The organism is Mycetocola sp. CAN_C7 (assembly GCF_015752285.1).
Taxonomy (GTDB): Bacteria; Actinomycetota; Actinomycetes; order Actinomycetales; family Microbacteriaceae; genus Mycetocola_A.
This window is the reverse complement of the sequence record NZ_JADOUY010000002.1, coordinates 1-230,686: the sequence shown is the minus strand read 5'-3', so window position 1 is coordinate 230,686 and position 230,686 is coordinate 1. Positions and strand designations below refer to the sequence as shown.

Genomic DNA, 230,686 nt, shown 5'->3' with positions numbered 1-230,686 from the left:
GTGGCATCCGGCTCGACCATCACCCGGTCGAAGAGGACCGAGTCAACGACCTGCGCTCCCGATTCGATTTTGGACCAGGCGCCGAGCACGCTGCGCTCGATGTGTGCACCAGAGATGAGCGACCCGAGCGACACAATCGAGTCGATGGTCGTTCCGAGGTTGCCCCTGGCGTCACGCACGAACTTGGCCGGCGGAGAGTTGAGCTGCTGGCTGAAGATCGGCCATTCGCTGTTGTACAGGTTGAAGATCGGAAGGGTCGAAATCAGGTCCTGGTGCGCTTCGAAGAACGAGTCGATCGTTCCGACATCCCGCCAGTAGTAGCGGTCGCGGTCGGTCGAACCTGGAACGTCGTTGCGTTTGAGGTCGTACACGCCGGCGTCTCCGCGCGCCACGAAGTCGGGGACGATGTCTCCACCCATGTCGTGGTTGGAATCGGTCAGTTCACCGTCGCGGGTGACCGCGTCGATCAGGGCGTCGGTGTTGAACACGTAATTACCCATCGAGGCGAGAACCTCGTGGGGAGCGTCAGCGAGGCCCTGCGCGTTGATCGGCTTCTCGAGGAACTCGGAGATCTTCGTCGGGTCGGCCGGGTCGAGTTCGATGACACCGAATTGGTCGCTGAGTTCGATCGGCTGCCGGATGGCCGCGACCGTCGCTCCACGACCCGAGTCGATGTGGGCCTGAATCATCTCGCGGAAGTCCATGCGGTAGACGTGGTCGGCGCCGACGACCACGACGATGTCGGGCTTCTCATCGCGGATCAGGTTGAGGCTCTGCAGGATCGCGTCGGCGGAGCCGGAGAACCAGCGCTTGCCCAGGCGCTGCTGGGCCGGGACGGATGCGACGTACGAATTGAGCAGGCCGGAGAGGCGCCAGGTCTGCGACACGTGGCGGTCGAGGCTGTGCGATTTGTACTGCGTCAACACGACGATCTGGGTGAGCCCGGAGTTGATCAGATTCGACAGGGCGAAGTCGATGAGCCGGTACTGGCCGGCAAACGGCACGGCCGGTTTTGCCCTGTCTGCTGTGAGTGGCATCAGGCGTTTGCCTTCTCCGCCTGCGAGGACAATGCCAAAGATCTTCTTCGATGCGACCATGCCACAACACTAGAGGCAACCCCATACCTGTACTAGCGTTCGTGTCATGCGAGTTGATCTTCTTACCCGGGAATACCCACCAGAAATCTACGGCGGGGCCGGTGTGCACGTGGCAGAGCTGGTGTCGGCGATGCGCGGCGAGATCGATGTCACCGTGCGCTGTTTCGGTGCCGACCGGGGAGAGGCCGATACTTTCGCGTACCGGGTACCTGAGGAACTCGCTCGCGCCAATGGTGCACTGACGACGCTGGGAACCGACCTGCTGATGGCGCAGGACGCGGAGGGCGCCGACCTGGTGCACTCGCACACCTGGTACGCCAACGGTGCCGGACATCTGGCGAAGCTGCTCCACGGCATCCCGCACATCGTGTCGGCGCACAGCCTCGAGCCGCTGCGTCCGTGGAAAGCCGAACAGCTCGGCGGCGGGTACCGCGTGTCGAGCTGGATCGAGAAGACCGCATTCGAGGCAGCGGATGCCGTGATCGCGGTGAGCAACGGGATGCGGCGCGACATCCTCCGCAGCTACCCTGCACTGGATGAGTCGCGGGTACACACCATCTACAACGGCATCGACCTCGCTGCGTGGCAGCCGGTGCACGACGACGAACTCGTGCGCTCCCTCGGGATCGACCCCGATCGCCCCAGTGTCGTCTTCGTCGGGCGGATCACCCGGCAGAAGGGGCTGCCGTACCTGCTTCGAGCAGCGTCCCTGCTGCCGAAGGACGTTCAGCTCGTGCTCTGCGCCGGTGCGCCGGACACTCCCGAGATCATGGCGGAGGTCGAGGCAGGCGTCCGTGAACTCCAGAAGGAACGCTCGGGAGTCGTCTGGATCGACCGGCTGCTGCCCCGCCGTGAGCTCTGCGCCGTACTCACCGCCGCGACGACCTTCGTGTGCCCGTCTGTGTACGAACCGCTCGGCATCGTGAATCTCGAGGCCATGGCCTGCGGCGCCGCTGTGGTCGGCACCGCGACGGGAGGCATCCCCGAGGTCGTCGACGACGGCGTCACCGGTCGGCTTGTGCCGATCGAACAGGTCACTGACGGCACCGGAACGCCGGTCGACCCTGATCGCTTCGTCGCCGAACTGGCTTCAACCCTCACCGCTGTGGTGTCCGATCCGGATGCCGCCAGGGCGATGGGGGTCGCGGGTCGCGACCGTGCAGAACGCGAGTTCAGCTGGTCACGGATCGGCCGGGAGACCATCGACCTGTATCGGTCTGTCCTCGCCCGCTGACGGGCGAGCCACGACACGACCAGGGCCCCGGGACGGATAGGCTTGAAGCATGTCGAGCGTTTTGCAGTTGAGTGACGTATCGGTCGTGCGCAATGGTCGTGCGATCGTGGATTCAGTGTCGTGGACGGTCGAGGACGACCAGCGTTGGGTGGTGCTTGGCCCCAACGGGGCCGGCAAGACCACAATCCTTCAGCTGTCGTCCACGCTGATGCATCCGAGCAGCGGGCAGGTCACGATCCTCGACTCCGAACTCGGCAAAGTGGATGTCTTCGAACTGCGTCCGCGAATCGGAATCGCGTCGACGGCGATGGCCCGCCGGGTTCCGTTCGAGGAGACCGTGCTCAACGTCGTCATGACCGCGGCGTACTCGGTCACCGGGCGCTGGAACGAGGACTACGAAGACATCGACGTGAAACGTGCGAAGCGCGTCCTCGCCGAGTGGCGTCTCGAAGACCTGTCCGATCGCCGCTTCGGGACTCTCAGTGACGGCGAGCAGAAGCGGGTGCAGATCGCCCGTTCGGTGATGACCGACCCCGAACTGTTGCTTCTCGACGAGCCCGCGGCAAGCCTCGACCTGGGAGCAAGGGAAGAGCTCGTCGCGCTCCTCGGCGGGTACGCCCGTTCGGAGGATTCACCGGCGATCGTCATGGTCACTCATCACGTGGAAGAGATCCCGTCCGGCTTCACCCATGCATTGCTCCTTGCCGACGGCAAGGTCGTCGCTTCAGGGCCGATCGCCGAAGCCCTGACAAGCGACACGCTCACGGCGACCTTTGGATTGCCGATCGAGCTGACCGAACGCGACGGCCGATACAGTGCGCGTGCCGAGTAGCGGCGCTCATCTGATAAAGTAGGTAGCTGGCCCCGATGGGCCGCACACTTTCTTACCGCACCGCCGGTGCGCACGAGACTGACACACACCCAACGACTTGCAAGGAAGTCCTCATGAAGACTGACATCCACCCCGACTACAACCCGATCGTTTTCCGCGACCTCGCGTCGGGCGCAACGTTCCTCACCCGCTCCACGGTGACCAGCTCCAAGACGATGGAATGGGAAGACGGAAACGTCTACCCCGTGATCGACGTCGAGATCTCGTCTGAGTCGCACCCGTTCTACACGGGCAAGCAGCGCATCATGGACTCGGCCGGACGCGTCGAGAAGTTCAACCAGCGCTTCAAGGGTTTCGGCGCGTAAGCACCAACACTTTTCAGAAAGACCCGCGGTCCTCGGACCGCGGGTCTTTTGTTGTATGCGGGAGTGCGCTGGCGGGAGCGGGATGACCGAGGAACGAAGGGGAGCGTCAGAACGGGGGAGTATCGTCCACGCAGCCATTCGGCTGAGACTGCTGCGACTGCTGCGGTGGCGACGTCTGCTTCTCCCGGGGAGGGCCTGGCACCGACAGAATAATGTCTGGCTGTGTGACGTACGTCCGTCCTCCTGGTGAGGTCCAGCGCAGCGCGCCGGCGCTGAGTTGTTCCGCCCGCCAGATGGTCTGATGTTTCAGCCGGTGATGTTTCGGACAGAGGTGCGACAGGTTCTCGCACTGGGTCGCTCCGCCGAATTGGTGATCTTTCGTATGGTCGAGATCGCAATGACGAGCGGCACGACGACACCCAGGGAACCGGCACGTTCCGTCGACATAACGAAGGTAGCGCCGCATCGCCTTGCTCGGTCGATATGTCGTGGAATCGAGGGCGATCGGAGCACCCGTCTTCGGATCGGTCAGCATCCGGTTCCAGGTTGCGGCCTGACCGGCGAGGAGTCGGGCGGTCTTCGCGTCGATGGGACCGTAGCCATCGAGGGTGGCGGGTTGGTCACCCCAGCCGAGGAGCGTCAGCGCCGGCACGGTTACGACGACGGTGGGGCGGATCCGGCTGAATGCAAAGCCTGAACCGATCGACGGGCTGATCTCAGCCTGTGGAGCGGGGTCAGTGAGGTCAGTGGGGTCAGTGGGGCCAGTGAGGCCACTGAGGAGATCGCCAGACAGAGCCGCCGCCAGCGCATCGGCACAGACATCGACGCTGAGTTGCGGCAGGGTTCGCTCTTCACCTGGTTTCTTGCGCAAGACATCCGCCCGGTCACGAATGGCCGTGAAGATCGACGACGCCTCCGGGGCGGTCGTGTAGAGACTCAACCACGCCATACCGTCGGCAGCAGGTTCGAAGTCGAGTCGGCGGTCCTTCGCTGATTTCGCGACGCGTGCGGCGATTGACTCCTCGTCCAGGCGCTCGCGGAGCAGCCGTGCCTTCGACGTGAACTGCGGCACGGTCAGAGCCTTCGCGAACGGCAGGGCCTGTTGTTCAAGAGCCGACGCCGCATCGGGGTTGAGGGTGGAAATCTGGTCGACGATCACCCGGGCGTGCCGGTACGAAATCTCACCGCCCCGAAGCGCGTCCATCGTTGCAGGCAACCGGCTCATCAGGGCCTCACTGTCTGCGAGCATTCCTCTCACCGTCGCCTCAGGCATCCGCAACGCGCAGGCGAGTTCCGCGATCAGGGACCTGCGTGCCATCTCGCGGCGCTGGGATTCTGTGAGCGTCGACCCGAACGTGAGTACGCCGTGTTCGGTGATCTCGGCGAGTCGCCTGGCCTCATCGATCCGTTCCACCTGCCAGGCCATGAGCTTCGCCTGGTCGCGATCCGAAGCAGCGACTTCGTCAACGAGAGCGCTGACAGCATTCGCCCGCGCTGAGCTCAATGGCGGTTCGATCGGACCGTCGTCGAACATCACAGCGAGTGCCGGATCGACGTCGTCGTCTGCATCCTGCGGTGGATCAAGGAGCTCTTGCATGCCCCTATTTTCTCGGGGACCACCGACATCCGACCTCGACAGATCGGACCCGCCAATGGGAGTGACTGACTTGTGCTGGCCGGAGGTGTCAACGTTTAATGCTGGACGGTCGACGACTGTCTCAGCGGAGGAGTCGGGTGACGAACTCGTCCACGACAGTGTCGATCGACAGGTTGTCGTCGATGGGAGTTGTGAGACGGTCAAGCATGATTCCGTCAATTGCATAGTGGAACAAGGCCAGCTCGATTCGCCCTCCGGGAAGGCCAGCGCTCGAGTTGAAGGCGACATCGTCTTCGAATGCTCGCCGCCTCCACGCCCCGAGTGTTTCTGCAACGCTTGGGCGCCGCGATGCTTCGAGCCTTAGCTCGAACAGCGCGAGCGACACATGCGGGTCTGCGCTGAGCCGCCGAACGACGTCGCGCAGATACTCGGCGAACAGGGCACGGTCCGGTGCGCGCCCGAGAGGCGGCGCGACGGTGTCTGGGTTGGGGGCGAGTCTCTCTTCGATCCGATCGACCAACGCGGTGATCAGGGCGTCGCGAGTCGCAAAATAATTAGAGGCGGTTCCCCTCGGGGTGCCTGCGGCGGCATCGACAGCACGGTGAGTGAGGCCACGAGCGCCCTCCTCCGCAAGAACGCGAATACCTGCGTCGGCAAGCGCTGAACGTCGATCGTCGTTGCGAACCATGGACACGATGCTACCCGAACCACGACGCCTGTTGTACTCTAACTACGACAAATGTCGTGATTGGAGTCAGTATGCGCGAACTTGTTTACTACGTGGCCGTCAGTCTCGACGGTTACATTGCCGAACCAGGCGGCGGATTCGACGCGTTCCGCGCCGAAGGCGATCACGCGTCAGTGATCTTTGGTGAGTACGCTGACGCACTTCCTGGGCACACCCTGTCCGGCCTCGGCATCGAGCCACCGCGAACACAATTCGACACGGTCATCATGGGGTGGAACACCCTCATCCCCGCGCTGGAGATCGGCATCACCAGTCCATACCCCCACCTGCGCCAGTTCGTTGCGAGCCGACATATTCGCGACCTCGACTCGTCAATCACCATGACGAACGATCCGTTGTCTACGGTCCGTGATCTGAAGAAGGAAAACGGGCTCGACATTTGGCTCTGCGGTGGGGGAGAACTCGCGGGTGCGCTGCTGCCGGAGATCGACCGCCTGGTGCTGAAAAGGAATCCTTTCGCTTTCGGCTCAGGAATCCCACTTTTCGGCAACGCACCCTACGAACCGCGAGCACTCGTGCTGACGGTTTCGCGCTCGTTCCGGTCGGGCGTCATCGTCGAAGAGCACGTATTCAGCGACTAACGCCGCCCGACGCGCGACCCGCTGACGCTTGACCTCGAAAACGTCTCCTCGCAGTTGCCTTCCCGTCAGGTCAGCGCAGACACGGTCACGGCCGTATGCGGTCAGCGCACCGGCCACCCGGTTGACGCCACGAAAGTGGCGTCACGGTTGCGGCGCATGTAGTCCTGGAAGCTCACGGCCTGGTCCTCGCACCAGCTCTCCTGGAGGCGGTGCAGTTCGATGGCGTCGACGTCGAGGGCACGGGAATGGGTGCGAGCGATCGCCTGGGCGACTCGCCCGGCGGCTATGGCATCCGCACCGGCGTCATGGGCGTCCGTGAGCTCGACGCCGTAGTGGAAGGCAGCGGCCACGAGCGTGCGCTTGCCCTTGCGGTAGCGGTCGACGGCTTTGTCGATGACCAGGGGGTCGATTACCGGGAACGGATTCACCAGCGGCGCCACGCGGTGGCGTTCGGCCTCGTGGAACAGCAGGGAGAGGTCGTATGGCGCGTTGTAGACCACGACGGGGATGCCCGCATCAAAGTAACTCCGCAGCGCTGCGACGATCTCGGCGACCACGAGAGGGGCCGGGCGTCCTTCAGCACGCGCACGTTCGGTGGTGATGCCGTGGACAGCGGTCGCCTGCTCAGGGATGGGAACCCCGGGGTCTGCCAGCCAGTCGCTGCGGCGGACAACGTCACCCCGGCCGTCGAGGAGACTGACGTTCGCACTCACGATCCGGCTCGTCACGACGTCTATCCCGGTTGTCTCGAGGTCGAAGACGGCGAGGGTCTCGGCCCACTGAGCGACGGTTGTTATCTCCACGGGGGCAACGGTATGGCGCACCACCGACATGTCGTCGCTCACGAGTGGCGCCTCTGCGAGAACGGCGAGTCGTCCGGTCTCGCCACGTGCAGCCAATAGAAACTCTGGGTCGCGATGGTGAGGGTCACGGACCCGTGCTCGTCGAAAGACGGGAACTCTCCTCCACCGAAAAGGTCGAAGAGTCGACATCCGGCCAGGTCAGGCGCCACGACCGTCGTCGCGATCGGGTGGTGCGAGAAGCTGAAGACGCAGAGGATCTCTTCCTTTTCGTCGCCGATGTGACCGCCGACATGGCCACCGGTTCCCTCGTACCGTCGGACGAAACTCAGAACCGATTCGTGATCGTTCGACACCACGTCGATGCTCCCGAGCCCGAAAGCCGGGTGCCCCTTGCGCACGTGGATGACGTTGCGAACCCAGTGCAGGAGCGACCGGGACTGGGCCAGCTGGGACTCGACGTTGACGAGGGTGTAGTTGTAGACGAGCGACTGCACTACCGGCAGGTACAGCTTGCCTGGATCTGCCGAAGAGAATCCGGCATTGCGGTCAGGCGTCCACTGCATCGGCGTGCGAGACGCGTCACGGTCGGCGAGCCAGATGTTGTCGCCCATGCCGATCTCATCGCCGTAATAGATGAATGGGCTCCCCGGCAGCGAGAACAGCAACGCGTGGGCGAGTTCGAGTTCGGCCCGGGAATTGTCGAGCAGGGGAGCGAGACGGCGACGGATCCCGATGTTCGCGCGCATCCGTGGATCGTATGCGTACCAGCCGTACATCGCCTGCCGGTATTCCTCGCTCACCATCTCGAGAGTGAGTTCGTCGTGGTTGCGCAGGAAGACGGCCCACCCGGCCCAGGCGGGAATATCCGTCGTTTCGGAGAGCATCCGGACCAGTTCCTCAGCCTGCTGCGACCTCAATGAATAGAAGATGCGGGGCATGACCGGGAAGTCGAAGGCCATGTGGCATTCGGGTTCCTCGTCTGTGCCGAAGAAAGCGGCGACCTCGCGGGGCCACTGGTTGGCTTCGGCGATCATCACGCGGCCGGGATACTCCAGATCGACCATGGCACGGAGCGTCTTGATGAAGGCGTGCGTCTTCGGTTCGCCTTCACCATTGCCCTCGTCCGATTCGTACAGGTAAGGGATCGCATCGAGCCGGAAGCCGTCGACTCCCATGTCGAGCCAGAACCGGATGACGTCGAACATGGCGTCGTGGACGGCCGGGTTCTCGAAGTTGAGGTCGGGCTGGTGCGAGAAGAAACGATGGAAGAAGAACTGTCGCCGAACCGGGTCGAAAGCCCAGTTGGAGTCCTCGGTGTCGGTGAAGATGATCCGGATGTCCGGCCACTTCTCGTCGGTGTCGCTCCAGACATAGAAGTCCCCGTACGGCCCGTCCGGATCCTCACGGGATTCCTGGAACCACTCGTGCTGGTCGGAAGTGTGGTTGAGCGGGAGGTCGATGATGATGCGCATGTTGCGTTCGTGCGCCTTGGTAACGAGGTCCTTGAACTCGTCGACGGTGCCGAACTCCGGAAGGATCGACCGGTAGTCGGAGACGTCGTAGCCACCGTCTCGCAGCGGCGACGTGAAGAACGGGGGGAGCCAGAGAGCGTCGACACCGAGCCATTGCAGATAATCCAGCCGCGAGGTCAGCCCCTGCAGGTCACCAGCTCCGTCGCCGTTGCTGTCGACGTACGCCCGCACCATGACCTCGTAGAAGATCGCCCGGCGATACCACAACGGGTCTCGGGCGAGTCCGGGAAGTTGAATGGGAGCGGTGAATGTCACGGGGAACCGATTCCGTTTCGGGGGCGCGGGGCGTGTGTCCCCGCGTGGGAGTGTAGGCAGTCTAAAGGCGGGATGGTTCGGTTCCCGCGAGCGAAAAGCCTAAACTGGAATTCCCCATGACAGTTCGTTCACCGTACGCCGCGCGCCTCGATCGCATCCCGGTCGCCCGTCGCTCCATCTCCGTCGGCGGAAGCCTCACCAGCTACTGGGAATACGGCACGCCGTCCGACCGGCCCACTCTGGTGATGGTCCACGGATTCCGCGGTGACCACCACGGGCTCGAACCCGTCGTTGCGCACCTCGAGGGTTTCCATATCCTCAGCCCTGACCTGCCCGGTTTCGGCGAATCCGAGCCGCTTCCCGGCACCCACGACATCGACGGTTACGGTGCCTGGTTGAACTCGTTCGTCGCCGCCATCGACCTGCCTGTTGCCCCGGTGATCCTCGGCCACTCGTTCGGTTCGATCATCGTGTCGGCGTCGCTGGCTCGAACAGCGCTCCGCGCACCGCGGGTGATCCTGGTCAACCCGATCGCCGCTCCTGCCCTCGCCGGGCCACGCGGCATCCTCACACGCCTCGCCGTCTTCTACTACCAGATGGGGGCGTGGCTGCCCGAGCCACTCGGATTCGCGCTTCTGCGCAACCGCATCATCGTCCGCGTGATGAGCGAGACCATGGCGAAGACCAGAAACAGGGACCTGCGTCGATGGATCCACAACCAGCACGACCTCTACTTCAGCGCGTTCGGCAACCGCGCCGTCGTACTCGAAGCCTTCCGGGCATCCGTCGGCAACGACGTCAGCGAGTTCGCCGCACGCGTCGTCGACCGGACCCTGCTGATCGCCGCTGACCGCGACGACATCACGCCCGTCGACGCCCAGCACCGTCTCGTCGACGCCTTCCCCGACGCCACCCTCGAGATCCTTCCAGACGTCGGACACCTCATCCACTACGAGGTCCCCGGTCCAGCCGCCGACCTCATCCGGGCATTCCTCGCCGAGGAGCCCGAGTGAAACTCCTCGTGGATTGTCGCTGGGTGACCGCCGATCCCGATGATCAGCTCAGCCGGATGACGCGCGGAATCGTGGGTGCTCTCGCCGAGCGGCGTCCGTTCGTGATGATCGTCGGGCCGTCGACAGCACTCGACCTGCTGCCCGACCTGCCGTGGGAACTTCTGCCATCACCGACCAGCCCTGCCGAGCTGACGACCGGACGCAGACTCAACTCGATCGGGGCCGACGTCGTCTTCTCGCCGGCACCCGGCCTGTCAGGAATCGGTCGCCGCTTCGGACTGATCACGGCAGGAGGAACACCTCACGTACCGAAGGGCGCGAGTCTCGCGACCCGGTTGGCCGTGTGGCCGTGGCGGCGCCGCTTCACCCGGGCGTGGATGATGCGTTCCGTCGACGTGATGGTCGGTGTCTCCGGTGCCCAGCAGCGGGCGTTGCTCGGTGACAGCGTCGCCGACCAGCCGGTCATCGCCCTGCACGCCGAGGACGCGGCAAGCGTGTCAGCTGAGACCTGGCGCGAGACCGTCGCTCAGCTCGACCGCGTCATCGAGTCGGTCTGGACGACGACAGAGGCCGGTCGCCGATAACCCGAACCGGTCGCTCAGTCGAGCAGTCGTTCCGCGAGCGCGGCGAGGGTCTCAGACGCTCCGGAGTCGAGTTTGACTGTCGCCCGTGAATCGCCCTTCGTCGCGCCACGGTTGATGATCACGATCGGGAGCTTGTTGCGGCGGGCGTGCTCGAGAAGACGGATGCCGGAGTTCACGACAAGCGACGAACCGGCGATGACGAGGGCGTCAGCGGTCGCGATCAGATCCCTCGCTTCTGCGAACTTGTCTGTCGGGACGAACTCCCCGAAAAACACGACATCGGGCTTGAGATGACCTCCGCAGACGGAGCAGACCGGCGGGATGAAGTCGTCGACGCGAGCGACTTCGGCGTCGCCGTCCGGGTTGAGGGTGACAGCGTCCGGGTTCGAGAGCCATGGGTTCTCCCGGTCGATCCTTGACGCGATGCTCGCCCGGGCGAAGGTCTGGCCGCAGTCCAGGCAGTGCACGCGGTCCATCGACCCGTGCAGATCGACGACCCGTTTCGACCCGGCGCGCACGTGCAGTCCATCGACGTTCTGCGTCACGACGCCGTTGACCAGCCCGTGGTCTTCCAGGGTGGCGAGCATCCGGTGGCCTGAGTTGGGCCGTGCAGCGTCGAACATCGCCCAGCCAAGGTGACTGCCGGCCCAGTATCGCCGGCGCGACGCGTCATTGAGCAGGAACTGGGAAACCGTCATCGGGGTGCGCTTCGGTGCTCCAGCTCCCCGGTAGTCGGGGATGCCGGAATCGGTGCTCACACCGGCACCGGTCAGCACGGCGAACGTGCCGCCCCGGAGGACGGCGTAGGCTGCATCGAGCCCTTGTTCGTCGAGCTCAGGGGTCGATCCCGCGATCATGGTCATGCTGCCTCCGAAACCCGCGACTGTCACGAGGGTGAACAACCGTCGTGTCGGAATTGTTTCAGCATCCGTCGCCCGGTCGTTCCTCAGAGACTACGCCACCCCAGCCGAAGGAATCTCGTGCAGATCGTCCCCATCACCGACCTCGGGGTCGACGGCCTCTCCGACTACGCGCGACTCACCGACGTCGCCCTCCGACGGGTCTCAGAGCCGGCCGGGGGACTGTACATCGCCGAATCCCACAAGGTGATCGCTCGCGCGTTAGCCGCCGGCCACGCCCCGCGTTCGGTGCTGCTGCAGGAGCAGTGGCTGCCGGATGTCGCTCCGCTGCTCGAGAAGTTCCCCGATGTTCCGGTGTACGTGGGTTCGTCCGCTGTCCTCGAGTCGCTCACCGGATACCACATGCACCGCGGAGCCCTCGCTGCCATGCAGCGACCCGAACTGCCGGCGATGGTCGATCTGCTGGAACACGCGACCCGCATCGTGATCCTCGAAGACATCGTCGACCACACGAACGTCGGGGCGATCTTCAGGTCAGTTGCGGGGCTCGGTGCTGACGCCGTCCTGATCACCCCGCGCTGCGCCGACCCGTTGTACCGTCGCAGCGTGCGGGTCAGCATGGGCACCGTGCTCCAGGTTCCGTGGACCCGGATGCCGGAATGGCCGGAGGCGCGACGCCTCCTCGGGGCCGCTGGTTTCCACGTGGCCGCACTCGCCCTCGACGACCGGGCGATATCGCTCGACGAGTTCTCGGCGAACCCGCCGGCACGAATCGCACTCACCCTCGGTGCCGAGGGTGATGGCCTGTCGACTGCCGCCCTCGACGCGGCCGACTCCCTCGTCACCATCCCGATGCTGCACGGCGTCGATTCGCTCAACGTGGCGTCCGCGAGCGCCGTCGCGCTGTGGGCCGTCCGCGATCGCCGCGTCCTGGAGCACACCTCCCGTCCTTGAACGCGCCGTCGCGATCGGCCGGTGGCGGTGGTGGTCCCGGTTAGGATGATCCGGTGTCAGATTCCCGCCGTTCCGATCGACAGCGGATGTACCGACGCAGGCGGGTGACGGTTTTCGGCCTCATCACCGTCGTGCTCCTCGTTCTCGGCTACACCTCGATCGCCCTCCTTCGCCCGGTTCCCGCGGCAGCGGCCCAGCTGGAAAGCATGGAGCCCCTCACCCAGCCGGCCACGGCTCTCACCTGGCCGGGTTTCGGCTCAGGGGCGATCGGCGTTGTGGGCACCGACGGCCTCCTCGACAGCCATGGCGCTCAGGAGTCCACCCCGATGGCGAGCATCACCAAGACGGTGACGGCACTCGTCGTTCTCGACGAGATGCCGCTCAAGGCCGGGGAGAGCGGGCCCGAACTCACTCTGACCAACGACGACGCCCGGATCTACTCCGAAGTGATCGCCGAGGGCGGCTCAGCGGCTCCCGTCGTCGCCGGGTCGGTGTTCACCCAGCGGCAACTGCTCGAGGCGATGATGCTTCCGTCCGCGAACAATTACAGCATCACGCTGGCGAATTGGGCCTTCGGCTCGGTTCCCGCATTCCTCGACCGAGCGACGGCCTGGCTCGTCGCGCACGATCTCGCTGGCACGTCGCTTGCGGACTCCAGCGGTCTCGACAGTGACAGCCGTTCCACCCCCGCCGACCTGGTGGCGATCGGCAAGCTCGTCCTCGCCCACCCGGTTCTGTCTGAGGTCGTTCAGGAGCAGTCAGCGGTTCTGCCCGTCATCGGTGAGGTGAAGAACACCAACAAGCTCCTCGGAAGCAACGGGGTGATCGGGTTGAAGACCGGAACCACCACCGTGGCAGGAGCGTGCCTGCTCTTCGCGGCCGAGGCCACGATCGGCGACACGACGGTGACCCTGGTGGGCGTGATCCTCGGTGCGCCGAACCACCTCCGGCTGAATGAGGCGGTCACCGCACTCCTCGCTAGCGCCACCGCCGGATTCCATGAGGTGCAGCTCGCCGCCGCCGGTGACCGGTTCGGAAGGTACACCGCTCAGTGGGGAGCGACGGCAGACATCGTCGCGGCCGAGCCGGCCAGCGTCCTGGTCTGGCAGGATGCGCCGGTGACCGTGACTCCGACGGCATCCGCGATCGAGTCCGGCGGGGACGGACGCGCGGTGGGCTCCGTCACGTTCGAGCATGACGGCGAGTCCATCGTGATTCCCCTTGTGCTCGACGGCGAGTTCGCGGGAGCGGATCCCGGCTGGAAGCTCGCGAACCCGTTCCGCTGAGTCGCTCGAAACTGAGTGAGCGTACCGAGCAGAACGTACCGAACCGGTCTTGCCGCACAGTACTCACGGTTCACTGCGGGTGTAGCGCTCGGCGAGGGGCCGCTTGGCTGTGATGAAGTCGCCTGAGGACTGGTGGCGGATTCGCCTGACCACCCACGGCACCAGGTATTCACGTGCCCAGACGATGTCCGACGCGCGAGCCTGCCGCCAGGTCGACGCTGGCACCGGCTCCGGTTTGAGCGGCTCGAGGTCGTTGTCAACGGCGAGGGCGTCGAGAACCATCCTGGCGACGGTGTGGTGGCCGAGCGGGTTGAGATGCAGTCGGTCAGGCGACCACATGCGGGAGTCCTGCACCGCCGAAAGTGACCAGAGATCGGCGACGATGCAGTCATGCTTCGCCGCGATGGCGCGCAGATTCTCGTTGTAAATGGCTACTTTGCCTCGGATGCCACGGAAGACGGGGGAGAATCCGACGTCGACCCCGGTGAACATCACGATCGTCGCCCGATCCCGCCTCAGACGCGCGATGGCATCGTCCATCCTCGCTGCCGTCACATCCGGGTCCGTTCCCGGCCTGATGACGTCGTTGCCGCCGGCCGAGATGGAGATGAGGTCCGGCTTCAGATCGAGCGCGGCATCCACCTGTTCGTTCACGATCTGCGCGATGAGCCGACCGCGCACGGCGAGGTTGGCGTAGGCGAAGCCGTCGACACCCTGCGCGAGCACCTCAGCGACCCGGTCGGCCCAGCCCCGGTGACCGTCAGGGAGGCTCGGCTCGGGATCGCCGATCCCCTCGGTGAACGAGTCACCGATCGCCACGAAGCGTGACCACGGGTGGGGCCGCGCCTGCAGCACCACGTCGTCGCCGAAACTGTCGATGCCGGCATTCTGGATGTCGTTCACTGATGTCCTCCCATCCGAGCGAGCCTACCCCCGCCCGCCACGCCAAGGCACCCCGTCGTTTTCCCTCTCTCCCGTACCTCGGGTAGATTACCGTCAAGTGAGCACAGAGATTTTTTCGGGGGAGCAGGCGAGCGTGGATGCCGCATCCGGCCCCCGAATCGGAACCTCTGCAGCCGAGCACCTGTCGCCCGCATTCCCGGAGCGAGCCGCGTGGGGAACCGTCTCCAAACTGCGGGCATGGCAGGAAGAAGCGATCGACTCGTACTTCACGACCGAACCCCGCGATTTTCTCGCAGCCGCTACTCCTGGCGCAGGGAAGACGACTTTCGCACTGAGGCTCGCCGCCGAGCTCCTGGCCCGCCGCACCGTCGACCGCATCACCGTCGTCGCGCCGACCGAGCACCTCAAGAAGCAGTGGGCGGATGCCGCACACCGTGCGGGCATCCGCCTCGATCCGACGTTCACGAACGCGGCCGGACGGTATGGCCGCCACTATCACGGCGTCGTCGTCACCTATGCCCAGGTCGCCGTCAGGGCCGCCCTCCACCGCGACATCACGGAGTCCTCGAAGACGCTCGTGATCCTCGACGAGGTCCACCACGGCGGTGACGCGCTCAGCTGGGGAGATGCGATCCGTGAAGCGTTTGAATCGGCGACCCGCCGGCTGTCGCTGACAGGGACGCCGTTCCGCTCAGACACCGCACCGATCCCGTTCGTGTCGTACCTGCCAGACAAGCAGGGCATCAGGACCTCGCTCAGCGACTACACCTACGGCTACGGTCGCGCCCTCGCCGACGGCGTCGTTCGCCCCGTCATGTTCATGGTCTATGCCGGTCACATGCGCTGGAAGACGAAGGCCGGCGACGAGATGGAGGCGCGGCTCGGTGAGGGCAACACGAAGGACATCACCTCGCAGGCCTGGCGGACGGCGCTCGACCCGAACGGCGAGTGGATCCCGCAGGTGCTGCAGGCGGCCGATCGACGGCTCAGCGAGGTGCGTCACGGCATCCCGGATGCCGGTGGACTCGTCATCGCCACCGACCAGACCGCTGCCCGCGCGTACGCCGCCATCCTCAAGGACATCACCGGGGAGAGCCCCACCGTCGTCCTGTCTGACGAGAAGGAATCCAGCGACAGGATCGATGCCTTCTCGGCGAGCGACAGTCGCTGGATGGTCGCCGTCAGGATGGTGAGTGAGGGCGTCGACGTCCCCCGGCTGGCCGTCGGTGTGTATGCGACAAGTGCATCGACACCGTTGTTCTTCGCTCAGGCGATCGGCCGCTTCGTGCGTGCTCGCCGGCGCGGCGAGACCGCCTCCGTCTTCCTTCCGAACGTGCCGAACCTGATGGCACTGGCCGCACAGCTCGAACTCGAGCGGGACCACGCTCTCGACCGCAGGACGGACGGGGATGCCGAGGGGGACATGTGGAACCCCGAGGACGCGATGATGGCCGAGGCCAATCGCGATTCGACGGCTTCCGATTCGCTCACGGCCGAGTTCGCGTACGAAGCGATGTCGTCATCTGCGACGTTCGACCGTGTGGTCTATGACGGTGCGGAGTTCGGTCAGTACGCCGAGCCTGGCACCGACGAGGAACTCGATTTCATCGGACTTCCTGGCCTGCTCGAACCCGACCAGGTACACGAGCTTCTCACCCAGCGTCAGGCGAGGCAGGCGAAACGGTCGTCGACGAAACCTCAGCCGGCCCCCGACCCCTCAGCGGACGTGCCCCCACCCCTCTACCGAACCCTCAAGGAACAGCGCAGCCTGCTCAACAGCCTCGTCGGGCTGTACGCGAAGACCACGGGGGAGCCGCACGGTCTCGTCCACGCTGAGCTCCGCCGGATGTGCGGGGGGCCGGCTGTGCAGCAGGCGAGTGTGACCCAGCTGCAGTCGAGGATCGAATGGCTGCGGAAACGGATGAGCGGAAAACGCTGACCACGCCTGAATTGGACGGGAGCCCGGCGGTTGAACGGGTTTAACAGCGAAAAGCCGGACCATTCCTGGTCCGGCTTTTCTACTGTCTCAACACAGTGTGCGCGAAGGGGGACTTGAACCCCCACGCCCGTAAGGGCACTAGCACCTCAAGCTAGCGCGTCTGCCATTTCCGCCACCCGCGCATGTGTTCCAGCAGCCGGTATTTCTGCTGCCGAGGTAAGACTTTAGCACGATTTTCGGACCCCGTTTTGCACCGCTGCGAAACCACGGGGAGGTAGCGTTGGACCCATGCTTTCAGCAGACGCGACCCCGACCGATACCGACGCGACCCTCGATGAGACCGTCCGCGTCGCCCGCGACCTCATCCGGATCGACACGACGAACTACGGCGAGGGCCGCTCGAACGGTGAGACCGCTGCCGCCGAATATGTGGCCGAATACCTCCGGACGCTCGGGCTGGAGCCGCAGCTCTTCGACTCTGAACCGGGTCGCACGAGTGTCGTCGCCAGGGTCGCCGGCCGCGACAGCAGTCGGGGCGCACTCGTCGTGCACGGGCACCTCGACGTGGTTCCCGCCGACGCCGCCAACTGGAGCGTGGACCCCTTCGGCGGCGAGATCCGAGACGGGATGCTGTGGGGTCGCGGTGCGGTCGACATGAAGAACATGGACGCGATGATCCTCACGGCCGTCGCCGACATCCTGCTTGCGGGAGAAAAGCCCGCCCGCGACCTCATCCTGGCCTTCTTCGCCGATGAGGAGAACGGCGGCGTCTACGGATCGCACTACCTCGTCGAGAACCACCCCGAACTCTTCGCAGGAGCAACCGAGGCGATCAGCGAAGTGGGCGGATATTCGATCTCGATCGACGGCAAACGGGCCTACCTCGTCCAAACCGGCGAGAAGGCCCTGCTCTGGGTGAAACTCATCGCGACCGGGCCTGCCGCCCACGGCTCCCGCGTCGTCCGCGAGAACGCCGTCACCAGGCTCGCCGAGGCCGTTGCTGCCGTTGGCCGCCAGGACTGGCCGATCAGGCTCACGGCGACGACCACTGCTCTCCTCGACGAGGTGGCCCGCATCCTCGGAGTCGAACCGCAGGCGCTTGGTCCGGACGAGCTCGCCCTTGCGACCGGCACGGCATCCGGTTTCATCCAGGCATCACTTCGCACGACGACGAATCCCACCGTCCTGACTGCCGGATACAAGCACAACGTCGTCCCCGATCGGGCAGAAGCTCTCGTCGACATCCGTTCTCTCCCCGGCGAGGAGGATGCCGTGCTGGCCTCAGTGCAGGAACTCATCGGCCCGGACATCGAGATCGAGGTGCTCCACCGCGACGTCGGCCTGGAGAACGAGTTCTCTGGCCCGCTCATCGACGCCATCTGCCGCACCCTCGCCGACCATGACCCGGGCGCTGAGGTGCTGCCGTACCTGCTGCCCGCCGGGACCGACAACAAGGCACTGTCGCTTCTCGGTATCACCGGGTACGGGTTCGCACCCCTGCGCCTGCCGGAAGACCTCGACTTTCCCGCCATGTTCCACGGTGTTGACGAACGCGTTCCCCTCGACGCATTAGTCTTTGGCAGGCAGGTCCTCACGGACCTCCTCCGCAGCTACTAACTCTTCAAGGGCAGGAACGTCGTCACCCGTGGACCTTCTCAACGCGATCATCCTCGGCCTCGTACAGGGCCTCACCGAATTCCTCCCCGTCTCGTCGAGCGCTCATCTCCGCATCGTGGGCGAGTTCCTCGGCACGGGCGAGGACCCGGGTGCCCGATTCACAGCGATCACGCAGATCGGCACCGAGCTCGCCGTCATCATCCTGTTCTGGAACGACATCGTCAGGATCATCGGAGCGTGGTTCCGGTCGCTTCGCGGCACGATCCCTCGAAACGACCCTGACGCCCGGATGGGCTGGCTGATCATTCTCGGGTCGATCCCGATCGTCGTTCTCGGCCTGCTGTTCCAGGACCAGATCGAGACGACCTTCCGATCCCTCTGGTTCACCGCATCCATGCTGATCGGATTCGGCCTGCTGCTCGGGCTCGCCGACTGGATCGGCCGCAAGAACCTCAAGCTCGAGAACCTCGGCTACCGCGACGGCATCATCTTCGGATTCGCCCAGGCGCTCGCGCTCATCCCGGGGGTCTCCCGCTCCGGCGGAACGATCACGGCGGGGCTGTTCCTCGGCTACGAACGCGCAGCGGCCGCTCGCTACGCTTTCCTGCTCGCCATTCCTGCCGTGCTCGGTAGCGGTTTCTACCAGGTCTACAAATCCATCGCCGTCCCCTGCACCGATGGGGCGACCAACTGCACCCCTGAGGTCTACGGACCGCTTGAGACCGTCGTCGCCACAGTCGTGGCATTCGCCGTCGCTCTCGTCGTGATCAAGTTCTTCATGAGCTACATCTCGAAGCGCAGCTTCCTTCCGTTCGTGATCTACCGGATCGTGCTCGGCCTCGTGCTCTTCGTCCTCCTCGGCAGCGGAGTCCTCGCAGCGTAGGCGGTCATCTGCACCGTCCTCGCCGGTTTAGGCTGGGAAGGTGAAGGCATGGAAGAGACCCGAGATTCCCACGCTTCCCGGGTTCTCGGCAGCACCGTGCCTCTATGACACGGCGACGGCTGGGCTCGTGGAAGCGCACACCGGCGATACGGCGCGCATCTACGTGTGCGGCATCACCCCATACGACGCCACCCACATGGGACACGCGGCGACCTACCTCGCCTACGACACGGTGCAGAGGGTCTGGCTGGATGCCGGCCTCGACGTGCATTTCGCTCAGAACGTCACAGACATCGACGATCCGCTTCTCGAACGCGCAGCTGCCACTGGCGTCGACTGGCGTGAGCTCGCCGCCAGCCAGGTCGAGCTGTTCCGCGGCGACATGGAGGCACTGAGCATCCTGCCGCCGGAAGACTACGTCGCCGTCACCGAGGTCCTCGACGGGATCGCCGAAGCCGTACGTCGGCTCCTCGCGTCCGGAGCGGCCTACGAGGTCCCCACACCTGACAGCAGGGCAGGATCTGACATCTACTTCGACAACGCCGCTGCCGCGGGTATGAGCCCGTGGGAGCTCGGTGACATCAGCCACCTCGACGCGGCCACCATGGATCGTTTCTTCCGGGAACGCGGGGGAGACCCCGACCGGGAAGGCAAACGCAGTACCCTCGATCCGCTGCTCTGGCGCGCGGCTCGCGACGGCGAACCGTCGTGGGAGTCCGTGGTCGGCGCCGGTCGCCCCGGCTGGCACATCGAATGCTCTGTCATCGCCCTGAAAGAACTCGGGCGCGATTTCACTGTGCAGGGCGGCGGTTCGGACCTCATCTTCCCTCACCACGAGATGAGCGCGGGGCACGCTGCGGCCCTGAGCGGGCATCCGCTCGCGCGGGTGTACAGCCACACTGGAATGGTCGCCTACCAGGGCGAGAAGATGTCGAAGTCGCTCGGTAACCTCGTCCTCGTGTCGAAGCTCACCGCGTCAGGAGTCGATGCGCGGGCCATCAGGCTCACCCTGCTCGCCCACCACTACCGCTCGGACTGGGAGTGGACGGATGCCGCGCTCGGAACGGCACAGGACCGTCTCGCGCTCTGGACCGATCGACTGTCAGCGAACGCCGCACCGGGTTCCGGATCGGCAGACGGCGCCGTCGCCGCTCTGCGTGAAGCGCTGCGGATCGACCTCAACACACCGGCCGCACTCGCTGTCGTCGACGCGGCCGTCGCCTCAGGGGTCGACGACCCTGCACTTCTCGGGCGCGCGGTTCACGCCCTCCTCGGCATCGAACTCTGAGCTGGCCAGGACCGCTGGCCAGGACCGCTGCCCGGAAGAGCTGATCAGCGCGGTCCGGGCGGTTCGTTCCTGCCGTCGCCTTTACCGTCAGTCGACCGTCTAAGGTAGCGCTCGAACTCCTTGGCGATCGCCTCACCGCTGGCTTCAGGAGACTCGACAGTGTCTCTCGCCTGCTCCAACTGTTGGATGTACGCCGCCATGTCGTCGTCTTCGCCTGCCAGCGCGTCGATTCCCTGCTCCCATTCGCCGGCATCCTCGACCAGGTCACCGCGCGGGATGACGACGTCGACGATCTCTTCGAGCTTGTCGATCAGGGCCAGCACGGCTTTCGGAGAGGGAGCGTTGTGCACGTAATGCGGAACGGATGCCCAGATGGCAAGAGTGGGAATGCCCGCGTCCTCCGCGGCTTCGGCGAGGACCGTGAGGATTCCCACCGGACCCTCGTAGATGCTGCGCTCGATCTGCAGCTCGGCCCTGACCTCGTCATTCTCGCTGGAGGTGAAGATCGAGATCGGGCGTGTGTGCGGGACGTCCGCGAGCATGGCGCCGAGAAAGACGACGGCGGAGATGTCTGCGGTCAGCGCCGCGTCGATGACCTCAGCCGTGAACGCCTTCCAGCTGCGTGACGGCTCAACACCGAGCAGGAGGTAGACGTTGCCGCCGTTATCGCCGGAGACGCTGAGCTCGGCATCGTCGGCGAGCGGTTCGACAGGAGCGGACGGTGTCGACGGTCCGTAGAGCGTCGCCGTCGGCCAGGTCAGCCGGCGCCTGGACTCATCATCGAGCCCGATCACCGGCCGGTTGAACTGATAGTCGTAGTACAGCTCGGGGTCGAGTTCGAGCAGGGGAGCCACATCGAGTTGTTCCTGAAGCACACGGACGGCGCCGGTGGCCGCCTCCCCGGCATCGTTCCAGCCCTCGAATGCGACAACAAGCAGTCGACCCTTCAGCAAGAGCTCCCCATTCCGTGGATTCGTCCGCGCACTCGCGCGGGGTTCTTCCAAGAATAGGCGCAGTCCGCCAACCGGTAGCATTGAAACCCGTGACTACACAGCTTCCCGCCGCCGTCCTCTGGGATATGGACGGCACTCTCGTCGATACCGAACCGTATTGGATCTCTTCGGAGACGGACCTCGTCGAATCCTTCGGCTCCACCTGGACCTATGAGGACGCCATGACCCTGGTCGGGTCGGGGCTGTGGGAGTCAGCGCGTGTGCTGCAGTCGCATGGCGTCGCGATGGCTGAGGACGACATCGTCGCCCACCTCACCTCCCGGGTGCAGGACCGGCTGGCCCGCGACGGCATCCCGTTCCGACCCGGTGCTCGCGAACTCCTCGAGGAGCTGCGCAACCTCGGTGTGAAGACCGCGCTCGTGACGATGTCTGTGCGGTCGATGGCCGAACAGGTCGTCGGAAACCTCGGATTCGATGGATTCGACCTGCTCGTCACCGGAGACGAGGTCGAGCACCCCAAGCCCCACCCACAGCCGTACCTGCGTGCCGCCGAACTCCTCGGCGTCTCGATCACCGAGTGCGTCGCCATCGAGGATTCCCGCGCCGGACTGGCATCCGCCGTCGCCTCCGGCGCGATCTCCGTGGCCGTCCCTCACGCGGTCAGCATCGCCGCCGCCCCGACGCACACGATCTGGCCGACCCTCGCCGGCCGCACCAGCACAGACCTGGCGGCCCTCGTCGCCGCCCGCAGCAACGAAGGAACGTCACGATGACCGAACCGACCGACATCGAGCGCACGCTGGACGAGCGCCCGCAGAATTCCGGCCCGTTCCGGGTCGGTGACCGGGTGCAGCTCACCGGGCCGAAGGGCAAGCGCAACACGATCACCCTCGAGCACGGCAAGGAGTTCCACACCCATCGCGGCATCGTGGGGCACGACAGCATCATCGGCCTGCCTGACGGGTCTGTCATCACCACGACTGACGGTATCGAATACCTCGCGCTTCGGCCCCTGCTCGTCGACTTCGTGATGTCGATGCCACGCGGCGCGGCGATCATCTATCCGAAGGATGCCGCCCAGATCATCGGCCAGGCCGACATCTTCCCCGGCGCGACGGTCGTGGAAGCGGGAGTTGGCTCAGGCGCGCTTTCGCTGTGGATTCTGCGCGCGATCGGTCCGACCGGTCGGCTGGAGTCGTTCGAACGTCGTGAGGAGTTCGCCGATGTGGCGCGGGGAAACGTGGCCACCTTCTTCGGTTACGACCCGGAGAACTGGCGAGTCTCGGTCGGCGACCTCACCGAGGCACTTCCGCACGTAACCTCGCCCGAGTCGGTCGACCGGGTCGTTCTCGACATGCTCGCACCGTGGGAATGCATCGACGAGTGTGCCACAGCCATGAAACCAGGCGGCGTGCTGCTCTGTTATGTGGCAACCGTGACTCAGCTGTCTCGGGTCGCCGAAGCGATCAGGGGGACCGGCAAGTTCACGAACCCCGATTCGAACGAGACCATCGTGCGCGGGTGGCACGTCGAGGGTCTCGCCGTGCGACCGGATCATCGCATGATCGGTCACACCGGTTTCCTCATCACCGCCAGGAAGCTGGCAGACGGGGCCGTTCTTCCTGAGTTGAAGCGTCGCCCGAGCAAATCCGACTTCAGCGATGACGACGTCGAATTGTGGACACCCGGAGCGCTCGGGGAACGCAACGTGAGCGCGAAGATTCTCCGCAAGCGCGTGCGCACCGTCAACAACTCGGCGCAGCTCAGCCGTTCCCGCTCGTTCGGCGACGCGCCAGCGGCGGAGAACGACGCTGAGGCAACCGACCAGCCGTCGTCCGACTAAAATAGCCACGCGACCCTGTCGCATCCGATCCCCAAGCATCGAAGAGAGATCCCGTGCGCAAGGCACCAGCACTGCTCCTGTCCGCCGGCCTGCTGGCCGTCGCCCTCACCGGCTGCGCGCCGGGCGGGGCGGATGCCTGTGAGCCGACCACCACGGACGGCACTGCCTCGAAGCTCATCGGAGTATCCGGCGACTTCGGGTCTGCCCCTGACGTCGATATGCCGACCCCGCTCAAGGCATCCGAGACCGAGCGGTCGACGATCATCGACGGTGACGGTCCTGTGATCTCGGGCGACCAGCTCGTGCAGATGAGCTTCGCGCTGTACAACGGCACGACGGGTGACCCGATCGAGCAGGCTCCATACGGTGAGCCGGGCGTGTACCTGCCTTCACAGCTTCTTCCTGGCATGGCAGACGCGCTGCACTGCGCGAGCGTCGGGTCACGGATCGCCGTCGCCATCCCGTCGGCCGACGGTTTCGGTGCAGACGGCGCCGCAGCCGGTATCAGCGAAGACGACACCGTGGTCATGGTCGCCGACATCACTGACGCGTTCCTCGCGAAGGCGAACGGAGCCGATCGGCCGATCGTCGAGTCCGGCTTCCCGTCGGTCGTCACTGCCGCCGATGGAACGCCGGGACTCACCATCCCGAAGTCCGACCCGCCTGCCGATCTCAAGGTCGCCGTGCTCAAGGACGGCGACGGCGAGAAGGTCACGAAGACCGGATCGATGGTCGTCCACTACACCGGTGTGCTCTGGTCCGAGCAGACCATCTTCGACTCGTCGTGGGAGAAGGGTGTACCGACGGTGTTCAGCGCCGACGGCATCATCCCCGGCCTCGCGACGGCCCTGGTCGGCCAGCAGGTCGGCTCGCAGGTCCTCGTGGTCATCCCGCCGGAGCTCGGCTACGGTGAGCAGGGAAGCGGGGCCGTTCCGGCTGACGCGACTCTCGTCTTCGTCGTCGACATCCTGGGGACGATGAACTGACCGTCCCACCGTCGCGTCGCAAGGAGGAGCACCGAGTGCCGGAACCCACCGAGGCACCAGCCGGGCGCGTGGCCGTCGAGGAGCGCCTGTTCAGCCTGGTGCTCGCCCTGCTCGCCACCGAACAGGGCCTGACGAAATCCGAGATCCTGTCGACCGTGCAGGGCTACCGACAGCGTTACTCGATGTCGGGTCCGAACGCGAGCCTCGAACGGCAGTTCGAACGTGACAAAGACGACATCCGCGAACTCGGTATCCCACTCGAAACCGTCGAGTCCGCCGGGGATCCCGGCAACAATCAGCTGACGCGTTACCGCATCCCCAAGGGTGAATACGATCTGCCGAAGGAAATCACCTTCTCGCCAGCGGAGATCGCCATGCTCTCCCTGGCTGCGACGGTGTGGCGTCAGGGCTCACTCTCGGACGAATCCCACCGCGCCATCCTGAAGCTGCGTTCTCTCGGCATCGAGTCGGATGAACCCGTGATCGGGTACGCGCCGCGTGTGCGGATCAGGGAGAGTTCGTTCGAGCCCCTGCGGCAGGCGCTCGACCATCAGAGCGTCGTGGAATTCCCGTACCTCAAGCCGGGGGAATCCCGCGCCAGGACGCGCACTGTCGCCCCCCTGGCTCTCGTGCAGCACCACGGGCGCTGGCACCTCTCGGCGCATGACCTCACTGTCGACGCCGGCCGGACCTTCCTTCTCTCCCGCATCGTCGGCCCCGTCGTACCGGTGAAACGTACCTGGGCTCGACCAGACGGTGGCGGGCACGCCGAACGTTCCCTCACCGACCTCGACACCCTGTGGGCGTCCCAGGTGGCCGTCATCCGGGTCGAACCGGGAACGGATGCCTCGACGCGGCTGGCCAAAAGGGCATCTGCGGAGTCGGGCGCCACTCTCGAACTGCACTACACCGACGTCGACGTGCTGGCCGATGAGCTCGCCACATTCGGCCCCGAGGTCGTCGTCGAGTTCCCGCGGCGACTCATCGACGCGGTGATTGCCCGTCACGTGAAAACCGTCCGCGCGCACCGTGGCGGTTCGAACTCACCCGATTCGAGGGCGACCCGTGGCTAAGGCTCCTCTGCACGCCCGTGACAAACTGGCCTTCCTGCTCGCGCTCGTGCCGTACCTCATGGACCACGGACACGTTTCCGTCGCGGATGCGGCGAAGCACTTCGGTGTGGATGACGAGCAGATCCGGGAGTCGGTGAGGCTCATCGCTGTCTCCGGCGTGCCGGGGGAGACGAGTTCCTACCAGCACGAGGACCTGTTCGACATCGACTGGGACCTCTTCGAAGACAGCGACGAGATCGTGATCACCCATCTCGTCGCGATCGACGACTCGCCCCGTTTCTCCGCGAGGGAGGCAGCAGCCCTCATCGCCGGCCTCCAGTACCTGTCGTCATTACCCGAGCAGGCCGACCGTGACGTCCTGGGGTCACTGATGTCCAAACTCGCCGCAGGGTCGAGCGGGAGGCCGAGCGAGGTCGCCGTCGGATCGAGCGAGGTCGACAGCACCCTGGCCCGCATCCGCGATTCGGTGGCCGCCGGCCATCGGATCGAATTCGACTACCTCAACTCGCGCGGAGGCGCCGAGAAACGAACGGTGGATCCGCTTCGCATCCAGTCGCTCGACCAGGACTGGTATCTTCGCGGCTGGGATCACGTCCGCCAGGCCGTGAGGACGTTCCGACTCGACCGGATGAGCGGTCTTGTCGCCACTCAGGAACCGATCAGCCATCGAGCGGGCGAGATCGCCGTCCCCGACAGCCTCTTCGAAAGCTCGGATACCGATCTCACGGTCGTCGTCGAACTGCCCGAGGACGCCATCGGAATGATCGCCGACTATGTCACGACCGACCCTCCGGTCTCCGGGCGCAACGGGCGGTGCCGCGTGACTCTGCACGTTGCCCACCATCACGGACTCAAGCGACTCATCGCCGGGCTGTCCGGCGTCGTCACAGTGATCGGTCCGGACACGGCGCGCTCGAGCGTTGCGGACTGGGCGCAAGCGGCTCTCGACCGATACGCTGGGGAGATCGACGCGCAGTGACGCACGCGACATCCAGTGCCGCGCGGTAAACTGAACCGACTGACGACAGGATCAAAGGACACAACAATGGGAATCTTCGGCAACCTCACGGGATGGCACCTTCTTGTCATCGTGTTCCTGGTACTTCTGCTGTTCGGTGCTCCGAAGCTTCCCGGCCTCGCGAAGAGCGTCGGCCAGTCGATGAAGATCTTCAAGGCGGAGATCAAGACCGACAAGAACGACAAGACCGAGACGACAGACGGCCCCGCCGCGGCTCCGGTCGTTCCCCCGGCCAACACCACCACTACTGCACCTGCTGAGCAGCCGACCATCGCAAATCCGGCGAACGGCGCTCCCGGGTCCCAGACGAAACCGTAGGTTTCGTGGCCCGGATCAGACAGGGCAGGTCCGCTGACGGCAAGATGTCGCTGGGTGAACACCTGGTCGAACTGCGCAAGCGCCTGTTCATCAGTGCCATCGGAATCGTCGTCGCCATGATCGGCGGCTTCCTCGTCTCCGATTTCGCCATCAGCGCCATGGCCACTCCGATCACCGAGATCGCCGAGGGCAGGGGTCAGGCACTTCTCAACTTCGACAACGTCACCGGGGCGTTCGACCTGCGTATGAAGGTCGCGTTCACCATCGGAATCGTGGCCTCCAGCCCGATCTGGCTCTTCCAAATCTGGGCGTTCCTCGTGCCAGGACTCACCCGCAAGGAAATCGGCTACGCACTGGGCTTCCTGTTCAGCGCCGTGCCGCTGTTCCTCGCCGGCTGCGCCGCCGGCTGGTTCGTCATGCCGCACATCGTCGAACTGATGGTCGGCTTCACCCCGGCGGATGCCTCGAACTTCTTCAACGCTGGAATCTACTTCGACTTCGTCCTCAAGCTCGTTCTCGCGGTCGGGATCGCGTTCGTCGTCCCGGTGTTCCTCGTCCTGCTCAACTTCGTCGGGGTCCTGAGCGCGCACACCATCATCAAGTCCTGGCGGGTCGCCGTTCTCGTCATCGCGCTGTTCTGCGCCGTGGCCACTCCGGCGGCCGACGTCATCTCGATGTTCATCCTTGCCATCCCAATGGTGCTGCTCTACTTCGCCGCATACGGCGTCGCTTACCTGCACGACCGACGTGCCGCCAAGCGCCAGCTCGCTTTCGATGCAGAATTGGCGGTGTGACCGTCGACCTTTCCCCCGCAGAGCGATATGCGGCAGCCCAGCGCAAGACCCCCCTCCTCGACGCCTTCCACGCCAAACAGCGATTCGACCTCGACGCCTTCCAGCTCGAGGCCTGCGCGAGCGTCGAGGCCGGCAACAGCGTTCTCGTCGCAGCCCCCACCGGAGCGGGCAAGACGATCATCGCCGAGTTCGCGATCTACGCCGCGATGCAGCGCAACCGGGCGAAAGTGTTCTACACCGCTCCGATGAAGGCCCTGAGCAATCAGAAGTTCAACGAGCTCGTCGCCGAGTACGGTGCCGAATCGGTCGGACTGCTCACCGGAGACACGAACATCAACGCCAGGGCCAGGATCGTCGTGATGACGACCGAGGTCCTCCGCAACATGCTGTACGCCGACTCCGATCTGCTCACCGACCTGGCCTATGTCGTCATGGACGAGGTGCACTACCTGGCCGACCGCTTCCGCGGTGCTGTCTGGGAGGAAGTCATCATCCATCTCCCTCAGGAGGTCAGGATGGTGTCGCTGAGCGCCACCGTGTCGAACGCCGAGGAGTTCGGTGACTGGCTGCAGGCGGTCCGCGGGCACACCGAGGTCATCGTGTCGGAGGAACGCCCGGTTCCGCTCGACCAGCACGTTCTTCTGGGTGGAAAGCTGATCGACCTGTTCGCGGCGCCGAGTCTCGCCGAGACCCACTCGGTGAACCCTGAACTCGTCAGGATGGCCCAGTTCGGCGGACGTTCCAGTTCGAATCAGCACAAGGATGTCAGCAGGTACAACGCCAAACGCGGCCAGCGAACCCAGCAGCGGGTCGATCGCGGTCAGGTCGTCGACCTGCTCCACGAACACCATCTCCTCCCAGCCATCTTCTTCATCTTCAGCCGGGTGGGTTGTGATCAGGCCGTCGCGCAAGTCCTGCGCTCCGGCATCCGGCTCACCGAAGCTCATGAGCGCGACGAGATCAGAGAGATCGTCGAGGAACGCTGTTCGGCACTGCAGGACGAGGACCTCGGCGTTCTCGGCTACTGGGAATGGCTCGACGGCCTCGAGCGGGGGATCGCCGCTCACCACGCCGGCATGCTTCCCGCGTTCAAGGAAGTGGTCGAGGAGTTGTTCCGGCGCAAACTGGTCAAGGCCGTCTTCGCGACCGAAACCCTGGCACTCGGCATCAACATGCCGGCGAGGACGGTCGTTCTCGAGAAACTCGAGAAGTTCAACGGCGAGGCCCGCGTGCCGATCACTCCGGGGGAGTACACCCAGCTCACCGGCCGGGCCGGCCGCCGCGGGATCGACGTCGAGGGCCACGCGGTCATCGCCTGGCAGGAGGGCCTGCACCCACAGTCCGTCGCCTCGCTGGCCTCTCGCCGCAGCTACCCGCTGAACTCGAGTTTCAAGCCGACGTACAACATGGCGGTGAACCTCATCGATCAGTTCGGTCGTGAACGCACCCGCGAGATCCTCGAATCGTCTTTCGCGCAGTTCCAGGCCGACCGTGCCGTCGTCGGGATGGCGCGGAAGGTGCGCGAGCAGGAGGGGTCGCTCGAAAAATACCGGGAAGCGATGACCTGTCATCTCGGCGATTTCGCTGAGTACGCCGGAATCCGCCGCGAGCTGACCGACCTGGAACGCAAGAGCGCTCGCCCCGAGCACTCCTCGCGGTCGCAGAACGACCGTCGTCAGCGTCAACTCGTCTCGCTCCGCAAACGGATGCGTGCTCACCCCTGCCATGGCTGTTCCGACCGGGAGCAGCACGCTCGGTGGGCGGAACGCTGGTTCACCCTCAAACGCCAGACCGACCAGCTCAGCAGGCAGATCTCCACGCGCACCGGCGCCGTCGCGAAGATCTTCGACCGGGTCACCGACGTTCTTCTCGAATACGAGTACCTGCTCACCGGCGACAACGGCCAGGTCCAGCTGAGTGCGGCAGGACGCACGCTCAAGCGCATCTACGGAGAGCGTGATCTCCTCGTCGCCGAAGCGCTGCAGCGCGGTGTGTGGAACGACCTCGATCCGGCCAGTCTCGCCGCGATGGCCTGCTGCATCGTCTTCGAACCTCGACGGGACGAAGGCATGATCGCCGACCGCTTCCTGCCCAGGGGGGCATTCCGCGTCGCCCTCGACAAGACGCAGGAGCTCTGGGCGCGACTCGACGACACCGAACAGGACAACAGGCTGCCCGGCAGCGAGCCCCTCGCCACCGGTCTCTGCGTCGCCATGCACAAATGGGCGCGGGGGGCGAGCCTCAACGTCGTGCTGACTGAGGCAGACATGGCTGCGGGCGACTTCGTTCGCTGGACGAAACAGACCATCGATCTGCTCGACCAGCTCTCCGTCGTCGCCGACGGCGGAGTCGGCCGCAATGCACGCAAAGCGCTCGAAGCAATACGTCGGGGGATCGTCGCGTACAGCGCTGTGTGAGATTGCACAGCCGAGGCAATCTAGGCTTGGGGGGTGACTGCCCCGGAACGCCCGCCCCTCCCGCTGCTCGCTGCCGTTCTGGTCGCAGCCGCCTCTGGCCCCGTCCTGGACGCCGGGTTCCCGGACAAGGGAATCTGGCCCCTCGCCCTGCTCGGTGTCGGGCTCATCGTTCTCACCCTCATCGGCCGGAGCATCGCCGGCGCCCTGCTCACCGGGTTCACCGCAGGGGTCTCGTTCTATCTCGTGCACATCTCCTGGATCACGCTGTATCTCGGGGATGTGCCCTGGCTGGCACTGTCGATCCTCGAATCGATCTTCTTCGCCATCGGCGCGCTGCTCATCATGCTCGCTTTCCGTTGGATTCCGCGGCTCTGGCCGAGCGCTCTCGGCCGGGTCGGTCTGCTCCCTTTGGTCGTCGCCGGCCTCTGGACAGCGCGCGAGGCGCTCGTCAGCACCTGGCCGTACGGCGGATTCGCCTGGGGCCGGGTCGCACTGAGCCAGTCAGAGAGTCCGTTCGCACCGCTCGTGGCGTGGATCGGGATCAGCGGCCTGAGCTTCGTTCTCGTCTGGCTGGTCACGTTCTTGGTCCAGTTCCTCCGCGAACCCGAGGTCTCCACCTGGTCCATCCGGCTGCTGGCACCCGCCGCCGCCACCGCGCTGCTCCTCGCGCTGCCGGCCTGGCCGGTGATGGAACGCGACACCTCGACGATCGCCGCTGTGCAAGGCAACGGCAAGGCCGGCTACTTCGACGAACGCGAGCCGGGCGACATCCTCTCGGCGCAGGCCTCGGCGACCCTGCCGCTCATCGGCACTCCTGTCGACATGATCGTCTGGCCCGAGAACGGCTCAGACCTTGACCCGGTGACTGTGCCGCAGGCGGCATCCGTTCTCGACTATCTCGGCGCGCAGACCGGGGCTCCGATCCTCGTCGGCACCATCCAGGAGCGCGAAGGCCGGTACTTCAACACCTCCCTGCTGTGGAAATCCGGAGAGGGAGCCGTCGACTACTACGACAAAAGACACCCGGTGCCGTTCGGCGAGTACGTGCCAGACCGCGCGTTCTGGGAGCCGTTCGCCCCCGACCTGATCGGACTGGTCGGGCGGGAGTACACGCCGGGCACACGCGACAACATCTTCGACGTCAACGGCGTGATCGCCGGGATGTCGATCTGCTTCGACATCGTCGACGACGCTCTCACCAGGGAAGCGGTCGACCGGGGCGCGCAGGTGATCATCGCGCAGACCAACAACGCCGACTTCGGCCGTACAGACGAGAACCAGCAACAGCTCGCCATCGCGCGGCTCCGAGCAATCGAAGCCTCGCGGAGCATCGTCAACGTGTCGACGGTCGGCACCAGCCAGATCATCGGACCCGACGGTGCGACCCTCACCGAGATTCCCGCCTACGAGCCCGGCCACATGGTCTACGACGTTCCACTCGTCAGCGAGAAGACGCCCGCCATGGTTCTCGGTGGTCACATCGAGTCGTTCGTCTCATACTTCGGCCTGCTGGCACTCGCCGTCGCCCTGCTTCTGCGCACGAAAAACGGGCGCCGGCAGAACGCCGACGCCCGAATCGTGTGACCTGGCTTACGCGCCGACCTTGTGCTGGCCGCGTCGCGTCCGCAGGAACGTCAGGCGTTCCTCGAGCAGTTCCTCGAGCTCGTCGCGGCTGCGACGTTCGAGAAGCATGTCCCAGTGGGTGCGTGCCTGCTTCTGGTCCGACCGGTCGATGGTCACGGGCTCTGAACCGACCATGAGGACGGCTTCAGCTCCACAATGACGGCATTCCCAGGTGTCTGGTGCTTCGGCATCTGCCGCAAACATCAACGCACTTTCGTGACTGCAGGTGGGGCACAGGTACACCGACCGTGCCCGGTCTGAAAAGACGACGCCCTCTTCGCTTTGTAGGCTCTGGGCGCCGAGGCGCATTCCGCGCAAACTACGATCTGCCATTTTATGGTCCCCTCTCGCTCGCTGTGTCCAGTTATAGACCCCCAAGCTGGGCAATGGCTCCGCCGTCCCGCGGTTTCTCCCAGCTAGCGTCCAGCGGAGGATGCGGTGTACTCAGCGACGATCGGCAGGGCGAGATCGGCCCGGTCGGTGATGAGCCCGTCGACGCCGAGCTCGAGAAGCCTGGTCATGTCTGCAGGGGAGTTGACTGTCCAGACATGCACCTCGACGCCCGCGCGGTGAAAGGTGCGCACCGTGCGACGGGTGACCAGCCGCAGCCTGCGATGGCGTTCGGGGATCTGGACGGTCGCGATCGATCCGAGTGCCGACCGCACGACGAAAACCGAACCGATACGGGCTCCGACGAATGCGCGGGAGAACCGTTCGGACGAGGCTGATGACGCGACACCCGGGAGGCCGGCCGTCGCGCGTGTGCGACGCGCCTCATCGAACGAGGTGAGAAGCACCCGACCCGTCGCGCCTTCCGCCCGGATCGCGCGTGCAGCCGGCCCTGCCGCCTGCTCGGACTTCACGTCGATGTTGAATCGGATGTCCGGGAACGTCACAAGGGCGCCGGCCAGCGTCGGCACCCGGTGTCCCGATCCGAGATCCAGCTGTCGCAGCTGGCTCAGGGTGAGGTCGCGAACCCGATGCGTGACCCCGTCGACGACGATCTCCGGATCGTGGACGAGAACCGCCACACCGTCTGCCGTCGCGTGGACATCTGTTTCGATGTAGCGGGCGCCGACGTCCACCGCAGCCTGGAACGCGGCGATCGTGTTCTCCGGCACCGTGAGAGCCAGCCCTCGGTGGGCGAAGACGCGCGGCCCACGGAGATCGAAGTATCCGGGGGCCGCGCGTTCCGTACTCACGTCCTACTCGGAGGTCGGCTGCGCGGGAGGTGCGGGGGGAGCGCCGGGCGCAACGGTCGAAGCCGGCGGGAAGATGCTCGACGGAACATCGGGGGCGGGGGAGTGGGGTGCGTCGTCTCCCTTGCCGGGGACGAACGCCTTCCCCAGGCCCTTGAGCGCTTCGGTGAGTTCGGATGGGATGATCCACAACTTGTTCGCTGTTCCGTCTGCCAGTTTCGGCAGCGTCTGCAGGTACTGGTACGCGAGAAGCTTCGGGTCGGGGTCTCCGCGGTGGATCGCATCGAACACGGTGGTGATGGCTTCGGCTTCACCCTGGGCACGGAGGACGGCCGCCTTCGCGTCACCCTCGGCGCTGAGGATCGCCGCCTGCCTTGCACCCTCCGCGGTGAGGATCGCTGACTGTTTGGTTCCCTCTGCCGTGAGGATGAGGGCGCGGCGGTCACGTTCGGCGCGCATCTGCTTCTCCATCGAATCCTGAATCGACAGGGGCGGATCGATCGCCTTGAGCTCGACCCTGCCGACCCGGATTCCCCACTTGCCCGTGGCTTCGTCGAGGACGACCCTGAGCTGACCGTTGATGTTGTCGCGGCTCGTCAGCGCCTCCTCCAGGTTGAGGCCACCGACGACGTTACGGAGCGTCGTCGTGGTGAGCTGTTCGACTGCCCCGAGATAGTTGGCGATCTCGTAGGTCGCCGCGCGGGCATCCGTCACTTGGAAGTAGACGACCGTGTCGATGGAGACGACGAGGTTGTCTTCGGTGATCACCGGCTGGGGCGGGAACGAGACGACCTGCTCGCGCATGTCGATCAGCGGCCGGAGCCTGTCGACGAAGGGGACGAGGAGGTTCAGTCCCGGTTGCAGTGTCTTGTGATAGCGGCCGAGGCGTTCGACCACGCCTGCGGACGCCTGCGGGATGATACGGATGGCTCGGAAAAGCACCACGAGGATGAAGACGACGACGACGATGCCGACGATCCAGGCGATCGTGGTTCCGATGAGATCTGAGGTGGTCATGACGGGTTCCTCTCCTGGGGTGCGACCACTGCGGTCGCACCGTCGATGGCGAGCACGCGGACTGCGGTACCCGGTTCGAGGCTGGTTGCGGGGGAGTCGACGGCCACCATGGCCGTCCACAGCTCACCGTTCGCGAGTTTCACCTGGCCGCCGTGCCCTGAGACGGTCTGCACGACGAGCCCCCTGGCCCCGAGGAGCGCATCGATGTTGCTCTTCGTCGGGTCCTCACCCTTGCGGAGCGCTCGGAGAAGGGAGGGGCGAACGAGGAGGAGAAGCAACACGGAGGCCGCAGCGCCGATGATGAGCTGACCCCACCAGGGCACGCCCAGGAGCCCGGACAGGAGTCCGATCGAGCTGCCGATGGCCAGCATGAGGAAGGTGAACTCGAGGCTGAGCATCTCGATCGTGATGAACAACAGAATGAGGACCAGCCAGATCACCCATGAATACTGAATGACCCAGTCCATGTCACGCCCCTTCCGGCCGCCGCCGTGTGGGGCCAGTGTTACTCATGAATCTATCAGGCAGGCGGGGAGAGCCGGGGAGTTCTTGGTAGTCTCGGAGGCTGGGATTGCCGGTCAGGCCGCATCCGCCCTCGTTCCTGAAGGAGTTCACCATGTCCAACCCCCTCGCCGCAGGTTCTCTCGCCGGCAAGAACGTGCTCGTCACCGGATCGTCTCGGGGAATCGGCGCTGACACCGTGCGTTACTTCGCTGAGGCCGGTGCGAACGTCGTGATCAACTTCCGCAACAAGGAGGCCAGGGCAGTGAAGCTCGCCGACCAGATCCGCGCCGCGGGCGGAACGGCGATCACGGTCGGTGCCGACCTCACCGATCCCGCATCGGTGCAGTCCATGTTCGACACCGTCGCCGCACAGTACGGCCACCTCGACGTTCTCGTACTCAATGCCTCAGGCGGTATGGAGAGCGGCATGGCTGCCGACTATGCGATGCAGCTCAACCGTGACGCGCAGGTCTCCGTGCTCGAGACCGCACTGCCGCTCCTCGGCGCCGGTTCCCGCGTGGTTTTCGTCACCAGCCACCAGGCGCACTTCATCCGCACCACCCCGACGATGCCCGAGTACGAACCGGTCGCGTTGTCGAAACGCGCGGGTGAGGACGCACTGCGGTCACGGATCCCCGCACTCTCGGAGAAGGGGATCGACTTCGTCGTCGTCTCCGGCGACATGATCGAGGGCACCATCACCGCCACGCTTCTCGAACGGGCCAATCCGGGAGCCATCAGCGCGCGGAAGGACTCAGCCGGCCGGCTGTACAACGTGGGGGAGTTCGCCGCAGAAGTGGCTGCTGCCGCCGTCGAGCCCGTCCCCGCCGAGAACACCCGGTACGTCGGCGACACTGCAGACTTCGGGGGGTAAGCGACCGCGACCGCTGGACATCCGTTCGTCCAGGTGGCACCATCGCTCACGTGACCAGCAGATCGACCTCGGACGACCGACTGCGCGATCTCGCGCTTCTGCGACGGGTGCGCGATCGGATGGATCGCGAGTATGCACGACCTCTCGATGTCCACGCGCTCGCGCGGGGTGTGAACATGTCTGCCGGGCATCTCAGCCGGCAATTCCGTCTCGCCTACGGCGAATCGCCATACGCCTATCTCATGACGAGACGCATCGAACGAGCAATGGCACTGTTGCGGCGCGGCGATCTCAGCGTCACTGACGTCTGTTTCGCTGTGGGCTGTTCATCGCTCGGCAGCTTCAGTTCCCGATTCACCGAGCTGGTCGGAGTCGCGCCGAGCGTGTACCGGAGGAACGCCGCACAAGCTGCCGAGGGGCATTTCACCGCCGGGATGCCGTCATGCGTCTCGCGGGAGGTCACGAGACCGGTCAGGAATCGAGAAGCGACGGTTGTCGATCCGCATCTAGTCTGACCGGCATGGACATCACAATCTCAGCCAGTTTCCTCCCGCACAGCGACCCGGAAGCCTCTCTCGCCTTCTACCGGGACGTCCTCGGTTTCGAAGTGCGCAACGACGTCGGCTACGCGGGGATGCGCTGGATCACCGTCGGGCCGATCGGCCAGCCAGCCACATCCATCGTGCTCGAACCACCCGTCGCCGATCCCGGCGTCACGGACGACGAACGACGAACAATCACCGAGATGATGGCAAAGGGAACGTACGCCGGCGTTCTCCTCGCCACCGCCGACCTCGACGGCACCTTCGAACGGCTCCGTGCCGGCGGCGCTGAGATCGTTCAGGAACCGATCGACCAGCCATACGGGCTGCGCGACTGCGCCGTGCGCGATCCTGCGGGCAATCAGATCCGCATCCAGGAGGTCCGCTGAGACGGGATCGAAATTATGTCAAGTAATGTGCCGCCGGGCGCCACGCCGGGAGAGTGGTTCGTCGGCGCTCGACCTGCGCATCATCGCCGTCCGCCGAGTTCGCCACACACTGAGGCCACACCCTGAAGCCTCACGCTGACAACTGACCCACCAGGGGCGCGAGGCTCGCTCACCGCGTACTCGTCGACCCCGGGGGCACCGCGCCGACGGATACTGTCGCGCCGCGTGACACTCGCTCATCGCGGCCGGAAGGGGCGCGCGGTCGGGCGACATCCGCTCTCAACCCTGTCATTTCATTGCCGATAATGCACATTATGTCAACAAGCTGATCCGAGCGGCCTCCCCGCCCGCGACAGCGCGCGTCGGTGGTCGTCCCGTTCGTGCTCACCGCGCTTCGGTCGCCGGCTCGACGTCACCGCCCGGTGCGAGCACGCTGACTGACCCTGAGCCGGCCACGCTGCGACACAGACCAAGCCACAGCGGTCCAGCACGGCTCCGGCGCTTCCTGCCACTCTCTCCCCCCGCGCGAGCATGCCTCACCGACGACCACGTCGCCGACGCACGATGCCGGCAAGATCGAGCGCCGGCTCCAAGTTTGCACATTGGATCTGAAAGTGCAATAGTGCACTCTATGAACGATAGTGCAACTGGGACGCGCGCAACTTTGCGCAAGCAGGCGACGGCCACGCAGCTCACCCTGCTCTGCCGGAGCCTCACCGCCGACCGGGGGCTGAACGGTTTCACCATCGAAGAGGTGTGCAGCGACATCGGGATCTCGCGCCGCACCTTCTTCAACTACTTTCCGTCGAAGGAGGACGCCGTCCTCGGGATCGCCGACGAGAACGACGAGATGTCGAAGATGGCCGACGACTTCCGGGCGCGCGGGTCACGGGGCTGGACCGCAGTGGTCGACGACCTCGCCGACCTCGCCGTGCAGCACATCCGCTCCGCGGGTCACAACGCATCCGAACACATCGCGTTCATGACCGTGCTCGAGCGCGAACCCCGGCTGCTCGCCCGTTTCATCGGTGCCGGCCGGGAGCGGGAGCAGGGGCTCGTCGCCATGGTCGCCGCCCGCGAGGGCGTTCCCGCCGACGACCCGCTGGCCCGAGCCGCCATCGACATCGTGTCGACCATCCTGCGCTCGACGGCCGACCGCATCTCAGATCCCCGCGTGGCCGAAGACTTCGGCGCGGCCATCCTCGAATCCCTCGCCGCCGTCCGCGCGGTCCTCACACCTCCTCTCCCCCGAAAGGCCGACCAGTGACATCGACTGCAGAAGCTCCGCTTCTCCTCACCCAACGCAGGATCTGGATCATCTTCGCCGCGCTCATCGCCGGCATGCTGCTCTCCAGCCTCGACCAGACCATCGTCTCAACGGCAATGCCCACGATCGTCGGACAACTCGGCGGTGTTGAGCACCAGGTCTGGCTCACGACCGCCTACCTGCTGGCGACGACCATCGTCATGCCGGTGTACGGCAAATTCGGCGACGTCCTCGGACGCAGGAACCTGTTCCTCATCGCGATCGCCCTCTTCACGATCGCGTCTGTCGGCTGTGCATTCGCGGGCGACTTCACTCAGCTCATCGTCTGGCGCGCCGTGCAGGGTCTCGGTGGCGGCGGATTGATCATCCTCTCGCAGGCGATCATCGCCGACATCGTGCCCGCCTCCGAACGAGGCAAGTATCTGGGCCCGCTTGGCGCGGTCTTCGGCCTGTCAGCCGTCGGCGGCCCGCTTCTCGGCGGCTTCTTCGTCGATCACATGACCTGGCAGTGGGCGTTCTACATCAACATCCCGGTCGGGATCGCCGCATTCGCCGTCGCCTGGTTCACTCTCAAACTTCCGAGCAAGAAAGCGACAGCGCCGATCGACATCCTCGGTGTTCTCTTGCTGTCTGCCTTCACCACCTGCCTCATCTTCTTCACCGACTTCGGTGGCGACGCCGATCACGGTTGGGATGCGGTCGAAACCTGGCTCTTCGGTATCGGCATGGTCGTCGCCGCGCTGCTCTTCGTGCTCGTCGAGTCGAAGGCCAAGGACCCGATCATTCCGCTCGCTCTCTTCAAGAACCCGATCTTCGTCAACGCGACGGCAATCGGCCTCACCCTCGGGCTGGGAATGTTCGCGGCGATCGGTTTCGTGCCGACCTTCCTCCAGATGTCGTCAGGAACGTCGGCGGCGGCATCCGGCCTGTTGATGCTCCCCATGATGGTCGGCCTCATCGGCACGTCGATCGGCTCTGGCATCGCGATCTCCCGGACAGGAAAGTACAAGATCTTCCCGATCCTCGGCACTCTCATCACCGGAGTGGCCATGGTGGCGATGACGACGCTGGCCGCCGATACGCCCATCTGGCTCATCTGTGTCTACCTGTTCGTCTTCGGAGCAGGACTGGGCATGATCATGCAGGTCGTCGTTCTGGTCACGCAGAACTCGGTCGACGCGTCTCTCGTCGGAACCGCCACGAGCACGAACAACTACTTCCGTGAGGTCGGTGCGTCCCTCGGCGTCGCGGTCTTCGGAACGATCTTCACGACGAGGCTGACCGAGAACCTCACCGGCGTCTTCGCCGGAGCCGGAGCGAGCGCATCCGACGCCGAGAGCGCCACGGCGACCCTCGACCCGCAGACGCTGAGCCAGCTACCGGATGCGATCCGCGATGGAGTCGTGACGGCGTACGCCGATGCACTCGCGCCGGTGTTCTGGTACCTGATCCCGTTCATCGGCCTGGCCTTCCTGCTGTCTCTGTTCCTCAAGCAGATCAAGCTCTCGGACGTCGCCGGGCTCGTCGCACGCGGTGAAGCCATCGGCGGAGAGGAAGCTGAAGCGCTCGAAGCCGCCCAGCTCTCACGGCCGCGTAGCAGGAACGACCGCGCGGGCACAGCCGAACACGTGGACATCCAGACGCGCTGAGCCCAGCACAGGAACGGCGACGATCGCTTCACGCGTCGTCGCCGTTTCGCTGTTCTGCCCTCTTATTCGCCGGTTGCGTTATCGACTCCGACACGAGCAGCGGCGGAGTCGATGCGGCGTGCAAGCTCCAGATCGCGGTGCGTCACTCCCCCGGCGTCGTGCGACGAGAGAAAGACGTCCACGCGTGCATATGTCAGGGTCAGATCCGGGTGATGCCCGAGCTCTTCAGCGACCTCGGCGATCGCGGCGACGAGACGGGCGCCGGTGGCGAAGTCCCTGGTGCGAAATGACGCCTCGAGTCGATCGTCGGCACGCCGGAACGCGCTGCCAGCCCACGTCGTACTCGTGTCGTCTGGGGCTGGTGTTGCGGTGTCGTTCATCCGCGCTTCGCCGGGCGACGCGGCGTTCGCGACGGCATGCCGAACTCGTCGAGGGGCGAGTGGTGGTTGTATTCGAGGGTGTGATCGATCGGTGCCGGGCATTCGAGGATGGCGTTGGGCGTTGAATGATCGATACGGTGCTCCCCCATCGGATGCCCGCAGACCGGGCACGAGGTGGACGGGGCGCGGTCGTCTTCGACAAGCGAGCCGACAGGCGGCGGGCCGAAGACGGGTATCAGCTTGCGGTCGACCCACGCAGCAGACCGGACCAGCCGGCCGTCGGTGGTCTTCACGTTCTTGATCCGGACCATGCCCCATGGTACCCCCGAAATTGATGAATTCTCAGGATTTTCCGCGGCGCTGTCGGAACTTGGGCCCGATCTACCGCCCTGAGTTGCCACAACCTGTCGCTCAGACGGGACCCGGGCGACGAAATGTGACATCTGAGCGACACCGGGCACAGCCGGTGGTATTCGACGGCTTAGTCCTCCCCGAACCCGGATGCGACGAGGTCGGCGAGAGCGTCGACCGCTCCTCTGCCGTCTGGGTCGTCGGTGGCGATCTCCGCGTCGCGGCCACGCACGAGCCCGAGAGCCATAATCGCCAGCAGGCTCTTGGCATCCTTACCGTTGACGGTGACGCGCACGGGAAAGGTGCCGGCGAGTTTCACGAAATCCGCAGCAGGTCGTGCGTGCAGCCCGTCGCGGTTGAGTACCGTCACGACGCGGGAGTACCCGCCGCTGTCTGGTCCTGCGGTCGCTTCCGGCTGGGGCGCCTGCGTTTCGGTCCGGCCGGAGTCGTAGGCGGTGCGCGCAGCTGTGGCGACTCCGTCCCGATCCTCCCCGGTCTGGGCGGCAACGGCGGCGGCCACTCCCCCCTCGACGAGCGGAGCATCGACGATCATCACCCGTGCGCGCACGTCGTCGTCGAGAAAGTCCAGCGCCGTCTCTGCGGTGAGGATGGCGGAACCCAGGTCACACAGGATCACCACGCCGTCGACGGAGTCGGCCCGAGCGACGGCATCGGTGACGAGATCGAAGCTCGTTCCGATTCCGTCGCCCTCCGTGCCGCCGGCCGCGACGAGAGCAACATCCGGTGCCATCTGCGCGGCGAGCTCGACGAGACCCGAGGCGATCTTCGAACTGTGTGAGACGAAAACCAGCCCGACGGTCATGACGCGGCGCCAGAGGATGCGGCGACATCGGCGGCGGCCCGCAGGAGGAGCGCCGTCGACTGTGCGCCGGGGTCACGGTGGCCGATAGCCCTCTCCCCGAGGTAGCTGGCCCTGCCTTTGCGAGCGATCAGCGGCTCGGTTGCCGTGGCACCGGACTCGGCCGCCTCCGCGGCCGCGGCGAGCACGGTCACAGCATCTGCCCCATCGCCGACGGCGGCATCGGCAGCGTCGACTGCCGGAGCCCACGCGTCGATCATGGTCTTGTCGCCCGGCTGCGCCTTTCCGCGCAGCACGATTCCGTCTTTCGCGGCGCGGAGAAGGGCAGCCAGTGCAGCCCCGTCGAGGTCGGACTTGCCTGCGACCGCTCCGGCTGCCTTGAGGTAGGCGGTGCCATACAACGGGCCCGCTGCGCCGCCGACAGTGGAAATGAGGGTCGTCGCAACGAGCTTGAGCACGTCGGCCGGGATCGCGTCGGCTGCCACGTCGTCGAGCTTGGCCAGAACCGCGGAGAACCCCCTGTCCATGTTCTCTCCGTGGTCACCGTCGCCGATGTCACGGTCGAGGGTGATGAGTTCCGTCCGGTGTTCGGCGATCACCGCAGCACTCGCCCGCACCCAGTCGACGGTCCACGCGGTGCCCAGGCTCATCTGTTTTCCTCTCGTTGGCTGTCGCTCACGGTATCAACGACCCCAACGCAGAGCGGCGGTCTGGACAGGGGCGTCCCACAGCTCGGTCAGCTCGTCGTCCAGTTTGAGCACGGAGAGCGACATGCCCTGCATCTCGAGGGAGGTCGTGAAGTTGCCGACGAGCATCCGGGCCACCTCGATGCCGCGATCGGCCAGGACTTTCGCGGCATGACGGTAGACGATGTAGAGCTCGACCTGGGGCGTGCCGCCCATCCCGTTGACGAGAAGAAGGACTCGGTCTCCCGAGGCGAACGGCAGGTCATCGAGGATCGGTCCGAGCAGGCGGTCGACGATCGCGTCTGCGGGCTGGAGCTTGATCTTCTCCCGGCCAGGTTCGCCGTGGATGCCGATCCCGATCTCGATCTCGTCATCCTCGAGCACGAAACTCGGCTCGCCGGCGTGCGGCACAACGCACGGCGTGAGCGCAACGCCCATCGACCGCACCTGGCCGATCACTTTCTCTGCGACAGCCGTGACCTCGTCGAGGGAATCGCCGCGCTGCGCGGCCGCACCGGCGATCTTCTCCACGAGCACCGTTCCTGCGACCCCACGCCGCCCGGCCGTATAGAGAGAGTCCTGTACAGCGACGTCGTCGTTCACGATAACGCTCCGCACCTCGATGCCGTCTGCACCGGCCAGATCGGCCGCCGTCTCGAAGTTGAGCACGTCTCCCGTGTAATTCTTGACGATGTGGAGCACACCGCGGCCGCCATCGACCGCCGCCGTCGCTGCCACGATCGGGTCGGGAGTCGGTGAGGTGAACACCGGGCCGGGGACCGCGGCGTCGAGCATGCCGTAGCCGACGAACCCGCCGTGGAGCGGCTCGTGGCCGCTCCCCCCACCTGACACGATTCCGACTTTGCCCGACGGGGCATCCGACCGGACGAGGAAGATGGGATCGAGCGAGGCACGCACAATGTCCGCGTGGGCCGCGGCGAAACCTTCGACCGCTTCGGTGACCACGTTCTTGGGGTCGTTGATGAGCTTCTTCATTGAACTCTCCTGTTGAGCGAATGCCGGCTGGGGCAGCCTGCACTCAACCTAGCGGCCACTGGCACGCGCATGGAAGGGGTGTCAGGCGCTTCGAGGACGCCCCTGGGTCGAGGCGACCCACTCGTCGAGTTTGGCGGCCGCGCGGCCCGAATCGATCGACTCCCTGGCGACCTCGAGCTGCTCGGCAAATCGCTCGAGGATGCCGACCTGCATCTGGGCAGGGTCCTCGGCCAGCCGGTACGCCACCAGCCCGGCTGCGGCGTTGAGAAGGACGATGTCGCGCACGGGTCCGTCCTCGCCCGCAAGAACCCGGCGGACGACGGCGGCATTGTGCCGAGGGTCGCCGCCGACGAGGTCACTCATGCGGGATCGGGCGATTCCGAGATCCCGCGGGTCGAGGTCGTGTTCGGTGACCAGGCCGTTGCTGACCTCCCAGATGTGCGAATGACCGGTGGTCGTGAGCTCGTCGAGACCGTCATCGCCGCGGAAAACCAGAGCGGTTGCCCCGCGAGTCTGGAATACCCCGACGAACAGCGGAACGCGGTCGAGTTGCGCAACACCGACGGCCGACGCCTCCGGTCTGGCCGGATTGCACAGCGGGCCAAGGAAGTTGAAGACCGTCGGTACTCCGAGGTCGGCGCGGACGGGCGCTGCGTGCCGGAATCCCGGGTGGAACGCAGAGGCGAAAGCGAAGGTGATCCCGGTGTCTGTCAGGGCGGATGCCACGGCGTCAGCCGACAGGGTGAGATCGATTCCCAGCTCGGAGAGCACGTCGCTCGCGCCGGACGTCGAGCTGACCGCGCGGTTGCCGTGCTTGATCACTGGGACACCGGTGGCGGCGACGACGATGCAGGCCATGGTCGAGATGTTCACCGTCCCGAAGCGGTCTCCTCCTGTGCCGACGATGTCGAGGGCCATCGAGTCGACGGGGAGCACCACCGATCGCTCGAGGATCGCATCACGGAACCCCACGATCTCGTTGACGGACTCGCCCTTCGCACGCAGCGCGACGAGGAAGCCGGCGATCTGTGCAGACGACGCCTCCCCGCTGATGACCTGCTCCATCGCCCAGGTCGCTTCGGCGACGCTCAGGTCGGCACCGGAAAGCAGTTCGGTGAGGATGTACGGCCAGTTCGGGGAATCAGACATAGCTCAAATGGTATCGATCCGCAGCACTCCGGCGAATTCACGGTCGACTCCCGGTCGAAACTAAGGTCAGCCTTAGTAACGACTCGGGTCCGAGGGGCAGCCATTGCGAAAAACCCTCCGGGATATCGGCCATAATGGAACAGTGACGAGCACTTCATTGAACTATGCGGCGAGAGCCCCGAAGATCAACCGGCCGAACACTGTCGCCGTTGGCACCATCGTGTGGCTGGGCAGTGAGGTCATGTTCTTCGCCGGGCTTTTCGCGATCTACTTCACCCTCCGTTCGGTTGCGCCGGACCTGTGGGCCAGCGAGACCGCCCTCCTCAACATTCCCTTCTCGGCAGTGAACACGGCGATCCTCGTATCCTCGTCGTTCACCTGCCAGCTGGGTGTGTGGGCAGCCGAGAGGATGCAGCCACGCGCCATCGGCTGGAAGCTCGGCATGGTGGAGTGGTTCTTCATCACCTACGCGCTTGGGGCCATCTTCGTCGCCGGTCAGATCTGGGAGTACGCCACGCTCGTCAGCGAAGGCGTCACCCTCTCCTCGAACGCCTATGGTTCCGCGTTCTACTTCACCACCGGGTTCCATGGCCTCCACGTGACGGGCGGGCTCATCGCCTTCCTTCTCGTGATCGGTCGTTCGTACGCAGTGAAGGCCTTCGGCCACAAGGAAGCGACGACCGCCATCGTCGTCTCGTACTACTGGCACTTCGTCGATGTCGTCTGGATCGGTCTCTTCTTCGTCATCTACATACTGAAATAGCAACCGGAAGACTTCACACGAATGCTCAGGACACCATCGCCCTCCGCTCGCAAGAGCCGTAAGCAGGGCCGCCGCTCCCCTCTCGCCACGATTTCTCTCATCGCCGCCGGGCTGCTCTTCACCGGGGGCGCTTACGCCGCCTTCTCCACCACGACGGCGAATGCCGAGACCCCTGCCGCGGTCACGACAGCCAGTGTCGAAGACGGTGCGAAGCTCTTCGCAGCGAACTGCGCCTCCTGCCACGGACTCGACCTCGAGGGCACCGCTGAAGCACCCAGCCTGATCGGTGTCGGCGCTGCCGCCGTCGACTTCCAGGTCGGTACCGGCCGGATGCCGATGCAGGCCCACGGCCCGCAGGCGCCCGAGAAGCCCGTCCAGTTCACCGAAGACCAGATCCTCTCACTCGCCCAGTACGTGGCGACGACGGCTCCCGGCCCCGGCATCCCCGACGAGTCACTGCTCGACGGCGAGGGTGACACGGCCAACGGTGCCGAATTGTTCCGCATCAACTGCGCCATGTGCCACAACGTCGCAGGAGCGGGCGGTGCTCTCACCCAGGGTAAGTTCGCTCCTCCCCTGGGTGGTGTCGCTCCCGAGCACATCTACGAGGCCATGGTCACCGGCCCCCAGAACATGCCCGTCTTCAACGACGCCAATCTCTCTCCCGAAGACAAGCGCGACATCATCACAGCGCTGAAGTTCATCGAGAACAACCCCTCGCCCGGCGGAAACGAGCTCGGCTCGCTCGGCCCGGTCGCCGAAGGCCTGTTCCTCTGGATCTTCGGTCTCGGCACCATCGTCGCGATCACCGTGTGGATCACGGCACGGTCGAACTAGACAGACATGACTACACGCAGCACTACAAAGGAGCACCATGGCACAGGACGGTAACAGCGGCAAGGAACTCGCCGCTGCGGACTCGTCAGACCACGGCCACGGCATCGAACATGCGGTCGGCACGGCGGTTGTGGCCGCGGACGCGATCCCGAACCCGGGTTTCCCCCCGCACCGGCACCGCGTCACCGACATCGAGCCGAAGAAAGAGAAGCGCGCTGAGCGCACGGTCTACACCCTCTTCTACCTCTCGATCGTCGGCAGCATCTTCGCCATCGCGGCCTACATGGCGTTCCCGATCATCCCGGAAAACCTGGAATCGGTCCGGCTCAACAACCTCTTCATCGGTCTGGGCCTCGCTCTCGCTCTCCTCGCCATCGGTATCGGCGCTGTGCACTGGGGCAAGGCACTCATGCACGATGAAGAAGGCATCGACCTCCGCCACCCGGTTCGCGGCTCGGACGAGACCAGGGCCCGCGCCGTTGAGATCTTCGACGAAGCAAATACCGAGTCGGGTTTCGGGCGGCGTTCACTGATCCGCAACAGCCTCATCGGTGCTCTCATCGCCTTCCCGCTCCCGGCGGTCGTGCTGTTCCGCGGCCTGGCACCCGAGAACCAGAACCCGGTCGACCTGCTCAAGCACACGATGTGGAAAGAGGGCGACCGTCTCGCCCGCGACCCGTCCGGTGTGCCGATCAAGGCATCCGATGTCACCGTCGGTTCCGTCTTCCACGTGATTCCGGAGGAACTGGCCAGCGTCGGGCACTCCGAGGGTTACCTCGAGGAGAAGGCCAAGGCCATCGTCCTGCTCATGCGGCTCAAGCCCGAAGACCTCGTCGAGGATGAGGACAAGAAGGACTGGTCGTACGACGGAATCGTCGCATACTCCAAGGTCTGCACCCACGTCGGCTGTCCCGTCGCACTGTACGAGCAGCAGACCCACCACCTGCTCTGCCCGTGCCACCAGTCGCAGTTCGACGTCACCAACCACTGCGCCGTGATCTTCGGACCGGCAGCCCGTCCCCTCCCGCAGCTTCCCATCGCGATCGACGACGAGGGCTACCTCATCGCACAAAGCGACTTCCGCGAACCTGTCGGCCCGAGTTTCTGGGAGCGTCATTGAACACCGTCACGGCTCCGGCCGAACCCACGACAACGACTCCGGCGAAGAAGTCAGGCGGCTTCACCGCCGCAGCGTCGAACTACATCGATGAGCGAACGAGTATCTCCACCGCCGTCAAGGAGCTCGGCCGCAAGATCTTCCCCGACCACTGGTCGTTCCTTCTCGGCGAGGTGGCGCTGTACAGCTTCGTCATCATCCTGCTGTCCGGTACCTTCCTGACGTTCTTCTTCCAGGCGTCGATGGCCGAGGTCCACTACGAGGGTTCATACGTTCCTCTCAAGGGCGTGGAGATGTCTGCCGCAATGGCATCTTCCCTCGATCTCTCCTTCGACATCCGCGGTGGTCTGCTCATGCGGCAGGTCCACCACTGGGCTGCGCTTCTCTTCGTCGCCTCCATCGGCCTGCACATGCTGCGCATCTTCTTCACCGGTGCGTTCCGCAAGCCGCGTGAGCTCAACTGGGTGATCGGCTTCATCCTCTTCATCCTCGCGATGGCAGAAGGCTTCACCGGATACTCACTGCCAGACGACCTGCTCTCGGGCAACGGCCTGCGCATCATCGACGGTATGGTCAAGGGAATTCCGCTCATCGGAACCTGGACGTCGTTCCTGCTCTTCGGTGGGGAGTTCCCCGGCACCGACATCGTCGGCCGACTCTACTCACTGCACATCCTGCTGCTCCCGGCGATCATCCTCGTGCTCATCGCCCTCCACCTGTTGTTCGTCGTCGTGCACAAGCACACCCAGTACGCCGGACCGGGCCGCACGCAGCAGAACGTCGTCGGATTCCCTGTGCTCCCCGTCTACGCAGCGAAGGCCGGTGGATTCTTCTTCATCGTCTTCGGTGTCGTGATGCTGATCGCCTCGCTGTTCACGATCAACCCGATCTGGAACTACGGCCCGTACGACCCATCACCGGTTTCGGCAGGAACCCAGCCTGACTGGTACATCGGATTCGCCGACGGCGGCCTCCGACTCGCACCATCGAACTGGGACATCGTGCTGTTCGATCACACGCTGTCGTTCGGAATCCTCGTTCCGCTCGCGGTCATCGGGCTGTTCATCGTTCTCGTGCTGATCTACCCCTTCCTCGAAGCGTGGATCACCGGCGACAAGCGGGAGCACCACATCCTCGACCGCCCGCGCAACGCGGCAACACGCACCGCCATCGGCGCTGCGGGTGTCACCTTCTACGCCGTCCTCTGGGCCGCAGCAAGCTCGGACATCATCGCGACGCACTTCCACGTCACGATGGAGGGTGTCATCCACACCCTGCAGGCCCTGCTGATCCTCGGTCCGATCATCGCCTACTTCGTCGCCAAGCGGACCTGTCTTGCGCTGCAGAAGAAGGACCGTTCGATCGCTCTCCACGGTTACGAGTCCGGACGCATCGTTCGCCTCCCCGGTGGCGAGTACATCGAGGTTCACGAGCCGGTCGACGAGTACGAGCGCTGGAAGCTCGTCAGCCACGAGAGCTACAAGCCGCTGATGATCCGCCCGAACGCACGCGGACAGATCTCGGTCGCGCAGCGCGCCCGAGCCGGCTTCTCGCGCTGGTTCTTCGAGGATCGCATCGACCCGGTCTCTCAGACCGAGATCGAATCGTCGCACGACCACCATTAGGACCCCGTCCCCCAACTGATCGGGCAGCGTTGATCCTCTCCACACTGGCAGAGAATCTTCGCTGCCCTTTCTGTTTCTCCGCCGGCACCGGCTCGCGTCCGCTCTCCCCCGCAGGCGCTCTCACCCTGGGCTGCGACGCCGGGCACCGCTTCGATGTCAACAAGCGCGGGTACATCTCACTGTTGCCTCCACGCACGCGCGTCGTCGGCGACAGCGTAGCCATGCTCACCGCGCGATCGCGATTCTTCGACACCGGGTGGTATGCGCCGATAGCGAGCGCCGTCGCGGCGGCGGGTGCTGCAGCCCTCGAAGCCGTGCCCGGGCGACGGCGGGTCGCCGAGGTCGGCTGCGGAACGGGGTACTACCTCGACGCACTGGTCTCCGTCCTGCCGAATGCGCTGCCTCTCGCCGCCGACCTGTCACCGGATGCGGTCAGGATGGCTGTCAGCGCGGTGCAGGACGCCGTCGGAGTCGTCCTCGACGTGTGGCAGCCTCTCCCCCTCGCTGACGCCTCACAGGACCTACTGCTCAGTGTCTTCGCTCCGCGGAACCTGCCCGAGTTCGCCCGGGTGCTCGCCGATGACGGATGCCTCATCGCCGTGGTTCCCACCGGAGACCACCTCCGCGAGGCCCGCGACGCCGGCCTCGCTCTCGACGTTCCCGGCGGCAAGGCCGACGACCTCGTCCGGTCCGCGTCCGCGCTCTTCGTCGAAACAGCTCGGGCCGAGGTGACCTTCCGTATGGAACTCGACCGCGAGACTCTCGCGCTGTTGATCGGGATGGGTCCGTCGGCTCACCACAGCCGTGACGGTGGAGGATCAGGGGCGGATGTTCCAGCCAGCGTCACGGCATCCGTCACCGTTGTCACCCTGCGCCGGAGGGGCTGACGGTAGATGCACGAACGGCCAGGCGCGAACGCGCCTGGCCGTTTGTCGAGCGTGCTGGGTATCAGTGAGCGTGGTAACCGCGGTAGTACTCGTAGGTCCAGCCGATGACCGCGACCAGAAGCAGCGGAGCAGCGATGAACGAGATCCAGAAGCCGACCGACAGCCCGAGCATCATGAGCGCTCCACCGGCGGCCATGATGATGGGCCACCAGCTCCACGGGCTGAAGTGCCCGATCTCGGGATCCCCGTCGTCGATGTTGGCGCTGAGCGTGTCTTCGGGCAGCTCTCCACCCTGGTGACGGTGCACCTGGTTGAGGTAGAAGCCGAGGAACAGTGCCAGCAGAGCCGACAGCGCGAGCGCCACGGTTCCGACCCACTCGATCTCCTCCGCAGCCGCGAGGCTCCAGTAGACGTAGACCCCGGTGACGAGGACGAAGAAGACCGCAAGGATCCAGAAAAGGTTGACGTTCGCCTTCATTACTTGACTTCGCCTTCCGCGCGGTCGTACGTGGGTGCATCCGGTGCGTCCTTCGCCGGGCCGATTCCGACAGGGATGCCGGCCTCGGGGTGGTTCAGGTCGAACGCGGGGCGTTCGGAACGGATGCGCGGGATGGAGGTGAAGTTGTGACGCGGGGGCGGGCAGGAGGTCGCCCATTCGAGCGAACCGCCGTAGCCCCACGGGTCGTTCACGGTGACCTTCGGCGCCTTGCGCGCCGTGATGTAGACGTTGAGGAAGAACGGCAGCATCGAGAGGGCGAGGATCATCGATCCGACCGTCGAGAGCTGGTTCATCCAGGTGAAGCCGTCTTCAGGCGAGTACGTGGCGTACCGGCGCGGCATCCCGATCACACCGAGCCAGTGCTGGATCAGGAAGGTGGTGTGGAAACCGAGGAACAGCAACCAGAAGTGCCAGTAACCCAGCTTCTCGTTGAGCATCTTGCCTGTCCACTTGGGCCACCAGAAGTAGAACCCGCTGAACATCGCGAAGACCACGGTTCCGAACACCACATAGTGGAAGTGCGCGACGACGAAGTAGCTGTCGGACACATGGAAGTCGAGCGGAGGCGACGCAAGGATGACACCGGTCAGCCCACCGAAGGTGAACGTGACAAGGAATCCGATCGCCCAGAGCATCGGGGTCTCGAACGTCACCGAGCCGCGCCACATCGTTCCGACCCAGTTGAAGATCTTCACTCCGGTCGGAACCGCGATGAGCATGGTCATCAGTGAGAAGAACGGCAACAGAACGGATCCGGTCACGTACATGTGGTGAGCCCACACGGTGACGGACAATGCTGCGATCGAGATCGTCGCATAGACGAGGGTCTTGTATCCGAAGATCGGTTTGCGGCTGAACACCGGGAAGACCTCGGAGACGATGCCGAAGAACGGCAGCGCGATGATGTAGACCTCGGGGTGACCGAAGAACCAGAATAGGTGCTGCCAGAGAATCACTCCGCCGTTCTCGGCGTCGTAGATGTGGGCACCGAAGACGCGGTCGGCACCGAGGGCGAAGAGCGCGGCCGCGAGGACCGGGAACGCCATCAGGACGAGCAGCGAGGTGACGAGTGTGTTCCAGGTGAAGATCGGCATCCGGAACATCGTCATGCCCGGTGCGCGCATCGTGATGATGGTCGTGATGAAGTTCACGCCACCGAGGATGGTGCCGAACCCGGAAAGCGCGAGTCCGAGAACCCAGAGGTTGCCTCCGATTCCCGGCGAGAACGTCGTGCTCGACAGCGGGGCGTAAGCGAACCAGCCGAAGGATGCTGCACCCTGAGGGGTGAGGAACCCGCCGACGGCGAGCAGGCTGCCGAAGAGGAAGAGCCAGAAGGCGAATGCGTTGAGTCGGGGGAACGCGACGTCAGGCGCACCGATCTGCAACGGCATCAGCGCATTGGCGAAACCGGCGAACAGCGGGGTCGCGAACATCAGCAGCATGATCGTGCCGTGCATCGTGAACAGCTGGTTGTACTGTTCCTTGGTTTCGAGGAGGCTGAGCCCGGGCTCGAAGAGCTGAGCGCGGATGATCAGTGCCATCACGCCGGCGATGCAGAAGAACACGAATGACGCGATCAGGTACATGTACCCGATCGTCTTGTGGTCGGTCGAGGTGATCCAGCTGACAATGATGTTGCCCTTGCGCTGGGTCGCGTTCTTGTTGAGGACGCTGGCCTGGCCCGCGGGGATCTCGAGTGTTGTAGCCATGACTAGTTGCCCTCTCCTTCGCCGCGAGCTGGCGCGGTTCCCGGCAGGTTGGTGTTACGAGAGAAGTCCTCACCGAAGTCGCCGACATTTCCGTCGTCCGCGAGGGACTGCAGGTAGGCGTCGTACTCCTCCTGCGAGACAACCTCGACGTTGAAGAGCATCAGGGAGTGGTATTCGCCGCAGAGTTCCGCACATTTGCCGGCGTAGGTTCCCTCACGCTCCGGAGAGAACGACATGTAGTTGGTCTTGCCGGGGAACATGTCTTTCTTGTACAGGAAGTCGATGACCCAGAAGGAGTGGATGACGTCGCGCGACTGGAGCGCGATGGTGACGTCTGCGCCGACCGGCAGGTACAGGGTCGGGAGCTTCTCCTGGTCGATGGTGCCTGCCGCGGCTCCTTCTTCCTGCTCGGCCTGGACGCCAGCCGACCAGACGTCTTCGCCGTCGACGGCGCCGGAGTAGACGAAGTCCCACGCCCACTGCTTCGCGAAAACCTCGATTTCGACATCCGGGTTCTCGTACTGCGTCTCGATCGCGGCCTGGTCACGCGCCGTGAAGGCGAAGAATCCGAGCACGAGGATGAGAGGGACGATCGTGTAGAAGATCTCGATCGGCATGTTGTAGCGCATCTGGACGGGAAGGCCGGTCTGGCCTTTCCTGCGGCGGTAGACCACGATGGCCCAGATGATGAGACCCCAGGTCAGGAGACCGACTCCGAGGAGGACGATCCATGACGTTGTCCACAGACCGGCTATGCGCTCGGTGTGGTTCGTGACGGGCGCTTCGCCCTCCACGAAACCGGGGAGATAGCCGTGCAGTTCGGCCTGGGTACAGCCGGCGAGAACCACGGCAAGCGTGAGAGCAACCGGTATAGCAGCCCATCGGAGTCGACGATTCGAGCGCACCTGGGACCTTTCGATGACAGTGTTGTTACAGCCATCAGTCTAGCCCGATGGAGGCACCCGCTCTCGACCATTTCGCACGCGCTGCCCGGTTTCCTGCGGCTCTGTGCGCCGGAAAAGGAACAGGGGACGCGCCGTCCCCGGCGCGTCCCCTGCATGAGTTCCTGAAAATTGTCCTAGTGGAAACTGTCTCCACAGGCGCAGCTGCCGCCGGCGTTCGGGTTGTCGATGGTGAAACCCTGCTTCTGGATGGTGTCCTCGAAATCGATGGATGCTCCATCGAGGTACGGGACGCTCATCTTGTCGACGATCACTTCGACTCCGTTGAAGTCGACTGTGGCGTCTCCGTCGAGGACCCGCTCGTCGAAGTAGAGCTGATAGATGAGGCCTGAGCAGCCTCCCGGCTGCACGGCGACGCGCAGTCGCAGGTCGTCGCGTCCCTCCTGCTCGAGCAGGCTCTTCACCTTGGCTGCTGCCGTGTCGCTCAAACCGACGCCGTGGGCGGTCGGGGCGGATGTCAGCGTCGTGTCGCTCATGACTCTCCTTGGTTCGTCGTGCTCGCAGGGGTCTGCGAAATCGTATTCATTCTACGCACGGTAACCGCGTGCATGCTGGGTGCATTCCCGCTGTGCAGAGGACGGGTCATTTCAGAGCGGCGTTGAGCCTGGCGAGCAGGAGCGCCTCGGCGAGTACAGACCGGTGGAACACACCGAGGTGCAGCGACTCGTTCGGGCTGTGGGCACGCGAGTGCGGGTCCTCAACGCCCGTCACGAGGATCTCGGCCTGAGGGAATTCCCGCACGAGATCGGAAATGAACGGGATCGACCCACCGATGCCCAGTTCGACCGGCTCGACACCCCAGGCATCCGCCATCGCACGCTTGGCCTCACGGACAGCGTAACCACTCGTGTTCACGAGAAACGGATCTCCGAGGTCGACGTCGTCGATCGCGATTTCCGCCCCGAACGGCGCGTGTGCCCTGAGGTGCTTCTCGATCGCATCCGCTGCGTCGTGCGCCGTCTGCCCGGGGGCGACGCGCGCACTGATCTTGACCGCGATCGACGGCGAAAGCGTGTTGGAGGCGTTCGCGACGGTGGGCGCGTCGATCCCGGTCACCGTGATCGACGGCTGCGACCAGATCCGGCTGAGGATCGAACCGGTTCCGATCGGGCTCACCCCGGGAAGGAGGCCGGTCTCGGCGCGGAGCTGCGCCTCGGAGTAGTCGGGCGTCGATCCGTCCGAGCGGGTCAGCCCGTCGACCGCGACGGATCCGTCGTCATCCCAGAGAGTCGCAAGAAGACGGATGCCGGCGAGCATGGCGTCGGGGACGGCTCCCCCGAACATGCCGGAGTGCGAGGCATGCTCGAGCGTCTTCACGGTCAGCCGGAACGTGACGTTACCGCGCAGGCCGATGGTCAGGGCCGGGGTGGTCTCATCCCAGTTGGCCGAGTCGGCGACGATGATCGCGTCTGCGGCCAGAGCGTCACGGTTGGCGCTGAGGAAGTTCGCGAACGACCGGGAGCCGAACTCCTCTTCACCCTCGATGAACAGCGAGAGCCCCAGATCGAAATCCTCTCCGACGGCTTCGACCAGGGCCCGCAGGGAGGCGATATGCGCCATCACTCCTGCTTTGTCGTCTGCGGCACCCCTGCCGTAGATTCGGTCTCCACGGACGGTCGGCTCGAACGGTTTCGAGTCCCAGTCCTCGTCGTTGCCGGGAGGCTGCACGTCGTGGTGGGCATAGAGCATCACTGTTGGCCGCCCGTTCCTGGCGCTGCGGGTGGCAAGGACGGCCGGCTGTCCGAGCTCGCCTCCGTCGCCCACCGGAGCCTGGGCGATCTCGACGCTGTCGAAAACACCGGTTCCACGAACGAGCGCGGCGACGGCATCCGCACTCTCCCGCACATGAGCGGGATCGAACGCCGCCCAGGACACGCTCGGAATCCGCACCAGACGCGAGAGATCGGCGATGGTGGACGGCAATCCGCCAGCGACGGCGGTGCGGATCGCATCGTCGACGGCTGACGGGGTTTGCGAGACGTTCTCGGTGGTATCGGTCATGGAGGTAATCTTAAGAGATATCCAGCGCAAGGAATCATCGTGACCAAGCAGACTCCAGACTCCCCCATCGAGCCCGTGCTCGAGACGCCCGAAGAGACGGCAGATCGTCTTGCCGGAAACCCAGGCAAGGGCCGCGCGACGCCGACCCGCAAGGAGCGTGAGGCGCTGAACAAGCGCCCGCTCGTTCCCGGCGACCGCAAGGAAGCCCAGAAGGCGGCGAAAGCCAAACTCGCCGAGTCCAGAGAGAAGGCCAGGATCGGTCTCGCGGCCGGTGACGAACGCTACCTGCCTGCCCGTGACCGCGGCCAGCAGAAGCGATTCGTCCGTGATTTCGTCGACTCCCGCTTCAACATCGGCGAGTTTCTCATCCCGGTGATGTTCGTCGTCATCATCCTGACGCTTTTCCCACCGATCGTGCAGGTCTACGCAATGCTGTTGCTCTGGGCGTTCTTCGCCATCGCTGTGCTCGATGGCATCTGGCTGGGCATCTCGGTGAAGAAGAAGCTCGCCGCGAAGTTCGGTGAGTCTTCCGTGGAGCGGGGCGTCCGCTGGTACGCCGCGATGCGAGCGTTCCAGATGCGCGTGCTCCGCCTGCCGAAGCCTCAGGTCAAGCGCGGTCAGCGCCCGGCCTGATCCAGCGGCTCAGCGAGACGGACGGATGCGCGACAACCCGCGGTTGATCTGGCGCGCCCAGAGCGGACCGCGGTAGAGGAACGCCGTGTAACCCTGGACGAGCGTCGCTCCGGCGGCCAGCCGCTCAGCGACGTCTGCTGCGGTCTCGACTCCGCCGACGGAGACGACACAGAGCTCAGCCGGAACGCTGGCGCGGATGAGCCGCAGGACCTCAAGGGATCGCGCGGCGAGAGGCGCCCCGGAGAGTCCGCCCGCGCCGGCCGCTGTCACGGTCTCTGCCGGTGTGGTCAACCCCGTGCGCGCGATCGTCGTGTTGGTGGCGATGATCCCGTCGAGGCCGACATCGACCGCGAGCTCGGCGATGCGGCGCACTTCGTCGTCAGTGAGATCCGGTGCGATCTTCACGAGCAATGGCGTCGAACCTGCTGCCCGCTTGACCGCCGTGAGCAGAGGAGCGAGTTTGTCGAGTTCCTGGAGACCGCGGAGGCCCGGCGTGTTCGGAGAGCTGACGTTGACGACGAGGTAATCGGCGACAGGGGCAAGCAGCCTGGTGCTGGTGAGGTAGTCGCCGATCGCATCATCGACTCCGACCACCCGGCTCTTGCCGATGTTCACACCGAGCACCGGCCGGCCGGGAATGGCGCGCAGGCGAGCGAGGCGACGGGCGGCAGACGCCGCTCCCCCGTTGTTGAACCCCATGCGGTTGATCACAGCGCGGTCCGGGATGAGTCGGAAGAGTCTCGGGCGGGGGTTGCCCGGCTGCGAGTGCGCGGTGAGCGTGCCGACTTCGACGTGACCGAACCCCAGAGCCCCGAGGCCGAGAACCGCTTCACCGTCTTTGTCGAACCCAGCCGCGACACCGAACGGGGTGTCGAAATGCAGGCCGAGGGTGTCGACTCCCAGGTCGGCCGACGGCCGGGTGAACCGGCGAACGGCCGCAGTCAGTCTGATCGTCGGCACGGCCTTGATGACCGTGAATGCGAGGTGGTGGGCGCGTTCAGGATCTAGCCTGGACAGGACGTGGGAGAAGAAGAAGCGATACATGCGGAAGAAAGGCTACCGTGCGCGTGGCGTCAGGCCTGCTGTGCCGGGGTGCCGGCATCCGCCTGCTCCTCCGAGCTGGTGTGTTCCCTGCGGAGAAGGGTGATGGCTTCGTCGAAGTCCTCGAGCGAGTCGAAGGCCTGATAGACGCTGGCGAATCGCAGGTACGCGACTTCGTCGAGTTCACGGAGTGGGGTGAGGATGGCAAGACCGATCTCGTTCGCGTCGATCTGGCTCGTGCCGGTCTGCCTGATCGACTCTTCCACCTTCTGGGCGAGGATCGCGAGGTCGGAGTCGGTGACGGGGCGACCCTGGCACGCCTTCCTGACACCCGAGACGACCTTCTCCCGGCTGAACGGCTCGACGACGCCGCTCCGCTTGATCACGTTGAGGCTGGCAGTCTCCGTGGTGGAGAACCGACGACCGCATTCCGGGCACTGTCTGCGGCGGCGGATCGAGAGTCCGTCATCGCTCGTGCGGGAGTCGATGACACGCGAATCGGGATGGCGGCAGAACGGGCAGAACATGTGTCAAGACTAGTGGAGCGACCGGCCTACGATTCCGATGTGAACCGGGCGGCCACCGCGTCACCGTGGGCGGGAAGAGCCTCGGCCCGCGCAAGCGCGACGACCTGGTCTGCGACAGCTTCGAGCGCCTGGCGGTCGTACTCGATGACCTGCTGAGGTCGCAGGAAGGTGTAAGCGCCGAGCCCGGAGGCGAAGCGGGACTGTCCCCCCGTCGGCAGGACGTGGTTGGAACCCGCGACATAGTCGCCGAGGCTGACCGGTGAGTGCGCGCCGAGGAAGATCGCGCCTGCGCTCGTGATGAGCCCGAGCACGGCATCGTCGTCTGCGGTCTGGATCTCGAGGTGCTCAGGACCGTACGCGTTGCTGAATCGCGCAGCAGCGGCAAGGTCGTCAACGAGGACGATCGCTGACTGCGGGCCGCCGAGTGCCTCGCCGACCCTGACCGAGTGGGTGGTGGTCGCTGTGAGCTCGACAAGGTTTTTGGCGACCGCACCCGCGAGGTCCTCTGAATCTGTGACGAGCAGGGATGCGGCGGCTTCGTCGTGCTCGGCCTGGCTGATGAGGTCGGCGGCGACGAGTCGGGCATCCGCTCCCCCGTCTGCGATGACGAGGATCTCCGTCGTGCCGGCTTCGGAGTCGATACCGACAACGCCGCGGACGAGGCGCTTGGCCGCGGCCACGTAGATGTTTCCAGGACCGGTGACCACGTCGACGGGATCGAGCCCGAGCGAGGGAACGCCGTAGGCGAGGGCGCCGATCGCACTCGCTCCACCCATCGTGTAGATCTCTTCGATCCCGAGGAGTCCTGCTGCACCGAGGATGGTCGGGTGCACCCGGCCACCGTGGTCGCGCTGGGCGGGTGACGCGAGGGCGACCGAGCCCACTCCAGCAACCTGCGCTGGCACGACGTTCATGACGACACTCGATGCCAGGGCGGCTTTGCCCCCTGGCACATACAGTCCGACACGGTCCACCGGCTGCCACCGCTGGTGGATGCGCGCACCTGGACCGATCGTCGTGGTCACCGGGGCGTGGAGCTGCGCCGTCGTGGCCTCGCGGACACGGGAGATGGCTGATTCAAGCGCCTCGCGCACGGACGGTGCGAGCGAGCGCACGGCATCCGCGATCTCGGCCGGCTGCACGGCGATGGACACGTCGGCGACGCCGTCGAAGGTTGCGGCGTGACGACTCAGCGCGGACTCGCCGTCGGTTCGAACCTCGGCGATCAGGCGTTCGGCCGCCTGACTGGCGACGGCGATGTCGACGACCGGGCGCGGAATCAGGGCGAGCAGTTCGGCGCGGGTAGTCTGGGAACCGCGCAGGTCAATGGTCTGGATCATGTCGGAACCAGCCTACCGGCCTGCTCCGATCCGGAATATTCCTGTCGCAGCCACGTTGACGTCAGACGCATGGTCCGCCGACCGTCGCCTCGACACGAGAAAGCGCAGGAGAAAACGCGATGCAATCGGATCTGGATGCTTTCAAAGCCGCGTTCCGCCGCCACGCCGCTGGCGTTGCTGCCGTCACGGCTCGGAACGTCGATGGGCGCCCCGTCGGATTCACCGCGACGTCGCTGGCATCGCTCTCGGCCGTTCCGCCGCTTGCCACCTTCAACATGGCAATGAGTGCCAGTTCCTGGCCCGCTGTCGCGTCGACCGACCGCGTCGCCATCCACATGCTCGGCGCGCGCAATCGCCGCCTGGCCGAGATCATGAGCGGCGACAACGCCTCACGCTTCGTCGGAGACCACTGGCACGAGGGAGAAGACGGCCTCCCGATCCTCGATGGCGTCACCACCTGGATGACGGGACGGATCATCGAACGCATCCGTGTTCACAACAGTGCCGTTGTCGTCGTCCAGATCGAGTCTGGCGAGATCGGACCTGACGACGAGCCCCTGATCTACCACGAGCGCCGGTACGTGCGGCCGGGCGATATCGCCTGATTCCTGCGCCCACTCCGCAGCGCGGGCGCCTCTCCGGCACCCGCACGCTGTTCGGTCAGCCCCTGGTGATCCCGGCAAGGTCGCGTAGGACACCGATACGGCCATCGTCGTGGCGGATGACGAGCTCCGAACCGCGATCGACGATCGCCAGCGCCCATGCGGACGGGCCGATCTCGAAGACCGTCCCGCCGGAGTGCTCGTCGACGACGGCACGGGAAACCGGCGAATAGACCCAGAACGGCTGGGTCGAGAACACAGCGGTCGGCTGTTCGCCGGATGCCGCTTGAGCGGGAGCGACGAATGCTTCGGTCGGCGCCTCGGTGTCGTTGTCACCGGCTGCTGCCCGGGCAGAGACATGACTGACGGCAGACACGGGCCCGACCTCAGTCGAACCGTCGGAATCGAGGTCGTCCTCAGCGGATCCGTCATCGACAGGCAGCACGGCCGTGGGCTCGGCTGCCACAGGCTCGACGAACGTGACGAGTGGAGCCGGCGCATCATCCGTCGTGGACTCTACAGCTTCGGATTCGGAGTCGTGAGCGTCAGCGGTCTCGGCAGCGACGGGCGCGACGATTGCCGGCGCATCCTGACCCGTTTCTGTGACGGATTCGACGGGCGATCGCTCCGCCGTGACCGGCTCGTCTTCGCTCGAAGGGCCGCCGGGTTCGCGTGGCTGTTCGAGCGTCACCGGCCCCGCGAGGCCGACGTTTCGGGGGTCGACGACTGGCGGGGTGCCGACGCCGTTCGGGTTTCCGGGGTGCTGGGGTTCTGCAGGCTGCGGTTCCCTCGGGGACGGGTCGAGCGGAACTGATCCCTTGCGCTGATAGGCGGCGAACTCACCGGGGCCTGCCGGCTGAAGCGGTGCACCTGGCTGGCCGGGATACGGTGTGCCCGGGTGAGCAGCCGGTTGCGCTGGACGTTCGGCACGAGGGCGGACGGGCACGGCCGCTGCCGGCCGCGCGATCCGGTGGGCCGCGATCTCCGGCCGTCGGGCGAAGTCGCTGCTGAGGAACGGGATGACCGGGGCGAGAGTCGTGCAGACGACGGCGACCAGCGAGAACAGGAGTCCGACAATGATTCCTGCGCCGGGAGTGAGGAGGTCGGATCCACCGCCGAACCACGCCGGGAACCCGGCGATGAGGAACAGCGCCCCGAGGTAGAACCCTGCGGTGACGACCGATGCCGCCGAGGAGAACTGGTCGACGGAGAGCGAGCCGACACGCAGCGGACGGTTCGGGGCCAGCCGACGGATGACCACGAGTGCTGCTGCCGCCGCGAGGACGAGTGCCGAGGGGATGGCGACCCAGGGCGCCGGGGCCCAGGCACTCGCGTATCCGAACACGTCGGAGTAGTCACCGGCGAGGAACGGCAGGATCGAGGCGAGAAAGACGACGATGCTCGCCGCCAGGAACGCGACCTCCCTGATCGAGAACTTTCCGATGCCGAACGGCACGCCGTTCTCGTCGGTCTTCGGCCGCGCGACGCGGGGTGCTGCCGGAGGCTGCTGCGGCCCCTGCTGCCCCGGGTACTGCCCGGTGAACTGCGGAGCCTGTGGCTGGGGCGGGTACGGCTGCTGGTAGTTCTGTTGCGGGTACGGCTGCTGCGCATACCCGCCCTGGGGGGCGTACGGCTGGGAGTCGCCCGATGGCTGCTGCCCGGCCTGCTGAGGCGTGAACGGCGGCGTCGTACCTGCCGGCGAGAAGCCCTCCTGCGGATGCTGCGGTGTCTGCGGGTTCGTCATGGAAGTTCCTTCGTTCACGGCAATCTGCTGGCGTCGCCAGTCGAGCAGGGCGGGTCGGGTTCGAGCGTAGCCGATCCTAACCGAGGCAATTCGGGCCCAGCAGCGACTTCAACTCGCCGAACAGGTCGGGGGTGACCTTGACCGGATAAGGGATTTCGAACACGCGTGCCACATCTCCCCGAATGAGCTTGAGTCGGACCTCCGACTGGCCGCCATGCCGGGTGAGGATGCCACCGAGTTGCGTGACGAGTTCTGTCGTCGCCCGTGCGTCCGGCATTGTCAGCGTCAACGGGCCCGTCGCCCCGCCCTGTTCGATGTCTGGGGAGAAGATGCTGTACGCGTGGAGATTCATTCCGTCGTCGCGCATGCTCACGCGGCCCCTGACCACAACGACGCTGTCGTTGACCAGCGTCGGAGCGAACTCCTGATAGGCCTTGCCCATGAACATCACGGTGATCTCGCCGCCGAAGTCCTCGACCTGGATCATCCCGTACTGGTTGCCTGAGGTCTTGGCGACCCGGTGCTGCACACTCGTCGTGAGCCCGGCGATCGTCACCGTGTCTCCATCCTGGGTGTGTTCGGAGGTCAGCAGGTCGGTGATGGTGGTCGTGGCGTGCTTGGCCAGTTGCAGCTCGAGCCCGGCGAGCGGATGGTCGGAAACGTAGAGGCCGAGCATTTCGCGCTCGAAGGCGAGTTTGTCTTTCTTGGACCACTCGGGACGGTCTGGTGTGACCTGCGCCGTGGCATCCAGTTCGAAAATACCGCCGAACAGGTCGACCTGTCCGTTCGCCTCGTTCCGTTTCAGGCTGACAGCCGAGTCGACGGCATCCTCGTGGATCTCGATGAGTCCCCGTCTGGTGGCGCCGAGGGAGTCGAACGCGCCGGCCTTGATCAACGATTCCATCGTGCGCTTGTTCGCGACGGGGAGCGGGACCTTGCGGAGGAAGTCGTGGAACGACGTGAACTGTCCTTCACGCTCGCGTACCGCACGAATCGCCTCGACGACGTTGAAGCCGACGTTGCGCACGGCGCCCATCCCGAAACGGATGTCTTCGCCGACGGCAGCGAAGTAGCCGATCGACTCGTTCACGTCTGGAGGGAGGACCTGGATGCCCATCCGCCTGCACTCGTTGAGGTAGATGGCGGCCTTGTCTTTCGAGTCACCGACGCTCGTGAGCAGAGCGGCCATGTACTCCGCCGGGTAGTGGGCCTTGAGGTAGGCGGTCCAGTACGAGACGACGCCGTACGCGGCGGAGTGGGCCTTGTTGAACGCATAGTCGGAGAACGGCAGCAGAATGTCCCATACGGCCTTGATCGCAGCGTCGGAGTAGCCACGCTCGCGCATACCGCCGCTGAATCCCTCGAACTGTTTGTCGAGCTCGGATTTCTTCTTCTTGCCCATGGCGCGGCGGAGGATGTCGGCCTGACCGAGCGAGAACCCGGCCAGCTTCTGAGCGACGCTCATCACCTGCTCCTGGTAGATGATGAGGCCGTGCGTACCGCCGAGGATCTCCTGCAGGGGTTCCTCGAGCTCCGGATGGATCGGCGTGATCGCCTGCAGCCCGTTCTTGCGCAGGGCATAGTTGGTGTGCGAATCCGCACCCATCGGCCCCGGCCGGTACAGCGCGATCACAGCGGAGATGTCTTCGAAGTTGTCTGGCTTCATCAGGCGGAGAAGGCTGCGCATCGGCCCGCCGTCGAGCTGGAAGACGCCGAGGGTGTCGCCCCTGGAGAGCAGTTCGTACGCGCCGGGATCGTCGAGCTCGAGCTCTTCGAGTTCGATCCTGGTGCCGCGGTTCGACTCGATGTTGTCGAGGGCGTCACTCACGATGGTGAGGTTGCGGAGCCCCAGGAAGTCCATCTTGATCAAGCCGAGCGCCTCACACGCCGGGTAATCGAACTGCGTGACGATCTGGCCGTCTTGTTCCCGCTTCATGATCGGGATGATGTCGATCAGCGGATCACTCGACATGATCACGCCTGCGGCGTGCACTCCCCACTGCCGCTTGAGGTTCTCGATGCCGAGCGCGGTGTCGAAGACGGTTTTCGCCTCGGCATCCGTCTCGACGATCGTGCGGATGTCGACGGCCTCTTTGTAACGCTGGTGGGTCTTGTCGAAGATCCCGCTGAGCGGAATGTCTTTTCCCATGACGGGGGGCGGCATCGCCTTCGTCAGCTTGTCTCCCATGCCGAACGGAAAACCGAGCACCCGTGAGGAGTCCTTGAGGGCCTGCTTGGCTTTGATCGTGCCGTAGGTGACGATCTGGGCGACGCGTTCGTCCCCGTACTTCTCGGTGACATAGCGGATCACCTCACCGCGGCGACGATCATCGAAGTCGACGTCGAAGTCGGGCATGGAGACGCGGTCGGGGTTGAGGAAGCGCTCGAAGATGAGACCGTGAACGAGCGGGTCGAGGTCGGTGATCTTCATGGCGTACGCGGCCATCGACCCGGCTCCTGATCCACGGCCGGGACCGACGCGGATGCCATTCTCCTTCGACCACTTGATGAAGTCGGAGACGACGAGGAAGTAGCCGGGGAAACCCATCTGAACGATGACCCCTGCCTCGTAATTTGCCCGCGCACGGACGTCATCGGAGATGCCGTTCGGGTAGCGCTCCTGCAGGCCGCGCTCGACCTCCTTGATGAACCAGGTCTCTTCGGACTCACCGGCGGGAACCGGGAACCGCGGCATGTAGTTGGCCTTGGTGTTGAACTCGACGTTGCAGCGTTCAGCGATGGCGAGCGTGTTGTCGCACGCCTCCGGGTGGTCGCGGAAGATCTGCCGCATCTGCTGGGCAGACTTGAGGTAGAACTCGTCTGCGTCGAACTTGAACCGGTTGGGGTCGTCGAGTGTCGAGCCGGATTGCACGCAGAGCAACGCGGCGTGTGCCTTGGCGTCGTGTGCGTGGGTGTAGTGCAGGTCGTTCGTTGCGACGAGCGGAAGGTCGAGCTCTTTAGCGAGACGGAACAGATCGGCCATCGTGCGTCGTTCGACGTCGATACCGTGGTCCATCACCTCGCAGAAGAAGTTGTCTTTGCCGAAGATGTCGCGGAACTCGGCGGCAGCGGCTTTGGCCTCCTCATACTGGCCGAGGCGCAGCCGGGTCTGGATCTCGCCACCGGCACAGCCGGTCGTTCCGATGACGCCCTTGGCGTACGTGGAGAGGACCTCGCGGTCCATGCGCGGTTTGAAGTAGTAGCCCTCGATCGACGCGAGCGACGACATCCGGAACAGGTTGTGCATGCCCTCCGTCGTCTCGGAGAGGAGAGTCATGTGTGTGTACGCACCGCTTCCGGAGACGTCGTCGCGGCCCTGGGAACTGGATCCCCACTTCACCCGGGTCTTGTCGCTCCGGTGGGTACCAGGCGTGATGTAGGCCTCTGTGCCGATGATCGGCTTGATTCCTGCCGCTGTTGCCGTGCTCCAGAAGTCGAACGAGCCGAACATGTTGCCGTGGTCGGTGACGGCGACCGCCGGCATCCCTTCGGAGACGGCCGCGTCGATGAGGGGTTTGACGCGCGCGGCGCCGTCGAGCATCGAGTACTCGCTGTGGACATGCAGGTGAACGAACGAGTCGTCAGTTGAAGGCAAGACTTCTCCGGTGAACTGGGTGGCGAACTCCCAGCCTAATCCTCACGGAGGACATCGAGGGCGTGCTGGAGGTCGGCCGGATAGGCCGCGACGTAGGTGACCCACTCCCCCGACCCCGGGTGGGTGAATGAGAGTTGCGCGGCATGCAGCCACTGCCGGCTGAGGCCGAGGCGCGCCGCCAAAACGGGGTCTCCGCCGTAGAGCGGATCTCCGACGCACGGATGTCGCTGGGCCGCCATGTGCACGCGGATCTGGTGCGTCCTGCCGCTCTCCAGGTGGATCTCGAGCAGGGAGGCGCTCGGGAATGCTTCGACGGTTTCGTAGTGCGTCACGGAGGGTTTACCCTCCGCCGTCACCGCGAATTTCCAGTCGTGCTTCGGATGCCGGCCGATGGGCGCATCGATCGTGCCGGCGAGCGGATCAGGATGCCCCTGGACGACGGCGTGGTAGATCTTTTCGACCTCACGGTCGTGGAAGGCCCGCTTGAGAGAGGTGTATGCGCGTTCACTCTTGGCAACCACCATCAGGCCCGTCGTGCCCACATCGAGCCGGTGCACGATGCCTGCCCGTTCAGCGGCCCCCGAGGTCGAGACGGTATAGCCGGCACCCGCGAGTGCGCCGAGGACCGTCGGTCCGGTCCAGCCGACGGAGGGATGCGCTGCCACACCCGTCGGTTTGTTCACGACGATGATGTCGTCATCGTCGTGGACGACCGACAGGTCGGAGACGACGACGGGGACGACGACGGGCTCCTGACGAGGAGCCCAGTTCACCTCGAGCCAGCCGCCGGCGTGAAGTCGATCGGATTTGCCCACCGCTTTGCCGTCGACGCTGACTCCCCCGGCCTCGGCGACCTCGGCGGCGAAGCTGCGAGAGAAACCGAGCACTTTCGCCAGGCCTGCGTCGACGCGTGAGCCTTCGAGCCCGTCGGGAACGGGAAGGCTTCGGGATTCCATCAGGCGTCCGACCGGCGTGGGTCTGTGGTCTGTCGTACTGCGGAATCGGCGCGTTCGGCATCGTGACCGCCGGCATCCGTCGTTGCCGCAGCGCTGTCGGCATCGGCACCGTCATCGGTGTCTGCTGCGCTCTCGGTGTCTGCGGAATTCTTCGACGAGACCGTGCGCGTGCCATCGAGGTTGATACCCCGGATGGTGAGAATGATGAAGAGCCCCATGCTCGACACGATGAAGATGTCGGCGAAGTTGTAGATCGCCGGGATCATCCACGGTGTGGAGATGAAGTCGATGACGTGCCCGAGCCCGAAGGACGGCTCACGGAAGAGCCGGTCGGTCAGGTTGCCGAGCACACCGCCGAGGAGCATGCCGAAGACGACAGCCCAGCCGATCGACCGGATGCGCCTCGCGAGGACGATGATCGCCACCGTCACGACGGCAGCGAGGATCGAGAAGATCCAGGTGCTGCCCTCGGCAAGAGAGAACGCCGCCCCCGGGTTCTTGACGAACTGCAGTATGAGCAGATCGCCAAGAACCTTCACCTGCTCGCCGAGCGGCAGGTTGGAGACGACGAGGTACTTCGTGAACTGGTCGAGCGCCAGTGCCGTTACCGCGAGAGCGGCGATGACGACGAGCGCCCGAACGCTGGGAGGACCAGCGGGTTTCTTCGGCAGAACCGATTCTTCTGGCAACACCGAATCTTCTGGCAACTTAGGCGTTGGACTTTTCGCTGGACGCGTAGCCCGCGCCCTGTGCCGCCGGTCCGCCGTTGGCGTCGAGTTCCTTGAGCTGGCCCTCGATGTAGCCGCGCAGTTTCTGGCGGTACTCGCGCTCGAAGACGCGCAGTTCGTCGATCTTCTTCTCGAGCGTCGAACGCTCCTCGTTGAGGATGTTCATCTGAGCGCGCTGCTTGGCCTCGGCTTCGGCGACAACGCGTGCTGCAGTTGCATGGCCTTCCGCGACGAGGGAGTCGCGCTTCTCGGCGCCTTCACGGACGTGCTCGTCGTGCAGGCGGCGGGCCAGCTGCAGAAGGCTGGAGGACGACTCGGAGTCGTCTGCGACGGCAGACGGAGTCACCGGGGTCTCGACGGGAGGAGCGACGACCGGTGCTGCTGCTGGCGCTGCCTCTGCCTGGGCAGCTGCGACGGGCTCAGCGGTGCGGGTCTCGTCGGTCTCTGAACCGTCGAGCCGTGCCTTGAGCTCCGTGTTCTCCTGGAGCAGGCGACGGAGTTCGACGACGACCTCGTCCAGGAAGTCGTCAACCTCGTCCTGGTCGTATCCCTCTCGGAACTTGGTCTGCTGGAACTGCTTGTTGACGACGTCTTCCGGAGTTAGCGCCATGGCTTTCCACCTCTTACTTGATTGAGCTCGTATGGACGTGCCAACGCTAGCAAACTCCTCCAGCGAACTGCTGAGGCTTTTCGAACGTCGGGCACGTGGGTTACAGGATACCCCGCCGCGGGAGTCAGCGCAGGAGCAGATTCACCAGCGTCATCGCGATGATGACGCACAGCATGGTCAGGCTCCAGCCGAAATCGAGCGCGAAGGCCCCGATCCGAACCGGCGGCAGGATGCGACGGAAGAAGCGGATCGGCGGGTCCGTCAGCGAAAACACGAGTTCGGCGGCGACGAGCCCGAATCCGGTCGGCCGCCAGCGCGGCTTGAAGGATCGGACGAGATCAAGACCGAATCGCGCCCACATGACGAAGAAATAGAGCAGCAGGGCGAAGTACAGGATGCTTCGGAGAAGCGAAAGAACGGAGTCCACCCGTCAATTATTGCTGAGCGAAGAAGGTCGACTCTGCATCGGCTGCTGCAACACCTGCATCACCGAGGACGGCGACGTGTGCAGGCGACAGCAGGAACACCTTGTTGGTGACCCGTTCGATCTTGCCGTAGAGCCCCTGGGACAGGCCGCTGGCGAAGTCGATGAGGCGCTTGGCGTCACCTTCGCTCATCTGCGACAGGTTGATGATGACGGGCACACCGTCGCGGAACGTCTCGGCGATGACCTGGGCGTCACGGTACTGCTTGGGGTGCACGGTGAGGATCTCGTTGAGCTCAGCGGGAGCGGCCTGCTTCGTCGCGGTCGGTCGACGCAGCGGCGTTACCGGTGCCCGGTTCTGCACGGGCGTCGGTCCCTGCTGGGACGGCGCGGCCGAACCGTGGTTGTTGGCCGCAGCAGGTGCGGCAGCGGCGGGGGCAGCGTGTGACTGCTCCTCGTACTCGAGATCATCGTCTGCGAGGCCAAGGTAGACCATCGTCTTCTTCAGCGGGTTGGACATCGCTACCTCCGTTTTGTGCGCGTGCTTCTACAAGAACATTAACCGTGCTGCGGTCGGTTACCCGTGATTGCGGTCCCAATCCGAAGGTGTGTCGCACCTTCGGCGATCGCCTCACGGAAGTCGTGGGACATCCCAGCCGAGATCCCGACCGCTCCTGGCGCGAGCGCTCGGAGCCGCTGGCTGAAACCGCCGAGCCTGGCGAACGCCCGTCGCGGTTCCTCGCCGAGAGGGGCGACGGCCATCACGCCCCTGAGCGCGAGCGATGGAGTGCTGAGCACGGCCTCGACGAGCGGCTCAAGACTGGACGGGTCCACTCCACCCCGCCCGGGGTCGTCTGTGAGGTTCACCTGCACGAAGCAGTCCAGCGGCCGTTCCCGTGCGACCGAGAGGGCCTGGACGAGTGCCACCCGATCGATCGAGTGCACCGCGTGTGCATACGCGGCGACCTGCCTGGCCTTCTTCGACTGCAACTGCCCGACGAAATGCCAGGTCAAGTCACCGAGATCGGAGAGCTCGTGCACCTTGGCTGCGGCCTCCTGGTGCCGGTTCTCCGCCACGTCACGCACACCGAGTGCATGGAGGTCGCGGATGAGCTCAGCGGGGTGGAACTTGGTGACGACGATCGTCGTGACGTCGGATGCCGGCCGCCCGGCCGCCGAGGCGGCATCCGTCACCGCCGCCTGCACACGCGCCAGGCGCTCGGCCAGCGAGAGCTGGTCGAGCGCCTGGTCGGTACCGTCTGGCATTCCTACTTGAGGAAGTCGGGGATGTCGAGCTCGTCTTCGTCGGCGAAGGCAGGGTCAGCCGTGACCGGAGGTGTCGCGAGCGACTCTTCGGTGACGCGCCAGGTCTGGGCCGTCTCGGTGAGAACGGCTCCTGACGCTGCGGCCTGTGCTCCACCGGCAGCGGCGACCGCTGCCGCGGGAGCGCTGGTCTGGACTCCTCCCGATGTGACGACGGCGTCACGCGCAGACTCGCCCTGACGCGACGGCGGCTCGCCCCCGTCGAAACCGGCGGCGATGACGGTGACGCGTACTTCGTCGCCGAGCGTGTCGTCGATGACGGCTCCGAAGATGATGTTCGCTTCGGGGTGCACGGCCTCCTGCACAAGCCTGGCCGCGTCGTTGATCTCGAAGATTCCGAGGTTCGAGCCACCCTGGATCGAGAGGAGGACGCCGTGGGCGCCCTCGATGCTCGCCTCGAGCAGCGGGGATGCGACGGCGAGTTCTGCCGCCTTGATCGCCCGGTCTGCGCCGCGTGAGGAGCCGATGCCCATGAGCGCCGAACCGGCGCCCTGCATGACGCTCTTGACGTCGGCGAAGTCGAGGTTGATCAGACCGGGGGTCGTGATGAGGTCGGTGATGCCCTGGACGCCGGCAAGGAGCACCTGGTCAGCGGTGGAGAACGCCTCGAGCATGCTGATGCCGCGGTCGCTGATCTCGAGCAAGCGGTCGTTGGGAACGACGATGAGGGTGTCGACTTCTTCTTTGAGCTTGGCGACGCCGAGCTCGGCCTGAGCCTGGCGGCGGCGGCCTTCGAATCCGAACGGCTTGGTGACGACACCGATGGTCAGGGCGCCGATCGACTTCGCGATCCGGGCGACGACGGGGGCTCCACCGGTTCCGGTTCCGCCACCCTCTCCTGCGGTGACGAACACCATGTCCGCGCCGGCGAGGGCTTCTTCGATCTCTTCGGCGTGGTCCTCGGCGGCGCGACGGCCCACCTCGGGGTCTGCGCCCGCTCCGAGACCGCGGGTGATCTCGCGACCGACATCGAGCTTCACGTCGGCGTCGCTCATGAGCAGCGCCTGGGCGTCGGTGTTGATGGCAATGAATTCGACGCCGCGAAGGCCGAGTTCGATCATTCGATTGACGGCGTTGACGCCGCCGCCGCCAATGCCGACGACTTTGATCACGGCAAGGTAGTTCTGGTTTGTAGTCACGTCCGGCCTCCGGGAGAAAAAGAACCCTCAACCTCAGGTTAAGGTTTAAAGTTATGCTCAGTATGCATTTCTTGAACCTGACGTTATGCGCAGGACCGGTCGCATCGGGGAGCAACCTCCGCGTGTCGCGAAGTCTGGGGTGAATTTTCCTCAGCAGGCGGCAGTCGATCCCTGCAGACGTCAGCGGACGACGGCGACACTCGGTGAGCTGACGTCGTACTCGTCGTAATCCGGTTGGGCGGCGATCAGGGCGTCGAGGGTGTACGCCTTGAGAGCAGACTCTTCCGCGCTCCCCCAGACCACCGTCGTATCGCTGTCGCGCAGGGTGAACCGCACGTCGTCCGTCGTCGTCGCCGTGACGCTGTCGACGCGGGCGAAGAGCTCGGCGGGCAACGCACGCAACACAGCGGCTGCAGAAACGAACCCGTCTGCCTCCGTCCCACCATCGACGGCGATGAGCGGGTACGCCCCCGGACGGCTCGCCCCGGATTCGATCACGACACCGGCAGCATCCACGATTGTGAAGCCGTCTCCGGTGTCGATGGCCCCGACGGGCGTGCGCTCCACCAGCCGCAGCACCAGGGTGTCAGGCGGACGTGCCTCGATCGAGTAGGACTCGATCAGCGGATAGGTGACGAGAGCGGCCTTGATCGCACTCTCGTCGACCAGCGGAAACGGGGAGCCGAGCTGACTGGACAGATCGGCGACGATGGCATCCGAACTGACCCGTTCTGCGCCCTCGACCTGGATGGTCCTCACGGAGAGGATCGGCGTGTACGCGAGCCCGCAGGCCAGCAGGGCGAGTCCGGCAACGCCGCCGACGGCGAGAAGCCAGTTGCGCCTGCGCCTGCGGCTGTGTGCCGTGAAGCGTTTGACCTCTGACCGCTCGACCCGCTTGCGTTCCCGGCGTGCCTGTCTGACGCCCGGAACCCGTATCGGTGGTTCCGAACGGGCTGGCCGGGTGATCGCGATCGGCTCAGTCAGAGTCGGCTCAGTCAGGTTCGATTCGGGTGCGCGCTGTCGTTCCGGCTCCCGGCGCACCGGATCCGGAGCGGTCGTGTCTGGCGGGGTCGGTCGCTGCGGGGTGAACCCGGATGGCCGTTTCATGACCTAATCCCGGGCGGTGAGCGAACCGAGCAACTGGGGCACGATCCGGTAGACATCGCCACAGCCCAGGGTGATGACGTAGTCGCCCGGCTGCGCGATTGAGGCGACGTAATCTGCGGCCTGCTGCCAGTCCGAGATGAACGCGACCTTCGATGCATCCGTGAAGCGGTCGGAGACGAGGGCACCGGTCACGCCGGGTTCCGGGTCTTCCCTGGCCCCATAGACGTCGAGGACGACGGTCTGGTCGGCGTGCGACTCGAGAGTCTCGGCGAACTCGCCGGCCATGAGCCTGGTTCGGCTGTACAGGTGAGGCTGGTGGACCGCGATGATGCGCCCGTCCCCCACGACGGTGCGGGCGGCAGACAGCGCCGCGGCGACCTCGGTCGGGTGGTGAGCGTAGTCGTCGAACACGCTGACGCCGTCGACGGTTCCGTGCAGCTCGAATCGTCGTTCGGTTCCGCCGAAGTCGGCGATGGCCGCGAGCGACTCGGCGGCTCCGAAACCGAGTCCGACCAGGACGGCGAATGCCCCTGCCGCGTTGATGGCGTTGTGACGACCGGGGATGCGCAGTGTTGCCCCGTTGTCCTGCCCTTCGAAGCTCACGACGAACGACACCGGGCCCTCGGTGCCGATCGAGTGCACCCGGACATCAGCATCCTCTGCCTCACCGAAGGTGATGACGCGCTGGCCGTCGAGTTGCGCGGCGACGCGAACGGCTCCAGGGTCGTCTGAAGAGATCACGACGAATTCGGATGCTTTCCGCGCGAACGCGACGAATGCGTCGTCGAATGCTTCGAGCGACCCGTAGTGGTCGAGGTGGTCGGCGTCGACGTTGGTGATGAGAGCGACGGAGGTGTCATACAGCAGGAAGGAGCCGTCGGACTCGTCGGCTTCGACGACGAACAGGTCCCCGGTTCCCTGGGCACTGGACACGCCGAGCGACTCGATCACCCCGCCGTTCACGAAACTCGGGCTTTCGTGCAGTCCGAGCAGACCGGTCACGATCATGCCGGTCGATGTGGTCTTCCCGTGCGCGCCGGCGACGGCGACGAGCCGCTGGGTGTTGATCAGCCAGGCCAGGGCCTGGGACCGGTGCAGCACCGGAAGTCCGCGCTCCTGGGCGAGGACGTACTCCGGGTTCGTCGGCCAGAGCGCGCTCGTCACGACGAGGGTGTCTGCCTCGCCGACGTTCGAGGCGTCGTGCCCGATCGCGACGGTGGCGCCAAGCTCCCTGAGCGCGGCGATGTTCGCCGATTCGCGAACGTCAGAGCCGGTGACCGTGTGTCCAGCGCCGAGGAAGAGCCGCGCGATACCGCTCATCCCTGAGCCACCGATACCGACGAAGTGCACGGCGCCGAGTTCGTCGGGGATCTCGATGGTGAAGTCGGGTTTGATCACGCTGGGTGTTCTCTCTGTTCTGTCTGACGAGGGTTCGGTCTGACGGCCGGGAAGATTCAGTTATAACGTACGAGGCTGGATGTCAGCGTTCAGCGAGGGCTTCGTGGATGAGTCCGACCATGCGAGTCGACCCTTCGAGTGTCCCCATGAGGCGTGATTGCACCGCCATGTCCTGCACCCGCATCCGGTCGTTCAGGAGCGGTACAAGCGAATCGCTGATCCACTCGGGGGTGAACTTCGCGTCGAGGACGATGACCGCCCCGCCGGCGTTGACGGCATCGGCGGCGTTGTATCGCTGCTCTCCGTTGCCGACCGGGTACGGCACGTACGCGGCGGGGATGCCGAGGGCGGAGAGCTCAGAAACCGTGGACGCGCCGGCACGGGAGACGGCGAAATCGGCGATCGCGAGGGCGAGATCCATGCGATCGCAGTATGCGAGCATCGTGTAGTACTCGGTGCCCGGGTCGGTCAGGTCCGACCGGTCGCCGGTGACGTGGAGGATCTGATACCCGGCGTCGATGATGGTCTGCCTGGCGTCGAAGATCGTCTGATTGACCCGGCGCGCACCGAGCGAGCCGCCGGTGACGAGGAGCGTCGGCCGGTCGGTCAGACCGAACAATTCCCGAGCCTGGTGCCGGGCGGCGTCCCGGTCGAGACGTTCGATCTCACGGCGGAGGGGCATTCCGACGAATCGCGAGTTTCGCAGCCGCGTGCCATGGAATGCGACACCGACGAACCGCGTGATCCTGGCGCCGAGCCGGTTCGCGAGGCCTGGACGTGCGTTCGCCTCGTGGACGACGAGTGGGATGCCGGCGCGGCGCGCAGCGAGATAGGCAGGCGCTGCGGCGTATCCGCCGAACCCGACGATCACGTCGACGTTGCGTTCGGAAATCATCGTGGTGATCTCTGCCACAGCGAGGCGAAACCGGGAGCCGAAGCTCACGGCCTGTCGATTGATCCGACGGGGAAACGGCAACTTGGCGATGGTGAGCAGCTCGTAGCCGCGGTCAGGGACGAGGCGCGCTTCGAGGCCCTCCTGAGTGCCGAGAACCAGCACGGTGGCGTCCGGCTCTGTCTCGGTGATCGCGTCAGCGACGGCGAGAAGAGGGTTCACATGGCCGGCGGTTCCCCCGCCGGCCAACAGGTAGGTGGTCACGATGAGATCCGTTCGTACTGGGGTCGGCGCAGGTCAGTGGTCTGTTCCCTGGCGAAGGAGAGAACGATACCGATTGCGGCGAGCGAGGTCAGGAGGGCTGTTCCTCCTGCTGAGATGAACGGGAGGGGCACGCCGAGCACCGGAAGCAGTCGCAGCACCACGCCGATGTTGACGAAGGCCTGGCCGATGATCCAGACCAGGATGGCGCCGGTGGTGATGCGGACGAACGGATCGGAGCTGGCGCGGATGACCCTCACGAAGGACACGGCGAGCAGAACGAACATGATGAGGACGACGACGGCACCGATCAGGCCGAGCTCCTCACCGATGATGGCGAAGATGTAGTCGTTCGACGCGGCAGGAAGCCACGAGTACTTCTCCCGCGAGTTGCCGAGACCGAGGCCGAACACTCCCCCGTTCGCCAGCGCCCAGGTGCCGTGCAGCGGTTGCCAGCAGAGGTTCTCGTAGTCGAGGCACTCGTCGTCGAGGAACGTCATGATGCGCGCCATGCGGTTCGGGCTGATGATGGCCATGATGGCGAACATCAGGAGCCCCCCGAGCACGGGAATGGCGAGGAAGCGGAGCCGGAGGTTGGCGAAGAACATGGCACCGACGACGATGCCGGCCATGATGACGACGGTTCCGAGGTCGTGACCGGCGAGGACCAGCCCGAGCGCCAGTATGGACACCGGAACCACCGGGATGAGCGCGTGCTTCCAGTCGTCGAGCAGGTGCAGCTTGCGACCGAGAACCGCCCCGAGCCAGATGGCGAGGGCGAGCTTGAGGAGCTCGGACGGCTGGCCGCTGATCGGACCGATGGCGATCCAGTTGCGGTTGCCGCCCTCGGCGATGCCGAGTGGCGTGAAGACGAGCAGTTGCAGGACAAGGGCGCCGGCGAGAGCCAGCCACGCCCAGCGCTTCCAGAACTTCACCGGGATACGGCTCAGCACGAGCATCATCGGGATGCCGATGACGGCGTATGTGGCCTGCTTCCAGAATCCGCCGAAGAATCCCTTGTTGTCGAGGAACGAGTCGACACTCGACGATGACAGAACCATGACCAGGCCGACTCCGACGAGGAACAGCGTCGTTCCGAGGACCAGCAGATAATTGCGGGACTGAGGGATGAGGACGCGACCGAGAGAGATCCGTGCGGACTGGGCTGAATCGTCGCTACGCGGGCGACTGGTCGTCGGGGCGCTCATCGTTCAACCCTCCCCATCGTTCCTGCACTGCCTCGGTGAATCGTCTGCCCCGTTCCGCGTAGTCCGCGAACTGGTCCATGGACGCTGCAGCGGGGGCAAGAAGAACGGTGTCGCCGGAGGCGGCCATTCCTGATGCCAGCTCGACGGCGGCGCTCATGACGTCTTCAGTGTCATCTGCGCCGACCTCGAAGACCGGGACGTCCGGCGCGTGTCGCTGGAATGCCGCGAGGACAGCCGAGCGTTCGACTCCGATGATGACCGCGCCGCGCAGGCGTTCGACATGGCGGGAGACGAGATCTCCGACGTCCACGCCTTTGAGGAGCCCGCCGACGATCCAGACCACAGACGGGTAGGCGCGGAGGGAGGCATCTGCCGCGTGCGGGTTCGTGGCCTTCGAGTCGTTGACCCAGCCGATGCCGCCACGGGTGAGGACGAGCTGGATGCGGTGCGCGTCAAGCGCGAACCCGAGAAGGGCCTGCCGGATGACGGCGGGGGCCACCCCGAACGAGCGGGCGAGGGCTGCGGCGGCGAGGACGTTGGCGACGATGTGCGGGGCCGCAAGGCCGGCAGAAGCCAGATCGTCGATCGTGGCGAGTTCGAGCGCCGAGGTGAATCGTTCCTCGAGAAATGCACGATCGACAAGGATCCCATCGACGACGCCGAGGTCGCTGGGTCCTGGCACTCCCAGGCCGAAGCCGATAGCCCTCGCGCCGTCCTCGACCTCCGCCTGCCTGACCATCTCTTCGGTGGTCGCATCCGATCGGTTGTAGACGCACGCGACGCGCGTCCTGGCGTACACCTCCGCCTTGGCCGCGATGTACGCCTCGAGCGATCCGTGCCAGTCGAGGTGGTCGTCGGCGATGTTGAGGCAGACGCTGGAGTACGGGGTGACCCGGTCAGGCCCGGCCTGTGCGCTGAGGTAGTGCAGCTGGTAACTGGAGAGCTCGACGACGAGAACATCGAAGCCCTGGGGGTCCCGGATGGCGTCGAGGACGGGGACGCCGATATTTCCGCACGGGGCGACCCGGAGCCCGGCCTCCGCGATCATCGCGGCGGTCAGCTGCACCGTCGTCGTCTTACCGTTCGTCCCGGTGACGAGGATCCATTCGGCCGGTGTCCCGGTCTTGTCACGCACCCTCCACGCCAGCTCGACGTCACCCCAGACCGGAATGTCCTCGTCTGCGGCCCACACGAGAATCGGATGCGTCGGAGGAAAGCCCGGAGACACGACGAGCACGTCCGGGCGGTGGTCGACCAGTTCGGCCGGGGGTTCGGTCAGGTCGCTGCGGACCAGCCGAGCGCCGATGACGTCGACCAGACCTGCACGGTCGTCTGCCGCCGTCGACGCGACGACGAGAACATCCGATCCGAGTTCGGCAAGGGTGTCTGCCACCGAGAACCCGGTCACACCGAGGCCGAGCACGCCGACGCGCAACCCGGTCCAGTCCGACCGCCAGCTCGTCAGGCCGTCGAGCCGGGAGACCGGATCGGTCATCGCAGGATCCATTCGAGGTAGAACGTTCCGACACCGGCGGCGACGAGCAGCCCGCCGACGATCCAGAAGCGGACAACGACCGTGATCTCTGCCCAGCCCTTGAGCTCGAAGTGGTGGTGGATTGGGCTCATCCGGAAGATGCGTTTGCCGCGGGTCACCTTGAAGTAGGCGCGCTGCACGATCACTGAGCCGGTCTCGATGACGAAGAGCCCACCGATGAGGACGAGGAGCAGTTCGGTGCGGGTGAGGATCGCGAGGGCGGCGAGTGCGCCACCGAGCGCCAGAGATCCGGTGTCTCCGAGGAAGATCGACGCCGGCGACGTGTTCCACCAGAGGAACCCGATGAGCGAGCCGCAGATCGCTGCAGCCACGATCGCCAGAGCCAGCGGGTCGCGGACCTCGTAACACTTGTATGCGACCTCGTCGGCGACGGATCCGCCGCAGGCCTGGTTGTACTGCCAGAACCCGATGACGATGTACGAGCCGATGGCCAGGATCGACGCACCGGTCGCGAGTCCGTCGAGGCCGTCAGTGACGTTCACACCGTTCGACGTGGCTGTGACGATGAAACTCGTCCACAGCAGGTACAGAATGACGCCGATGACCGGGCCGAGGATCATGAAGTCGAGCGGGAGGTCACGGGTGAGCGAAATCGCCGTGGACGCGGGGGTGACGGCTTCGGGGCTCGGGAAATTGATGGCGAGGATGCCGAAGCTGATGGCGACGACGACCTGGCCGAAGATCTTGGCCCAACCGGTCAGCCCGAGGCTCCGCTGCTTGCGCGTCTTGGTGAAGTCGTCGATGAAGCCGACGAGTCCCAACCCGACCATCATGAACAACACGAGGAGAGCAGAAACACTGATCGCGTCTCCGGTGATGAGCATGGCGGTGAAGAACCCGAACAGGGTGGCGATGATGATGACGATCCCGCCCATCGTCGCCGTTCCGCGCTTCGCGTGATGCGACTTCGGGCCGTCGTCGCGGATGAACTGGCCCCATTCGAGCTTTTTGAAGAGCCGGACGAACAGCGGGGTCATGAACAGCGAGAAGGCCATCGACAGGGCCCCGGCTGTGAGGAGTGCTACCACGAGTACAGTTCTCCCAACCGGTCGCCGAGGAATCTCAATTGTGCGGAATTCGAGGATTTGACGAGCACAGTGTCCCCCGAGGTGAGCTCGGTGGCGAGATAGTCGTATGCCGAATCCATATCGCCAAAGTACACGCTCTCCCCATCCCACGAGCCCTCGTTGATGGCGCTGATGTGCATCCGCCTGGCGTCCTGGCCGACGACCACCAGGCGCGAGATGTTGAGCCGGACGAGTTGCAGGCCGATCCGGTCGTGCTCGTCTCCGGAGTACTCCCCCAGCTCGCTCATGGCACCGAGCACTGCGATGGTGCGTTTTCCGGGCTCGGCGATCTGGGCGAGGGTTCGAATGGCGGCAGACATCGAGTCCGGGCTTGCGTTGTATGCGTCGTTGATGATGGTGACGTCGTCTCGCCCCCCGAGTACTTCCATCCGCCAGCGCTCGGCACGGGTCAGGGTTCCGAGAGCGGCCGCCGACCGCTGGAGAGGCACGCCGAGCGTGTGGGCGACGGCAATCGCCGCGAGGGCGTTCATCACGTGGTGTTCGCCGAGCACCCGAAGCCGGACGGTTACCGGATCCTCGCCGGGCGCTGACGCGGTGAATGTCGTTCCCGTACGGGAGCCGGTCACATCTGTCGCGCGGATGTCTGCGCCGGATTCCTGGCCGAAGCGGAGAACGCACGCGCGGGTCTTGTCTGCCATCGATGCGACGCGGAGGTCATCGGAGTTCAGCACGGCGACCCCGTCTTCGTCGAGGTCCGCGACCATCTCCGTCTTCGCGAGGGCGGTCGACTCGATTCCACCGAATCCGCCAGCGTGTGCGAGTCCGACCTTGAGAACGACACCGATGTCCGGGCGGGCCATCGCCACGAGCCTGGCGATGTCGCCGATGCCGCTTGCCCCCATCTCGACGATGAGGTATCTGGTCGAGTCGGTGACCCGCAGCATCGTGGTCGGAGCGCCGACGGCGTTGTTGAACGACCTGATCGGCGCGACCGTCTCACCCTCGCTGGACAGGATCGACTCGAGCATGTTCTTCGTCGTGGTTTTCCCGTTCGACCCGGTGATCCCGATGACGGTGAGATCGCCTGCGACCCGCACCCGCTCGATCACGAAGCGGGCGAGCTCGCCGAGGGCGACGACGGCGTCTGCGACGACGATCTGCGCGATCGGCTCGTCGACGGGGTGCTCGACGAGAGCCAGAGTGGCTCCGCGCTCGATGGCGGCGGAGACGAACAGGTGCCCGTCGGTGTCGTCACCGCGCTTTGCGACGAAGATCCCGCCTGGCACGATCTCCCGTGAATCGGTCTCGACGGGTCCGTCGACGACGGTGTCGCCTGTGGCATCCGTTCCGGACGGGGTCAACTCTCCGGCGAGCCGGTCGGCGATCTCGGACAGGGTCAAACGAATCATGAAGAGAAATCTTTCCGGCACGACAGGATCGGTGCGGCCTGCGCGAGCGTATCTGTTCCCGCGCGCATGGGTTAGTAGGTGCCCGGGTATTCCGCGCCTGGGGTGGACGACGGCGGGATGCCGTACTTCTTGATCACCTGGAGGACGGCCTCTTTGAAGACGGGTGCCGCCGCGGCGCTCGAACGCTTGTACAGCGGATCTTTGAGGGTCACGGTCACCACGTACTCGGGGTCGTCTGCCGGAAAAGCTCCGGCCATCGATGAGAAGAACGTGTCTTGAAGTATACCGTCGATGATCTGTTCACCCGTTCCGGACTTCGCGGCGACGCGGTACCCGGGGATCTCGAGATCGTCGGCGAGGAAGCCGTTCGTGACGACCGTCTCCATCATGCCGAGGGTCTGGCGGGCGGCATCCTCGGAGACGATCCGCGTGCCGTCCGGTGTCTCGGGAACGTCGGTGATGGTGCCGTCCGGGTACTCGCATCCCTCGATCAGTTGGAGCGGAAGCTTCTCTCCCATGTTTGCCAGTGCCTGATATGCGCCGGCAAGTTCGATTCCGGTGACGTCGACACCCTGCCCGAACATCGTCGTGTAGTAGGTCTGGTTGTCCCATTCCTGCCAGGGGTGCAGTACGCCCTGCTGCTCACCGGGGAAGCCGATGGTGCTCTTGTGGCCGATCCCGAAGGCGTCGAGGTAGTTGTAGCGTTTCTCGGCGCTCAGCTTCTCGCCGAGCTGACTGGTCCCCGTGTTCGACGACGTCTGGAGAACACCGGCGAGGGTCAGCTGCTGCCGCTCGTGGGGCAGGGCATCCTTGATGCTTGCGCCGTTCTCGGGCTTGTACCTGTATTCGGCGACGACCTGCGATGCCGGCGTCGCGAGTCCCGAGTCGATGAGGGATGCCGCTGTGAGCGGTTTGAACACGGAACCGGGTTCGAACCGGTCCTGGAACACGTAGGAGCGCCGGTCTTCGGCCGCTGTCGCGGAGATGTTGTTGGGATCGAGTGACGGGGCCTCAGCGATCGCCCGGACCTTCCCGGTTTTGGCCTCGGTGACGGTCACGGTACCCCACGCCGCTCCCTGTGCCTGAACCTGCGACGCGACGAGCTGCTGGAGGTACCAGTTCAGGTCGCTGTCGATGGTGAGCTTGAGCTCGCCGCCCGGCTGCGCCTCTTTCGTCACGACGGTCGTACCGGGGAGGGCGACGTTGTCTTTGCTCCGCTGGAAGGCCTGCTGGCCGTTCACACCGGTGAGGCAGTCGTTCTGCGCGATCTCAAGACCACCCAGCCCCTCGTTGTCGCTGCCGACGTAGCCGAGCACTCCACCGGCAACTGCACCGTTGGGGTAGGTGCGACCGGAGGTCTGTTGGGTGTAAATCCACCAGGTGCCCTGCTTCTTCAGGTCGGTGAGCGCCTGATACGTGTCGTAGTCGACGCCGCGCGCCAAATAGGCGAAGTTCGCTGCGGCATCCGCTTCGAGGGCGTCGTCGACGACTTTCTGCAGGTCTTCCGGTTTCTGTCCGGTGATCGCGGCGACTTCGGCGAGAGCCTCCTCGGCCGGGACGGTGACCGTGTTGCCGTCGTCGTCCTTCCGGCTGATCTCGTCGACGTCCTTCGGTGAGATGGTGACGTCGAACAGGGTGACGCTGCCAGCGAGGAGCACGCCGTTGGTGTCGACGATGTTGCCACGTGGGGCGTAGATCGTTCCGGCACCCGAGGTCTTCGACAGGGAGGCCGTGACCAGCTGGTTCGCCCGGACGACCTGGATGTCGACCAGCCGCACGACGAATGCACCGACGATGACGACAACACAGAGAACGGCGAGTGTCACCCGCCGTCGCGTCGATAGTGAGTGTTTCACCGCACGTCGTCCTTTGAACCGAGGCATCCGAGGATCAGGCGCCTAGCGGGTCTGGGGCGCGGGAATGCCATCATCCAACGATAAAGGCGCGACCGGCTCCTCCGGGGTAGCCACGCCCGTGCCTGAGGCATCCGCGTCGACGCTCGCACCGGGAACGGTGACGAGAGGAACGCCGTCGATCCGCGAGTTCGCGACGAGGTTCGCCGCCCCGACAGGGATGTCCGTTTCGGTGGTCGCGGCTGCCGGGACACCGATGACGGCGCCGTCCGAGAGACGGAGGTACGCCGGGGTCCCGTTGATGATCATGCCGAGCGCCTGGGCGTTGGCCGCGATGAACTGCGGCGACGAGACCTCGAGGAGTTCGCCGGCAACCGCCTGCTTCTGCCAGCCGAGCGTCGTCTCCTGACGCTGCAGTGACGAGATCTCATATGCGCCGTGGCTGAGGCCGACGCTGAGGAGGAGTTGCACGACGACCATGGTGAGCACGCCGGCGACGGCAACGACGGCGTATGCGAGCTTCGGGCGTGCACGTCGAGCGGCAGCAGCCGGGACAGCGCGGACCGGGCGAGGCGCGCTCTCGTGTGGCGCGGGCGCGAATGCGCGGCGGGGATGACTGGCTGCGGCTGTCGCACTCATGGGTTCCTCAACTTCAGTCGTTCTGCTGCGCGCAGGCGAACGGGTGTCGCGCGCGGGTTCACTGCTTTTTCTTCGTCTGATGCCAGCTCTGCTCCACGGACGAGAAGTCGGAAGCGGGCGGAGTGTTCTGGCAGCTCGACCGGGAGCCCGGGAGGCGATGTTGATGCGGCTGCGGCCTGGAGATCGCGTTTTACGATGCGGTCCTCGAGCGACTGGTACGAAAGCACGACGATCCGTCCGCCGACCTCGAGCGTGTCGAGCGCTGCAGGGATCGCGGCGCGGAGAACGCTGAGCTCGGTGTTGACCTCGATGCGGAGAGCCTGGAACACCCGCTTCGCCGGGTGACCGGCCCGAGACACCGCGGCAGGAGTGGCCTCCTGCAGCAGCTGTACGAGTTGACCTGAGCGGGTGATCGGAGTCTCTGAACGCGCTTCGACGATCTTGCGTGCATAACGCCCGGCCAGCTTCTCCTCGCCGTAGTCCTCGAAGATCCGTCGGAGGTCGCCCTCCCGGTAGGTGGCGACGATGTGGGCGGCCGTGAGTTCGCTCGTGGCGTCCATCCGCATGTCGAGCGGTGCGTCCTGAGAGTAGGAGAAGCCTCGATCGACCCGGTCGAGCTGCAGCGAGGAGACGCCGAGGTCGAAGAGGATGCCACTGGTCGCGGCGATGTCCAGTCCGTCGAGTGCGTCCCGGATGCCGTCGTAGACCGTGTGGACCGGGTGGAACCGGGAGCCGAAGCGTTTGAGTCGTTCCTCGGCGATCGCGAGTGCATCGAGGTCGCGGTCGAGGCCGACGAGCACGAGGTCGGGGAACCGGTCGAGGAACGCCTCGGTGTGGCCGCCCATTCCGAGGGTTGCATCGACAAGGACGGCGCCAGGATGGCTGATCGCGGGGGCGAGCAGCTCGATGCAGCGTTCGAGCAGGACGGGGGTGTGGATGTTGTCGAGTTCCATGAGATGTCCGGTGGCCCCTGGGGCCTGATCCCCATCCATTCCGACCTGGCACCGGGGAAGTGTGTCAGGGCGCGTGAACGGCTGGGAGTCAGGCTCAAGGGACTAGAAGAGCCCGGGAATCACCTCCTCGGCGGTGTCGGAGAATGCGGCTTCCTGTTCGGCCAGGTAGGCCTCCCAGGCTTCGGTGTCCCAGATTTCGGCGCGTGAACCGGCGCCGATGACGGTGAGGTCGCGGCTGAGCCCGGCGTAGTTGCGGAGGGTGGAAGGGACGGTGACCCTGTGCTGCTTGTCCGGCGTCTCAGCGCTGGCACCCGAGAGGAAGACGCGGAGATAATCGCGCGCCTGCTTGCTCGTCACCGGGGCCTGACGGATCTTCTCGTGGAGCGACTCGAACTCACGGTTGCTGAACACGTAGACGCAGTGCTCCTGGCCGCGGGTCATGACCACTCCCCCGGCGAGTTCGTCGCGAAACTTCGCCGGCAGGATGATGCGGCCCTTCTCGTCGAGCTTGGGGGCGTAGGTGCCAAGAAACATCGCGTCGCCCCCCTCTCGTTCCGGCCAACCTTCAGGTGTTCTCCACTTTACTCCACTTCACACCACAAATCTACGAAATCGGCAGTTTTGCGCGTAAACCCGATCGCGAACCCCAGTATTCACAGGGATCTCGCTGGTGGAGGGAAATGGAGCAATGAGGGGCTCCGAGGAGCGCTTCGACCGACGGATGTCATCGTGCGGACACGGTGATTCCGGCGACCGGACGCGACGGCCGGCTTTCGGGCACAAAAAAGGCCGACCCGAGGGTCGGCCTGATCGAACTCAGATTCCGGGATTCAGAACCGTGGAGTGGAGTGGAGTGGTTAGCGGTCGTCCTGGCGCTTGTCCCACCGGTCGTTCATGCGATCCATGAACGTGGTGGAGGTCTTGGCGGATCCGCCGGTCGACGCGGAGGCGAAGCTCTCACTGTCGCGGGCGGATTCAGCGGTTGCTTTGCCTGGGGTGATGGCGACCATCACACCCGCCAGCATGACGCCGAACCCGAGGATGCCGACGATCGGCTGCTGCAGGACGACTCCGAGCACGAGCGCGACAGCACCGACGATGGTGATGACGCTTCCGAGCGCGATGCTGCGATAGGTGGGGCGGCCCCGCCGGTCTCCGACAGTCGACACGAAGTCGGCGTCGTTCCGGTAGAGGTTGCGCTCCATCTCATCGAGAAGCCGTTGCTCCTGTTCAGACAGTGGCATGATGTTCCCCTCCAACTCGGGTGCGACGCAGGTCCATCACTCGCAATTCTAGCCATGCGCAGATGGCTAGGCTAGCGCTGTGAGTGAAACCGCTAACCTGAACGACCTGGTCCAGTCGCGGATCGACATTTTCCTGGCCTCGCAGGAGTCCATTCTCGCGCAGGTTGGCCGGGACCTCGCCTCGTTCTCCCTGTTCTCTCGGGAGTTTCTCAGCGGTGGCAAGAGGTTCAGGGCGAGCTTCTGCTACTGGGGCTGGCACAGTGTCTCCGGAGCGTCGATCACGACCGCAGACGCACTGGCATCCGTCGTCTCCGTCGCCGGCGCACTCGAGATCTTCCACGCTGCCGCCCTGGTCCACGACGACATCATCGACAACTCGGACACCCGCCGCGGGTCGCCTGCAGCGCACAAGCGTTTCGAAGCCCTGCACGCGGCCGAGGGGTGGTCAGGAGACGGGGACGCATACGGTCGCGCAGCCGCCGTTCTGTTCGGGGACCTCCTCCTCGGCTGGAGCGATGAGCTTCTCGATGAGGCTCTATCGGAGTGTGTCCCGCCGATCGCCCGCGCCACGCGCGCCGAGTTCGTCCGGATGCGCACGGAGGTCACTGCCGGGCAGTATCTCGACATCCTCGAAGAGAGGGCGTGGAACACCCGCTCAGAGGACGATCAGCTTGCCAGGGCCCGTCAGGTGCTCATCTACAAGTCGGCGAAGTACTCCGTCGAGAGCCCGCTCGCCATCGGTGCCTTCCTGGCCGGTGCCACGACGGAACAGGTGTCGGCGCTCCGGGCATTCGGCTTGCCCCTCGGCGTCGCGTTCCAGCTGCGTGACGACCTGCTCGGGGTCTTCGGCGACGCATCCGTCACCGGCAAACCGAGTGGAGACGACCTGCTCGAAGGAAAGCGCACCGTCCTCGTCGCTCTCACCCGGGCAGCGCTCCCGCCGACAGCACGGCGGATCTTCGACGAGTTGCTCGGCGATCCGGACCTCACGCCAGAACAGATCGCGTCACTCCAGGCCACGATCAGCCAGTCAGGGGCCGTCGAACAGGTCGAGGCCAGAATAGACGCCGAGGTGGCCACCGCCATCGCTGCGCTCGAGGCGGCACCACTCGCGCCTGAGGCCGTCGCGAACCTGCGCGAACTCGCGGATGCCGTCACGCGGCGGACGTTCTAACCGGGCGCTGAGGTCAGGCGAGTGCCTGCGCGACACGACGGACTTCGGCTTTCCGACCGGCACGCAGCGCGTCGATCGGTGCCGTTCCGAGGCTTTCCTCGACGCTGAGCATCCACTCCATGGCCTCATCATCACTGAACCGCGCGTCAGCGAGCACGAAGAACGTGCCGCGGAGTTCGCTGAGTGGCACGTCCTCGTCGTCGAGGAAAACCGCTGGCACGCTGAGCACGCCGTCGATCTTCACCGCGAGGAGCTGGCGCTCTTCGATCAGGCGCCGGATCCGGCTGGGCGTCAGGCCGAGCTTCTCGACCAGGTCGGGAATGGTCAGCCACTGTCGTTCTGAATACACATCTGTCACCGTACGAGTGTGACACGTCGACCAGCGCCCACGGACCTGCTGTTCTGTTTCCGACGTGTTACGCCAAACCTCATCTGTCACAGTGATTGACTCCCGACGCGCCGGTATGTCACTCTGAGGGGCTGATGACACACGAATGGGGGCCATGGAATGGCAACACGAACGTCAACTTCCCGACCCGCGGTCGCGGCGCGGCAGCGCGCGCGAAACCTCACTCTTCCTCTTCTTCTGAGCGGGTCGCTCGCCGCGAGCATGCAGGTGGCCATGCCGACGGAGGCATCCGCCTCGACATCCTCCCCGAAACCCCGCTCGAGTTCACCCAGTTCGGCGCCGGCCCCCCTGGCGGTTGCGCCGGTCGCCGTGCAGGCGGCCCCCGCGCAGTACACCGTCGCATCCGGAGACACGATTTCGGGGATCGCCTCGCGATTCGGGCTCGCAACGGCATCGATCCTCGCCCTCAACGGACTCGGCTGGTCGAGCCTCATCTTCCCTGGACAGACACTCACACTCACCGGCGCGACTGCGACACCTGCCCCGCCCGCTGACGCGCCGGCGCCGGCTCCCGCCACCAGCTACACGGTTGTCTCCGGTGACACGGTGAGCGGAATCGCCGGAGCTCACAGCGTCACCGTCGCCGCCGTCTTCGCCGCCAACGGACTCGGTGCAGACAGCATCATCTACCCCGGCCAGTCCCTGGCGATCCCCGGGGCAGGAACAGCGGTCGCTCCCCCGGCAGCGACGCCGGTGTCTCCGCCTGCGCCCGCACCCGTTCCGACCCCGAAGGCCGTTGCGGGTGCCGTCACCCCTCTCAGTTCGGAGATGGCGGCGAACGCACTGATCATCGTCCAGACGGGGCGCGCGATCGGCGTCAGCGACGAAGCGCTCGTCATCGCCCTCGCCGCGGCAGCCCAGGAATCGAGCCTCCGAAATGTGCAGTTCGGCGACCGCGACTCGCTCGGTCTCTTCCAGCAGCGGCCGAGCCAGGGCTGGGGAACCGAAGCGCAGGTTCTCGATCCTGTGCGGGCAACGAAGGCGTTCTTCGGCGGATCCAGCAATCCGAACCAGGGCCTCACCATCGGTCTTCTCGATATCCCGGGCTGGACATCGATGTCTGTGACCGCCGCGGCTCAGGCCGTGCAGAAGTCGGGCCACCCCGATGCGTACGCCAAGTGGGAGTCGTCCGCGAGGGCCTGGCTCGCACAACTCGGCTGATCGCCGTCGCCACCCGTTCGGGGCTCATCGAGCCGTTTGCTCACGATCCGGTCACGAATATCGCGCCATTGCGGGCGACGCCGGTGTTTTGCCAGCGTTGAGCGCACCGCGCTCCCTACAATTCAAAGCGTGACAACCAGCCAGCAGACCGACCCCATGATCGGTCGTCTCATCGACGACCGGTATGAGGTGCGTTCGCGGATCGCTCGCGGCGGCATGGCGACTGTCTACCTTGCCACTGACCGTCGTCTGGAACGCCGTGTCGCGATCAAGGTCATGCATGGCCACCTGGCCGACGACAGCAACTTCCGCAACCGTTTCGTGCAGGAAGCACGCAGCGCTGCGCGGCTCGCCGACCCGCACGTCGTCAGTGTCTTCGACCAGGGGCAGGACTCCGATCTGGCCTACCTTGTCATGGAGTACCTGCCGGGGATCACCCTCCGCGACCTCCTGCGCGACCACGGCAAGCTGACCCCACGGCAGGTGGTCGACATCATGGATGCCGTGACGAGCGGCCTCGCCGCCGCACACCGGGCCGGCATCATCCACCGTGATCTCAAACCCGAGAACGTGCTCCTCGCCGACGACGGCCGGATCAAGATCAGTGACTTCGGGCTCGCCCGCGCCGCCAGTGCAAACACGGCAACCGGGCAGTCCCTCCTCGGAACGATCGCGTACCTCTCCCCCGAACTCGTCACCCGCGGGGTGGCTGACGCGAGGAGCGACATCTACGCCCTCGGCATCATGATGTACGAGATGCTCACCGGCGAGCAGCCGTACAAGGGCGAGCAGCCGATGCAGATCGCCTACCAGCATGCCAACGAATCGGTGCCGCGCCCGAGCGTGGTGACCCCATCCGTCCCCGACCCCCTCGACGATCTCGTGCTCTGGGCGACCGAGCGGACACCAGACGAGCGACCGAGCGACGCTCGCGAACTTCTCGAACGCCTCCGTGAGGTGGAGAAGCAACTCGGCTTCGGTCCGTCGACGACGTCGCACCAGCCGACGATGCTGATGCCGGCGGCTCAGCCGATCAGTGACACCGCCGAGTTCACCCAGGCACTCACATCCGCCAACATGTCGACCGATCCGGTCGCTCCGCTCGACGCGGTGTCGACGCTGAGGGCGAAGACCGCACAGCGCCGGGCAAAGGGCTGGTGGATCCTCGCGCTCGTCGTGCTCCTCGCCGCAGTGTCAGGAGGCACGGGCTGGTACTTCGGTGCCGGCCCCGGGTCTCAGGTCCTCATCCCTGACCTCGTCAATGCGACCCCTGAGGAGGCGACGGAGACCCTCACGGGTCTCGGTCTCATCGTGGTCGAGGGCGAAGAGAACAGCTTCGACGTCGCCGCAGGACTGGTGTCGAGTACCGATCCCGCTTCCGGAACCCAGGTCGGCAAAGACTCGACCGTGACCATCAACATCTCGCTCGGCCGACAGGAGGTCGAGGTTCCAGCGCTCGCGGGGATGTCCAGGGCGGATGCCGAGACCTTCCTCGCCGACAACCGTCTGACCCTGGGCGCCGTGGATGAGCAATACAACGAGGACGTCGCATCCGGTGCCGTCATCTCCGCCCAGAACCCCGCGACGGAGGCCGACTATTCGGCCGGGGGTGTGATCCTCCAGGGCGAGACCGTCGACCTCGTCGTGTCTGCTGGAGCGATCCCCAACGTCGTCGGACTGACACCGGATGCCGCACGGACTGCGCTCACTGAGAGCGGTCTCGTTGTGGCCGAGGAGGTCGCGGAGTCATTCAGTGACACCATCGACAAGGGTCTGGTTCTCTCGGCGAAGCTCCCTGACGGCACCATCCGGCCAACGGATACCGTCAGCCTCGTGGTCTCGAAGGGCGTCGACCTCGTCGAGGTCCCCGACGTGTTGAACGACAATGTCGCCGCGGCGAAGAAGACCCTCGAGGACGCTGGTTTCGTGGTCGAGGTGGTCAGTGACATCGCCGAGCCGAACTGGGGCAGTCCGCTGCTCACCGTCGACTCAACCGACCCGGCAGCTGGTGAGAGCATCAAGCGCGGGTCGACGGTGACCATCACCGCCTACCTCTTCGAAGCCCCGTAGCGCCGGGGTCCGGTCACGCTGCGCCCGGCCCTGTCGCTGCATCCGTGCGTCCCGGCATCCGTGCGTCCCGGCATCCGCACACAACCCCTCCGAATTCAGGAGAAGCTGGACGACACGCCGTATGGTCGCGCTCTCAGCGCGGCGTGTCGGCAGAATCTCCTGAATTTGGAGTCATGGGTTCTGCGCCACGGGTTCTGCGGAGGAGTCGCGAACGACGAACGGCGCCCGGACAGTTGCCGGGCGCCGTCTCGTGTGTGTCTACTTGCCGAGCTCCTCAGCGACGAGGAACGCCAACTCCAGCGACTGCATGTGATTCAGGCGCGGGTCGCAGAGCGACTCGTATCGCGTGGCCAGCGAAGCTTCATCGAGGTGCTCCGACCCGCCCAGGCATTCGGTCACGTCGTCGCCCGTCAGCTCGACATGGATGCCTCCGGGGTGCGTTCCCGCCGCCCTGTGCGACTCGAAGAAGCCTTTGACCTCGTCGACGACATCATCGAACCGGCGGGTCTTGTACCCGTTCGGTGTGGTGATGCCGTTGCCGTGCATCGGATCGGTGACCCACAGCGGGTTCGCATCGGCCGCCTTGATGGCCTCGAGAAGCGGAGGAAGCGCATCGCGGATCTTGCCTGCGCCCATTCGTGTGATGAACGTGAGACGACCGGGCTCGCGGTTCGGGTCGAGCTTGTCGATGAGCTCCTGCATCGCCTGCGGTGTCGTCGACGGGCCGAGCTTCACACCGATCGGGTTGCGCACCCGGGAGAGGAAGTCGACGTGTGCGCCGTCGAGGTCGCGGGTACGCTCCCCGATCCAGACGAAGTGGGACGACGTGTTGTACGGAGTGCCTGTGCGTGAGTCGATCCGCGTCATCGGCCGCTCGTAGTCCATGAGCAGCGCTTCGTGTGCCGTGTAGAACTCGACCCGCTTGAGCTCGTCGAAATCCGCACCGGCTGCCTCCATGAACCGGATCGCCTTGTCGATCTCACGGGCCAGCTGCTCGTAACGGTGGTTGGCCGGGTTCGAGGCGAAGCCCTTGTTCCAGCTGTGCACCTGACGCAGGTCGGCGAACCCGCCCTGCGTGAACGCACGGATGAGATTGAGGGTCGACGCAGCCGTGTGGTACCCCTGCACGAGGCGGTTGGGGTCCGCGCGGCGGGACTCCGGCGTGAAGTCGTAACCGTTGACGATGTCACCACGGTAAGCGGGCAGCGTCACGTCGCCACGGGTCTCGGTGTCACTCGACCGCGGCTTCGCGAACTGACCGGCCATCCGACCCATCTTGATGACGGGCATCGAGGCGCCGTAGGTGAGAACGACGGCCATCTGCAGGAGCGTCTTCACCCGATTCCGGATCTGGTCGGCGGTGGCACCGGCAAACGTCTCAGCGCAGTCGCCACCCTGGAGAAGGAAGGCATCGCCGCTGGCAGCCCGGGCGAGACGCTCACGGAGGATATCGACCTCACCGGCAAAGACGAGCGGGGGGAAGGAGGCGATCTGTGCGCTTGCGCGGCCGACGGCATCCGAATCGGGCCAGTCAGGCTGCTGCTTGATCGGCAGTTCACGCCAATAGTCCAGACCGGCAATCACAGACTCATCTGCCAATACCACCGGATCAGTTGGATCTACCACGGAACGCTTCCTGCTTCTCTTCGAAAGGGACGACGGGCGGCCGAAAGCAGCCCGGAATTTCAACCCTACCGCGAAAGAGTTGGCGCCTTTCCCTTCACGCTGGTGGCGTAGACATCGACGTATTCCTGCTTGCTGAGGCGCTGCATCTCGTACATCAGCTCGTCGGTGATCGAGCGGAGGATGAAGCGGTCGCCTTCCATCCCTTCGAAACGGCTGAAGTCCAGAGGTTCGCCGATGATGATCCCGATCCGCCTGATCCGGGGAAGCCGGGTGCCGATGGGCATCATCTTCTCGGTGTCGATCATGGCGATCGGAACAATCGGCACGCCGGCCTCGAGCACCATGCGCGCGACGCCCGTGCGCCCGCGGTACATCTTGCCGTCGGGGCTCCTCGTCCCTTCGGGGTAGATCCCGAGAAGGTCTCCCCCACCGAGTACCCGGAGGCCGGTGTTCAGCGACGCCTCAGAAGCCTTTCCGCCAGACCTGTCGATCGGCAGCTGCCCCGTCGCCTTCATGAAGACGCGGGTCACCCAGCCTGCGATGCCCTTACCGGTGAAGTATTCGCTCTTTGCCAGGAAGGAGATTCTGCGGTCGAGGTAGAGCGGCAGGAAGACCGAGTCGATCACGGAGAGGTGGTTGGAGGCGATGATCGCCCCGCCCGTTTTCGGGATGTTCTCCTGGCCGATCACCCACGGCCGGAACACGGACTTCAACAGGGGCCCGGCAACCAGGTACTTCATGAACCAATAGAACATCGTCGTCCCAGTATCTCTTAGAAGTGGTTCGCGGGCGCAGCACGACGGGCTGACACCCGAGCGAGGTCTGCGGCGCCAACGACTCCGGCATCGTTGACGAGTTCAGCGATCACGAACTCCGGTTCCGGGTGGTAGCCGCGCGCGGGCAGGTACTCGAGGTACGAGTGACGGATCGGTTCGAGAATCAGCTCGCCCACCTGGGCGACTCCGCCGCCGAAGACGAAGAGTTGCGGGTCGAGGACGGCCCCGAGCGAGGCGCAGCCCTGTCCGAGCCAGTTGCCCAGCTGACGGACGGCGGCCAGCGCTCCCCCGTCGCCTGCACCGATCAGGTCAGACACGTCGTGCCCGGTGAGAGTGCCGTTGGCCACACGCCGTTCGGCGAGGGCCTGCCCGATTCCGCCGGCGTCGGCGAACTCGTTCGCCATCCGCAGGAGCGCCCGGCCGGATCCGTACTGCTCGAGGCAACCGTGCTGGCCGCAGCCACACGGGAGCCCGTCGGGGACTAGCCTCAGGTGGCCGAGTTCCGCTCCGGCGCCGAAGCCGCCACGGAACAGTCGGTCTTCGGTGACGATGGCTCCCCCGACCCCTGTGCCGAGCGTGAGCATGACCATGTCGCTGACCAGTCGCCCTGCGCCGAAGCGGAACTCCGCCCAGCCGGCCGCGTTCGCATCGTTCTCGATCACGATCGGCAGGTCGATCCGTGCAGACAACCGTGCCTGGAACGGCTCGTTGCGCCAGTTGATGTTGGGGGCGTAGTACACGGTGGACTGGGCTGCATCGATAAACCCGGCCGCGGCAACGCCGACGCCCTCGACGGCACGTCCGGATGCCAGCCTGGTCACCATCTCGACGACGGCATCCTCGATCAGCTGGGTCGAACCGGTGGGTGTCGGAACCCGTGCCTCGTCGACGATGACGCCGTCGTCGTCGACCAGGGCTCCGGCGATCTTGGTCCCGCCGATGTCGATGCCAATGGCGTGCACGCGAAAAACCTCCAGGGCCGGGTGGGAACTGCCGAAAGCCACAACGCTGATCCTCGCGGCCCCCGCCAGTTTAGTGATCGCGTCCAACTGACGCCATCCGATCGGTGAGCGGCGCAAACCGCCCCCTAGAGTAGAGGTACCTTGCCCCTACAGGTACCAAAGGAGTTACCTTGGAACAGTTCGAAGTCCACGCCGTCGTCGCTGCCGATCCGAACGCCAATGCGACCGACCTGCTCGTCGAGCGGGTCAAGCTCACCCCGAACTCCCCCCTCTTCGCCCTGCCACACAACGGCGGATGGACCGACGTCAGCGCCGGCGAATTTCACCGCCAGGTCGTCGCTCTCGCCAAGGGACTCGTCGCCGCAGGCATCCAGCCGGGCGACAAGATCGGTCTGATGTCGAAGACCAGCTACGAGTGGACCCTCATCGACTTCGCGACCTGGTTCGCCGGAGCAATCCTCGTTCCGGTCTACGAGACCAGCTCCCCCACCCAGGTGCAGTGGAACCTCAGCGACTCCGGCGCGATCGCCATGATCGTGGAGACTGCAGACCACTTCGCCCGCTTCGATGAGGTCCACCCCGATCTTCCTCTCGTTGCGGATGTCTGGCAGATCGCCCTCGGCGACCTCGACAAGCTGGCCGCATCAGGAGTCGGGATCTCCGACGAGGAGATTGAGCGCAGGCGCAACCTCGCCATCGGATCGGACATCGCCACACTGATCTACACGTCCGGATCGACTGGCAAGCCCAAGGGCTGCGTGATCACCCACTCGAACTTCGTCGAGCTGTCACGCAACTCAGCCGTAGCGCTCCGTGAGGTCGTCGACGGCCCCAACGGGGCATCCACCCTGCTGTTCATCACGCTCGCTCACATCTTCGCCCGCTTCATCTCGGTGCTCAACGTGCACGCCGGTGTGAAGACCGGTCACCAGCCGGACACCAAACAGTTGCTGCCATCGCTCGGCTCATTCAAACCGAGTTACCTGCTCGCCGTTCCGCGGGTGTTCGAGAAGGTCTACAACTCAGCCGAGCAGAAGGCCGAAGCCGGCGGCAAGGGCAAGATCTTCCGGAAGGCGGCCGACGTGGCCGTCGCGCACTCGATCGCCAAGCAGAAGGGCGGATCGATCCCGATCGGCCTCAAGCTGCAGTTCGCCTTGTTCGATCGACTCGTCTATGGCAAGCTCCGCACGGCGATGGGCGGCAACGTCGAATATGCCGTCTCGGGTTCTGCGCCGCTCGGCCAGCGACTCGGGCACTTCTTCCACAGCCTCGGAATCGAGATCCTCGAGGGCTACGGCCTCACCGAGACCACCGCACCTGCATCGGTCGGCCGCCCGGGCAAGACCCCGATCGGAACCGTCGGACCGGCGATGCCCGGTGTCGCCATCCGCACCCTCGACGACGGTGAGATCGAGGTGAAGGGCATCAACGTCTTCAAGGAGTACTGGAAGAACCCCGAGGCTACGGCCGAGTCGTTCAACGACGGCTGGTTCCGTACCGGTGACCTCGGTTCGTTCGACAAGGACGGCAATCTCACGATCACCGGTCGCAAGAAGGAGATCATCGTCACAGCGGCTGGTAAGAACGTCGCACCGGCCGCGCTCGAAGACCCGATCCGCTCGAACCCTGTTGTCGGTCAGGTCGTCGTCGTCGGCGACCAGCGCCCGTTCATCTCGGCGCTCATCACCCTCGACTCCGAGATGATCGGCACCTGGCTCGGCAACAACGGAGAGGATGCCGGGCTCAGCCTCGATCAGGCCGCAACGAACCCGGCCGTGCTCGCCGAGATCCAGCGGGCGATCGACGCGGCGAACACCCGCGTCTCCCGCGCCGAGTCGATCCGTAAGTTCGTCGTGCTTCCGACCGAGTTCACCGAGGCGAGCGGGCACCTGACCCCGAAGATGAGCATCAAGCGCCACGTGATCCTGAAGGACTTCGCTGTGAACATCGACACGCTCTATGCAGACGCGCCGACCCAGGGCATCCCGCTCGGAGGCTGATCGCCACCGATAGCAACGACGACGTCCGGTTCGGTTCCCCTCGGAGTACCGGCCGGCCGTTCTCGTCGCGCCAGGTGGTCACAGGACGGCATCGCGTTCGGGAACATCGCCAAATTCAGGAGATTCTGACGACACGCCGACGTGAGAGCGCGACCACACGGCGTGTCGCGTTCTTTCTCCTGAATTTGGAGGACCCTCCTGAATTTGGAAGACACTCCTGAATTTGGAAGACCCTCCTGAATTTGGAGGACTTCCCTGAATGTAGGGTGGCGCGCTAGAACCAGTCGCTCTCGCGGATTTCCTTCATCGCCGCTCGACGATCCGCTTTCTCGAGGCGGTCGAGATAGAGCAAGCCGTCGAGGTGATCCACCTCGTGCTGCAAAGCCTGGGCCAGAAGCCCCGTACCGCTGAGCTCGATCGTGTTGCCGTCGACATCCGTGCCGGTGACCCGCACGAACGGGTAACGCGGTGTCGGGTACCACAGCCCTGGCACCGAGAGGCATCCCTCCTCGACAGGCTCCTTGTCCCCCCGGGTCTCAACGATGACCGGATTGAGGATGTAGCCGATGTCTCCGTCGATGTTGTAGCTGAATGCGCGCAGGTTCACGCCGATCTGGCTGGCAGCCACCCCCGCTCGCCCGGGCGGGCGCACACTGTCGACGAGGTCGTCGACAAGGCCGCGGACGCGGTCGTCGATGCTGCCGATGGGGTCGGACACGGTTTTGAGCACCGGGTCACCGAAAATACGGATCTGTCGTTCTGTCACTGGGGTCTTTCGGTCTGGGCCGGCCGGAGGGGCCGGCATCGCGGATGCGGGTCAGCTGGGTGGGCGGGTCAGGCGCGGCGAGACGGCAGGCCTTCGACGACGAGCGCGGCCAGGGTCCTGGCAGCATGTCTCGTCACCGGTTTCAGGTTGCGGAAACTGATCGCGGCGCCTGCAGCGAGTTGTGGGTCATACGGGATGCGCACGATCTCACGCACCCGGGACTTGAAGTGGGCCTCGATCTCGTCGAGACGCACCATGTGGGATCCCTGGGTCGCCGTGTTCAGGGCAACGATGGCATTGGTCACGAGGTGCTCGTAGCCGTTCTGCTCCAGCCAGGTCAGGGTTTCGGATGCCAGCCGTGCCTCATCGACGCTCGACCCGGACACGATGACGACGGCGTCCGCGCGTTCGAGAGTGGCCCGCATGATGGAGTGCACGATCCCTGTTCCACAGTCCGTCAGCACCAGTGAGTAGTACCGGGCGGCAAGATCGGCGACGACGGTGTAGTCGTCTTCGTTGAACGCCTCCGCCAGGTGAGGGTCCGTATCTGAGGCGAGGACATCCAGCCGGGTCTCGTCGCGAGCGACGTGGGACGAGAACTCGTTGTAGCCGGTGATGCTGTCGACGTTCCGGATGACGTCACGAACGGTGACATCGGTGTGCTGGGCGATCCGTTCGGAGAGCGTTCCCCGATCGGGGTTGGCGTCGATCGCGATCGTCCGGTCGTCGCGGGCGTCGGCGAGGGCCATCCCGAGCAGCGCGGTGACCGTGGTTTTTCCCACTCCGCCCTTACGAGTCAGAACGGGAACGAAGCGCGCACCGCCATCGAAAGAACGGCGGATGCGACGGTCCAGGTCCTTGCGAGCGGTCGCTGCAGCAGAATCGCCGAGGTTCACCCGCTGCCTGGTCGCGTCGTAGACGAGCCGCTGCCAGAATCCTTCCGGCGCCACCCGGGTCGCGCTCGTGCCATCGAGGAGCCGTTCGCTGGTGAGCAGTGCCGACGACTCCGGGGCACCGGTCTGGTACCGCGTCGCGCTGACGCCCGCCGGCTCCGGCACTGTCGCCGGCACGGTGGCCACGACCTCCACCGACCGTGTCGGCGGTTGCTCGGTGTCGGGGTTCACAGCGATATCGTCGATCGCGACGGCGAGCTCGTCCTCGGGGATGTCATGGAGAGGCGCTGCGGGGAGCTGGACGCTCACGGTTGCGGCCGAGCCGACGACGTCCACTCCTGCGGTGTCCACCGTCGCGTCATCGAGACGCGGCACGACGGCATCGCCGCTGTGCCGCGGAGAGCTGCCTTCTGGTGTGGTGGAAGCCATGAGAGCTACCCCCTTCGTTCGGGTTCGACCTCAAGTTTAGGCGGGAGAGGCCGAACCCGGCACGACGGGCTACTCGCCTGGCTGCACCACGACGATCAGGTCGCCTGCCTCGACCTGCTGTGTGCCCGGGATGGCGAGGCGCTGGACTCGCCCTCCGACGGCTGCAGTGATTGCCGCTTCCATCTTCATCGCCTCGATCGAGGCCACGGCCTGACCGGGCTCGACGACGTCGCCTTCCTGCACCTTGAGCGTCACCACGCCCGAGAACGGCGCGGCGATCTGACCGGGCTTCGACGTGTCCGCCTTCTCGACCACCTTCGTTTCGACCGTGATGCTGCGATCCCGAACGAACACCGGCCGCAACTGACCGTTGAGAGTGGTCATGACGGTGCGCATGCCCTTGTCGTCTGGCTCGCCGATCGCTTCGAGGCCGGCGTACAGCCTGACGCCCTTGTCGATCTCGATCACGTGTTCAGCGCCGGGTTCCAGACCGTACAGGTAGTCGATGGTGTCGACGACCGACAGGTCGCCGAACATCTCGCGCACCGAGTCGAACTGCTTCGTCGGCGCGGGGAACAGCAGGCGGTTGAGGGTCGCGCGTCGCTCGAGTGAGGTTCCGTCGAGAAGCTTCTGGTCAGCATCCGACAGCGGAGCCACCTCGATGTCGATGTGGCGTCCGGCGAGGACCTTGCTGCGGAACGGCTCGGGCCAGCCGCCGGGGAGTTCGCCGAGTTCACCGGCCATGAAGCCGATCACCGAGTCGGGGATGTCATAGTTCTGCGGGTTCTCGGCGAAGTCCGCCGGGTCGGCCTTGACGGCGGCGAGGTGCAGGGCGAGGTCGCCGACCACCTTCGACGACGGCGTCACCTTCGGCACCCGGCCGAGGATCGTGTTGGCGGCCGCGTACATGTCTTCGATCAGTTCGAAATGGTCGGCGAGCCCGAGCGCGATGGCCTGCTGGCGCAGGTTCGAGAGCTGACCGCCGGGGATCTCGTGGCGGTACACCCGACCGGTGGGGCCGGGCAGACCCGACTCGAACGGCTTGTAGATGTGCCGGACGGCCTCCCAGTACGGTTCGAGGTCGGTGACGGCTTCGAGCGAAAGACCGGTGTCGCGTTCGGTGTGGGCGAGAGCAGCGACGAGGGCGGATGCCGACGGCTGGCTGGTGGTGCCTGCCATCGGCGCACTCGCGACGTCGACCGCGTCAGCGCCGGCCTGGCTCGCGGCCAGCAGTGTGGCGAGCTGGCCACCGGGGGTGTCGTGCGTGTGCACATGGACGGGCACATCGAACCGGTCGCGGAATGCCGACACGAGTCGCGCGGCTGCCGCCGGGCGAAGGAGTCCTGCCATGTCCTTGATCGCGAGGATGTGCGCCCCGGCCGAGACGATCTCGTCGGCGAGCTTCAAGTAATAATCGAGGGTATAGAGATCCTCGGACGGGTCGAGAAGGTCTCCGGTGTAGCAGACGGCGACCTCGGCGATGGTGGTCCCCGTCGCGAGCACCGACTCGATGGCCGGGCGCATCTGGTTCACGTCGTTGAGAGCGTCGAAGATCCGGAAGATGTCGACGCCGCTGTCCGCTGCTTCGCGCACGAAGGCATCCGTCACCGCTGTCGGGTACGGGGTGTAGCCGACAGTGTTTCGGCCGCGGAGCAGCATCTGGATGTTGATGTTCGGCAGCGCTTCACGCAGGCTCGACAGGCGCTCCCACGGGTCTTCACCGAGGAACCGAAGGGCAACATCGTATGTCGCACCGCCCCAGGCCTCGACCGAGAGCAGCTCGGGAGTGAGGCGGGCGACGTATGGAGCGACGGCCAGAAGATCCCTGGTTCGCACGCGCGTGGCGAGGAGCGACTGGTGCGCGTCACGGAACGTCGTTTCGGTGACGGCGAGGGGCGTCTGCTCGCGCAGGGCCTTCGCGAACCCGGCAGGACCGAGCTCGAGCAGGCGCTGCCGCGACCCGGCGGGTGCCGGCAGGCTGAGGTCGATCTCCGGAAGCTTCTCGGCCGGGTGGAAGTTGGTCGGCCGAGGACCGTTCGGATGGTTCACCGTTGTGTCGGCGAGCCAGTTCATGATCTTCGTTCCGCGGTCCTTCGACACCCGGCCGCGGACAAGTTCCGGCCGCTCGTCGATGAATGAGGTGCTGAGGTCACCGGCGACGAAGGACGGATCCTCGAGGACGGCCTGCAGGAAAGAGATGTTGGTCGACACCCCGCGGATGCGGAACTCGGCCAGTCCGCGCTTGGCGCGGGCGACGGCAGCCGGGAAGTCGCGGCCGCGGCAGGTCATCTTGGCGAGCATCGAGTCGAAGTGCGGGCTGATCTGCGCACCGGGGTTGATCGTTCCGCCGTCGAGACGGATGCCGCCACCACCCGGTGACCGGTAGGTCGTGATCTTGCCGGTGTCAGGGCGGAAACCCTGCGACGGGTCCTCGGTCGTGATGCGGCACTGCAGTGCAGCACCGTGCAGCTGGATCTTGTCCTGGGTGAGACCGAGATCGGCGAGGCTCTCCCCCGCTGCGATCCGGATCTGCGCCTGCACGAGGTCGACATCGGTGACCTCTTCGGTCACCGTGTGCTCGACCTGGATCCGCGGGTTCATCTCGATGAAGACGTGCCTGCCTGCACGCTCCCCCGCCGTGTCGAGGAGGAACTCGACGGTTCCGGCGTTGACATACCCGATCGAACGGGCGAAGGCGATGGCATCCCGATAGAGCTCGGCTCGCAACTCGTCGCTGATGTTCGGTGCGGGAGCGATCTCCACGACCTTCTGGTTGCGCCGCTGAACGGAGCAGTCACGCTCGAACAGGTGAACCGTCTCGCCACCGGCATCCGCAAGGATCTGCACTTCGATGTGACGAGGCCGCAGAACCGCCTGCTCGAGGAACATGGTGGGGTCGCCGAAGGCGCTGTCGGCCTCTCTCATCGCCTCGGCCAGGGCGGGAGCGAGCTCCTCCCTGGTTGCAACACGGCGCATGCCGCGGCCGCCGCCACCGGCGACGGCCTTGGCGAAGAGTGGGAATCCGACCTCGTCCGCCCCGGCGAGGAGTTCGTCGATGTCGCGGGATGCCGGAGTCGAAGCGAGCACGGGAACGCCGGCCTCGATCGCGTGGGTCTTCGCGGTGACCTTGTTTCCGGCCATCTCGAGAACATCAGACGTCGGGCCGATGAAGGTGATGCCGTTCTGGGCGGCCTTTTCGGCGAGTTCAGGGTTCTCGGAAAGGAACCCGTAGCCGGGGTAGATGGCGTCTGCGCCGGACTCGACGGCGACGCGGATGATCTCGGCGACGTCCAGGTATGCACGAACCGGGTGTCCCGGCTCGCCGATCTGGTATGCCTCATCGGCTTTCAGCCTGTGCATCGAATTGCGGTCCTCGTAAGGGAAGACCGCAACGGTTTTTGCCCCGAGTTCGTATGCGGCGCGGAACGCGCGAATCGCGATTTCGCCTCGGTTGGCAACAAGAATCTTCGTGAACATGCAGACCTCTCTGGCAACACAGCGCACAGGGAACGGTTAGGTTCTCCCAGCTTAGTGAAGGTAACGTTGCTTCTTGTGCACGTACTCAGCGTCTCGAGCCTCAAGGGAGGCGTCGGGAAAACCACCGTCAGCCTCGGCCTGGCCTCCGCCGCGTTCGCCAAAGGCATCCGTACCCTCGTGGTCGATCTCGACCCGCAGTCGGATGTCTCAACTGGCATGGACATCGCGCTTGCCGGTCGATTGAACGTCGCGGACGTCCTCGCGTCCCCCAAAGAAAAGACCGTCCGCCAGGCCATCGCGCCGAGCGGCTGGACGAAGACCCACCCGGGCACGATCGATGTGCTCATCGGCAGTCCGTCCGCCATCAACTTCGACGGTCCACACCCGTCGATCCGCGACATCTGGAAGCTCGAGGAAGCGCTCGCGCACGTCGAGGACGACTACGACCTCGTTCTCATCGACTGTGCCCCGTCGCTCAACGCGCTCACCAGGACGGCGTGGGCAGCAAGCGACCGTGTCGTCGTCGTGACCGAACCCGGCCTCTTCTCGGTCGCAGCAGCCGACCGCGCACTCCGAGCCATCGAAGAGATCCGCCGGGGCCTCAGCCCCCGGCTCCAGCCGCTCGGAATCGTCGTCAACCGCGTGCGTTCGCAGTCGATGGAGCACCAGTTCCGCATCAAGGAACTGCGCGACATGTTCGGCCCGCTCGTCCTCAGCCCGCAACTGCCCGAGCGTACGTCGCTCCAGCAGGCACAGGGTGCCGCGAAACCCCTCCACATCTGGCCGGGCGACAGCGCACAGGAGATGGCGTCGAATTTCGACCAGCTCCTCGACCGTGTTCTCCGTACGGGCCGCGTCGGCGAATACGCCGACGCAGCGAAAGCCGCTCGGTAACCTCACAGTCCGCTGAGGTCCCGACCGGGCGGCGCGCATCGATCAGGATCGAACGGTCGTTCGCGGTCACCAGGACCGGCCGGTGAGGACCGATCGATCAGCGCTCCGACACACGGATGCTCTCGGCGGGTGACGTCAGGGCATGACGGTGACGGATGCCGCGACGTGGCATCCGGTCGGTCGGGCTCAGGCGGAGCGGGCGGCGCGACGAGCAGCGAGCTCGTCCATCGGGTCAGCCGTTTGCGAGTCGAACTCGACCAGGCTGGACTCGACCTCACGGAGGACCTTGCCGACGGCGATGCCGAACACTCCCTGGCCCCGGCTCACGAGGTCGATGACCTCGTCGTCCGAGGTGCAGAGGTACACACTGGCACCGTCACTCATCAGGGTGGTCTGCGCGAGATCGTTCACGCCGGATTCTCGCAGCTGATTGACGGCGGTGCGGATCTGCTGAAGCGAGATCCCGGTGTCGAGCAGGCGCTTCACGAGCTTGAGGACGAGGATGTCGCGGAACCCGTACAGGCGCTGCGAGCCGGAACCGGCTGCACCCCGAACCGTCGGTTCGACGAGGCCGGTACGTGCCCAGTAGTCGAGCTGGCGGTAGCTGATGCCTGCAGCGCGGGCAGCTACGGCACCGCGATAGCCGGCCTGGTCATCCATCTCAGGAAGCCCATCGGTGAACAGCAGCCCCAGGTCATAGCGAGCATTATCGTTGGCGGGGATTTCGCTCATCCGTGTGCTCCTCTGAAGAAATGGCTGCGGCGGTACCGCACAGTCCACGGTACCGAGGGCTGTCTGCTTCTACAACGACATCCGGATCGATGGTTCCGGCGTGTCGGCTGGCCGTGATCATTCTGTGACAATCGCGGCCGGTCGTTCCAGTCTAATCTCAGGACAGCAATCGTCCCAGGGCGCTCCGGACCAGGCTGGCCCGGATCACATCGAGTTGCCCGGCGATCTCACCGGAGAGTTCGGCAGCGCGTGCCCTGCTTGCGGCGTCTTTGCGCCTGGCGATGGGGAGCAGCGCGCTTTCGATCATGCTGACTTCGCGTTCCGCCGTTGCGCGGTATCCGCGGAGGTGCCGCGGCTCGATTCCACAGCGCTGCAGCGCAACCAGCGAACGGATCACCGAGACGGTGTCATCGCCGTAGCTCTCAGCGGGGGTGATGACCGATGCTGAGATCGCGTCGGAGAACAGGGCGGGCGTCGCGCCGGTTTCGCGGAGCACATCGTCACGCTGGTAGCGCCGGCCCGCCGGAATGATGGTGGAGATCTGGCCGTTCGCCGCCGCGCCGGGCAGGGCGGGGGCGCGACCCGCATCGAGGTCGGCCAGGTGCCCCCTGATGACCTTCAACGGCAGGTAGTGGTCGCGCTGCATAGACAGGATGAGCCGCAGCCTCTCCACATCCTGTGGCGAGAACTTGCGATAGCCCGACTTCGTGCGAGACGGGGACACGAGCCCCTGCTCTTCGAGAAACCGCAGCTTCGAGTTGCTGAGTTCCGGGAACTCCTTGGCAAGCCGCGCGAGCACCTGGCCGATGCTCAGCAGTTGCGGTGCTGCTGTCTTGCCGGAGGACTTCGCCTGGCCGGCGTCACGAGGGTCGTAGCTGCGATGCGCTGCCTGGGCAGTCACGATCTAGGCGCCCGGTGCAGCAAGCAGGTCGAAGCGCGACGGGTAGAAGGTGAGACGGAACTTGCCGATCTGAACCTCGGCTCCATCGCTCAGCTCTGCACTGTCGATGCGCACGCCGTCGAAGTAGGTGCCGTTGAGCGAGTTGAGGTCCTTGATTTCGAATGCGACGCCGTGGCGGAGGAACTCAGCGTGACGCCGGGAGACGGTCACGTCATCGAGGAAGATGTCGGCATCCGGGTGACGTCCGACAGGCGTGACATCGGCATCGAGGAGGAATCGAGCTCCGGAATTCGGTCCGCGGCGGACGATCAAGAGGGCGGACCCACTCGGCAGAGCCGCGATCGCTTCCTGTTCCTCAGCGCTGACGTCGCTATCGACGTTGGCCAGGCTGGCGCCCAGTTCCCTGCTGAAACTTGCGGTTGTACTGTTGGCGACCGCTGCATCATCATGAGCCGGCTCGCGCAGATATGCCCCTGTGGGGGGATTCTGCTCGTTGGGATAAGACACCTGAACCTCCTAGGGTTCCAGCGTATCTGATCGCGAGCCGGTCTGTCCCTCGCTCTTTCGGGAGGCACGGACGGTTTGCACGAGATAGAGCGCCCCTGCCCACCAGTAGAGGACCGCACCGACCACTGCGAAGATCATGCCGAACGGGCGGATGATGGCGTCGGCGTCCGGGAACGCTGCAGCGAGCATCAACAGCGGCAGGCCGAGGAACAGGCAGGCCGTCGCCCACTTTCCTACCCAGTTCACCGGAAACGCGCCGTGACCGATGCGCGCCAAAATGCCAGCGAGCACCACGAGCATGATGTCCCTCGCAACGATGACGATGACCAACCAGAGCGGGACCAGGTCGCGCCAGCCCAGGCCGAGGAGAGCAGCGAGAATGTAGAGCCGATCGGCGGCCGGATCGAGGAGCTGGCCGAGCCGCGACACCTGGTCGAAACGGCGGGCGATATATCCGTCGAGAAAATCGGTGAATCCGGAGACGGCGAGGACGACAAGTGCGGCGAGGTCCTGACCTTCGACGAGCAGAATCAGGAAGACGGGGACGAGAGCCAGGCGCAGAAAGCTCAGCAGATTCGGGACCGTCAGGATGCGGTCGCTCGGTTCTGGGCTCTCCCGGTGTTCCACTCGAACATTCTATTGACCGATACCCGTGCGCCTCATCCGCCGCGCGGCGGAGACCGCTCAACCGACGCGACTCCCCCAATGAGAGTCACATGTCAGGCGCGGTGAGTTGCGCGCCGTACCCTTGATGCATGAACACGTCGACCCGACCGACCTGGGCTGAGACCTGGCGCATGCGGCGCGGCTTCGTTTCCCGTGTTCTACTTCGCGTCGGCGTGCCCGTCGTTGTCGGCGCCGTCCTCGTCACTGTTGCGTTCGCGACCCTGCCGCGACCGGCAGCCGGCACATCAGCCGGATCGGACAGCGGGCCGGTGGTCGCCGCCGACCGCCAGTCAGCCCTCGTCTCGTTCGCGGACGCCAGAGACCGGATGTCAGACCGGGGGCGTCCGTTCGTCGTCACGGTGATCGGTGACTCCACCGGCAACGAGCAGGGCGAGTGGGTCGACCTCGCTTTCCGCCAACTGTCCGAAGAACTCGACAGGCCCCTCATCCAGCATCCGTGGGACATTCTCACCGACTCCTACCTGCCCGAGATCCGGTCGAACGACGACGCCTCCGCGGCGCCGATCATCCTCTGGAACGGGTCAGCGAGCGGAAAGACCGGAGCGTATTCTCTCCTGCACTTCGACGCGCTTGTTCCCGAACAGCCCGACCTGGTGATCTTCAACCACGGCCTCAACAACGTGCCGAAACCCGCCACCGTCGCTCCGGAGCTCACCGCCCTCGTAGCGGAAGTGGAACGGTACTGGCCCGAGTCGGTGGGGTTCGCCGCCATTCTCGAGAACCCGCGGTTCGACCAATGGGCGGCGGCTCACGCCACCGTGATCGACAACGTCGGTTCGTGGTTGGCTGAGAACCAGGCGGTGCGACCCGTCGACGTCCACTCCGCGTACATCGCGACGGGGACCGCGGCCGAGACACTGCTACTGCCCGATCTTCTGCACCCCAGCCCGGCTGGTTCGGCCCTCACAGCGGCGACGGTGCTCGAAGCGCTGCGCCGTTAGCCGCGCGAATCCCTGGCGGCCTGGCGTCGGCTGAGCACCACCCTGTGCGGGAACTGGACGGCAACCACCCAGCCCGATGGAACAACCGCGGCGAGTTCATCGGCGCGGTAGCTCCGCCGGATGGACAGGAGACCGTCCTCACGGATGAACGACCGACGAAATGCCACCGACGTGAATATTCCGTACAGCACATATGCCGCGACCGAACGACGGATGTCGCTGTGCACGACGGCGATTCGCGCGAGCCTGGTCGAATCGGCCAGAACGGCACCGAGTTCGGCTGCCGTGAGGTGGTGCAGGACGTGGTTCGACACGACGAAGTCGAATCGGGCGCCGTCGTCGGCCAGTTCGGTGCTCGAGCACTGGCGATGCTCGTATCCGTCGACCGCAGGGATCGTGCCGACATAGCCCGCCGCCCGCGGGTCCGGATCGATGGCGGTGATCCGGAGCTCGACGCCGTCGGCCCGCGCCCACCGGATCAGCGCCCTGGCGACGTCTCCGCCGCCGGCACCGATGTCGAGCAGGGTGTGGCGACTATCCGTGAATTCCGGCCTGAGGTGGCTCAGGTAGGTGCGCCTCCACCCGGCAAGCAGCCCGTTGACGGTGCGGAAGTTCGCGTAGGTCCTGTAGAGGGTGTCGATGTCGCAGTCCGGGTCGTCCATCCGTTCGACGAGATCGCCGTCCCTCTCGGCGAGTGAGCCAAGCACCGCGCGTCCCTGCAGCCTCATCGGGAGTATTCGATCCGGGTGAAGAGCCCGGTCTCCACCGTGAGGCCCGGCCCGAAGGCCATGGCGCAGACCCGCTCATCGTGCCCACCGACGTGCCCACCGTCGAGGATCTCCTTCAGCACGAACAACACCGTTGCACTGCTCATGTTGCCGAAGTCGCGCAGGATGCGACGCGACGCCTCGAGCTGGCTTCCGCTGAGGCCGATGGCGGCCTCGACCTTGTCGAGGATGCTGCGTCCGCCCGGGTGGATCGCCCAGTGACGGATGCTCCCGGCAGGGTCAGCCGCAAGGTCCGGTTGGTCAGAGAACAACGGCACGAGCGCACTGCCGATGTAGGCGTCGATGATCTTCGGCACCCGGGCGCTGAGGACCATCTCGAATCCCGCATCGCCGATCGTCCAGGCCATGTCTTCCTCCCCCACCGGCGTGAGTTCGCTGGCGAGCCTGTCGACCCTCAACGCGGGACCTTCTTCCGGCGCCCTGGCCGTGACGATCGCCCCTGCTGCGCCGTCGGCGAACACCGATGAGGCGACGATCTGATCGGGGTCGTTCGACGAACGGACATGGATCGTGCACAGTTCGCACGACACGATGAGCACGACGGCGTCCGGGTCAGCGGCGCAGAAGGCTGCCGCCGCCCGCAGGGCGGGGAAGACGGCGTAACAGCCCATGAACCCGATGTGGAAACGCTGGGTGGTTGTCGGCAGACCGAGTTCCCTGACGAGTTCGTAATCGGGCCCAGGAGCGTAGAAGCCGGTGCACGACACCGTGACGACGTGCGTGACATCCGCCGCCGTGATACCCGGAGTCGCGTCGAGGGCAGCCTTCCCCGCCTCGGCGAACAGCGTTCCGGCCGCCCGGATGTAGACGTTGTTCCGCACGCCAGTCGATGAAGACAGCAGCAGACCGGATCCCTGGTCGTAGAAGACCGGTGCGTCTGTGCGCTCACCCGCGGTGAAGTCCCCGATCACCGTGCGCCTCGTCTCGATGCCCGAGACGTCGAAGGACGTCCGGACGAGTCGCTCGCCGAGCCGGGTCAGCCCCGGCTGCGCGGCGAAGATCTCGCGGGCATCCGACTGCACCAGCACGGTGGACGGAAGGGCTGTCTCGATCGTTCGAACGTACGCGGGCATAGTTCACCTTAGGCAGAGAAACAGGTGAGTTCGCACTCCGAACTCGTCGCGCGATAATGCGGGCAGGACGCGCCCCTCGCGGTAGCAGCTTCGCCGTCGAATGCAAGGCCTTGAGGTGCGAGCGCGCTGAGCCTAGCCTGACGGATGCTCCACCCACCGTCGAAAGGACTCGTCCATGTCAACTGCAACTCGTGAACGCACCAGCTCATCGGCCACCGGCGCGAAGACGACCAGGCGGCAGAAGCCCGAACGCGGCTTCACCGCGTCGAAAGACCTCGCTGACAACATGCAGAAGGTCCTTGTCGATCTGATCGAGTTGCACGTTCAGGGCAAGCAGGCACACTGGAACGTCGTCGGAAAGAACTTCCGTGACCTGCACCTGCAGCTCGACGAGGTCGTCGAAGCAGCCAGGGAATTCTCTGACGAGGTCGCCGAACGAATGCGCGCACTCCACGCGACCCCCGATGGCCGGAGCGATTCCGTAGCTGCAACGACCACGCTTCCGGCTTTCCCCGGCGGTGAGGTCGACACGGCAAAAACCATCGACCTCATCACGGTGCGCATCGAGGCCGCCGTCGGAACCATGCGCGACGTACACGACCAGATCGACGAGGAAGATCCGACCTCAGCAGACATTCTCCACGCGATCATCGCGAAGCTGGAACAGTACGCCTGGATGATCAGCGCAGAGAACCGCACGACGGCGAAGGGCTAGAGCGGACTGTCGCTGTCTGAGCTGACGGTCGTCATGACGTCGATCACGACGATCGGCACACCGCCGGCGATCAGCAGGTGAGCCGGTTCCAGAATTCCCTCACCACTGTTCACCTCGAGCCAGTACTGCCCGCCGCTCGCTATGGCGTCTGTGATCTCTTTCTGAACGTCGGCGAGATCACGGTTCGGGATGGTGTACTTGCCGCCGCCGTACAGAACCTCGATGCGCTTCACTGCTGGACCTCGGCGGGCGGGCCGGCTTTCGCGGGCGGTTCAGGCACGATCTGCAGTCCGCCAGCCGAATTCGACGAGGCGCTCAAGGCAATGATCCACTCGCGGTTCAGCGCGGGGAGGCGCGACCCGAAGTACTTGTAATGGAGGGGGATGTTCGGAGCGAGCCAGATGGTGCTCCGGCCGTCTCCGACCGCCGGGTCGTCCTTCCAGCTGAAATAGAACGACTCACCGCGCCGCAATTTGGCTCCGATGACGATCTGCAGGTGAGCGAGCACCCGGTCATCGAAGTCGACTGTCAGTGTTGAGTCGTAGAAGAGCTTTCCCATCGGGGCCTTTCACTGTATGCGCACGGACAGGGCAACCCGTCCAGTTGTACCCTAGCCTGCCCGAGCCTGCTCACGGGGGCTGACCCCGGTTGCTCCCGTGCTGCCAGGCACGTCCGGCCCGCCCTCGGTCGGTCTATCGACCACGGCCGGAAAGCGCAAGTCCCTTGAGCGTCGGGGTCTGACGGAGGACAGTCGACCGAATGAGACGACTGTACTATTCCAGCGGATCCTTCTACACCGGTGATGTGGTGAGCAAGGCTGTGCTTCGTTACGCCCGTGTACTCGCCGACACCGGTAAGGCGGACATCATCGCGATCCCCGTCGTGACCGACGCAGGCATCAGCGGCCACGCCCATGTTCTCGTCGGTCCGGCGAGTCAGTTGTTTTCGATTCCGGTCGCGAGCGAAGACGAGGACCCATACGACGCAGACATCGTCGACGATCTCCTCCAGAAGACCCGTGCGCTGCTGCCCAGCCGGCCGACGACACCGCGTACGCCCCAGGACGCGCTCGACCTGGGAGATTTCGACGAGGCCTGACCGATCGCGACGTAGGATCGGGGCATGGCTGAGTGGACTGAGGTTGCCGATCGGGTTTTTCATCGGCGGTATGAGCCGCTCGACATCTCGATCGGCGTCGTCGCAGGTGACGAGGGGCTTCTGGTCGTCGACACACGCTGCAATCCGCGTGAAGCTGCCGAGTTGCGCACCGACCTGGCCGGCCTGAGCCCTCTTCCGGTTCGCTGGGTGGTCAACACGCACGCACACTACGACCATGCGTTCGGCAACCAGAGTTTCGCCGACGCCCTGATCGTCGGCCACCACCTGATTCCGCGACATTTCGAGGAGTACGAGGGCAAGCGGCTGTCCGACTGGACGGCGGCTCCGGGGTCCTGGCCCCAGTACGACTGGACCGATGTCGTCCTCACCCCACCGAGTGTCCTGGTCTCGACCGTTACCGACCTCGATATCGGCGGTCGGATCGTACGCTTCCACCCACTCCCGCCCGGTCATACCGACACCGACCTGGTCGTTGAGATCCCGGATGCCCGCGCCTGGTTTCTCGGGGACGTCATCGAGGAGTCTGGCCCGCCGATGTACGGCTCGGGCAGCTTCCCGATGGACTGGCCGGGAGTGCTCGACTCTCTCGCGGCCCTCATCCGCCCCGGTGACCTCCTCGTCCCCGGACACGGCGCCGCCGTCGATCGGTCGTTCCTCGAAGCGCAGGCCGACGTGCTTCGAGTGGTGGCAGACGGTATCCGCCAGTCGTTCGAGCGAGGAGAGCCAATCGAGTCGGCCGCTGAGAGAATCGTTTCACGCTCGCGCCTCCCGATCGAGATCGTCGATGCCGCGATCCTCCGTGGATACACCCTGTTGTCCCTGTCGGGGACGGCACGCCCGTAGGCTCGGAGGATGACCACCCCGGCACCGAGCGCACGCGTCGACAGCTGGCTCTGGGCCGTGCGCGTCTACAAGACCAGGTCGACGGCGACCACGGCGTGCCGGGCCGGACACGTACGGGTGGGCGGCGAACGGGTCAAGGCGTCGCATCCGGTGCGGATCGGCGATGAAATCCGCGTGCGAGAGGGTGGATTCGACCGTGTGGTGGTCGTGGCACGGATCGTCGTCAAACGGGTCGGAGCGCCTGTCGCTGCTGAGTGCCTGATCGACAAGACTCCCCCGCCGCCGCCACGCGAGGAGGTCGCGCTGCTGCCGATGCGTGATCGTGGCGCCGGGCGTCCGACGAAACGTGAAAGACGCGATATGGAAAAGCTGCGTGGCCGGGATTCAGACGGCAATCTGCTGGACTGACCCCGCGTCAGTCGACGGCCCGGTCACCCGACGGCCCGGTTCGCTAGTCTGACAGGATGACCGAACTGGCTGGCGAACTGCTGGAACGCATCCGCTCCCGCGCCCCGGGCTACGACCGCGAGAACCGCTTTTTCACCGAGGATCTCGACGATCTGCGCGCTGCAGGCTACCTGGCACCTCAATCGCTGGCAGATGCCGTCTCGAACCAGCGGCTGCTTGCCCGCCACGCCCCCGCGACTGCGCTCGGGGTGAACATGCACCATGTGGTCGTCGGGGTGGCCAGAGTGCTTCATGATCGCGGCGACTCGAGCCTCGACTGGATCCTCGACGATGCGGCACGCGGCGAACTCTTCGCTTTCGGCAACAGTGAGGCGGGCAACGACGAGGTGATGTTCGACTCACGAACGACCGCGAGCCCCGGTCCTGACGGGTCGTTCACCTTCACTGGCACGAAGATCTTCACATCGCTCTCCCCCGCCTGGACCCGGCTCGGGGTGTTCGGACGCGATGATTCGAACCCGGGCAGTCCCACCCTCGTGCACGGCTACCTCACTCGTGAGACTCGGGGTCACCGCGCGGTCGGCGAGTGGAACCCGCTGGGCATGCGCGCCACACAGAGCTTCACCACTGAGCTCTCCATGGCCCCGGTCCCCCGTGAACGCATCGCCAGGATTCTCCCGATCGGGCCGAGCGCCGACCCGTACATCTTCGGAATCTTCAGCAACTTTCTGCTGCTCATCGGTGCCGTCTACGCCGGAATAGCTGATCGCGCGCTCGAGCTCGGCGTCGAAGCGGCCCGCAGCAGAACGTCGATGAAGCACGACGGGCGAACGTATGCCGATGATCCGGACATTCGCTGGCAGCTCGCGGACGCGGCTATCGCTCTTGACTCACTCGCTCCCCAGCTGAGTGCACTCGCCAACGACGTCGACAACCGCGTCGACCACGGGTCGGAATGGTTCCGGCTGCTCGTCGGTGCGAAGACACGCGCCGTCGATGTCACCCGCGGAGTGGTCGATACCGCGATCCGGGTATCCGGGGGACGCTCATACGACGCCGATTCCGAACTGTCCCGTCTCTATCGTGACAGCCTCGCGGGCCTGTTCCACCCGAGCGACCCCGAATCGGCCCATTCGACCGTGGCGACGTCCCTCCTCGGCCCGATCGGCAACCCGGGCTGAGCAGAAACGCTCAGGCTGTCGAGTTTTCGATGACCGAAAGCACATTGCCAGCCGGGTCGCGGAACCAGGCGATGGTCGGCCCGTTGTCGCGCATGATGCCGCGGTCGTCGGTTGGCAGTGTGTCGTCGTCGTAAATCTTGGTCGCGACGCCCCGGTCGTTGAGCGCGTCGACGGCGAGGTCGATGTCGTCGACCAAAAAGTTCAGGATCGTGAAGCTCGCCGGGGTGTGGTCCGGCTTGGGGTACGCCATCACCTCTGCGCCCCCGGGGAGCTCGATCCGCAACAGCCCCATCTCATCGTCGGTGACGGTCAGACCGAGCACGTCCGAGTAGAAGGTCCGTGCGGCATCCGTGTCGGTGACGCTGAATCCGCTGAACGCGTGAACGGGCGTGAACATATCGTGCTCCTTCGCATCGAGGCTGTGTTTCACCCTCGCACAGGTGCCGCGCCGTCGGCGAGGGGTTCCTCGAGATCGACTGGAATGAGGACACGATCGGTCCTCATCGGCAGGAAGACTGGAACACACGAACAGGTAAGGAGAATCTCATGGACTGGAAGATCGAACTCATCGCGGTGCCGGTCACCGACGTCGATCGTGCGAAGGCCTTTTACGCCGATCAGGTCGGCTTTCACGCCGACCACGATTTCCTTGTCTCGGACGGCCTGAGATTCGTGCAGCTGACCCCGCCAGGGTCAGCTTGCTCGATCGTTATCGGCGAGGGCATCACCGAGATGGTTCCCGGATCGCAGACCGGGATTCAGGTGGTCGTACCCGATGCTGATGCCGCGCGCGCGCATCTGGTCGGGAACGGCATCGACGCCAGCGATGTCGATGAGCAGCCCTGGGGCCGGTTCGTCTATTTCTCCGATCCGGATGGGAACCGCTGGGCGCTTCAGCAGCTTGTCCCACAGAGCTGACTGCTACCGCACTCCGGTGTCTGAGCCCAGCCCCTTGACCGGGTCGAGCGCACGGTGACACATTCGACAGATGACTCGATTCGGTTACACCCTCATGACAGAGCAGAGCGGGCCGCGCGACCTGGTGCGTTACGCCGTTGCGGCAGAACAGCAGGGCTTCGACTTCGAAGTCTGCAGCGACCACTACTCTCCCTGGCTGACGGAGCAGGGTCACGCACCATACGCCTGGACGCTGCTCGGAGCCGTCGCCCAGGCGACCGAACGCGTCGATCTCGCGACCTTTGTGACCTGTCCGACCCTTCGCTATCACCCCGCAGTCGTCGCCCAGAAGGCGGCTACACTGCAGCTGTTGGCAGAGGGTCGGTTCCTCCTCGGCCTCGGGTCGGGTGAGAACCTGAACGAACACGTCGTCGGTGCCGGCTGGCCGGCGGTCGACCTGCGACAGGACATGCTCGAGGAAGCCGTCCACATCATTCGAGAACTCCTCACCGGCGACCTCGTCACCTGGGAGGGTGACCACTTCCGGGTGGATTCCGCGCGCATCTGGGATGTTCCGGACGGTGGGGTGCCCTTGGGGATCGCCGTCTCAGGTCCCAAATCGATCGCGCGGTTCGCTCCGCTCTCGGACCATTTCATTTCGACAGAGCCCGACGCCGATCTGGTCTCCTCGTGGAAGGATGCCCATGGCGGTGACAGCTCATCCGCACGGGTCATCGGGCAGATCCCGGTCTGCTGGGGACCGGACACGGATGCTGCGGTGAAGCAGGCGCATGAACAGTTCCGCTGGTTCGCCGGGGGGTGGGCCGTGAATGCCGACCTGCCGACCCCGGCGGGGTTCGCCGGTGCCACGCAGTTCGTCCGGCCGGAAGACGTCGCCGCGTCTATCGTCTGCGGACCTGACCTCGACGAGATCGCGGAGAGCGCCCGACCGTTCATCGAGGCAGGATTCACGGACATTGCGATCGTGCAGGTCGGAGACGAGGGCCAGGACGCGTTCCTCGCCGAGGCAGCCGGGCCCCTCCTCGAACGCCTGCGCGCTCTGTAACCCGGCTCAAGCTTCCCGCTCCGAGAAGACCGACATGCAGATCGAGCTGGTGCAGGGCGACATCACCACTCTCACCGTGGATGCGATCGTCAACGCGGCCAACAACTCGCTTCTCGGCGGAGGTGGAGTTGACGGAGCGATCCATCGCGCCGGTGGCCCGGAGATCCTCGCCGAGTGCCGTCAGCTGAGAGCGACGACGCTCCCCCGCGGTCTGCCGACCGGGCAGGCTGTCGCAACCGGAGCCGGCCGGCTGCACGCACGCTGGGTGATCCACGCTGTCGGTCCGGTGTGGGATGCAGACGACGACCGGTCCGAGTTGCTCGCCGCTGCCTACGCCAGCAGCATCCGGGTCGCGATCGACAAGGGCGCGATGTCGCTGGCATTCCCCGCCATCTCTGCCGGCGTCTACGGATGGCCGATCACGGATGCCGCCGGCATCGCCGTGCGAACCATCCGCGCAAACGATCCGGGGTTTCCTGTGACAATCGTCGCGTTCAACCGTCCGGTGGTTGACGCCTTCCGGGCGGCGCTCTCGGCCTAGCTCAGCCGAGCACCGCCACCGAATGCGCCGGCAGCGTGAGCGCTCCTCCTGCCGGGGCAGCGACCTCATCTCCCGATTCCGTGAACGACAGCAGCACGGAACCGCTCGTCACGGGAAGAGAACGAGCCGTCGGCCCGACATTGATCGCGATCATCGAGTCCCCGCGGCGCAGCAGCAACCAGCGCTCATCCTCGTTGACCTCGACGGTGTTCCGGCCGAACCGCGGGTCGGTGAAATCGGGCCGCTCTCGGCGCAGCTCCGCGACACTCCGGTAGAACGCGAGAATGCGCGCGCTGCGCTCATCCTCGTGTTCCGACCAGTCCAGCTTCGACCGGCTGAATGTCTCCGGATCCTGGGGGTCGGGAACGACAGCAGGGTCCCAGCCCATCTTCGCGAATTCGGCGATGCGACCCTCGGCAGTCGCTCGACCCAGTTCGGGCTCCGGGTGCGAGGTGAAGAACTGCCACGGCGTGGTCGCCGCCCATTCCTCGCCCATGAACAGCATCGGCGTGTACGGGCCGAGGAGGGTGAGCGCTGCGGCGATTGCGAGCTGGCCGGCGTTCAGCTCAGCGGTGAGGCGGTCACCGATGGCCCTGTTGCCGATCTGGTCATGATTCTGGTTCGCGACGACGAGCCGCCAGCTTGGCATCCGCTCGGTGTCGATCGGTCGACCATGGATCCGCTCACGGAAGCTCGAGTAGGTTCCGTCGTGGAAGAAGCCGCGGGTGAGCACCTTTCCCAGCGCGGAGAGGGGCTCGAAGTCGGCGTAATAGCCCGTGGTCTCGCCGGTGAGGGCGACGTGAACCGCGTGGTGGAAGTCGTCGCTCCACTGGGCGTCGAGACCGTAGCCCGCAGCCTCACGCGGGGTGATGAGCTTCGGATCGTTGAGGTCCGATTCGGCGATGAGGCTCAGCGGACGGCCGGTGAACGCGCTCAGCGCGGCCACCTCATCAGCCATCTGCTCGAGGATGTGGATCGCACCGTGATCGTTCAGCGCGTGAACGGCGTCGAGACGAAGCCCGTCGACGTGGTACTCGCCGAGCCACATCAGGGCATTGTCGAGGATGTAACGCCGAACGGTATCGGAATCCGGACCGTCAAGGTTGACCGACGACCCCCAGGTGTTTCCCGGGCCGTCCGTCAGGTACGGCCCGAACTTCGGCAGATAGTTCCCACTCGGCCCGAGGTGGTTGTAGACGACGTCCTGAATGACGCCGATGCCTGCGTTGTGGCAGGCGTCCACGAAACGCCGATAGCCGTCAGGGCCGCCGTACCCTTCGTGGACCGCGTACCAGAGGACGCCGTCGTATCCCCAGTTGTGAGAGCCGTTGAAGGCGTTCACCGGAAGGATCTCGACGAAGTCGACGCCGATGCCCGCGAGGTGCTCGAGTCTGGTCGCCGCAGCGTCGAACGTGCCCTCAGGGGTGAACGTGCCGATGTGCAGCTCGTAGATCATCCCGCCGGCAAGCTGTCTGCCCGTCCAGGCGGTGTCGGTCCAGGTGTAGCCTGCGTCGTCGATGCGGGACAGTCTATGAACGCCGTCTGGCTGACGCCGCGAACGAGGGTCGGGGAATGGGCCTTCCCCGTCCACCAGGAATCCGTAGTCCACGCCGGGTTCTGCAACCAGGCCCGGTCGCTCCCACCAGCCGCCGCCCGCCTGCGACATCCCCAGGGTCTCTGAGCCGAGCCGGAGCTCGACCGTTGTTGCAAGGGGCGCCCAGACGCGGATGCCGTCGGTCATGTCAGTTTCCTCTCACGGTTGTGGCGTCGAACTCGTCTGCGACAAGCAGTGCTACCGGGTAGGTGCTGAGGAGGTCAGCAAGTTTCACCGAACCACCGGAGCACCGCTCGCCGGTAAGGACGTCGACCCACGACCGACCGGCGATCTCCAGGGTCGTGTCACCCCACCCACCGACGGCTTCGAGGCCGAGCGGGAGCCGGGTGGCCACCGTTATCGCGCCTCCGCGGTCGAAGGCGACGACGTGGTCTGCTTGGGCGCCATACGCGGGCACCGGGAGGTAACGCGAGAACCAGTCGGCGTGGTCGCGACGCAGACGGAGGGCTCGCGACGTGACGAGCAGCTTCGCAGCGCCGGTATCGTCGATCGGCGGCAGCCAACCGCGGTCGACCTGCGCGAGGTAGTCGCGACGGACGTCGAAGTCGACGGTGCGCCTGTTGTCCGGGTCGACGAGCGACGTCTCCCACAGTTCACTTCCCTGGTAGACATCGGGCACGCCAGGGGCGGTGATCTGGATCAGTTTCGCGGCGAGCGAGTTCGACCAACCGGCCTGGCGGACGCGGTCGACGAAGCCGGTGAGGATGCCGGCGACCTTCTCATCGTCGAAGACGGCGGCGACGAGCGCGTGCAGCTTCTTCTCGAACGCGTCGTCGGGACGTGTCCATGTCGTCGAGAGTCCTGCTTCTCGAGACGCCTTCTCGGCGTACGCGTCCAGCCGTTCCTGCGACGCCGGCCATGAGCCGAGAATCGCTTCCCAGATCAGTTTCTCGAACGGCAGGTCACCGAGCGGCACGAGGGAGCGAAGCTCACCGAGGGTTGCTTCCCATTCGGCGGGAATCTCGGCGAGCACGGAGATCCGGGCGCGGACGTCTTCGCCCCGCTTGGTGTCGTGAGTGGACAGGGTGGTCATCGACGCAGGAAGGGTCGCCTGGCGCCGCTGCTGCCGCGCGTGGAACTCTGCGACGTCGATGCAGAATTCGCCGGGCTCCGCTCCGACCTCGTTGAGTGAGGTGAGGCGGCTGAACCGGTAGAACGCGGTGTCTTCGACACCCTTGGCCATCACCATTCCGGAGGTCTGCTGAAAACGCACGGCTGCGGGGTGTGTCGGGTCGGAGAGCACGGGCAGGAGGGCATCGATCGTGCCGCCGAGCTCCGGTCGTCGAGCGAGAGCCTGCTGCGCCGCGTGCTCGAGGTGCTCGGCCCCGAACGGAAGATACGACCGGTACACCGGGAACGCTGCAAGCAGCTCGGCAAGGGCATCGGCCGCATCCGGAACCCCGGGAATCAGACGCTCGATGCGGAGCACTTCGGAGCGCAGGATGCCGTCGGCGATCATCCTCTTGCTCGAGTAGATCATGTCGGGCCAGAGATCATCAGCCGCAGTATCGGTGTCCTGGAGCCGGGACTCGAGCGCGTCGAGCGCCGGCTTTCCGGCAGGGTCGACGAGGACACGGTCGATGTCGCCCAGGGCGTCGTAGCCGGTGGTTCCTGCAGCGGCCCAGCTCGGCGGGAGCTGTTCGTCTCCCTCGAGAATTTTCTCGACGAGCACGTATGCGCCGCCGGTTGCCGCCTGGAGCGCGTCGAGGTAACCGCCCGGATCGGCGAGACCGTCGGGGTGGTCGACGCGGAGTCCGTCAACGAGTCCTTCGCGGATCCAGCGCACGATTTCCTCGTGCGACTCTGCGAAGACCCACGGGACCTCGACCCGGATGCCGGCGAGCGAGTTGACGGCGAAGAACCGCCGGTAGTTGAGTTCGGCGTCGGCCCGACGCCAGTTCACCAGCTCGTAGTTCTGCCTGCCGTGCACCGTTGTGGCATCCGCGCGGTCGTCAGCGGTCCCCGGCGCAAGCGGGAAGGCATTGTCGTAGTAGTGCAGTTCGCCGTCGACGAGCGTCAGCGCGTCGAGCTCTCCGTCGCCGTCGCCGAGCACGGGAATCCGGATCCGACCGGCGCCCGCCGCCCAGTCGACGTCGAAGGCCTCGGCGTACCTGGACGCGGTGCCGTGGGTGAGCAGGTCCCACCACCATGAATTGGAGGAGGGTGTTGCGACGCCCATGTGATTGGGCACGATGTCGACGAGCACGCCGCGGCCGGCGGCACGTGCTGCGGCCGAGAGCGACGCGAGGCCGCCGGCCCCGCCACGCACCGGGTCGATTCGAGAGTGATTCACGACGTCATACCCGTGGTCGGACCCGCGCTCAGCCACGAGAAGTGGCGACAGATAGATCCAGTCGGCGCCGAGCGACGTGAGATAGTCGGTCACGTCTGCGGCGGCTGCGAGGTCGAATCCCTCCCGAATCTGGAGGCGGTAGGTCGAGAGAGGCAGCCTCATAGGGTCGCTCCGGGTCGAACCTCTGTCGAGGATGTCGTCTGCGAGTTGGTCAGCACAGCAAGCGACGCTGCGACGGAGTGGTCTGGCTCGGCTTCCGGGGCCTTGTATGCGCGCATCACGAGCATCGACCGGGCAGCGACGGCCTGAAGTGCGCCAGCGGGCCGTGCAACGGAATCCGCGCCCTCGCCTGCGGTGTCGACGACGATCTCCCACGCCTCGGAGTACTCCTCAGGTGGCAGGGTGAATTCGGCATCTTCGACATCGGCGTTGAAGTACAGCAGGAAGTTCACGTCCGTGACGTTCTGCCCGCGAGCGTCACGCTCACGGATGCCCTGGCCGTTGAAGAACACGCCGACGGTCCTGGCGAGCTCCTCGTCCCAGTCCTCCGGCTGCATTTCCTCGCCCTCACGGTTGAGCCACACGATGTCCGACAGCGGTTCGCCTTCTCCACGGCGCACGGGGCGCCCGTCGAAGAAGCGGGTCCGGCGGAACACGGGGTGGTCCTTGCGCAGGCGGGCGACGGCTGCCGTGAACTCGACGAGCGGAGCATCCGCCTGGTCCCAGTGCACCCAGGTCAGCTCGTTGTCCTGCGCGTAGCCGTTGTTGTTGCCCTGCTGAGTCCGGCCGAGTTCATCGCCGTGCAGGAGCATCGGAACGCCCTGCGACAGCAGCATCGTCGCGATGAAGTTGCGCTGCTGGCGGGCGCGCAGGCCGAGCACCTCGGGGTCGTCGGTGTCGCCCTCCGCTCCGGAGTTCCACGAGCGATTGTGCGATTCGCCGTCGTTGTTGTCTTCGCCATTGGCGTCGTTGTGCTTCTCGTTGTACGACACCAGGTCGCGCAGGGTGAAGCCGTCGTGTGCGGTGACGAAGTTGATCGATGCGACGGGGCGACGGCCCGAGTGCTCGTAGAGGTCGGCAGATCCGGTGAGGCGGGAGGCGAACTCGGCCAGGGTGGAGGGCTCTCCGCGCCAGAAATCGCGGACCGTGTCGCGGTATTTTCCGTTCCATTCGGTCCACTGGGGCGGGAAATTGCCGACCTGGTAGCCGCCGGGGCCGACATCCCACGGCTCGGCGATGAGTTTGACCTGGGAGACGATCGGGTCTTGCTGCACGAGCTCGAAGAAGGTGGACAGGCGGTCGACTTCATAGAGGTCGCGGGCCAGCGCGCTGGCGAGGTCGAACCGAAAACCGTCGACGTGCATTTCGGTGACCCAGTAACGGAGGGAGTCCATGATGAGCTGCAGGGAGTGCGGGTGACGGACGTTGAGGGTGTTCCCTGTGCCGGTGTAATCGGTGTAGTACCGCATGTCGTCTTCTTCGAGACGGTAGTACGCCTCGTTGTCGAGTCCACGGAACGACAGTGTGGGGCCGAGGTGGTTGCCCTCAGCCGTGTGGTTGTAGACGACGTCGAGGATGACTTCGATGCCCGCTGCGTGCAACGACCGCACCATGCCCTTGAATTCCTGGACCTGCTGGCCGATCTCACCGGTCGAGGAGTATTCGTTGTGCGGTGCGAAGAAGCCGATCGTGTTGTAGCCCCAGTAGTTGCTGAGTCCCTTGTCGAGCAGGGTGGAGTCCTGAACGAACTGGTGCACAGGCATCAGTTCGATCGCGGTGATGCCGAGTTTCTGCAGGTGCTCGATGGTCGAGGGGTGCGCGATGCCCGAATAGGTGCCGCGCTGCTGCTCCGGCACCGACTCGTTGAGTTCGGTGAGGCCCTTCACATGGGCCTCATAGATCACGGTCTGGCCGTATGGGGTGTTCGGGTGCCGGTCGCCTGCCCAGTCGAAGAACGGGTTCACGACCACGCTGAGCATGGTGTGGGGGGCTGAATCCTCGTCGTTGCGCGAGTCGGGGTCGCCGAAGTTGTATGAGAACAGCGCCTGGTTCCAGTCGTACGTTCCGCAGGTGGCCTTGGCATACGGGTCCATCAGGAGTTTGTTCGGGTTCGCTCGCTTGCCCTGGCTGGGGTCGTATTCCCCGTGCACACGGAAGCCATAGCGCTGGCCTGGCTGGACCTCCGGCAGGTAGCAGTGCCTGATGAAGGCTTCCGTATCGCGCATCTCGACGCGGGTTTCAGTGCCGTCCTCGTCGATGAGACACAATTCGACCTTCTCCGCCGCTTCACTGTAGACGGCGAAGTTCGTACCGCTGCCGTCGTAGGTTGCTCCGAGCGGATAAGCGGTTCCTGGCCAGATTTCCATTGGTCTCCTTGTCAGAGGCTCCGCCGGCGAACACTCGCACGGCGCGGTACAAATCTAGTTCGTCCCCCGTCCACCGGAAGATTCGCCGGGCTCTCTAGCTTTTTCGCGGAACGGCTGGTAGCGGATGTCTTGGCAGCCGCGCACTGCTCGGTGATGCTCGACGAGAGACTTGTTTCCGAGTCTCTGCGCGAGTTTCATGGAAGTGATCGCGACACCGTCGAGCGGCCGTCGTCCGTGTACGACCCCCGGTGACGCGACGCAAGACCGGGAGGGACACCATGGCCGAACGACCAGTCGAAGCAGACACCGAGGCCGCCGGAATCCGCGACGTTCAGGCCCAGACCCGCGCGTGGGCGGCTCTCTGGCGGCGCTCGTCGCCGTCGTCCGTCGTCCATGTCGACGCAACAGCCCTGTCAGACGGAACGGGGCAGGACGCCGACGATCGCCGCCGTTCAGTGCGGGATGCCCTTGCCTCGGCCGGCGCGCCCGCACGAGATCGCGACCTGATCGACGACATCCTGGCCGAACCGACGGGCGCCGCCGGCCCGTGCTCCCGGTTCCTCGTCGTCGCCGAAGGTGAACAACTGGTGAACTCTGTGCTTTCCCGGCCGACAGTACCCGGGGAGATCGTCGCGTACACCGCGGTTCCTGACCTGTTGCCGCTTCTGCTCGACCGGAGGGGTGACGCGCTCTACCTCGTCGTCGAAGCCGGTCGCGAGGGAGGCGAGATCCATGTTCTCCGCGCCAGCCAGCCGTCGGCGTTGCGGCGAACGGATGTGCAGGGGCGCGCGGACAGCCTGAACAAAGTGCAGGCGGGCGGCTGGTCGCACAGCCGGTATCAGCACCACTCCGAGGAGATCTGGAAGCAGAACCAGACGCTGCTCGCCGCCGCCGTCGACGGCCTGGTCCGTGAGCTCAGGCCCCGTTTCGTCGTGCTGGCTGGGGACCTGCGTGCTGTCCAATTGCTGTCTGATGAATTCTCGCCAGGTGCCCGCGCCATCAGTTCCACCGTTCAGACCCACGTGCGGGCCGCCGGCTCGTCGCGCGGAGCTCTTGACGAGCACGTCGCCCACACGCTCGGAAAGCTCCGGAAAGCGGATGAGTCCGCGGCAGTCGACCGGTTGGCTGCCGGTGACTTCGAGAACGGCGCGGTGGGGGTCGGCGCGGTGATTCATGCCCTCCAGCAGGGTCAGGTCGATACGGTGCTTCTCGATCTGGAGGCCATCGGCCCGCGGACCCTCTTCGCGCTCGCCGCCGGACCGTGGGTGGCGTCCGCGCCGGAGGAGGCCCTCGGCGCTCCTGTGCTCGATTCGGTTCCCGCCGCGGTCGCTCTCGCGAGAGCAGCCCTCGTCTCGGACTCGCGCCTGATGTTTGTCGCCCCGGATCGATTGCCGGAACGCGCCGGCGTCGCGGCAGTGCTGCGCTGGCCGACCGGTCCGGCCGTCCCGGGAACGCCCCGGTGGACGCAGACTCCCTGATGGACGGTCACCGAGGTCGCCGACGATCGCATACTGTGGCTGAATGAGTGCGAAGACGACTCCCCCAGCCCGTTCCCATGCGGCAGCGGTCCTGTCCGGCATGTTCGTGGTCACCGGGGCGATCCACTTTTTGCGGCCGGGCGTGTTCGACCCCATCGTGCCCCGGCACCTGCCGGGGTCGAGCCGGTCCTGGACCTACGCATCCGGATGTGCCGAATGGGTTCTTGCCGCCATCGTCGCCAGTCGGCGCACCCGAAACCTCGGCGGTCTCCTTTCTGCTGTCTTCCTCCTCGCCGTTTTCCCGGCGAACGTGCGGACCGTGCGTGTCGTCCGACGGCAGCCGCTCACCGCCCGCCTCATCGCCGTGGCGAGACTGCCCCTGCAGGCGCCCCTCATCGGGCTGGCGCTGCGCGTCGGACGCGGGGATGCACAATGACGACGGATGCGGGACGACCCACAGTTTTCGCCGTCGTGGCCGGCCGGGTCCTCGCCGTCGCTTTCAGGATTCTGCAGAGGTTCAGGCGCCCCCGCCCCATTCATCCGCACGGCGTCGCCCTGAGCGGAACTGTGCGGTACCTGACCTCGCCGGCCCGGTCAGGCATCGCGTTTCTCGACCATCCCGCTGCGGCCGAGCTGCCGGTCTCGGCCCGCGTGTCCCGCTCTCTGGGCGTCCCTGCTCCCCTGCCGGACGTGATCGGCCTCGCCATCAGGTGGGATGGACCGAGTGGTCCGGCAGACCTCGCTCTCGCGTCGACCGGTTTCGGAGTGCCGTCGCGGTTCTGGCTCGCCGCGCACCGTTCGCCGTCGCGAGCCCGCTTCACGACCCTGATTCCCTACCGCTCCGACCGCGGCCCCGTGCTCCTGGCCGCACGGACGATCGGCCCGCGCGATCTTCCGTCGGAACCGCGTGCATTGGCAACGGCGCTGACGGGCACGACGTGGCGCCTGCGCCTGTACCACGCGTCGCCTACCGGCCACTGGCATCCGTTCGCCATCGTTGAACTGCGACATTCCTCGACGACTGTCGACACCCCCGACCGGTTCGATCCGGTGCGTCACCAGCTGCCAGGGTCTGAGACGTACAACTGGGCGCGCCGCCTGCGGGAACCGTCATACGCACGAGTACAGGGAAAAACTTCATGAACACCGCTGATCTGCTGACGGATGCCTTCGCACGGGTATCCGAGACCGTCCACGGCGTGGTCGACGGGCTGTCGTCGCGCGAGCTGATGGCGAGGGTCGATGACGAGTCGAACACGATCGCCTGGCTCGTCTGGCACCTGACCCGAGTGCAGGACGATCACATCGCCGACCTCATGGATACCGACCAGATCTGGCTGTCCGCGGGCTGGGTGGACCGTTTCCGGCTCGCGCTTCCTGCGACAGACACCGGCTACGGGCACTCGAGCGACGATGTCGCCACCGTGGTCGTCGAATCCCCCGACCTGCTCCTCGGCTATCTTGACGAGGTCCACGCCCGAACGGCCCACTTTCTCAGCGGTCTGACCGACGCCGACCTGGACCGGGTGGTCGATGAGAACTGGACCCCGGCTGTCACGCTCGGTGTCCGGCTGGTGAGCATCGTCAGCGACGACTTCCAGCACGCCGGTCAGGCCGCCTTCATCCGCGGAGTGGTGCGGCGGCGCTGACCTCAGCGGGCTCTGGTGGCCAGTCGGCGCAGTGCGCTGAGCGGGATCGGCAGCCAGTCGGGCCGGTTGCGTGCCTCGTACACGGCCTCGTACACGGCCTTGTCCATCTCAAAAGCGTCGAGCAACTCGCGGTGGGCCCGAAGGTCCGTGCCCGATTCTTCGATATACCCGCTCAGGAATGCCCGGCGCGAGGCGCTCGTCCAGGCGGCCGCCTGCTCGGTGCTGCCGTGCGATCCGGCGACGTAATCCAGGCTGCGAAGCATCCCGGCGACGTCGCGCACCGCGAAGTCCGGGCGGGATCGCTCCAGCATGGGGCGCATCGGTTCGCCCTCGAAGTCGAGGAGGATCCAGTGACCGTCAGCGAGCAGAACCTGACCGAGGTGGTAGTCGCCGTGAATCCGCTGCAATGACGGCCAGTCGAGCGAACCGACCGTCGCGTACAGGTTTTCGATCACGTCACGAAGCTCGGCGATCGCCGGGACTTCGTTGATCGCGAGTTGGAGCCGTGTCTGCCAGCTGGCGAGAGTCTCGGCGATGTCTGCGGGCGATGGCGCCCGGGTGCCGAACGAGGTGGCGAGCGTGCGGTGCACCTCAGCGGTCACAACGCCGAGCGCGTGCGCACTCGCGGTGAAGTCGATGCCTGTTTCACTGGCACGCAACGCGAATCGCCAGGCATCCTCTGCACCGGCGAGGAACTCCTGAGCGAACGCGAGATGCCCGGAGGCCCGCCCGCGAGCCTGACCGATGTCATCCCACTCGCCGGCCACAGTTCCGATCGAGCGCGGAACACTCTCGGAGCCGGCTGCGGCGATCGCAGATTGCAGAACGACGTCGGGGTTCTCCCCGTCGTGGAGGGCTCGGAACACCTTGCAGATCACCCTCAGAGGACCATCCGGAGTCGTGACCCGGTAGATGATCGACGTGTTCGACTGCTCACCTGTCAGCACCTTCGCCGCGAGGATACTCGAGATCTCGAGGGAGGCGAATGCCTGCCCGGCCGCGTCTGCTCCCTCGGATATGGCGCTGGAGTTCGTCGTTATCATGCGCAACAACGCCTCGGCATACGCCGGATCGTGCGGCCCGTCGTAGAGGTACGTCGTACCGTCACCGCTCGGGTGCAGACCGATCAGGGCACCGTCCGCATCAGCGAGCGGCTCATCGCGCTCGGTGACGGGCACCTGGTAGAGCACGGGTTCAGCTCCGCTGTGATCCATGATCAGGTGCGTGTGGATTCGGGCGCCGACAGCGGGGAGCTGCCAGCTTCCGATCAGTTGGAGCTCGGGAAGGCGTCCCTTGCTGGCGAACCAGCGCTGGGATCCGAGCCAGGGGGCGATGAGGTCGAGGTGGCTCGTCAGCAAAGACATGTACGAAGACTATTACCCCGCGAGAAAAGACCCGTGCGAAGCGCCGCGGGGTTGACAGCGTTCACGTTGTCAGGAAGCTCGAGATCTCCCGCGCCATGACGTCGGGCTCCCAGCCGTGGTTCCGAGCGTCGATCCTTCGCTGCCGTGCGTCGGGGAGTGCGCCGACGATCGCGTCGGCGGCCGGCGGAAAGATCGGTTGTGTGTCTTCGCCGATCAGCACGATCACAGGCATGGTGACGTGAGCCCAGAGCTCGGCCAGCGGCTCACCCCGTTCCGCCCGCTCGAGAACCGCCGCGTCGTACGCCAGTGTGTGCGCGATCGACAACAGCGTCGGCCAGGCAGGACTGTTCCTGGCCGAGTCGAACCACTGCGGGGGCATTCGTCGCATGAAGAAAGCGATGGTGCCCTCCCTGTCGCCGGCGGCGAGGCGTTCCTGGAGACCGGTCAGATCAGCCGATCCGTCGTTCTCGAGGTCGAGCGGCGGCTCCCACAGCACCAGCTTCGTCACCCCGGCCAGGGCCGCAGCGGCCCAGAGGCAGAGAACCGCGCCGGACGAACTGCCGTACAGTGCCGACGACCCGCCGACGATGTCCATCAGCGCGCTGATGTCCTCCACCTCGCGGTTCACGTCGTACGGCAGGGTGTCGTCGCTTTCGCCGCGACCGCGGCGATCGTAGGTGATGACGGTGAAGCCATCGTCGGCAAGAAGTCGGGCCACCGCCGCCGTCGCCGGATCGAACGCGCGGAACGCGTTCGCTGATCCGACCAGGATCACCGCAGGACCTGAACCGTCGAGGTCGTAGGCGATGCGCGTTCCATCTGCGCTTGTGGTGAATTCGGTCATCTGCGCTCCTGACGCTCGAGGTGAACGCCGTCCACCCGTATCCGGCTCTGTCATTCCTCGGTGACCAGCGGTCACGTCGCCCTCGGTTTGAGGATCCGCCGAGCGCGGCGCTCGCCGGCGAGATATACGCCGGCGTATGCCACCAGCGAGGCAGCAAGAGCAACGACGACCGGGAGAGTAACCGCGTTGGCCCAGACTAGTTGCTCACGGCAGAGAAGCAGGGTGAGGTTGAGTGCGATGAGGCTGATCAGCTGTGCCTGGAACAGGACCCGGAATGCGCTCCATCGACCGTCCACGAGCATCCACAGGTTCACCGCACCGGGGAGGGTCAGGACTGCACCGGTCACCCGGGCGGTGAGAGGGGTGAGGTCCCAGGCCCAGGACCCCACGGCGACGTGTGGCGCGAAAAAGAGGATCGCGCCTCCCGCCAGCGACGATCCTCCGACGACGACCAGAAGTATCCTCACCGCTACGGGAATCGTCGTCTCGATGAGATCGCGCCTTCCGGTGTCGGCGCGCCCGTTCACGAGGATCACGGCGAGTACGAGAAACGGGGTCGTGGCGTAGAGAGCCGTCCAGGCGACGAACGACACATGCCCGGGGTGAAAACGGTCCCAGTGCAACGCGGTCGCAAGCCCCAGCAGCGTCGCGAAGAGTAGTACGGCCGGAAATCCGTGTCTCACCCGGTGCCAGCGCTTCTGCCGGAGAACCTGTGCGAAAAACCAGATCCCCCCGATGTACGCCGATCCGAGAACCATCGCTGTCAGCGGTGGTTCGATGGTCCAGGCGAACAACCGCTCGGTGTCGCCTGGCAGAAGGTAGAGCAGCACGCTGGCCACGCCGAGGAACGGCAGGACGAGAACAGCGACGGCCCTCGTCAGTGGGCGGATGCCGTCGTCGCCCGCGCGGCCGCGCCGAACCGGGGCATCCCCTCTGGATCCAGTGCTCATGCCGCGCCTCCGTCGTTCCGCTGCACCCGGTTCTCGAGGGCGTATTCGGTCGCCGCCGCAGACGTGAGTTCTCTCCCATCGGCACGCGCGCGGGCGAAAGCGGCCGCAGCGTCGCCCGTGCGGATCTGGTCGACCCACCGCTGGTGGAACGAGAACGACGGCGCGTTGTACAAGCCGCTCTGTTGGCGCAGGCGCTCCGCGGCACCGAGCAGCCTGCCTGACCGTTCTACCCGGCCTGCGGATGCCTCGGTGGCAACGAGACCCTCGAGGCCGTAAGCGATTCCCTCCCGGTGCCCGAGTCTCGCGGACAGGCCGAGACTCGTCTCGAATGACTGCTGCGCGGCATCCGGCTCTCCTCGCAGAAGTTGCGCCCAGCCCAGGTGGTGCAGGGCGATGGTCTCGCTGAGTTCGTCCTGTTGCTGCCGCGCTAGCGCGAGGCTCTCACGAAAGTCCTCAAACGCTCCGTCCACCTGGCTCTGCAGCAGGGCCACCCTGCCCAGTGCCACCAGCGCCATCGCCGCACCCCACGGGTCATCCGCCTCGCGGAACAGAGCGAGACTCGACTCCAGCTGTGCCTGAGCCTGCTGAACATCGGGGTCGGGGGCGACGAGGAGGGCGAGGGCGATGGACACACGGGTGAGAGCCTCACCCGGTGGGTCACCGGCCCGGTGGAACAACTCGGCGCTCTCCTGCAGTCCGGGGATGACCTGCCCGTCACGATCCTGCCAGAACGTGATCGCCCGCGTGTAGTAGAGCGCCACCGCCCGCGAGAGATCGCTGAGCGGAGCGCCGGATGCCAAAACGGCCTCCATCCAGATTCGCACCTCACCGAGGTAACCACCGATCCACCAGAAGATGTACAGGGTCCAGGTGAACGCGGCGGCCCTGTCCCAGTCGTCATGCTCGAGCAGATAGCGCACGACCGCCCGCAGATTGTCACGGTCGTCGGTCAGGCGTTCCATCCAGTCGAGCTGGAGAGGCCCCTCGATTTCGGACTCCGCAGCCCGTCCGACACCGATGAAATACCTGGCGTGCCGTTCTCGGACGTCTGCGGTCGTTCCCCCTGCGTCCAGCTGCTCGATGGCATAGGCCTTCACGGTCGCCAGCACGGAGAAGAACGACCGTTCTCCACTGTCCTGCTGTCCCACAAGGCTGCTGTCGACAAGTGCGCCGAGGGCGGTCAGCACATCCGTGCCAGAGGAAGGATCGACGACCGCCTCGACCGCCTCGAGCGAGAACCCGCCATCGAAGACACCGAGTACGGCGAGCAGCGCCCTCTCGTCATCATCCAGCATCTGTGTGCTCCACTCGATGGTCTGCCGGAGTGTCTGCTGCCGTGCAGGAAGGTCTCTGGGTCCACCGCCGAGGAACCGCAGGAGGTTGTCGAGTCGAGTGAGCATCGCCCCCGGCGTGAGCACGCGGATCTTCGCGGCGGCGAGTTCCAGGGCCAACGGTACGCCGTCGAGCGCCCTGCAGATACCGACGACCGCATCGACGTTGGCATCGGTGATCTCGAAATCGGGTTTCACGGCGTGGGCGCGCTCGACGAACAGGTCGACAGCAGGATTGCCAGCGACGCCTCGCGGCGTAAGCGCGGAGTCACCGGCGGGGAGTTCAAGCGGACCGACCGGAAAACTGTGCTCGACCGAGATCCGCAGGAGGTTGCGGCTGGTGACGACGATGGTGAGCCCGGGTGACGCGGCGAGAAGGCGCGAAAGCGTGGGGGCAGCATCCAGTATTTGCTCGAAGTTGTCGAGAAGGAGCAGCATCGACCTGCCGTGCAGCGCCATCGACAGTTTGTCGAGCACGAGCCCATCTCCGATGTCGCGCACGCCCAGCGCCTGGGCGAGGGTGTTCGGCAGCAGCTGCGGGTCATGCACGGGTGAACAGTCGACGAAACGGATGCCATCGGGGTACCGTTCGCTCACCCGATCGGCTGCGGCGATGGCCAGTCGGCTCTTGCCGATGCCACCAGGGCCGGTGAGAGTGACCAGGCGAACACCGCCTGGTCGCAGCAACTGGTCGAGCTCGTCGAGCTCCCTCTCACGCCCGATCAATTCGGTGAGGGGTGAAGGGAGGTGGACGCCAATGTCGGCCGGGCGGCTGTCGACGGTAGCCGGTGTCGCCTGGCGGCTCTGGTCGAATCGCTCGGCAAGCAGGGTCGCGAGGTCCGCCTCCAGAAATCTCCGCAGCTCCCGCGGGTCGGTGAAATATTTGAAGGAGGCCCTGTCGTCGGAACGGATGCGGTCGAGCAATTCGGTGAGGCGGGGTTCCCGAGCGTCCGACTCGCGAATGTAGATCAGTTTCGGCATCGACCGCGGTGAGAGCAGGTATTCATCTGCCAGCCCTGAGACTGCCTCCCCCAGTGCCACCCAGCCGTAGCGGTCACCGTAGAGCCCGACGAAGACGTCGCTCTGGTCGAGGTACGAGCGGTACAGGTCCCGCGGCGGATGCGGCCGGGCGCCGAGCTCGAACATCACCGGCGCCAGGTGCAGGCGTTCGATCGCGGCGCGCGCCGCCGCGCGTTCCGGCGCGAGTTCTTTGAGTGTCGAGCTGACGAACACACGCAGACGCTGGTCTGGGGTGCGGATCGCTCGCGACGGCGGATGCATGACTGGATTCTCGACCGATCAGCCGTTTCCGTCCAGCCCCCGCCGACCAGGGCGGCTGGCGGCGCACACCGGCCGCGAGTACACTCGCCGCCAGGTGAGCCCGGCCCATCGCGCACAACCCGGACCTGCTCCTGACTCAGGGACACGCCATGACCCAGAACGACATCGGTCTCCTGCCGCTGATTCTCGTCTGCTCCGAGGCGGCAGACACCAGGGGCAGCCTCACCGGTGAACTGGGCCGGAGATACTCCGGCGACTACCGGATCGTGGCTTCGGCGAGCGCCGCGGCATCCGCCGAGGTTCTCCGCGCTGCTGTACGGAGTGGACAACAGGTCGCCCTCGTTCTCGCCGACGACCTGACCGACGATCAGGAGCAGGGCACCGTGTTCGACCTGGCACGGCACCTGTTCCCCGACGTCCGTCGTGGGCTGGTCATCCGGTGGGGTTCCTGGGTGGATCCTGCCGTCGCGGAGTCCATACTCGGTGCGATGACCAGGAGTCAGATCGACTACTACGTCGTGCAACCCCGCAGGACCCCGGACGAGTACTTCCACCGTGCTGTGACCGAGTTCCTCAGTGAGTGGGAGCGCGCCGCTGCCGATCATCCCCCGGATGCCGTCGTGCTCGGCAACGACGATCTGCCGCGCGTGCACGAGATCCGCCGGTTCCTGTCGCGGGCCGGCATCCGGTTCGGCTATGCGGAACCCGGTTCGCCCGGCGCCCGCGCCGTCGCGGAGAGCCTTGCCGCAGACACTCCCGCCGTTCACCTCACCGATGGCAGGCTTCTCCTCGACCCGCCGAATGCCGCCCTGGCCGAGGCGGTCGGCCTGAACACCGGTCTGCCGTCAGACGCTGTCGACCTCGCCATCGTCGGCGCCGGTCCTGGTGGACTGGCCGCCGCCGTCTACGCGGCATCCGAGGGACTCGACACCGTCGTGCTCGAGCGCGAATCGATCGGTGGCCAGGCCGGGTCGAGTTCGCTCATCCGCAACTATCTGGGCTTCTCCCGCGGAGTGTCCGGTGCCGAGCTCTCGGAACGCGCCTACCAGCAGGCGTGGGTGTTCGGAGCGCGGTTCGCACATACGCGCGAGGTCACAGGGATGGACATCGACGCTGACGGCTTCACCCTCCGCATCGGCCCGGATGAGACGGTGAGGGCGCAGGCCGTCGTCCTCGCCAGCGGAGTGTCGTACCGCCGCCTCAGCATCCCCGACCTCGACCCGTGGGTTGGCTCGGCCGTGTTCTACGGTGCGTCCGCCGTGGAGGCGAAAGCGCAGACCGGCAGGATCGTGCACGTCGTCGGTGGCGGAAACTCCGCGGGACAGGCGGCGCTGCATCTGGCGCGCTATGCGGCATCCGTCTTTCTGATCGTGCGCAGCGGCAACCTCGCCGCGAGTATGTCCCAGTACCTCATCGACGAGTTGACCGCAGCGCGGGTCACGGTCATCACCGAGTCGAAGGTGGTCGGCGGAGGTGGAGGCGGGAGCCGACTCGAACACATCGTGCTCCGGCACCGGGTCACCGGCGAAGAGGTCACGGTCGCGAGCAACGCACTGTTCATCACCATCGGTGCGGCGCCACACACCGACTGGGTGCCGGACACCGTGCTCCGTGACCAATGGGGGTTCATCTGGACCGGGAGCGACGTCGTGCTCGAGGGCGGGCGCCGGGCCTGGCCACACGAACGTCAACCGGGGGCGCTGGAGTCGTCTGTGCCCGGCTTCTTCGCCATCGGAGATGTGCGGCGCGGCTCGGTGAAGCGGGTGGCGTCTGCTGTGGGCGAGGGATCAGTCGTGATCTCGTCGGTGCACGCCTTTCTCGCGGAGCGGTCCGCGGCTCGCCGCTGACGCGAGTGACGCCATCAGTGACGCAGTGCTGACCCCATCAGTGGCCGCGCTCTGCGAGGAGTTCCCGCAGGCGCATGGCGTCGTACGGAGCCCGGACCTTGGCGTCGTTGTCGCAATACACGTACACATCCCGCGGCTGCCCATCAGGGTTGCCTGCCCCGGTGAGCCAGCCGTCGAGACGGTCCGCCCACTCGCCGAGCAGGTCGTCCGGGTAGCCGCTGACGTAGAGCTCCTCTGCTCCGTGCAATCGCACGTAGACGAAATCAGCCGTCACTGTGAAGAGCTGTGGAAAGCGGCCGGCGCTGTCTGCGACGACGATTCCGACCCCCTGCCGCCTCATCAGGTCGCTGAAGCCGTCATCGATGAAACTCGGATGCCTGACCTCGACCGCATGGCGGACCGGCCGGTCGGCGTCGGTCTCGAGCCAGGCCCTCCCATCGAGACGCTCGTCATGTCTGCGCGCGACGGCGACGGCCGCTTCGGTTGAGCGTGGAAGCGTCTCGAGAAAACCCTCGAGCAGGCCCGAATCGAAGGCCAGGGTCGGCGGGAGTTGCCAGAGGATCGGTCCGAGCTTCGGTCCCAGTGCAAGAAGGCCTGAGGCGAAGAAGTTCGCCAGCGCCTTCTCGGTGTTCTGCAAGCGGAGAGTGTGAGTGAGGTACCGGCCTCCCTTCACCGCGAAAACGAAATCGTCGGGCACTTCCGACGCCCAGCGCTGGTAACTGGACGGTCTCTGCAACGAATAGAACGATCCGTTGATCTCGACGGAATTCATCCGTTCACCGACGTAGGCAAGCTCGGCCCTCTGGACAAGCCCTTTTGGATAGAACACGGATCGCCAGGGTGTGTAGCGCCAGCCGGAGATCCCGATGAATGCCGTCGCCATCGCGCTACCGTGTCGCAGCCGGCCAGACGTACGGCAGATCGTCCGGAACGCCCGGGAACAGCGGTCCGTAGTGTTCGGGAGCTTTCCGGAGAAGGTTCGACTGGTGGCTGAGGTGAACCGCTTCGTCGCCGAGCCACGGCGGCAGCTCGAGGTCCTCCTGCGCGAGGAACTCCACCTCAGGGGCGAACTCCAGGATCTGCTGGCGAACGGAATCTGCGTGGCCGAGCTCGATCCAGGCATCCGTCATGTCCAGTCCGTACCGGGTGAGAGCTGGCAGGTAACCGCGCCACATCTTGGCCGCCGGGTGATGTCGCCAGCCATAGGTCGGGATGGTGATGGCACGGAGCAGCTGCAACGACTCGACCCGTTGCTTGCCGAGTCGCGGCTGGTCGAGCACGCGAGCACTGTCGGCAAATGACGGGAACGGGAGAAAGGTCTGCACAGTCGCGAACCTAACATCGGGTATCACCGCGTGGCCATGGGTTGACCTTCGCCAACCGACCTCAGCACTGTTGCACGAACGCCCGGTGCGGCAGGATCATGGCATGGACTTCTCGCCGGCCGCCCTTCCCGCCCCGATGCTCGCAAAAGCCGTGAAAGATGTGCCCGAGCCGGACAGCGTCGCTGGAGGGCTCAGCTACGAACCGAAGTGGGACGGATTTCGAGCGATCGTCTCGTTCGACGGTTCGACTGTCGAAATCGGCAGTCGCGGATCGAAGCCGCTCACGAGGTACTTCCCTGAGTTGACGGATGCTCTCGCCCGACTCCTCCCCTCACCGTGCATTCTCGACGGTGAGATCGTCGTTCCGAGCGGAGAGCCAGGCGCTCAGCGCCTGGACTGGGAAGCCCTGTCGCAGCGAATACACCCGGCGGCCAGCAGGATCACACTGCTTTCGACCGAAACACCGGCGATCTTCGTGGCATTCGACCTCCTCGCGACGGGTGATGACAGCCTGCTCGACACTCCGTTCGCCGAACGTCGTGCGGCCCTCGAATCCCTCATCGGCTCGCTCGAGCACCCGCTCCACCTGACGAGGACCACCACCGATGTAGCCCTGGCGCGGAACTGGCTGGTCGAATTCGAGGGCGCGGGACTCGACGGCGTCGTCGCGAAACCGCTCGCAGAACCCTACGCACCCGGAAAACGGCGAATGCTCAAGGTCAAGCATCACCGAACCGCAGACGTGGTTCTTCTGGGCTATCGTGTCCACACCAGCGGGCAGGGTGTCGGTTCCCTGCTCCTCGGTCTCTACGACGACGATGGCCACTTGACGGGCGTCGGCGGAGCATCCGCGTTCAGCAATGTTCGCCGGCTGGAGCTCATCGACGAGCTCGCACCACTGGTGGTGCGAGATGATGACGGTGACGTCGTCGCCGGGGAAAAGGACCGCAGCCGGTTCTCGTCTGGCAAGGACCGGGCGTTCGTGCAGCTTCGGCCCGAACGGGTGCTCGAGGTCCGGTACGACCAGATGGAGGGCATGCGTTTTCGGCACACGGTGCAGTTCGACCGCTGGCGCCCCGACCGCGAGCCCACCTCGTGCACCTTCGACCAGCTGGACCGGCCGATCGCCTACGACCTCGACGACGTGCTGGCCTGACGCGACGCTGGCGGCCTGACGCGACGCTGGCGGCCACCGTTCTCCCGCGCCGGCCTGACGCGACGCTGGCGAGCAACCGTTCTCCCGCGCCCTGCGCACCTCCACGCCCGGTTGCACAACTCCACATTCAGGAGAATTGCGCCGACACGCCGTATGGTCGCGCTCTCAGTCCGGCGTGTCGCCAGGATCTCCTGAATTTGGGGACAACACCTGAACGTGGGACAACGCCTGAACGTGGGACGTCTCTGAGGATGCCGCGGCGGAGTCCGGGCGGGTCAGGTCGTCTTCTTGTCGTCGCCGTCCCAGTTGTCTGCGTTCTTCTTGCTCGGCTGGACCCGCGGTGGCTCGCCCGGCATCTTGGGAAAATCAGGCGGGAACGGCAGCTCCCCGAGACCATTGGACAGATCCTTCTCCCACCATTCGAGGAGCACATCCGTCGTACCCGGCTTATCGTGCATGTGCTCCCACGGATCGCCGACCGTGCGCAGGCGTTCAGGCAGGGTGAGGATCGTGAACGCTGTCGGGTCGGCGCCGTCAAGCTCGTCCCAGCCGAGCGGGCACGACACCGGCGCGTGTGGCAGGGCCCGGGGGCTGTACGCGCCAGCAATCGTGCGGTCGCGGTTCGCCTGGTTGTAGTCCACGAAGATCCGTGACCCGCGTTCTTCCTTCCACCAGTTGGTGGTGACCTTTTCCGGCATCCGTCGTTCCAGTTCCCTCGCAGCCGCGATGACGGCGTGACGCACGTCAAGGAACTCGCGTGTCGGTTCGATCGGCGCGAAGACGTGGATGCCGCGGTTGCCGCTGGTCTTGACGAAGGCGGTCAGGCCGGCCTCTTCGAGCACCGAGCGCAGCTCGAAGGCGGCGGGAACGGCATCACCGAAGTCGGTGCCGGGTTGCGGGTCGAGGTCGATGCGCAGCTGGTCGGGGTTGTCGGAGTTCTCGGCACGCGACGGCCACGGGTGGAAGACGATCGTGTTCATCTGGGCCGCCCACACCGCTGCGGCGGGCTCGTCGAGAACGAGTTGCGGGTGGGATCGCGCACTCGGGTACACCACCGGCACCGACCGGACGAAGTCTGGCGCCCCTTTCGGCGGGTTCTTGGAGAAGAACTGTTCGCCGTCGATACCGCCGGGGAACCTTTGCAGGGAGACCGGGCGATCGCCATTGGCCCGGATGAACGCGTCGCCGACCTCGACGAGATACCGGGCAAGGTCGAGTTTCGTGATGCCGGGTTCAGACCAGAGAACTCTGCCCGGGCTCGAGATGCGCACCTCGCGCTCACCGTTGGGGCCGGGGACTGCAAGGAGAACTGCGTCGTTTGCCATGGCGTTCAAGATACTCGGGGGGCGCCGCACGGGGCTACCGCTCGAGGCGCCCTGAGCGCCTGAGGAGGGATGCCCCGGTGGAACGATCGACCTGATCGCAGCGCAGAGCGGACCCCCTCGCCGCGAGGCTCGTGGGTCCGCTCCGTGAGCAATCAGTGGTGACCGTGTCCGCGGCAGTCCCCCTTCCCTGACACGTTCGTGATTTTCAGCACGTCACCATTCAGCGTCACGACGTAGGCGTTGTTCTTCACGAGTTCGACCGAAGTCGGCCAGTCAAGTGCTCCGGCGACCACCGAGAAGGTGCCGTTGCGGTTCACGGTCAGCAGTTCACCGCTGTCCGGCAGACCGGGCGCGCCCTCGGGCACATCCCCTGCCGAATCACCCTGAGACAGCGCGAAGAGCTTGCCGCATCGGTTGAGCTCCACGTCGACGAGGAGGCTGTAGCCGGATGCCACGACACGGACGGCTGACGATGGTGACGTCAGTGGGAAGGACACCACTCTGCCGTCGGCGGGGGCATGGGGTGTCGGACCCGCCTCAGCCATGTACACGGTGCGACCCGAGACGGCGAGTCCGGTCGGCACGATGTTGTCGAACGTCCTGAGCTCCGAGATCGCACCGGTGCGCGTGACCGATAGCACCCGGTTGTGGTGTCCGTCGGTGACGAGGAACCCTCCCCTGATCGGCTGGAAGGCGAACTGAAGTCCGCTCGGAACGAAGAAAGCGGTCTCTGGCGGATGGTCGACCGACCATTGCCCGATGTCGGCGACGAGCTCTGACGTGGTGCGACCGGTGATCCGGTAGATCCCGCTGATGCCCGTACCGCCGAACGAGTACTCGTCGACGAGAGTGACGAGGGCGTATGCCGTACGTCCGACGAAAGCGACGTCCATCAGGCCGCCCAGATCGCCGACCCGCTCAGGCAGACCGCTGGCAAATGTCGATGTCCGGCCGGTTCTCAGGTCGACTCGCGTGATCTCGCCGGTGACACCTTCGGGAACGTAGAGCGCACCGTCAGGACCGATGGTGCTCCCTGATGTGCCTTCCAGCCCCGAAGCGAGAACGGAGACGGTCGATGAATGGTGCCTCGGTGTCGCCGAAGCGGCGCTCGGCACAACGAGTGCCGGCAGGAGAAGTGCCGCGATGGCGGCACCGAACAACGCTGTTCGTGAGGTTTTCATGGGATTCTTTCCGGTGGATTTCTGACGTGACCGGATGATCGGGGGTGCGGGAAGGCCATCCAGGCGTTCGTCGCTTCCTGCTCTCTGGCCACAGGATTCAGGAGCTGCAGCGCGGTGTTGACGCGCCTATAGTGCTCCGCAGGTGCGCCGTCGTCAAGCCTCCCCCACGGCAGGACGACGGATGTCAGAGGGCGAGCTTGAACCCGGTGTGCGACTGCTCGAAGCCCAACCGTTCATAGAATCGGTGCGCTTCGGTCCGCGACCGGTCCGAGGTCAGCTGCACGAGCGTCACACCGCGTCGTCTGCCCTCATCGACAGCCCACTCGATCATCGCGCCGCCGATCCCCCGACCGCGAAGGTCGGAATGGACACGGACGGCCTCGATCTGCAGACGGGTCGCCCCTGCCCGGGCCAGACCGGGGAGAAATGTCAGCTGCATCGTGGCGACGACCGCCCCGCCGGCATCCGTTCCGACGACGAGAAGGTGCGCAGGGTCATTGTCGATCGCGTGGAACGCCCGCTCGTACCCGGCGCGGTCGATCTCAGCCGTCGACTCGACCGCGGCGCGCAACCGATCCGCGGCCAGAAGCGCGACGATACCGTGAACATCCGCGGCGACGGCGCGACGCAGGGTGATCGCTTCGCCGTCAGGGCCGATCGTTGTCAGGGGCACACTGTCATTCTCGCAGTGGTGACGCGTGATCCGATCGCCCTGCCCGGCTGTCGCGGAGGCGGCGCAGGTCGAACCGCCAGGCGTTCACTCGGATGGGGGTGCCCGGTGGATACTCGAAATCCTCTGCTCCGCTGAGTTCGAATCCGACCGTACGGCAGAGCGCGTTCGATGCCGCGTTGTCGACACGCGGAAACGCGACGACAGTGTCACGGTCTCCCTGTTCCGCTGCATACGCGAGACAGGCCGACAGCCCGCCGGCCCCGTAACCGTGCCCCTGATACGCGGTAGCAACACTCCAACCGGACTCGTACACGGGAGTGTCGTGCCAGGTGGTCGTCCAATACCCGACCGAGCCGACCGCCTCGCCCAACCCATCGACACGGATCGTGAACATGCGGGCTTCGCCTGATTCCCAGAGCCTGAGAAACTTCGCGTGACGTTCGATGACCTTCTCCGGGCTTTCCGGCCCGCCGATGAACACGGTCATCTCAGGTGTATTGCTGCGCTCGATCACGGGCAGGTCGTCGGCACTCCAGGGCGCGATCCTCACTGAGACGCCATCGCTGCGATTCATGACGCGAGCTTAGAACAGACCGCCGACAGGGTGACCGGTCGCTCCTGACAGGGAGCGGGTCTGAAACACTGAACACATGGCCGATGTCGAGATTCCCCTGTCCACACCCGACCTCTCTGCCGGGGCCGCCTTCTGGGGCGACTACTCCGCCGCCCATCCCGACATCGTCCGCACCTGCCCCGAATACACTGTCGAGCACTTCGGGAACTCGGCGCGGCTCGCAGACGCGCTCCTTCATGAGGTGACCCACGGCGTCAAACGGGCCACCGCCGAGCTCGCCGCCCAGTATGCGGTTGACGAAGATCCACTGCCCCGGGTCGGTTCGCACTGGATCGCGTGCGACAGCACCGGGGTTCCCCGCATCATCATGCGGAGCATCGAGCTCCGACTCGGCACGTTCGACTCGGTCGACGACGCGTTCGCCTTCGACGAAGGTGAGGACGACAGGACGCTCGCCAGTTGGCGGCGGGAACACGCGAAATACTGGACCAGCACCTGTGCTGCCCGCGGCGTCGCCTGGAGCGAAGACGACGAGATCGTGTTTGAACGATTCCGGGTGGTCTGGCCGCCCGAGTTCGCGGACTGACGCACTGGACCCCGGTCAGTGCTCCTCGAGCACGGCGACGGGTTGCAGGAGAAACAGCCTGACCGTGCGACCGGAGGAACGCTCGTAGGAGCGGTATCCGGGCCACTGTCGTTCGATGCGCGCCCAGACGGATTCCCTCTCGCCATCGGAAATCTCGGATGCCCGGACAGCGAACCGCCGCGTCCGCACCGTGATCACGGCATCGGGGTTCGCCATCAGGTTGTACGTCCATGACGGATGCCGTTCGCGGGCGAAACTCGTTCCGGCGACGATGGCGCGTCCACGACCGTCGGGCGTGTACATCAGGACGGTCTCGCGCACCTCACCGCTTTTCGCTCCGATCGAAGAGAGGACGAGGGAGGGGACGAGTAGTCCGCTCACCTGGACTCGCCCGCCCGAGAGTCTCTTCAGGATCCGTTCGAGCGGGGGTAACAGCATCGGACCGAACCGCCGGAACGTGCGCGTGCGGCTGATCGGTGCTGCGAGATTGCGAACCATTCGGAGGACGACGGGCATGCTTCATTGTGATCCATGTCGAGCCTCGGGTGGTGGAGAACAGCCCTCGCGACGCCCTGTGGCTTGTTCGGGGATCTGCGCACTCGGCGCGCGAGGTCACTCCATCGTTCCCCTCACCGCCCACACCCGGGCGACGAGTGAGATCGAACCGTCCGCCTGCATGGGCAATCGTGCTCTGAGCCGATCCCGCAGAGCGTCTCGGCTGGCGCCATCAAGTGACATCACGTAACCAGGGGCGACGCCCTGACCTCCGAGGAATGGCTCCCAGTAGTCGTCGAAGTCCGCGAACTCGGTGGCAATGTCGATTGCCGCGACATCCACATCGACGAGTCCTGCCGAGGCGAACAACACTCGCAACGCTCGCGGGTTGCACATCTCGAAGCGGGAGGCCTCATCCAGACTCTCCGCCGAAGGATCCTGCTCGATGGCCGCTGCCCAGAAGTACCGCATCAGTTCCATCCGATCGCCGTAATCCCACACGTATGCGGCGATGTGGCCACCATGCCGGCAGACCCTCGTCATCTCGGCGAGAGCCGAGGCGGCATCCGGAACGAAATTCAACACCAGACCCGAGACAACGGCATCGACCGACCGGTCGGTCAGCGGGATCGCTTCGGCCGATCCGGAGCGCAGCCTGGCGCGCCCGCCCAGGCTGGCCCGGGCTGCGGAGAGAAAGCCCTCAGACGGCTCGACTCCGTCGAGCGACCGGGGCTCACAGGCATCGGCGACGGCTGCAGTGAGCGCACCGGTTCCGCAGCCGACATCGAGCCACCGGCGACCGGGCGGAATGTCCAGCCAGGAGAGAAATACCGGCGCAACGCGTCGACTCCATCGACCGACGTAGCGTTCGTATGCACTGCCGTGGCCCCAGATTCCCGGGGACGCCCCACCGCTCATCGGCTCTCACCTCATCTGCCTTCAGCGAGTGACTCCATGCTACGCGCGAGCGACCGACACCAGTGGGGTGCGAGCGATCACATATCGGAATGCGTTGGCCAGCCGGTACCCCCCGTCACCGGTGCGGAAAGAGCGCGCAGCCTCGATCACCGTCGCGGCACCCGCGGCACGTCCGACGGCATCCTCGCCCATCAGCACACCGCGCACGAGCCGATCGTCGCCTGGTACGGCCCACGGCACGTCGATCAGTCCGCACTCGAGCAGATCGAGCCCGGCATCGGCGATGAGGCGCTCCAGTCCCCCTGGGAGCCGAAGTTCGCCGTCGGGTAGGAGCTCCTCGTCGTACGATGCTGCCACCGCCGACTCGATGACGTTGAGGTCGTTGAGCTCTCCCTCAGCCCAGTTCGCAATCACGATGCGACCACCCGGCACAGCAACCCGGGTGAGCTCGGACAGAGCCGCATCGGTGTCGTCGGCGAAGTGCAGAGCGTTGACGGCCGCGACGACGTCGAATGACCGCTCGGGCCATGGCAACGACTCGGCGCCCCCCAACCGGATGTCTGCTCTCGGTACCCGCGACCTGGCGAGATCGATCATTCCAGGAGCAGGGTCGATTCCTGAGGTGATGGCGCCGACCCGGTCGAGCATGACCAGAAACTCCCCACTGCCGCAGCCCACATCGAGCACGCGAGATCCGGGCTGGATGCCTGCGGCGTCGATGAATCGCTGTCTGGCTGGTTCTGCGAACGAGCCCCAGAGCTCCGCCCACTCGGAGGCGACAGCAGACCACGCATCACCGGTGCCACCGTCCACTGAGCCCTCCTCCATGCGCACGGATCCAGAGACCCTTTCCTCGGCGGTCACCCTAGCAGTGGCCGGTCACCTCTGGTGCTCTCAGTCGACTCGTGCTAACGTACAACCAAATGGTTGTACATAAATTGAGCGACACCGAGGTGGACCGCATCTTCCAGGCCCTGGCAGATGCGACTCGCCGCGACATCGTCAGCCGGACGTTGACGCGTGAGCAATCGGTTTCAGCTCTCGCGCAGCACTACGCCATGAGCTTCGCTGCCGTGCAGAAGCACGTCGCTGTGCTCGAGCGCGCGATGCTCATCACCAAAGAACGACGAGGACGAGAGCAGATCGTATACGGCAACGTCGAGTCTCTCCGTCGGGCAGCACATCTGCTCGGCGCATTTGAAAAGATCTGGCACGACCGTGCCATCAGGATCGGCGAGCTTCTGGCCGATCCGCAGAACGGAGAAGAACAATGACTGTAGTCAGCTCGCACAATGACGTCGAAAACCTCACACTCATCTTCACCGCGGAGTTCGACACGAACGTCGACCGCGTCTGGCAGGTCTGGGAAGACCCGCGGCAGCTCGAACGCTGGTGGGGTCCACCGACCTGGCCGGCCACGTTCGATCGACTTGAACTCAGGCCAGGGGGCGACGCCCGCTATTACATGACAGGACCGGAGGGCCAGAAGGCCCACGGTTGGTGGAAGGTTCTCGCCATCGATGTCTCGAAACGGCTGGAGTTCGACGACGGTTTCGCTGGAGAAGACGGCGAGCCACTCGACCTGGACGACACAACCCGTTGCGTCGTGACCTTCGAGGAAGATGGCGGGCTCACGCGGATGACATCCGTCACAACGTTCACGAGCGTCGAACAACTCGAGCGGATGTCCGAGATGGGCATGATCGAAGGTATGACGCTCGCCCTGGGCCAGATCGACGGCATCCTCGCCGAGTCGACCGTCACATACTGAACTCGCGCTCAAGCGCGGTGGCGGTGGCGCTCTCGCCGCCCAGCACCCTAGGGTGTGAGCATGAGCAACCACGTTCCGACCTGGCCCGCACGAGCGGGCGTTCCCGGCCTCATCCTCTGGACGAGCGTCGTCGTCGCCCTCGGCGCCGGGGGCTGGTTTCTGTTCACGATTCTCACCGGCTCCTAACATTCCCGAACCCGGCGGCAGGTGAGCCGAAACCGACGAAAACGCCCCTCAAGCAGCTGCTCGAGGGGCGTTTTCGATGAATCAGCCGGCGATCTCGGCCTCCCGGCGCGGGAGCTTCCAGCCCGGTCGCACGAAGTGGCAGGTGTAGCCGTGGGGGTACTTCACCAGATAATCCTGGTGCTCTTCCTCTGCCTCCCAGAACGGACCAGCAGCAGTCACCTCGGTGACGACCGTGCCGGGCCAGAGGCCAGAGGCGTCGACGTCGGCGATGGTATCGAGCGCGACACGCTTCTGCTCCTCGCTGAGGTAGAAGATCGCTGAGCGGTAGCTCGCGCCGACGTCGTTGCCCTGACGGTCCCTGGTCGACGGGTCGTGGATCTGGAAAAAGAACTCAAGCAGGTCGCGGAACGAGATCTGCTCCGGGTCAAAGACGATCTCGACGGCCTCGGCATGGTTGCCGTGGTTGCGGTACGTCGCGTTAGGGGTTTCCCCTCCCGAGTAGCCGACGCGGGTCGAGATCACTCCCGGGCGCTTGCGCAGGAGCTCCTGCGCTCCCCAGAAACATCCGCCGGCGAGAATCGCGGTTTCGGTGGTACCGGTCATGTGTGGCCTCCTCAGTGTTGAACCCTGTCCATTGTCGGGCATGGGCACGCTGAAGAGAACAGCGGCGGGCCGGTTGCTGTTCCCCGTTTCCTGAGTGCGCGCCGGGAGTTCCACGGCATGATGGGAACACGAGCCGGCACAGCACACGGAGGGACGAGACGGATGTCATTTCAGGCCTATCTGGACACCATCGAAACGAAGACCGGGCTCACGCCCCGCGAACTGATGGCTGTCGCGCAGGAGCGGGAAATCGCGCAACAGCCGGTGAAGGCGGCGGACGTCGTGGACTGGTTTGCGACGGACTATGGGCTCGGCCGCGGCCACGCGATGGCCTTCGTTCACGTGCTGAAGAACGGCGCACTGATCTCGGACACGCACGTCGGCACGACGGGGACGCACCGTGACGCCACAGATGAATTGTGGCTCGACGGTCAGGCGACGAACCCGAACTGAGAACCGGATGCCGGCCCACGCGCGTGCGCGAAGCATCCGTCACAACGCTTCTGCACCCGCACTGGGCTACCGTTAGTCCTATGACTTCCCCTGAAACCTCCGCGCCGAGCGACGAGAAGACCGCCGGCCAGACTTTTTCCGAGCTCGGGCTCGATGACGCGGTGCTCAAAGCGCTGCGGGACGTTGGATACGAGACGCCGTCTGCGATCCAGGCCGCGACCATCCCGCCGCTCCTCGCCGGCCGCGACGTCGTCGGCCTCGCCCAGACCGGCACCGGCAAGACGGCCGCGTTCGCGCTGCCGATCCTGTCGCGCCTCGACCTGTCACAGAAGACCCCGCAGGCGCTCGTGCTCGCTCCGACCCGCGAGCTCGCACTGCAGGTCTGTGAAGCGTTCGAGAAGTACGCGTCGCACCTCAAGGGTGTCCACGTCCTTCCCGTCTACGGTGGCCAGGGCTACGGTGTGCAGCTTTCAGCGCTCCGCCGCGGCGTCCACGTCGTCGTCGGTACGCCCGGCCGCATCATGGATCACCTCGACAAGGGCACCCTTGATCTCTCCGAGTTGAAGTACCTCGTGCTCGATGAGGCAGACGAGATGCTGAAAATGGGCTTCGCCGAGGACGTCGAGACGATTCTCGCCGACACCCCTGACGACAAGCAGGTCGCGCTATTCTCGGCGACGATGCCTGCGCAGATCCGTCGGATTTCGGCCAAGTACCTGCACGACCCCGAAGAGATCACGGTCAAGAACAAGACCACCACCTCGGTCAACACGACCCAGCGCTACCTCGTCGTGTCGTACCCGCAGAAGGTGGATGCTCTCACCCGCATTCTCGAGGTCGAAAACTTCGAGGGCATGATCGTTTTCACCCGCACCAAGAACGAGACCGAGACCCTCGCCGAGAAGCTGCGGGCACGCGGCTACTCCGCTGCAGCCATCAACGGCGACGTCGTGCAGGCCCAGCGTGAGCGCACCGTGAACCAGCTGAAGTCAGGCAAGCTCGACATCCTCGTCGCGACCGACGTCGCCGCTCGCGGCCTCGACGTCGAGCGGATCAGCCACGTCGTCAACTACGACATCCCGATCGACACCGAGTCGTACGTGCACCGCATCGGCCGCACCGGTCGTGCGGGGCGAAGCGGAACGGCAATCAGCTTCGTCACCCCACGTGAACGCCGTCTGCTGACCGCCATCGAGAAGGCGACACGTCAGCCGCTGACGCAGATGCAGCTCCCCAGCGTCGACGACGTCAACGCCACCCGACTGACCCGATTCGATGATGCGATCACCGAGGCGCTCGGCCAGGAAGACCGCATCAACCGCTTCCGCGAGATCATCGGCCATTACATGTCACACCATGACGTGCCCGAGGTCGACGTCGCCGCTGCCCTCGCTGTCGTCGCCCAGGGCGAGTCGCCGCTCCTGCTCTCGGCAGAAGACGAGCGGGCCCGGCGCCGTGAGCAGGAATTCGAGCGCGACCGGACGGCATCCCGCGAGCGTTCACGCGATGACCGCGGCGGACGCAGCGACCGCGGCGGGCGAGATGACAGGGGCGACCGTCCGGAGCGTCGCCCGCGCACGGGCGACTCGCCGTTCGCGACCTACCGGATCGCCGTCGGCAAGCGTCAGAAGGTCGAACCGCGCCAGATCGTCGGCGCTATCGCCAATGAGGGCGGCCTGAGCCGTAATGACTTCGGTCACATCGACATCCGTCCCGACTTCTCGCTCGTCGAGCTGCCGGCGAATCTTTCCGACGACGTGCTCAACAGCCTCGCGGCGACGCGGATCGGCGGCAAGCTCATCGAGATGCGGCCAGACCGCGGCGGCCCGGCGAAGCGCGACGACCGCTCCGAGCGACCGGCCCGCAAGCCGCGGAGCTGACCAGACCGGCCCGAACGCCCCACCCCCATTGAGAAGAGCGAGCATGCCAGAACCCGTCGACTCTCGCGTCGCGGTCTATATCGACTTCGATAACATCGTGATCTCGCGGTATGACCAGGTCCACGGTCGCAGCCAGTTCATGCGTGACCGCGGCCGTGGATTCAGCGCGGCCGACCGTGAAGCCGATCCCGAGATCGCGGAGAAGCTCGGGCGGGCGACCGTCGATGTGGGCGCGATCATCGATTTCGCGTCCTCGTTCGGCACACTCGTCCTCACCCGCGCATACGCTGACTGGTCGGCGCCGGTGAACGCCGACTACCGTGGCCAGCTCGTCAGCCGTGCCGTCGACCTGGTGCAGCTCTTCCCTGCCGCCGCGTACGCGAAGAATGGCGCAGACATCCGTCTCGCCGTCGACACGGTGGAAGACATGTTCCGGCTACCCGATCTGACCCATGTGATCATCGTGGCCGGCGACTCGGACTACATCGCGCTTGCTCAGCGCTGCAAACGACTCGGCCGGTACGTCGTCGGCATCGGCGTAGCGGGGTCGACCAGCCGGTCGCTCGCCGCTGCATGCGACGAGTTCGCCACCTACGACGCTCTGCCCGGTGTGAAGCCGATCGCTCCCGCGCCGATCGTCGAAGTGAAGGACAAGCGCGAACCGGCGGCATCCCGACCATCTCGGACCCGCAAGACCGATCAGACAACGGATGCCGCTCCTGACACCGCGACACCGGACGCCGCGAAGGAACCCGCGTCACCGACCGCGCCGCTGTTCTCCGACCCCGACTCCGCGACCGCCCCGCCGAAACGTCGGGCCTCGCGGAGAGCCAAGTCTCCCGATCCTGTCCCAGAAGAGGAGCTCGAGGTCGAGCCGGACCCGCAGGATGTGGCGACCGGCCTGCTCGAACGGGCCCTGCGGCTCGGGCACGAGAAGGACGACGCCGACTGGCTCCACAGTTCGAACGTGAAGACGCAGATGAAACGCATGGACCCGTCGTTCAGTGAGAAAGCGCTCGGATTCCGTTCGTTCTCTGACTTCGTGAAATCACGCGAAACGGTCGCCGAACTCGACGAAACGAGCACGGCGCGACTGGTCAGGCTCGCTCCGGCGCTGTCGGAGAACTGACCGCGGCGGTGATGCCGCCGCCGACACCGGTCGCCTGACAACGGGCCACACAGGGCTAGTCTCTTCTCATTGCTTCCCTGCGACCCGCCGGAGACCCCCATCGACGCCTCGACACGACGCTCCACCCCAGCGGCGAGAGCCGACCATCGCTTTCCCCGGTGGATCACGATTCCCGGAGCTGGGCTCACAGGCCACTCCCTCGAGAAGATCTCGGCCGCCCTGCTGCTGCTGTTCACCGTGATCGCCCTGGTCTGGGCGAACTCCCCGCTCAGCACCGGCTACGACGAGTTCTGGGAATCGAGCTTCGACATCCGCGCGGGCGACGTCGTCATTCAGATGACGTTCCACAGCGTCGTCAACGATGCTCTGATGGCGTTCTTCTTCTTCGCCGTCGGCCTCGAGGTCAAACGGGAGTTCGCCATCGGCGAGCTGACCGACCGCACCCGTGCCGTCGTACCGATCATCGCCGCACTCGCGGGCCTGGTGGTCCCAGCGGGGATCTTCCTCCTCCTCAACCCCAGCGGTGAAGATGCCCGGGCGTGGGGGGTCGTGATCTCCTCCGACACGGCATTCCTTCTCGGAGCGCTGGCCATCGTCGGTCCGACGTTCCCCGCGAGGCTCCGTGTCTTCCTCCTGACGCTCGCGGTCGTCGATGACGTCGGTGCGCTGGGCGCCATCGCCGTGTTCTACACGGAACAGGTCGACCTTGTGCCGCTCGTGATCTCCGTGGTCCTGCTCGGCCTGGTCGTTCTCGTCCGCTTTCTTCCGGTGGGTCGAGGCCCTGCATACACAGTCCTCAGCCTGCTGGTCTGGCTGACCCTGTACTCGTCCGGGGTCCACCCGACGCTCGCTGGCGTGGCCATCGCGCTCGTGATCCCGGTGTTTCCGCCCCGCCGCCGCGAGGTCGAGCGTGCCGCGGAACTCGCCCGCGCGTTCCGCCAGTCCCCCAGTTCGGAATATGCGGCAGCGGCATCCCGCAGTCTCAACGACTCCATCTCTGCCAACGAACGTCTGCAGATCGTGTATGCGCCGTACGTGTCGTTTCTCATCCTGCCCCTTTTCGCGCTGGCAAACGCCGGGGTCCGCCTCGACCAGGAGACGATCGGGGCTGCGCTCGGCTCCAGCCTGACCTGGGGAATCATCGCCGGACTCGTCGTCGGCAAGATCGTCGGAATCACCGGTGCGACCGCCCTTGTCAGACGGTTCGGCCTTGGCCAGCTCGCCCCCGGCCTCACCGTCGCCCGTGTTCTCGGCGGCGCGGCCCTCTCTGGCATCGGGTTCACCATCTCCCTCTTCATCGTCGACATCGCGATCTCCGACCCGCTCAAGCAGAGTGAAGCGCGCGTCGGCGTTCTCGCTGCGTCCCTGATCGCATTCGTTCTCGGCACGCTGGCGTTCCGGATCATCGACCGCGTGCAACCCGCCTCGACGATCGGTCGCACCCTCATCAGGCCGATCGACCCCGACCGGGACCACATCAAGGGGCCAGCGGATGCTCCGCTGACGCTGGTCGAGTACGGCGACTTCGAATGCCCATTCTGTAGCCGCGCGACCGGCTCGATCGACGAGGTGCGGGCTCACTACGGGCCGCGACTGCGCTACGTCTGGCGGCATCTGCCGCTGACCCGGGTGCATCCCCATGCGACCGAAGCCGCGCGGGCGAGTGAAGCTGCGGCCGCGCAGGGGGCGTTCTTTACTTTTGTTCCGCTGCTGTTCGCTCGCCAGGATCGGCTGGAGACCGACGACCTCCTCTCCTACGCGGTCGAGGCGGGTCTCGACGTCGACCGGTTTTCACACGACCTTCGGTCGGTCCGGTCGGCGAACCGCGTCGACGATGACGCGCTCGACGCCGAGATCATGGATCTCGGCACGACACCGACATTCTTCATCGGCTCGAAACGGCATCAGGGACCGTACGACGCCCAGTCCCTGATCCGGGCGCTCGACGCCTCCCTCGAGGCATCGGACGACGACCGTTCCCGCTGAGCGGAGCAGTCGGCACCCTGGCAGCATCGAGCAGAGGCCGCTCATCGACGTCCGGCGCAACTGCTGGTACCCCGTTGCGTCGATCTCCACTAGCGTCGAGCCATGACAGACGTGTGGTTGACGCCCCGCAGGGGTTTCTGGCTCGGCGTGATCCTCGCAGCAATCGGCATGCTCGGGTCGACGGTATTCCTCACGGCCGCGTTTGCTCTCGGTGGGCAGGAACTCGCCTCGAACGACGCCGTCTGGACGCTGCAGATCGCGTTTGGCGTCCTCGTTCCCCTGGGCGCTGCGTTCCTGGTCGCGTCGTTGGTGGCCGGCCGGATCGCGAGCATCGGGAAGGCTACCGGCCAGCGCGCAAACGACGCAGACGGCACTTCATCCGCGACCCGGCGGGTCTCCGCAGGAGCGGCCGTCGCCGTCGGCTGTGCGTTGCTCGTCGGGGGCCTCATCCTGGAATCACCGTTCGTGCAGCTGTACCAGAGTTCTGGGCAGCCACCCAGCGTCGAGACAGACTTTCTTCTCGTCGTCACCACACTCACCGGTCTGATGCTGCCGATCGGTGTCGTGCTCGTCCCGGCCGGCTGGCTCCTCGCGCTGCTCGACCGGATTCCGACTGTTCCCGGCTCTTCCGAGCTCGGGATCGCACGCGACAGCAGCTCCTCCGCGCTGTGACGGGCACTGTCGAAGCCGGACAAACGTGGTGACTCCGCCGACGACGACGCACTGCTTTCCGCCGAGTATCCTCTCGAGATCAGCCGGACAGCCCATCGAGCACCGGCCGACGCCGCCAGGGGAATCGTGAGGCGGTGGTGAATTGCGGGGGTTCAGGAGCGGCGCGCAGGGCATCGAGTTGATCGCCGACTCGACGGGGTACCCAGTCAACAGCGTTATGCAAACGGAACTCCCTCTCGCGATGCACTTTCCGACGGTTCGGCATACTGGGAACAGAACACGAGGGGGAAACACGTGGCATCACTGCACGGGGACGACGGCGACGCGATCAGGCCGGCTCAACGACGGACATGGCTGATCCCGACGGTGGTCATCGTCGTCGTTCTTCTCCTCGCCGGGGGCGCGATCACCGCACTGTATGTGGCGAACACCGCTACGGAGAACGACGCGGCGCCGACACCGACCGCCACGACGCGACCCACGTCCGCCGCGATTCCCACGCCGACACCGACGGCCACACCGGTTCCAACTCCGTCAGGTGCCAGCCAGCCGACGGACTGCTTCGCGATCTACCCGCAGGCCTTTCTCGACGCACAAGAGGGCGAGCCGCTCAACGACCCCAGCGTGTCTGGGACAGATATCTCCCGGTATCGGGCGATCGAGGAGATCCGCGAGACGCTCCCCGGGTTCGAATGCCACTGGGGGCTCCCCACCGAAGGCGGAGTTGCGAACGCGGTGAACACCGTCACTGCACCCGAACAGGCCCGGGTGATCACACTCCTCGAGGAGAACGAGCACGTCTGCGCTCCGGAGAACGACGGCATCGTCTGCCGCCAGTCGGAGGGCCCGATGGAGGGCTGGACTCTCGCAGAGGAGCACTTCTTCCGAGACGGACTGTGGGTCTCGACCTGGTGGGCGGGTACGCAAGGCGACATCGCAGACACGAGCGGTCCGATCTACGACACCATCTGGGGCTGAGACCGGTCCCGGCACACTGAAGGCATGCCGGCACCGTCGCTCTCATCGGCCGGTGGAGACGGAATCCGCCGACTCGAGCGGCAGCCACACCCTCATCGTCGAGGGGCCCCGGTTGGCCCACGAGTGGTACGGCAGCAGACGAACCCGCGCGGTGTCCGCGTCGAGGGTCGCGCTGTCGACACCGTAAGGCCAGGCATCGTCAGAAACAGTCAGCCGACGCGTTCCGACCGTGACAACACCGTCGTCATCGCGCAGGTCGCCCGTGACCCGTACCTCATCGACGGTGGAGACGTGTCCGGCATCCGTCGATTCGAGGCACATCACGACGGGACCTCGCTCGACGGCTCGCTGCCCTCTGAGGGCATCGATCCGTGGATCAGGCTCGGTCCAGCGGGCTTCAACCGGCAGGCTGAGCACGATTTCGTCGCCGACGGCGAACGGGCGGCGGATGTGTACCATCCCGACAGCAGCGGAGTGGGTCTCTCCATCGACGGTGATCGTCGCTGCTTCGCCCGCCCAGTGCGGGACCCGAAGAGAGAGCGTCCATTCATCCGTCAGGGTTTCCGTCACAACCACACGCACAACACCCTCGTCCGGGTAGTTCGTCTCGGTCCGGACCGCGACCCGGCCACTCGCGAGATCGGCGGATACCGTTCCAGCGGCGTACTGATGCAACTGGAGCCCTACTGCCGTCGATGTGGCGAAATAGGACCCGAGTGACGCCAGTGTGCGTGCGACGTTCGTCGGGCAGCACGACACATCGAACCACGGGGCGCGCAGACTCGACGAGGCCCGGGGGCTGGCGACGTCTGCTGCTGGGATCGACCCCGGTTCGCGCTGGTGCAGGGTGTTCGTGTAATAGAACGCCTGTCCATCTGCGGCTGGTGATGTCGCCAGCACGTTGAAGAGCGTGCGTTCGATGAGGTCGGCGTACGTCGAGTCGCCGGTCGCCAGCAGCAAACGGTAGTTGAGCATGATCGAGCCGATACCGGCACAGGTCTCCGAATAGGCGCGGTCGCTCGGGAGTTCGAAGTCCGCTCCGAACGATTCGCCCTCGTGGTGGGCACCCATCCCACCGGTGAGGTACGTCCGTCGCGCAACCGTCCGGGCGAGCTGTGCCGCCACGGCGTCGACGAGTCCGTCCTCCTCGTCCTCGATGCCCAGATCCACAGCACCCGCGGCAAGGTAGACGGCGCGAACGGCGTGGCCCCGCAGCACCTCAGCGTCCCGGACCGGCACGTCGTCCTGGTAGTAGCTGCTGCCGAGTTCGATGTCTCCGAGAACTCCGTGGCCTCGGCGGTCGATGAAGAGCCGGGCCTGATCGATGTAGCGGCTCTCGCCGGTGTACCGACCGAATTCGATGAGCGCCATCTCGACCTCCGGGTGACCGCACACGGACTCGATTCCGCCCACGCCGAAGACGTCACAGACGTGGTCAGCGGCGCGCCGTGCGAGCTGCACGAACTCATCGTCGCCGGTCGTGCGGCCCCTGGCGACCGCTGCCTGCAGCAGGTGGCCGTAGCAATAGAGCTCATGCCCCCACTGAAGATCGGAGTACCGCGGCTGCTGACCGTCACGCCCGAATCTCGTGTTGAGGTAACCGTCGGCCTCCTGCACTGGGGCGATCCGGGCAACCAGAGCCCGGAACCGTGCGTCGAGTGTGTCGTCGTGCGTGCGCCCGATCTCCCACGCCATCGCCTCCATGAGCTTGTACACGTCGGAATCGGAGAACTCCCGCCCGGCACGATCGGCGGGGAGACGCCCTTCGACGGCGGCATCGAAGTTTCCGATCCAGCCGACCTTCTCCATCCACGCCTCACAGTGGGCGATGATGGCTGACGCGTTCAGGCTCTGTTTGTCTGCCCAGAACCCGCCATCGATCGTCACCTGCGACAGGGCGAGCGGACGGAGCGCACCGTGAGACGGATCGACGGGAAGCGAAGCGATTGTGGTCGTGGTCGTGGTGTCAGTACGCGTTGGCATGAGGTCTCCAGTTCGGGAGGATCGAGGACGATGTCGGTCTATTTCACAGCGCCGAGGGTGAGTCCCTCGCGCAGGAGCCGGTAGGTGAAGGTGAAGAGAATGAGGATGGGAATGGATGTGATCACTCCGAGCGCCATCAGGCCGGGCCAGTTGATTCCGAATGCCGACACCTGCTGGGCGAGAAGTGCGCTCAGCGGGTAGTTCCCCGGCGAGAGGAAGAAGTTGACGGCGTACAGGAACTCGCCCCACGAGAGAAGGAACACGAGGGTTCCTGTCGTGGCAACGCCGTTGCGCGCGATCGGGAGCATGATCGACCAGAACGTTCGCATCACGCTGGCGCCGTCGATGGACGCCGCCTCTTCCAGAGCCTCGGGCACCGCACGGAAGAACGGCCGGAGCAGGAGCGTCGCGAACGGGATGAGCAGAGCTGTGTCGGCGATGATCACACCGATGTTCTGATCGAGCAGTCCCCATGCCCCGAAGATCTGGTACAGCGGGATGACGTTGGCGGTCTGCGGAACCATCTGCAGAACGATGAGCAGGCCGAGTCCGATGGTGGTGATGCGGGAGTCCACCCGGGCGAGACCGTACCCGGCCGGGATGGCGACGAGGAGCGTCAGCGATGTGGTCCCCGCGGCGATCACGAGCGACTGCTGCATCGCGACGAAGAGACCGGAGTTCGACAGCACAGACGTGTAGGCGTCGAGCGTGGGGGTGAACAGGAATGACGACTGGGAGGAGATGACGTCTGCGGGGTCTTTCAGCGAGGTCAGGACGATGAAAAGGATCGGGACCGCATAGACGAGGAGGAGCACGACGCGCAGTGGGCCGGCCACGGGCTCGAAACGCTTTCGTCGCCGTCTGGCCTGGGGCGGGGTCGGCGTTGCCGAAGCAGCATCCGTTGCCGGAAGAACGATACTCATGAGTTGGCCTCCTCGGAACGAACGCTGCGGGCGTAGATCACTGCGAGGACGAGAACAAGGAGAACGGAGATGACGGCGGTCGCCGCTCCCATCCCGAAGTCGAACCGCACGAATGCCTGCAGATAGCTGAGGAACGGAAGCGTGTTCGTCGCCACACCCGGTCCTCCGTAGGTCATGACGAAAATGAAGTCGAATGATCGGAAGGCGTACACGATGGTGAGCACCGCGAGCACGAGTGTCGTCGGTTTGACCGCCGGAATGATCATGTGCCAGATCTCCTGCCAACGGCTCGCCCCATCGATACGCGCGGCCTCGAAGGTTTCACCGGGGATGCCGAGGATCGCCGCCCGGAAGACGAGGGCGTTGAACGGAATCACCGCCCAGGAGTTGACGATCGCGACCGAGAGGAGCGCGAACCGTTCGTCGTAGAGGAACGGAACGGCATCCGCCGAAAGGCCTGCCCCCATGATCAACGAGTTGATCAGGCCGGCGTCTCCGAGCAGGAACTTCCAGACACTGCCGTTGACGACCGGCGGAAGAGCCCAGATGAAGACCATGAGGCCGAGCACGAAAGCCGACAGCCAGGTACTCGTACTCAGCAGGATGGCGGCGGCGAGTCCGCCGATCAGCCCGATCACCGTCACGATGAGCACGAAGACCACGGTGTTGCCGAGCGCGGGGACGAGAGAGCCCTGGGTGGCGCTCCCCGTGAAATTGTCGAGCCCGATGAACTCCCACGGTGAATTGAGCGTGCGCGCGGAGACATCGCTGACGCTCATCCGGCCCAGCTGGGCGAGGGGGAAGAACGAGAAGATGAGAAGGAAGACCCCGGCCGGCAGGGCGAACGCGAGCTTTCCGCGCCTGGCGCTGTTTCGCCTGCGGGCAGACCGGGCACGCTGCCCGGCAGACGGGGCCTCTCGCCTGGTCGGCCGCTCGGCCGTCAGATCTGCTGACATGGGGTCTTCCTCCTCTCGGTGACGTCGGACCTACGGGGCGAGCAAGGGCTCGAGGTCGGCGATCAGCTTGGCCGCCGCCTCCTCAGGTGTCATCTGGCCACCGATCACGGCACTCCACACCTGGCCGACGACGAGCTGCTGGTCGGCGACTGACTCTGCAGGAACGGCAGGCGCCGGGTAGTTGGCACCGTTGGCGGCGAGGGACTCGGCGAAGGCGGCGAGGATCGGGTCGTCAGTGATCTCGGGTGCGCTCGCAGCGTCACCACGACTCGGGATGCTTCCGACGTTCTCGAGGGCGATCGCCTGGCCTTCTTCACTGAAGTAGGTCTCCTCGAGATACTTCCAGGCGAGTTCGGGGTTCTTACTGAACGCACCGATGCCCTGTCCTTCACCACCGAGGTAGACCTGTCCGTCGTCGCCCACCGGTAGCGGGACGACTCCATACTCGAACGACGCGTCGCTTCGGGCCGTGCCCGACTGCCAGTTGCCGTTCTCGGCGAAGGCGACGTCTCCCGCTGCCCAGGTCTGGAACGGAACCGTCTGATCCCAGGTCACGGCCTCACGGGTGAGTGCCCCGGATTCGGTCCATGACTGGATGGTCGAGAACGCTTCCACGAGCGGGGCGGCCTGAGGGTCGTCATACGTGAATCCGAAACTCGACAGCCATGGATAGGCCTGCCATTCGCCCTGCGACTGCGGGAGCCCGGACAGTGTGATGCCACCCTTTCCTGCCGCCGTCACTGCATCGAGCGCCGTGTTGAGTTCGTCCATGGTGGTTGGCGGCTCGACCCCGACCTCGTCGAGGATGTCCTGGTTGTACCAGAGGCCGAGCAGGTTGACGTAACCCTGCGCCGCATAGACGTCGCCGTCGAGTGAATGCACCACCGATTCCGGGAATTCACCCTTGTCGCCGAACCCGTCCCACTGCTCGGTGATCGGTGCAAGCGCACCCCCGAGAGCCAGGGTCGAGGCATCCGCTCCATTGAAAACGACCACGTCAGGTCCAGTTTTCGAGCCGACGGCGGAGATGAGTTTCGAGTTGAGTTGGTCGTAGGGGACGAATACGTTGTCGACGGTGACGCCGTCGTTGTCGGACTCGAAGAGGTCTTTATAATCGGTCATCACCTTGACCTGGTTCTCGTCGCTGAAATAGTGCCAGACGGTGATGGTGTCGCTGTCGCCTGCTGCTCCGCCCGAAGACGAGGGTGTGCAACCGGTGAGCGCAAGCGCTGCGGCCGCCGCTATCGCCACTCCGGTGAACGGGAGGGTGCGACGCCGGCCGGTGCGCGGGAATTCCACTGCCATGTGATTTCCTTCTCTGTAATCGTCGTTGATCGAGGTGCAACTGGAACCTTTACGAAAAGTACCGAAAAGGTTTTCGGCGAATCTAGCATCCCGCGATTCAGGACGCAAGGCGTGTAGTGTCGAGTCAACCGAAACCGACTCATCATCGAGCCAGACCACCAGGCATCTGCAGCGTTCCCCGCGGCGGTGTCCGGACACGACTACCGGGGGCAGTGTGCCGATCGCCGAAAGACCCGCAGTGCGCGCAACTCTGCGCGACGTTGCCCGCCTGGCGGGGGTGTCCGTCGCCACTGCATCGAAAGCACTCAACGGTCGCGACCAGGTGCACCCGGACACCCGCGCTCGTGTGCTCGCCGCCGCGGAGAAGATCTCATTCACGCCGAACGCGCTGGCCCGGGGCCTTCTCGCCGGGCAGACCGGCACGGTCGGCCTGATCACCGGCGACCTCGACGGCCGTTTCTCTCTCCCGATCCTGATGGGCGCGGAGGATGCCTTCGGTAAAGGCAAGATGTCGGTATTCCTCTGCGACGCCCGCGGTGACGCCATCCGTGAGCAGTATCACCTCGATGCCCTCCTGGGCCGCCGTGTCGACGGCTTGATCGTCGTCGGGTCCCGCACCGACCCCCGCCCGTCGCTCGGGCGTAATCTGCCCGTGCCCGTCGTCTATGCCTACGGCCCGTCGTCCGACGAGGCGGACCTCTCGCTTGTTCCTGACAATGTGCAGGGCGGGGCGGACTCCGCGGAGTTCCTGCTCGCTCGCGGACGGCGGAGGATCGCGCACATCACCGGTGAGGCCGACTATGCGGCCGCGCAGGACCGGGTCACCGGAATCGAGAGGACTCTCGCGAGTCACGGTGAGTCGCTCGTCGGTGGTTCCCGGTTCGGCTCCTGGACCGAGCAGTGGGGACGCAACGCCACCGCACGACTGATCGACCAGCATCCTGACCTCGACGGAATCCTGTGCGGAAATGACCAGATCGCGCGCGGAGCACTCGACACCCTCCGCGAAGCGGGATGGGATGTTCCCTCCCGCATCTCAGTGATGGGCTACGACAACTGGGAGGTCTTCACCACAGGAGCACGACCACACCTGACGAGCGTAGACATGAACCTCGAGGCGCTGGGAGCGCTTGCAGCCCATCGGTTGTTCGACGCAATCAACGGTCAGGCCGGCTCAGGAATCGAATCGCTGCCGTGCCGGATCGTTCCGCGCGAGACCACCTAGCGCGTGCCGCTCCCCCGCTTCTTACTCCCGGTGAGCCCCTGAAGCAGCCGGAAGGCGTGCCCGTCAACAGGGCGGGAGTTGCCTGAGACCATGACGACGCCGGTTCCCGTGCGTCGGTCGAGCGCGAGGCAGCTGCGGAAACCGCCGGTGCCACCGTTGTGCCAGGTGATCTGCGTGCCCCTGAGGTCGAGGGTAAGCCAGGCAGCGCCGATCCGTGTTCCGCCCGAGAATTCCTTGACCGGATCGAGGGCATCCATGCCGAGTGCTTCCCCATCGAGCAACGCCCGCACGAGTCCGGCAAGGTCACCGATCGATGACCGGATGCCGCCAGCCGGCGCGATCGCCTCACCGGTCCACGGCCGCATGATGCGGCCGCGTCGACTGCGGCCGAAGACCGCCGTCTGTCGAAGTTCGCTGGGTCGGGACGGCGCATAGACCGAGGAAAGACCACAAGGCTCGACGAGACGCTCCGCGAGAAGCTGCTGGTAATCGAGGCCGGCGGCCGTGGCGACGGCATGACCGAGCAGTTCGAAACCCAGGTTCGAATACCGGGGACGCGGTGCCGCCAGAGTCGCCTTCCTGGCCTGAGCAAGCAACTCGTCGAGGCTCTCGCCGTAGGGATTGATTCCCTTTCGCCAGAGGTCCACCGAGCGCCGAAGGACCTGCGTGTCCGGTGCAAGCCGAGGAAGACCGGACGAGTGTGTGCTGAGTGCGTCGAGAGAAACAGAACCGGCCGGGCTGTCACCGAGCGGCAGAATTTCGCCGAGCGTCGTGTCTCCACTCACCTCGCCGCGCACACGCGCGTCGGCGTAGAGCAATCCGGTGATTCCCTTCGAGATCGAACCGATCTCGAGATCCGCATCGGTCGGCACCCCGAGCACAGCCACTCGGGTTCCTTCAGGTGACACCGTCGCCGCGGCCGCGACAGCGCCCCTGCCACCGAACCGGCGAGTGAGCAGAGCGCCAAGTTCAGGGTCGGTGGTCGAGGATTTCGGGGTCGATTGCGCTGCCATTGCGCCAGTCTGCCTGTTGCTGGTCCGCCTCCGCATCCGTCTACAGGCTGATCCGGTGCACAATTCGTTAGCTGTGGGGATCGAGCCCTGTCTCAGCCCGCAACGGAAGCCGACGCACACTCTCGAACCGCCTCGCACGGCCATCGATGGGATCGGTGAAGGCAAGGTCGCTGGCGAGAAGCTGCAGCGGGAGCGCGAAGTCGTCGACCTCGACGCCAGAGACGTTCGGGTACAGCGGGTCTCCGACGATCGGGATTCCCAGGCCGAACATGTGCATGCGCAGTTGATGGGTACGGCCGGTTCTCGGTGTCAGCCGATACACGGCATGGTCGCTCCCGACGGTGCTTTCGATGTCGATGAGTGACTCGGAATTCGGGGGGCGGCCCGGCACGACCTCAGCCTGCATGCGGCCACGCTGCTTGGCCAGGTGGTTGCGCACGGTGACGGGAAGGTCGAGGTCAGCGCGGACCGGCGCGAGGGCGCGATAGACCTTCGTCACCTCACCGCGCTGGAACATGGTCTGGTACGGCGCCCGCCATCGCTTCTCGGTTGCGAGAATCAGGAGGCCGGATGTCACCCGATCGAGTCGGTGCAGTGGCGACAGCTCCGGGAGCCCCAGCTCGGCCCGGAGACGCACGACGACGCTCTGCCGGACATGCCTGCCACGAGGGATGGTCGAGAGAAACGCCGGCTTGTCGATGACCACGACCCGGTCGTCACGATGGACGACGTGAATCTCTCCGGGAACGGATGCCTCCTCGCGCAGGTCGCGATGAAACCAGACGAAGGTGTGCGGGCGGTACGGGTCGTCACCGACGACCGGGTCCCCCGATTCGTAGACGAAGCGGCCGGCAGCCAGGAAAGCACCGACATCGAGGAACTCGGAAACCCGCTCGGTGAGCCAGGCCCCCATCGACGGCCACGGGTCCGGCCGGGTGCGATCGAGATCAGGAGTCCGCATCCATGCCGGATCGAGCCCGTGTCGTTGGGGCAGTGGAGAACGCGGGGGCACGCTCCGATGGTATCCGGCTCGCTGTCGAAGCTCGGCGGGTCAGCGCGCTCGTCGGCGCATCGCCGCGAACACGACCATCGCGGTCCCTGCCGAGAGAGGCAGCAGGGCGCTCCAGAGACCGGGGGCGACTTCGGCTCCCGTCTCGGGCAGTTCCACAGGACCTGCGCCTCGACCGGGGTCCGGGCCGGCTGCAGGGTCGGTGACGGGGTCGGGCAACGGCGGAGCGGGCGGGTCCACCGGGTCTGGGATCACGGCATCCGTCGTCAGGGTGAACGGCGCAACCGTCGAATCAGCGCAGCCGATGACGAACGACTGCTCGGCCGGAGCCACCGAGGTTCCCGCCGGAGCAGACACCCGCGCGATATAGGACCCGTTTTCGAGGTCCTCGAAGGAATAGGCCCCATCGGCGTCACTCACGGCCGAACTGATCACGCCCGGGTCGTTCTCGGCGGTCAGCGCCACCGCGATGCCGCTGGCATCGGCTGTGTCACTCGTCACCGTTCCTGCGGCTCTGTAGCGAGCGTCGACGGTCAGCGCGTTGTCGGTCGAATCTGCGTCGCTCACGTCGACGTCCACAGAATTCGCTATCGCCCCTGCAGGCAGGGATGCGGGATCGACGCGGAGGCTGTAGTCGGCCCGGGCAGCGACTGGCGGCAGGCTGAATTCGCCGTCGACGGCCGTCGTCGATGTAATAACCGCGCCGGACGGGGCGATCAGTTGCACGTCAGAGGTGTCGGTCTCGAGGCACGTCGACCCGATGGTCCCTGCGACGGTTCTGCTGTTGGTGGCGAACCAGGTCTGGTAGCTCGGGAACCCCTGTTTCCAGGACGAGGTCACCGTCAACGACGACAGCGGAACGCGGGGGCTGAACCAGATTGCTTCTCCTGTGGTGTCGCAGCGGGAACTCGTGACCGGACATTGGGGATCGCTGGCGGTAACGGCGCTCGCCGAGCTGCTCACTTCGGGAACGGCGTATGGAGCAGCAAGACCCGAACAGGTACTCGCCCGTGGCGATGCGTCGCAATAGTTGAATGCCTCCTGCGCGCCCAGGTCGGCGGCAGACACGGGGTTCCCTGTCGCGTCGGTTCCTGAGACAGACAGAGACTCGGCGTCGATGTCCCCGAACGCGACTCCCCACACCCCGACCGGGGTCGGTTCCGCGAACTCGTAGACGGTCGTGGAAGCGGATGCCGGTGCCGCGTTGTCTGCTGCGGGGCGCAGGTTGATGTACGGCTTTCCCTGGCTCGATCCGAAGGTATCGCCGAACGATGTCCCGGCCGGAATCCACGCGGAGGCGCCGCTCTGGATGGGGGACGCTCCGACGACGCGCGAGGTCGACGTGAAGGAGACATCCGGGAAACCGGGCGGGACCGAGACAATTCCGGCGTATCCCGCAGCCGATGACGTCGCCTGCCAGGTCGCGTACCCATCAGACGGGGCAGCTACCGCCGGGATCGCTCCCCCGACCACCACACCGACGCTCGTTGCGATCACGATGAGAGCCAGCGCGCTCGCGCGAAGTGTCGGCATGTGTTGCACGCTATCAGTCACCGATGAATCGAAAAAGGGTTCGCTCATCAGCGCGGGTCGCTCGATCGTGGCCGGCTCTGACATCGACGGCGGCACCGCGAACTAGCATGGAGAGCATGCACCGCTCACTGCCGAGAAGCACACCGTCCGCCCACGTCATCGACGCCCGTGGAATCTCCGCATTCATCACCGCGCTCGAGGATGCGCAGGACGTCGAGCCGCACAGTCTCATGCTGCTCCGTGACGGCCACGTGCTCGCCGAAGGCTGGTGGGCACCGTATAGCTCCGACCGGGTGCACCTGCTGTACTCGTTGAGCAAGAGCTTCACGTCGACGGCAGCAGGACTTGCCGTCGATGAGGGCCTGATGAGCCTCGACGACAGCGTCATCAGTCACTTCCCCGAACTCGACGCCGAAATCACGGACACCCGCACACGCTCGATCAGGATTCGTCACCTCCTCGCCATGGCGAGCGGGCACCGGACCGAGACGCTCGACCGAGCGCTCGACATCGACGCGGAGCACCTCGTGCGCGGCTTTCTCCTGCTCCCCCCTGACGAAACGCCTGGCACCGTCTTCGCCTACAACCAGCCGTGCACCTACACTCTCGCCCGCATCGTCGAACGGGTCACCGGTCAGTCGCTCACCGACTACCTGAGGCCGCGGCTCCTCGACCCGCTCGGCATCGACGATGTGGGTTGGATTCGCGACGGTTCCGGTTACGAACTGGGGTTCAGCGGGCTGCACGCGCAGACCGAAGCCATCGCTGTGCTCGGCCAGTTGTACCTGCAGGGCGGGGAATGGGGCGGAAGACAACTCGTGTCATCCGCGTGGGTGGATGAGGCGACACGATCACAGGTCTCGAACGGGACGAATACGGCATCCGACTGGGAGCAGGGTTACGGGTTCCAGTTCTGGATGGCCAGGCACGGATACCGCGGTGACGGTGCATATGGCCAGTTCTGCGTGATCCTGCCTGAGCACGGCGTCGTGCTGGCACTGACCGGACAAAGCATCGACATGCAGCGGGTTCTCGACCTGGCCTGGGAGCACCTGCTGCCCGCGATCGGGCGGCCTGCCGATTCGAACACCGGAGGACACCAGGCGGTCGACGAAGCGGATGCCGCTCTGGCCGCCAGACTGGCATCCCTCGCCCTCTCCCCCCTCGACGGCGATCCCGACAATCGGAACAGGGCCACCGGGTCGTTCGAGCCCGGCCCGGACAACCGGGTGCGCAGCGTGACCCGTGTGGATGCCGCGGCCGACGACGGATCGTGGACGGTGACGCTCGTGGAGGGCGCGAACCGGATCGACGTCACCCCGGGCTTCGGCGAGTGGGTGACGAGCGACGCGACCTCGGCGAGCGCCGGTTGGAACTCGGATGGCAGCCGGCTGTCGATCGACGTCATCTTCATCGAGACACCGCACCGCCTGCACCTCACTGTCGATGTGGGTGCGTCGACCTTCGCTGCGCGCTGGGAGACCGACCCGCTCCATGGGCCACCCCTCGCTGCGCTGCGCAAACCGGTCGCTCCTGCCGACGTCTTGTCGCCGAGCTGAGCCGAACTGAGCTGAGCTGAGCTGAGCTGAGCTGAGCTGAACTGAACCGAACTGAACTGAGCGCCAACCGGCCGGCATCCAGAGTCGGATCATGCTGCAATTTCAGGAGATTGTGGTCGACACGCCGTGTGGACGACCTCCTGAACGGCGTGTCGCACACGATCTCCTGAATTTGGAGTCATCTCCTGAATTTGGAGTCACCTCCTGAATTTGGAGTCACCTCCTGAATTTGGAGTCACCTCCTGAATTTGGAGTCAACGCCGCCGGATCACCCGGAGCCTTAGGGCGATCTCGCGCCGCCACGACCCGCCGGGCACGCTGGTCTTGAGCATGGCGATCAACTCGTCCCGAGCCTCACGGTACTGGCGCGTCGAGAGGTAGTCGCTGTGCCTGGCGACCGCCCAGAGGTACGACCTCGGCGATCGCTCGGTCGCCCCCCGGTCGATCGGGTTCTCGTTACCGGTGGCCGTCTCGTTGCTCCAGAACCCCATCACCGGAAAACCGAGGTAGTCGGTCCGCCGCCAAAGGCTCCTCCATCGTGGGGCAACGGGATGCTTCGGGTCGCTGAAATCGCCTCCGAGAATCTGGACGACGGACTTCGGGTCGTTGGGTTTCTGGAGCGCGGCGTCCGGGTGTTTGGTGTCGTCGATCACCTGGTGCTTCCAGGCATCGGCTCCGAACAGCGACGGCCCCCTCGTCCCACGGATCCCCAGAACGCGCGGCCCGAACACCTCGGGAAAGAACCGGCTGAAGTAGGGGCGCAGTTGCACGCCGTGGGTGAGCAGAGCCACCCGGTCGACGAGGGGACTCCCCGATGCCGTCTTTTCACCCGCGAGTTCCATGATCGAGCCGACGGCGATCGTCGCACCCATCGAGTGCGCAGACAGAATCACCCGGCCGTTGTCGCCCTCGGCATCCATCCACTCGCGCACCCGCTTGCTCACCTCGGAAACCGCACGCTCGCCGTAACAGGGCGGAGCGAACGGATGCCCGGCCCGCGGGAAGTAACAGATGACGTCCCACACCAGGCCGAGCGGGCGTTCGGTGGAGGTGACCGCGTTCGTCACGACCCACGCGACGGCAGCGACCCCGAGAAGGCCGAGCACCCAGGCGGAGACCACGTTCAGCGGACCCCAGAAATTGGCAGCGGACTCCTGAAGCGACTCGCCGAAGTACGGGATGGCGAGCGGCACGAGAGCGACGGCGGTGAGGATGGCAAGGAGCAGCAGAAGCGGCTCCCCCCTGTGCAGGAGACCGGCGACCTGGCGGGCGTCCGCGACCGCGCGCAGTCGGGCATTGGTACTCGACTCGGCCGACGGATAGTCCTTCGCCCGTACCACCTGCGGTTTCGTGGGATCCGGCTTCGCGCTGTGTTCCGGACGGGCTTCACTGCGGTGTGCAGTGAGCCGGGAGACACCGCCGAGTCTCTCGTCCGGGTCGACGACCGCCCCATCCGCGAAGACGGGAATGCGCGGGCCAGGAAGGCTCAGCGCTGGCGACTTCCTGAGCGCCGAGAGCACCCCGGCCCCGGTTATCAGAATCGCGACGATCAGCAGGATGAGGAGCAGGCCGGCGAATCGCTGGTGGAACTCCGGCGGAGCGATCACGGCAGCACCCGTGCCGCCTGCCGTTTCACCCGCCACCCCCTGCTGCTCGATCACCCTCCAGCCGTCCTTGACATCGGGCGCGTCGGTGTCTGCGGTCAGCCAGCTGTATGCGCCGAGCACGAGGACGCTCGTGATCATCAGCGATGACAGCAGCGCCAGCAGGAGCGTGACGGTCGCACCGTTCCCCCTCCAGCCCGATACCCGTCGTGCCGCCCTGACCTGTGGATCACGAAAACCGATCACGCCGAGGCTGATGGCGAGAAGAACGAAGCCGAGCGCGGACCACGACAGCACGACGCGCAAGCCGCCATCCGCTCCGTCTCTCGGCAACACGAGCGAGACGATACCGCTCGCGAGCGCCAGAGGCAGCAACACCCACATTCCGATGTGCCGCCAACGGTATCCCCACGCGAGGCTGGCCACCGCGATGAGAGCCGCCCCTGCGGCGATCAGTGTTGGCGCGACAATCAGACCGCGCAGTTCGCTGTCGAGCGACTGCAGGGATAATTCGCGATTGACGAGCGACCAGACGACCCAGAGTGCGTATCCCGCGATCGCGATCGCAAGCAACGCCGCCGACCAGGTGCCCTTCGACGCCAGCGACCAGACTGCATCCGTCAACCGCGCGGCGGCCGTCAGGGCGAAGACAGCGCCGAGCAGGAGAATGCCGATGAGGAGGACGCCGAGGGCCACGGCAACTCCCGAGTCGACCCCGTCGAGGACGATGGACGTCACCACCCCGATGAGGTCGGAACTCGGGTAGGCGTCGCTCACGGCGTCTGCGGCGAGCAAGATCATCGTCAAGGCGATTGCGCCGGCGAAGTGGGCTCGTGCGGTGGTGTTGGCGACACGGACCCGCCGCCAGAAGCCGTCGGAGGAGAGCAGCGCCGGGCGTGGCGGATCGGTGTCTGGCCGGGCTTCCTCGACCGGCTCACGCCTTCGTGCCGCTCGCTTCGGAACAGGATCGAACGATCGGTCGAGCTGGAACGTATTGCGGGTTCTGAGACCGATCGCGTAGATGAGCAGAATGACGAGGATCGGGACGATACTGAACAGCGCCGCCCGTGCGGTGGGGTTCCAGCTTGAAACGGCGTCGAGCCCGGCAGGCAGCGCCGCGCACGCGACCCGCCCCCGTGACGCGTCGGTCTGGAAGCACTGCAGCCCGATGAGGTGCACGAAAACGGTAAGCAGACCCACCGTGTAGAACAGCGTCTGAAGCAGGGCGAAGATGCGCACGGGGATAGCCCCGGCGCCGCCGGCCCACCAGGTGGCGTCCTCATCGGCGCCTTTGATGTCGCGCCGCGCCCAGTAAGCGAGGTTGCAGAGGCCGAACGGGAGGACCAGAAGCCAGCCGACGTGCACGAACGCTCGGCCGACGACGGCGAGCGCTTTGCCACCCGATCGCGCCTGACTCCCCCACGAGTATGCTTCGGTGACGATTTCCGCCCCGCCGCTTTTCGATGTCGCCGCGCCGGAGTCCTTGGCTTTGATCCGCCAGAAGGAGCCCTCATCGTCTCCCTGGTTGCGCTCGACGAACTCCTGGGTGGTGCAGAGCATGTCGGTTGGCGGCGAGTTGGCGATGCCGTGTATCCGCAGCTCGAGCACTCGCATGGTGGCCATGTCTTCGCCTCTCGTGAGCGATACACGACCGAGCCTTGGGCATGAGCAATACTCAGGTAAGCCCCCACTTCGAGGGCCAGCCACAGGCGACGGGCGAAAGCGAGCCTCTGGCAGTCGCCTGACCTGCGTCTAGCGGCCCTGTCGGATCTCGTCGCCGCGAACGACCAGGGCGTAGATGATGGTCATGTCGATGGCGATGATGATGATCGCCCACCACGGCTGTACAGGAACGAGCATCATCTGGACCAGGGAACTCACGATGACCAGAACGAGCGCCGTCGTTCGTGCCCAGGCCGCCTCACCGAAAAGACCGAACGCGGTCGCAATCAGCACAACGCCGAGCACGACGGTGAACCAGCCCCAGCCGGGGACGTCGAACAGGAGCAGACCTCCTTGTGCCCCGGTGTAATAGGCGTTGGGGCCGAGGATGGCTGCGAGTCCCTGAATGACGCTGAAGAGCCCGTTGACGAGCAGGATCACGGCGGCGAACCGAACCCATCCCGCCCACGTTCCTGACTCGGCTACCTGCGGCGAATGTGCTGTACTCATGGCGCGTGGCCTCTTTCCCGATGATGAAACCTGCGCTTCGCGGTCTCGCGCAGCCTTCTGCCGCTCTCGTCGCGAAACCGAAATGTCGGTTCCGCTCCACTCACGGTCAGTGTGACACAGTCACTTCGCGGTGGCTATGACAATTTCCGGTCGGGTCGAGACCGCGATGTGCGTCGTGAAGGTCACCATCGGGGTAGGGACGAAAGGCCCTACTGCGACCGGCGCGACCACCACACGATAGGAGGTGTCGCCTGCCGCGACCGTTGGGCACGAGGTCGGTAGGGATCGCGAGAGGAATCGTCATGAAAGCATTGGTGATCTACGAGTCCATGTTCGGCAGCACCCATGAGCTGGCGGATGCGATTGCCGACGGGCTCAGGGACTCATGCGAGGTCGATGTGATTCGAGCCGATGAGGTGCAACAGGTCGAGGTTGACACAGCAGACCTGCTCGTCGTCGGTGGCCCGACGCACGCTCACTCCCTCAGCACCGAGGCGTCCAGGCGCGAAGCAGCACGGATGTCCACGGACCCGGGAGGCGGCCTTCATCTGGAGGACCCCTCCATGACAGAGGGGCTTCGGGGCTGGCTCGACGACGTCACAACGCTTCCGACTCAGATCGCAGCCTTCGACACCCGGTCGGACATGCCGCGGCTGCTCACCGGTGCCGCATCCAAACGAATAGAGCGGGAGTTGCGCCACAAGGGCGCTGTCGCGGTCGTGCCGGCCGAGAGCTTCCTCGTCGAAAAATACGCCGGTCTGAAAGCCGGCGAACTCGAACGCGGTCGAGCGTGGGGACGCACCGTGGCCGAGAAGATGCTGGCGACGGCAGCGAGCGAATGAGACGAGCATCCGGACGCTACCAGGGGGCGTCACGGTGTCGGCTTTCTCGCGGCATCCATCGGGATCCGTCCAGGTCTTCCCGCACGCCACACCTCACCCGGTCCCGAAACGTTCCCGCACTCGGTGCCCGAGCGTTTGCGCCTGGTTCTGGAGGAACTCGGGCCGACCTTCGTCAAGCTGGGGCAACTCCTGTCCACCCGGCCTGATCTGCTACCTCCCGACTACATCACCGAGCTGTCGAAACTGCAGGATGCCGCGCCTCCTGTGCCGATCGACGCGATCACCGAAGCCATCCAATCGGAGTTCGGCCTCGGGCCTGCAGGGGTTTTTGCCGAATTCGATGAGAAACCGGTGGCATCCGCTTCTATCGGTCAGGCGCACGGTGCGCTGCTTGCAGACGGGACATCAGTCATCGTCAAGGTACGCCGACCGGATGCCGTACAGAAAGTCCACGAGGACCTCGAGATTCTGCAGAACCTCGCCGACCGTGCCGATCGATACTGGGAACGGGCGCGAACCTATAACATCCACGGGCTGGTACAGGAGTTTTCCCAGACCCTCAGGGCTGAACTCGACTATTTGCAGGAGGGTCGGAACGCGGAACGGTTCGCCGAGAATTTCGCGGGCAGGACCGAGGTGTCGATTCCCCGGATCTTCTGGGAGACGACGACGTCTCGAATCCTGACCCTGGAGCGTGTCTCCGGCATCCGGATCACCGATGTGAACGCACTCGACTCCGCCGGGATCGACCGCGCAGAGCTGGCCAGGACCGGCGCGCTCCTCATGCTGCGGATGATCTTCGAAGACGGATTCTTCCACGCCGATCCACATCCTGGGAATCTCTTCGTGCAGCAGGACGGGTCCATCACACTGATCGACTTCGGCATGGTCGGAGACATCGACGCCGAGTTGCAGAACAGATTCATCGACTTTCTGATCGCCTTCACCCGTCGGCAGCCTGACGGTCTCGCCGACGCTCTCCTCGACCTCTCGGTCACGGCAGGAACGGGAGACCGGGACCGCCTTCGCGAGCGGTTGGTCTCGTTCGTCGGCGATTACAGCGGCAAGGCCCTGAGCGAGATCGGCTTTGCTCATCTCGCGGCCCAGCTGTTCGGAATCGTCAGGGAACAGCACCTGCAGTTGCCCCGTGAAGTAGCTCTGATCTTCAAGGTTCTGATCATGATCGAGGGAATCGGAGTCCAGTTGGACCCCGATTTCGACCTGCTGGGAGTACTGACGCCGTACGCACGTCGCCTGCTGAAGAAAAGGCTCTCTCCCGCCGCGATGTCGGAGCGACTACTTCGGGCATCCGCAGACACCGGTGCGCTGATGATGGAGATGCCGGCCCGGCTTCGTCGCATCCTCGAGCAGGTCGACCGATCAGGTATCGAGGTACATCTCAGGGCCGCCGAGCTCGAGCCGCTCGTGGCACGCACGGAGCGGATCGGCAATCGTGTCGTCGCCGGTCTGATAGCCGCAGCATTGATCAGCGGAGTCGGAGACCTGGTCGCACGCGAAAAGAGATGGCGATCATGGGAAGGCGCCCTCCTCAGCGGAGGCGTCACGGTGATCAGCACGCTGACCGGCTATTTGCTGTGGACGTCGAAGCGCCGACGTCAGTAGGGGTCCGGCTCCGGTTCCGGCCCGAGGTCGAAGTGCCTGCCGTTGACTTCCGTGGGAGTCACCCGAACAAAAATCGGTTTGACTGTCGGCACCCATGATCTCAGCGGTAGAACTTCTGCTGCATAGATATCGTCCTGTTTCTCGATCACGGCAGCTGTCCCCTTCACCACGACGCTCCACGCCTCGTTCGGCCCGTAAGCGTCGGTCTCGAGTGCGACCGATGAGTTGATCGTCACCTCGAGCAGTTTGCTTCCCGGTGCCGTCCGGAAGACGATCGAGTCATCGTCGGCGTAGTAGTTGATGGGAAAGATATCGGGATGGCCCGCCACGCTCACCGCGAGCCTTCCCATGGTGCGCTTGCGCAGGAACTCCCACGCTTCATCTTTCGTCAGCACAGTGATCGGACCATCGTCGCTCGACATCATCACATCTCCCTTACTGACCGATCAGGCAGCCTGCTACCGGTCAGATCATCGTGACTTCACCAACTGCCTTCTCCCCTGATGATGCCAAGTCGCCGGTTGATGTCGAAGGGCCAAACGTCCCGCGCCGGGCGCGGAGAGCGTACAGGATCGTGAGAACGTCGACTGCTTCCTGAAGGACGGCACCGACGAGCGCGGGCAGGAATCCCAGACTTGCGATCACCATGAGCACGATGCTGATGCCAATGCCGAGCAGGATCGCCTGCACGGCGATCCTCGTCGTCTCACGCCCGATCTGAACGGCGTATGCGATCCGCATGATGTCGTCGAGAAGAATGACGACGTCGGCGGACTCGCTCGCCGCGGTCGAACCCTTCGCTCCCATGGCGATCCCGATGTCTGCAGCCGCGAGAACCGGGGCGTCATTGACACCGTCCCCGACCATCATCACCGGCCGGAGACCGATAGCGGCGACCACCCGGACCTTGTCCTGCGGCAGGCATTCGGCATGAACCTCGTCGATCCCCAACTCGGCGGCGATGTGCTCGGCGGTGGCGCGCTGGTCGCCGGTCAGCATGACGGTCCGCCGAACGCCGAGTGCCGACAATGCCAGGAGGGTAGCTGCAGCGTTCTCCCTGACCCTGTCGGCAAACTCGATGCTGCCCGCGTACTGGCCGTCGACGGCGATGTAGATCGCCATGTGTCCCCCGGGCAGTTGAGGTGCGGTAAATGGCTGGACCTGTGAGGTGATGAACGCCTTCTTCCCGACCGCGACGTTGTGCCGTCCGACGAGTCCGCTGAGCCCGGCAGCCGTCTCTTCACGGACGTCTGCTGCCGGAGACAGCGCCAGTCCACGTTCGGCAGCGGATCGCACCAGCGAATTCGCGAGGACGTGTCCTGAATACTGTTCGATGCTGGCAGCCAGCATCGTGAGTCTCTCCGCGGATATCCACGGCGCCGGCTGTACGGACGCCACGGTCGGCGATCCGTGTGTCAGGGTGCCGGTCTTGTCGAATGCCACGGAACGGACGCGAGCAAGCCGCTCCAGGGTCGCACCGCCCTTCATGAGAATCCCGGCCCGCGCCGCGCGACCGATCCCGGCAACGAAAGCCACGGGCGCCGCAAGCAGAAGCGGGCACGGCGTCGCGACGACAAGAACTTCGGCGAACCGCCTGGGATCGCCGCTCGCGAGCGCCGCGACCCCGGCAATTCCCAGCGTCAGTGCGGTGAACGGAAGGGCGTAGCGGTCGGCGAGGCGCACGAGCGGAGGTCGGCTTTCTGCCGCCTCGCGAACGAGGTCCACGATCTGCTGGTACTGGCTGGTCGCGGCTGTGGCCGTGCTCAGGAGCCGGATCGCGTTCACTCCGTTGACGGATCCGCTGAGCATCGGATCGCCCCGGTGATGTTCGACGGGCATGCTCTCACCGGTGAGTTGGGACTCGTCGGTCGTTGCAACATCCGAGTCCAGCAGACCATCGACAGGAACGACCTCCCCGGGTTGCACCAGCAACCGGTCGCCGACGACGATCTCACCGACCGGAACGTCTCTCGGCGCCCCATCGCTGCTGATGCGGTGAGCGACTGTAGGTGCCCGCGCGAGGAGGGCGCTGAGCTCGGCTCTGGCCCGACCATTCGCGTATTCCTCCAGCGCTTTGCCGCCCGAGAGCATCAACACGATGACCAACCCTGCCCAGTACTCACCGACGACCACCGTGCTGACCATGGCGATGATCGCCAGCAGGTCGAGCCCGAACTGCCCGCGGAGGAGGCTGCGGACCATGCTGAACGACTGGACGGCACAGACGACGAGAACGTACCCACTGACGAGCCACTGCCCCGGCTGCCGGAAACCCAGCACCGTCACCGCCAGCGCACACAAGCCGACAGCAATCGACAGAGAGACGAGTACAGACGAACGGTTCTTGCCTACCGGACGCCGCACAACACCGCGGTCACGACGCATGTTCTGTTTCGCGCACGATCACCATCGTGACCTCGACCCGGCGCGCCATCGAATGACTGACCGGTCCCAGCATGAGTCGGGGCGCCACCTTCAGTCCGTGATTGCCGAGAACGAGCAATCGGCTGTGCGCCGCCGCGGCATTCAAAGCGGCCATCGCCGGCTGTCGAACCAGACTCTTCGCGATGGTCAGGGTCGGGAACTGGCGCTGGATCCGGCCGACTACAGTGTCCAGGATGCCCCGATGGACTTCCTCCAATGCGTGCAGGGTGTCGTCATCGATGAGGCTGCCCGCCCACATCGGAGGGACCTGCCAGGCGTGGACGGCGGTGAGCATTTCTCCCTGGCGGACAGCCTCCGCAGCCGCGTACTGCGCCGCGATCAGGGAGACGGCCGAACCATCCACCCCAGCGACGATCCCGGATCGGCCGGCGTCCGACGATGCGGGACTATCAGGGACCAGGGCGACTGGCCCGTACGATGTCGCTGCCAGCCGAGCTCCGATCGACCACGCAGTGCTGACATCCGACTCGTGCGACGAATGCGTGCCCACGACGACAAGGGTGTTCTCGTCAGACAGCGATCGAAGTTCCTCGACCGGGTCGCCAAAAAGAAGGCGGCTTCCGATCGTGAGTCGCGGGTGTTGGGACTGCGCCGCCCGTCGTGCCTGCTCCAACGCGCCTTCGGCCGCCTCCATGACCGTCTCTCGGGCCGTGCGCCCGACCGTGACGTCCTGTTCCGTGACGACGGAGGCGATCAGCACGCTATCACTGCGAGCTTCGGCACGCCTCAACGCCCACTCGAGCGCCCGATGTGCTGGGGACGATCCGTCCCAGCCCACCACAGTTTCCTCCGACATGTGCTCTCCTCGGCCGGCTCACGAATACGGCCTGCTCTGACTACGCTGCTGGAACGGGGCGCGACCAGACAGAGTCGAAGGTCCTACTCGCCCTCACGGGAGCGGTACTCGAACTGCACGGCGACCGCCTGCGTCCTCCGTTGGATGCCGAGTTTGGCGAGAAGGCTCGAGACATAGTTCTTCACCGTTTTCTCGGCCAGCGCCAGAGTCTCCCCGATCTGCCGATTGGTCATGCCCTCAGCGATCAGCTCGAGAATTTCGCGTTCGCGAGGATTGAGGGTGTCGATGGGCGACGAGCTGGGTCTGGCAGAGATGCGGGTGACGGCCATGCGGGAGATCGCCGGGTCCAGCAGTTGACGGCCGGCTGCGACAGCTCTCACCGCATCGATCAGTGCACTCGATCGCATGTCTTTCAGCACATATCCGGATGCACCGGCCAGAACCGCCGCATACACCGCCTCGTCATCGTCGTGCGCGGTCAGAATGATGCACCGAACATCGGGATTCTGTGAGCGCACATCACGGCACAGGTCGATGCCATCACCATCCGGGAGCCGCATGTCGAGCAGTGCGATGTCAGGAGCTGTTGCTGCAATGCGCGGTCGTGCGTGTGCGACTGATCCGGCCTCACCTACGATCTCGATGTCCGGTTCATTATCGAGAAGCGCGGCTACTCCTCGCCGCACGATTTCATGATCGTCGACCACGAAGACACGGATTGCCTTAGTCATCGTGCTGATCTCCGATCGGTACCGTCCAGCGGAAGCTGGCGACACCATCCGTCGTCTCGAAAGTTGCGTCGCCTCCGCGGCCGGCGGCCCGCTCCTGCAGGTTGCTGAGCCCACTTCTTCGGGCGCTCATGGGTTGCGCCCCATCGTTCTCGACGCCGATCTCCACCATGGAGTTCCGAATGGCGACGACGAGTGACACTTTGGTCGCAGAGGCGTGTTTGGCGACATTGGTGAGCGATTCCCGGACGACGGCCAGCACGTCCTCGGCCAGCTCTCCGACGATCACGAGATCGACGGGCCCGTCGAACGAGACCCATGGTCTGGGTACGAACGACGATCCGAGTTCACCCACGAGGTCGATGATGCGGTGACGAATAGTGGTCCGGCCATCGCGCGACTTCGACGTCAGGGCGAAGATGGCCGTGCGGATCTGGCCGATGCTCTCATCGACATGATCGATCACCTGGTCGAGCCGTTGTGTCGTTTCACCCGGCGGCAGTGCCCCTGCGATGCTCTGCAATTCCAGACCCGTCGCGAACAGTTGCTGGATGACATGATCGTGAAGGTCGCGGGCGATGCGTCCGCGTTCTTCCATGAGGGCGATGCGCTGACGGTCGGAACGCGCCGCCGCCAGCTCGATCGCGATACCGACCCGGCCAGCAAGGTCACCGACCATTTCGAGGTCTTCCGGCGCAAACGGTGCGCCTCCGGGTTGTCGGGAAACAGCGAGCACGCCAGTGACCTTGCCTGCGGTGGACAGAGGGACAGCCATCGTCGGCCCCAGCCCCGGCGCCTGTGATCCCGTCGGCACCTGGTCTTCCGCCCTCAGCATGGGTTTGCCTGTCTGGAACACCCGCCCGGACACCGACCCTCTCATCGGAACCGTGCGCCCGGCCAGCGTGTCATGATCTCGGCCCGTCGATCGTGCGATCATCATCGACTCCGGGTCGTTTGAGGGCAGCAATACACGAACCACGTCGGCGTGTGACACGTCGAGTACACGATCGACCACGAGTCCGAGCGGATCGAGAGCGGACCCAGCCACGGCGACCGTCAGTTCGCCCGAAGCAGCAAGCCAGGCCTGACGGCGCTTCGCGTTTTCGAACAACCGGGCGTTGTCGATCGCGTATCCGGCGGCGCTGGCCAGTGCCGTCACCAGTTCCTCGTCATCATTGCTGAACTCGCCGGATGCCGCATTCGTCAAGTAGAGGTTGCCGAAGACGCGGTCTCCCACCCGGATCGGCACGCCGAGAAAACTGTCCATCTCCGGATGTTGCGCGGGAAATCCAGACGACCGATCGTCACTGGCGAGATGAGGGAGGCGAATCGCCTGTGGATCGAGGATCAGCGCCCCGAGAAGTCCGTGACCCTCCGGAAGGTGCCCGATGCGCGTGACGAGGTCGACGTCCATCCCGACATGGATGAATTGTTCGAGTGTGCCGTCTGGTGCGATGACGCCGAGCGCTCCGTACCGGGCCTCGACGAGTTCGATCGCCGTCTCCACGATTCTCCGGAGCACGACTGAGAGGTCGAGCTGGCTGCTGATCAGTTGGTTCGCCCGCAGAAGCGCCCGCAACCGCCCCTGCGTTGCGAGCAGGCCGGAGGCCCGAGCGACATGATCCTCGAGCGTCGCGTCGAGGTCGGCGCCAGGGCCCTCCGGAGATGTCGGGGAGCTTTCGCCCATTCTCGACACCTCCTCGTCGGTTCACCTCAGCTGAAGGCTGGCCGTGCACTGACGACGGGCGTACGTATCCGTTTCAGATATCGCCGGCCGGGTCGTCAGTGTTCGTTCCGCCCATCATGACAGGTCATCGGCGAGTTCGACCGGCTCCGACATGGGCCGTCTGGCTGCTCGAAAGCGGATGCCAGTGACAACGCGAGGGACGACCTCGAAGTAATTCCACTTGTCAGAGGTCGTCAGCGAATGAAGATCCGCCACACCGGAGGCGTCGATCTCCGCGTCGACGTTCAGGCGACGTGCGTCACCGCGGACCACCACACTCCACCGCTTGCGATCGTCGATGCCATCGACTTCGAGAGCCACCCCCGGGGTTCTGGTCAGACTCACGATCTTCGTTCCTGGCCCGCTGCGGAAAAAGAGAGACCTGCCCTTCGCAAGAAAATTGATCGGAAAGATGTCGGCACCGTGATCGTCGGCCACGGCCAGACGAGCGAAGTCCGTCGATCCGAGAAGCCGCCAGCACTCCTCCTGATCAAGCGACTCCACGTCTGCTGGTGCCGGGGCCGGATACTCATTCAGCGCGTACGGGTTGTCTGTGTGAGGGGTTGTCATGATCCCATTTTCCCGTGCGAATGGATGGACGGACAGGACGAAAGACCCTCGCGAGCACGAGGCTCCTTTTCCGATGCCGGCCGCCGGCCGGTTCTCTCCTGTTGGGTAACGTTTGCGTTGTCGTCGACGGGCTATCTAGTCTTTCGGGGGCGCAACACGACAGGGATTACCCACCGCGTCGCGCAGTCCGAGACACCCACACCCACGGTCCAGAGAGGCGCGACATGATCACCACCCGCGATGGCGCCGACCGGGCAGAAGTCGACTGGTGGCGCTCCGCCGTGATCTACGAGGTCTATCCCCGCTCGTTCGCCGACTCCACCGGAAACGGCGTCGGTGACCTGCGCGGGCTGCTCGAACGCCTGCCATACATCGCCTCCCTTGGGGTGCAGGGCATCTGGATCACTCCGTTCCAGCGTTCTCCGCAGGTCGATCAGGGCTACGACATCAGCGACTATTGCGACGTCGACCCGTTGTTCGGAACACTGGCAGACTTCGATGCCGTACTCGCCGCTGCTCATACATTCGGCCTGCGCGTGCTCGTCGACATCGTGCCCAACCATGCGTCGATCCAACATCCGCTGTTCGTCCGAGCGGTCGCGGCCGGACCGGGGTCGCCCGAGCGCGATATGTTCCATTTCGCCGACGGCGTCGGTGACGCCGCCCCCAACAATTGGGTCAGCGTGTTCGGCGGACCGGCGTGGAACCGGGTCGCCCCGGACTCGCCCGACGACCATCAGTGGTACCTGCATTTGTTCAGCCCAGCCCAGCCTGACTGGAACTGGCGCAACCCGGCGGTGGTCGACTACTTCGACGGCGTGCTGCGTTTCTGGTTCGATCGCGGGGCCGACGGCATCCGCATCGATGTCGCACACGGGCTGTTCAAGGCCGGGGGAATGTCGGACGCCGCGAACGTTCCGACGGTCATCGACGGCCTGCGTTCCAACCCGCTCGTGACCGATCAGGAGCCGGTGCACGACGTGTATCGGCGTTGGCGACTGCTGGCAGACGAGTACGAGCCCGCACGCCTGCTCGTCGGCGAGGTGAACCTCGAACCCGAGCGTGCGGCCCGTAACACCCGATCGGACGAGTTGCACCAGGCCTTCGCGTTCGCCTTCGCCCGTCTCGGGTGGGACGGCCCCGACTGGGCCGCTGTCGGCACACAGCTCGAACTCGCACGGCGCGAACACGGCTCTGCGCCGAGCTGGGCGTTGGAGAACCATGACCTCGTGCGCACGGTCACGCGCTTCGGCGGCGGTGCGCGGGGCAGCAAGCGCGCCCGTGCCGCAATGGTCGCCTTGCTCGGACTCCCCGGATCTGTCTACCTGTACCAGGGCCAGGAACTCGGACTCCCGGAAGCGAGAATCGAGGAGCACGAACGGGCCGACCCGATGTGGGTCCACAGCGGGATGGGTCGGGACGGTGCACGGGTCCCGCTGCCCTGGACCAGCGGCTCGGACGAGGTGTACGGCTTTTCGACGGGAGCGGATGTGACTCCCTGGCTGCCGACACCTCCTGGGTGGGGCGCCTGGTCGGTCGAGAACCAGGAGAGCGACCCGCAGTCGACCCTGCATCTGCTGAGGAACGCGGTCAGTGCCAGAGGCGCCTTACTCGCACGTGGACGAGTGCCGGCCGATGAGTCGGTCACCTGGCGCCACGAGATCAATGGCCTCGTCGTCTGCGACCGCGCGAGCGGCCTGAGCGTTGCGATCGCGATGGGCGATCAACCCGTGCCGCTGCCGGCCGGCGCGATGCTTTTTGCTTCGGACGCGGTGACGGATGCCACATTGCACCCTGACACGGCGGTGTGGCTCTGGCGCGAAGCGGATGGGGCGCCCATCTCGGCGGATCGGCCCTCGTGACTTCTCGGATGTCTGGGGATGTCTGGGGATGTCTGCGGCCGGTGTTATCGTTCCGGCATGCCGGAGAGGATCGAGGACTGGTGGGCGCGCCGCCAGTTCTCCCGAGGTGCCGAGGTGCCGTACGCGATCGGTACCTACCGTGAGTCGTGGGCACCGTACCCGGCGCTGATCAGGCAATACTACCCCGACCGGAACTCCGGAATCATGCTGACGCAGATTCCGCCGGCCGCCGATGTGCTGCTGCTCTGGACCTGCGACACCGGCCACACTTTCGCTGCCACCCCGATCGAGCAACGGTCGCGTCCCGGTCGCGAACGGCGACGGTCAGCCTGGTGCCCTGATTGCGCCGGGCTCGCGAAGCCGCAACGGATTCGCCCGGCAGAGCCGGAACCCGCACCGCGCCCGTCGAAGCCTCGTCGCGCCCTCTGCCCGAAGACGCCCCCGCTGCCGGCGGGCGAACCATTTCTCAGTGAGTGTGCGCCGCGACCGGCATCCGCTGTCGAAGCGCAGTTGCGCGCCGACCTGTTTGCCCGCGTCGCTGTCACGCCGGGGTTGAACGCGGTGCGGGTCCCGCGCCCGTTCTTCGATCACGTCGAGGTCTGGCCTGATCTGCTCCTTCCTGAACTGCGGATCGCCGTCGAGTACGACAGCATCGGACGGCACGGTCTCGAGCACGTCGGCAAGCGCGAAGCGACCGATCGCCGCAAGGACCGGGCACTCCGGGCAGCCGGCTGGGAGGTCGTGCGCATTCGTACCGGAAAGCTCGAGAAACTCGGGCAGCACGACCTGCAGCTGTCGTCGATGGGCCCGCACGGTCTCGACCGATTGATCGACGCGTTCCGCGACATCCGTGGTCCGCTGTTCGTCGATGCGTACCTGAGTTGAGCGTGCTCGCACCCGCAACACCTCAGTGCTCCGCGTCGTACTGCGGCCTTCGTACCCCGACGAGCCGACCTGCCGCCGTCGGCATCATCGACACCGCATTAAGCTGTCTCCCACTACACGACTTGTGCTCAGCGGAGGTGCGACATGCGGTTCGTCGTTGCCGCCGTCCGGGTGGCGGTTCTCGCCGTCACGGTGTGGGCGCTGCTCGCTCGCACAAGCTGTTTCTACATCTATGGCACGTGCGTTGCGATCAACGTTCTGAGTTACTTCACCATCCAGAGCCACGTCATCATGGTGATCGCGTTGGCACTCTCGGTGTTCGTCGGCGTGAGCGGTGCACGTGAGCCTCGGTGGCTGACGATACTGCGGCTGCTCGCCACGACCTACGTGGTGGTCTCAGGAGGCGTCTTCGCGCTACTGGTGCTTGATGAGTCGTTGTCGCCGTTCCTTTTTCAGGCGCCGCTCTCGTCGAAACTGCTGCATTTCGTTCTCCCGTTCTATGCGATCGGTGACTTCATTCTGCTCACACGTCGACGCCTGCCGTGGAAGACGACGTGGCTGGCGCTCGGCTTCCCCGTCGCCTGGGCCGCGTACACGCTGGTGCGCGGAACGTCAGCGAACTGGTATCCGTACTTCTTTCTCGACCCGGATGCCGCCGGCGGGTACGGCATGATCAGCTTCTACGCGCTGGGGCTTTCCGGTGTGATCCTCCTCCTCACGAGCGCGCTGGTCGCAGGCACGCGCTTTCGCCCGCCAGACGACGGCGCCTAGCGATGAGAAGCTACCCGGCGAATCCCTATGCTGGACGGATGCGGCGGGTGACCAGATGGTGGGACACACATCAGATCGCGCTGTACATCGCCGCGATCCTCACGGGCGGGCTCGTCGGATCGACACTGCCAGCGATCGCGCCGATCCTTGAAGGGGCCACCACTCCCTTGCTCGCTCTGCTCCTGTTCGCCACGTTTCTCGGCGTGCCGATGATCGAGCTGCAGCGGTCATTCCGCGACGGTCGGTTCCTCGGCACTGTGCTCGTCGTCAACTTCGTCGTCGTACCGGTCGTCGTGTTCGGACTGTCGCGATTCGTCACGGACGACCGCGGGCTTCTGGTCGGCGTGCTGCTCGTCCTCCTGACCCCGTGCGTGGACTACGTGATCGTCTTCACCGGGCTGGCGGGCGGCTCTCGTGCCCGCCTGCTCGCAGCGACACCGTTGCTGATGGGCCTGCAGATCGTGCTGCTCCCGCTCTACCTTGCGCTGTTCGCCGGCATCGACACGGTGCAGTACATCGAGCTCGGCCCGTTCGTCATGGCGTTCGTGATCCTCATCGTGATCCCGCTCGGCGTTGCGGCGATCGTTCAGGCACTCGCGCGCCGCCGGCAGCTCGGGCGCAACATCGAAACCGGGATGGCTGGCGCAATGGTGCCGCTGATGATGCTCACCCTCGCCGTGGTCATCGGGTCGCAGGTCGCCGCCGTGGGCAGCGAGGCCCTCACCCTCCTGCGCCTCGTTCCGCTCTACGTCGTGTTTCTTCTCGTGATGCTGGTCGTCGGACTGTTCGCGGGGCGTTCAGCAGGGCTGGCGGTTCCTGAAACCCGCGCCGTGGTGTTCAGTGGGGCGACCCGCAACTCTCTGGTTGTTCTGCCCCTCGCGCTGGCACTCCCGGATGCCTTCGCTCTCGCTCCCCTCGCGGTTGTCACACAGACCCTGGTGGAGCTGGTCGGCATGGTGGTCTTCGTGCGACTCGTCCCCGCTCTCGTCCGGGGTGGCGGCATCCGCTCCCCGGACGCATGAGTACCGGCGATCAACCGCCGACGTCGTGTCGCACGTGACCGCGTGTTGTTCCCCCTCGTGAGCGTCCGCCAGAAGGACCTACGATGAGCCACCTGACCTCTTCGCTCCAGCCCGACTCGCACACGGAGGCACGCATGCCTGAAACTTCGATCGTTTGCCGCGCCATCCTCTTCGACCTCGACGGGGTGTTGGTCAACTCCCTCGACTCGATCGAGCGCATCCTCCGCGAGTGGGCTACCGAACACGGCCTCGACGGTGACGAAGCAGTTGCGCTCTCACCCGGACGACGCGACATCGACATCATCCGTGTCCTGGCACCGCATCTGGATGCCGAATTGGCGACCCAGGAGATTGTCGCCCGCGAGCGGATGGATTTCTCGGGCCTCACCACGTTGCCGCGGACCGCTGAGCTGCTGAACGGACTGCCGAGCGATTCCTGGGCGATCGTCACGTCAGGAACCCGAACTGTCGCCGAAGGTCGACTCCGGGCTGTTGGGCTCCCGATCCCGAGGGTGTTCGTCACCGCCGGTGACGTCACCGATGGCAAGCCACATCCTGACGGCTATCTGGCCGCAGCACGAATGCTCGGGGTCGCACCGGAGGACGCCGTCGTCATCGAGGATGCCGTCGCAGGTGCCGAGGCGGCACGCGCCGCAGCGATGCGCTGTATCGGTGTCGGTGACGCCTTCCCCGGAGCAGATTCCCTCGCCGCGAGAGTCAGCGGGGTCGATCAGTTGGTTGTGACATCGGGTCCGGGCGGCCTGACCATCACGCTCCCGGCACAACGAAACGGGTGAGGGCGGCATCCGCCATCCTCACCCGTTCGTTGGTCCCGTCTGCAGGTTACGGTGTTGCCGCCCCCTGAAGCTCCGCGTCGGATGCTGCGGGAACCCGCGCCGTTCCGGCTGCAGGGGCCTGAGTGTTTCGGTCGGCGTTGGACGCGCCCTTGCCACGCGATCGCTTCGCGCGACCACCGGGTGTGCGCGGCACGCTCGGCCGGCCGTAGGTCAGGTAGAGCGGGATGGCGGTGAAGATGAGACCGCCGACGAGGTTACCGACCACTGTCGGGATTTCGTTCCAGACCAGGTAGTCCATGATGGTGAAGTCGCCGCCGAGCAACAGCCCGGACGGAAAGAGGAACATGTTGACGATCGAGTGCTCGAAGCCCATGAAGAAGAAGAGCATGATCGGCATCCACATGGCGAGCGCCTTACCCGGAACATCCTTCGCGATCATCGCCATGGCCACACCGGTCGAAACCATCCAGTTGCAGAGCACTCCGCGGATGAACAGGGTGAGCATGCCGGCCGCTCCATGCTCGGCATATCCAACGGTGCGTCCTTCACCGATGTGGCCGATGGCTTCGCCGACCTCGTTCGGTGGCACCGAGAAACCGTAGGTGACGACGACGGCCATCAGGATGGCAACGGTGAAGGCACCGAGGAAGTTGCCGAGGAAGACGAGTCCCCAGTTGCGCAGCACCCCGCCGATCGTCACGCCGGGGCGCTTGGCAAGCCAGGCCATCGGCCCCAGCACGAAGACGCCGGTCAGGAGGTCGTAGCCGAGCAGGTACAGCAGGATGAATCCCACCGGGAAGAGCACAGCGCCAAGCAGCGGCATGCCAGTGGTGACGGTAACGGTAACGGCGAACGCTGCTGCCATGCTGAGCAACGCACCACCCATCGTCGCTCGCACCAGAGTGTCGCGGGTCGACATGAAGATCTTCGACTCACCCGCGTCGATCATCGTTGTCACGAGATCGTTCGGCTTGACGTAGGACATGGGATCCCCTTCGGGTTCGGCTGCGCTTCGAGATCAGCGTGAGGCTGATTGCAGTCGAATCTATGTCGCGCTCGTTTCCCCTCCGTGTCTCTCATGATCCACTCTCATTACCGTCCCCTCTCAGGGCAGTCGATCGATTGTGAGGCGGCCGACATGCCCCAGGCCTACCCCCGGCAGGGTTGACGGCGATCAGTGCATCGCTCTAGCTGGCTGGCGCGCTCAACTTTTTGAGACGCTTCTTGGCGCCTCGTTCGGTGAGGATCAGCAGGTAGTCACGCACGGGCCGCTCCGCGAGGGTCTGGAACTCGTCTCGCACCACCGCCTCGAGTTCGTCGCGGTCGACGTCGGGGTGTTTCGCCTCGAGCGCCTGAACGACCTGGCGGATGATCTCTTCATTGTCGATGTGGGTGGTCACGGCACGAGTCTGACTTCCCGCCGGATGCACGTCAAGACAGAAAGGCTGGGCAAGCGGGTGTCCTGCCCTCAACCCTCGAAGCATGCCGCCAGGTTTCTAGCCACCGCTCGGTGCCCGGCCGCGGGCTGCCTCTGTGTCGCGCATCTTGATTACCGAGACGCCTACCCCGTAGGTGATGAAATCACCGACCGGCCGCACACCGACGCCCAGCAGGGTGCCACGCGACCCGTCTTCAGTGAGCTCGAGCCCCCTGGTGAGGGCCTTCCGCGCGGCCGCCGGCATCCGCGTCGCGGGAACGACCTCGGCGACCCCCGAGAACGTTATCATCGCTGCGGGTACTTTGATCCACGGCAGGAGCGGCACACGCTTGGGGATCGCTACCGTCGCCGAGACCTCGGGATTCGAGATGATGTGACGTGCCTTCCACTCATCGTCGTTCGTCGTGAACCAGAGTGTGCGATCCGCTGTGTACGGCATCACGCCCGCAGTCCGCGCCTGGCCGCGTGCCGAAACCATGCCGATCACCATGAAGTTCTGCTTCTCGAGCACTCGCCACACCTCGTCGGTGGTCAGATCCGCCATGGCGCCTCCCGGTGCTCGCGATCGCACCAAGTTACTGCGGATCGCCAGCATGCGGTACCCCGAAATCGTGTGTTGGACCTCGTTCAACGGTCCCAGTCAAAACCGACACTCCACCTGACGACGGGTGCGTCACCGCAGTACTCTTGATCCACCACGACGGTGAGGAGACCGGATGCCGGCGGAACAACCTGCGATGTCACCGTCCGATGTACCGATCGGGCAGGTGCTCGACCGTGCCTCGGGTCCTCGGCGCGCCGAGGCCGATGAATTGTTCGCGCTCTTCAGCGAGATCAGCGGTGAGAAGCCGGTCGTCTGGGCAGGACGCATCATCGGTTTCGGCGAAGTCGAATACCGGTACGAGAGCGGGCGCGGGGGCCGCACTCCCCTGCTCGCATTCGCCCCCGGCCCCAGGAACCACACGATTTACCTCCCCGAGGACTTCTCGGAGCGGTGGCCCGACCTGATGGCCGAGCTCGGCAGCTACCGGGCGAGCAAAGTGTGCTTGTACCTCACGCGACTGACCGGGGTGAATCGCACCGCACTGCGAACGCTCCTTGAGTACGCGCTGGCCGAGGCGCAATCGCCGGACCGTTAGGCAGACCAGGGCGACGGCATCCCGTTTACCCGGCCTTCACACCGGCATCCTCCACCGTTTTGCTCCAACCGCTATCGTGAGCGTATGGCGACCAGAGAGGTTCCTTACCGGCGCACGCGGCTGGTCCGCTCGGGCAGGGTCTCAGTTGCCGCCTCACTCAGCGCAGCCGCCGTTCTCCTCGTTTCAGCGATGCTGCAATTTGTGGCATCGCTGCAGCGATGGGTCGTGTTCCGGAACTCTCTCACGGCCAATGAGATCTCGGCAGAAGACCATCTCTACGACTACACCATCCCCATGGATCCGTGGGTACCCATTGGCACTGCCGCGGAACTCTATGGCGCGGGGGTTCTGCTCACCGCGCTCGGAATCCTGATTCTGCCGCTCAGCGCGTGGACCGGGCGCCGTGCGTTCAGGTATCGCGGTGTCGCTGTCGCTGTCTTCGTCGGAGAATTCCTGATCGCGCTGCTCGTCGCCGGCTCCCTCAGCATCGACGGGGCGCATGCCCTCATCTCCGGGGTCAGCGGCAGCCCTTCTCCGCTTCAACACTGGGGGGCGCTCGGCTGGGTCTCCGTCATCGGCCTGACCGTCATGGCGGTTCTGTGGCGCGGGTCACGAGCCCTCATGGTCGCGTGCATTTTCCTTCTCGGCAGCACGTTCGTGGGGTACCTCATGGCGACCTTCGTGATCGCGCCGATGCTCTCGGGTGGTTCGCACGACACAGCCCCGTGGACCGAAACGGTCGTCGCAGCATCCGTCGCCATCGCCGGGGTCGCGATGGCTTCTGCGGCCAGGCCGGCTCGACAACGGATGCCGGTTCGACCGACCTCGGCGCTGTGACCATCCGCACTACGGTCCGGAAGATTGCCGACATCAACTGGTCGACGCAAACGCAGCAAGGATGGCGGCGAGCTGCAGCTACCCACGCCGGGAGGCGAAGACTGCGTGCAGCAGAGGCACTACTGACGCGACCATGAGCACTGTGCCGAACACGGCATCTTCGGCACGGAGCACTGCACCTGCGATGAGGAGACCACCGAACAGGAGCGCGGAGACGAGTCGTTGCGCGGTGCGTTCCAGCCGCGCGACCCGGCGTTCGACGCCTGGGCTCTGCACCGAAACAGTGCCGTCCTCGAACCTGGTGACGAGCTCGTCGAGACGACGGGGCAGACGCACAGCGATGCCGGCGATCTCGATCGCTTGCTGGGCGAGATCCTTCACAACATTTCCGCCCTCGTCGCGCAGCAACTGCGCCGCGTACGGCTCGACGGAATCCCACAGATTGAACTCCGGATCCAGTGCGCTGCACACCCCAGAGGTCAATGACATGGCGCGGATGATGAGCAGGAAGTTCTCGGGCAGTTGGAACGGCAACGAGCGGACGACATCTCCGAACTGCTTCGCGAAGTCCCGGAACTCCCGAGGGTCCACGTCGCGCAACTCAGCGAAACCCATGCCGCCGAATCGGGCGAAGAGCTGCACCATCGCGCGTTCGAGTTCGGTCGTCTCAGCCGTCGGCAGAAGCACGCCGAGGTCGCGGATCGCGTTCACCAGACCCTTGCCGTCGCGCGATGCGGCCGCGATGAGCAGTTTGCGCAGGCCACTGCGGGTGCTGCTCGGCGCCTCCCCCATCATGCCGAAGTCGATGAACGTCAGCTTCCACGGCCGCTCCCCCGATCCGTCGACGACCGGTGTGACGAAAATGTTGCCGGGGTGGGGGTCGGCGTGAAAGAAGCCGTGGGTGAAGAGCTGGTCGAACATCACCGTTGCAAACAGCGGAGCGACCTCTTTCGGGTCGATTCCGGCCGCACGGAGGGCATCCGTGTCGGTGATCTTGATCGCCGTCACATCTTCGAGCGTGAGGACCCGACGGGTGGTCCGTTCCCACACGACCGAGGGAACAGACACCCGATCATCGCCGGCGAAGTCGGCGGCGAAACGCTCCGAGTTCGCGGCTTCGTGCAGGTAGTCTATCTCTTCGAGGCTCGTGACCGCGAACTCTTCCACGAGGGCGGGCACATTGACGCGGTTGGAGATGAGGCGCACGCGGCTGAGCCATCCGCCCACCTTGCGCAGGGCTCGAAGGTCGACGTCGACGATCTCGTCGATTCCGGGTCGTTGCACCTTGAGCACGGCGCCGACCAGCCCGGTGTCGGCCGCGTCGAGGGCGCCGAGAGTGGCGCGGTGCGCCTGACCGAGGGATGCCGCCGCGACCGGTATCTCGTCGATCGACGCAAACGCCTGTGCGAGTGATACGCCCAGCTCTGCCTCGGCCAATGTTCGAATGGCCGGGAACGGAACGGGAGGGACTTCGTCCTGCAGCCCCTCGAGTTCAGACGTGATCTCGGGCGGCAACACGTCGAGGCGCGACGACATGAACTGACCGACCTTGATCATCAGCCCGCCGAGGTCAACCGCGAGAACGTGGAAGCGCCGCGCGAAGCGCTGCATCCGGCGTCGTCGGGTGCGCTCGGCAATCCTCGTGAGCCCGATGCGCGGGAGGAACAGCTCGAACCACCACGTGACCGCGAGATTCCACCCGGCAAACCGCATGATGCGCCGATAGCGGGCGCGTGTGTTGCCGGCCTCTGATTGCGAATCTGCTCGACCCTGACGAACCGACGCCACCTCCGTCAGTCCTGAGCGAGGATCGCGTAGAGCCGACGACGCGCCTCGTCGAGCACCGTCACGGCCTGACGGACCTGCTCAGGGGAGCCGGTGCGGCCGACCTGGGCAGCGGCCTGTGCAAGCTCGACACCAGCCTTGGGCAGGGCGGTGAACCCGGTGTTGTCGCTCGCGCTCGCTGTCTCCCACGGTGCGGATGCCCCGGAACCGGCAACTTCTTCCCGCCCGGCCTCGGTCAGCGTGTACGTCTTGCGGCCGTCCGACTCCTCGGCGGTGATGAAGCCTTCGTCGGCGAGAAGCTGGAGTGTCGGGTACACCGACCCGGCGCTGGGCTTCCAGCTGCCGTTGCTGCGCTCGTCGATTTCGCGGATGATCTGATAGCCGTGCATCGGCTTCTCGGCGAGCAGGGCGAGCACAGCTGCGCGCACGTCACCGCGCCCCATGCGAGTGCCGGAGCGCTTCTCGAACGTCGAACGCAGCTGCTCCATGATCTGCCACATGCCGTCTGGGTGCATGCCTGTGCCGAATCCGCCAGCGGGGAATGAGTTGTTCATGATGACCTCCTGTTTGAGACTGAACGATACTCAACGATATATCGTTCCGAGCCTGAGCGATAGGGGCGAGCGAGGGGCATTCGCCGTGCCTTACGACCGACCGATCGATCGGCCAGGAGGTCGCGTGATCGCATCCGGCGCTGTCAGTTGCTCTCGTGTCGGCGTCGGCTGGCCGTGTAGATCCGCTCGCCTATCCAGAGCACGATGCCGATCGCCAAGAGCACTATCCCGATCTCGTACTGCCCGGCCGGACGTCCCGAGGTGAACGGGAAGACCAGGTACAGACAGGTGAGCGCACCGACGACAGGAAGGACGACCGGTGTACGGAAGTGCTTGTGGTCGACCGGCTGTCGCCTCAGCACCATCACCGCCACGTTGACGACGGCGAACACGGTGAGCAGGAGGAGTGACGTTGTTCCACCCAGCAGAGCAACGATCGACCCCTCGGCGTCGAGGGAGACGTAGATGATGAGGCCGGCCGCCAGCGCGCTCGTGAACAGGATCGCCGCCCAGGGAGTACGACGCTTCGGAGCGACCTTCGCGAGAAACGGCGGAAGTACATTCTGCCGGCTCATTCCGTAGAGCAGACGGCTTGCCATCATCATGTTGATCAGCGCGGTGTTCGCGACTGCGAACATGGAGATGAATGGGAGCAGGTCGTTGATCGGGAATCCGGGTGCTGCAGCCTCGACCGCCGTCACGAGCGGGGTCTCGCTGCCGACGAGGTCACCGATCGGCACGAGCGCGACAACGGTGATCGACACGAGCACGTAGATCACCGCAGCGATCCCCAGGCCGCTCAGCATCATTTTCGGGAAGATCCGACTCGGGTCCTTCGTCTCCTCCGCCATATTGACGGAGTCCTCGAAGCCGACCATCGCGAAGAACGCCAGCGACGTGGCGGTGCTGACGGCGAGCAGCACGTTCTTGTCTTCAGGAGTGTCGAACGCGACGACCCGCGACCAGTCCGCGTTGCCACCGGCGATCGCCCACATGCCGATGAGGATGACGAGGAGCAGACCAGACAACTCGACGAGGGTCAGAACAACGTTGAGCCAGACACTTTCGCTGACGCCACGCAGGTTGACCACCATGATGAGCACGATGAACGCGAGGGCGATGAGCATCGTTATGACGGTGTCGTCGGGCATCGCGAAGGCCACCGTGAGGTTGGCCGCGAACGCTCGCGAGGCGGTCGCCGCCGATGTGATGCCAGACGACATCACGACGAAGCACACGATGAACGTGAAGAAATGCACACCGAACGCCTTGTGCGTGTAGAGCGCGGCACCGGCTGCCTGCGGGTACTTCGTCACGAGCTCCAGGTAGGAGAACGCGGTCACCGTCGCTACCGCGAACGCGAGCAGGAAGGGCAACCAGGCTGCCCCTCCGACCTCCGCGGCGACCTGGCCGGTGAGCGCGTAAATCCCCGTGCCGAGGATGTCGCCGACGATGAACAGCAGAAGCAGCCCCGGCCCGAGGACCCGTTTGAGTTCCGGCTGTTTCGGCTCGACAGTCTTGACGACTTGTGTCCAGGACGGTCCACCCATCTCCTACCCCCTTGTTCGAAACTCAGCCGACCACATCCCGTCCGCCATCTCAACCGTTTTCTCGTTCTCATCGCTCGGCTTCCCGTTCTGAGCCGGAGTATGTTCGGAACCGCAGGCTCCGTAACCAGTCGTTGTCAGCGCTCGGCCCGCGTTCCGCCCGCGCGCCGGACTCGACGCCCTGTACTCGAAGGAGAAACACATGGCCAAGCTCATCTACTCGATGATCACCTCCCTCGACGGTTACGCGGAGGCGGCAGAGGGCGGCCTCGGCACCGGGGCCGACGACCCGGAGGTGCATACCTTTATCGGCGACCTCTTCCGCCCCGTCGGCACATACCTGTACGGACGACGGATGTACGAGACGATGGTCTACTGGGAAACTGCGCACACCGAACTCGACCAGCCTCCGCACATCCTTCAGTACGCGCGCGACTGGCAGGCAGCAACGAAGGTCGTGTATTCCACCAGCCTCGAGTCGGTGTCCAGCGCCAGGACGCGGATCGAACGCCGTTTCGACCCCGATGCGGTGCGCCAACTCAAGGCCGAGTCGGACCACGATCTCACCGTCGACGGTCCGAATCTCGCGGCACAGGCGATCGCCGCGGGGCTGGTCGACGAATACCACCTGTTCATCACGACGAGCGTGGTCGGCGGTGGCAAGCGGTTCTTCCCCGACGGCGTGCGCGTCGAGCTCGAGCTGGTCGAGGAGCGGTCGTTCGACAGCGGCCTGGTCTACGCGCGCTACCGGACCCGTTGAGTCCCACCCGTTGCCATCCGGCGTGGTCTCGGAGCAGTATCGACAGATGACGATGTATCTCATTTCTTTTCCGAGCGAGGCCCTGGTGCTGACCACCGAGGAGTTCCCGATCGTCGTCGCCGAATCCCACGCCGTTATCGCAGAAGCGAAGGCGGCCGGCGTCTACGTATTCGGTGGCGGGATCGACGAGAACGTCGATCCGGTTCTCGTCGCCGCGGACGGGTCGGTGAGCCCTGACATCTATCCAGGCAGCGACCTGACGGGCGGATTCTTGGTCCTGAAAGTGCCGACGCGCGCCGAGGCGGTGGAGTGGGCAGGAAAGATCGCGGGCGCTTGCCGCTGCTCGCAGGAACTCCGCGAGTTCGGTGACGACCCCGATAGCTAGCCCAATGGTCACTGATCTCGTGATTTGTACGTGATCCGCCGTGAGCGCTACCGGGGCACGAATGGACCCAACCGCTGGCAGGCCTGCTGACCCCAGCGATGGTGAAGGATGGGTTCATGCCGGAACGATTCGAATGGGTGCCCGATGTCTCCCGCGGCGAGTGGCTGCGCCCGATGGAGGCTGAGCCGTTCGGCAGCATCCTGTCGGTCGTGCCCCCGGGTTTCGGGGCCTACGCTCGCGTGTTCCACCCGGTGGACCGTGACCGCCCGCACGTCACGAAGACCTGGCAGGGCCTCGACGAATACGCGTTTTTCGAGGGCGACGAAGACATCGAGTCGTCCCTCGAAACCGAGCTCGCCAGCTGGGCTACGGCTTCGGCATCATTCGGAACAACGGTTCACGCCGAAGCGCAGTACGCGCGGCTGCTGCGCTGCGACTACGGAGACGCCGAGGTGATCGCCCCGGATGGCTGGCGCTATGGCAGTCCGCCCGAGGGCCGGATCGATGCGGCGTCGCTTGCGGCGGCATCCGCTGTTCTCGCCCGTCACACAACGACCCCGGATGCCGGTGTCGCCGCGATCTGGGAGGGCTGGGGAGGTCTCGTGAGTTCAGCGGGGGTCGCCTACCTGACGTTCGAAGCGGTCGACGAACCCGACCGGGGGATCATCGCGTCACTGAGTGATCGAATTGTTGCCCGTGCTCGACGATGGAGCATTCGAACGCGCTCCAGATTTCTGCCGCGTTTCAGACTCTTTCCCCGCGAACCTGAACCCGGCACGGGGGTGCTCTCCGCTGAGGCCGCGCGAGGTCCGCGGTTCGATCTGCACGGAGACACCGGTCGGCACTATGTGCTCTTCGAGGCGGGAGCGAACGACTTCGCGGATGCCGCCTGGCCGGAGAGTGCGCCGTGGGTCGACCAGGCCAGGTGGGCGCAGTCGCCGAGCATCCTGTGGCCAGAGGACCACGCGTGGGTGCTCGCGACCGAGATCGACTTCGACTCCACCCTTGTCGCGGGCTCGACCGAACTCATCCGGGAACTGATGCAGACGCCGGGACTCGAAGTGCTGCCGATCCGCGAAGACGCCGACTTGAGCTGGGACGGCGATCGGGTCAACCTCCTCGACGCGTGATCTGGAGCGCCCACCCAGAATATTGCGCAGGGTGGTGTCGTCCTCTGCGGAGCGCTCGAGGGACCTAATGCTCTATTCGGCCCGATCGTCGCACGTGAGTATGAGTCTGAGGCCATCCCGGTCGTCACGATCTGGAGGCATCACATGACCATTCAAACGAACGAACGCAGCGCAACACGATCCGCCGCAGGGCCGGCACTCCCGGTCGAGCCTGCTGTGGTGACCACCCGGTCTGGCAGGGGCGCACTCGCCATTCTCCGGTTGGCTACCGGGTTCATCTTCCTCTGGGCGTTCCTCGACAAGACATTCGGGCTGGGATTCTCGACCCCCGCCGAGCGCGCATGGGTCAACGGCGGAACACCCAGTCAGGGTTTCCTTCTCAGCGACGGCGTGGTCGGGCCTCTCAAAGGCTTCTTCACCGCGATCGCCAGCCCAGCGAGCGACATTCTCTTCCAGCTCGCGATGCTCGGTATCGGAGTAGCCGTGATGCTCGGCATCGGGCTTCGAGTCAGCGCCATTGTGGGCAGCTTCCTGATGGTGATGATGTACCTCGCAGAGTGGCCGTTCATCGCGAACGGCGCGTCGACCAATCCGATCGTCGACTACCACATCATCTACGCTCTCTCACTCGTCGTCGTTGCGGTGCTCCACAGCGGGGACACCTGGGGCCTCGGTAGGCAGTGGAAACACCTGCCGATCGTCCGCCGCCTGCCGTGGCTCATCTAATCGGACAGCGATACGTGTCTCCCGGTGCGCCGACCGCTGACGCACCGGGAACCACACCGCACGAGCATCACGCCCTGACCGCAGACGAGGTACTGAGTGTCCTGGCTGCGAACGCCGACGGACTGAGCACGGCAGAGGCCGCTCACAGACTCAACACCCACGGACCGAACGCCCTCCCGAGTCAGCGGGCTCCTCACCCGATCGTGACTTTCCTGAAACAGTTCAACGACATCCTCATCTACGTGCTCCTGATCGCAGCGGTCGTCACCTTCTTCTTCGGAGACTGGATCGACGCGATCGTCATCCTCGCAGTGACCCTCATCAATGCGGTCGTCGGTGTCGTCCAGGACGGTCGCACCCAGAAGGCGCTGATCGGGATCCGCGCCATGCTGTCACTGAGCGCGAAGACGAGGCGCGGTGGCAGCTGGACGAACATCGATGCCGCCGAGCTGGTCGCAGGAGATATCGTTCGAGTCGAACCTGGCGACCGAATCCCCGCTGATGCGCGCCTTATCCACACAAACGTTCTTCGGATCGACGAGTCCGCGTTGACGGGTGAGTCGCTTCCTTCTGACAAGAACACTCCCCCCGTGCCGGCCGTGAGCGGGCTCGGTGATCGGCGGAACATGGCGTACTCGGGTACGCACGTCACCGCCGGGGACGGCACCGCGGTCATCACGGCAACCGGACTCGATACCGAGATCGGCCACATCCACGCTCTCGTGACCGGGACTGAGAACACGGCGACACCCCTGACCCGGCAACTGGACTCGTTCAGCAAACGGATCTCTCTCCTGATCGTCGTCGTCGCTGCCCTCATGTTGCTGGTCGGACGGCTGGTCCACGATCGCGATTTCGCGGAGCTCATGCCAGCGGCCATCGGGTTCGCGGTCGCAGCGATACCCGAGGGTCTACCTGCCCTGATCACCATTACCCTCGCGCTCGGGGTGCGGCAGATGGCTTCCCACAACGCCATTGTCCGCAAACTCACCGCGGTGGAAACGCTTGGCTCCGTCACGACCATCTGCACCGATAAAACCGGCACGCTGACACGCAACGAGATGACCGTCCGCACTGTTGCAACGGGTGTCGACCGGTATCTCGTTTCCGGAACGGGCTACGCCCCCACCGGCGCCATAACTGATGCCCATGGGGGTGGGGATGCATCGCGCCGCGCTGACCTCGCTGCGATCATCGAGGTGTTCGCCCTCTGCAACGATGCGCACCTCCGCTCGATCGACGGCGAGTGGCACGTCGTCGGAGATCCGACCGAAGGAGCCCTCCGCACACTGGCTGCGAAGACTGCTTTCGACGGCAGCACATTCACGCGCCTCTCGGCTGTTCCGTTCGCCGCTGAGACGAAGTACATGGCAACCAGATACCAGAAGCATGGAGGCGATGCCCGTATTCTCCTCAAAGGTGCCCCCGGGGTCGTCCTTGCGCGATGCAGTTCTGAACTCGGAGCTGACGGCACGCCCCACCCGATCGACACCGCGAAATGGGCGCAGATCATCGACGAGCTGGGTTCCCAGGGTCTGCGTGTTCTCGCCGCCGCTCGTTCAGGAGCCAGCGACGAAACGGGAGAACTGCGTGACAGCGAATTCGAGTCGGGGATGCTGTTTCTCGGTGTCGCCGGCATCCTCGACCCGCCCCGTGCTGAGGCGGTCGCCGCTGTTGCAGCGATGCACTCTGCCGGCATCCGCGTGAAGATGATCACCGGTGACCACCCAGGGACGGCACTCGCGATCGCCCGGGAAATGGGCATCGCCAACGCCGACTCGCGGGTCCTCACCGGCGACGCGGTCGAGGCGTTGACCGATCAGGAACTGATGATCGAGGCGCCTGACGTCGATGTCTACGCCCGAACCAGCCCAGAACACAAACTCCGAATCGTTGCCGCACTGCAAGCGCGCGGCGAAATCGTCGCGATGACTGGCGACGGAGTCAACGACGCGCCCGCTCTCCGCCGCGCCGACATCGGCGTCGCCATGGGCATCAAAGGCACCGAAACAACAAAAGAAGCCGCCGACATCGTGCTCACCGACGACAACTTCGCCACAATCGGGCATGCGGTCGAAGAGGGCCGCCGGATCCGCGACAACCTGCAAAAATCGATACTTTTCCTCCTGCCGACCACATCCGCCCAGGCACTCGTTCTGCTGCTGGCGGTGATCATCGGATTCACTCTTCCTCTCCAGGCCACCCAGATCCTGTGGGTCAACCTGATAACCGCCATCACCCTGTCTCTGGCCCTCGCCACGGAACCGGCCGAGCCGGGAATCATGCAGAGACCACCGTCACGACCAGGCAAGGGTATTCTTGATCGGAGCTATGTCGGGCGCATCGTATGGGTGGCGGTACTGATCGCCTCTGCGACGATCGGTGTCTTCTTTTTCGAGACCAGCATCGGTTCAACCAATGCCGAAGCGCAGACCACCGCCGTCACGATGCTCACCCTTGGACAGCTGGCGTTCCTCTTCAACTGCCGGTTCCTGAGGGCATCAAGCTTCCGCCCCGCTGTGCTCGTCGGGAACCGGGCCATCTACATCTCTTGCAGCATTCTGGTGGTCTTGCAGCTGGTCTTCGTGTACGCACCATTCATGCATCCGTGGTTCCATTCGGCGCCCCTCGGAATTCGCGAATGGGCCTACACCGTCGCGATCGCTGCGTTGATCTTCTTTCTCACCGAGGCCGTCAAGATGGGTGAACGCATGCGCTCGAGACGGCTGCCGTCGGCGTTGTCACGGGATGCGACGAAACACCAGGCTGCGGCCCCGACCCTCCCTGCCACCTCAGCCACGAAATGACGGGCTCACCGCGCTCGCTCAGATCTCTCCTTCCCAGTCGCCTGGACTACAGGAATCTTCGCCAGAGCTGGCGCGGCGACCTGGTTGCCGGAGTCACGGTGGGCATCGTGGCGCTGCCTCTCGCATTAGCGTTCGGCGTGAGCTCCGGCGTCGGTGCTGAGGCCGGACTCATCACCGCAATCGTCGCCGGTCTCGTCGCTGCGGTGTTCGGCGGTTCCAACGTGCAGGTATCTGGCCCCACCGGTGCGATGGTCGTGGTGCTCGCCCCGATCGTGGTCAGCCACGGTATCGGCTCCGTGGCGTTCGTCAGCATCCTCGCAGGCATCATGGTTCTGGCCGCTGGCGTGCTGAGACTGGGGCGAACGGTGAGCGTCATTCCGTGGCCGGTAATCGAGGGGTTCACGGTCGGCATCGGCGTGATCATCTTTCTCCAACAGGTGCCTGCCGCCGTTGGTGTGGTCAACACCGGGCACAGCACCAATGCGGTGATCGCCGCGACGCAATCTGCGCTCATCGCGCATTGGCCAACCGCCATGTTTCCCCTCGCGACTGTTGCTGCCGTCGCCACCGCCATGCTGCTCCTCGGTCGAATCAGCGGCCGACTTCCTGCATCCTTCATGGCGATTGCCGTCGTGACGCTCATCACATCCGTTGTCGACGTTCCGCTCGCCACGATCGGGGAGCTGCCGCGCTCGCTACCGCTGCCGGCCTTGCCGATGCTCGACACAGAAACAGTGACGAGCCTTCTGGGGCCGGCGTTTGCCATCGCCGCGTTGGCAACGATCGAGTCACTCCTGTCGGCACGAGTCGCTGGGTCAATGGCCGACACCGGTCCCTTCAACGCCGATCGTGAACTTGTCGGGCAGGGACTCGCCTCGGTGGCGTCAGGGTTCTTCGGCGGGATGCCGGCGACGGGTGCCATCGCCCGAACCGCGGTCAACGTGCGCTCCGGCGCCCGAACGCGACTGTCTGCAATTGTGCATTCGCTGTCTCTGCTCGCTGTCGTCTACCTGGCAGCGAACGTTGTCGGGGTGATCCCGCTTGCCGCACTCGCCGGGGTTCTCATGGTCACTGCGGCCAGAATGATCTCCCTCCGAACCATCAAGCAGGTGATGCGATCCACCCGATCCGACGCTGCCGTCTTTGTGATCACTGCGGTGATCACCGTGAGCTTCGACCTCGTCATCGCCGTCGGCATCGGCATCGCCGTTGCAGCGTTCTTCGCCCTGCGTGCCCTCGGCGAGGCCAGCGGCGTCCATCGGGAGGAGTTGCCTGGCTCCCCCATTGCCGGCGATGAACAGATCGCGCTGTTTCGAGTCGATGGCTCGATGTTCTTTGGTGCGGCCGAGCGGATCCTCGACCGCATCAGCGACCATCGCGGCATCCAGGTCGTGATTCTGCGGATGTCACAATTGCAACTCATCGACGCCACTGGTGCGCACTCCCTTGCTGACCTCGTGGGTGCACTGGAACGGCGCGGAGTGACGGTGCTGCTCAAAGGCATCCGACCCGAACATCAGCGAGTCCTCGAGCGACTGGACGTCATCGGCTCACTCCGTCACCCCAACCACCTGTTCGACGAACTCGAGCCCGCGATCACGCACGCTCGCTCACACATCGGTCGGACGGCCAGAGCGATCGATGAAAGACGGATGTGACGCAGTACGGAGCATTCGGCTGCAGACTACTCACACAGTCACGTAGAGGTTTTTTATCCCTGATGAGGCTCCGCAACAGATTCACGAGCTACGCGCGCTATTGGGCTCGCTGCTGTCCTGGGCGGTGATATTGACTCGCGCCAAACGACTCGCTGAATTCCCACGTCGCGTGCCGGCGACTCCTCACCACGGATCCTCGCGATGAGTCGGCGCATCGAGTACGCGCCCAGCCGGGGTCGATCCTGAAACACACTCGTCAGCGAGGGCACCATGAACGCGCCTATCGAGACGTCGTCCCAGCCGGTTACGCTCATGTCTCCGGGAACGGTCCAACCCCGGCTGAATGCGGCCCGGATCGCTGCCGCAGCGAGAACATCGTTCGCGGCGAGGACAGCAAGGGGTGGGGCTGTGTCTGGCAGGCTCAACACGGACTCATACGCGTCCATGCCGCTCCAACTGCCCCCGAGAACGCCGAGCGATTCCACCTCGAGCCGCTCCACCGTGGCGAGGTATGTCTGGCGACGTGCGACGGCAGAGGGATAGTCAGAAGGACCCGCGATGTGAACGAATCTCCGATGCCCGAGGTCCACGAGCTTTTCCATCATCTCGACCATCGGCCGTGCGTCCATCAACTCGCCGGTTGCATGAAGTTCATCGTCGAACTCGGACAACGAAAGGACGACAGGCTCCGAGCTTCCGGTCCCAAACTGCCCGGATATCGGAGTCAGGGCCAGGAAACCCTCATACTCCCCGGAGCCGATCAGCGCACTCAATTCTGCTTCCCGTTCAGCAGCGACGTGCGAGAGAGTCACGACCTCAACCACGTAGCCCGCTTCTCGCGCCACAGTTACGGCTCCCTCGAGGACCGGGAATAGATTCAGCCCTGTGACCGGAATGACCACTGCCAGCCTTCCAGTTCGCTGCGTGCGCATCGAGCGTGCCGCGAGGTTCGGTCGGTAGTTCAGCTCTGCTGCGGCAGCCTGAACACGATCTCGGGTCGCTTCGGAGATCCCATCGCGTCCGTTGAAAACAAACGACACAGTGGACTGCGACACGCCCGCGAGCCGGGCGACATCGCGACTGGTGGGTCGCTTGTTCATTCGGTTCCTTACTCAGGTGCCTTCACGACGTGTTCTCTTGACGGAAGTCGTCACGATCCCCATACTAGCTAATACGAAGTAGTAATACGTATTAGTAATACGTATTCTTGCCCAGACCGCGTACGACTGTGCGGGGTCGCCTGGTGAGAGACAATCCCTCCCTCTTGAAAGAAGGCGCACATGCTCAGGATAGGAATCATCGGAACCGGCGGAATCGCCGATGCGCATATCAGCGGGTATCTCACGTTTCCGGGCGAGTGCGAGATCGTGGCGCTCGGAGATGTCGTCCCCGGCAAGGCAGCACAGAAGGCGAAGAGCTTCGGGCTCGCGAACGCGGTCTGCTTCGACGACCCTCTTGCCATGATCGCGGGGGCCAACCTCGACGTCGTCAGCATTGCTACACCGCCGAGCACGCACGCGGACCTCGCGGTCGCGGCGCTCGACGCTGGGGTGAACGTGCTCGTCGAGAAGCCGATGGCCCCCTCCCTGGAAGAATGCGATGCCATGCTCGCGGCACAGCTGCGTTCAGGGAAGGCGCTATCTGTCGTGGCGCAGAACCGCTTCCGCGACGACCTCGCAACGCTCAAGGAGGTCGTCGATTCGGGTCTGCTCGGCTCCATTTCGCACGTGCGTGTCGACTCTGCCTGGTGGCGAGGACTGCCGTACTACGACCTGTGGTGGCGAGGCACCTGGGAGAACGAGGGTGGCGGGTCCACACTGAACCACGCCATTCATCACATCGACCTCCTCCTCTGGCTGCTCGGCCGCCCCAGCGAGATCACGGCGATGCTTGCGAACGCGCAGCATGACAACGCCGAGGTCGAGGACCTCTCAGTCGCTGTGCTCCGGTATGAACGCGGCCTTGCCCAACTCACGAGTTCCGTCGTCCACCACGGCGAGGAACAGGAGATCGTTATTCAAGGCGAGCACGCCCGAGTCTCCCAGCCGTGGCGCGTCATCGCCGAGCTCTCTGGCGCAGGAGGTTTCCCCGAGAAGGGTGGTGCCCATGAGATCGTCGAGAGTATCGAGGCCGTCGCGACACAGCACAAGGCACTGAACTATCAAGGTCATCGTGGGCAAATCGGTGAATTTCTCGACGCCGTCAAGCACGAACGTCCACCCGTTCCCGACGGGCAGGATGGCCGCAATGCGGTGGAAGTGGTGACCGCAATCTACAAGGCCGGGATAGAGAAAGAAGTTGTCTCCCTTCCCCTGTCGTCACTCGACCCCTACTACCGGGCTGGCCAGCTTGAAGCGCGCGCGCCGCGCTTCTATGAGAAGCGCCGTGCCCTTGCCGAGGTGGCGGCCACCTGAGCACGTCATAGAAACGGGATCTGATGCAGCAACTAGAGGAGAACAAACCATGACGCATCCATACACATTCGACCCACTCCCCCAGCCGGTTGTTGAGTCCGGCCAGTTCGTGTTTGCGGCCGTCGGCCTCGACCACGGCCACATCTACGGCATGACCGACGGCCTGATCGGCGCCGGTGCGACGGTGAAATGGGTGTTCGATAGCGACCCAGATCGGGCAGCAGATTTCGTGAAAAGATATCCGACTGCTCGAGTGGCCGGTTCCGAGCAGGAGGTGCTCGACGACCCGGACGTGCGTCTCGTAGCGAGCGCGGCAATAGCGTCAGAGCGGGCTCCGATCGGGCTCCGCGCGATGGAGGCCGGCAAAGATGCGTTCGTCGACAAGGCACCGGTGACCACATTCGCCCAGCTCGAGGCGGTGCGCGAGACAACGGCCCGCACCGGGCGCAAGTACGCCGTCTACTACGGCGAACGCTTGCACAACGAAGCCGCCATTTTGGCCGGGCAGCTCATCGAGCGGGACGCCATCGGGAAGGTCCTGCAGGTCGTGTGCTTCGGCCCACATCGCGTGGGCAGCGGCCGGCCCGACTGGTTCTACGACCCCGCGCAGTACGGCGGCATCCTCTGCGATATCGGCAGTCACAACTTCGAGCAGATGCTGTTCTACACGGGAGCTGCAGACGGACGAGTCTCAGTCTCGACGATCGCGAACTATGCGCATCCCGAGACTCCTGGCTTGCAGGACTTCGGCGACGCGCACGTCATCCTCGATAACGGGTCCACGGGATACGTGCGGGTCGACTGGTTCACCCCGGAGGGGTTGGGCGTGTTCGGCGACGGCCGGACGTTGATTCTCGGAACTGATGGATATCTCGAGCTCCGCAAATACATCGACATCACAACGGACAATGGCGGCGGGCAGGTGCTGCTCGTGAACGACGATGGCCAGTACCGATTCGATGCCAATGGAATGACAGGCTTCCCCTTCTTCGGGCAGCTCATCCGCGATTGCCTGGAGCGAACCGAAACGGCGATGACACAGGCGCATGCGCTCAAAGCGGCCGAGTTGAGCCTCCAGGCTCAAGGCAACGCCGTCGCCCTCACTCCGTAGTGGGCCTGACTGTCGGCAGCATTCTCATGAAGGTCGGCCCTATGTCGCGACCTGTATCACGGCGCTTCGAGCCCGCCGCGGGTATCAGCCTCCTCAAGGAGACTCGGACAGATCGTCCCCGGGTCATCGCACTGTCGACCTTGACCGGTTTGGTCAGCAGGGCGAGGAAACGGCGAGCGTTGGAACGGTCGGACGGGGCGGCACGACCCGTCCGACCGTCGTGCACTACTTCCGGGTCGATTTCACCGCACTGAGAATAAGGTCGACGACCTTCTTGGGTTGGCTCATCATGGGAACATGTGAGCTTTTGATCTCGACCGTTTTTGCGCCGGCTCTTTTCGCCATTGCTCGTTCGGCCTCGGGCGGGATGATGTTGTCGTTGGAGGCGACCATGTACCAGCTGGGGATGGTCTTCCAGGCCGGGACCCCGGAGGGCGTGACCAGGGACGCGAGTGCGCCGGGTCTCTGGCTCGCAGCCATGACGGCCGCTTCGTTCTTCGACAGGTCTTGTGCGAAGAGTCGGTGGAAGTAGGCCGGATCGATGTACGCATCCTGATCTCCTTCACTCGCTCCGGGGAACGGGCGGAAGATCAGGTGATCGACCACGTCGGTGTGTCCGCCACCGAGCGCATTGGCTTGCTGAACCGACTCACCTTCGTCCAGCGCATAGGCGGCTATATAGACCAATGCCTTGACGTTCCTGTTCCCAGTGGCAGCGTTCGTGATCAGGGCTCCACCATATGAGTGGCCCACAAGAACGACCGGACCCGTGATGGTGGAGAGGAACGCTCGAAGGTACTCGGAGTCGCTGGCGACACCTCTCAGGGTGTTGGGCGGAGCGTAAACAGTGTGTCCCTCTCGCTGTAGCCGTTCGATCACATCCGACCATCCCGAGGCGTCCGCGAAGGCCCCGTGGACGAGAACGATCGCCGGCTTTGGGCTTCCTTTGCCCCCGCCTTCTTTGGCGGGTGTCGCCGTCGCAGGGGCCGCGAAGGTGATGCTCGCGAGGAACAAGGTGAGTAGCGCCAGAATGGCGAAACGGAGCGGTTTGCGTCGACTTTCAGACTTGAGTTGCATGATGGATCTCCTTACTTGGTATGGCGATTCGCTTCGGATAGAAGTGTCGGCAGAAAGGCGGGGTCTACCACCCCTGATGTCCTCTGGCGGTCAGCATCGATCTACGCCCGTCAGCGACGAGTTATGGAAAGGACGAGCATCACCGAGCGGCTTCCTCGTCCATTCGGCTCCGGCTAGGAGATTGACCGTGCCCGCCCGAGCGATTCGATCGTTGCGGGGACGCCTGGTATGAGCCACCGGATCGTCGATCTGACGGCCGCCGGTGCGCGGCGGAACACTTCTCGGGCGCTGGTAGCGCCCTCGCTGAAGTGGCTCCATCCGTCGGTGTGGACTGGCACTGCGATCCTGGGCCTCAGGAGAGCGATGAGTTCGATGGCCTGCGCCGCGTTCATCGAGAAACGAACGGGCCCGGTCAGGCCTAAACGAACGGCCCCCAGGTGAAGAACGGCAACATCGACGTCCAGGCGTCGGCCGACGTGCTTGAGCCCTCTGTAGTAGACAGAATCGCCGGAGAACCACACCGCGGTCTGCATCTCGGTTTCACGCTGCACCGCGAATCCGATCACCGCTCCCGCAATCGGACGGCTCAGAAAGGGGCCGTGTCTGCCGGGTGTAGCGGTCACGACGATTGGCCGTTTGCCGGGCTGTTCGAGCCGGGTGCTGGACCAGGGGCGCAGGGCTCGCACGTTCGCGGCTGCCAGCCGACGACACCCCGGCACGGTGGTGACGACGGTGGGAACCTTAGGCAGCAGAGCTCGCCCGATGTCATCGAGATTGTCGGCGTGATGGTCGTGGCTCAGAAGGACGGCGTCGATGTGACCCAGATCTGCCAACGAAAGGGCGGGTGCCTCGGTCTTGACCGATGAGGTGCCGAATCCGAAGGAGTAGCGGCGGCCGGGCAGGTCGAAGGTGGGATCCGTGAGTATCCGCCAGCCGTCCATCTCGAGGAGTACTGTCGGGCCACCAATGTGAGTGAGCACGATCTCGTTCACGAATCCCACCCCGAGCCCTTATGCGCGCAGTTGCGACTGGTTCGCGCTTGCGTGGGTGAGCGCCCAGTCGAGCGCGTAGTCGGCGACTTCTTCCCAGCCGTCCTGGCTGACGATCCGGTGGGTTCGGCCCGGAAATTCCACACGCTCCACCAGTGAAGGTCCGGCGGAGTACTTCTTGAGTGTCGCTTTTTGGATGGGCGGTGGTGCGACATGGTCGATGCTTCCGGAGATGAGCAGGAGTGGAGCCCTGTTTTTCTTCAGGAAATCGACCCGGGTGATCCCTGACTTCTTCTTCGGGAGAGAAAGGACGCCTTCGAAGAAGATCCGGTTGGCCGAGTTGACGGCGCTGGCCTCCCATTCACGATCGGATTCGGCCCTGGTGAGGTCATTGCCGAACGTGAAATGAAAATGGCCTTTGCTCAGGGGCTTTGCCTTGTTGATCTGGAAGGGGTTGGACAGGATCGGAAATCCGGTCCGGAGGGTCGTCAACGGCAAAACGGTCACTCCGGCGGGTTGGCCGGGCTCGACCCCGACCCCCGCGATCCCCAGCCCGCGATCAAGCAGCATTTGGATAAAGATGCCGCCGAAGGAGTGCCCCATAATGATGGGCATCGCGGGCAGGTCCCGGATGATCCGGTCGTAATGATCCACGGCCTTCTTGATGCCGAGGCCCTCAAGCGGTTTCGGATTCTTGCGAACTTCCGCGGGAGTCCTGCTATCGATTCCGGGCCAGCCCGGAGTAATGACTTCGTGACCGAGGCCGCGGTAGCGCTGAGCCCAGGTATCCCAACTCGATGGTGTCATCCAGAGTCCGTGGACCAGAACGATGGGCGGTTTGGGTACAGAGTTGTCTGACATAGTGCATCCTTCGTGTTGGGGTTAGGACCGGATGAAGTCGAGGAGGTCTTGCGAGAGGCGTTCCTTCTCGGTATCGGTGATGCCATGGGCCGAGCCTTCGTAAACCTTCAATTGCGCACCCGCCACCATCTCGGCGGAACGCTTCCCGCCGACTTCGAAAGGGACGATCTGGTCGTCATCACCATGGATGACGAGAGTCGGAACATCGACCTTCGCAAGATCGGGGCGGAAGTCGGTAGCCGAGAACGCAGCAATACACTCGAATGCTCCACGGTGACCGGCTTGGAGGCAGTTCAACCAGAATGCGTCCCGAACTCCCTGCGGTACGTCGCCGCTGCGGTTATGGCCGAAAAATGGTCCGTCGGCCAAATCCCTGTAAAGCTGGGATCGGCCGCCCTTTTCCCCCGCTCGGATGTTGTCGAACACCTCGATGGGAAGGCCGTCGGGGTTATCGTCGGTACGAAGCATCATCGGCGGCACCGCCGACACAAGGACGAGCTTGGCTACCCGTCCGCTTCCGTGCCGGCCGATGTAGCGCGCGACTTCACCGCCCCCGGTTGAGTGCCCGACGAGGATGACTCCTTTGACGTCAAGAAAATCGAGGAGCTCACCGACATCGTCGGCGTACGAGTCCATCTCGTTGCCGTCCCACGGCTGGGATGATCGTCCGTGGCCCCGACGGTCGTGCGTAATGACGAAGCATCCGTTCTCCGCTAGAAAGAGCGCCTGTGCTTCCCAGGCGTCCGCGTTCAGAGGCCAGCCATGGCTAAGCAGAACGGGGATGCCCCCCGGCTCACCCCAGGTCTTGTAGTACAGGTCAACGCTGTCACGGGTCTTGATATAGCTCATGGGAGCCCCTTCGGTCGGTACTCCGCGCGATATGCAGACGGAGTAAGGGAAGTTGTAATGACAGGATCGAATGTAATGACAGGTGGGCGCCTGGCGCCTTCACGGGGGGTGCACAATCCTGTGCAACGCGTGCACTGCTCCTTCCGAGCACAGCAGCGGCAGCAGTTTCGCTCGAGAGAAAGCACTCGGTGCACAGAAAGTTGCACATTCCGCCATCGCGGCGGCCGACGCCGCGGGGCTACCGTGCTCCCAGACGGACATCCGCCGACTGAGCCGACAGGCCAGCAGCCGCCCATGCCGTGAGCTGGAAGGAGAGGCGGATGGACCGTTTCGACGCTGATGTGGCTCTGGTGACGCGATCCACAGACGAGCTCGGCGACGCGTTCGTTGCGGCGTTCCTCCGGGAAGGCGTGTCCCGGGTGTATGCGGCGGCCGATGTTCAGCAGAAGTGTGCAGATCGCCGGGTCGTGCCGATCGTGTTCGATGAGCGGGATGAGCACTCCACCGCGGAATTGCTGTCTGTCGCGAATGACATCACGGTTGTGGTGAACAGCTTGGCGCCGGAGCCGAAAGCGGTTCCCATCGCGGCGATCGACGACAAGGCTTTCACCGAATTGCTCGAATCGAACGTGTTCGGTGTCGTGCGACTCGCACGCACGTTTGGACCGGTCCTCGCGGCAAACGGCGGTGGAGCGTTTGTGATCGTGCAGTCAGTACAAGCCTGGATCAGTGTGAATGGTCCCTACGCGGCAAGCCAGGCTGCGCTCCGATCGATCACGGACTCCCTTCGGGTGGAACTGGCGCATGCAGGCATCCGGGTCGTCGGAGTAGTTCTGGGTCTCACCATGCCAGATGCCAGCGGCGATCCGTTGCACCCACAGACAGATGCACACGAAGTGGCACGGATGACGTTGGACGCCATCAACCGACATGAATACGAGGTCGTCGTCGACGAGTACAGCCGGTCCGTGAAGTCCCGCCTATCTCAGTCAATCGGGGTCATGTACCCGGAGTTGGGATGAGGCGGGCGGTCCTGGGAAATGTGATTGCCCAATCGCGCCGGTCTTCGTCGCATTGAGGCTTGTTCGCCGGCACTCAGATTTGCCCACTCCGAGGGCGCGCAGCCGAACCTGAGCCGGAAAGCCCTTGAGAAAGAAGAATGATCACCGAAACCGCACATTCGCCCGATTGCGGCAACGGAGACGTGAACGCTCATTGTCTCACCCAGCATCGTCGCGGCGCGGATCAGCCGTTCTCGCGTATCCACTCATGCAGTGGTATTCCGAGCTCGTGCATTATCGTGAAAAGGTAGCGGCGAGAAATGCCGAAGTGCGCGGCGATTCTTTCGGCTGTCAGATTCGATTCGGTGAGATGCGCTCTGACGAAGGCCATCACCCTCAACCCGAGGGTACGTCCGAGTGGTTCACGGCTCAAGAACTCGTCACCGACAGCGAGCGCCAGGGCCGCCCGAACGATGTCCATTGACGGGGCCGCAAGCGCCGACTCGCTCTCTGCGTTCAACGCCGGAAGCGCTGCAAGGCTCGTCATATGACGCGACAGCAGAGGTGCCAGCGGGCTTAGACCCAGATCCTTCGAAACCAAGTCACGGAGGAGGAGATGAGGAAGCCCAAGCTCGTCCATCGGTATCGAAAAGCCCCAGAACGAGCTCCGCTCGGGGACGGTGACCTTCCAGGGAGACAAACTCCAGAACGGCACTACCGATCGGGCGGCACAACGGACTTGGCCGTCCCCTTGTTCGATATCCACTCGGCCCTCAGAGAAGGCCAAGACGAGCCGTGGCGCTGAGAGATCTCGCGCCTGAGTCGTAGTCCTTTCACCGCGGTAATTGTTGAAGGTGGTTCTGGTGAGTTCTATGTCGCGGAAGCGTCGAGTCCTATGCAGGAACTCGATAGGGCGGGAACGGTCTAGGGCTCCAGCGTGGAACGGGACGGATGAACCCTGAGCGACTTCATCAAGCAGGTCGGAGCGCTCCGAAGAGCGCAAGTTCTGCAAGCTGAACTCTTCCATCCGCCATATCCGTCCTGAAGAAAGACGATGCGCCAGGTCGGCCTCCGAGCCGACGATGTCACGACGTTAGCGCAGCACGTCGAACTTGGCTAGGGGCGTGAGAGCGCGATCACGCTCGGGAACAACAGCCGACCGACCGACGAAAGTATTCAAGATCCGGTGGTCGCAGGCGGCGCGCTTGTGTGCACGATTGTGAGTGCACGAAGGCTGCTGCCAACGCGACCAAAGATGCCGCTACTTCGCTGTGGAACGCTGGTCCCCCACATAGGGGACTGACGGCGTATCGCGACTCGGGTTTAGTCTGAGGCTCTGGTCGAGGGGCATCGACCAGGAGCTCAACCAAACACACCGGAATGCTTGGTTGTGTACGCATGATGAAGGCCCTCTCAGAACCTTCCCGACGTTGGTTCAGAGAGGGCCTCTCAGCTGGGGGCACAGCCGGGGAAAGATGCGACATCGAGCTCGACTCCCTCGAACAAGTTCCCGCAGGTCTCACCGTATGCGCGAGAGCGCCGGGAAGATAGTCCGCTCTGTGGCGGACGAAGCGGCTGCGTCCCTCACCCGAGAGCAGCGCATCGGAGGCGTCAGAAATGCAGGTCGTCGTAATTGCTCGGCATCGACTCGTCCTGGGGACGGACGGAGGGGGGCGAGGACAGCAGCATGATCCGTTCCTGCATGTACGCGACCGCGTCGCGGTTCTCAGGAAGTGCCGCAGGAGAGTTCGCCGTCTCTGCCATTAGCGACGAAGCGGCGCCCAGCAGGAACGTTGCGGTCACCTCGTTGCCGTCCACGCCGAGAGCATTGATGTCGACCGTATCGGCGGCGCTCCGACTGGTCAGTAACGCTGCATAGTGCAACAGGAGGTCTGCCTCTGTGTCACCCATGAGGAGCGATTTCTCTCCGAACGTCACGTGCTTCATCTCTCCCACTTATCTCTCTGTCATCGTTCCCTGTCGCGGAGATCTCACTCTACGAGCAAACGCCGATGCCGCATGGTGGTTGACACTTGCCGAATATGGCACCGCACGCCCACCTGTCTAGACTGCGGCTATGGGCTCACTGTTGTACGCCAGCGCGGATCACAAGTTCGATGATCGCCTCCTCGGGCATATCAAAGTAGTCATCACATTGAAGCTCAGAAATCGTGAGGCGTTCTTCCTCAGTTGGGAACGCCAGGAAGACGAAGGCTCCGGACGGGTATCCATTTGGATCTCGCACGATATCCCGCTTCAGTTTCGTTTCATTGACTTGGCACCAATCCCGATCGATCAGGCCTGGACGAAGGCCCTCTTGGATGGGTCATACGGGCCTCGCGGTCTCGTCGTCAGTGGCGAACCCGAAGCCGAGTGACTGCCCGCCCGGCATCTATCCCTCAGCGCCCGACTGTGGCCAGCAGGATGCTCCCCCAGGCAGGAAGTTCTCGACCTTGGAGCTCTTCTCACTCTGAGTGACAATCCCGCCGCCGCCGCCGGCTTGATTATGACATCGAAGTTCTCGAGTGTAAGGAAACTATCCATTCGTCGCCTCGAGCAGCCATCCGGTCTGATGGACCCACTGTGCTACTGTTTATGTGTTCATATACAGTAGGAGAAATCATGCGGATCGTCGTGTCGTCAGACTCTTCATCGCCGATCTACCAGCAGATCAAAGTTCAGGCCCGGTCGTCGATCCTGTCGGGTGAAACCCCGGTGGGATCAACTTTGCCGTCACTGCGACAACTCGCGGCCGAACTGCGTGTGAGCGTCATCACCGTCACGCGCGCCTACAACGATCTGGTTGCCGAGGGACTTGTCCTCAACGAGCACGGGCGGGGATTTGTCGTTCGAGAGATCGATGCCGATATCGCCTCGGCGGCTCTCCTGGAGAGCGTTGACGAGGCGCTGCTCGCGCTTCACACTGCCGCAAGACACGCTCGCCTGACTATCGCGGACGTCCACCACCGCATCGATGAGACCTGGAGGGCTCATGACTGACGAAATCGCACGCATTGACCGCCTCTGCATCCGACGGGCTGGCTTCGAGATCCCGGATATGTCGTTCACTATCCCCCGAGGCTCGGTCGTCGGCATGGTGGGGCCGAACGGGGCGGGCAAGACTACGGTCATCCGCACCCTGCTCGGGCTGATCGTCCCGGACTCCGGCGACGTACGGGTGTTCGACCGCCCCGCGGGTTCGCCGGATGCTCTTGCCCGAATCGGCATCGTGCTGGATCAGCCGACGGCCGCACCGGAATGGCGAGTTGACACGCTCGGCCGTCGTCTCGCTCCGTTCTATGCGGACTGGGACGCGCAGCACCTGAACTCGATGCTTGACCGGCTTTCGGTTCCCCGGTCGCAGCGGGTGGGAGAACTCTCGCGTGGTCAGGGCGTGAAGCTGACTCTCGCGACCGCGTTGGCGCAGCATCCCGAGTTACTCATCCTTGATGAGCCCTCAAGCGGGCTCGACCCCGCGTCCCGACGTGAGATCGGCGATGTCATCCGCGAATTCATGGTCGACCCAACCCGGGCTGTACTGTTCTCGACGCACATCACCACCGACCTGGACGGACTGGCAGACGAGTTGATCATGCTTGCCAACGGACGCATCGCCCACCGCGGGGCGCTCCCAGACATCACCGAAGAGTTCGCCTTGGCGCGCGGCACCGGAACACCGCCGATCGGGAACCTTCTGGGGCTGCAGCGCTTGGGAGAACAGTGGTCGGCTCTGATCCGGACGGTCGACTCGGCCGGTTTCGGACCGGACATCGTGATCGACACAGCCAGCATCGACGACATCGTCATCCATCTCGGCGCCGAGTACGAAGGAGTATCCGCATGACCATCACCTTCGCCCGTTTCGACCTGACCTCCTGGCTCGCCCGCACCCAGACTTTGCTGCCGCTTGCCTTCATCGTGATCATCAGCGTGATTCTGCCGGTGCAAGGCATGGCTATCGTCGCATCGGCCATCGTGACCACACTGCTTGTCTCAGCGCCATTCCTCGGCGACGAACGTGGCCGACTCGACACCCTCTATGGCGTACTGCCCGTGTCGCGGACCACCATTGTCACCGGACGCACGCTCGCGATCCTCGTTCTCAACGTCATCGCTGTCGCGATTGCGAATGCCTCGACCGTGATTATCGCGCTCGTGCGCGGTGACGAGTTGATGCCGCAAACCTTGCTGCTCGCCAACGCAGCAGCTTTCGCAATCGTCGGACTCGCCATGTGCTTGCAACTCCCGGTCTTTTTCCGCGTCGGCTACTCGCGCGGCCGGCTCATAAGCTATGCCCCCGCGTTCGTCATCGTCGGGCTGGCCTGGGTCGTTCAAGAGACAGGACTCGAGACATCGGGCCTATCCGTGCCGGTGCCGACTGTGGCCACAATTGGCTTCGCGATCGGCGCGCTGGGCGCGGTCCTGGGCACTCTGCTCGCGATTCGGGTCTACCGACGCCGCGAACTTCGATGAGATCGTGCAGCAGCTCACCGGGAACATCAGTGTCACCGATGCCGCGTCGGTCAGACGGAAGCTATCGTCACAAGGCCTGACGGTAAGCGAGTTGCAGAGGTTCGAAGGAGCCGTCGAGTTCTTCGAGCTGACCGACCTCGATGGGAACAAGATCGGCTTCGTCACTGAGTTGGGCTGACCCCAGCAACCTGGGTCTCTGGCCCGGCATCCAGGCCGGAGACCGTCAAAGCGCTTACGAGCGACCAGCGGTGGCGTGTTCGGTGTGCTGGCGCGCGGCGAGGGTGCGGCCGTGCCTTCGGGCATGGTGTTCGGCGTTCGTTTTGATCTCTTCGGCCATGTCCGTGAACTCGTCTAGTGCGGGGTTCGTGCCGACGAGGGTGAACTCTCGCGTCACGATGTTCACGTCGATCTGCCAGACGTCCTCGAGAATGCGTCGCATCCACGCGGTGGCGTGGTCCCACCCTTCTTTCGGTGCGCCGGCGGAGTAGTTCCCGCCTTGCACGGTGACGAGGAGGCCGGGCTTTCGCGCGGTCACGAGGGTGAACCCGGGGCCCATCCGGGGGTCCGCGATGACGAGGTCGGCGTACGTCTTGAAATGCTGCGAGGGGCCGAAGTTGTACAGCGGCACCGCGAACAGGTAGGCGTCCGCGGCGGCGAGTTCGTCGACGAGGGTACCGGCGAGGCTCAGTGCGTCGGCCTGTGCGGGGCTGCGTTCGTCTGCGGGCAGTGCGGATGCGGTAACCGCGTCACCCCATGCGGTGCTCGGCAGCGGGGTCGTGCCGATCTCACGGTGGATGATGGTCCGTTCGGTCGCGGTCTTCAACCACTGTAATTCGGAGATGTCGGCGAGAGCACGACTGGCCGAGCCGTTGTGGCGAATGGATGCGTCGATACGTAGCAAAGACAAGAGAGAACTCCTTGTGGATCGTGATGTGGGGTGTTTCTGGGTGAGAGCACGGGGTTCGGTGCGGATGCCGCACCCCGCGCTCACGATTCGATGCCTGCGCCTTCCGGTGCGATATAGAAGTTGTCTCGGAAGAGACCGGTGGGATCCCAGGTCGCTTTCAACTGGCGCAGACGGCTCAGGTGATCGGGCGGGAACGCGCGGGCGAGGACGTCGGGGCCTGTGTCGGTCTCGAAGCTGAGATACATGCCTTCCAGGTGAGGGACGAGGTCCGCCCAGCGCTGCTCGACCTCACCCAGGCCACCGCCGAGCATCGCGATGAGGAAGTTCGCGTCCCGCCAGGCATATGCGGCGGAGTCGGAGGGCTGGTTCGCGACGGCGCCGCCCGCGGAGCGGATGCTGAGGATGAACGACGACCGGGATGCGAGCAGGTCTGCCAACCCCTGCGACACGTCGCCGTCGAGGTGGCGGGCCAGGCCAGCGTGACCGTGCGGTTCGCTGTGACCATGCTGCTGTTCCCCGCCCGGAGGCAGTTCGAGCAAGGCCGTGTAGGGAACCATCTGCACCGACTGATTCGCCATCGGCGCCAGCGCCGCAAACGGCTGCAACCGTTCCGCGACAGTGTCCGGGTCATGTTCGTCGACCACGATGAGAGCCTGCACGGCGGTGGGTGAGCCTGGACCGGTCGGGCTGATCATCAGCGTGCCCGTCACTGTCAGGTCGGAGTTCTCGATCGTCGTACCCCAGGCGGTGAGGAAGGAGGCGACGTCGTCGGGTACGAACACGAGCATCGCGAATCCGACCTGTTCGGCGACCGGGTGCGCGTCGAACTCGAACGAGACCGCGACACCGAAGTTAGCTCCGGCACCGCGCACGGCCCAGAACAGGTCGCTGTTTTCATCGGCGCTGGCGTGGACCAGTTCGCCGTCGGCGGTGACCACCTCCACCGAGCGGAGGTGGTCGATGGTCAGGCCGTGCTCGCGGGCGAACCAGCCGATCCCTGCCGTCGTCGCAAGTCCGCCGACCCCGACGCCGCCGTAGTCGCCGGCGGTGATCGCCAGTCCGTGCGGCGCCAGTGCCTGCGCGACCTCACCCCACCTGGCGCCCGGGCCCACCCGTACTCGATTGCCTGCGCTGACGGTGATCTCGTTGAGGGCGTCTAGGGCGATCACGATGCCGTCGTTGTTCAGCGAACGACCGGACAGTCCATGTCCTCCGCTGAACAGTCCCAGCGGAACGTCCCGGTGCCGGCCCGCGAACCGCACCGCTTCCTGTACCTCTTCCGTGGATTCCGGACGGATCACCAGACCCGGCCGAGCACCCCGGAAATAACCGGATGTGTACCGGGCGTATCCGCGATCTTTCGGGAACAGGCTCCGCCCGGCGATCCGTTCCGGGAGCGGGTCATCTCGGAACACCCGGGCCTCAGAAAGCGCAGGAGCGGAAGACCCCCCGCGGCGGGCCTTCTCAACGCGCTCTCGGATACGCGGCGCGGTGTCCTGCGCGAACTTCCGGACCTCCTGCTGGTCATCGGAACCCATGATGAACACGCTGATCCCGTGCTCGATCGCGAGCTCCGCCATGTCGTCCGCGTCATACTGCGGAGTCACGTTCATCAGGCGGGTAACATCCCGAGGGTCACGTCCGGTCTTCCGAGCAGACTCGTCGATGATTCGATTGCCACGCTCGATATCACCCGGCTTCATCCATGGCAGGCTCGGCAGCCACCCGTCTCCCTTCCGGCCGATGATTCGCTGCATGCGGGGCTTGTATGCACCGACCCAGATCGGTATGTCATGCGCCGGCGCCGGACCCCGCGCCGCCCCGGAAACACGGTGATACTTTCCTTCCACATGCAGGGGTGCCTGCGTGCTCGTATCCCAGAGGCCCCGGATGATATCCAGCGCTTCATCCAGACCGCTCACCGCTTCCGCCGGAGTCAGCAACGGTGCGCCCATCGTCGCCATCGCATCGAAATACCCTCCCGTACCGATCCCCAGCTCGAGCCGACCATCGCTGAGTCGATCCAGGCTCGCCAGCGCACGGGCGAGCACTGCCGGCTGCCGCAGCGGCAGATTCAACACATTCCCCGACACATGGATCTTCGAGGTTCGGGCAGCGACCCACGCGATCAGCGTCCACGTGTCCTGGAAGTCCGCCTGATACGGGTGGTCCTGGAACGTCACCAGGTCCAGGCCCAGCTCTTCGCCGAGCATGGCCATGTCGACGGGATGCCGCGGTGACGCAGCGATCGGAGTCACGAAGCTGCCAAAGCGCAGCGGGTGGAGGTAATCAGTCATGCATCCAGCATCCGCGCATGCATCGTGCTTGACAAACATCAGGTAACCTACTTATCTTTGGTGCGTGGCAGGCATCGAAAAGACAAGGCAACGCCAGCCGTTGCGCATCGACGACGAGGAATGCCGGCGACTCGCGGCCGTGATAGAGATCGTCGGCAAACGCTGGTCCAGCGGCATCCTCCTCGCTCTCGGGATGGGTGCAGAGCGCTACACCGAGATCGAGCGACGCGTCCAAGGGCTCTCCGGGAGGATGCTTACCGTCCGGCTCCGCGAACTCGAAGACGCCGGACTCGTTGAACGCACCGTAGAACCGACCACCCCCGTCAGCATTCGATACCACCTATCGGAGAGGGGAATGGAACTCCTGCGATCGCTCCAACCGATGGCACACTACGTTCGACGCTGGGAACCACCGGCAGACGAGACAACGCCGCATTAAGACGATGTCATTTCGCGAGCACTCGGCAGCGGAAAGGTGAGGCGTAGCGCAACTCGAAAAGCTTCGCTCCTCCGCGAGGAGAGAGCTCTGTCCAAATATCTCTCGGAAAACAAGAGTTTTTTGAGACAGTCGACCAGTCCGAGAGCGACGAACCGGGCGGAGAATCTCATCCGAAAACTGGCGGATTCGCTCGTGTTTGCCGCCGCACAGCACCCGAGCACAGCTCTGATGGCGATCGGTCGCTCGGCTCGAGTCAGGCTTTGTTCCTGGTCGAGCTCGCGGCAATCGCTGTCAGCTTCCCCCCTCGACCGAGCGCCCGCCTTGCGGAGCAGATTCGACACATGGAACTTGACGGTGTTGTCGCTGATTCCCAGTTGATCCGCGATCGCACGATTGCGCGCTCCCGATGCCACCAGGCGGAGCACGTCGCGCTCCCGCGGGCTGAAGTCCGCCGAGTCCTCGAGCGGCTCCGCTTCGGCCGGAGGGTCGAGCGGCAGCCGAATGTCGAGGGATGTCCCCCAGCCTGTCGTCGACGACACCTCCAGGTCGCCGTCGAGAGCAGTGACACGTTCGGCGATGGGCCTGAGCGCGTCGTCGTGGGCGCTGATCTCCCCCTGACCGTCGTCGCGGATGCCGATGAGTAGATTGAGCCCATCGCAATCCCAGTGGATGCGCACCCGTTTCGCCTCCTCCTGGTCGACGAGCGCGAGCACCGCGCTGCGAACGATCGCGCGAGCCGCATGCGCCACCTCCCCCGGCAGCGCACGCCCGCCGGTCGGCGGTTCGACGAACTGTACGTCCAGGCCGCCGAAGCGTGCGAGCGGACGCAGGTCGGAACGGAGCCGGGCGAACGCCCCAGCCACCGGCTCCAGCATGGTGCCCAGCTGCTGGTCGGTCGTGCTGCGCAGCTCGATCAGGGCAGCGGATGCCAGATCGAGCGCCGTCGCGCGGCTTGCGCGGTCGTCCAGTCGCGTCGAACGAAGCACGGCGAGAATCGACTCGAGCGTCACAGCATGCCGGTCAGCCTGTTCGGCCACCGCCTGGGCGTGCTCGAGCTGAAACCTCCGAGAGACCGGGCCCGGGTCGTTGTTGTTGCTCACCGCTTCAACCTACCCGGCCAACCTGTACCTACCACAATGGGTAGGGTCACTCCACGGCCGGGCGGGCCCGTCGCTACCGCAACCCGGCAACCATGGATACATGACTGCTGAGAACACCGACGCATCGACGCCCTCACAACTCGGCGTGACGGCATCCCTCTCCCTCATCCTCGATGAACTCAGGGCGACGACCACCGAGGTGACGAAACACCGAGGAGACGACCTCGACGACCTCGCTGACACCCTCGCGACAGCCCGGCGGATCTTCGTGCTCGGGGCGGGCCGATCCGGCATCGCCCTGCAGATGACGGCCATGCGCCTGATGCACCTCGGCCTGACCGTACACGTCGTCGGCGACGTGACCACGCCGGCGATCGGCCCTGGAGACGTGCTGCTGACGGCAAGCGGCTCCGGAACGACGACATCGATCGTTCGCGGGGCGGATGCCGCGGTGAAGGCTGGTGCGAACGTCACCGTTCTCACGACAGCCAAGGAGTCACCGTTGGCCGCGCTCGCCACGGCCGTTGTGATCGTGCCGGCCGCAAAAAAGCTGGACCGCTCAGGCACTGCTTCTGCGCAGTATGCGGGCAGCCTGTTCGAGCAGACCGTCATGCTGCTCGGCGACGCCCTGTTCCACAGCCTCTGGTTGCGTTCCGGGCGGAGCGCAGACGAGCTCTGGCCCCGGCACTCGAATCTTGAATGACACCACCGCCGCGCATCCGCGAAGGCTCGCACCACAACCAGAAAGAGACACCATGAAGCTACAGTTCGCCATGGACACCCTGACCACCGAAGCAGCACTCGAGCTGGCCGCTGCCGCAGCGCCGCATGTTGACATCCTCGAACTCGGCACACCGCTCATCAAGAGCGCTGGGTGTGCAGCCGTCACCGCCGTGAAGGCTGCACACCCAGACAAGATCGTTTTTGCCGACCTCAAGACGATGGATGCCGGCGAGCTCGAGGCCGATGTCGCGTTCGCCGCGGGCGCTGACCTTGTCACCGTTCTCGGCGTCGCCGGCGACAGCACCATCGCGGGAGCGGTGAAGGCCGCGAAGAAGCATGGCAAGGGCATTGTCGTCGACCTGATCGGTGTTGCCGACAAGCCGGCCCGTGCCCGCGAGGTCGTCGCCCTCGGCGCCGAGTTCGTCGAGATGCACGCCGGGCTCGATGAGCAGGCCGAAGAGGGCTTCACGTTCGCCACGCTCCTGCGTGATGGAGAAGCATCCGGTTCGCCCTTCTCGGTCGCCGGTGGTATCAACGCGAGCACCATCGCTTCCGTCCAGGCATCCGGCGCCCAGGTCGCCGTCGCCGGCGGAGCCATCTACGGCGCACCAGACGTCGGAGCCGCTGCCGCGGAATTGCGCGCCGCGATCGTCTAGAGCGAGTCTCGTCAGCGCCGGGTCGACACGACAGCCGTGTCGAACCCGGCGAGGACGTCGAGGATCTTCTCGGTCACCAGATCATGGACCTCTGACGCCCATTCGCAGTTGCGGTGCTCGCGGAGGAGCCAGTCCATGGCGTCGGCTTCGGTCATGCCGACGTCGTCCCAGTTCACCCCGGGGCTCGCGAACGTTCCGGGGAGCCCGGTCTCCTCGTTGATGAGGACGGCACCGATGCGGATATGCTCCTCTGCGCCCGGTGGCGTCCACAGAAGTTCCGCTTCACCGTCACGGTCCTCGGGGTGAAGGTGCACCCCGTCACCGTTTCCGGTCCAGATCTGAGGTTCAGGGTGGCCGGGTGATTCGACGCGGAAGATCTTGAAGTCGTTTTTGCTGACCCCCGCGAGTTCCTCCGGCGCCATGCCGACGCCGGAGAACGGTGCGAATGTCGCGCCGGCTTCGAACAGGTCGATCGCGTCGAAGAGATCGTCCTCGACGAACGCCAGGCACGCGTGCGCTTTCGCAGCGAACTCCGCCGCCCACAGGAGAAGAGCCTCCGTTGTCGGGTCATCCCACGGGGTCCCGTCGAGTGGCGGGCCGTCGTGGCCGCCGACATGCAGGTGCCAGGCCACGTCGTCGTCAACCACTTCCAGGTGCATGGCGATGTCACCGATCTCGACGAACACGAACGTGGCTTCGTCTTCGTCGTCCCATCGGGCGTGGAGGTGGGGCTGCGGCAGCGACGCCGGGTACCGCCATTGCGTGTCGGGGATCTCCGGCAGCAGGAGCTCGGTCTCGAGCATCACTCGGCGGGTGTCGTTCTCGGGTTCCATCCGATCATGATCGCAGGCGTAGCTGGCATCGCGGAACCGAAGCCGTGCTGACGATGAAGGCGATGCCTCACCCCAGGTGCTTGATCGTCGGGCCACATACGACGGGGAACGTCGGGCACGTCGCCATCTAAGCTTGCCCTGGTGCCCACGGAAGGAACCTCAATGAGCATGGAAGGCGCGGCCTGGAGCTCGCTGTACAAGATCTCTACCGCCAGGGACGGCAAGCACGGCTTCTCCCGTGAGTCCGTGCGGCGGATCATGACGTTCGCGGTGCCCTACCGGTCCAAGCTGCTGATCTTCATCACCCTTTCCACCGTGGGAGCTTTCCTCGCGGTCGCGACGCCGGTCCTCGCCGGCCAGGTGGTCGACGTCATCGTCGGTGGGGGCGCGGTCACCACGATCGTGTGGCTCGCCGTCGTCATCGCCCTCGTGGCCGTGGCCGACGCCGCCGTGTCACTCGTGACGCGCTGGTACTCGGCGCGCATCGGCGAAGGCGTGATCCTCGATCTCCGCACCGCCGTCTTCAACCACGTGCAGAAGATGCCGATCGCGTTCTTCACCCGCACGCGGACGGGTGCCCTCGTGAGCCGCCTCAACAACGATGTGATCGGCGCTCAGCAGGCCTTCAGCGGCACGCTGTCCGGCATGGTCACGAACCTCGTGGCGCTGATCCTCACCCTGATCGTCATGCTCAGCACGTCCTGGCTCGTGACGGTGCTCGCCGTGATCATGCTCCCCATCTTCCTGATACCCGCGCGCCGCATGGGCAGCCGCCTCGCCGCGCTGCGCCGTGAGGCCGCCGATCACAACTCTGCCATGAGCACGCAGATGACCGAGCGCTTCTCGGCGCCAGGCGCCACCCTCGTCAAGCTGTTCGGCCGGCCAGACGAGGAGGCTGAGGAGTTCCGCGTCCGCGCCGCCCGCGTCCGCGACATCGGGGTGCGGACCGCGATGCTGCAGTTCGTCTTCTTCACCGCACTGATGCTCGTCTCCGCTCTCGCCCTCGCGCTCGTGTATGGGCTCGGCGGTGCCCTCGCACTCGGCGGCCAGCTGAACACCGGTGACGTGGTCACCCTGGCGCTCCTCCTCACCCGCCTCTACGCGCCGCTGACCAGCCTCGCGAACGCACGGGTGGAGATCATGAGCGCGGTGGTCAGCTTCGAGCGCGTCTTCGAGGTGCTCGACCTCGAGCCGCTCATCCAGGAGAAGCCGGATGCCGTCGCCGTGCCCGAAGGCCAGGTGGCCGTCGAGTTCGACAACGTCCGGTTCGCCTACCCGTCCGCAGACAAAGTGTCCCTCGCCTCCCTCGAGGAGGTTTCTACGCTCGATACCCGCGGCGGCGAGGAGGTGCTGCACGGCGTGTCCTTCAGGATCGAGCCGGGGCAGACCGTTGCCCTCGTTGGTACGTCCGGGGCCGGCAAGTCCACGATTGCGCAGCTGCTCTCGCGACTGTATGACGTCGACAGCGGCGCCGTGCGCCTCGCGGGAACGGATGTCCGCGATGTCACGTTCGCCTCCATGCGGCACACCCTGGGCATGGTGACGCAGGACGGCCACCTGTTCCACGAGACCATCCTCTCCAATCTGCGCCTCGCGAGGCCGGAGGCATCCGACGATGAGGTCTGGGATGCCGTCCGGCGTGCGCGGCTCGAACCGCTCATCCGGTCCCTGCCGGACCAGCTGGACACGATGGTGGGCGAGCGTGGCTATCGATTGTCCGGGGGTGAGCGCCAGCGGATGACCATCGCGCGGCTCCTGCTCGCTCAGCCGCGCGTCGTCATCCTCGACGAGGCGACGGCGGCGCTGGACTCGACGTCTGAGGCTGCCGTGCAGGCGGCGCTCAGCGAGGCGCTCGAGGGGCGGACGGCGATGGTGATCGCGCACCGCCTCTCCACCATCCGCAGTGCGGACATGATCCTCGTTGTCGAGGACGGCTCGATCGTGGAGCGCGGCACGCACGAGGAACTGCTGGCTGCGGGTGGGCGGTACGAGGAATTGCACCGGACCCAGTTCGCCGTGCAGAAGAATGTTGCGGCCGATGAGGAATCGCTGAGCCGCACTAGTTGACTCCCAGAGCGATCCGGTTGTGCGCGGCCTGACCAACGAGCCCTCCCGACTAAAGCGAGGGGTCCGAATCGTCGAAGTGTTCGCGGTTGCGGGCAATCGTGTTCTGGTTTTCGCTGACCCAGTCGCCGACCGCCATGGCGACATGCTGGAGCGACCGGCCAAGAGTCGTCAGTTCGTACTCGACGCGGGGCGGGACTTCGGCGTAAATGGTCCTCGTGATCAGCCCATCGCGCTCGAGGGCGCGCAGGGTGACGGTCAGCATCCGGCGGGAGATGCCCGGGATGATGTCGGCGAGTTCGGAGAACCGTCGCCGCTCGTCGCCGAGCACCCCGATGACGAGCAGCGTCCACTTGTCGCCGATGCGTGACAGCAGGGAGCGAAACAGGGCGGGGTCCGTGCTCGTACACAGCTCCGCCATGGACGGCATGGACTGGGCGAGACGCTCCTGCAGAGCGTCAGCCTGGTGCTGCGGCTGCATCCGGTACTCCTTCGGTTACTTCCGGGTAACAGGGGATCGTTTGCGGTAACGGGCACCCGGTGTGCAGAGTTACTTCCGGTAACTATAGCCGGGTCGCCGACCCGGCTGCCATTCAAAGGAGTGTCATGTCTCTGTTCCGCCTGGATGCCAGCATCCGCACCGAAGGTTCCACCAGTCGTGCTCTGGGCGACATCGTCGAAGCCGAATGGCGCGCCACACACCCCGACGCCACAATCTCCCGACGCCACATCGGCACCGAGCCAATGCCTGCCACGGCCTGGGCCGACGCCGTCTCCGCCCCCTGGACCCCCGAAGACAACCGATCGCCCGAGCAGGCCGCGGCCCTCGACCTCGCAAGCACGCTGACCGACGAGCTGGAAGACGCCGACGCGCTGCTTTTCGCCGTGCCGCTCTACAATTTCGGAGTCTCGCAGCACTTCAAGTCCTACGTCGACCTCGTACTGACGGATCCCCGCATGGCGCCAGGAGCGACTCCGGTCACAGCGGGTAAGCCTGCAGTGCTCGTGACGGTGCAGGGCGGCAACTACTCCGCCGGCACGCCCAAGGAAGGTTGGGACCACGCGACGGCATGGATGCGCCGCATCCTTGAGGAGGTCTGGCAGCTTGACCTCGAGGTCGTCACCCGCGAATTCACGCGCGTGGGCGTGAACCCTGCCCTCGACCAGTTCACCGACCTGGCCGACGAGATCAAAACGCTCGCTGAAGCCGAAGCCACCCGGCACGGGCGGACCCTCGCCTCCCTCCTGCACGCCGCCTGATCGTGGACCGCCCCCTCGAATTCGGCGCGTTCATCACGCCGAGCAGCCTCAGGCCGCGTGCCGTCGTCGAGCTGGCCACGCATGTCGAACGGCTGGGCTTCGATATGGTGACCTTTCAGGATCACCCGTACCAGCCGTCGTTCCTCGACACTTGGACGCTGATGTCGTACGTCGCCGCGCAAACGGAGCGCATCCGCATCGCCCCCAACGTGCTGAACCTCCCGCTGCGGCCGCCCGCCGTCGTTGCCCGCGCAGCCGCGAGCCTCGACCTGCTCTCCGGTGGTCGTTTCGAGCTCGGGCTCGGCGCCGGCGGGTTCTGGGATGCCATCGAGGCGATGGGCGGCGACCGCCTCACGACCGGCCAGTCCGTAACGGCGCTCGAGGAGGCCATCGAAATCATCAGAGGGATCTGGGATACGGATGCTCCCGGCGGCGTTCACGTGGAAGGCCGGCACCACCAGGTGTACGGCGCTCGGCGTGGGCCGAGCGGTGCACACCCGATTCCGGTGCACGTCGGGGCATACAAGCCGCGCATGCTCGCCCTCACCGGCCGCCTCGCCGACGGCTGGATGGTCGGGCAGCCATTTCTGACCGCTCCCATACTGGCCGAAGCGAATCGGATCATCGACGACGCCGCAGTGGCAGCAGGGCGAGTCCCCGACGACGTGCGGCGCATTCTCACGATCATCCCCACCCCCGGACGACGCCCGCGCGATTGGGCCGAGGAACTCGCCGGGCTGGCCCTCGACGACCGCATCAGCTTGTTCATCGTCGCCAGCGACGACCAGAAGGTGCTGCAGGAGTTCGCCGAAGAGGTGGCACCAGCTATCCGTGAGCAGGTCGCCGTTGCGGCCTCTCCACCTGTGCGCGACCAGATGGCCGACACAGTTCTGGCCGCGGCACCGCGGAACGCTACCGCTCTCGCCCGACGGCGCGCGGGGATCCTCTACGACGACCTTCCCGCCGGGCTGGCCGCTGTTGAGCCCGGCGACACCGACTACCGCGACGTGCGCTCGACCTACATGCGTGGTGGCTCACCCGGGATCGTGCTGCAACCTGCCGACGTCGGTCAGGTCGTCGACGCGCTCGCTTTCGCCCAGCGGCATCCTGACCTGCCACTCGCACTGCGCAGCAGGGGGCACGGTTTCAGCGGCCGCAGCACGAACGTCGGGGGCGTCGTCATCGACCTACGGCACCTCAACGAGATCACTGTGCTCGACACAGAACGGCGACTGGTGCGGATCGGTCCCGGTGCGAGCTGGATGGAAGTCGCCACTGCCTTGGACCCCTATGGGTGGGCGCTTTCCAGCGGCGACTACGGTGGAGTCGGCGTCGGAGGGCTTGCGACGGCTGGTGGCATCGGCTGGCTGGGCCATGAACACGGGCTGACCATCGACCACCTGGTCGCTGTGGAGCTGGTGCTCGCCGACGGCGAGGTCGTGCGGGCTGACGCCGACCACGACCCCGACCTGTTCTGGGCGGTGCGTGGCGCCGGCTCCGCACTGGGGATCGTCACGGCGTTCGAGTTCGTCGTCGAGCCGGTGGGCGAGGTCGCGTTCGCGCAGCTGACCTTCGATGCCACCGACGTGGCCGGCTTCCTCGAACGATTCGGCCGAGCCGTAGAGGCCGCACCGCGCATCCTCAGCGCCAACCTCATGATGGGCGGAGGGCGTCGCGGTGAGCAGCGTCAGGCATCGGTGCTGGCCCTCGTCAACTCCGGCGACAGGGACGAGATTCTTTCAGTCCTGCAGCCTCTCGCCGACATCGCACCGTTGCTCGCGCAGGACGTGCGCATCCAACGCTATAAAGACGCGATGGTCGCCTCGACCGAACCACACCGCGGCCAGGGTGAGCCCGTGTCGCGGTCGATCCTCGTGGACCACCTCACGCCCGAGCTGGTCCGCGATATCCGCTCCCTGCTTGACGCTGGCGCCGCATACGTTTTCAGCATCCGTTCCGCCGGCGGAGCTGTGAGTGACATCGCCACGGATGCCACCGCGTACGCCGGACGCGGTGCGAACTTCGCCGTGGTCGCGCTGGGGGCAGACGGCGATGAGCTCGACGCCGCCTGGGCCCCGGTCGAGACGCACGCCGTCGGCGCCTACCTGAGCTTTGAAACCGACCTCAATGCACGGCGACTTCGGCTGGCGTTTCATGAGGCGACGCTCGATCGGCTGCGTTCGATCAAGCGTCGAGTCGACCCGGGCAATGTCTTCCGCGACAACATCGACCTGAGCAGGCTGGGCTGACCAGTCGTCGTTCGTGTTGCTAACCACACGGTGCGTGGCCTATCCCCCGGATGGTTCTCGATGGATGAATCAAAACCGAAACGAACGACGTCTCGTAGACCCTCGAGTTTCCGGGACATAGAGGTTCTGCTTATGCGATTCGAACCCGCGACCCCTTGGAGGTTCAGAGCGGTTTCTGGACCACACTTAAATGTCACCGGAACTCGCGGATTCCCTTGTATCTACAGGGAACCGGGCGGTTCACTGCCTTCGATTGTACGCGGACAAATCCGGTCGGGCACGGTTGTTTTTGATGGGTAAATGATGGGTGTCCGTGCTTTCGACCTCGGTAGCTCGCTTCCCCCACTGGCACATCTGACCGATGTCCGGGCTGTCACAGATCCTGTCCGAAGCGGATCGTCTCGCAGGCATCGCTGAGGCCTCGAATTTTTTCGATGACGGTTCTCAGCGTTTTCGCTAGGCCGCACGAGAGCGCAGCGACCCCTGCGACTCAGTTCGACGTGGCGGACCAGCTGCACAAACTCGGTTCGCTGCGGGACGCGGGCATTCTGACAGATGAGGAGTTCGCCACGAAGAAGGCAGAACTGCTGGCACGGCTTTGACAACCTTCGGCGCTACACGACGCCCGCCCAGACCAGGGAGCGGTAAACAATCCGGGGTGTTGTACCATTCGAGCCCGGTACTACCCTCGGCGATGCGCCGCTGAATCTCGGGATCGTTTTTCCAACCTGCATCTTTATGGCAGAGGTGGCATGACGGAAACTCCAACAGTCATGTCATGTGGGCAGAGCGCCACACCGAAGCGCGGTCGCTATCAGCATCCCCGTGGGTGCACCACCGGGCCGGGGAGACCTGCTTACGATCGGTGAGGAAGCCCGAGGATATTGGTCCATCGGTGACGTGTCGAACGATAAGATCGTGGCCTATGACATTTGTGCAATCGGGCCCACCTCCCTCTGCCGCTCAAATGGTGGATCTCTTCGCCGGTCCGGGTGGTTTGGATGTCGCCGCGCGCTGGTTGGGGTTGTCCGTGGCCGGTATCGAGTGGGACGAAAACGCCTGTGCGACCAGGCGGACCGCGGGGCTGGAAACCGTGCAAGGTGACGTACGGGAACACGGTCCGAACGAGTTTCCCCATGCGACGATCCTCACTGGGGGGCCTCCGTGTCAGACGTATACCGTGGCCGGGGCCGGGGCCGGTCGTAAGGCGCTGAACCAAGTCCTGTCTTTCATTGCGCGCATGGTCGACGGGGATGACGTCACCACGGAACTGGCCGCTTTGGATGATGAACGAACCGGGCTGGTGCTGCAGCCGCTGCGGTGGGCGCTGGAGGCCCATCGGGCGGGCAACCCCTACCAGGTAATCGTCTTCGAGCAGGTACCGGCGGTCCTGCCCGTCTGGGAGGCCATGGCGAGGGTCCTGGAGTCACTCGGTTACAAGACCGTGACCGGCATACTCCACGCAGAGGAGTACGGAGTTCCGCAGACCCGCCGCCGGGCGATTCTGATCGCGAACCGATACCGGACCCCCGTACTTCCCGCCCCTACTCACCACCGGTTCAGGAGAGAAGAGGTGAAAGCTTCTAGGAACCGACCTGCGCTGCTGCCGTACCGGAACATCGGCGAGACCTTGGACAGGGCAGAGCCCTTCGTAATGGTCTCCAATTATGGAACCGGCGGTGATCCGAAGGCCCGCGGCCGGCGCACTTCGAAGGATCCGGCTTTTACGGTTACCGGGAAAGTCTCACGAAACCGCGTGTTCTCCGACGAGGGTGAACTCGATCGCCTCAACGTCTCAGAAGCGGGTCGGCTTCAGACTTTTCCCGCTGACTACCCGTGGTCAGGCAAGGACATCTCCCAACAGATCGGTAACGCCATTCCACCGCGTTTGGCGGCTCACGTCTTGGCAGCGGCTCTCGGTCGAGATCTCCCCGCGGATTTCCTCGACACGATGACGAGAACACCATGGACTGCCATGGACGACGAGGCCATACTTGCAGCACAAGATACCGAGGACGCCCACGTCAGTGCTGTCCCGGGGATCGCCCCGGACTCCGGTCCGGATTCGGACTTGGACCTCGATACGGGGTCGGAGCCGAGTTCTGATACAGAGTCGCGACGGTCATCCACTGATATCACCGCCGGTGCAGTCGGCCTCCTGTCGTCACGACTCTGAGCGTCCACTTGGTACCAGGATTCTACTTTCGGATTAGTTTGTGGGACCTCGCCCACCGTGAATCACCGGGACCAGGAAAGCGGGAAGTGGCGGTATGAACCGTGAATCTGATCCCATCGGCGGTGATCCTGTTGTCGTTCATTCGGTCGGTGTCCGGATGTCGAAGCAACGCCGCAGGGACACCGCTCCGGAGTTGCGGTTGAGGAAGTTATTGTTCGCTCGGGGGTTACGCTATCGGGTCGATGCGCCACTTCCCGGGATGAGCCGTCGTCGTGCGGACGTGCTCTTCACCGGGAAACACGTGGCGGTATTCGTCGATGGCTGTTTCTGGCATTCCTGCCCACTCCACGGAACGCTGCCGCGGTCCAACCATGACTGGTGGGTCGCCAAGCTCGAGAAGAACGTGTCGCGGGACCGCGGGACCGATGCCCATCTGTCGGCCATCGGATGGGTGGTCCTTCGCTTCTGGGAGCATGAGGACATGGACTCGGCGGCAGAGGTAGTCGAGCAGGCCCTCCGTGCCGGTGAGCACTAAAGCGCCCCACGGCGCGTGCAAGGGCGGTCCAACGATTGAACGCCCCTCGACCTCATCAGGATCAAGGAATCGGCGTGGGGGAAGGAAACGACGGATGCTTCTGGCGCGGATGCCCGGAGCACGGCACACATCCGCGCGCGAACGCCGACTGGTGGGCCGTCAAGCTCAGATGAAATAAGGTGCGGGACGCTAAGACAGACGACGTGCTGAGATCGGCAGGCTGGCGCGTGCTGCGTTTCTGAGAGCACGAGGACCCTCAGTTGGTGACCGAACTTGTCTGCTCAGTCGTCCAGGCACATGGTGAAACCTGACACTGCCGGGAAGTCTAGGGCGCGCTGAGCTCCCGGACCTCGTCGAGTACGCCCTCCAACAGCCCTGGGAAGTCGCGCCCGCCAAGTATCAATTGACGGTCAAGCAGTCTGTTTGCGGTCTCGCACGACGTCTCGCTCACAAGCGAGCACCCGTGGCATGCCGACAGATTGAGGCTCGAGGCACCCTGCCTGTCGCTCTCGATGCAGACCGGATCGTTTGAGCAGACATCGGCGTCATCGATTGCTGCGAGAAGCAATGGAACCAGCTGGTCGGGGTCACCGAGCCGAACGAGACCGCCCAGCGTGCCCTGCGCGTCACCCGCAGCCGTATAGATCAGCACTCCGGCCGTGCGGTCAGGACGGGTGGAGCTCGCGTAGATCCGTTCCTGAAGCGAGGCAGACGAGTACCCAGACGCATACGCTAGGCGGCGAATCAGCAGGTGAGCGATCGTGTGGAGGGCAACGAAACGCGCCTCCGGGACGTCCAGTCGACTTGCCCAGGGCGTCTTCGATCGCCGGTCCAGCAGGATACCGGCCCGTGCACGGACCGCTGCGTGCTGCTCCCACTCAGCGAGGAACACCTCGCTGAACTGGAGGAAGATCCCTTCCCCGTACATCTCGATCGCGGGAAGTGTTGGCTTGCGCTTGCCCTTGAGCGACAGATCGGCCGGAATCATCTCGGCCTCAGCGGAGTACCGGCGGAAGCCCTTGAGAGCTCTGACCTCGCGCACTCGCCGAACCTGGCCGACCGCGGTCAGCCGTTCAGCCAGTGTCGCGGGGATGCCAGAACGATCGGACGTAGACCACGAGTCGACGACGAATTCGCCCTCGCTATTGTCACGCCCAGGCGTTCCGAGCTTCTTGAGGAAAGCCGCCCACTCGCCATCCTTGAGATCTGCAAGGACATCGTCGTGCGGGTTGCCGCCCGCGGCTGCCAGGCTGAGGACGTCCTCGGCCGCGGCACCGACTTCGTCGGCGATCCAGCCCGCGATCATCTCAGCCTTGGGCCCACCGTTGTCATCGACAACTCGACCGAAGTCAGCATGTGCGCGGATGGCGTCAGCGACCGCGATCGACTGCGGCTTCTCTTCGGGGATGTCGAGTGCGGAGATGCGTTCCGCTATGTAGTTGCCCGTCGCGCCCCGCTGGACGGCAACAAGTGCGTGCTCGCAGGCGTCATCCTGCCGTGGGTCCTGCCATGGTTGGGTGCCCTTGCACCGGATGCCGTCATGGGCAAGTGCTTCCCTGCTGACCAGGTCCGACATAGGGCGGGAACGCTTGCAGCCGCCGCATTCCACCCGAAGGGCCTTCAGACCCTCACCGTGCTTGGCCGAACGAACGAAACGTAGTTCCTTGTACGCCCGGCAGTGACGGACCGCCTCGGTAACGCCAGCGTCGCGTCCGCGGTGGGCCCACATGAACCAAGGAATGTCCTGGAGGTGGCTACCCATTTCGCAGACGGCGACATATCGCATCGGGACGAGCATGCCGTCGCATTCGCACTTGTTGGTCCACTTGCCCCGGTCTTTGCCGCTTCGCTGCGAGAGCCCGGAGCACCGCTCGCAGAATCGCCAAGCTGGAAAGCGCCAGTACAGCAGTCCCGCAGTGTCCTTGCCCGTGCGTCCTGAGTGGGTGGGTGCCTCACGAAGCACGCTGGGACCGAGCCGCTCGACGAGTCGCGCGCAGTGGATCTCGGGCGCGTGGCGCTCGTCCCACCACGAAGTGTCGGGTGCGATCAACGACTCCCCTCGAATGTCTACGACTGCGCCGACGCCGAACGGCGACACGGTCTCCGACAGTCGCAGGTCATGTTTGATCCGTTGCACTGGACCCCTCCTCGTATGGCTCCCGCACCTCGACGGCAACGTTGGGTTCAACCGAGCGCATCGAGTCGGCAACCAGCCAACCTTCGCCGGACTGCCCGAACCGCTTCAACAAGGCGGAGTCGTCCGCCTTGGCACGGTCGTACAGGAGGCTCTCGCCGGCCTCGCGAGCAGCGCGTGCGCGGCGGTCCCACTGGTTGAGCAGCGTGGTGATTCGCTCGCGCGTCTCTGAAGTCTCGACGGCATCCGCCCTCTCTACCCCCGCCAGAAGCCCACTGACCAGCATGTCAACCAAGGCGCGTTGGGCGGAATTGTTGAGGTCGAAGTCCCTGGCGGCGTCGTTGGAGGACAGACCGGGTCCGAGGTGACGAATCAGTGCTACTAGGGCACCGGCGAGCGAGCGTTCGCGCGACGCCAGTGACCAGGGAGTGACGCTCGTCGGCTCGACACTTCGGTAGAGGGCCTCGTGGTAGCCGCGGAACGTCTCGAAGTGGGAACGATCCCTCGCCCGGTTGGAGCGGAACAGCGTGGTGACGACTCCGCGGACCTTGCCTCGTCCGACACGGCTGGTCGCCTGGATGTACTCGGACGTGGTCCTGGGCTGGCCGACCATCAGCATCAGCGCGAGTCGTGGGATGTCGATGCCGACTGAGAGCATGTTCGAAGAAAGGACGACATCGACGGCCTGGTCGGACTCGTCGGCGCTCCGGCGCAGTTCGCGGAGGTCGTTCGGCAACTCTTCTGGTCCGCGTCGGCTTGTCAGCTCAAGTACGCGCCCGGCGCGAACCGTGCGGAGTTCGTGCTCTAGACGCTCGGCTCGAGGCTCGAGGCGGGCGTTGACGTCGTCGACCACCAAGGTCCCTGTGCGCCCCAGCTCCCGGAGGCTGTTGTGGTACATCACCGTGGTCCAGTAGGCGTCGAGGCTCGTCCCCGCATCCGGATGTCCCCGGAGCATCTCAGGGATCTCGATCAGTGGGGCTGACGCCGAAACTGTTGCCGACATCTGCGAAAGCGCCTGGGGCATCAGCCCGAGGTAAAGGCGACCTTCACCGCTCGTGACCGGCCGAGAGAAGAATGTCGTGTCATCGTCAAGACCGGAGGGCGGGTACAGCGCGACCCGCCTGCCGTACAACCCTTGGACCTGCTCGTCCGAGGCTCGGATCGTCGCGGTCGACGCAACGATCTTCGGCGTCGAACCGTTCGCGGCGAGCAGCATCTGGATCACGGCGTCGAACACTGCAACGGTCGTGCCGAGGGGCCCCGAAAGCAGATGGAGCTCGTCTTGGATGATCAGCGACGGCTGCTGGAACGCCGTGTTGAGGCCGAGTAAACGGCCAGCTTCGGGGCGGAACTGGAGTCGAGCGAACTTGTCGACCGTCGCAAGCAGGATGGTGGGTGGCTCCTCGTAGAGCAACTCGTCGACGACGCACACGGGGATCTCGTCGGCAAACTCGCACGACGAGTTCACGCAGTGGATGACGATGTCGCGACCAACCATCCGAACGCCATACTCGTTAAGGCGGGGAGACCGGACGCGGGGAAGAAGAGGTGTGGCGCACCAAGGGCAGCTTTCCACCTGGAACTGGTTCGCCTCTTCGGGCCGCGCGGCCTTGCGAAGCCGATCGAGAGCAGACTTTGCATCCTTGCGCGTCCCGGGAGTCACTTCATTACCGACCCACAGTCCGATCGAGAACGGTGTCATGTGGTTTGCGCGCGGGTCACCGATCCTGTCGGCACGACGGAGCAGCTCCATCGCACAGACGAGCGAGGCAGCGCGCTGGAACTGCTGAGAGGTGAGCAGTCGCAGCGTGTAGCGGGTCAATATCGCAGTGCCACCACCTGCCGGGCCGTCTGAAAGTCGTCTGCGGAAGATCTCGATGGCTGCGAGCCCAAGATAGGCCTCAGTCTTTCCGCCGCCGGTCGGGAACCAAATCAGGTCGACAAGCCCCCGCTCTTTGTGCTTGTTGTCCACGGTGGATGCGAGGGAGACGAGGAGGAAACCCAGTTGGAAGGGGCGCCAACTCGGCTCCGGCCGACTGCCGTCGCGGTTGAAAACTGCTTGCTGCATCTGTAGGCGCATCGCGGCCATGGCGAGAGAGAATGCCGTCCGAAGGGTGACGTTGCGCTCGTCTCCGAGCAGGTCGAGAGACTTGATCATGCGCGTGAGCGCTTCTTCCGACCGGCTGACGATCCGACCAGCGACCTTGCGATCTTGGCCGAACGAACCAACCCGGCCCTTCTGCGCCTCGACCCACACCCCGAACTGACGAACGAAGGCCCGCAGCGATTCGAGAACTTGATCGGCGTTCTTGTCGAGCGTCGCTAGATGCTCGAGACGCAGGGCGTCCGCTTCTCGGGTTCCGTCCTTGAATCCAGTTGTCTCGACGTCAGGGATGACAAAGTGTGGGACCGGATCGAGGCGAACCTCGCTGCACGCGCCGTCGGAGACGGTCCAGTCGGCAGCCATGCCATGTCCGACGGCGTATACCTTGCGGTTCCTGAACCTCAGACGGAGCTCCGCGGACTCGTCGTTGACGTCGAAAGCGCGCCGCGTGTCATACTCGCGGATCGTCCCAGCACCGGTCGGGGAAACTGCGAGCGCAACCTGGTACAGCATGCTGGTGGCGTCGAGACGGTCATCGCCGGTCGATGGAGCCAGCACGCGTAAGTGAACAGTGACAAGTCTTGCGTCTCCAAAGTGCCGCCAACGGCTGCCGACCTCGATTGGCACGTTACCCACAGACTGTTCATGTATGCGACGGTCAGGTGAAAGCGTCAGATCAGAGATCGCAAAGGGCGTTCGACGCCAGCTCGGCGGTCCGTCGCCTTCGATGGCGGCGTACGTCGCGCCAGCGACAGTGCACGCGACCGTGTCGCTGTCGGTGATGAAGGAGATCGCCGCCGATGACGGCCTCCAGTCCTCGGCGATCGGGACCGCGGCTCCGTTCTCCTCCACCTCACCGTCGAACGCGGTCATCCGGTCGACGTCTACCTCGTCGCTCTCGTGCACGACAGCACCGTCGTCGGCCTCGGGCTCGCGGTCGCGCGGGAACAACATTCCGACGGCGTACTGCCTGTTCGGCGGGTTGTAGATTACCTCACTATCGCCACTGTCCGGACCGACATAGGCCGACCTGAGGTGCGAAAGCACGATCTCCTGCGCACGAGTGAGTGTCATCGGTTCGCCATCTCTTGCCGCACCATCTGCTGAAGCCGTCGTCTGTCATTCTTGGAGAGCACCACGTGCAGGGAGACACGAGCTCGGGTCACCGCGACGTAAAAAGCGGCCATTCCGGACGCGTCGAGAGCGTCGGGCAGGCCACACACGACAACATGCTCAGCCTCCAGGCCCTTCGCGAAGCGAGGACTCGTCACCACGATGCCGCTGACAGTCATGGGTGCCGCGACGGACCGCGGGTCAATCACCCAGATGTCGGCTCTCCGAGCTCCGTCCGTTACGAGCTTGACGGCAATGTCCACACCATCGCTGACTGTGACTTCCTGATCCGTGGTGAGCCACTCCACGCGCTCGCCGTGAACGATTCCTGGATCGCCGACGTCAGCCCTTAGGTACTCCTGCACGACATGAACGATCGCACGCGTGTTGCGGACGTTCAGCGAAAGGTCTACCGTGATCGCCTCGTCGGTGATCAGCTCGGCGACGTCGGAATCGTAGTCGCCGTCGACGTGCGCCTGGTTGTTTGGATCGAGGAACATCCGCCACCGACCGGCCGCTCGGCCGCCGGCAAGAACACCATCGAGGCGGTCCATCGCGTCGGCGGTCATCATGTCCTGTGCCTCGTCGACGAGCACGACGTCATAGGGACCCGAACCTTCAAGGTCCGCGAAAGCAATCACGTCGACATTGCGTTCACCGAGATGCGGTGCGAAATACCGCGAGAGCGACGGTGAACGGAACGTGACGAGCACGGACCTCCCCTGCTCCTCCTCCTGTTTCGCAGCCTCGACAAGGACCAGGGACTTCCCGGTACCTGCTCCTCCGCAGACGAGCACGCGCTGGTTCCGCGCCAGCGCTGCGAGGACGCGGGCCTGGCCGGCCGTCGCCCGGTTCTGCTCCTCGATCACCGCACCCCGTTGTGCGTCGACCACCGGCATTCGGGTGAACTCGCCGAAGAGACGCTCTCGCAGGTCACTCAGCCGCGCGACCTTCTCTCCGCGCGGCGCGTTTCGTGCATCCGCGACCACGGCGTCAAGCGCCGTGGTCAGCTCTAGCGCTGTCATCGAGTCACGAGCCAGCCAGTGCGTGGGCTTCCAGTCGACGGAGCTCGGCGGTGCATCGATGTCCGGCGTGACAACAACGGCCTCGTGCGCGTACCAGCCGACCCCCTGCTCCCTGAGGATGTCGCGGAGAGCGTACCCCGCCGATCGTGCCTGCTCCATCGGGGACGTGCCGAGCTTGTGCCAGTCTCCACGGCGGTCGATGCTGTACCAGATGCCATCGTGCTTGCGCACGCCACCGCCCTTGACCTCGACGACGACGACGGTTCCCCGCCACAGGATCACGAAGTCGGCTTCTGCCTGCTGCTTGTATGCGTGCGAGCGAAGCCCGACCGAGTAGAAGGCAACTGCGTCGCCGTCCGCCTCGACGTCCCGAAGAAGACGGGCGACTCGCCGCTCGGCCTCACTTCGGGACGCTGTTTCGATGTCGGCGAGCGAAGGAACAAGGATCATCCGCGCTGCTCCGCCCAGAGGTCCTCGTAGTCGTGGTAGCCGAGGAAGTCGTTCATCGCGCCCCAGTTGTCGGCGACATCAACGACGAGGCACTCATCCTTGCCGCCGTTCTCCGTTCCTCGCAGGCCGCGGCCTGCCATCTGTATGTAGGCGCCGGGGCTGAAGGTCGGGCGCGCGATGTAGAGCGCCCTCACACCCGGGGCGTCGAAACCCTGGACGAGGAGGTCGCAGTTGGCGAGGACCTGGATCTCGTTGTCCTGAAACTGCTTGATCACCTTTCGACGCTGTTGCTTGCTGGTCTGTCCGCTAACCGACTCCGCGGCGATCCCCCTGTAGCGCAGCGAGGCCGAGAGAACCTGCGCCGAGAGCACACTCGGAGTGAAGACGAGGACGGGCCATTCTGGGTGTGCTTCAAGCGTCTGGAGGATGTGCTCGACGAGGATCCGCATGCGCTGTTCGTTGCGGCCGATGCGCTCGTATAGGTTCCGGTCGATGAGCTTGTTGGACCTAAGATCGCCAGGCGCGGAGTCGCTGACCTCAAACTCGACGCCGGTCGGCAACACCTCGTGCCTGACGCTTGCGAGTACACCAAGCCTCACGAGTTCCTTGTACGGCTCGTCGTAGGGCAGTGCGAGCTTCGTGCCGAACCTGGCCTTCAGTTCCTTTGTCCCGCTGTGGTCACCGGCTCGCCCCTTGAACGGGGTCGCCGAGAGTCCGACTAGTGGCCTCTCCCAGCTGCGTCCATCGACACCAAGCCACCGCAAGATCTTGGTGTACTGCGACGAACCCGCTCTATGAGCCTCGTCGATGAAGACCGCTGCTGGCTTGCTAAGCCAGTCGTAGTCGCCCCGCCCGATGAGCTGGGCGAGCTGCGCGTCGGTCGCGACAATCACGGACAGCTCGGTGTCTGGTTCCTGAACGGTGTTCGAGCCCCACAGGCGGCCGATCGTAAGCGGTCGTTCGTCGGATAGGTACCGCCAGACAGTCTGGAAGGTCTGAACGGCCTGCTCGCAGAGTTCCTCCGACTGTGCAATCCATAGGATCGACCCCGAAAGCACCTCGTCGACGAACAGCCTGAGGACCGTCTCGGTGGCGACGCGGGTCTTGCCCGCACCCGTCGGCAACTCGACCATCGCCTTCTGCGCAGGACCATTGGTGGACGGTTGCGTCAGGACGGTCCGCAGATCCTCGCTGATCTTCTTCTGGTACGTGTGCAGACGGTTCAACACCACCGCGCCAGGGACGACGAACTCCGGGGGCTGCTTCTGGTTCCGCTGGCCGGCATACTCTGCGCTAAAGCCCATTTTCCGGACCCAGGACGCAGCGGGCGCCGTACCACCCCAGGTTTCCGGAACGTCCGAAAATCCGAGGTCTTCGAACCTGTCTGCAAGGATGCGTAGCGCGTCCGAGCCATAGACCGTTAGAAAGAGATCCGCAACGGGCGTCTCGTCGCCGACCAGGCCCTGCGCCTCAAGCGCGCTCCAAAGTCCGGTAGGAAGTGCTTCCTTCAGGTCGTCGGGGCCGATGTAGTGGTCAAGACGTTCCGCGTCGCTCTCGATGGCCTGGGCCTCATGGCGAAGGAGCTCGAGCTTGTTGTCCTGCCCCGCCTTGCGCACGGCAGCGAGTCGCACGTTGTCGAGGCGAAGGCCGAAGGCGTCATTGACGAACTCGAGAATCCGCTGGTCGTCAGCATCGCTCCTGACGATGAGGTCCTGGCCGTCAAGATGCCAGTCCCGTGGCTGATCCTCTGTGCCGTCCTCTGTGACAACCCGCTTTGCGATAAGCAGTGCCCGAGCCACTTTCGCCGACGTGAGCGCCGCGCCGTATGCCGAGCGAAGGCCGGTGTAGACGTCAAGAACACGTTGGAAGTCTTGCTGGCCTTCGACGACCATTGCGAACGAGAAGCTGTCGGCGAACCGACGGCATCCGACCGTCTCGACGAACTCGTCGACCATGTCCAGATGTACCCTCAGGAACGGTCGCTGCCGGCTCCGAAGGAACTCCTCTTCCTCGTCCGAAGAGGCAAGGAACACCGTCGAGGGCGCATGCGGCTCGACGACTCGCTTGACCCTGGCTGGGATGGTCGATGGCTTTTCGCCGGCGTACCCGGCCTTCGTGGCCCCAAGAACAAACTCGCTCAGAACCGCGTCGTCAACGGACGGGAAGAGATCTGCCTCGAGCATCTCCCGGAGCACGTGCGCCGGCACTGCTTCAAGCTCGTCCGGCAGGGCGAGAGCAACCTGGACCTGGTGGGTGCCTCTGAAGAGCGGAAGGAGTGCACCGAACCGCACAAGCGAAGGTGCGACGACGTCGCCCGGCGCCCTGAACCCTCGCGACGTCGGGAGAAGACCCGCCTGCTGGACAGCCCATCGAGACGGCGGAAGTACTCCGTGCGTGCGCCCGGTGTCGAGATCCTCGACGACCCAACTCCGCTCCGGAAGCTCCAAGAGCGAGGTCGTCCACGACGCGCGCAGCTGTTCCGGCGCCTCAGCATCCCGCAACATCAGCAACACAGAAAACGGTCCGGGTCCTGCCCCAGGACTGACCTCCACCCGTTCGACGGGTCGTTCTCCCGGCCCCCGCCGGTTGTTGAGCGCCTCTACGGTGGCGGCGACGTAAGCCTCGTACTCCGCCTCGTCCTCGAGGGAGAAGTCCTCGACCGGACGCTGAGCGACACCGAGCTTGTGCGCGACCTGGGCAATGGACCGACTTCGGTCGAGAATTTGCGCCGCGAACCGCTCAGGCAAAGTCGCATCGACGTCGATCACCTGCTGTGGCCACGCCCATGCACCGTCACGCGTGGGGACCTTGATCGACGCATTCGAGGCCGCCATCGTCTTGATGGCGATGGGTAGGCTGACGGAGACGACTGCGTCCCAAAGCTTCTCGAGGTCCTCGCCAGCGGGATCAACGGGCAGCGTTGCCAACCGCGCGTTGAGAATCGCCTCCGGGTCAAGGTCACGGAAGCCACGGCTGCGGAGAAGCGCTTCGACCCCATGCTCCGCCAGGAACGCGGGGTCGACGAACACTGCACCGTCGACGACCAGCCCTTCCTCCTGATGGACAAACACGACGCTTCGGTCGTCGAGCGACTTCATGCCGTCGGTCGTGGGAATGACCTTGGCAGATGTGATGCCTTCAAGTGAGAGGTGTCCGAGGACCGTCTTGAGAGCGTTTGCCGACGAGACAGGGTCGTTGCCCTCGGCCCATTCACGGAGCCATGTCAGGAGTCCACGCTTAGGCATACGTTCCATCGCGGCACGGACGTCGCGGGCGCTGGGGTCGGGGTCAGATTCCTGGGCGACCAAGAGGAGATCCCGGAGGCGTGTCGCCCTCTGTGGCGTCTTGTAGCAGTGCCAATGGGGCACATCGTGACCGGTATTGGACGAAATCATCCACCCCTGGTGAATGCTGGGGTCGAAACGAATGGCTGGGTCCAGCGGACGAAGCTCCGATCCGTTGCGCAGGTTGCCAGCCTTGTCAGGTATGTACCGGCTCGTGCCGGCCAAGCTGAGGATGTGTGTCCGCAGCGCGTCACCGGCGAATCCGCGACTCTCCTGGTCACGCTCGCGCGCCGGCAGATAGTCCAGGTGCCCTGCAGGGTCGTCAGAAGTCCGCAGCCTTGAGAGCAGCGGTACGAAGAGCTCCGCGAGGGTCTTGATGATCTCTTGGTTGTATCGGTTCTCGAGCAGATTTGTGCGGTCGTCGTTGACGCTCCACGGCGCATTGAGCAGCGCTCCTACCGAGGTCTTGTCCTGAAGTGGGAAGTACGACCAGAACTGCCCGGAACCCAGTCTGCTGCGCTGAACCGGCACGGCGACCGTAACCTTGACCTTATCGCGAGACACCGCCTCGCCGACTTCGTGGCGTGCTTCTGACGACGGCTCGTGCATATCGCTCTCGACGATCCATTCGTCACCGCTACCGTCGGGGCGCTCGATCCTGAACCTTCTGTCTCCCAGATCGCGAGAGACGTGGCTCGTCTCGAACGGCTCGTCTCCGATGACACGCAGCCGAACTTCGCGGACCGCATCGACGAACAGCAGGAACTCAGACGTGAACCCCTGGATCTCGTCACGCAATCGTTCAAGATTTGTCGCCGCGGGGAGCTTGACAATCGTCGTAGCCCACAACCCAAGTTCCGCGAGCACGGGATCTCGCTCCAGCTCGGTTGCGGCGTCGAGGACCGTGGCGGTCCGGAGTACTGGGTACCGCTTACCGGTTGTGACCTTTGCCATCTCAGTTCGAGCCTTCGGCGAGCTGAACTCAAACGAAATAGAGCGGCTCAACACCTGCGGCGCCTGCGACACAGCGAGCACCGACTTGAATCCGAGGCCGAAGCGTCCGATCTCGTCGCCGCGCTTCTCGCTCAGATACGCCATCGTGACGGCTGTCAGTCCGCTCATGGAGAACGGCCGTCCTGCATTCGCGCAGTAAAGCACACAGTTGGTCGTGTCCAGGATGATTTCTACGCGACCTGAGTTCTCCGCGCTCGTGCCGTCAGCACCCGCCAGAGCGTCGGCGGCGTTCTGTACCAGCTCGAGCAATGTCCGGTTCGCGTAGCCGCCAGTACGGATCGACTCTTCGTGGTTGGCGTGCTCGGACACCAAGTTTGGATGTATTCGGTAGGACTCGATTGTCCGATTGAACTGTTCCTCCACTTCGCGCACGAGCGACGGGTCCGGCTCCCATGACCCGTGGTCGAGCGTCACCCTTGACTGCATGTCCGCGACCGTGCCCCTTCAACGGTTCCACCGCGAGACGAACTTACGGCTTCACCGACTACATCAATCGAGGGTGGACCTCGACTTTTGTCCGGGAAGCGCACTGCAGTGATCGCAGGACTCGGGTGAGAGTCACTCTACAAAGCTGCCCCCACTTTTGCGCCCTGTGATCCTCGTGTCGCGTGCCCCATTTCGGGGGATACAGCAATTAGCCGCTACTTCCCCGCGCGGCGCCGCGTAAACGGATCCTTCGACGCGCCTGGTGAAGGAGGGGCTCGAAGACAACTACCAAACGAGAGCGTCGATGTCGCGACTGCTCCCCCGAATACGGGCTCGCTGATCACGCGCTTCCTGCACGAGGTACCGGGCTGTCCTGATTGCGGCGCGTGCCGCCGCAGCGTCCTGCTCACGAGCACTCGATGCCGAAGCGGGTCCCAGCGGGCGATGTCCTGTGAGTCCGAACCTGTCGCGGCGGGCGGCGACGATCATGTTGGCCTTTTGTTGAGCGTTGACTTTCGCATCCGCGCCCGCACTAGTCACGAGAGGCGCAGGGCCGAATTGTGACCGCCACCTGTCGATCAGTCCTCTCTCTGGCACCTCTGTCGTAATAGCATCTGCGTCGCGCTCCTCGCCGGTTGCGAGAGACGTCAAGTCGATTCGGGCTTTGAGGGCATGTACTTATTGGCGACTGCTGAGATCGCGAGGAGAGCCGCGGCTCCGAGTATTGGCTTGCCCTTCTCCCACGCCCCGGTGCCTGCCTCGGTCAGCGCGTTCTTCCACTGGGGCCACTCCCGAAGAGCGGCGAGCCATTGCGTCGGGTCGAAGTTCTCCCAATCCAGCTCAATGCCCAGCGCGTCACAAAAGGTCTTCACGACTGTCTTCGTGTCCTCGACGGAGCGGATAGCTTTGGGCACGCCGCGCACGTGCAAAATTTTGTTCTGGTTCGCGTTGCCTGCGGCCGTGTCCATTCGCCGTATGAGATCCGCTATGCCTTCGAGCAATTCAGCCTGGTCTTCATGGCGTGCAGCATCTAACGACAATCGCTTGCTGTTCACCTGGTCAGGAGCAATGGCGGCGTAGTACGTCAGCTCAAGAACCGCCAGCTCATCAAGCGCCGCAGTGCAGCGGGCAACTGCGGACGGGTCTGCTGCACGGAAAGGTGACATCTGATCTGGCTTGCCCGGGAGGGCGGCCTGGAAGGATGGCATTGTGCCTAAGCCCTACCCGAGCGAGT

At 65.0% G+C, this 230,686-nt stretch carries 216 protein-coding genes, 1 tRNA gene and 1 pseudogene (1 of these 218 cut by a window edge); 98 read left to right on the top strand and 120 right to left on the bottom strand.

What is annotated here, in order from left to right:
- On the bottom strand, positions 1-1,097 hold the 5' portion of the coding sequence (locus IWX78_RS04760; protein ID WP_196832310.1) for a glucose-1-phosphate adenylyltransferase. Its footprint begins 148 nt before the window's first position; 1,097 of the gene's 1,245 nt are visible here — the first part of the coding sequence; it begins with the start codon at positions 1,095-1,097; its stop codon lies beyond the left edge, outside the window.
- A 46-nt stretch (positions 1,098-1,143) separates the two neighbouring features.
- Here IWX78_RS04760 and glgA point away from each other — a divergent pair, with 46 nt between their 5' ends.
- The 3 genes from glgA (at position 1,144) to IWX78_RS04745 (ending at position 3,528) form a co-directional block, all read left to right on the top strand.
- Complete coding sequence (gene glgA / locus IWX78_RS04755) at positions 1,144-2,331, top strand: glycogen synthase (RefSeq protein WP_196832309.1); 1,188 nt, start codon at positions 1,144-1,146, stop codon at positions 2,329-2,331.
- Positions 2,332-2,380: 49 nt separating this feature from the next.
- Complete coding sequence (locus tag IWX78_RS04750; protein WP_196832308.1) at positions 2,381-3,163, top strand: ABC transporter ATP-binding protein; 783 nt, start codon at positions 2,381-2,383, stop codon at positions 3,161-3,163.
- A 113-nt stretch (positions 3,164-3,276) separates the two neighbouring features.
- Positions 3,277-3,528: a type B 50S ribosomal protein L31 gene (locus tag IWX78_RS04745; RefSeq protein ID WP_196832307.1), complete on the top strand. Its 252-nt coding sequence runs from the start codon at positions 3,277-3,279 to the stop codon at positions 3,526-3,528.
- A gap of 106 nt (positions 3,529-3,634) precedes the next feature.
- On the opposite strand, the gene IWX78_RS04740 is transcribed toward IWX78_RS04745, so the two are convergent.
- Positions 3,635-5,125, bottom strand: coding sequence for an HNH endonuclease signature motif containing protein (locus IWX78_RS04740; protein ID WP_196832306.1), 1,491 nt, complete (start codon positions 5,123-5,125; stop codon positions 3,635-3,637).
- A gap of 121 nt (positions 5,126-5,246) precedes the next feature.
- Positions 5,247-5,813 carry a TetR/AcrR family transcriptional regulator gene (locus IWX78_RS04735; RefSeq protein WP_196832305.1) on the bottom strand — a complete coding sequence of 189 codons (567 nt, stop codon included), beginning with the start codon at positions 5,811-5,813 and terminating at the stop codon, positions 5,247-5,249.
- Between the two features lie 71 nt (positions 5,814-5,884).
- On the opposite strand from IWX78_RS04735, the gene IWX78_RS04730 reads away from it, so the two are divergent.
- The gene (locus IWX78_RS04730) at positions 5,885-6,454 is read left to right on the top strand and encodes a dihydrofolate reductase family protein (protein ID WP_196832304.1); all 570 of its coding nucleotides are present in this window, start codon (positions 5,885-5,887) and stop codon (positions 6,452-6,454) included.
- A gap of 101 nt (positions 6,455-6,555) precedes the next feature.
- Here IWX78_RS04730 and IWX78_RS04725 read toward each other — a convergent pair whose 3' ends face one another.
- Both IWX78_RS04725 and treS read right to left on the bottom strand, forming a co-directional pair.
- Positions 6,556-7,299 (bottom strand): exonuclease domain-containing protein, encoded by a 744-nt coding sequence (locus IWX78_RS04725; RefSeq protein WP_442929210.1) that lies wholly within the window; start codon positions 7,297-7,299, stop codon positions 6,556-6,558.
- Entirely contained in the window at positions 7,296-9,044 is a 1,749-nt protein-coding gene (gene treS, locus IWX78_RS04720; protein WP_196832303.1) for a maltose alpha-D-glucosyltransferase, read from the bottom strand. Before treS ends, IWX78_RS04725 begins: the two co-directional genes overlap by 4 nt.
- A gap of 116 nt (positions 9,045-9,160) precedes the next feature.
- Between treS and IWX78_RS04715 the strand changes: the two genes are divergently transcribed.
- Positions 9,161-10,057: an alpha/beta fold hydrolase gene (locus IWX78_RS04715; RefSeq protein WP_196832302.1), complete on the top strand. Its 897-nt coding sequence runs from the start codon at positions 9,161-9,163 to the stop codon at positions 10,055-10,057.
- Positions 10,058-10,080: 23 nt separating this feature from the next.
- On the top strand, positions 10,081-10,641 hold the full coding sequence (locus tag IWX78_RS04710; protein WP_196832301.1) for a hypothetical protein: 561 nt from the start codon (positions 10,081-10,083) through the stop codon (positions 10,639-10,641).
- 14 nt (positions 10,642-10,655) lie between these two features.
- Here IWX78_RS04710 and IWX78_RS04705 read toward each other — a convergent pair whose 3' ends face one another.
- Positions 10,656-11,504, bottom strand: a complete 849-nt coding sequence (locus IWX78_RS04705; protein ID WP_442929209.1) for a Sir2 family NAD-dependent protein deacetylase — start codon at positions 11,502-11,504, stop codon at positions 10,656-10,658.
- A gap of 117 nt (positions 11,505-11,621) precedes the next feature.
- Here IWX78_RS04705 and IWX78_RS04700 point away from each other — a divergent pair, with 117 nt between their 5' ends.
- Entirely contained in the window at positions 11,622-12,455 is an 834-nt protein-coding gene (locus IWX78_RS04700; RefSeq protein WP_196832300.1) for a TrmH family RNA methyltransferase, read from the top strand.
- 53 nt (positions 12,456-12,508) lie between these two features.
- A complete protein-coding gene (locus IWX78_RS04695) occupies positions 12,509-13,741 on the top strand; it encodes a D-alanyl-D-alanine carboxypeptidase family protein (RefSeq protein WP_196832299.1) in 1,233 nt (410 codons plus the stop codon).
- Between the two features lie 63 nt (positions 13,742-13,804).
- Here IWX78_RS04695 and IWX78_RS04690 read toward each other — a convergent pair whose 3' ends face one another.
- A complete protein-coding gene (locus tag IWX78_RS04690; RefSeq protein WP_196832725.1) occupies positions 13,805-14,596 on the bottom strand; it encodes an SGNH/GDSL hydrolase family protein in 792 nt (263 codons plus the stop codon).
- Between the two features lie 145 nt (positions 14,597-14,741).
- On the opposite strand from IWX78_RS04690, the gene IWX78_RS04685 reads away from it, so the two are divergent.
- The gene (locus tag IWX78_RS04685) at positions 14,742-16,583 is read left to right on the top strand and encodes a DEAD/DEAH box helicase (protein ID WP_442929208.1); all 1,842 of its coding nucleotides are present in this window, start codon (positions 14,742-14,744) and stop codon (positions 16,581-16,583) included.
- Between the two features lie 98 nt (positions 16,584-16,681).
- Here IWX78_RS04685 and IWX78_RS04680 read toward each other — a convergent pair.
- Positions 16,682-16,765 (bottom strand) — tRNA-Leu (locus IWX78_RS04680).
- Positions 16,766-16,871: 106 nt separating this feature from the next.
- Between IWX78_RS04680 and IWX78_RS04675 the strand changes: the two genes are divergently transcribed.
- The 3 genes from IWX78_RS04675 to mshC are packed head-to-tail and all read left to right on the top strand — an operon-like array spanning position 16,872 to position 20,371.
- The gene (locus tag IWX78_RS04675) at positions 16,872-18,200 is read left to right on the top strand and encodes a M20/M25/M40 family metallo-hydrolase (protein WP_196832297.1); all 1,329 of its coding nucleotides are present in this window, start codon (positions 16,872-16,874) and stop codon (positions 18,198-18,200) included.
- Between the two features lie 28 nt (positions 18,201-18,228).
- Complete coding sequence (locus tag IWX78_RS04670; protein WP_196832296.1) at positions 18,229-19,083, top strand: undecaprenyl-diphosphate phosphatase; 855 nt, start codon at positions 18,229-18,231, stop codon at positions 19,081-19,083.
- A 40-nt stretch (positions 19,084-19,123) separates the two neighbouring features.
- The gene (mshC, locus tag IWX78_RS04665) at positions 19,124-20,371 is read left to right on the top strand and encodes a cysteine--1-D-myo-inosityl 2-amino-2-deoxy-alpha-D-glucopyranoside ligase (RefSeq protein WP_196832295.1); all 1,248 of its coding nucleotides are present in this window, start codon (positions 19,124-19,126) and stop codon (positions 20,369-20,371) included.
- 44 nt (positions 20,372-20,415) lie between these two features.
- On the opposite strand, the gene IWX78_RS04660 is transcribed toward mshC, so the two are convergent.
- Entirely contained in the window at positions 20,416-21,324 is a 909-nt protein-coding gene (locus IWX78_RS04660) for a proteasome assembly chaperone family protein (protein WP_442929207.1), read from the bottom strand.
- Between the two features lie 89 nt (positions 21,325-21,413).
- Here IWX78_RS04660 and IWX78_RS04655 point away from each other — a divergent pair, with 89 nt between their 5' ends.
- The 9 genes from IWX78_RS04655 (at position 21,414) to lnt (ending at position 31,357) form a co-directional block, all read left to right on the top strand.
- Positions 21,414-22,097: an HAD family hydrolase gene (locus IWX78_RS04655; RefSeq protein ID WP_334684565.1), complete on the top strand. Its 684-nt coding sequence runs from the start codon at positions 21,414-21,416 to the stop codon at positions 22,095-22,097.
- Entirely contained in the window at positions 22,094-23,167 is a 1,074-nt protein-coding gene (locus IWX78_RS04650) for a tRNA (adenine-N1)-methyltransferase (RefSeq protein WP_196832293.1), read from the top strand. Before IWX78_RS04655 ends, IWX78_RS04650 begins: the two co-directional genes overlap by 4 nt.
- A gap of 53 nt (positions 23,168-23,220) precedes the next feature.
- On the top strand, positions 23,221-24,153 hold the full coding sequence (locus IWX78_RS04645) for an FKBP-type peptidyl-prolyl cis-trans isomerase (RefSeq protein ID WP_196832292.1): 933 nt from the start codon (positions 23,221-23,223) through the stop codon (positions 24,151-24,153).
- Between the two features lie 35 nt (positions 24,154-24,188).
- Positions 24,189-25,226 carry a helix-turn-helix transcriptional regulator gene (locus IWX78_RS04640; RefSeq protein ID WP_196832291.1) on the top strand — a complete coding sequence of 346 codons (1,038 nt, stop codon included), beginning with the start codon at positions 24,189-24,191 and terminating at the stop codon, positions 25,224-25,226.
- Entirely contained in the window at positions 25,219-26,205 is a 987-nt protein-coding gene (locus tag IWX78_RS04635) for a helix-turn-helix transcriptional regulator (RefSeq protein ID WP_334684564.1), read from the top strand. The genes IWX78_RS04640 and IWX78_RS04635 overlap by 8 nt, the downstream gene beginning before the upstream one ends.
- Positions 26,206-26,271: 66 nt before the next feature.
- Entirely contained in the window at positions 26,272-26,562 is a 291-nt protein-coding gene (locus IWX78_RS04630) for a twin-arginine translocase TatA/TatE family subunit (protein WP_442929206.1), read from the top strand.
- A 44-nt stretch (positions 26,563-26,606) separates the two neighbouring features.
- Positions 26,607-27,356, top strand: coding sequence for a twin-arginine translocase subunit TatC (tatC, locus tag IWX78_RS04625; RefSeq protein ID WP_196832721.1), 750 nt, complete (start codon positions 26,607-26,609; stop codon positions 27,354-27,356).
- Entirely contained in the window at positions 27,353-29,773 is a 2,421-nt protein-coding gene (locus IWX78_RS04620; protein WP_196832290.1) for a DEAD/DEAH box helicase, read from the top strand. Before tatC ends, IWX78_RS04620 begins: the two co-directional genes overlap by 4 nt.
- Before the next feature lie 33 nt (positions 29,774-29,806).
- Positions 29,807-31,357: an apolipoprotein N-acyltransferase gene (gene lnt, locus IWX78_RS04615; protein WP_196832289.1), complete on the top strand. Its 1,551-nt coding sequence runs from the start codon at positions 29,807-29,809 to the stop codon at positions 31,355-31,357.
- A gap of 6 nt (positions 31,358-31,363) precedes the next feature.
- Here lnt and IWX78_RS04610 read toward each other — a convergent pair whose 3' ends face one another.
- From IWX78_RS04610 to IWX78_RS04595, 4 genes are all read right to left on the bottom strand, one after another.
- Entirely contained in the window at positions 31,364-31,729 is a 366-nt protein-coding gene (locus tag IWX78_RS04610; RefSeq protein WP_196832288.1) for an RNA polymerase-binding protein RbpA, read from the bottom strand.
- 83 nt (positions 31,730-31,812) lie between these two features.
- Positions 31,813-32,598, bottom strand: a complete 786-nt coding sequence (locus tag IWX78_RS04605; protein ID WP_196832287.1) for a glycerophosphodiester phosphodiesterase family protein — start codon at positions 32,596-32,598, stop codon at positions 31,813-31,815.
- A gap of 3 nt (positions 32,599-32,601) precedes the next feature.
- Positions 32,602-33,612 carry an SPFH domain-containing protein gene (locus IWX78_RS04600; protein ID WP_196832286.1) on the bottom strand — a complete coding sequence of 337 codons (1,011 nt, stop codon included), beginning with the start codon at positions 33,610-33,612 and terminating at the stop codon, positions 32,602-32,604.
- Positions 33,609-34,079, bottom strand: coding sequence for an NfeD family protein (locus tag IWX78_RS04595; RefSeq protein WP_196832285.1), 471 nt, complete (start codon positions 34,077-34,079; stop codon positions 33,609-33,611). Before IWX78_RS04595 ends, IWX78_RS04600 begins: the two co-directional genes overlap by 4 nt.
- 149 nt (positions 34,080-34,228) lie before the next feature.
- Between IWX78_RS04595 and IWX78_RS04590 the strand changes: the two genes are divergently transcribed.
- From IWX78_RS04590 to IWX78_RS04570, 5 genes are all read left to right on the top strand, one after another.
- Positions 34,229-34,990 (top strand): SDR family oxidoreductase, encoded by a 762-nt coding sequence (locus tag IWX78_RS04590; RefSeq protein WP_196832284.1) that lies wholly within the window; start codon positions 34,229-34,231, stop codon positions 34,988-34,990.
- A 50-nt stretch (positions 34,991-35,040) separates the two neighbouring features.
- The gene (locus IWX78_RS04585; protein ID WP_196832283.1) at positions 35,041-35,505 is read left to right on the top strand and encodes a helix-turn-helix transcriptional regulator; all 465 of its coding nucleotides are present in this window, start codon (positions 35,041-35,043) and stop codon (positions 35,503-35,505) included.
- Between the two features lie 5 nt (positions 35,506-35,510).
- The gene (locus IWX78_RS04580) at positions 35,511-35,921 is read left to right on the top strand and encodes a VOC family protein (RefSeq protein WP_196832282.1); all 411 of its coding nucleotides are present in this window, start codon (positions 35,511-35,513) and stop codon (positions 35,919-35,921) included.
- A gap of 631 nt (positions 35,922-36,552) precedes the next feature.
- Complete coding sequence (locus IWX78_RS04575; protein WP_196832281.1) at positions 36,553-37,188, top strand: TetR/AcrR family transcriptional regulator; 636 nt, start codon at positions 36,553-36,555, stop codon at positions 37,186-37,188.
- Positions 37,185-38,837, top strand: coding sequence for an MDR family MFS transporter (locus IWX78_RS04570; protein WP_196832280.1), 1,653 nt, complete (start codon positions 37,185-37,187; stop codon positions 38,835-38,837). Before IWX78_RS04575 ends, IWX78_RS04570 begins: the two co-directional genes overlap by 4 nt.
- A 62-nt stretch (positions 38,838-38,899) precedes the next feature.
- Here IWX78_RS04570 and IWX78_RS04565 read toward each other — a convergent pair whose 3' ends face one another.
- The 6 genes from IWX78_RS04565 to trpD form a co-directional block, all read right to left on the bottom strand.
- Entirely contained in the window at positions 38,900-39,217 is a 318-nt protein-coding gene (locus IWX78_RS04565) for a 4a-hydroxytetrahydrobiopterin dehydratase (RefSeq protein ID WP_196832279.1), read from the bottom strand.
- On the bottom strand, positions 39,214-39,528 hold the full coding sequence (locus IWX78_RS04560) for a hypothetical protein (RefSeq protein ID WP_196832278.1): 315 nt from the start codon (positions 39,526-39,528) through the stop codon (positions 39,214-39,216). The genes IWX78_RS04565 and IWX78_RS04560 overlap by 4 nt, the downstream gene beginning before the upstream one ends.
- 170 nt (positions 39,529-39,698) lie before the next feature.
- Complete coding sequence (gene dhaM / locus IWX78_RS04555; protein ID WP_196832277.1) at positions 39,699-40,391, bottom strand: dihydroxyacetone kinase phosphoryl donor subunit DhaM; 693 nt, start codon at positions 40,389-40,391, stop codon at positions 39,699-39,701.
- The gene (dhaL, locus tag IWX78_RS04550; protein ID WP_196832276.1) at positions 40,388-41,038 is read right to left on the bottom strand and encodes a dihydroxyacetone kinase subunit DhaL; all 651 of its coding nucleotides are present in this window, start codon (positions 41,036-41,038) and stop codon (positions 40,388-40,390) included. Before dhaL ends, dhaM begins: the two co-directional genes overlap by 4 nt.
- Positions 41,039-41,071: 33 nt before the next feature.
- Positions 41,072-42,070 (bottom strand): dihydroxyacetone kinase subunit DhaK, encoded by a 999-nt coding sequence (gene dhaK / locus IWX78_RS04545; RefSeq protein WP_196832275.1) that lies wholly within the window; start codon positions 42,068-42,070, stop codon positions 41,072-41,074.
- A gap of 81 nt (positions 42,071-42,151) precedes the next feature.
- Positions 42,152-43,219, bottom strand: a complete 1,068-nt coding sequence (trpD, locus tag IWX78_RS04540; RefSeq protein ID WP_196832274.1) for an anthranilate phosphoribosyltransferase — start codon at positions 43,217-43,219, stop codon at positions 42,152-42,154.
- A 142-nt stretch (positions 43,220-43,361) separates the two neighbouring features.
- On the opposite strand from trpD, the gene ctaE reads away from it, so the two are divergent.
- The 5 genes from ctaE to IWX78_RS04515 are packed head-to-tail and all read left to right on the top strand — an operon-like array spanning position 43,362 to position 48,448.
- Entirely contained in the window at positions 43,362-43,982 is a 621-nt protein-coding gene (gene ctaE, locus IWX78_RS04535) for an aa3-type cytochrome oxidase subunit III (protein WP_196832273.1), read from the top strand.
- A gap of 21 nt (positions 43,983-44,003) precedes the next feature.
- Entirely contained in the window at positions 44,004-44,819 is an 816-nt protein-coding gene (gene qcrC / locus IWX78_RS04530) for a cytochrome bc1 complex diheme cytochrome c subunit (RefSeq protein WP_196832272.1), read from the top strand.
- Positions 44,820-44,856: 37 nt separating this feature from the next.
- Positions 44,857-45,939, top strand: a complete 1,083-nt coding sequence (qcrA, locus tag IWX78_RS04525; RefSeq protein ID WP_196832271.1) for a cytochrome bc1 complex Rieske iron-sulfur subunit — start codon at positions 44,857-44,859, stop codon at positions 45,937-45,939.
- Positions 45,936-47,561, top strand: a complete 1,626-nt coding sequence (qcrB, locus tag IWX78_RS04520) for a cytochrome bc1 complex cytochrome b subunit (RefSeq protein WP_196832270.1) — start codon at positions 45,936-45,938, stop codon at positions 47,559-47,561. Before qcrA ends, qcrB begins: the two co-directional genes overlap by 4 nt.
- Before the next feature lie 29 nt (positions 47,562-47,590).
- Positions 47,591-48,448 carry a methyltransferase domain-containing protein gene (locus IWX78_RS04515; protein WP_196832269.1) on the top strand — a complete coding sequence of 286 codons (858 nt, stop codon included), beginning with the start codon at positions 47,591-47,593 and terminating at the stop codon, positions 48,446-48,448.
- A 61-nt stretch (positions 48,449-48,509) separates the two neighbouring features.
- Here the strand turns inward: IWX78_RS04515 and IWX78_RS04510 are convergent, their stop codons facing one another.
- From IWX78_RS04510 to IWX78_RS04490, 5 genes are all read right to left on the bottom strand, one after another.
- On the bottom strand, positions 48,510-48,926 hold the full coding sequence (locus IWX78_RS04510; protein ID WP_196832268.1) for a cytochrome c oxidase subunit 4: 417 nt from the start codon (positions 48,924-48,926) through the stop codon (positions 48,510-48,512).
- Positions 48,926-50,656 (bottom strand): aa3-type cytochrome oxidase subunit I, encoded by a 1,731-nt coding sequence (gene ctaD, locus IWX78_RS04505; RefSeq protein ID WP_196832267.1) that lies wholly within the window; start codon positions 50,654-50,656, stop codon positions 48,926-48,928. Before ctaD ends, IWX78_RS04510 begins: the two co-directional genes overlap by 1 nt.
- 2 nt (positions 50,657-50,658) lie before the next feature.
- Positions 50,659-51,561 (bottom strand): aa3-type cytochrome oxidase subunit II, encoded by a 903-nt coding sequence (gene ctaC / locus IWX78_RS04500; protein WP_196832266.1) that lies wholly within the window; start codon positions 51,559-51,561, stop codon positions 50,659-50,661.
- Between the two features lie 173 nt (positions 51,562-51,734).
- Entirely contained in the window at positions 51,735-52,094 is a 360-nt protein-coding gene (gene erpA / locus IWX78_RS04495) for an iron-sulfur cluster insertion protein ErpA (protein WP_196832265.1), read from the bottom strand.
- A gap of 106 nt (positions 52,095-52,200) precedes the next feature.
- Positions 52,201-53,619 carry a dipeptidase gene (locus tag IWX78_RS04490; RefSeq protein ID WP_196832264.1) on the bottom strand — a complete coding sequence of 473 codons (1,419 nt, stop codon included), beginning with the start codon at positions 53,617-53,619 and terminating at the stop codon, positions 52,201-52,203.
- A gap of 36 nt (positions 53,620-53,655) precedes the next feature.
- On the opposite strand from IWX78_RS04490, the gene IWX78_RS04485 reads away from it, so the two are divergent.
- Positions 53,656-54,252, top strand: coding sequence for a DUF3043 domain-containing protein (locus IWX78_RS04485; RefSeq protein ID WP_442929218.1), 597 nt, complete (start codon positions 53,656-53,658; stop codon positions 54,250-54,252).
- Positions 54,253-54,261: 9 nt separating this feature from the next.
- Here the strand turns inward: IWX78_RS04485 and IWX78_RS04480 are convergent, their stop codons facing one another.
- Genes IWX78_RS04480 through hisD form a run of 3 tightly spaced genes read right to left on the bottom strand, consistent with a single transcriptional unit; the run spans position 54,262 to position 57,160 of the window.
- Positions 54,262-55,296 carry a quinone-dependent dihydroorotate dehydrogenase gene (locus tag IWX78_RS04480; RefSeq protein WP_196832263.1) on the bottom strand — a complete coding sequence of 345 codons (1,035 nt, stop codon included), beginning with the start codon at positions 55,294-55,296 and terminating at the stop codon, positions 54,262-54,264.
- A 29-nt stretch (positions 55,297-55,325) separates the two neighbouring features.
- Positions 55,326-55,820 (bottom strand): transcriptional regulator NrdR, encoded by a 495-nt coding sequence (nrdR, locus tag IWX78_RS04475; RefSeq protein ID WP_196832262.1) that lies wholly within the window; start codon positions 55,818-55,820, stop codon positions 55,326-55,328.
- Between the two features lie 26 nt (positions 55,821-55,846).
- Complete coding sequence (gene hisD / locus IWX78_RS04470; protein ID WP_196832261.1) at positions 55,847-57,160, bottom strand: histidinol dehydrogenase; 1,314 nt, start codon at positions 57,158-57,160, stop codon at positions 55,847-55,849.
- Positions 57,161-57,279: 119 nt separating this feature from the next.
- On the opposite strand from hisD, the gene IWX78_RS04465 reads away from it, so the two are divergent.
- Positions 57,280-57,765, top strand: coding sequence for a flavin reductase family protein (locus IWX78_RS04465; RefSeq protein ID WP_196832260.1), 486 nt, complete (start codon positions 57,280-57,282; stop codon positions 57,763-57,765).
- Between the two features lie 55 nt (positions 57,766-57,820).
- On the opposite strand, the gene IWX78_RS04460 is transcribed toward IWX78_RS04465, so the two are convergent.
- From IWX78_RS04460 to IWX78_RS04360, 21 genes are all read right to left on the bottom strand, one after another.
- On the bottom strand, positions 57,821-59,506 hold the full coding sequence (locus tag IWX78_RS04460; RefSeq protein WP_196832259.1) for a hypothetical protein: 1,686 nt from the start codon (positions 59,504-59,506) through the stop codon (positions 57,821-57,823).
- A gap of 76 nt (positions 59,507-59,582) precedes the next feature.
- Complete coding sequence (gene dnaE / locus IWX78_RS04455; protein WP_442929217.1) at positions 59,583-63,047, bottom strand: DNA polymerase III subunit alpha; 3,465 nt, start codon at positions 63,045-63,047, stop codon at positions 59,583-59,585.
- A gap of 89 nt (positions 63,048-63,136) precedes the next feature.
- Positions 63,137-64,057: an RluA family pseudouridine synthase gene (locus IWX78_RS04450; RefSeq protein WP_196832257.1), complete on the bottom strand. Its 921-nt coding sequence runs from the start codon at positions 64,055-64,057 to the stop codon at positions 63,137-63,139.
- A complete protein-coding gene (lspA, locus tag IWX78_RS04445) occupies positions 64,057-64,746 on the bottom strand; it encodes a signal peptidase II (protein ID WP_334684562.1) in 690 nt (229 codons plus the stop codon). Before lspA ends, IWX78_RS04450 begins: the two co-directional genes overlap by 1 nt.
- A 19-nt stretch (positions 64,747-64,765) precedes the next feature.
- Entirely contained in the window at positions 64,766-65,395 is a 630-nt protein-coding gene (locus IWX78_RS04440; RefSeq protein ID WP_196832256.1) for a DivIVA domain-containing protein, read from the bottom strand.
- A gap of 124 nt (positions 65,396-65,519) precedes the next feature.
- The gene (locus IWX78_RS04435; RefSeq protein ID WP_334684561.1) at positions 65,520-65,822 is read right to left on the bottom strand and encodes a YggT family protein; all 303 of its coding nucleotides are present in this window, start codon (positions 65,820-65,822) and stop codon (positions 65,520-65,522) included.
- Between the two features lie 7 nt (positions 65,823-65,829).
- Positions 65,830-66,339, bottom strand: a complete 510-nt coding sequence (locus IWX78_RS04430; RefSeq protein WP_196832255.1) for a cell division protein SepF — start codon at positions 66,337-66,339, stop codon at positions 65,830-65,832.
- A gap of 38 nt (positions 66,340-66,377) precedes the next feature.
- Positions 66,378-67,085, bottom strand: a complete 708-nt coding sequence (locus tag IWX78_RS04425) for a YggS family pyridoxal phosphate-dependent enzyme (protein WP_196832254.1) — start codon at positions 67,083-67,085, stop codon at positions 66,378-66,380.
- A 2-nt stretch (positions 67,086-67,087) separates the two neighbouring features.
- A complete protein-coding gene (gene ftsZ, locus IWX78_RS04420; protein WP_196832253.1) occupies positions 67,088-68,281 on the bottom strand; it encodes a cell division protein FtsZ in 1,194 nt (397 codons plus the stop codon).
- 180 nt (positions 68,282-68,461) lie between these two features.
- Entirely contained in the window at positions 68,462-69,388 is a 927-nt protein-coding gene (locus tag IWX78_RS04415; RefSeq protein WP_196832252.1) for an FtsQ-type POTRA domain-containing protein, read from the bottom strand.
- A 3-nt stretch (positions 69,389-69,391) separates the two neighbouring features.
- The gene (murC, locus tag IWX78_RS04410; protein WP_196832251.1) at positions 69,392-70,786 is read right to left on the bottom strand and encodes a UDP-N-acetylmuramate--L-alanine ligase; all 1,395 of its coding nucleotides are present in this window, start codon (positions 70,784-70,786) and stop codon (positions 69,392-69,394) included.
- Positions 70,787-70,868: 82 nt separating this feature from the next.
- A complete protein-coding gene (locus IWX78_RS04405; RefSeq protein ID WP_196832250.1) occupies positions 70,869-71,942 on the bottom strand; it encodes a UDP-N-acetylglucosamine--N-acetylmuramyl-(pentapeptide) pyrophosphoryl-undecaprenol N-acetylglucosamine transferase in 1,074 nt (357 codons plus the stop codon).
- Positions 71,939-73,147 (bottom strand): putative lipid II flippase FtsW, encoded by a 1,209-nt coding sequence (gene ftsW / locus IWX78_RS04400; protein ID WP_196832249.1) that lies wholly within the window; start codon positions 73,145-73,147, stop codon positions 71,939-71,941. Before ftsW ends, IWX78_RS04405 begins: the two co-directional genes overlap by 4 nt.
- On the bottom strand, positions 73,116-74,642 hold the full coding sequence (murD, locus tag IWX78_RS04395; RefSeq protein WP_196832248.1) for a UDP-N-acetylmuramoyl-L-alanine--D-glutamate ligase: 1,527 nt from the start codon (positions 74,640-74,642) through the stop codon (positions 73,116-73,118). Before murD ends, ftsW begins: the two co-directional genes overlap by 32 nt.
- Positions 74,639-75,730: a phospho-N-acetylmuramoyl-pentapeptide-transferase gene (gene mraY, locus IWX78_RS04390; RefSeq protein WP_196832247.1), complete on the bottom strand. Its 1,092-nt coding sequence runs from the start codon at positions 75,728-75,730 to the stop codon at positions 74,639-74,641. The genes murD and mraY overlap by 4 nt, the downstream gene beginning before the upstream one ends.
- Positions 75,724-77,139, bottom strand: a complete 1,416-nt coding sequence (locus IWX78_RS04385; RefSeq protein WP_196832246.1) for a UDP-N-acetylmuramoyl-tripeptide--D-alanyl-D-alanine ligase — start codon at positions 77,137-77,139, stop codon at positions 75,724-75,726. Before IWX78_RS04385 ends, mraY begins: the two co-directional genes overlap by 7 nt.
- Positions 77,140-77,210: 71 nt before the next feature.
- On the bottom strand, positions 77,211-78,995 hold the full coding sequence (locus IWX78_RS04380) for a peptidoglycan D,D-transpeptidase FtsI family protein (protein WP_196832245.1): 1,785 nt from the start codon (positions 78,993-78,995) through the stop codon (positions 77,211-77,213).
- A 42-nt stretch (positions 78,996-79,037) separates the two neighbouring features.
- Positions 79,038-79,631, bottom strand: coding sequence for a hypothetical protein (locus IWX78_RS04375; RefSeq protein ID WP_196832244.1), 594 nt, complete (start codon positions 79,629-79,631; stop codon positions 79,038-79,040).
- The gene (gene rsmH / locus IWX78_RS04370) at positions 79,628-80,584 is read right to left on the bottom strand and encodes a 16S rRNA (cytosine(1402)-N(4))-methyltransferase RsmH (RefSeq protein ID WP_196832243.1); all 957 of its coding nucleotides are present in this window, start codon (positions 80,582-80,584) and stop codon (positions 79,628-79,630) included. The genes IWX78_RS04375 and rsmH overlap by 4 nt, the downstream gene beginning before the upstream one ends.
- Positions 80,585-80,686: 102 nt before the next feature.
- On the bottom strand, positions 80,687-81,118 hold the full coding sequence (gene mraZ / locus IWX78_RS04365; protein WP_196832242.1) for a division/cell wall cluster transcriptional repressor MraZ: 432 nt from the start codon (positions 81,116-81,118) through the stop codon (positions 80,687-80,689).
- A gap of 323 nt (positions 81,119-81,441) precedes the next feature.
- Positions 81,442-81,828 carry a DUF3040 domain-containing protein gene (locus tag IWX78_RS04360; protein WP_196832241.1) on the bottom strand — a complete coding sequence of 129 codons (387 nt, stop codon included), beginning with the start codon at positions 81,826-81,828 and terminating at the stop codon, positions 81,442-81,444.
- 79 nt (positions 81,829-81,907) lie between these two features.
- On the opposite strand from IWX78_RS04360, the gene IWX78_RS04355 reads away from it, so the two are divergent.
- Complete coding sequence (locus IWX78_RS04355) at positions 81,908-83,002, top strand: polyprenyl synthetase family protein (protein ID WP_196832240.1); 1,095 nt, start codon at positions 81,908-81,910, stop codon at positions 83,000-83,002.
- Between the two features lie 13 nt (positions 83,003-83,015).
- Here the strand turns inward: IWX78_RS04355 and IWX78_RS04350 are convergent, their stop codons facing one another.
- On the bottom strand, positions 83,016-83,351 hold the full coding sequence (locus tag IWX78_RS04350) for an Rv2175c family DNA-binding protein (protein WP_442929205.1): 336 nt from the start codon (positions 83,349-83,351) through the stop codon (positions 83,016-83,018).
- A gap of 159 nt (positions 83,352-83,510) precedes the next feature.
- Between IWX78_RS04350 and IWX78_RS04345 the strand changes: the two genes are divergently transcribed.
- Together IWX78_RS04345 and pknB are read left to right on the top strand one after the other, a co-directional pair.
- Positions 83,511-84,572: a LysM peptidoglycan-binding domain-containing protein gene (locus tag IWX78_RS04345; protein ID WP_196832238.1), complete on the top strand. Its 1,062-nt coding sequence runs from the start codon at positions 83,511-83,513 to the stop codon at positions 84,570-84,572.
- 129 nt (positions 84,573-84,701) lie between these two features.
- Positions 84,702-86,642: a Stk1 family PASTA domain-containing Ser/Thr kinase gene (gene pknB / locus IWX78_RS04340; RefSeq protein WP_334684559.1), complete on the top strand. Its 1,941-nt coding sequence runs from the start codon at positions 84,702-84,704 to the stop codon at positions 86,640-86,642.
- Positions 86,643-86,900: 258 nt separating this feature from the next.
- Here the strand turns inward: pknB and IWX78_RS04335 are convergent, their stop codons facing one another.
- The 3 genes from IWX78_RS04335 to IWX78_RS04325 all read right to left on the bottom strand — a co-directional run bounded on the left by IWX78_RS04335 (position 86,901) and on the right by IWX78_RS04325 (position 90,006).
- Positions 86,901-88,226, bottom strand: coding sequence for a class II 3-deoxy-7-phosphoheptulonate synthase (locus IWX78_RS04335; protein WP_196832716.1), 1,326 nt, complete (start codon positions 88,224-88,226; stop codon positions 86,901-86,903).
- Positions 88,227-88,333: 107 nt separating this feature from the next.
- On the bottom strand, positions 88,334-89,023 hold the full coding sequence (locus IWX78_RS04330) for a lysophospholipid acyltransferase family protein (RefSeq protein ID WP_196832237.1): 690 nt from the start codon (positions 89,021-89,023) through the stop codon (positions 88,334-88,336).
- Between the two features lie 17 nt (positions 89,024-89,040).
- The gene (locus IWX78_RS04325) at positions 89,041-90,006 is read right to left on the bottom strand and encodes an ROK family glucokinase (RefSeq protein ID WP_196832236.1); all 966 of its coding nucleotides are present in this window, start codon (positions 90,004-90,006) and stop codon (positions 89,041-89,043) included.
- 170 nt (positions 90,007-90,176) lie between these two features.
- Here IWX78_RS04325 and IWX78_RS04320 point away from each other — a divergent pair, with 170 nt between their 5' ends.
- Positions 90,177-92,006, top strand: coding sequence for an AMP-dependent synthetase/ligase (locus IWX78_RS04320; RefSeq protein WP_196832235.1), 1,830 nt, complete (start codon positions 90,177-90,179; stop codon positions 92,004-92,006).
- Between the two features lie 274 nt (positions 92,007-92,280).
- Here the strand turns inward: IWX78_RS04320 and def are convergent, their stop codons facing one another.
- From def to IWX78_RS04305, 3 genes are all read right to left on the bottom strand, one after another.
- A complete protein-coding gene (def, locus tag IWX78_RS04315; RefSeq protein ID WP_196832234.1) occupies positions 92,281-92,772 on the bottom strand; it encodes a peptide deformylase in 492 nt (163 codons plus the stop codon).
- 68 nt (positions 92,773-92,840) lie between these two features.
- Positions 92,841-94,094, bottom strand: coding sequence for a MinD/ParA family ATP-binding protein (locus IWX78_RS04310; protein ID WP_196832233.1), 1,254 nt, complete (start codon positions 94,092-94,094; stop codon positions 92,841-92,843).
- 69 nt (positions 94,095-94,163) lie between these two features.
- Complete coding sequence (locus tag IWX78_RS04305; RefSeq protein ID WP_196832232.1) at positions 94,164-97,571, bottom strand: pyruvate carboxylase; 3,408 nt, start codon at positions 97,569-97,571, stop codon at positions 94,164-94,166.
- Positions 97,572-97,646: 75 nt separating this feature from the next.
- Between IWX78_RS04305 and IWX78_RS04300 the strand changes: the two genes are divergently transcribed.
- Positions 97,647-98,465, top strand: a complete 819-nt coding sequence (locus IWX78_RS04300) for a ParA family protein (protein ID WP_196832715.1) — start codon at positions 97,647-97,649, stop codon at positions 98,463-98,465.
- 186 nt (positions 98,466-98,651) lie between these two features.
- On the opposite strand, the gene IWX78_RS04295 is transcribed toward IWX78_RS04300, so the two are convergent.
- The 4 genes from IWX78_RS04295 to pgsA all read right to left on the bottom strand — a co-directional run bounded on the left by IWX78_RS04295 (position 98,652) and on the right by pgsA (position 101,232).
- The gene (locus IWX78_RS04295) at positions 98,652-99,197 is read right to left on the bottom strand and encodes a MerR family transcriptional regulator (protein WP_196832231.1); all 546 of its coding nucleotides are present in this window, start codon (positions 99,195-99,197) and stop codon (positions 98,652-98,654) included.
- 157 nt (positions 99,198-99,354) lie between these two features.
- Positions 99,355-100,098 carry a transcriptional regulator FtsR gene (gene ftsR / locus IWX78_RS04290; protein ID WP_196832230.1) on the bottom strand — a complete coding sequence of 248 codons (744 nt, stop codon included), beginning with the start codon at positions 100,096-100,098 and terminating at the stop codon, positions 99,355-99,357.
- Positions 100,099-100,101: 3 nt separating this feature from the next.
- The gene (locus tag IWX78_RS04285; protein WP_196832714.1) at positions 100,102-100,563 is read right to left on the bottom strand and encodes an FHA domain-containing protein; all 462 of its coding nucleotides are present in this window, start codon (positions 100,561-100,563) and stop codon (positions 100,102-100,104) included.
- 51 nt (positions 100,564-100,614) lie between these two features.
- Entirely contained in the window at positions 100,615-101,232 is a 618-nt protein-coding gene (pgsA, locus tag IWX78_RS04280) for a CDP-diacylglycerol--glycerol-3-phosphate 3-phosphatidyltransferase (protein ID WP_334684558.1), read from the bottom strand.
- 128 nt (positions 101,233-101,360) lie between these two features.
- Here pgsA and IWX78_RS04275 point away from each other — a divergent pair, with 128 nt between their 5' ends.
- Positions 101,361-102,233, top strand: coding sequence for an SGNH/GDSL hydrolase family protein (locus tag IWX78_RS04275; RefSeq protein WP_196832229.1), 873 nt, complete (start codon positions 101,361-101,363; stop codon positions 102,231-102,233).
- On the opposite strand, the gene IWX78_RS04270 is transcribed toward IWX78_RS04275, so the two are convergent.
- Positions 102,230-102,961 carry a methyltransferase domain-containing protein gene (locus IWX78_RS04270; protein WP_196832228.1) on the bottom strand — a complete coding sequence of 244 codons (732 nt, stop codon included), beginning with the start codon at positions 102,959-102,961 and terminating at the stop codon, positions 102,230-102,232. The genes IWX78_RS04275 and IWX78_RS04270 overlap by 4 nt on opposite strands.
- Entirely contained in the window at positions 102,958-104,094 is a 1,137-nt protein-coding gene (locus tag IWX78_RS04265; RefSeq protein WP_196832227.1) for a type III polyketide synthase, read from the bottom strand. The genes IWX78_RS04270 and IWX78_RS04265 overlap by 4 nt, the downstream gene beginning before the upstream one ends.
- A 175-nt stretch (positions 104,095-104,269) precedes the next feature.
- Here IWX78_RS04265 and IWX78_RS04260 point away from each other — a divergent pair, with 175 nt between their 5' ends.
- On the top strand, positions 104,270-104,809 hold the full coding sequence (locus IWX78_RS04260; protein ID WP_196832226.1) for a Dps family protein: 540 nt from the start codon (positions 104,270-104,272) through the stop codon (positions 104,807-104,809).
- Here the strand turns inward: IWX78_RS04260 and IWX78_RS04255 are convergent.
- Together IWX78_RS04255 and IWX78_RS04250 are read right to left on the bottom strand one after the other, a co-directional pair.
- Positions 104,806-105,042 (bottom strand): hypothetical protein, encoded by a 237-nt coding sequence (locus IWX78_RS04255; RefSeq protein WP_196832225.1) that lies wholly within the window; start codon positions 105,040-105,042, stop codon positions 104,806-104,808. The genes IWX78_RS04260 and IWX78_RS04255 overlap by 4 nt on opposite strands.
- A complete protein-coding gene (locus IWX78_RS04250) occupies positions 105,039-105,368 on the bottom strand; it encodes a DUF7882 family protein (protein ID WP_196832224.1) in 330 nt (109 codons plus the stop codon). The genes IWX78_RS04255 and IWX78_RS04250 overlap by 4 nt, the downstream gene beginning before the upstream one ends.
- A 200-nt stretch (positions 105,369-105,568) precedes the next feature.
- Here IWX78_RS04250 and IWX78_RS04245 point away from each other — a divergent pair, with 200 nt between their 5' ends.
- The 4 genes from IWX78_RS04245 to IWX78_RS04230 are packed head-to-tail and all read left to right on the top strand — an operon-like array spanning position 105,569 to position 108,360.
- Positions 105,569-105,907 carry a hypothetical protein gene (locus tag IWX78_RS04245; RefSeq protein ID WP_196832223.1) on the top strand — a complete coding sequence of 113 codons (339 nt, stop codon included), beginning with the start codon at positions 105,569-105,571 and terminating at the stop codon, positions 105,905-105,907.
- A gap of 24 nt (positions 105,908-105,931) precedes the next feature.
- Positions 105,932-106,771 carry an MBL fold metallo-hydrolase gene (locus IWX78_RS04240; protein WP_196832222.1) on the top strand — a complete coding sequence of 280 codons (840 nt, stop codon included), beginning with the start codon at positions 105,932-105,934 and terminating at the stop codon, positions 106,769-106,771.
- Positions 106,772-106,780: 9 nt separating this feature from the next.
- A complete protein-coding gene (locus IWX78_RS04235) occupies positions 106,781-107,179 on the top strand; it encodes an RNA-binding S4 domain-containing protein (protein WP_196832221.1) in 399 nt (132 codons plus the stop codon).
- A gap of 56 nt (positions 107,180-107,235) precedes the next feature.
- Positions 107,236-108,360: an acyl-CoA dehydrogenase family protein gene (locus IWX78_RS04230; protein ID WP_196832220.1), complete on the top strand. Its 1,125-nt coding sequence runs from the start codon at positions 107,236-107,238 to the stop codon at positions 108,358-108,360.
- 10 nt (positions 108,361-108,370) lie between these two features.
- On the opposite strand, the gene IWX78_RS04225 is transcribed toward IWX78_RS04230, so the two are convergent.
- The gene (locus IWX78_RS04225; protein WP_196832219.1) at positions 108,371-108,757 is read right to left on the bottom strand and encodes a VOC family protein; all 387 of its coding nucleotides are present in this window, start codon (positions 108,755-108,757) and stop codon (positions 108,371-108,373) included.
- A gap of 149 nt (positions 108,758-108,906) precedes the next feature.
- Here IWX78_RS04225 and IWX78_RS04220 point away from each other — a divergent pair, with 149 nt between their 5' ends.
- The 3 genes from IWX78_RS04220 to IWX78_RS04210 all read left to right on the top strand — a co-directional run bounded on the left by IWX78_RS04220 (position 108,907) and on the right by IWX78_RS04210 (position 110,864).
- Complete coding sequence (locus IWX78_RS04220; protein WP_196832218.1) at positions 108,907-109,278, top strand: glyoxalase superfamily protein; 372 nt, start codon at positions 108,907-108,909, stop codon at positions 109,276-109,278.
- A 70-nt stretch (positions 109,279-109,348) separates the two neighbouring features.
- Entirely contained in the window at positions 109,349-110,323 is a 975-nt protein-coding gene (locus IWX78_RS04215) for an LLM class F420-dependent oxidoreductase (RefSeq protein WP_196832217.1), read from the top strand.
- A gap of 34 nt (positions 110,324-110,357) precedes the next feature.
- On the top strand, positions 110,358-110,864 hold the full coding sequence (locus IWX78_RS04210; RefSeq protein WP_196832216.1) for an O-acetyl-ADP-ribose deacetylase: 507 nt from the start codon (positions 110,358-110,360) through the stop codon (positions 110,862-110,864).
- 1 nt (position 110,865) lies between these two features.
- Here the strand turns inward: IWX78_RS04210 and treZ are convergent, their stop codons facing one another.
- Genes treZ through glgX form a run of 3 tightly spaced genes read right to left on the bottom strand, consistent with a single transcriptional unit; the run spans position 110,866 to position 117,138 of the window.
- Positions 110,866-112,605, bottom strand: a complete 1,740-nt coding sequence (gene treZ, locus IWX78_RS04205; protein ID WP_196832215.1) for a malto-oligosyltrehalose trehalohydrolase — start codon at positions 112,603-112,605, stop codon at positions 110,866-110,868.
- Between the two features lies 1 nt (position 112,606).
- A complete protein-coding gene (treY, locus tag IWX78_RS04200) occupies positions 112,607-114,934 on the bottom strand; it encodes a malto-oligosyltrehalose synthase (RefSeq protein ID WP_196832214.1) in 2,328 nt (775 codons plus the stop codon).
- Complete coding sequence (glgX, locus tag IWX78_RS04195; RefSeq protein ID WP_196832213.1) at positions 114,931-117,138, bottom strand: glycogen debranching protein GlgX; 2,208 nt, start codon at positions 117,136-117,138, stop codon at positions 114,931-114,933. The genes treY and glgX overlap by 4 nt, the downstream gene beginning before the upstream one ends.
- 278 nt (positions 117,139-117,416) lie before the next feature.
- On the opposite strand from glgX, the gene IWX78_RS04190 reads away from it, so the two are divergent.
- Genes IWX78_RS04190 through IWX78_RS04175 form a run of 4 tightly spaced genes read left to right on the top strand, consistent with a single transcriptional unit; the run spans position 117,417 to position 120,265 of the window.
- Positions 117,417-118,616: a baeRF2 domain-containing protein gene (locus tag IWX78_RS04190; protein WP_196832212.1), complete on the top strand. Its 1,200-nt coding sequence runs from the start codon at positions 117,417-117,419 to the stop codon at positions 118,614-118,616.
- A 43-nt stretch (positions 118,617-118,659) separates the two neighbouring features.
- The gene (locus IWX78_RS04185) at positions 118,660-119,052 is read left to right on the top strand and encodes a DoxX family protein (RefSeq protein WP_334684557.1); all 393 of its coding nucleotides are present in this window, start codon (positions 118,660-118,662) and stop codon (positions 119,050-119,052) included.
- Positions 119,049-119,759, top strand: a complete 711-nt coding sequence (locus tag IWX78_RS04180; protein WP_334684556.1) for a hypothetical protein — start codon at positions 119,049-119,051, stop codon at positions 119,757-119,759. Before IWX78_RS04185 ends, IWX78_RS04180 begins: the two co-directional genes overlap by 4 nt.
- Positions 119,756-120,265, top strand: coding sequence for a mycothiol transferase (locus IWX78_RS04175; protein WP_196832211.1), 510 nt, complete (start codon positions 119,756-119,758; stop codon positions 120,263-120,265). The genes IWX78_RS04180 and IWX78_RS04175 overlap by 4 nt, the downstream gene beginning before the upstream one ends.
- A gap of 2 nt (positions 120,266-120,267) precedes the next feature.
- Here the strand turns inward: IWX78_RS04175 and IWX78_RS04170 are convergent, their stop codons facing one another.
- The 4 genes from IWX78_RS04170 to IWX78_RS04155 form a co-directional block, all read right to left on the bottom strand.
- Entirely contained in the window at positions 120,268-121,629 is a 1,362-nt protein-coding gene (locus IWX78_RS04170) for a maltokinase N-terminal cap-like domain-containing protein (RefSeq protein ID WP_196832210.1), read from the bottom strand.
- A 61-nt stretch (positions 121,630-121,690) separates the two neighbouring features.
- Complete coding sequence (locus IWX78_RS04165; protein WP_196832209.1) at positions 121,691-122,473, bottom strand: alpha/beta fold hydrolase; 783 nt, start codon at positions 122,471-122,473, stop codon at positions 121,691-121,693.
- Between the two features lie 71 nt (positions 122,474-122,544).
- A complete protein-coding gene (locus IWX78_RS04160) occupies positions 122,545-123,423 on the bottom strand; it encodes a hypothetical protein (protein WP_196832208.1) in 879 nt (292 codons plus the stop codon).
- Positions 123,420-126,035, bottom strand: coding sequence for a DUF4062 domain-containing protein (locus IWX78_RS04155; RefSeq protein ID WP_196832207.1), 2,616 nt, complete (start codon positions 126,033-126,035; stop codon positions 123,420-123,422). The genes IWX78_RS04160 and IWX78_RS04155 overlap by 4 nt, the downstream gene beginning before the upstream one ends.
- 149 nt (positions 126,036-126,184) lie before the next feature.
- Between IWX78_RS04155 and IWX78_RS04150 the strand changes: the two genes are divergently transcribed.
- Complete coding sequence (locus IWX78_RS04150) at positions 126,185-127,882, top strand: FAD-dependent oxidoreductase (RefSeq protein WP_196832206.1); 1,698 nt, start codon at positions 126,185-126,187, stop codon at positions 127,880-127,882.
- 37 nt (positions 127,883-127,919) lie between these two features.
- On the opposite strand, the gene IWX78_RS04145 is transcribed toward IWX78_RS04150, so the two are convergent.
- Both IWX78_RS04145 and IWX78_RS04140 read right to left on the bottom strand, forming a co-directional pair.
- Positions 127,920-128,765: a DUF72 domain-containing protein gene (locus IWX78_RS04145; protein ID WP_196832205.1), complete on the bottom strand. Its 846-nt coding sequence runs from the start codon at positions 128,763-128,765 to the stop codon at positions 127,920-127,922.
- A 4-nt stretch (positions 128,766-128,769) separates the two neighbouring features.
- Entirely contained in the window at positions 128,770-129,207 is a 438-nt protein-coding gene (locus IWX78_RS04140; RefSeq protein ID WP_196832204.1) for an MSMEG_6728 family protein, read from the bottom strand.
- 103 nt (positions 129,208-129,310) lie between these two features.
- Between IWX78_RS04140 and IWX78_RS04135 the strand changes: the two genes are divergently transcribed.
- Positions 129,311-130,363 carry an ATP-dependent DNA ligase gene (locus IWX78_RS04135; protein WP_334684555.1) on the top strand — a complete coding sequence of 351 codons (1,053 nt, stop codon included), beginning with the start codon at positions 129,311-129,313 and terminating at the stop codon, positions 130,361-130,363.
- A gap of 275 nt (positions 130,364-130,638) precedes the next feature.
- Here IWX78_RS04135 and ligD read toward each other — a convergent pair whose 3' ends face one another.
- The 4 genes from ligD to IWX78_RS04115 form a co-directional block, all read right to left on the bottom strand.
- Positions 130,639-131,688: a non-homologous end-joining DNA ligase gene (gene ligD, locus IWX78_RS04130; RefSeq protein ID WP_196832203.1), complete on the bottom strand. Its 1,050-nt coding sequence runs from the start codon at positions 131,686-131,688 to the stop codon at positions 130,639-130,641.
- Between the two features lie 152 nt (positions 131,689-131,840).
- Positions 131,841-132,869, bottom strand: a complete 1,029-nt coding sequence (locus tag IWX78_RS04125) for a ScyD/ScyE family protein (protein ID WP_196832202.1) — start codon at positions 132,867-132,869, stop codon at positions 131,841-131,843.
- A 184-nt stretch (positions 132,870-133,053) separates the two neighbouring features.
- Positions 133,054-133,542: a GNAT family N-acetyltransferase gene (locus IWX78_RS04120; protein ID WP_442929204.1), complete on the bottom strand. Its 489-nt coding sequence runs from the start codon at positions 133,540-133,542 to the stop codon at positions 133,054-133,056.
- Positions 133,543-133,546: 4 nt separating this feature from the next.
- Complete coding sequence (locus IWX78_RS04115; protein WP_196832201.1) at positions 133,547-134,116, bottom strand: GNAT family N-acetyltransferase; 570 nt, start codon at positions 134,114-134,116, stop codon at positions 133,547-133,549.
- Between the two features lie 76 nt (positions 134,117-134,192).
- On the opposite strand from IWX78_RS04115, the gene IWX78_RS04110 reads away from it, so the two are divergent.
- Positions 134,193-134,702: an ASCH domain-containing protein gene (locus IWX78_RS04110; RefSeq protein WP_196832200.1), complete on the top strand. Its 510-nt coding sequence runs from the start codon at positions 134,193-134,195 to the stop codon at positions 134,700-134,702.
- Between the two features lie 15 nt (positions 134,703-134,717).
- Here the strand turns inward: IWX78_RS04110 and IWX78_RS04105 are convergent, their stop codons facing one another.
- The 3 genes from IWX78_RS04105 to IWX78_RS04095 form a co-directional block, all read right to left on the bottom strand.
- The gene (locus IWX78_RS04105) at positions 134,718-135,218 is read right to left on the bottom strand and encodes a nitroreductase family deazaflavin-dependent oxidoreductase (RefSeq protein WP_196832199.1); all 501 of its coding nucleotides are present in this window, start codon (positions 135,216-135,218) and stop codon (positions 134,718-134,720) included.
- 96 nt (positions 135,219-135,314) lie between these two features.
- A complete protein-coding gene (locus tag IWX78_RS04100) occupies positions 135,315-136,115 on the bottom strand; it encodes a class I SAM-dependent methyltransferase (RefSeq protein ID WP_196832198.1) in 801 nt (266 codons plus the stop codon).
- Between the two features lie 39 nt (positions 136,116-136,154).
- On the bottom strand, positions 136,155-136,928 hold the full coding sequence (locus IWX78_RS04095; protein ID WP_196832197.1) for a class I SAM-dependent methyltransferase: 774 nt from the start codon (positions 136,926-136,928) through the stop codon (positions 136,155-136,157).
- 110 nt (positions 136,929-137,038) lie between these two features.
- On the opposite strand from IWX78_RS04095, the gene IWX78_RS04090 reads away from it, so the two are divergent.
- The 3 genes from IWX78_RS04090 to IWX78_RS16335 are packed head-to-tail and all read left to right on the top strand — an operon-like array spanning position 137,039 to position 138,072.
- Complete coding sequence (locus IWX78_RS04090; protein ID WP_196832708.1) at positions 137,039-137,389, top strand: ArsR/SmtB family transcription factor; 351 nt, start codon at positions 137,039-137,041, stop codon at positions 137,387-137,389.
- Positions 137,386-137,886 carry an SRPBCC family protein gene (locus IWX78_RS04085; RefSeq protein ID WP_196832196.1) on the top strand — a complete coding sequence of 167 codons (501 nt, stop codon included), beginning with the start codon at positions 137,386-137,388 and terminating at the stop codon, positions 137,884-137,886. Before IWX78_RS04090 ends, IWX78_RS04085 begins: the two co-directional genes overlap by 4 nt.
- Positions 137,887-137,946: 60 nt before the next feature.
- Positions 137,947-138,072 carry a hypothetical protein gene (locus IWX78_RS16335; protein WP_334684554.1) on the top strand — a complete coding sequence of 42 codons (126 nt, stop codon included), beginning with the start codon at positions 137,947-137,949 and terminating at the stop codon, positions 138,070-138,072.
- 81 nt (positions 138,073-138,153) lie between these two features.
- Here the strand turns inward: IWX78_RS16335 and msrA are convergent, their stop codons facing one another.
- Complete coding sequence (gene msrA / locus IWX78_RS04080) at positions 138,154-138,675, bottom strand: peptide-methionine (S)-S-oxide reductase MsrA (RefSeq protein ID WP_196832195.1); 522 nt, start codon at positions 138,673-138,675, stop codon at positions 138,154-138,156.
- A 162-nt stretch (positions 138,676-138,837) separates the two neighbouring features.
- Between msrA and IWX78_RS04075 the strand changes: the two genes are divergently transcribed.
- The 6 genes from IWX78_RS04075 (at position 138,838) to IWX78_RS04050 (ending at position 145,773) form a co-directional block, all read left to right on the top strand.
- A complete protein-coding gene (locus IWX78_RS04075) occupies positions 138,838-139,128 on the top strand; it encodes a DUF4287 domain-containing protein (protein WP_196832194.1) in 291 nt (96 codons plus the stop codon).
- Between the two features lie 80 nt (positions 139,129-139,208).
- Positions 139,209-141,008 (top strand): DEAD/DEAH box helicase, encoded by a 1,800-nt coding sequence (locus IWX78_RS04070; RefSeq protein WP_196832193.1) that lies wholly within the window; start codon positions 139,209-139,211, stop codon positions 141,006-141,008.
- A gap of 43 nt (positions 141,009-141,051) precedes the next feature.
- On the top strand, positions 141,052-142,137 hold the full coding sequence (locus IWX78_RS04065) for an NYN domain-containing protein (RefSeq protein ID WP_196832192.1): 1,086 nt from the start codon (positions 141,052-141,054) through the stop codon (positions 142,135-142,137).
- Positions 142,138-142,206: 69 nt separating this feature from the next.
- Complete coding sequence (nhaA, locus tag IWX78_RS04060; protein WP_334684553.1) at positions 142,207-144,123, top strand: Na+/H+ antiporter NhaA; 1,917 nt, start codon at positions 142,207-142,209, stop codon at positions 144,121-144,123.
- A 102-nt stretch (positions 144,124-144,225) separates the two neighbouring features.
- Complete coding sequence (locus tag IWX78_RS04055) at positions 144,226-144,795, top strand: hypothetical protein (RefSeq protein WP_196832191.1); 570 nt, start codon at positions 144,226-144,228, stop codon at positions 144,793-144,795.
- Positions 144,796-145,089: 294 nt separating this feature from the next.
- Positions 145,090-145,773, top strand: a complete 684-nt coding sequence (locus IWX78_RS04050; protein WP_196832190.1) for a hypothetical protein — start codon at positions 145,090-145,092, stop codon at positions 145,771-145,773.
- Positions 145,774-145,815: 42 nt separating this feature from the next.
- Here the strand turns inward: IWX78_RS04050 and IWX78_RS04045 are convergent, their stop codons facing one another.
- Genes IWX78_RS04045 through IWX78_RS04030 form a run of 4 tightly spaced genes read right to left on the bottom strand, consistent with a single transcriptional unit; the run spans position 145,816 to position 150,940 of the window.
- Positions 145,816-147,756: a glycoside hydrolase family 127 protein gene (locus IWX78_RS04045; protein WP_196832189.1), complete on the bottom strand. Its 1,941-nt coding sequence runs from the start codon at positions 147,754-147,756 to the stop codon at positions 145,816-145,818.
- A gap of 38 nt (positions 147,757-147,794) precedes the next feature.
- The gene (locus IWX78_RS04040) at positions 147,795-148,679 is read right to left on the bottom strand and encodes a carbohydrate ABC transporter permease (protein WP_196832188.1); all 885 of its coding nucleotides are present in this window, start codon (positions 148,677-148,679) and stop codon (positions 147,795-147,797) included.
- The gene (locus tag IWX78_RS04035) at positions 148,676-149,635 is read right to left on the bottom strand and encodes a carbohydrate ABC transporter permease (RefSeq protein WP_196832187.1); all 960 of its coding nucleotides are present in this window, start codon (positions 149,633-149,635) and stop codon (positions 148,676-148,678) included. Before IWX78_RS04035 ends, IWX78_RS04040 begins: the two co-directional genes overlap by 4 nt.
- Before the next feature lie 30 nt (positions 149,636-149,665).
- Positions 149,666-150,940: a sugar ABC transporter substrate-binding protein gene (locus IWX78_RS04030; RefSeq protein ID WP_196832186.1), complete on the bottom strand. Its 1,275-nt coding sequence runs from the start codon at positions 150,938-150,940 to the stop codon at positions 149,666-149,668.
- 238 nt (positions 150,941-151,178) lie between these two features.
- Between IWX78_RS04030 and IWX78_RS04025 the strand changes: the two genes are divergently transcribed.
- Positions 151,179-152,165, top strand: coding sequence for a LacI family DNA-binding transcriptional regulator (locus IWX78_RS04025; RefSeq protein WP_334684552.1), 987 nt, complete (start codon positions 151,179-151,181; stop codon positions 152,163-152,165).
- On the opposite strand, the gene IWX78_RS04020 is transcribed toward IWX78_RS04025, so the two are convergent.
- The 3 genes from IWX78_RS04020 to IWX78_RS04010 all read right to left on the bottom strand — a co-directional run bounded on the left by IWX78_RS04020 (position 152,162) and on the right by IWX78_RS04010 (position 155,720).
- Positions 152,162-153,178 (bottom strand): serine hydrolase domain-containing protein, encoded by a 1,017-nt coding sequence (locus IWX78_RS04020; protein WP_196832184.1) that lies wholly within the window; start codon positions 153,176-153,178, stop codon positions 152,162-152,164. The two genes, IWX78_RS04025 and IWX78_RS04020, sit on opposite strands and share 4 nt — an antisense overlap.
- A 67-nt stretch (positions 153,179-153,245) precedes the next feature.
- A complete protein-coding gene (locus IWX78_RS04015) occupies positions 153,246-154,190 on the bottom strand; it encodes a pseudouridine synthase (protein ID WP_196832183.1) in 945 nt (314 codons plus the stop codon).
- A 39-nt stretch (positions 154,191-154,229) separates the two neighbouring features.
- A complete protein-coding gene (locus tag IWX78_RS04010; RefSeq protein ID WP_196832182.1) occupies positions 154,230-155,720 on the bottom strand; it encodes an SdrD B-like domain-containing protein in 1,491 nt (496 codons plus the stop codon).
- A 116-nt stretch (positions 155,721-155,836) separates the two neighbouring features.
- On the opposite strand from IWX78_RS04010, the gene IWX78_RS04005 reads away from it, so the two are divergent.
- Positions 155,837-157,279 carry a serine hydrolase domain-containing protein gene (locus IWX78_RS04005; protein WP_334684551.1) on the top strand — a complete coding sequence of 481 codons (1,443 nt, stop codon included), beginning with the start codon at positions 155,837-155,839 and terminating at the stop codon, positions 157,277-157,279.
- A gap of 254 nt (positions 157,280-157,533) precedes the next feature.
- Here the strand turns inward: IWX78_RS04005 and IWX78_RS04000 are convergent, their stop codons facing one another.
- Complete coding sequence (locus tag IWX78_RS04000) at positions 157,534-160,506, bottom strand: hypothetical protein (RefSeq protein ID WP_196832180.1); 2,973 nt, start codon at positions 160,504-160,506, stop codon at positions 157,534-157,536.
- 129 nt (positions 160,507-160,635) lie between these two features.
- Positions 160,636-161,055, bottom strand: coding sequence for a DUF7144 family membrane protein (locus IWX78_RS03995; RefSeq protein WP_334684550.1), 420 nt, complete (start codon positions 161,053-161,055; stop codon positions 160,636-160,638).
- 302 nt (positions 161,056-161,357) lie between these two features.
- On the opposite strand from IWX78_RS03995, the gene IWX78_RS03990 reads away from it, so the two are divergent.
- Both IWX78_RS03990 and IWX78_RS03985 read left to right on the top strand, forming a co-directional pair.
- Entirely contained in the window at positions 161,358-161,897 is a 540-nt protein-coding gene (locus IWX78_RS03990) for a flavodoxin domain-containing protein (protein ID WP_196832179.1), read from the top strand.
- A 123-nt stretch (positions 161,898-162,020) separates the two neighbouring features.
- Positions 162,021-163,520, top strand: a complete 1,500-nt coding sequence (locus IWX78_RS03985; protein ID WP_334684549.1) for an ABC1 kinase family protein — start codon at positions 162,021-162,023, stop codon at positions 163,518-163,520.
- Here IWX78_RS03985 and IWX78_RS03980 read toward each other — a convergent pair.
- The 6 genes from IWX78_RS03980 to IWX78_RS03955 all read right to left on the bottom strand — a co-directional run bounded on the left by IWX78_RS03980 (position 163,514) and on the right by IWX78_RS03955 (position 169,785).
- The gene (locus IWX78_RS03980) at positions 163,514-163,945 is read right to left on the bottom strand and encodes a pyridoxamine 5'-phosphate oxidase family protein (RefSeq protein WP_196832178.1); all 432 of its coding nucleotides are present in this window, start codon (positions 163,943-163,945) and stop codon (positions 163,514-163,516) included. The two genes, IWX78_RS03985 and IWX78_RS03980, sit on opposite strands and share 7 nt — an antisense overlap.
- A gap of 40 nt (positions 163,946-163,985) precedes the next feature.
- Entirely contained in the window at positions 163,986-165,905 is a 1,920-nt protein-coding gene (locus IWX78_RS03975) for a heavy metal translocating P-type ATPase (protein WP_196832177.1), read from the bottom strand.
- The gene (locus tag IWX78_RS03970) at positions 165,895-166,761 is read right to left on the bottom strand and encodes a universal stress protein (protein ID WP_196832176.1); all 867 of its coding nucleotides are present in this window, start codon (positions 166,759-166,761) and stop codon (positions 165,895-165,897) included. Before IWX78_RS03970 ends, IWX78_RS03975 begins: the two co-directional genes overlap by 11 nt.
- Before the next feature lie 83 nt (positions 166,762-166,844).
- Positions 166,845-167,492 (bottom strand): response regulator, encoded by a 648-nt coding sequence (locus tag IWX78_RS03965; RefSeq protein WP_196832175.1) that lies wholly within the window; start codon positions 167,490-167,492, stop codon positions 166,845-166,847.
- On the bottom strand, positions 167,485-169,176 hold the full coding sequence (locus tag IWX78_RS03960) for a GAF domain-containing sensor histidine kinase (RefSeq protein ID WP_196832174.1): 1,692 nt from the start codon (positions 169,174-169,176) through the stop codon (positions 167,485-167,487). The genes IWX78_RS03965 and IWX78_RS03960 overlap by 8 nt, the downstream gene beginning before the upstream one ends.
- 114 nt (positions 169,177-169,290) lie before the next feature.
- Positions 169,291-169,785, bottom strand: a complete 495-nt coding sequence (locus IWX78_RS03955; protein WP_196832173.1) for a pyridoxamine 5'-phosphate oxidase family protein — start codon at positions 169,783-169,785, stop codon at positions 169,291-169,293.
- Between the two features lie 224 nt (positions 169,786-170,009).
- Between IWX78_RS03955 and IWX78_RS03950 the strand changes: the two genes are divergently transcribed.
- The 5 genes from IWX78_RS03950 to IWX78_RS03930 all read left to right on the top strand — a co-directional run bounded on the left by IWX78_RS03950 (position 170,010) and on the right by IWX78_RS03930 (position 175,122).
- Positions 170,010-171,647, top strand: coding sequence for an alpha-amylase family glycosyl hydrolase (locus tag IWX78_RS03950; protein WP_196832172.1), 1,638 nt, complete (start codon positions 170,010-170,012; stop codon positions 171,645-171,647).
- Positions 171,648-171,704: 57 nt separating this feature from the next.
- The gene (locus IWX78_RS03945; RefSeq protein WP_196832171.1) at positions 171,705-172,532 is read left to right on the top strand and encodes a zinc-ribbon domain-containing protein; all 828 of its coding nucleotides are present in this window, start codon (positions 171,705-171,707) and stop codon (positions 172,530-172,532) included.
- A gap of 144 nt (positions 172,533-172,676) precedes the next feature.
- Positions 172,677-173,303, top strand: coding sequence for a Pr6Pr family membrane protein (locus IWX78_RS03940; RefSeq protein ID WP_196832170.1), 627 nt, complete (start codon positions 172,677-172,679; stop codon positions 173,301-173,303).
- 38 nt (positions 173,304-173,341) lie between these two features.
- Positions 173,342-174,325, top strand: a complete 984-nt coding sequence (locus tag IWX78_RS03935) for an arsenic resistance protein (RefSeq protein WP_196832169.1) — start codon at positions 173,342-173,344, stop codon at positions 174,323-174,325.
- Positions 174,326-174,459: 134 nt separating this feature from the next.
- Positions 174,460-175,122, top strand: a complete 663-nt coding sequence (locus IWX78_RS03930; protein WP_196832168.1) for an HAD-IA family hydrolase — start codon at positions 174,460-174,462, stop codon at positions 175,120-175,122.
- Between the two features lie 46 nt (positions 175,123-175,168).
- Here the strand turns inward: IWX78_RS03930 and IWX78_RS03925 are convergent, their stop codons facing one another.
- The 3 genes from IWX78_RS03925 to IWX78_RS03915 all read right to left on the bottom strand — a co-directional run bounded on the left by IWX78_RS03925 (position 175,169) and on the right by IWX78_RS03915 (position 177,104).
- Complete coding sequence (locus IWX78_RS03925) at positions 175,169-176,107, bottom strand: formate/nitrite transporter family protein (protein WP_196832167.1); 939 nt, start codon at positions 176,105-176,107, stop codon at positions 175,169-175,171.
- A gap of 202 nt (positions 176,108-176,309) precedes the next feature.
- On the bottom strand, positions 176,310-176,522 hold the full coding sequence (locus IWX78_RS03920) for a three-helix bundle dimerization domain-containing protein (protein ID WP_196832166.1): 213 nt from the start codon (positions 176,520-176,522) through the stop codon (positions 176,310-176,312).
- Positions 176,523-176,618: 96 nt separating this feature from the next.
- Complete coding sequence (locus IWX78_RS03915; RefSeq protein ID WP_196832165.1) at positions 176,619-177,104, bottom strand: pyridoxamine 5'-phosphate oxidase family protein; 486 nt, start codon at positions 177,102-177,104, stop codon at positions 176,619-176,621.
- A gap of 193 nt (positions 177,105-177,297) precedes the next feature.
- Between IWX78_RS03915 and IWX78_RS03910 the strand changes: the two genes are divergently transcribed.
- Entirely contained in the window at positions 177,298-177,699 is a 402-nt protein-coding gene (locus tag IWX78_RS03910; RefSeq protein WP_334684548.1) for a DUF1801 domain-containing protein, read from the top strand.
- 84 nt (positions 177,700-177,783) lie between these two features.
- Complete coding sequence (locus IWX78_RS03905; protein WP_196832163.1) at positions 177,784-178,536, top strand: hypothetical protein; 753 nt, start codon at positions 177,784-177,786, stop codon at positions 178,534-178,536.
- Between the two features lie 78 nt (positions 178,537-178,614).
- Here IWX78_RS03905 and IWX78_RS03900 read toward each other — a convergent pair whose 3' ends face one another.
- The 3 genes from IWX78_RS03900 to IWX78_RS03890 form a co-directional block, all read right to left on the bottom strand.
- Complete coding sequence (locus tag IWX78_RS03900) at positions 178,615-180,324, bottom strand: ABC1 kinase family protein (RefSeq protein ID WP_442929203.1); 1,710 nt, start codon at positions 180,322-180,324, stop codon at positions 178,615-178,617.
- 5 nt (positions 180,325-180,329) lie between these two features.
- Entirely contained in the window at positions 180,330-180,875 is a 546-nt protein-coding gene (locus IWX78_RS03895; protein WP_196832161.1) for a PadR family transcriptional regulator, read from the bottom strand.
- 143 nt (positions 180,876-181,018) lie between these two features.
- A complete protein-coding gene (locus IWX78_RS03890) occupies positions 181,019-182,425 on the bottom strand; it encodes an APC family permease (RefSeq protein WP_196832160.1) in 1,407 nt (468 codons plus the stop codon).
- Between the two features lie 199 nt (positions 182,426-182,624).
- On the opposite strand from IWX78_RS03890, the gene IWX78_RS03885 reads away from it, so the two are divergent.
- The 6 genes from IWX78_RS03885 (at position 182,625) to IWX78_RS03860 (ending at position 189,888) form a co-directional block, all read left to right on the top strand.
- A complete protein-coding gene (locus IWX78_RS03885; protein WP_196832159.1) occupies positions 182,625-183,182 on the top strand; it encodes a dihydrofolate reductase family protein in 558 nt (185 codons plus the stop codon).
- Between the two features lie 46 nt (positions 183,183-183,228).
- Entirely contained in the window at positions 183,229-183,567 is a 339-nt protein-coding gene (locus IWX78_RS03880) for a YciI family protein (RefSeq protein ID WP_196832158.1), read from the top strand.
- A 116-nt stretch (positions 183,568-183,683) separates the two neighbouring features.
- Complete coding sequence (locus tag IWX78_RS03875) at positions 183,684-184,697, top strand: hypothetical protein (protein WP_196832157.1); 1,014 nt, start codon at positions 183,684-183,686, stop codon at positions 184,695-184,697.
- 144 nt (positions 184,698-184,841) lie between these two features.
- Positions 184,842-185,423, top strand: coding sequence for a DoxX family protein (locus IWX78_RS03870; RefSeq protein ID WP_196832156.1), 582 nt, complete (start codon positions 184,842-184,844; stop codon positions 185,421-185,423).
- A gap of 14 nt (positions 185,424-185,437) precedes the next feature.
- Complete coding sequence (locus IWX78_RS03865; RefSeq protein ID WP_196832155.1) at positions 185,438-188,230, top strand: cation-translocating P-type ATPase; 2,793 nt, start codon at positions 185,438-185,440, stop codon at positions 188,228-188,230.
- Positions 188,227-189,888, top strand: coding sequence for a SulP family inorganic anion transporter (locus IWX78_RS03860; protein ID WP_196832154.1), 1,662 nt, complete (start codon positions 188,227-188,229; stop codon positions 189,886-189,888). Before IWX78_RS03865 ends, IWX78_RS03860 begins: the two co-directional genes overlap by 4 nt.
- A gap of 53 nt (positions 189,889-189,941) precedes the next feature.
- Here the strand turns inward: IWX78_RS03860 and IWX78_RS03855 are convergent, their stop codons facing one another.
- Entirely contained in the window at positions 189,942-190,988 is a 1,047-nt protein-coding gene (locus IWX78_RS03855; protein WP_196832153.1) for a LacI family DNA-binding transcriptional regulator, read from the bottom strand.
- 180 nt (positions 190,989-191,168) lie between these two features.
- On the opposite strand from IWX78_RS03855, the gene IWX78_RS03850 reads away from it, so the two are divergent.
- Both IWX78_RS03850 and IWX78_RS03845 read left to right on the top strand, forming a co-directional pair.
- On the top strand, positions 191,169-192,302 hold the full coding sequence (locus IWX78_RS03850; RefSeq protein WP_196832152.1) for a Gfo/Idh/MocA family protein: 1,134 nt from the start codon (positions 191,169-191,171) through the stop codon (positions 192,300-192,302).
- Positions 192,303-192,351: 49 nt separating this feature from the next.
- A complete protein-coding gene (locus tag IWX78_RS03845; RefSeq protein ID WP_196832151.1) occupies positions 192,352-193,413 on the top strand; it encodes a Gfo/Idh/MocA family protein in 1,062 nt (353 codons plus the stop codon).
- A gap of 225 nt (positions 193,414-193,638) precedes the next feature.
- On the opposite strand, the gene IWX78_RS03840 is transcribed toward IWX78_RS03845, so the two are convergent.
- The 4 genes from IWX78_RS03840 to IWX78_RS03825 all read right to left on the bottom strand — a co-directional run bounded on the left by IWX78_RS03840 (position 193,639) and on the right by IWX78_RS03825 (position 197,189).
- Complete coding sequence (locus IWX78_RS03840; RefSeq protein ID WP_196832150.1) at positions 193,639-194,490, bottom strand: alpha/beta fold hydrolase; 852 nt, start codon at positions 194,488-194,490, stop codon at positions 193,639-193,641.
- 173 nt (positions 194,491-194,663) lie between these two features.
- Positions 194,664-195,482, bottom strand: coding sequence for an MBL fold metallo-hydrolase (locus IWX78_RS03835; RefSeq protein ID WP_196832149.1), 819 nt, complete (start codon positions 195,480-195,482; stop codon positions 194,664-194,666).
- A gap of 18 nt (positions 195,483-195,500) precedes the next feature.
- Positions 195,501-196,340 (bottom strand): alpha/beta hydrolase, encoded by an 840-nt coding sequence (locus IWX78_RS03830; RefSeq protein WP_196832148.1) that lies wholly within the window; start codon positions 196,338-196,340, stop codon positions 195,501-195,503.
- A gap of 21 nt (positions 196,341-196,361) precedes the next feature.
- A complete protein-coding gene (locus tag IWX78_RS03825) occupies positions 196,362-197,189 on the bottom strand; it encodes an alpha/beta fold hydrolase (RefSeq protein ID WP_196832147.1) in 828 nt (275 codons plus the stop codon).
- A gap of 320 nt (positions 197,190-197,509) precedes the next feature.
- On the opposite strand from IWX78_RS03825, the gene IWX78_RS03820 reads away from it, so the two are divergent.
- A complete protein-coding gene (locus IWX78_RS03820) occupies positions 197,510-198,211 on the top strand; it encodes an SDR family NAD(P)-dependent oxidoreductase (RefSeq protein WP_196832146.1) in 702 nt (233 codons plus the stop codon).
- Here IWX78_RS03820 and IWX78_RS16435 read toward each other — a convergent pair.
- The 3 genes from IWX78_RS16435 to IWX78_RS03805 all read right to left on the bottom strand — a co-directional run bounded on the left by IWX78_RS16435 (position 198,175) and on the right by IWX78_RS03805 (position 200,137).
- Positions 198,175-198,405: a helix-turn-helix domain-containing protein gene (locus tag IWX78_RS16435; RefSeq protein WP_442929216.1), complete on the bottom strand. Its 231-nt coding sequence runs from the start codon at positions 198,403-198,405 to the stop codon at positions 198,175-198,177. The two genes, IWX78_RS03820 and IWX78_RS16435, sit on opposite strands and share 37 nt — an antisense overlap.
- A gap of 29 nt (positions 198,406-198,434) precedes the next feature.
- Complete coding sequence (locus IWX78_RS03810; protein WP_196832144.1) at positions 198,435-199,217, bottom strand: hypothetical protein; 783 nt, start codon at positions 199,215-199,217, stop codon at positions 198,435-198,437.
- 584 nt (positions 199,218-199,801) lie between these two features.
- Positions 199,802-200,137, bottom strand: a complete 336-nt coding sequence (locus IWX78_RS03805) for a hypothetical protein (protein ID WP_196832143.1) — start codon at positions 200,135-200,137, stop codon at positions 199,802-199,804.
- A 130-nt stretch (positions 200,138-200,267) separates the two neighbouring features.
- On the opposite strand from IWX78_RS03805, the gene IWX78_RS03800 reads away from it, so the two are divergent.
- The 5 genes from IWX78_RS03800 to IWX78_RS03780 all read left to right on the top strand — a co-directional run bounded on the left by IWX78_RS03800 (position 200,268) and on the right by IWX78_RS03780 (position 202,841).
- The gene (locus tag IWX78_RS03800) at positions 200,268-200,567 is read left to right on the top strand and encodes a DUF7882 family protein (RefSeq protein ID WP_196832142.1); all 300 of its coding nucleotides are present in this window, start codon (positions 200,268-200,270) and stop codon (positions 200,565-200,567) included.
- A 245-nt stretch (positions 200,568-200,812) separates the two neighbouring features.
- Positions 200,813-201,190 (top strand): GntR family transcriptional regulator, encoded by a 378-nt coding sequence (locus IWX78_RS03795; RefSeq protein WP_196832141.1) that lies wholly within the window; start codon positions 200,813-200,815, stop codon positions 201,188-201,190.
- Positions 201,183-202,034 carry an ABC transporter ATP-binding protein gene (locus IWX78_RS03790; protein WP_196832140.1) on the top strand — a complete coding sequence of 284 codons (852 nt, stop codon included), beginning with the start codon at positions 201,183-201,185 and terminating at the stop codon, positions 202,032-202,034. The genes IWX78_RS03795 and IWX78_RS03790 overlap by 8 nt, the downstream gene beginning before the upstream one ends.
- Complete coding sequence (locus IWX78_RS03785; protein WP_196832139.1) at positions 202,031-202,663, top strand: ABC-2 transporter permease; 633 nt, start codon at positions 202,031-202,033, stop codon at positions 202,661-202,663. Before IWX78_RS03790 ends, IWX78_RS03785 begins: the two co-directional genes overlap by 4 nt.
- A 4-nt stretch (positions 202,664-202,667) precedes the next feature.
- Positions 202,668-202,841, top strand: coding sequence for a hypothetical protein (locus IWX78_RS03780; RefSeq protein ID WP_196832138.1), 174 nt, complete (start codon positions 202,668-202,670; stop codon positions 202,839-202,841).
- Between the two features lie 54 nt (positions 202,842-202,895).
- On the opposite strand, the gene IWX78_RS03775 is transcribed toward IWX78_RS03780, so the two are convergent.
- Together IWX78_RS03775 and IWX78_RS03770 are read right to left on the bottom strand one after the other, a co-directional pair.
- Positions 202,896-203,570 carry an FMN-dependent NADH-azoreductase gene (locus IWX78_RS03775; protein ID WP_196832137.1) on the bottom strand — a complete coding sequence of 225 codons (675 nt, stop codon included), beginning with the start codon at positions 203,568-203,570 and terminating at the stop codon, positions 202,896-202,898.
- Positions 203,571-203,650: 80 nt separating this feature from the next.
- Positions 203,651-205,867, bottom strand: a complete 2,217-nt coding sequence (locus IWX78_RS03770; protein ID WP_196832136.1) for an LLM class flavin-dependent oxidoreductase — start codon at positions 205,865-205,867, stop codon at positions 203,651-203,653.
- 64 nt (positions 205,868-205,931) lie between these two features.
- Here IWX78_RS03770 and IWX78_RS03765 point away from each other — a divergent pair, with 64 nt between their 5' ends.
- The gene (locus IWX78_RS03765) at positions 205,932-206,306 is read left to right on the top strand and encodes a winged helix-turn-helix transcriptional regulator (protein WP_334684547.1); all 375 of its coding nucleotides are present in this window, start codon (positions 205,932-205,934) and stop codon (positions 206,304-206,306) included.
- Here IWX78_RS03765 and IWX78_RS03760 read toward each other — a convergent pair.
- Positions 206,303-207,406 (bottom strand): helix-turn-helix transcriptional regulator, encoded by a 1,104-nt coding sequence (locus tag IWX78_RS03760; RefSeq protein WP_334684546.1) that lies wholly within the window; start codon positions 207,404-207,406, stop codon positions 206,303-206,305. The genes IWX78_RS03765 and IWX78_RS03760 overlap by 4 nt on opposite strands.
- Before the next feature lie 100 nt (positions 207,407-207,506).
- Here IWX78_RS03760 and hxlB point away from each other — a divergent pair, with 100 nt between their 5' ends.
- Together hxlB and hxlA are read left to right on the top strand one after the other, a co-directional pair.
- Positions 207,507-208,109, top strand: a complete 603-nt coding sequence (gene hxlB, locus IWX78_RS03755) for a 6-phospho-3-hexuloisomerase (protein WP_196832135.1) — start codon at positions 207,507-207,509, stop codon at positions 208,107-208,109.
- A 52-nt stretch (positions 208,110-208,161) separates the two neighbouring features.
- The gene (gene hxlA / locus IWX78_RS03750) at positions 208,162-208,785 is read left to right on the top strand and encodes a 3-hexulose-6-phosphate synthase (protein WP_196832134.1); all 624 of its coding nucleotides are present in this window, start codon (positions 208,162-208,164) and stop codon (positions 208,783-208,785) included.
- An 11-nt stretch (positions 208,786-208,796) separates the two neighbouring features.
- On the opposite strand, the gene IWX78_RS03745 is transcribed toward hxlA, so the two are convergent.
- Entirely contained in the window at positions 208,797-209,618 is an 822-nt protein-coding gene (locus IWX78_RS03745) for a hypothetical protein (RefSeq protein WP_196832133.1), read from the bottom strand.
- Positions 209,619-209,780: 162 nt separating this feature from the next.
- Between IWX78_RS03745 and IWX78_RS03740 the strand changes: the two genes are divergently transcribed.
- Complete coding sequence (locus IWX78_RS03740; RefSeq protein WP_196832132.1) at positions 209,781-211,685, top strand: ABC transporter ATP-binding protein; 1,905 nt, start codon at positions 209,781-209,783, stop codon at positions 211,683-211,685.
- A 49-nt stretch (positions 211,686-211,734) separates the two neighbouring features.
- Here IWX78_RS03740 and IWX78_RS03735 read toward each other — a convergent pair whose 3' ends face one another.
- On the bottom strand, positions 211,735-212,163 hold the full coding sequence (locus tag IWX78_RS03735) for a winged helix-turn-helix transcriptional regulator (protein WP_334684545.1): 429 nt from the start codon (positions 212,161-212,163) through the stop codon (positions 211,735-211,737).
- A gap of 125 nt (positions 212,164-212,288) precedes the next feature.
- Here IWX78_RS03735 and IWX78_RS03730 point away from each other — a divergent pair, with 125 nt between their 5' ends.
- From IWX78_RS03730 to IWX78_RS03710, 6 genes and pseudogenes are all read left to right on the top strand, one after another.
- Positions 212,289-212,942: an FMN-dependent NADH-azoreductase gene (locus tag IWX78_RS03730; protein ID WP_196832131.1), complete on the top strand. Its 654-nt coding sequence runs from the start codon at positions 212,289-212,291 to the stop codon at positions 212,940-212,942.
- A 2-nt stretch (positions 212,943-212,944) separates the two neighbouring features.
- Entirely contained in the window at positions 212,945-215,191 is a 2,247-nt protein-coding gene (locus tag IWX78_RS03725) for an LLM class flavin-dependent oxidoreductase (RefSeq protein WP_334684544.1), read from the top strand.
- A gap of 434 nt (positions 215,192-215,625) precedes the next feature.
- On the top strand, positions 215,626-215,793 hold the full coding sequence (locus IWX78_RS03720; RefSeq protein ID WP_196832130.1) for an SHOCT domain-containing protein: 168 nt from the start codon (positions 215,626-215,628) through the stop codon (positions 215,791-215,793).
- 176 nt (positions 215,794-215,969) lie between these two features.
- Positions 215,970-216,398, top strand: a pseudogene (locus tag IWX78_RS16430) (DNA cytosine methyltransferase); the annotation flags it as partial.
- A 33-nt stretch (positions 216,399-216,431) separates the two neighbouring features.
- Entirely contained in the window at positions 216,432-217,367 is a 936-nt protein-coding gene (locus IWX78_RS03715; protein ID WP_334684543.1) for a DNA cytosine methyltransferase, read from the top strand.
- Between the two features lie 94 nt (positions 217,368-217,461).
- Positions 217,462-217,902, top strand: a complete 441-nt coding sequence (locus IWX78_RS03710) for a very short patch repair endonuclease (RefSeq protein ID WP_334684542.1) — start codon at positions 217,462-217,464, stop codon at positions 217,900-217,902.
- A gap of 325 nt (positions 217,903-218,227) precedes the next feature.
- Here IWX78_RS03710 and IWX78_RS03705 read toward each other — a convergent pair whose 3' ends face one another.
- From IWX78_RS03705 to IWX78_RS03685, 5 genes are all read right to left on the bottom strand, one after another.
- Positions 218,228-220,039, bottom strand: coding sequence for a DUF1998 domain-containing protein (locus IWX78_RS03705; protein ID WP_334684541.1), 1,812 nt, complete (start codon positions 220,037-220,039; stop codon positions 218,228-218,230).
- On the bottom strand, positions 220,020-223,214 hold the full coding sequence (locus tag IWX78_RS03700) for a helicase-related protein (protein WP_196832126.1): 3,195 nt from the start codon (positions 223,212-223,214) through the stop codon (positions 220,020-220,022). The genes IWX78_RS03705 and IWX78_RS03700 overlap by 20 nt, the downstream gene beginning before the upstream one ends.
- Positions 223,211-224,728 carry an NERD domain-containing protein gene (locus IWX78_RS03695; protein ID WP_196832125.1) on the bottom strand — a complete coding sequence of 506 codons (1,518 nt, stop codon included), beginning with the start codon at positions 224,726-224,728 and terminating at the stop codon, positions 223,211-223,213. Before IWX78_RS03695 ends, IWX78_RS03700 begins: the two co-directional genes overlap by 4 nt.
- The gene (locus IWX78_RS03690) at positions 224,725-229,440 is read right to left on the bottom strand and encodes a DEAD/DEAH box helicase (protein WP_196832124.1); all 4,716 of its coding nucleotides are present in this window, start codon (positions 229,438-229,440) and stop codon (positions 224,725-224,727) included. Before IWX78_RS03690 ends, IWX78_RS03695 begins: the two co-directional genes overlap by 4 nt.
- 659 nt (positions 229,441-230,099) lie before the next feature.
- Positions 230,100-230,660 (bottom strand): hypothetical protein, encoded by a 561-nt coding sequence (locus IWX78_RS03685; RefSeq protein WP_196832123.1) that lies wholly within the window; start codon positions 230,658-230,660, stop codon positions 230,100-230,102.
- Positions 230,661-230,686: the final 26 nt, after the last annotated feature.

Coding starts and splice junctions, on each gene's coding strand:
- ligD (WP_196832203.1), bottom strand. CDS start 131,688: ATGGCAAACGACGCAGTTCTCCTTGCAGTCCCCGGCCCCAACGGTGAG.
- IWX78_RS04230 (WP_196832220.1), top strand. CDS start 107,236: ATGACCGAACTGGCTGGCGAACTGCTGGAACGCATCCGCTCCCGCGCC.
- IWX78_RS03970 (WP_196832176.1), bottom strand. CDS start 166,761: ATGTCGGAGGAAACTGTGGTGGGCTGGGACGGATCGTCCCCAGCACAT.
- IWX78_RS04185 (WP_334684557.1), top strand. CDS start 118,660: ATGAGTGCGAAGACGACTCCCCCAGCCCGTTCCCATGCGGCAGCGGTC.
- IWX78_RS03910 (WP_334684548.1), top strand. CDS start 177,298: ATGTCACCGTCCGATGTACCGATCGGGCAGGTGCTCGACCGTGCCTCG.
- IWX78_RS04600 (WP_196832286.1), bottom strand. CDS start 33,612: ATGACCACCTCAGATCTCATCGGAACCACGATCGCCTGGATCGTCGGC.
- murD (WP_196832248.1), bottom strand. CDS start 74,642: ATGACCGATCCGGTCTCCCGGCTCGACGGCCTGACGAGCTGGCGGTCG.
- IWX78_RS04360 (WP_196832241.1), bottom strand. CDS start 81,828: ATGCCACTGTCTGAACAGGAGCAACGGCTTCTCGATGAGATGGAGCGC.
- IWX78_RS04490 (WP_196832264.1), bottom strand. CDS start 53,619: ATGACCGATACCACCGAGAACGTCTCGCAAACCCCGTCAGCCGTCGAC.
- IWX78_RS03695 (WP_196832125.1), bottom strand. CDS start 224,728: ATGATCCTTGTTCCTTCGCTCGCCGACATCGAAACAGCGTCCCGAAGT.
- IWX78_RS04430 (WP_196832255.1), bottom strand. CDS start 66,339: ATGTCCAACCCGCTGAAGAAGACGATGGTCTACCTTGGCCTCGCAGAC.
- IWX78_RS04480 (WP_196832263.1), bottom strand. CDS start 55,296: ATGTATCGCTTCTTCTTCTCCCACGTCCTGTCCAGGCTAGATCCTGAA.
- IWX78_RS04450 (WP_196832257.1), bottom strand. CDS start 64,057: ATGGAATCCCGAAGCCTTCCCGTTCCCGACGGGCTCGAAGGCTCACGC.
- IWX78_RS04010 (WP_196832182.1), bottom strand. CDS start 155,720: ATGCCGACACTTCGCGCGAGCGCGCTGGCTCTCATCGTGATCGCAACG.
- trpD (WP_196832274.1), bottom strand. CDS start 43,219: ATGTCTGATTCCCCGAACTGGCCGTACATCCTCACCGAACTGCTTTCC.
- IWX78_RS03800 (WP_196832142.1), top strand. CDS start 200,268: ATGGGCTCACTGTTGTACGCCAGCGCGGATCACAAGTTCGATGATCGC.
- IWX78_RS03855 (WP_196832153.1), bottom strand. CDS start 190,988: ATGAACAAGCGACCCACCAGTCGCGATGTCGCCCGGCTCGCGGGCGTG.
- IWX78_RS03895 (WP_196832161.1), bottom strand. CDS start 180,875: ATGAACAACTCATTCCCCGCTGGCGGATTCGGCACAGGCATGCACCCA.
- IWX78_RS03950 (WP_196832172.1), top strand. CDS start 170,010: ATGATCACCACCCGCGATGGCGCCGACCGGGCAGAAGTCGACTGGTGG.
- dhaM (WP_196832277.1), bottom strand. CDS start 40,391: ATGACCGTCGGGCTGGTTTTCGTCTCACACAGTTCGAAGATCGCCTCG.
- IWX78_RS03860 (WP_196832154.1), top strand. CDS start 188,227: ATGACGGGCTCACCGCGCTCGCTCAGATCTCTCCTTCCCAGTCGCCTG.
- IWX78_RS04040 (WP_196832188.1), bottom strand. CDS start 148,679: ATGAGTATCGTTCTTCCGGCAACGGATGCTGCTTCGGCAACGCCGACC.
- IWX78_RS03995 (WP_334684550.1), bottom strand. CDS start 161,055: ATGAGTACAGCACATTCGCCGCAGGTAGCCGAGTCAGGAACGTGGGCG.
- IWX78_RS04210 (WP_196832216.1), top strand. CDS start 110,358: ATGCAGATCGAGCTGGTGCAGGGCGACATCACCACTCTCACCGTGGAT.
- IWX78_RS04045 (WP_196832189.1), bottom strand. CDS start 147,756: ATGCCAACGCGTACTGACACCACGACCACGACCACAATCGCTTCGCTT.
- IWX78_RS03980 (WP_196832178.1), bottom strand. CDS start 163,945: ATGATGTCGAGCGACGATGGTCCGATCACTGTGCTGACGAAAGATGAA.
- IWX78_RS04735 (WP_196832305.1), bottom strand. CDS start 5,813: ATGGTTCGCAACGACGATCGACGTTCAGCGCTTGCCGACGCAGGTATT.
- IWX78_RS03730 (WP_196832131.1), top strand. CDS start 212,289: ATGTCTCTGTTCCGCCTGGATGCCAGCATCCGCACCGAAGGTTCCACC.
- nrdR (WP_196832262.1), bottom strand. CDS start 55,820: ATGTTCTGCCCGTTCTGCCGCCATCCCGATTCGCGTGTCATCGACTCC.
- IWX78_RS04610 (WP_196832288.1), bottom strand. CDS start 31,729: ATGGCAGATCGTAGTTTGCGCGGAATGCGCCTCGGCGCCCAGAGCCTA.
- IWX78_RS04305 (WP_196832232.1), bottom strand. CDS start 97,571: ATGTTCACGAAGATTCTTGTTGCCAACCGAGGCGAAATCGCGATTCGC.
- IWX78_RS04155 (WP_196832207.1), bottom strand. CDS start 126,035: ATGCATCCGCCGTCGCGAGCGATCCGCACCCCAGACCAGCGTCTGCGT.
- msrA (WP_196832195.1), bottom strand. CDS start 138,675: ATGACCGGTACCACCGAAACCGCGATTCTCGCCGGCGGATGTTTCTGG.
- IWX78_RS04675 (WP_196832297.1), top strand. CDS start 16,872: ATGCTTTCAGCAGACGCGACCCCGACCGATACCGACGCGACCCTCGAT.
- IWX78_RS03850 (WP_196832152.1), top strand. CDS start 191,169: ATGCTCAGGATAGGAATCATCGGAACCGGCGGAATCGCCGATGCGCAT.
- IWX78_RS04650 (WP_196832293.1), top strand. CDS start 22,094: ATGACCGAACCGACCGACATCGAGCGCACGCTGGACGAGCGCCCGCAG.
- IWX78_RS03795 (WP_196832141.1), top strand. CDS start 200,813: ATGCGGATCGTCGTGTCGTCAGACTCTTCATCGCCGATCTACCAGCAG.
- IWX78_RS03830 (WP_196832148.1), bottom strand. CDS start 196,340: ATGTCAGACAACTCTGTACCCAAACCGCCCATCGTTCTGGTCCACGGA.
- IWX78_RS04295 (WP_196832231.1), bottom strand. CDS start 99,197: ATGAGCGAAATCCCCGCCAACGATAATGCTCGCTATGACCTGGGGCTG.
- qcrC (WP_196832272.1), top strand. CDS start 44,004: ATGCTCAGGACACCATCGCCCTCCGCTCGCAAGAGCCGTAAGCAGGGC.
- IWX78_RS03820 (WP_196832146.1), top strand. CDS start 197,510: ATGGACCGTTTCGACGCTGATGTGGCTCTGGTGACGCGATCCACAGAC.
- IWX78_RS04590 (WP_196832284.1), top strand. CDS start 34,229: ATGTCCAACCCCCTCGCCGCAGGTTCTCTCGCCGGCAAGAACGTGCTC.
- IWX78_RS03790 (WP_196832140.1), top strand. CDS start 201,183: ATGACTGACGAAATCGCACGCATTGACCGCCTCTGCATCCGACGGGCT.
- IWX78_RS04425 (WP_196832254.1), bottom strand. CDS start 67,085: ATGCCAGACGGTACCGACCAGGCGCTCGACCAGCTCTCGCTGGCCGAG.
- IWX78_RS03740 (WP_196832132.1), top strand. CDS start 209,781: ATGAGCATGGAAGGCGCGGCCTGGAGCTCGCTGTACAAGATCTCTACC.
- IWX78_RS16435 (WP_442929216.1), bottom strand. CDS start 198,405: ATGAGCGTTCACGTCTCCGTTGCCGCAATCGGGCGAATGTGCGGTTTC.
- IWX78_RS04070 (WP_196832193.1), top strand. CDS start 139,209: ATGACTTCCCCTGAAACCTCCGCGCCGAGCGACGAGAAGACCGCCGGC.
- IWX78_RS04170 (WP_196832210.1), bottom strand. CDS start 121,629: ATGTCTTTGCTGACGAGCCACCTCGACCTCATCGCCCCCTGGCTCGGA.
- IWX78_RS04145 (WP_196832205.1), bottom strand. CDS start 128,765: ATGGCGACGGCATTCATCGGGATCTCCGGCTGGCGCTACACACCCTGG.
- treZ (WP_196832215.1), bottom strand. CDS start 112,605: ATGACCGACGGCATCCGCGTCTGGGCGCCCCTTGCAACAACGGTCGAG.
- IWX78_RS04415 (WP_196832252.1), bottom strand. CDS start 69,388: ATGAAACGGCCATCCGGGTTCACCCCGCAGCGACCGACCCCGCCAGAC.
- IWX78_RS03875 (WP_196832157.1), top strand. CDS start 183,684: ATGCCGGAACGATTCGAATGGGTGCCCGATGTCTCCCGCGGCGAGTGG.
- IWX78_RS03925 (WP_196832167.1), bottom strand. CDS start 176,107: ATGTCCTACGTCAAGCCGAACGATCTCGTGACAACGATGATCGACGCG.
- IWX78_RS04715 (WP_196832302.1), top strand. CDS start 9,161: ATGACAGTTCGTTCACCGTACGCCGCGCGCCTCGATCGCATCCCGGTC.
- IWX78_RS04465 (WP_196832260.1), top strand. CDS start 57,280: ATGCAATCGGATCTGGATGCTTTCAAAGCCGCGTTCCGCCGCCACGCC.
- IWX78_RS04595 (WP_196832285.1), bottom strand. CDS start 34,079: ATGGACTGGGTCATTCAGTATTCATGGGTGATCTGGCTGGTCCTCATT.
- ftsW (WP_196832249.1), bottom strand. CDS start 73,147: ATGAGCGCCCCGACGACCAGTCGCCCGCGTAGCGACGATTCAGCCCAG.
- mraZ (WP_196832242.1), bottom strand. CDS start 81,118: ATGTTTCTTGGCACCTACGCCCCCAAGCTCGACGAGAAGGGCCGCATC.
- IWX78_RS04090 (WP_196832708.1), top strand. CDS start 137,039: ATGGTTGTACATAAATTGAGCGACACCGAGGTGGACCGCATCTTCCAG.
- IWX78_RS04180 (WP_334684556.1), top strand. CDS start 119,049: ATGACGACGGATGCGGGACGACCCACAGTTTTCGCCGTCGTGGCCGGC.
- IWX78_RS04085 (WP_196832196.1), top strand. CDS start 137,386: ATGACTGTAGTCAGCTCGCACAATGACGTCGAAAACCTCACACTCATC.
- dhaL (WP_196832276.1), bottom strand. CDS start 41,038: ATGAGCCTGGGCACCGCGTGGACCGTCGACTGGGTGCGGGCGAGTGCT.
- IWX78_RS04260 (WP_196832226.1), top strand. CDS start 104,270: ATGTCAACTGCAACTCGTGAACGCACCAGCTCATCGGCCACCGGCGCG.
- IWX78_RS04270 (WP_196832228.1), bottom strand. CDS start 102,961: ATGAGGCTGCAGGGACGCGCGGTGCTTGGCTCACTCGCCGAGAGGGAC.
- IWX78_RS04740 (WP_196832306.1), bottom strand. CDS start 5,125: ATGCAAGAGCTCCTTGATCCACCGCAGGATGCAGACGACGACGTCGAT.
- IWX78_RS03825 (WP_196832147.1), bottom strand. CDS start 197,189: ATGAGCTATATCAAGACCCGTGACAGCGTTGACCTGTACTACAAGACC.
- IWX78_RS03945 (WP_196832171.1), top strand. CDS start 171,705: ATGCCGGAGAGGATCGAGGACTGGTGGGCGCGCCGCCAGTTCTCCCGA.
- IWX78_RS03935 (WP_196832169.1), top strand. CDS start 173,342: ATGCGGCGGGTGACCAGATGGTGGGACACACATCAGATCGCGCTGTAC.
- IWX78_RS03930 (WP_196832168.1), top strand. CDS start 174,460: ATGCCTGAAACTTCGATCGTTTGCCGCGCCATCCTCTTCGACCTCGAC.
- IWX78_RS03960 (WP_196832174.1), bottom strand. CDS start 169,176: ATGGGCGAAAGCTCCCCGACATCTCCGGAGGGCCCTGGCGCCGACCTC.
- IWX78_RS04100 (WP_196832198.1), bottom strand. CDS start 136,115: ATGAGCGGTGGGGCGTCCCCGGGAATCTGGGGCCACGGCAGTGCATAC.
- IWX78_RS03745 (WP_196832133.1), bottom strand. CDS start 209,618: ATGGAACCCGAGAACGACACCCGCCGAGTGATGCTCGAGACCGAGCTC.
- IWX78_RS04020 (WP_196832184.1), bottom strand. CDS start 153,178: ATGGCAGCGCAATCGACCCCGAAATCCTCGACCACCGACCCTGAACTT.
- IWX78_RS04460 (WP_196832259.1), bottom strand. CDS start 59,506: ATGACGAACCCGCAGACACCGCAGCATCCGCAGGAGGGCTTCTCGCCG.
- glgX (WP_196832213.1), bottom strand. CDS start 117,138: ATGGAAATCTGGCCAGGAACCGCTTATCCGCTCGGAGCAACCTACGAC.
- IWX78_RS03805 (WP_196832143.1), bottom strand. CDS start 200,137: ATGAAGCACGTGACGTTCGGAGAGAAATCGCTCCTCATGGGTGACACA.
- IWX78_RS04135 (WP_334684555.1), top strand. CDS start 129,311: ATGGACTTCTCGCCGGCCGCCCTTCCCGCCCCGATGCTCGCAAAAGCC.
- hisD (WP_196832261.1), bottom strand. CDS start 57,160: ATGATCCAGACCATTGACCTGCGCGGTTCCCAGACTACCCGCGCCGAA.
- IWX78_RS03685 (WP_196832123.1), bottom strand. CDS start 230,660: ATGCCATCCTTCCAGGCCGCCCTCCCGGGCAAGCCAGATCAGATGTCA.
- IWX78_RS03870 (WP_196832156.1), top strand. CDS start 184,842: ATGACCATTCAAACGAACGAACGCAGCGCAACACGATCCGCCGCAGGG.
- tatC (WP_196832721.1), top strand. CDS start 26,607: ATGTCGCTGGGTGAACACCTGGTCGAACTGCGCAAGCGCCTGTTCATC.
- IWX78_RS03955 (WP_196832173.1), bottom strand. CDS start 169,785: ATGACAACCCCTCACACAGACAACCCGTACGCGCTGAATGAGTATCCG.
- IWX78_RS04250 (WP_196832224.1), bottom strand. CDS start 105,368: ATGGGAAAGCTCTTCTACGACTCAACACTGACAGTCGACTTCGATGAC.
- IWX78_RS04035 (WP_196832187.1), bottom strand. CDS start 149,635: ATGTCAGCAGATCTGACGGCCGAGCGGCCGACCAGGCGAGAGGCCCCG.
- IWX78_RS04175 (WP_196832211.1), top strand. CDS start 119,756: ATGAACACCGCTGATCTGCTGACGGATGCCTTCGCACGGGTATCCGAG.
- IWX78_RS04235 (WP_196832221.1), top strand. CDS start 106,781: ATGACCACCCCGGCACCGAGCGCACGCGTCGACAGCTGGCTCTGGGCC.
- IWX78_RS04330 (WP_196832237.1), bottom strand. CDS start 89,023: ATGTTCTATTGGTTCATGAAGTACCTGGTTGCCGGGCCCCTGTTGAAG.
- IWX78_RS04215 (WP_196832217.1), top strand. CDS start 109,349: ATGACTCGATTCGGTTACACCCTCATGACAGAGCAGAGCGGGCCGCGC.
- IWX78_RS03880 (WP_196832158.1), top strand. CDS start 183,229: ATGACGATGTATCTCATTTCTTTTCCGAGCGAGGCCCTGGTGCTGACC.
- IWX78_RS03840 (WP_196832150.1), bottom strand. CDS start 194,490: ATGCAACTCAAGTCTGAAAGTCGACGCAAACCGCTCCGTTTCGCCATT.
- IWX78_RS04160 (WP_196832208.1), bottom strand. CDS start 123,423: ATGAGCACTGGATCCAGAGGGGATGCCCCGGTTCGGCGCGGCCGCGCG.
- IWX78_RS04375 (WP_196832244.1), bottom strand. CDS start 79,631: ATGAGTGCGACAGCCGCAGCCAGTCATCCCCGCCGCGCATTCGCGCCC.
- IWX78_RS04310 (WP_196832233.1), bottom strand. CDS start 94,094: ATGGCTTCCACCACACCAGAAGGCAGCTCTCCGCGGCACAGCGGCGAT.
- glgA (WP_196832309.1), top strand. CDS start 1,144: ATGCGAGTTGATCTTCTTACCCGGGAATACCCACCAGAAATCTACGGC.
- IWX78_RS04150 (WP_196832206.1), top strand. CDS start 126,185: ATGACCCAGAACGACATCGGTCTCCTGCCGCTGATTCTCGTCTGCTCC.
- IWX78_RS04115 (WP_196832201.1), bottom strand. CDS start 134,116: ATGAATCGCAGCGATGGCGTCTCAGTGAGGATCGCGCCCTGGAGTGCC.
- IWX78_RS04125 (WP_196832202.1), bottom strand. CDS start 132,869: ATGAAAACCTCACGAACAGCGTTGTTCGGTGCCGCCATCGCGGCACTT.
- IWX78_RS04000 (WP_196832180.1), bottom strand. CDS start 160,506: ATGGCCACCATGCGAGTGCTCGAGCTGCGGATACACGGCATCGCCAAC.
- IWX78_RS04630 (WP_442929206.1), top strand. CDS start 26,272: ATGGGAATCTTCGGCAACCTCACGGGATGGCACCTTCTTGTCATCGTG.
- IWX78_RS03700 (WP_196832126.1), bottom strand. CDS start 223,214: ATGACACTCACTCGTGCGCAGGAGATCGTGCTTTCGCACCTCAGGTCG.
- IWX78_RS04385 (WP_196832246.1), bottom strand. CDS start 77,139: ATGATTCGTTTGACCCTGTCCGAGATCGCCGACCGGCTCGCCGGAGAG.
- IWX78_RS04165 (WP_196832209.1), bottom strand. CDS start 122,473: ATGACCGAATTCACCACAAGCGCAGATGGAACGCGCATCGCCTACGAC.
- IWX78_RS04580 (WP_196832282.1), top strand. CDS start 35,511: ATGGACATCACAATCTCAGCCAGTTTCCTCCCGCACAGCGACCCGGAA.
- erpA (WP_196832265.1), bottom strand. CDS start 52,094: ATGAGCGACACGACGCTGACATCCGCCCCGACCGCCCACGGCGTCGGT.
- IWX78_RS04440 (WP_196832256.1), bottom strand. CDS start 65,395: ATGGCGCTAACTCCGGAAGACGTCGTCAACAAGCAGTTCCAGCAGACC.
- IWX78_RS04510 (WP_196832268.1), bottom strand. CDS start 48,926: ATGAAGGCGAACGTCAACCTTTTCTGGATCCTTGCGGTCTTCTTCGTC.
- IWX78_RS04030 (WP_196832186.1), bottom strand. CDS start 150,940: ATGGCAGTGGAATTCCCGCGCACCGGCCGGCGTCGCACCCTCCCGTTC.
- IWX78_RS03710 (WP_334684542.1), top strand. CDS start 217,462: ATGAACCGTGAATCTGATCCCATCGGCGGTGATCCTGTTGTCGTTCAT.
- IWX78_RS04275 (WP_196832229.1), top strand. CDS start 101,361: ATGAACACGTCGACCCGACCGACCTGGGCTGAGACCTGGCGCATGCGG.
- IWX78_RS03890 (WP_196832160.1), bottom strand. CDS start 182,425: ATGGGTGGACCGTCCTGGACACAAGTCGTCAAGACTGTCGAGCCGAAA.
- dnaE (WP_442929217.1), bottom strand. CDS start 63,047: ATGCTCGACGGCGCCGCGCGCGTCAAACCCCTCATCGACGCGGCCGTC.
- dhaK (WP_196832275.1), bottom strand. CDS start 42,070: ATGAAGAAGCTCATCAACGACCCCAAGAACGTGGTCACCGAAGCGGTC.
- IWX78_RS03990 (WP_196832179.1), top strand. CDS start 161,358: ATGAAAGCATTGGTGATCTACGAGTCCATGTTCGGCAGCACCCATGAG.
- qcrA (WP_196832271.1), top strand. CDS start 44,857: ATGGCACAGGACGGTAACAGCGGCAAGGAACTCGCCGCTGCGGACTCG.
- IWX78_RS03810 (WP_196832144.1), bottom strand. CDS start 199,217: ATGGAAGAGTTCAGCTTGCAGAACTTGCGCTCTTCGGAGCGCTCCGAC.
- IWX78_RS03845 (WP_196832151.1), top strand. CDS start 192,352: ATGACGCATCCATACACATTCGACCCACTCCCCCAGCCGGTTGTTGAG.
- IWX78_RS03905 (WP_196832163.1), top strand. CDS start 177,784: ATGGCGACCAGAGAGGTTCCTTACCGGCGCACGCGGCTGGTCCGCTCG.
- IWX78_RS04055 (WP_196832191.1), top strand. CDS start 144,226: ATGACAGACGTGTGGTTGACGCCCCGCAGGGGTTTCTGGCTCGGCGTG.
- IWX78_RS03715 (WP_334684543.1), top strand. CDS start 216,432: ATGGTCGACGGGGATGACGTCACCACGGAACTGGCCGCTTTGGATGAT.
- hxlA (WP_196832134.1), top strand. CDS start 208,162: ATGAAGCTACAGTTCGCCATGGACACCCTGACCACCGAAGCAGCACTC.
- IWX78_RS04345 (WP_196832238.1), top strand. CDS start 83,511: ATGGCAACACGAACGTCAACTTCCCGACCCGCGGTCGCGGCGCGGCAG.
- IWX78_RS04110 (WP_196832200.1), top strand. CDS start 134,193: ATGGCCGATGTCGAGATTCCCCTGTCCACACCCGACCTCTCTGCCGGG.
- IWX78_RS03785 (WP_196832139.1), top strand. CDS start 202,031: ATGACCATCACCTTCGCCCGTTTCGACCTGACCTCCTGGCTCGCCCGC.
- IWX78_RS04560 (WP_196832278.1), bottom strand. CDS start 39,528: ATGGTCCGGATCAAGAACGTGAAGACCACCGACGGCCGGCTGGTCCGG.
- IWX78_RS03965 (WP_196832175.1), bottom strand. CDS start 167,492: ATGACTAAGGCAATCCGTGTCTTCGTGGTCGACGATCATGAAATCGTG.
- IWX78_RS04065 (WP_196832192.1), top strand. CDS start 141,052: ATGCCAGAACCCGTCGACTCTCGCGTCGCGGTCTATATCGACTTCGAT.
- IWX78_RS04265 (WP_196832227.1), bottom strand. CDS start 104,094: ATGCCCGCGTACGTTCGAACGATCGAGACAGCCCTTCCGTCCACCGTG.
- IWX78_RS03735 (WP_334684545.1), bottom strand. CDS start 212,163: ATGCAGCCGCAGCACCAGGCTGACGCTCTGCAGGAGCGTCTCGCCCAG.
- IWX78_RS04565 (WP_196832279.1), bottom strand. CDS start 39,217: ATGAACGACACCGCAACACCAGCCCCAGACGACACGAGTACGACGTGG.
- IWX78_RS04105 (WP_196832199.1), bottom strand. CDS start 135,218: ATGCCCGTCGTCCTCCGAATGGTTCGCAATCTCGCAGCACCGATCAGC.
- IWX78_RS16335 (WP_334684554.1), top strand. CDS start 137,947: ATGAGCAACCACGTTCCGACCTGGCCCGCACGAGCGGGCGTTCCCGGC.
- IWX78_RS04245 (WP_196832223.1), top strand. CDS start 105,569: ATGAGACGACTGTACTATTCCAGCGGATCCTTCTACACCGGTGATGTG.
- IWX78_RS03770 (WP_196832136.1), bottom strand. CDS start 205,867: ATGACTGATTACCTCCACCCGCTGCGCTTTGGCAGCTTCGTGACTCCG.
- treY (WP_196832214.1), bottom strand. CDS start 114,934: ATGAGGCTGCCTCTCTCGACCTACCGCCTCCAGATTCGGGAGGGATTC.
- IWX78_RS04075 (WP_196832194.1), top strand. CDS start 138,838: ATGTCATTTCAGGCCTATCTGGACACCATCGAAACGAAGACCGGGCTC.
- IWX78_RS04240 (WP_196832222.1), top strand. CDS start 105,932: ATGGCTGAGTGGACTGAGGTTGCCGATCGGGTTTTTCATCGGCGGTAT.
- IWX78_RS03940 (WP_196832170.1), top strand. CDS start 172,677: ATGCGGTTCGTCGTTGCCGCCGTCCGGGTGGCGGTTCTCGCCGTCACG.
- IWX78_RS04005 (WP_334684551.1), top strand. CDS start 155,837: ATGCACCGCTCACTGCCGAGAAGCACACCGTCCGCCCACGTCATCGAC.
- IWX78_RS04705 (WP_442929209.1), bottom strand. CDS start 11,504: ATGACCATGATCGCGGGATCGACCCCTGAGCTCGACGAACAAGGGCTC.
- IWX78_RS03915 (WP_196832165.1), bottom strand. CDS start 177,104: ATGGCGGATCTGACCACCGACGAGGTGTGGCGAGTGCTCGAGAAGCAG.
- IWX78_RS04190 (WP_196832212.1), top strand. CDS start 117,417: ATGGCCGAACGACCAGTCGAAGCAGACACCGAGGCCGCCGGAATCCGC.
- IWX78_RS03720 (WP_196832130.1), top strand. CDS start 215,626: ATGACGGTTCTCAGCGTTTTCGCTAGGCCGCACGAGAGCGCAGCGACC.
- IWX78_RS04745 (WP_196832307.1), top strand. CDS start 3,277: ATGAAGACTGACATCCACCCCGACTACAACCCGATCGTTTTCCGCGAC.
- IWX78_RS03885 (WP_196832159.1), top strand. CDS start 182,625: ATGGCCAAGCTCATCTACTCGATGATCACCTCCCTCGACGGTTACGCG.
- rsmH (WP_196832243.1), bottom strand. CDS start 80,584: ATGGAACTCGACAACATCCACACCCCCGTCCTGCTCGAACGCTGCATC.
- IWX78_RS04220 (WP_196832218.1), top strand. CDS start 108,907: ATGGACTGGAAGATCGAACTCATCGCGGTGCCGGTCACCGACGTCGAT.
- IWX78_RS04575 (WP_196832281.1), top strand. CDS start 36,553: ATGAACGATAGTGCAACTGGGACGCGCGCAACTTTGCGCAAGCAGGCG.
- IWX78_RS04730 (WP_196832304.1), top strand. CDS start 5,885: ATGCGCGAACTTGTTTACTACGTGGCCGTCAGTCTCGACGGTTACATT.
- IWX78_RS04750 (WP_196832308.1), top strand. CDS start 2,381: ATGTCGAGCGTTTTGCAGTTGAGTGACGTATCGGTCGTGCGCAATGGT.
- IWX78_RS03975 (WP_196832177.1), bottom strand. CDS start 165,905: ATGCGTCGTGACCGCGGTGTTGTGCGGCGTCCGGTAGGCAAGAACCGT.
- IWX78_RS04225 (WP_196832219.1), bottom strand. CDS start 108,757: ATGTTCACGCCCGTTCACGCGTTCAGCGGATTCAGCGTCACCGACACG.
- hxlB (WP_196832135.1), top strand. CDS start 207,507: ATGACTGCTGAGAACACCGACGCATCGACGCCCTCACAACTCGGCGTG.
- ctaD (WP_196832267.1), bottom strand. CDS start 50,656: ATGGCTACAACACTCGAGATCCCCGCGGGCCAGGCCAGCGTCCTCAAC.